This window comes from Mangrovibacter phragmitis (genome assembly GCF_040429585.1).
Lineage (GTDB): Bacteria > Pseudomonadota > Gammaproteobacteria > Enterobacterales > Enterobacteriaceae > Mangrovibacter > Mangrovibacter phragmitis.
Genome location: NZ_CP134782.1, coordinates 1,149,023 through 1,379,708 on the forward strand (window position 1 = coordinate 1,149,023; position 230,686 = coordinate 1,379,708).

Annotated in this window: 201 protein-coding genes and 4 pseudogenes (2 of these 205 cut by a window edge); 99 read left to right on the forward strand and 106 right to left on the reverse strand. The window is 50.9% G+C overall.

Going from position 1 to position 230,686, the window contains the following annotated elements; translation table 11 throughout:
• The 10 genes from gstA to MPHASIOC01_RS05570 all read right to left on the reverse strand — a co-directional run.
• Window positions 1–175, reverse strand: the beginning of a protein-coding gene (gene gstA / locus MPHASIOC01_RS05525; protein ID WP_353614134.1) for a glutathione transferase GstA. The gene continues 431 nt to the left of window position 1, outside the view; 175 of the gene's 606 nt are visible here — the first part of the coding sequence; it begins with the start codon at window positions 173–175; its stop codon lies beyond the left edge, outside the window.
• Window positions 176–356: 181 nt separating this feature from the next.
• Window positions 357–1,862 carry a dipeptide/tripeptide permease DtpA gene (gene dtpA / locus MPHASIOC01_RS05530; RefSeq protein ID WP_064595593.1) on the reverse strand — a complete coding sequence of 502 codons (1,506 nt, stop codon included), beginning with the start codon at window positions 1,860–1,862 and terminating at the stop codon, window positions 357–359.
• Window positions 1,863–2,475: 613 nt separating this feature from the next.
• On the reverse strand, window positions 2,476–3,111 hold the full coding sequence (gene nth / locus MPHASIOC01_RS05535; protein WP_064595591.1) for an endonuclease III: 636 nt from the start codon (window positions 3,109–3,111) through the stop codon (window positions 2,476–2,478).
• Window positions 3,111–3,800 carry an electron transport complex subunit E gene (locus tag MPHASIOC01_RS05540; RefSeq protein ID WP_064595589.1) on the reverse strand — a complete coding sequence of 230 codons (690 nt, stop codon included), beginning with the start codon at window positions 3,798–3,800 and terminating at the stop codon, window positions 3,111–3,113. The genes nth and MPHASIOC01_RS05540 overlap by 1 nt, the downstream gene beginning before the upstream one ends.
• Window positions 3,797–4,423 carry an electron transport complex subunit RsxG gene (gene rsxG, locus MPHASIOC01_RS05545; protein ID WP_064595587.1) on the reverse strand — a complete coding sequence of 209 codons (627 nt, stop codon included), beginning with the start codon at window positions 4,421–4,423 and terminating at the stop codon, window positions 3,797–3,799. The genes MPHASIOC01_RS05540 and rsxG overlap by 4 nt, the downstream gene beginning before the upstream one ends.
• A gap of 11 nt (window positions 4,424–4,434) precedes the next feature.
• The gene (gene rsxD / locus MPHASIOC01_RS05550; RefSeq protein ID WP_064595585.1) at window positions 4,435–5,484 is read right to left on the reverse strand and encodes an electron transport complex subunit RsxD; all 1,050 of its coding nucleotides are present in this window, start codon (window positions 5,482–5,484) and stop codon (window positions 4,435–4,437) included.
• Window positions 5,485–7,629, reverse strand: coding sequence for an electron transport complex subunit RsxC (gene rsxC, locus MPHASIOC01_RS05555; protein WP_353614135.1), 2,145 nt, complete (start codon window positions 7,627–7,629; stop codon window positions 5,485–5,487).
• Window positions 7,622–8,197: an electron transport complex subunit RsxB gene (rsxB, locus tag MPHASIOC01_RS05560; RefSeq protein ID WP_064595581.1), complete on the reverse strand. Its 576-nt coding sequence runs from the start codon at window positions 8,195–8,197 to the stop codon at window positions 7,622–7,624. The genes rsxC and rsxB overlap by 8 nt, the downstream gene beginning before the upstream one ends.
• Window positions 8,197–8,778, reverse strand: a complete 582-nt coding sequence (gene rsxA, locus MPHASIOC01_RS05565; protein WP_036108832.1) for an electron transport complex subunit RsxA — start codon at window positions 8,776–8,778, stop codon at window positions 8,197–8,199. Before rsxA ends, rsxB begins: the two co-directional genes overlap by 1 nt.
• Before the next feature lie 74 nt (window positions 8,779–8,852).
• The gene (locus MPHASIOC01_RS05570; RefSeq protein WP_353614136.1) at window positions 8,853–9,293 is read right to left on the reverse strand and encodes a DUF2569 domain-containing protein; all 441 of its coding nucleotides are present in this window, start codon (window positions 9,291–9,293) and stop codon (window positions 8,853–8,855) included.
• A 504-nt stretch (window positions 9,294–9,797) separates the two neighbouring features.
• Between MPHASIOC01_RS05570 and MPHASIOC01_RS05575 the strand changes: the two genes are divergently transcribed.
• Both MPHASIOC01_RS05575 and MPHASIOC01_RS05580 read left to right on the forward strand, forming a co-directional pair.
• Window positions 9,798–10,838: an oxidoreductase gene (locus MPHASIOC01_RS05575; RefSeq protein WP_353614137.1), complete on the forward strand. Its 1,041-nt coding sequence runs from the start codon at window positions 9,798–9,800 to the stop codon at window positions 10,836–10,838.
• 191 nt (window positions 10,839–11,029) lie between these two features.
• Complete coding sequence (locus tag MPHASIOC01_RS05580) at window positions 11,030–12,013, forward strand: bile acid:sodium symporter family protein (protein WP_064595576.1); 984 nt, start codon at window positions 11,030–11,032, stop codon at window positions 12,011–12,013.
• 13 nt (window positions 12,014–12,026) lie between these two features.
• Here MPHASIOC01_RS05580 and add read toward each other — a convergent pair whose 3' ends face one another.
• From add to manA, 4 genes are all read right to left on the reverse strand, one after another.
• Window positions 12,027–13,028: an adenosine deaminase gene (add, locus tag MPHASIOC01_RS05585; protein WP_064595809.1), complete on the reverse strand. Its 1,002-nt coding sequence runs from the start codon at window positions 13,026–13,028 to the stop codon at window positions 12,027–12,029.
• 107 nt (window positions 13,029–13,135) lie between these two features.
• Window positions 13,136–13,630 carry a GNAT family N-acetyltransferase gene (locus MPHASIOC01_RS05590; protein ID WP_064595575.1) on the reverse strand — a complete coding sequence of 165 codons (495 nt, stop codon included), beginning with the start codon at window positions 13,628–13,630 and terminating at the stop codon, window positions 13,136–13,138.
• A gap of 187 nt (window positions 13,631–13,817) precedes the next feature.
• The gene (locus MPHASIOC01_RS05595) at window positions 13,818–15,362 is read right to left on the reverse strand and encodes a YdgA family protein (protein WP_064595572.1); all 1,545 of its coding nucleotides are present in this window, start codon (window positions 15,360–15,362) and stop codon (window positions 13,818–13,820) included.
• Between the two features lie 93 nt (window positions 15,363–15,455).
• Window positions 15,456–16,634, reverse strand: coding sequence for a mannose-6-phosphate isomerase (gene manA, locus MPHASIOC01_RS05600; protein ID WP_353614138.1), 1,179 nt, complete (start codon window positions 16,632–16,634; stop codon window positions 15,456–15,458).
• 300 nt (window positions 16,635–16,934) lie between these two features.
• On the opposite strand from manA, the gene fumA reads away from it, so the two are divergent.
• Window positions 16,935–18,584 (forward strand): class I fumarate hydratase FumA, encoded by a 1,650-nt coding sequence (gene fumA, locus MPHASIOC01_RS05605; protein ID WP_353614139.1) that lies wholly within the window; start codon window positions 16,935–16,937, stop codon window positions 18,582–18,584.
• Between the two features lie 171 nt (window positions 18,585–18,755).
• The gene (fumC, locus tag MPHASIOC01_RS05610) at window positions 18,756–20,153 is read left to right on the forward strand and encodes a class II fumarate hydratase (protein ID WP_064593361.1); all 1,398 of its coding nucleotides are present in this window, start codon (window positions 18,756–18,758) and stop codon (window positions 20,151–20,153) included.
• A gap of 20 nt (window positions 20,154–20,173) precedes the next feature.
• Here fumC and tus read toward each other — a convergent pair whose 3' ends face one another.
• From tus to ydgH, 6 genes are all read right to left on the reverse strand, one after another.
• The gene (tus, locus tag MPHASIOC01_RS05615; RefSeq protein WP_353614140.1) at window positions 20,174–21,106 is read right to left on the reverse strand and encodes a DNA replication terminus site-binding protein; all 933 of its coding nucleotides are present in this window, start codon (window positions 21,104–21,106) and stop codon (window positions 20,174–20,176) included.
• Window positions 21,107–21,223: 117 nt separating this feature from the next.
• Window positions 21,224–22,504 (reverse strand): two-component system sensor histidine kinase RstB, encoded by a 1,281-nt coding sequence (gene rstB / locus MPHASIOC01_RS05620; RefSeq protein WP_064593365.1) that lies wholly within the window; start codon window positions 22,502–22,504, stop codon window positions 21,224–21,226.
• A gap of 386 nt (window positions 22,505–22,890) precedes the next feature.
• Window positions 22,891–23,625, reverse strand: coding sequence for a two-component system response regulator RstA (gene rstA, locus MPHASIOC01_RS05625; protein WP_353614141.1), 735 nt, complete (start codon window positions 23,623–23,625; stop codon window positions 22,891–22,893).
• 41 nt (window positions 23,626–23,666) lie between these two features.
• Complete coding sequence (gene folM / locus MPHASIOC01_RS05630; RefSeq protein ID WP_064593369.1) at window positions 23,667–24,386, reverse strand: dihydromonapterin reductase; 720 nt, start codon at window positions 24,384–24,386, stop codon at window positions 23,667–23,669.
• A gap of 34 nt (window positions 24,387–24,420) precedes the next feature.
• Entirely contained in the window at window positions 24,421–25,803 is a 1,383-nt protein-coding gene (locus tag MPHASIOC01_RS05635; protein WP_353614142.1) for an amino acid permease, read from the reverse strand.
• A 273-nt stretch (window positions 25,804–26,076) separates the two neighbouring features.
• Complete coding sequence (ydgH, locus tag MPHASIOC01_RS05640; protein WP_064593371.1) at window positions 26,077–27,021, reverse strand: DUF1471 family protein YdgH; 945 nt, start codon at window positions 27,019–27,021, stop codon at window positions 26,077–26,079.
• A gap of 536 nt (window positions 27,022–27,557) precedes the next feature.
• On the opposite strand from ydgH, the gene pntA reads away from it, so the two are divergent.
• Window positions 27,558–29,093, forward strand: a complete 1,536-nt coding sequence (gene pntA, locus MPHASIOC01_RS05645) for a Re/Si-specific NAD(P)(+) transhydrogenase subunit alpha (protein WP_353614900.1) — start codon at window positions 27,558–27,560, stop codon at window positions 29,091–29,093.
• 10 nt (window positions 29,094–29,103) lie between these two features.
• Window positions 29,104–30,489: a Re/Si-specific NAD(P)(+) transhydrogenase subunit beta gene (pntB, locus tag MPHASIOC01_RS05650; RefSeq protein WP_353614143.1), complete on the forward strand. Its 1,386-nt coding sequence runs from the start codon at window positions 29,104–29,106 to the stop codon at window positions 30,487–30,489.
• A 131-nt stretch (window positions 30,490–30,620) separates the two neighbouring features.
• Here pntB and uspE read toward each other — a convergent pair whose 3' ends face one another.
• On the reverse strand, window positions 30,621–31,574 hold the full coding sequence (gene uspE / locus MPHASIOC01_RS05655; protein WP_064593379.1) for a universal stress protein UspE: 954 nt from the start codon (window positions 31,572–31,574) through the stop codon (window positions 30,621–30,623).
• A 136-nt stretch (window positions 31,575–31,710) separates the two neighbouring features.
• Complete coding sequence (gene fnr, locus MPHASIOC01_RS05660; RefSeq protein WP_156518990.1) at window positions 31,711–32,463, reverse strand: fumarate/nitrate reduction transcriptional regulator Fnr; 753 nt, start codon at window positions 32,461–32,463, stop codon at window positions 31,711–31,713.
• A 1,224-nt stretch (window positions 32,464–33,687) separates the two neighbouring features.
• Between fnr and smrA the strand changes: the two genes are divergently transcribed.
• Both smrA and MPHASIOC01_RS05670 read left to right on the forward strand, forming a co-directional pair.
• The gene (smrA, locus tag MPHASIOC01_RS05665; protein ID WP_353614144.1) at window positions 33,688–34,251 is read left to right on the forward strand and encodes a DNA endonuclease SmrA; all 564 of its coding nucleotides are present in this window, start codon (window positions 33,688–33,690) and stop codon (window positions 34,249–34,251) included.
• A 34-nt stretch (window positions 34,252–34,285) separates the two neighbouring features.
• Entirely contained in the window at window positions 34,286–35,098 is an 813-nt protein-coding gene (locus MPHASIOC01_RS05670) for a Cof-type HAD-IIB family hydrolase (protein ID WP_064593390.1), read from the forward strand.
• A gap of 35 nt (window positions 35,099–35,133) precedes the next feature.
• Here the strand turns inward: MPHASIOC01_RS05670 and MPHASIOC01_RS05675 are convergent, their stop codons facing one another.
• From MPHASIOC01_RS05675 to MPHASIOC01_RS05705, 7 genes are all read right to left on the reverse strand, one after another.
• Complete coding sequence (locus MPHASIOC01_RS05675) at window positions 35,134–35,532, reverse strand: ASCH domain-containing protein (RefSeq protein WP_064593395.1); 399 nt, start codon at window positions 35,530–35,532, stop codon at window positions 35,134–35,136.
• 64 nt (window positions 35,533–35,596) lie between these two features.
• Window positions 35,597–36,415, reverse strand: a complete 819-nt coding sequence (locus MPHASIOC01_RS05680) for a serine protease (RefSeq protein ID WP_064593400.1) — start codon at window positions 36,413–36,415, stop codon at window positions 35,597–35,599.
• Between the two features lie 228 nt (window positions 36,416–36,643).
• Window positions 36,644–37,003 (reverse strand): acid resistance repetitive basic protein Asr, encoded by a 360-nt coding sequence (gene asr / locus MPHASIOC01_RS05685; protein WP_064593405.1) that lies wholly within the window; start codon window positions 37,001–37,003, stop codon window positions 36,644–36,646.
• Window positions 37,004–37,332: 329 nt separating this feature from the next.
• Entirely contained in the window at window positions 37,333–37,668 is a 336-nt protein-coding gene (gene asr, locus MPHASIOC01_RS05690) for an acid resistance repetitive basic protein Asr (RefSeq protein WP_353614145.1), read from the reverse strand.
• A gap of 156 nt (window positions 37,669–37,824) precedes the next feature.
• Complete coding sequence (gene modD, locus MPHASIOC01_RS05695) at window positions 37,825–38,655, reverse strand: ModD protein (protein ID WP_064595405.1); 831 nt, start codon at window positions 38,653–38,655, stop codon at window positions 37,825–37,827.
• A gap of 194 nt (window positions 38,656–38,849) precedes the next feature.
• Window positions 38,850–40,328, reverse strand: a complete 1,479-nt coding sequence (locus tag MPHASIOC01_RS05700) for a carboxypeptidase M32 (protein ID WP_353614146.1) — start codon at window positions 40,326–40,328, stop codon at window positions 38,850–38,852.
• Window positions 40,329–40,538: 210 nt separating this feature from the next.
• Complete coding sequence (locus tag MPHASIOC01_RS05705) at window positions 40,539–41,795, reverse strand: MFS transporter (RefSeq protein ID WP_353614147.1); 1,257 nt, start codon at window positions 41,793–41,795, stop codon at window positions 40,539–40,541.
• A gap of 124 nt (window positions 41,796–41,919) precedes the next feature.
• On the opposite strand from MPHASIOC01_RS05705, the gene MPHASIOC01_RS05710 reads away from it, so the two are divergent.
• The 3 genes from MPHASIOC01_RS05710 (at window position 41,920) to bioD (ending at window position 45,122) form a co-directional block, all read left to right on the forward strand.
• Entirely contained in the window at window positions 41,920–42,816 is an 897-nt protein-coding gene (locus tag MPHASIOC01_RS05710; RefSeq protein ID WP_064593435.1) for a LysR family transcriptional regulator, read from the forward strand.
• A gap of 142 nt (window positions 42,817–42,958) precedes the next feature.
• Complete coding sequence (gene mlc, locus MPHASIOC01_RS05715) at window positions 42,959–44,179, forward strand: sugar metabolism global transcriptional regulator Mlc (protein WP_353614148.1); 1,221 nt, start codon at window positions 42,959–42,961, stop codon at window positions 44,177–44,179.
• Between the two features lie 244 nt (window positions 44,180–44,423).
• Window positions 44,424–45,122, forward strand: a complete 699-nt coding sequence (bioD, locus tag MPHASIOC01_RS05720; protein ID WP_064593438.1) for a dethiobiotin synthase — start codon at window positions 44,424–44,426, stop codon at window positions 45,120–45,122.
• On the opposite strand, the gene clcB is transcribed toward bioD, so the two are convergent.
• From clcB to MPHASIOC01_RS05750, 6 genes and pseudogenes are all read right to left on the reverse strand, one after another.
• Window positions 45,072–46,358 (reverse strand): voltage-gated ClC-type chloride channel ClcB, encoded by a 1,287-nt coding sequence (clcB, locus tag MPHASIOC01_RS05725; protein ID WP_064593440.1) that lies wholly within the window; start codon window positions 46,356–46,358, stop codon window positions 45,072–45,074. The two genes, bioD and clcB, sit on opposite strands and share 51 nt — an antisense overlap.
• 176 nt (window positions 46,359–46,534) lie before the next feature.
• Window positions 46,535–47,146, reverse strand: coding sequence for a Tat proofreading chaperone DmsD (gene dmsD, locus MPHASIOC01_RS05730; RefSeq protein ID WP_353614149.1), 612 nt, complete (start codon window positions 47,144–47,146; stop codon window positions 46,535–46,537).
• 51 nt (window positions 47,147–47,197) lie between these two features.
• Window positions 47,198–47,407 carry a DmsC/YnfH family molybdoenzyme membrane anchor subunit gene (locus tag MPHASIOC01_RS05735; protein ID WP_353614150.1) on the reverse strand — a complete coding sequence of 70 codons (210 nt, stop codon included), beginning with the start codon at window positions 47,405–47,407 and terminating at the stop codon, window positions 47,198–47,200.
• 64 nt (window positions 47,408–47,471) lie between these two features.
• A pseudogene (locus MPHASIOC01_RS05740) lies at window positions 47,472–47,562 on the reverse strand (dimethyl sulfoxide reductase subunit B); the annotation flags it as partial.
• Entirely contained in the window at window positions 47,558–49,996 is a 2,439-nt protein-coding gene (gene ynfE / locus MPHASIOC01_RS05745) for a selenate/tellurate reductase subunit YnfE (RefSeq protein ID WP_353614151.1), read from the reverse strand. The pseudogene MPHASIOC01_RS05740 and the gene ynfE, both read right to left, overlap by 5 nt.
• A gap of 295 nt (window positions 49,997–50,291) precedes the next feature.
• Complete coding sequence (locus MPHASIOC01_RS05750; RefSeq protein ID WP_064593447.1) at window positions 50,292–50,579, reverse strand: DUF1161 domain-containing protein; 288 nt, start codon at window positions 50,577–50,579, stop codon at window positions 50,292–50,294.
• Between the two features lie 111 nt (window positions 50,580–50,690).
• Here MPHASIOC01_RS05750 and MPHASIOC01_RS05755 point away from each other — a divergent pair, with 111 nt between their 5' ends.
• Window positions 50,691–51,401, forward strand: coding sequence for a YnfC family lipoprotein (locus MPHASIOC01_RS05755; RefSeq protein WP_353614152.1), 711 nt, complete (start codon window positions 50,691–50,693; stop codon window positions 51,399–51,401).
• A gap of 34 nt (window positions 51,402–51,435) precedes the next feature.
• On the opposite strand, the gene speG is transcribed toward MPHASIOC01_RS05755, so the two are convergent.
• Window positions 51,436–51,996, reverse strand: a complete 561-nt coding sequence (gene speG / locus MPHASIOC01_RS05760; RefSeq protein WP_064593452.1) for a spermidine N1-acetyltransferase — start codon at window positions 51,994–51,996, stop codon at window positions 51,436–51,438.
• Between the two features lie 52 nt (window positions 51,997–52,048).
• A complete protein-coding gene (locus MPHASIOC01_RS05765; RefSeq protein WP_064593453.1) occupies window positions 52,049–52,393 on the reverse strand; it encodes a DUF1283 family protein in 345 nt (114 codons plus the stop codon).
• A gap of 382 nt (window positions 52,394–52,775) precedes the next feature.
• Here MPHASIOC01_RS05765 and MPHASIOC01_RS05770 point away from each other — a divergent pair, with 382 nt between their 5' ends.
• Entirely contained in the window at window positions 52,776–54,242 is a 1,467-nt protein-coding gene (locus tag MPHASIOC01_RS05770) for a fructuronate reductase (protein WP_353614153.1), read from the forward strand.
• Between the two features lie 161 nt (window positions 54,243–54,403).
• Here the strand turns inward: MPHASIOC01_RS05770 and MPHASIOC01_RS05775 are convergent, their stop codons facing one another.
• Complete coding sequence (locus MPHASIOC01_RS05775) at window positions 54,404–55,093, reverse strand: GntR family transcriptional regulator (RefSeq protein ID WP_064593454.1); 690 nt, start codon at window positions 55,091–55,093, stop codon at window positions 54,404–54,406.
• Between the two features lie 88 nt (window positions 55,094–55,181).
• Window positions 55,182–55,931, reverse strand: coding sequence for a bifunctional NADP-dependent 3-hydroxy acid dehydrogenase/3-hydroxypropionate dehydrogenase YdfG (gene ydfG, locus MPHASIOC01_RS05780; protein ID WP_353614154.1), 750 nt, complete (start codon window positions 55,929–55,931; stop codon window positions 55,182–55,184).
• A 479-nt stretch (window positions 55,932–56,410) separates the two neighbouring features.
• On the opposite strand from ydfG, the gene guaD reads away from it, so the two are divergent.
• The 20 genes from guaD (at window position 56,411) to MPHASIOC01_RS05880 (ending at window position 80,281) form a co-directional block, all read left to right on the forward strand.
• Window positions 56,411–57,742, forward strand: coding sequence for a guanine deaminase (guaD, locus tag MPHASIOC01_RS05785; protein WP_353614155.1), 1,332 nt, complete (start codon window positions 56,411–56,413; stop codon window positions 57,740–57,742).
• Window positions 57,739–59,190: a xanthine dehydrogenase small subunit gene (gene xdhA, locus MPHASIOC01_RS05790; RefSeq protein WP_353614156.1), complete on the forward strand. Its 1,452-nt coding sequence runs from the start codon at window positions 57,739–57,741 to the stop codon at window positions 59,188–59,190. The genes guaD and xdhA overlap by 4 nt, the downstream gene beginning before the upstream one ends.
• Window positions 59,180–61,549 (forward strand): xanthine dehydrogenase molybdopterin binding subunit, encoded by a 2,370-nt coding sequence (gene xdhB, locus MPHASIOC01_RS05795; RefSeq protein WP_064593460.1) that lies wholly within the window; start codon window positions 59,180–59,182, stop codon window positions 61,547–61,549. Before xdhA ends, xdhB begins: the two co-directional genes overlap by 11 nt.
• On the forward strand, window positions 61,533–62,309 hold the full coding sequence (xdhC, locus tag MPHASIOC01_RS05800) for a xanthine dehydrogenase accessory protein XdhC (protein ID WP_064593462.1): 777 nt from the start codon (window positions 61,533–61,535) through the stop codon (window positions 62,307–62,309). Before xdhB ends, xdhC begins: the two co-directional genes overlap by 17 nt.
• Before the next feature lie 37 nt (window positions 62,310–62,346).
• On the forward strand, window positions 62,347–64,383 hold the full coding sequence (gene dcp / locus MPHASIOC01_RS05805; protein WP_353614157.1) for a peptidyl-dipeptidase Dcp: 2,037 nt from the start codon (window positions 62,347–62,349) through the stop codon (window positions 64,381–64,383).
• Window positions 64,384–64,720: 337 nt separating this feature from the next.
• Entirely contained in the window at window positions 64,721–67,120 is a 2,400-nt protein-coding gene (locus tag MPHASIOC01_RS05810; protein ID WP_353614158.1) for a type VI secretion system tip protein VgrG, read from the forward strand.
• Complete coding sequence (locus MPHASIOC01_RS05815) at window positions 67,113–67,904, forward strand: DUF4123 domain-containing protein (protein WP_353614159.1); 792 nt, start codon at window positions 67,113–67,115, stop codon at window positions 67,902–67,904. Before MPHASIOC01_RS05810 ends, MPHASIOC01_RS05815 begins: the two co-directional genes overlap by 8 nt.
• A 44-nt stretch (window positions 67,905–67,948) precedes the next feature.
• Entirely contained in the window at window positions 67,949–68,485 is a 537-nt protein-coding gene (locus tag MPHASIOC01_RS05820) for a DUF3304 domain-containing protein (RefSeq protein WP_353614160.1), read from the forward strand.
• Window positions 68,486–68,554: 69 nt separating this feature from the next.
• Window positions 68,555–69,073 (forward strand): DUF3304 domain-containing protein, encoded by a 519-nt coding sequence (locus MPHASIOC01_RS05825; RefSeq protein WP_353614161.1) that lies wholly within the window; start codon window positions 68,555–68,557, stop codon window positions 69,071–69,073.
• A gap of 92 nt (window positions 69,074–69,165) precedes the next feature.
• Window positions 69,166–69,699, forward strand: coding sequence for a DUF3304 domain-containing protein (locus MPHASIOC01_RS05830; protein ID WP_353614162.1), 534 nt, complete (start codon window positions 69,166–69,168; stop codon window positions 69,697–69,699).
• A gap of 69 nt (window positions 69,700–69,768) precedes the next feature.
• Entirely contained in the window at window positions 69,769–70,296 is a 528-nt protein-coding gene (locus tag MPHASIOC01_RS05835; protein ID WP_353614163.1) for a DUF3304 domain-containing protein, read from the forward strand.
• A 69-nt stretch (window positions 70,297–70,365) separates the two neighbouring features.
• Window positions 70,366–70,872 carry a DUF3304 domain-containing protein gene (locus MPHASIOC01_RS05840; RefSeq protein WP_353614164.1) on the forward strand — a complete coding sequence of 169 codons (507 nt, stop codon included), beginning with the start codon at window positions 70,366–70,368 and terminating at the stop codon, window positions 70,870–70,872.
• Between the two features lie 92 nt (window positions 70,873–70,964).
• The gene (locus tag MPHASIOC01_RS05845) at window positions 70,965–71,498 is read left to right on the forward strand and encodes a DUF3304 domain-containing protein (RefSeq protein ID WP_353614165.1); all 534 of its coding nucleotides are present in this window, start codon (window positions 70,965–70,967) and stop codon (window positions 71,496–71,498) included.
• Between the two features lie 69 nt (window positions 71,499–71,567).
• A complete protein-coding gene (locus MPHASIOC01_RS05850) occupies window positions 71,568–72,065 on the forward strand; it encodes a DUF3304 domain-containing protein (RefSeq protein WP_353614166.1) in 498 nt (165 codons plus the stop codon).
• Complete coding sequence (locus tag MPHASIOC01_RS05855) at window positions 72,053–74,377, forward strand: DUF2235 domain-containing protein (protein WP_353614167.1); 2,325 nt, start codon at window positions 72,053–72,055, stop codon at window positions 74,375–74,377. Before MPHASIOC01_RS05850 ends, MPHASIOC01_RS05855 begins: the two co-directional genes overlap by 13 nt.
• Before the next feature lie 51 nt (window positions 74,378–74,428).
• Entirely contained in the window at window positions 74,429–74,686 is a 258-nt protein-coding gene (locus MPHASIOC01_RS05860; RefSeq protein WP_064593479.1) for a PAAR domain-containing protein, read from the forward strand.
• Window positions 74,683–75,801 carry a hypothetical protein gene (locus tag MPHASIOC01_RS05865; RefSeq protein ID WP_353614168.1) on the forward strand — a complete coding sequence of 373 codons (1,119 nt, stop codon included), beginning with the start codon at window positions 74,683–74,685 and terminating at the stop codon, window positions 75,799–75,801. The genes MPHASIOC01_RS05860 and MPHASIOC01_RS05865 overlap by 4 nt, the downstream gene beginning before the upstream one ends.
• Window positions 75,794–79,183 (forward strand): ImcF-related family protein, encoded by a 3,390-nt coding sequence (locus MPHASIOC01_RS05870; protein WP_353614169.1) that lies wholly within the window; start codon window positions 75,794–75,796, stop codon window positions 79,181–79,183. Before MPHASIOC01_RS05865 ends, MPHASIOC01_RS05870 begins: the two co-directional genes overlap by 8 nt.
• A gap of 26 nt (window positions 79,184–79,209) precedes the next feature.
• Entirely contained in the window at window positions 79,210–79,425 is a 216-nt protein-coding gene (locus tag MPHASIOC01_RS05875; RefSeq protein WP_064593483.1) for a hypothetical protein, read from the forward strand.
• Between the two features lie 214 nt (window positions 79,426–79,639).
• Complete coding sequence (locus MPHASIOC01_RS05880) at window positions 79,640–80,281, forward strand: glutathione S-transferase family protein (protein WP_064593485.1); 642 nt, start codon at window positions 79,640–79,642, stop codon at window positions 80,279–80,281.
• Window positions 80,282–80,510: 229 nt separating this feature from the next.
• Here the strand turns inward: MPHASIOC01_RS05880 and ydfZ are convergent, their stop codons facing one another.
• The 3 genes from ydfZ to ftrA form a co-directional block, all read right to left on the reverse strand.
• The gene (ydfZ, locus tag MPHASIOC01_RS05885) at window positions 80,511–80,714 is read right to left on the reverse strand and encodes a putative selenium delivery protein YdfZ (RefSeq protein ID WP_064593487.1); all 204 of its coding nucleotides are present in this window, start codon (window positions 80,712–80,714) and stop codon (window positions 80,511–80,513) included.
• A 545-nt stretch (window positions 80,715–81,259) separates the two neighbouring features.
• Window positions 81,260–81,409 carry a hypothetical protein gene (locus MPHASIOC01_RS05890; RefSeq protein WP_156518958.1) on the reverse strand — a complete coding sequence of 50 codons (150 nt, stop codon included), beginning with the start codon at window positions 81,407–81,409 and terminating at the stop codon, window positions 81,260–81,262.
• A gap of 550 nt (window positions 81,410–81,959) precedes the next feature.
• The gene (gene ftrA / locus MPHASIOC01_RS05895; RefSeq protein WP_353614170.1) at window positions 81,960–82,973 is read right to left on the reverse strand and encodes a transcriptional regulator FtrA; all 1,014 of its coding nucleotides are present in this window, start codon (window positions 82,971–82,973) and stop codon (window positions 81,960–81,962) included.
• Between the two features lie 68 nt (window positions 82,974–83,041).
• On the opposite strand from ftrA, the gene MPHASIOC01_RS05900 reads away from it, so the two are divergent.
• From MPHASIOC01_RS05900 to urtE, 10 genes are all read left to right on the forward strand, one after another.
• Entirely contained in the window at window positions 83,042–83,461 is a 420-nt protein-coding gene (locus MPHASIOC01_RS05900; protein ID WP_353614171.1) for a rhodanese-like domain-containing protein, read from the forward strand.
• A 140-nt stretch (window positions 83,462–83,601) separates the two neighbouring features.
• Window positions 83,602–84,705: a cobalamin-independent methionine synthase II family protein gene (locus tag MPHASIOC01_RS05905; protein ID WP_064593493.1), complete on the forward strand. Its 1,104-nt coding sequence runs from the start codon at window positions 83,602–83,604 to the stop codon at window positions 84,703–84,705.
• A 339-nt stretch (window positions 84,706–85,044) separates the two neighbouring features.
• Window positions 85,045–86,859, forward strand: a complete 1,815-nt coding sequence (atzF, locus tag MPHASIOC01_RS05910) for an allophanate hydrolase (RefSeq protein ID WP_353614172.1) — start codon at window positions 85,045–85,047, stop codon at window positions 86,857–86,859.
• Window positions 86,860–86,868: 9 nt separating this feature from the next.
• Window positions 86,869–90,492 (forward strand): urea carboxylase, encoded by a 3,624-nt coding sequence (uca, locus tag MPHASIOC01_RS05915; protein WP_353614173.1) that lies wholly within the window; start codon window positions 86,869–86,871, stop codon window positions 90,490–90,492.
• 55 nt (window positions 90,493–90,547) lie between these two features.
• Window positions 90,548–91,240 carry a GntR family transcriptional regulator gene (locus MPHASIOC01_RS05920; RefSeq protein ID WP_064593499.1) on the forward strand — a complete coding sequence of 231 codons (693 nt, stop codon included), beginning with the start codon at window positions 90,548–90,550 and terminating at the stop codon, window positions 91,238–91,240.
• Window positions 91,241–91,283: 43 nt separating this feature from the next.
• Window positions 91,284–92,555, forward strand: a complete 1,272-nt coding sequence (gene urtA / locus MPHASIOC01_RS05925; RefSeq protein ID WP_353614174.1) for an urea ABC transporter substrate-binding protein — start codon at window positions 91,284–91,286, stop codon at window positions 92,553–92,555.
• A 56-nt stretch (window positions 92,556–92,611) separates the two neighbouring features.
• Window positions 92,612–94,177, forward strand: a complete 1,566-nt coding sequence (gene urtB, locus MPHASIOC01_RS05930; RefSeq protein ID WP_405027765.1) for an urea ABC transporter permease subunit UrtB — start codon at window positions 92,612–92,614, stop codon at window positions 94,175–94,177.
• The gene (urtC, locus tag MPHASIOC01_RS05935; RefSeq protein ID WP_064593505.1) at window positions 94,177–95,250 is read left to right on the forward strand and encodes an urea ABC transporter permease subunit UrtC; all 1,074 of its coding nucleotides are present in this window, start codon (window positions 94,177–94,179) and stop codon (window positions 95,248–95,250) included. The genes urtB and urtC overlap by 1 nt, the downstream gene beginning before the upstream one ends.
• On the forward strand, window positions 95,250–96,047 hold the full coding sequence (gene urtD, locus MPHASIOC01_RS05940; protein WP_353614175.1) for an urea ABC transporter ATP-binding protein UrtD: 798 nt from the start codon (window positions 95,250–95,252) through the stop codon (window positions 96,045–96,047). The genes urtC and urtD overlap by 1 nt, the downstream gene beginning before the upstream one ends.
• Window positions 96,048–96,056: 9 nt before the next feature.
• Window positions 96,057–96,755, forward strand: coding sequence for an urea ABC transporter ATP-binding subunit UrtE (gene urtE / locus MPHASIOC01_RS05945; protein ID WP_064593507.1), 699 nt, complete (start codon window positions 96,057–96,059; stop codon window positions 96,753–96,755).
• Window positions 96,756–96,768: 13 nt separating this feature from the next.
• Here the strand turns inward: urtE and MPHASIOC01_RS05950 are convergent, their stop codons facing one another.
• Entirely contained in the window at window positions 96,769–98,004 is a 1,236-nt protein-coding gene (locus MPHASIOC01_RS05950; RefSeq protein WP_064593508.1) for an MFS transporter, read from the reverse strand.
• Window positions 98,005–98,203: 199 nt separating this feature from the next.
• Here MPHASIOC01_RS05950 and eamA point away from each other — a divergent pair, with 199 nt between their 5' ends.
• Window positions 98,204–99,115 carry an O-acetylserine/cysteine exporter gene (gene eamA, locus MPHASIOC01_RS05955; protein WP_353614176.1) on the forward strand — a complete coding sequence of 304 codons (912 nt, stop codon included), beginning with the start codon at window positions 98,204–98,206 and terminating at the stop codon, window positions 99,113–99,115.
• Between the two features lie 73 nt (window positions 99,116–99,188).
• Here the strand turns inward: eamA and marB are convergent, their stop codons facing one another.
• The 3 genes from marB to marR all read right to left on the reverse strand — a co-directional run bounded on the left by marB (window position 99,189) and on the right by marR (window position 100,372).
• A complete protein-coding gene (gene marB, locus MPHASIOC01_RS05960; RefSeq protein WP_064593512.1) occupies window positions 99,189–99,410 on the reverse strand; it encodes a multiple antibiotic resistance regulatory protein MarB in 222 nt (73 codons plus the stop codon).
• Window positions 99,411–99,515: 105 nt separating this feature from the next.
• Window positions 99,516–99,920 (reverse strand): MDR efflux pump AcrAB transcriptional activator MarA, encoded by a 405-nt coding sequence (marA, locus tag MPHASIOC01_RS05965; RefSeq protein WP_064593514.1) that lies wholly within the window; start codon window positions 99,918–99,920, stop codon window positions 99,516–99,518.
• Between the two features lie 17 nt (window positions 99,921–99,937).
• On the reverse strand, window positions 99,938–100,372 hold the full coding sequence (marR, locus tag MPHASIOC01_RS05970) for a multiple antibiotic resistance transcriptional regulator MarR (protein ID WP_064593516.1): 435 nt from the start codon (window positions 100,370–100,372) through the stop codon (window positions 99,938–99,940).
• Window positions 100,373–100,606: 234 nt separating this feature from the next.
• On the opposite strand from marR, the gene MPHASIOC01_RS05975 reads away from it, so the two are divergent.
• The gene (locus MPHASIOC01_RS05975) at window positions 100,607–101,281 is read left to right on the forward strand and encodes a MarC family NAAT transporter (protein WP_064593518.1); all 675 of its coding nucleotides are present in this window, start codon (window positions 100,607–100,609) and stop codon (window positions 101,279–101,281) included.
• Window positions 101,282–101,372: 91 nt separating this feature from the next.
• On the opposite strand, the gene MPHASIOC01_RS05980 is transcribed toward MPHASIOC01_RS05975, so the two are convergent.
• The 3 genes from MPHASIOC01_RS05980 to MPHASIOC01_RS05990 all read right to left on the reverse strand — a co-directional run bounded on the left by MPHASIOC01_RS05980 (window position 101,373) and on the right by MPHASIOC01_RS05990 (window position 104,618).
• Entirely contained in the window at window positions 101,373–102,557 is a 1,185-nt protein-coding gene (locus MPHASIOC01_RS05980) for a sugar transporter (RefSeq protein WP_269448055.1), read from the reverse strand.
• Between the two features lie 180 nt (window positions 102,558–102,737).
• Window positions 102,738–103,685 carry an L-lactate dehydrogenase gene (locus MPHASIOC01_RS05985; protein ID WP_064593521.1) on the reverse strand — a complete coding sequence of 316 codons (948 nt, stop codon included), beginning with the start codon at window positions 103,683–103,685 and terminating at the stop codon, window positions 102,738–102,740.
• A 75-nt stretch (window positions 103,686–103,760) separates the two neighbouring features.
• Window positions 103,761–104,618: a putrescine utilization regulator PtrR gene (locus MPHASIOC01_RS05990; protein WP_064593523.1), complete on the reverse strand. Its 858-nt coding sequence runs from the start codon at window positions 104,616–104,618 to the stop codon at window positions 103,761–103,763.
• A gap of 98 nt (window positions 104,619–104,716) precedes the next feature.
• Here MPHASIOC01_RS05990 and MPHASIOC01_RS05995 point away from each other — a divergent pair, with 98 nt between their 5' ends.
• The 5 genes from MPHASIOC01_RS05995 (at window position 104,717) to MPHASIOC01_RS06015 (ending at window position 110,903) form a co-directional block, all read left to right on the forward strand.
• Window positions 104,717–106,105 carry an aldehyde dehydrogenase family protein gene (locus MPHASIOC01_RS05995; RefSeq protein ID WP_353614177.1) on the forward strand — a complete coding sequence of 463 codons (1,389 nt, stop codon included), beginning with the start codon at window positions 104,717–104,719 and terminating at the stop codon, window positions 106,103–106,105.
• A 284-nt stretch (window positions 106,106–106,389) separates the two neighbouring features.
• Window positions 106,390–107,982: a methyl-accepting chemotaxis protein gene (locus tag MPHASIOC01_RS06000; protein WP_064593527.1), complete on the forward strand. Its 1,593-nt coding sequence runs from the start codon at window positions 106,390–106,392 to the stop codon at window positions 107,980–107,982.
• A 45-nt stretch (window positions 107,983–108,027) separates the two neighbouring features.
• Window positions 108,028–108,954: a glutaminase B gene (glsB, locus tag MPHASIOC01_RS06005; RefSeq protein WP_064595415.1), complete on the forward strand. Its 927-nt coding sequence runs from the start codon at window positions 108,028–108,030 to the stop codon at window positions 108,952–108,954.
• Between the two features lie 18 nt (window positions 108,955–108,972).
• On the forward strand, window positions 108,973–109,356 hold the full coding sequence (locus MPHASIOC01_RS06010) for a DUF4186 domain-containing protein (protein WP_064593529.1): 384 nt from the start codon (window positions 108,973–108,975) through the stop codon (window positions 109,354–109,356).
• 125 nt (window positions 109,357–109,481) lie between these two features.
• Window positions 109,482–110,903, forward strand: coding sequence for a GGDEF domain-containing protein (locus MPHASIOC01_RS06015; protein WP_064593531.1), 1,422 nt, complete (start codon window positions 109,482–109,484; stop codon window positions 110,901–110,903).
• 80 nt (window positions 110,904–110,983) lie between these two features.
• Here the strand turns inward: MPHASIOC01_RS06015 and MPHASIOC01_RS06020 are convergent, their stop codons facing one another.
• On the reverse strand, window positions 110,984–111,880 hold the full coding sequence (locus tag MPHASIOC01_RS06020; protein ID WP_064593533.1) for a GntR family transcriptional regulator: 897 nt from the start codon (window positions 111,878–111,880) through the stop codon (window positions 110,984–110,986).
• Window positions 111,881–112,072: 192 nt separating this feature from the next.
• On the opposite strand from MPHASIOC01_RS06020, the gene MPHASIOC01_RS06025 reads away from it, so the two are divergent.
• The 8 genes and pseudogenes from MPHASIOC01_RS06025 (at window position 112,073) to MPHASIOC01_RS06060 (ending at window position 119,615) form a co-directional block, all read left to right on the forward strand.
• Entirely contained in the window at window positions 112,073–113,524 is a 1,452-nt protein-coding gene (locus tag MPHASIOC01_RS06025; protein WP_353614178.1) for a tagaturonate reductase, read from the forward strand.
• A gap of 313 nt (window positions 113,525–113,837) precedes the next feature.
• A complete protein-coding gene (locus MPHASIOC01_RS06030; protein ID WP_064593536.1) occupies window positions 113,838–114,764 on the forward strand; it encodes an extracellular solute-binding protein in 927 nt (308 codons plus the stop codon).
• A 17-nt stretch (window positions 114,765–114,781) separates the two neighbouring features.
• On the forward strand, window positions 114,782–115,543 hold the full coding sequence (locus MPHASIOC01_RS06035) for a molybdenum ABC transporter permease (RefSeq protein ID WP_064595417.1): 762 nt from the start codon (window positions 114,782–114,784) through the stop codon (window positions 115,541–115,543).
• A 333-nt stretch (window positions 115,544–115,876) separates the two neighbouring features.
• Window positions 115,877–116,275, forward strand: a complete 399-nt coding sequence (locus tag MPHASIOC01_RS06040; RefSeq protein ID WP_064593537.1) for a DUF350 domain-containing protein — start codon at window positions 115,877–115,879, stop codon at window positions 116,273–116,275.
• 9 nt (window positions 116,276–116,284) lie between these two features.
• A complete protein-coding gene (locus MPHASIOC01_RS06045; RefSeq protein WP_064593539.1) occupies window positions 116,285–116,929 on the forward strand; it encodes a DUF1190 domain-containing protein in 645 nt (214 codons plus the stop codon).
• A gap of 2 nt (window positions 116,930–116,931) precedes the next feature.
• Window positions 116,932–118,092, forward strand: coding sequence for a glutathionylspermidine synthase family protein (locus MPHASIOC01_RS06050; protein ID WP_353614179.1), 1,161 nt, complete (start codon window positions 116,932–116,934; stop codon window positions 118,090–118,092).
• Between the two features lie 30 nt (window positions 118,093–118,122).
• A pseudogene (locus MPHASIOC01_RS06055) lies at window positions 118,123–118,603 on the forward strand (GrpB family protein).
• A 424-nt stretch (window positions 118,604–119,027) separates the two neighbouring features.
• Entirely contained in the window at window positions 119,028–119,615 is a 588-nt protein-coding gene (locus tag MPHASIOC01_RS06060) for a hypothetical protein (protein ID WP_353614180.1), read from the forward strand.
• 43 nt (window positions 119,616–119,658) lie between these two features.
• Here MPHASIOC01_RS06060 and MPHASIOC01_RS06065 read toward each other — a convergent pair whose 3' ends face one another.
• Entirely contained in the window at window positions 119,659–120,348 is a 690-nt protein-coding gene (locus tag MPHASIOC01_RS06065) for an RES family NAD+ phosphorylase (RefSeq protein WP_353614181.1), read from the reverse strand.
• Window positions 120,341–121,015, reverse strand: coding sequence for a hypothetical protein (locus tag MPHASIOC01_RS06070; protein WP_064593546.1), 675 nt, complete (start codon window positions 121,013–121,015; stop codon window positions 120,341–120,343). Before MPHASIOC01_RS06070 ends, MPHASIOC01_RS06065 begins: the two co-directional genes overlap by 8 nt.
• Window positions 121,016–121,247: 232 nt before the next feature.
• Here MPHASIOC01_RS06070 and MPHASIOC01_RS06075 point away from each other — a divergent pair, with 232 nt between their 5' ends.
• The gene (locus tag MPHASIOC01_RS06075; RefSeq protein ID WP_353614182.1) at window positions 121,248–122,357 is read left to right on the forward strand and encodes an NADH:flavin oxidoreductase; all 1,110 of its coding nucleotides are present in this window, start codon (window positions 121,248–121,250) and stop codon (window positions 122,355–122,357) included.
• Between the two features lie 138 nt (window positions 122,358–122,495).
• Here MPHASIOC01_RS06075 and MPHASIOC01_RS06080 read toward each other — a convergent pair whose 3' ends face one another.
• From MPHASIOC01_RS06080 to MPHASIOC01_RS06090, 3 genes are all read right to left on the reverse strand, one after another.
• Window positions 122,496–123,083, reverse strand: a complete 588-nt coding sequence (locus tag MPHASIOC01_RS06080; RefSeq protein ID WP_405027766.1) for an RNA polymerase sigma factor — start codon at window positions 123,081–123,083, stop codon at window positions 122,496–122,498.
• 5 nt (window positions 123,084–123,088) lie between these two features.
• Entirely contained in the window at window positions 123,089–123,523 is a 435-nt protein-coding gene (locus tag MPHASIOC01_RS06085) for a hypothetical protein (protein WP_231889137.1), read from the reverse strand.
• An 82-nt stretch (window positions 123,524–123,605) separates the two neighbouring features.
• The gene (locus MPHASIOC01_RS06090) at window positions 123,606–124,529 is read right to left on the reverse strand and encodes an IS5-like element ISSpu11 family transposase (RefSeq protein WP_353613135.1); all 924 of its coding nucleotides are present in this window, start codon (window positions 124,527–124,529) and stop codon (window positions 123,606–123,608) included.
• Window positions 124,530–124,873: 344 nt separating this feature from the next.
• On the opposite strand from MPHASIOC01_RS06090, the gene MPHASIOC01_RS06095 reads away from it, so the two are divergent.
• Window positions 124,874–125,977 carry a Fic family protein gene (locus tag MPHASIOC01_RS06095; protein ID WP_353614183.1) on the forward strand — a complete coding sequence of 368 codons (1,104 nt, stop codon included), beginning with the start codon at window positions 124,874–124,876 and terminating at the stop codon, window positions 125,975–125,977.
• A 479-nt stretch (window positions 125,978–126,456) separates the two neighbouring features.
• Window positions 126,457–127,371 (forward strand): LysR family transcriptional regulator, encoded by a 915-nt coding sequence (locus tag MPHASIOC01_RS06100; protein ID WP_353614184.1) that lies wholly within the window; start codon window positions 126,457–126,459, stop codon window positions 127,369–127,371.
• A 111-nt stretch (window positions 127,372–127,482) separates the two neighbouring features.
• Here MPHASIOC01_RS06100 and MPHASIOC01_RS06105 read toward each other — a convergent pair whose 3' ends face one another.
• The 3 genes from MPHASIOC01_RS06105 to MPHASIOC01_RS06115 all read right to left on the reverse strand — a co-directional run bounded on the left by MPHASIOC01_RS06105 (window position 127,483) and on the right by MPHASIOC01_RS06115 (window position 130,825).
• Entirely contained in the window at window positions 127,483–127,815 is a 333-nt protein-coding gene (locus MPHASIOC01_RS06105) for a helix-turn-helix domain-containing protein (protein ID WP_036113252.1), read from the reverse strand.
• 522 nt (window positions 127,816–128,337) lie between these two features.
• Entirely contained in the window at window positions 128,338–129,678 is a 1,341-nt protein-coding gene (locus tag MPHASIOC01_RS06110) for a carbohydrate porin (protein WP_353614185.1), read from the reverse strand.
• A 370-nt stretch (window positions 129,679–130,048) separates the two neighbouring features.
• Window positions 130,049–130,825, reverse strand: coding sequence for a DeoR/GlpR family DNA-binding transcription regulator (locus MPHASIOC01_RS06115; protein WP_353614186.1), 777 nt, complete (start codon window positions 130,823–130,825; stop codon window positions 130,049–130,051).
• Between the two features lie 582 nt (window positions 130,826–131,407).
• On the opposite strand from MPHASIOC01_RS06115, the gene MPHASIOC01_RS06120 reads away from it, so the two are divergent.
• Window positions 131,408–132,745, forward strand: coding sequence for an aspartate aminotransferase family protein (locus MPHASIOC01_RS06120; protein ID WP_353614187.1), 1,338 nt, complete (start codon window positions 131,408–131,410; stop codon window positions 132,743–132,745).
• Window positions 132,746–132,831: 86 nt separating this feature from the next.
• On the opposite strand, the gene MPHASIOC01_RS06125 is transcribed toward MPHASIOC01_RS06120, so the two are convergent.
• Entirely contained in the window at window positions 132,832–134,004 is a 1,173-nt protein-coding gene (locus MPHASIOC01_RS06125; protein WP_353614188.1) for a serine hydrolase domain-containing protein, read from the reverse strand.
• A gap of 244 nt (window positions 134,005–134,248) precedes the next feature.
• On the opposite strand from MPHASIOC01_RS06125, the gene MPHASIOC01_RS06130 reads away from it, so the two are divergent.
• Window positions 134,249–134,419 (forward strand): hypothetical protein, encoded by a 171-nt coding sequence (locus tag MPHASIOC01_RS06130; protein ID WP_353614189.1) that lies wholly within the window; start codon window positions 134,249–134,251, stop codon window positions 134,417–134,419.
• A 52-nt stretch (window positions 134,420–134,471) separates the two neighbouring features.
• Here the strand turns inward: MPHASIOC01_RS06130 and MPHASIOC01_RS06135 are convergent, their stop codons facing one another.
• From MPHASIOC01_RS06135 to MPHASIOC01_RS06170, 8 genes are all read right to left on the reverse strand, one after another.
• The gene (locus MPHASIOC01_RS06135; protein WP_353614190.1) at window positions 134,472–135,689 is read right to left on the reverse strand and encodes an EAL domain-containing protein; all 1,218 of its coding nucleotides are present in this window, start codon (window positions 135,687–135,689) and stop codon (window positions 134,472–134,474) included.
• A 247-nt stretch (window positions 135,690–135,936) separates the two neighbouring features.
• On the reverse strand, window positions 135,937–138,585 hold the full coding sequence (locus tag MPHASIOC01_RS06140) for a molybdopterin-dependent oxidoreductase (RefSeq protein WP_353614191.1): 2,649 nt from the start codon (window positions 138,583–138,585) through the stop codon (window positions 135,937–135,939).
• Entirely contained in the window at window positions 138,582–142,682 is a 4,101-nt protein-coding gene (nirB, locus tag MPHASIOC01_RS06145; RefSeq protein WP_353614192.1) for a nitrite reductase large subunit NirB, read from the reverse strand. The genes MPHASIOC01_RS06140 and nirB overlap by 4 nt, the downstream gene beginning before the upstream one ends.
• Window positions 142,683–142,692: 10 nt before the next feature.
• The gene (locus MPHASIOC01_RS06150; RefSeq protein WP_110025221.1) at window positions 142,693–143,481 is read right to left on the reverse strand and encodes an ABC transporter ATP-binding protein; all 789 of its coding nucleotides are present in this window, start codon (window positions 143,479–143,481) and stop codon (window positions 142,693–142,695) included.
• Window positions 143,478–144,383, reverse strand: coding sequence for a nitrate ABC transporter permease (gene ntrB / locus MPHASIOC01_RS06155; protein ID WP_064593577.1), 906 nt, complete (start codon window positions 144,381–144,383; stop codon window positions 143,478–143,480). Before ntrB ends, MPHASIOC01_RS06150 begins: the two co-directional genes overlap by 4 nt.
• Before the next feature lie 10 nt (window positions 144,384–144,393).
• The gene (locus MPHASIOC01_RS06160) at window positions 144,394–145,644 is read right to left on the reverse strand and encodes an ABC transporter substrate-binding protein (RefSeq protein WP_353614193.1); all 1,251 of its coding nucleotides are present in this window, start codon (window positions 145,642–145,644) and stop codon (window positions 144,394–144,396) included.
• 257 nt (window positions 145,645–145,901) lie between these two features.
• Window positions 145,902–147,158, reverse strand: coding sequence for a nitrate- and nitrite sensing domain-containing protein (locus tag MPHASIOC01_RS06165; protein ID WP_353614194.1), 1,257 nt, complete (start codon window positions 147,156–147,158; stop codon window positions 145,902–145,904).
• Between the two features lie 196 nt (window positions 147,159–147,354).
• On the reverse strand, window positions 147,355–148,875 hold the full coding sequence (locus MPHASIOC01_RS06170) for an aldehyde dehydrogenase family protein (protein WP_353614195.1): 1,521 nt from the start codon (window positions 148,873–148,875) through the stop codon (window positions 147,355–147,357).
• 273 nt (window positions 148,876–149,148) lie between these two features.
• On the opposite strand from MPHASIOC01_RS06170, the gene MPHASIOC01_RS06175 reads away from it, so the two are divergent.
• Complete coding sequence (locus MPHASIOC01_RS06175) at window positions 149,149–150,960, forward strand: sigma-54-dependent Fis family transcriptional regulator (RefSeq protein ID WP_353614196.1); 1,812 nt, start codon at window positions 149,149–149,151, stop codon at window positions 150,958–150,960.
• 510 nt (window positions 150,961–151,470) lie between these two features.
• Here MPHASIOC01_RS06175 and MPHASIOC01_RS06180 read toward each other — a convergent pair.
• Window positions 151,471–153,657, reverse strand: coding sequence for a TonB-dependent siderophore receptor (locus tag MPHASIOC01_RS06180; RefSeq protein WP_405027767.1), 2,187 nt, complete (start codon window positions 153,655–153,657; stop codon window positions 151,471–151,473).
• Window positions 153,658–153,809: 152 nt separating this feature from the next.
• On the opposite strand from MPHASIOC01_RS06180, the gene MPHASIOC01_RS06185 reads away from it, so the two are divergent.
• Both MPHASIOC01_RS06185 and MPHASIOC01_RS06190 read left to right on the forward strand, forming a co-directional pair.
• Window positions 153,810–154,742: a LysR family transcriptional regulator gene (locus MPHASIOC01_RS06185; RefSeq protein WP_064593591.1), complete on the forward strand. Its 933-nt coding sequence runs from the start codon at window positions 153,810–153,812 to the stop codon at window positions 154,740–154,742.
• Window positions 154,742–155,863, forward strand: coding sequence for a hypothetical protein (locus tag MPHASIOC01_RS06190; protein WP_353614198.1), 1,122 nt, complete (start codon window positions 154,742–154,744; stop codon window positions 155,861–155,863). The genes MPHASIOC01_RS06185 and MPHASIOC01_RS06190 overlap by 1 nt, the downstream gene beginning before the upstream one ends.
• An 18-nt stretch (window positions 155,864–155,881) precedes the next feature.
• Here MPHASIOC01_RS06190 and MPHASIOC01_RS06195 read toward each other — a convergent pair whose 3' ends face one another.
• The 11 genes from MPHASIOC01_RS06195 to MPHASIOC01_RS06245 all read right to left on the reverse strand — a co-directional run bounded on the left by MPHASIOC01_RS06195 (window position 155,882) and on the right by MPHASIOC01_RS06245 (window position 165,643).
• Window positions 155,882–157,180 (reverse strand): oligosaccharide flippase family protein, encoded by a 1,299-nt coding sequence (locus tag MPHASIOC01_RS06195; protein ID WP_353614199.1) that lies wholly within the window; start codon window positions 157,178–157,180, stop codon window positions 155,882–155,884.
• Between the two features lie 21 nt (window positions 157,181–157,201).
• Window positions 157,202–157,327, reverse strand: coding sequence for a hypothetical protein (locus MPHASIOC01_RS06200; RefSeq protein ID WP_156518959.1), 126 nt, complete (start codon window positions 157,325–157,327; stop codon window positions 157,202–157,204).
• A gap of 312 nt (window positions 157,328–157,639) precedes the next feature.
• Entirely contained in the window at window positions 157,640–158,554 is a 915-nt protein-coding gene (gene mdcH, locus MPHASIOC01_RS06205) for a malonate decarboxylase subunit epsilon (RefSeq protein ID WP_353614200.1), read from the reverse strand.
• Complete coding sequence (locus MPHASIOC01_RS06210; protein WP_353614201.1) at window positions 158,554–159,174, reverse strand: malonate decarboxylase holo-ACP synthase; 621 nt, start codon at window positions 159,172–159,174, stop codon at window positions 158,554–158,556. The genes mdcH and MPHASIOC01_RS06210 overlap by 1 nt, the downstream gene beginning before the upstream one ends.
• Before the next feature lie 2 nt (window positions 159,175–159,176).
• On the reverse strand, window positions 159,177–160,136 hold the full coding sequence (locus MPHASIOC01_RS06215) for an AEC family transporter (protein WP_064593602.1): 960 nt from the start codon (window positions 160,134–160,136) through the stop codon (window positions 159,177–159,179).
• Between the two features lie 112 nt (window positions 160,137–160,248).
• On the reverse strand, window positions 160,249–161,046 hold the full coding sequence (gene mdcE, locus MPHASIOC01_RS06220) for a biotin-independent malonate decarboxylase subunit gamma (RefSeq protein ID WP_353614202.1): 798 nt from the start codon (window positions 161,044–161,046) through the stop codon (window positions 160,249–160,251).
• Entirely contained in the window at window positions 161,047–161,880 is an 834-nt protein-coding gene (locus MPHASIOC01_RS06225) for a biotin-independent malonate decarboxylase subunit beta (RefSeq protein ID WP_353614203.1), read from the reverse strand.
• The gene (gene mdcC, locus MPHASIOC01_RS06230) at window positions 161,873–162,172 is read right to left on the reverse strand and encodes a malonate decarboxylase acyl carrier protein (RefSeq protein ID WP_064593612.1); all 300 of its coding nucleotides are present in this window, start codon (window positions 162,170–162,172) and stop codon (window positions 161,873–161,875) included. Before mdcC ends, MPHASIOC01_RS06225 begins: the two co-directional genes overlap by 8 nt.
• A 22-nt stretch (window positions 162,173–162,194) precedes the next feature.
• Complete coding sequence (locus MPHASIOC01_RS06235; RefSeq protein WP_064593615.1) at window positions 162,195–163,046, reverse strand: triphosphoribosyl-dephospho-CoA synthase; 852 nt, start codon at window positions 163,044–163,046, stop codon at window positions 162,195–162,197.
• The gene (gene mdcA, locus MPHASIOC01_RS06240; RefSeq protein WP_064593618.1) at window positions 163,046–164,701 is read right to left on the reverse strand and encodes a malonate decarboxylase subunit alpha; all 1,656 of its coding nucleotides are present in this window, start codon (window positions 164,699–164,701) and stop codon (window positions 163,046–163,048) included. Before mdcA ends, MPHASIOC01_RS06235 begins: the two co-directional genes overlap by 1 nt.
• 237 nt (window positions 164,702–164,938) lie before the next feature.
• The gene (locus MPHASIOC01_RS06245) at window positions 164,939–165,643 is read right to left on the reverse strand and encodes a DUF2461 domain-containing protein (protein WP_353614204.1); all 705 of its coding nucleotides are present in this window, start codon (window positions 165,641–165,643) and stop codon (window positions 164,939–164,941) included.
• Window positions 165,644–165,874: 231 nt separating this feature from the next.
• Between MPHASIOC01_RS06245 and MPHASIOC01_RS06250 the strand changes: the two genes are divergently transcribed.
• Entirely contained in the window at window positions 165,875–166,294 is a 420-nt protein-coding gene (locus MPHASIOC01_RS06250; protein WP_353614205.1) for a GFA family protein, read from the forward strand.
• 11 nt (window positions 166,295–166,305) lie between these two features.
• Here MPHASIOC01_RS06250 and MPHASIOC01_RS06255 read toward each other — a convergent pair.
• Window positions 166,306–167,817: pseudogene (locus tag MPHASIOC01_RS06255) on the reverse strand (MDR family MFS transporter).
• A 75-nt stretch (window positions 167,818–167,892) separates the two neighbouring features.
• Here MPHASIOC01_RS06255 and MPHASIOC01_RS06260 point away from each other — a divergent pair.
• The gene (locus MPHASIOC01_RS06260) at window positions 167,893–168,540 is read left to right on the forward strand and encodes a TetR/AcrR family transcriptional regulator (RefSeq protein WP_064593628.1); all 648 of its coding nucleotides are present in this window, start codon (window positions 167,893–167,895) and stop codon (window positions 168,538–168,540) included.
• Between the two features lie 115 nt (window positions 168,541–168,655).
• On the opposite strand, the gene MPHASIOC01_RS06265 is transcribed toward MPHASIOC01_RS06260, so the two are convergent.
• Together MPHASIOC01_RS06265 and MPHASIOC01_RS06270 are read right to left on the reverse strand one after the other, a co-directional pair.
• Window positions 168,656–170,218, reverse strand: coding sequence for a methyl-accepting chemotaxis protein (locus MPHASIOC01_RS06265; protein ID WP_353614206.1), 1,563 nt, complete (start codon window positions 170,216–170,218; stop codon window positions 168,656–168,658).
• Window positions 170,219–170,404: 186 nt separating this feature from the next.
• On the reverse strand, window positions 170,405–170,893 hold the full coding sequence (locus MPHASIOC01_RS06270; protein WP_064593636.1) for an Lrp/AsnC family transcriptional regulator: 489 nt from the start codon (window positions 170,891–170,893) through the stop codon (window positions 170,405–170,407).
• Window positions 170,894–171,012: 119 nt separating this feature from the next.
• Here MPHASIOC01_RS06270 and MPHASIOC01_RS06275 point away from each other — a divergent pair, with 119 nt between their 5' ends.
• Window positions 171,013–171,426 (forward strand): DUF2000 domain-containing protein, encoded by a 414-nt coding sequence (locus MPHASIOC01_RS06275; protein ID WP_064593639.1) that lies wholly within the window; start codon window positions 171,013–171,015, stop codon window positions 171,424–171,426.
• A gap of 54 nt (window positions 171,427–171,480) precedes the next feature.
• Here the strand turns inward: MPHASIOC01_RS06275 and betA are convergent, their stop codons facing one another.
• The 3 genes from betA to betI are packed head-to-tail and all read right to left on the reverse strand — an operon-like array spanning window position 171,481 to window position 175,285.
• The gene (gene betA, locus MPHASIOC01_RS06280) at window positions 171,481–173,190 is read right to left on the reverse strand and encodes a choline dehydrogenase (RefSeq protein ID WP_353614207.1); all 1,710 of its coding nucleotides are present in this window, start codon (window positions 173,188–173,190) and stop codon (window positions 171,481–171,483) included.
• A gap of 17 nt (window positions 173,191–173,207) precedes the next feature.
• Window positions 173,208–174,680, reverse strand: coding sequence for a betaine-aldehyde dehydrogenase (betB, locus tag MPHASIOC01_RS06285; RefSeq protein ID WP_353614208.1), 1,473 nt, complete (start codon window positions 174,678–174,680; stop codon window positions 173,208–173,210).
• A 14-nt stretch (window positions 174,681–174,694) separates the two neighbouring features.
• Window positions 174,695–175,285 (reverse strand): transcriptional regulator BetI, encoded by a 591-nt coding sequence (gene betI / locus MPHASIOC01_RS06290; protein WP_064593649.1) that lies wholly within the window; start codon window positions 175,283–175,285, stop codon window positions 174,695–174,697.
• Window positions 175,286–175,557: 272 nt separating this feature from the next.
• On the opposite strand from betI, the gene MPHASIOC01_RS06295 reads away from it, so the two are divergent.
• The gene (locus tag MPHASIOC01_RS06295; RefSeq protein WP_353614209.1) at window positions 175,558–177,597 is read left to right on the forward strand and encodes a choline transporter; all 2,040 of its coding nucleotides are present in this window, start codon (window positions 175,558–175,560) and stop codon (window positions 177,595–177,597) included.
• A gap of 251 nt (window positions 177,598–177,848) precedes the next feature.
• Here the strand turns inward: MPHASIOC01_RS06295 and pptA are convergent, their stop codons facing one another.
• The gene (gene pptA, locus MPHASIOC01_RS06300; protein WP_064593657.1) at window positions 177,849–178,079 is read right to left on the reverse strand and encodes a tautomerase PptA; all 231 of its coding nucleotides are present in this window, start codon (window positions 178,077–178,079) and stop codon (window positions 177,849–177,851) included.
• 144 nt (window positions 178,080–178,223) lie between these two features.
• Entirely contained in the window at window positions 178,224–179,207 is a 984-nt protein-coding gene (locus MPHASIOC01_RS06305) for a 2OG-Fe(II) oxygenase family protein (protein WP_353614210.1), read from the reverse strand.
• A 557-nt stretch (window positions 179,208–179,764) separates the two neighbouring features.
• Between MPHASIOC01_RS06305 and MPHASIOC01_RS06310 the strand changes: the two genes are divergently transcribed.
• From MPHASIOC01_RS06310 to pqqU, 9 genes are all read left to right on the forward strand, one after another.
• Complete coding sequence (locus MPHASIOC01_RS06310; protein WP_353614211.1) at window positions 179,765–180,742, forward strand: ABC transporter substrate-binding protein; 978 nt, start codon at window positions 179,765–179,767, stop codon at window positions 180,740–180,742.
• A gap of 17 nt (window positions 180,743–180,759) precedes the next feature.
• Window positions 180,760–181,587, forward strand: coding sequence for an ABC transporter ATP-binding protein (locus tag MPHASIOC01_RS06315; protein ID WP_405027752.1), 828 nt, complete (start codon window positions 180,760–180,762; stop codon window positions 181,585–181,587).
• Complete coding sequence (locus MPHASIOC01_RS06320; protein WP_369934401.1) at window positions 181,568–182,371, forward strand: ABC transporter permease; 804 nt, start codon at window positions 181,568–181,570, stop codon at window positions 182,369–182,371. The genes MPHASIOC01_RS06315 and MPHASIOC01_RS06320 overlap by 20 nt, the downstream gene beginning before the upstream one ends.
• Window positions 182,372–182,387: 16 nt before the next feature.
• Window positions 182,388–183,815 carry an amidohydrolase family protein gene (locus tag MPHASIOC01_RS06325; RefSeq protein ID WP_353614212.1) on the forward strand — a complete coding sequence of 476 codons (1,428 nt, stop codon included), beginning with the start codon at window positions 182,388–182,390 and terminating at the stop codon, window positions 183,813–183,815.
• Between the two features lie 565 nt (window positions 183,816–184,380).
• A complete protein-coding gene (locus MPHASIOC01_RS06330; RefSeq protein ID WP_156518960.1) occupies window positions 184,381–184,641 on the forward strand; it encodes a hypothetical protein in 261 nt (86 codons plus the stop codon).
• Window positions 184,641–185,453, forward strand: coding sequence for an SDR family oxidoreductase (locus tag MPHASIOC01_RS06335; protein ID WP_064593678.1), 813 nt, complete (start codon window positions 184,641–184,643; stop codon window positions 185,451–185,453). Before MPHASIOC01_RS06330 ends, MPHASIOC01_RS06335 begins: the two co-directional genes overlap by 1 nt.
• A gap of 161 nt (window positions 185,454–185,614) precedes the next feature.
• The gene (gene nfsB, locus MPHASIOC01_RS06340) at window positions 185,615–186,259 is read left to right on the forward strand and encodes an oxygen-insensitive NAD(P)H nitroreductase (RefSeq protein ID WP_064593681.1); all 645 of its coding nucleotides are present in this window, start codon (window positions 185,615–185,617) and stop codon (window positions 186,257–186,259) included.
• A 319-nt stretch (window positions 186,260–186,578) separates the two neighbouring features.
• On the forward strand, window positions 186,579–188,090 hold the full coding sequence (gene ansP, locus MPHASIOC01_RS06345) for an L-asparagine permease (protein ID WP_082917800.1): 1,512 nt from the start codon (window positions 186,579–186,581) through the stop codon (window positions 188,088–188,090).
• 269 nt (window positions 188,091–188,359) lie between these two features.
• Complete coding sequence (pqqU, locus tag MPHASIOC01_RS06350) at window positions 188,360–190,498, forward strand: TonB-dependent receptor PqqU (protein WP_064593684.1); 2,139 nt, start codon at window positions 188,360–188,362, stop codon at window positions 190,496–190,498.
• Window positions 190,499–190,629: 131 nt separating this feature from the next.
• On the opposite strand, the gene MPHASIOC01_RS06355 is transcribed toward pqqU, so the two are convergent.
• Both MPHASIOC01_RS06355 and MPHASIOC01_RS06360 read right to left on the reverse strand, forming a co-directional pair.
• Window positions 190,630–191,307 (reverse strand): FCD domain-containing protein, encoded by a 678-nt coding sequence (locus MPHASIOC01_RS06355; RefSeq protein ID WP_353614213.1) that lies wholly within the window; start codon window positions 191,305–191,307, stop codon window positions 190,630–190,632.
• A gap of 222 nt (window positions 191,308–191,529) precedes the next feature.
• Complete coding sequence (locus MPHASIOC01_RS06360) at window positions 191,530–192,102, reverse strand: XRE family transcriptional regulator (RefSeq protein ID WP_353614214.1); 573 nt, start codon at window positions 192,100–192,102, stop codon at window positions 191,530–191,532.
• 48 nt (window positions 192,103–192,150) lie between these two features.
• Here MPHASIOC01_RS06360 and MPHASIOC01_RS06365 point away from each other — a divergent pair, with 48 nt between their 5' ends.
• The 3 genes from MPHASIOC01_RS06365 to MPHASIOC01_RS06375 all read left to right on the forward strand — a co-directional run bounded on the left by MPHASIOC01_RS06365 (window position 192,151) and on the right by MPHASIOC01_RS06375 (window position 193,370).
• A complete protein-coding gene (locus tag MPHASIOC01_RS06365; protein WP_064593690.1) occupies window positions 192,151–192,672 on the forward strand; it encodes a GNAT family N-acetyltransferase in 522 nt (173 codons plus the stop codon).
• On the forward strand, window positions 192,665–193,114 hold the full coding sequence (locus tag MPHASIOC01_RS06370; RefSeq protein WP_064593693.1) for a DMT family transporter: 450 nt from the start codon (window positions 192,665–192,667) through the stop codon (window positions 193,112–193,114). The genes MPHASIOC01_RS06365 and MPHASIOC01_RS06370 overlap by 8 nt, the downstream gene beginning before the upstream one ends.
• Before the next feature lie 109 nt (window positions 193,115–193,223).
• Window positions 193,224–193,370 carry a hypothetical protein gene (locus tag MPHASIOC01_RS06375; protein ID WP_197499242.1) on the forward strand — a complete coding sequence of 49 codons (147 nt, stop codon included), beginning with the start codon at window positions 193,224–193,226 and terminating at the stop codon, window positions 193,368–193,370.
• A gap of 70 nt (window positions 193,371–193,440) precedes the next feature.
• Here MPHASIOC01_RS06375 and MPHASIOC01_RS06380 read toward each other — a convergent pair whose 3' ends face one another.
• Window positions 193,441–193,698, reverse strand: a complete 258-nt coding sequence (locus MPHASIOC01_RS06380) for a DUF2526 family protein (RefSeq protein ID WP_064593695.1) — start codon at window positions 193,696–193,698, stop codon at window positions 193,441–193,443.
• 186 nt (window positions 193,699–193,884) lie between these two features.
• Here MPHASIOC01_RS06380 and MPHASIOC01_RS06385 point away from each other — a divergent pair.
• From MPHASIOC01_RS06385 to MPHASIOC01_RS06395, 3 genes and pseudogenes are all read left to right on the forward strand, one after another.
• A pseudogene (locus MPHASIOC01_RS06385) lies at window positions 193,885–195,314 on the forward strand (SrfA family protein).
• Between the two features lie 3 nt (window positions 195,315–195,317).
• The gene (locus tag MPHASIOC01_RS06390; protein ID WP_064593697.1) at window positions 195,318–198,287 is read left to right on the forward strand and encodes a virulence factor SrfB; all 2,970 of its coding nucleotides are present in this window, start codon (window positions 195,318–195,320) and stop codon (window positions 198,285–198,287) included.
• Window positions 198,284–200,470 (forward strand): virulence factor SrfC family protein, encoded by a 2,187-nt coding sequence (locus MPHASIOC01_RS06395; protein WP_064593699.1) that lies wholly within the window; start codon window positions 198,284–198,286, stop codon window positions 200,468–200,470. The genes MPHASIOC01_RS06390 and MPHASIOC01_RS06395 overlap by 4 nt, the downstream gene beginning before the upstream one ends.
• A gap of 57 nt (window positions 200,471–200,527) precedes the next feature.
• Here the strand turns inward: MPHASIOC01_RS06395 and MPHASIOC01_RS06400 are convergent, their stop codons facing one another.
• On the reverse strand, window positions 200,528–201,877 hold the full coding sequence (locus MPHASIOC01_RS06400; protein ID WP_353614215.1) for an esterase-like activity of phytase family protein: 1,350 nt from the start codon (window positions 201,875–201,877) through the stop codon (window positions 200,528–200,530).
• 294 nt (window positions 201,878–202,171) lie between these two features.
• Here MPHASIOC01_RS06400 and MPHASIOC01_RS06405 point away from each other — a divergent pair, with 294 nt between their 5' ends.
• Complete coding sequence (locus tag MPHASIOC01_RS06405; protein ID WP_064593705.1) at window positions 202,172–203,782, forward strand: diguanylate cyclase; 1,611 nt, start codon at window positions 202,172–202,174, stop codon at window positions 203,780–203,782.
• A gap of 47 nt (window positions 203,783–203,829) precedes the next feature.
• Here the strand turns inward: MPHASIOC01_RS06405 and patD are convergent, their stop codons facing one another.
• From patD to MPHASIOC01_RS06440, 7 genes are all read right to left on the reverse strand, one after another.
• On the reverse strand, window positions 203,830–205,254 hold the full coding sequence (gene patD / locus MPHASIOC01_RS06410; protein WP_064593708.1) for an aminobutyraldehyde dehydrogenase: 1,425 nt from the start codon (window positions 205,252–205,254) through the stop codon (window positions 203,830–203,832).
• 36 nt (window positions 205,255–205,290) lie between these two features.
• Window positions 205,291–206,097 (reverse strand): ABC transporter permease, encoded by an 807-nt coding sequence (locus MPHASIOC01_RS06415; RefSeq protein WP_064593711.1) that lies wholly within the window; start codon window positions 206,095–206,097, stop codon window positions 205,291–205,293.
• Window positions 206,087–207,028 (reverse strand): ABC transporter permease, encoded by a 942-nt coding sequence (locus MPHASIOC01_RS06420; protein ID WP_156518991.1) that lies wholly within the window; start codon window positions 207,026–207,028, stop codon window positions 206,087–206,089. Before MPHASIOC01_RS06420 ends, MPHASIOC01_RS06415 begins: the two co-directional genes overlap by 11 nt.
• A gap of 2 nt (window positions 207,029–207,030) precedes the next feature.
• Complete coding sequence (locus MPHASIOC01_RS06425; protein WP_353614216.1) at window positions 207,031–208,044, reverse strand: ABC transporter ATP-binding protein; 1,014 nt, start codon at window positions 208,042–208,044, stop codon at window positions 207,031–207,033.
• A gap of 13 nt (window positions 208,045–208,057) precedes the next feature.
• The gene (ydcS, locus tag MPHASIOC01_RS06430) at window positions 208,058–209,206 is read right to left on the reverse strand and encodes a putative ABC transporter substrate-binding protein YdcS (RefSeq protein WP_353614217.1); all 1,149 of its coding nucleotides are present in this window, start codon (window positions 209,204–209,206) and stop codon (window positions 208,058–208,060) included.
• Between the two features lie 242 nt (window positions 209,207–209,448).
• Entirely contained in the window at window positions 209,449–210,867 is a 1,419-nt protein-coding gene (locus tag MPHASIOC01_RS06435; protein ID WP_353614218.1) for a PLP-dependent aminotransferase family protein, read from the reverse strand.
• A 3-nt stretch (window positions 210,868–210,870) separates the two neighbouring features.
• Window positions 210,871–211,284, reverse strand: a complete 414-nt coding sequence (locus tag MPHASIOC01_RS06440; RefSeq protein ID WP_064593727.1) for an acyl-CoA thioesterase — start codon at window positions 211,282–211,284, stop codon at window positions 210,871–210,873.
• A 302-nt stretch (window positions 211,285–211,586) separates the two neighbouring features.
• Between MPHASIOC01_RS06440 and MPHASIOC01_RS06445 the strand changes: the two genes are divergently transcribed.
• The 3 genes from MPHASIOC01_RS06445 to MPHASIOC01_RS06455 are packed head-to-tail and all read left to right on the forward strand — an operon-like array spanning window position 211,587 to window position 214,101.
• Window positions 211,587–212,972 (forward strand): cytochrome ubiquinol oxidase subunit I, encoded by a 1,386-nt coding sequence (locus MPHASIOC01_RS06445; RefSeq protein WP_156518992.1) that lies wholly within the window; start codon window positions 211,587–211,589, stop codon window positions 212,970–212,972.
• On the forward strand, window positions 212,972–213,970 hold the full coding sequence (gene cydB, locus MPHASIOC01_RS06450; protein WP_064593733.1) for a cytochrome d ubiquinol oxidase subunit II: 999 nt from the start codon (window positions 212,972–212,974) through the stop codon (window positions 213,968–213,970). Before MPHASIOC01_RS06445 ends, cydB begins: the two co-directional genes overlap by 1 nt.
• On the forward strand, window positions 213,970–214,101 hold the full coding sequence (locus MPHASIOC01_RS06455) for a DUF2474 domain-containing protein (protein ID WP_064593736.1): 132 nt from the start codon (window positions 213,970–213,972) through the stop codon (window positions 214,099–214,101). The genes cydB and MPHASIOC01_RS06455 overlap by 1 nt, the downstream gene beginning before the upstream one ends.
• A 50-nt stretch (window positions 214,102–214,151) precedes the next feature.
• Here MPHASIOC01_RS06455 and MPHASIOC01_RS06460 read toward each other — a convergent pair whose 3' ends face one another.
• The gene (locus tag MPHASIOC01_RS06460) at window positions 214,152–215,285 is read right to left on the reverse strand and encodes a nickel/cobalt efflux protein RcnA (protein ID WP_353614219.1); all 1,134 of its coding nucleotides are present in this window, start codon (window positions 215,283–215,285) and stop codon (window positions 214,152–214,154) included.
• A gap of 123 nt (window positions 215,286–215,408) precedes the next feature.
• Here MPHASIOC01_RS06460 and rcnR point away from each other — a divergent pair, with 123 nt between their 5' ends.
• The 5 genes from rcnR to MPHASIOC01_RS06485 all read left to right on the forward strand — a co-directional run bounded on the left by rcnR (window position 215,409) and on the right by MPHASIOC01_RS06485 (window position 218,271).
• The gene (gene rcnR, locus MPHASIOC01_RS06465) at window positions 215,409–215,681 is read left to right on the forward strand and encodes a Ni(II)/Co(II)-binding transcriptional repressor RcnR (protein ID WP_036113026.1); all 273 of its coding nucleotides are present in this window, start codon (window positions 215,409–215,411) and stop codon (window positions 215,679–215,681) included.
• Between the two features lie 108 nt (window positions 215,682–215,789).
• Window positions 215,790–216,344 (forward strand): TetR/AcrR family transcriptional regulator, encoded by a 555-nt coding sequence (locus MPHASIOC01_RS06470; RefSeq protein WP_353614220.1) that lies wholly within the window; start codon window positions 215,790–215,792, stop codon window positions 216,342–216,344.
• 5 nt (window positions 216,345–216,349) lie between these two features.
• Window positions 216,350–216,679, forward strand: a complete 330-nt coding sequence (locus MPHASIOC01_RS06475; RefSeq protein ID WP_064593745.1) for a multidrug efflux SMR transporter — start codon at window positions 216,350–216,352, stop codon at window positions 216,677–216,679.
• A 162-nt stretch (window positions 216,680–216,841) separates the two neighbouring features.
• A complete protein-coding gene (locus tag MPHASIOC01_RS06480; RefSeq protein WP_064593748.1) occupies window positions 216,842–217,072 on the forward strand; it encodes a DUF2554 family protein in 231 nt (76 codons plus the stop codon).
• A gap of 215 nt (window positions 217,073–217,287) precedes the next feature.
• Window positions 217,288–218,271, forward strand: a complete 984-nt coding sequence (locus MPHASIOC01_RS06485; protein WP_353614221.1) for a hypothetical protein — start codon at window positions 217,288–217,290, stop codon at window positions 218,269–218,271.
• A gap of 81 nt (window positions 218,272–218,352) precedes the next feature.
• Here MPHASIOC01_RS06485 and MPHASIOC01_RS06490 read toward each other — a convergent pair whose 3' ends face one another.
• Window positions 218,353–220,320, reverse strand: a complete 1,968-nt coding sequence (locus tag MPHASIOC01_RS06490; protein WP_353614222.1) for a U32 family peptidase — start codon at window positions 220,318–220,320, stop codon at window positions 218,353–218,355.
• A gap of 90 nt (window positions 220,321–220,410) precedes the next feature.
• Window positions 220,411–220,950 carry a helix-turn-helix domain-containing protein gene (locus tag MPHASIOC01_RS06495; protein ID WP_353614223.1) on the reverse strand — a complete coding sequence of 180 codons (540 nt, stop codon included), beginning with the start codon at window positions 220,948–220,950 and terminating at the stop codon, window positions 220,411–220,413.
• Between the two features lie 96 nt (window positions 220,951–221,046).
• Between MPHASIOC01_RS06495 and MPHASIOC01_RS06500 the strand changes: the two genes are divergently transcribed.
• Window positions 221,047–222,231 (forward strand): benzoate/H(+) symporter BenE family transporter, encoded by a 1,185-nt coding sequence (locus MPHASIOC01_RS06500; RefSeq protein WP_353614224.1) that lies wholly within the window; start codon window positions 221,047–221,049, stop codon window positions 222,229–222,231.
• On the opposite strand, the gene MPHASIOC01_RS06505 is transcribed toward MPHASIOC01_RS06500, so the two are convergent.
• Window positions 222,180–223,076: an AraC family transcriptional regulator gene (locus tag MPHASIOC01_RS06505; protein ID WP_353614225.1), complete on the reverse strand. Its 897-nt coding sequence runs from the start codon at window positions 223,074–223,076 to the stop codon at window positions 222,180–222,182. The genes MPHASIOC01_RS06500 and MPHASIOC01_RS06505 overlap by 52 nt on opposite strands.
• A gap of 155 nt (window positions 223,077–223,231) precedes the next feature.
• On the opposite strand from MPHASIOC01_RS06505, the gene MPHASIOC01_RS06510 reads away from it, so the two are divergent.
• Together MPHASIOC01_RS06510 and MPHASIOC01_RS06515 are read left to right on the forward strand one after the other, a co-directional pair.
• Window positions 223,232–224,134 carry a DMT family transporter gene (locus MPHASIOC01_RS06510; RefSeq protein WP_353614226.1) on the forward strand — a complete coding sequence of 301 codons (903 nt, stop codon included), beginning with the start codon at window positions 223,232–223,234 and terminating at the stop codon, window positions 224,132–224,134.
• Window positions 224,135–224,248: 114 nt separating this feature from the next.
• Window positions 224,249–224,671, forward strand: coding sequence for a VOC family protein (locus MPHASIOC01_RS06515; protein WP_064593764.1), 423 nt, complete (start codon window positions 224,249–224,251; stop codon window positions 224,669–224,671).
• Here the strand turns inward: MPHASIOC01_RS06515 and tehB are convergent.
• Complete coding sequence (tehB, locus tag MPHASIOC01_RS06520) at window positions 224,637–225,227, reverse strand: tellurite resistance methyltransferase TehB (protein WP_353614227.1); 591 nt, start codon at window positions 225,225–225,227, stop codon at window positions 224,637–224,639. The genes MPHASIOC01_RS06515 and tehB overlap by 35 nt on opposite strands.
• 80 nt (window positions 225,228–225,307) lie before the next feature.
• On the opposite strand from tehB, the gene MPHASIOC01_RS06525 reads away from it, so the two are divergent.
• Window positions 225,308–226,228, forward strand: coding sequence for a hypothetical protein (locus tag MPHASIOC01_RS06525; RefSeq protein ID WP_353614228.1), 921 nt, complete (start codon window positions 225,308–225,310; stop codon window positions 226,226–226,228).
• A 1-nt stretch (window position 226,229) separates the two neighbouring features.
• Here MPHASIOC01_RS06525 and rimL read toward each other — a convergent pair whose 3' ends face one another.
• Complete coding sequence (rimL, locus tag MPHASIOC01_RS06530) at window positions 226,230–226,808, reverse strand: 50S ribosomal protein L7/L12-serine acetyltransferase (RefSeq protein ID WP_064593772.1); 579 nt, start codon at window positions 226,806–226,808, stop codon at window positions 226,230–226,232.
• A gap of 262 nt (window positions 226,809–227,070) precedes the next feature.
• Here rimL and hpxO point away from each other — a divergent pair, with 262 nt between their 5' ends.
• The gene (gene hpxO / locus MPHASIOC01_RS06535) at window positions 227,071–228,228 is read left to right on the forward strand and encodes an FAD-dependent urate hydroxylase HpxO (RefSeq protein ID WP_353614229.1); all 1,158 of its coding nucleotides are present in this window, start codon (window positions 227,071–227,073) and stop codon (window positions 228,226–228,228) included.
• Window positions 228,229–228,295: 67 nt separating this feature from the next.
• Here the strand turns inward: hpxO and MPHASIOC01_RS06540 are convergent, their stop codons facing one another.
• Both MPHASIOC01_RS06540 and MPHASIOC01_RS06545 read right to left on the reverse strand, forming a co-directional pair.
• Window positions 228,296–229,951 (reverse strand): glucan biosynthesis protein D, encoded by a 1,656-nt coding sequence (locus MPHASIOC01_RS06540; RefSeq protein ID WP_064593778.1) that lies wholly within the window; start codon window positions 229,949–229,951, stop codon window positions 228,296–228,298.
• 187 nt (window positions 229,952–230,138) lie between these two features.
• Window positions 230,139–230,686 carry the 3' portion of an ABC transporter substrate-binding protein gene (locus MPHASIOC01_RS06545; protein ID WP_064593781.1) on the reverse strand. The gene runs 232 nt beyond the window's last position, so only the last 548 of its 780 coding nucleotides appear in the window; its start codon lies beyond the right edge, outside the window — the gene reads right to left on this strand; it ends in the stop codon at window positions 230,139–230,141.

Genomic DNA, 230,686 nt, shown 5'->3' on the forward strand with positions numbered 1-230,686 from the left:
TATCTAACAGCAGCGCCGGAACCTGCCCGGCAGGGTTAATGGACCAGAAATCCTCACCACTTTCAGTGGACTTTTCCTGTAAGTTAACCTGTGACAGGGTGAAATCAAGCCCGCTTTCACGCAGGACAATATGTGGCGACAGTGAGCACGCGCCTGATTTATAAAACAATTTCATCGTAAGACTCCTTGTGTAAGCGCCAGGTAGTAAGATATCACTTATCAAGGATGGTAGTTGGCAAGGAAGAGAAAGAAAAGCAGAAAAAGTGCAGAGCAAACGCGGTAGTTATACGAGCCGGGAAGAGTCAATCGCCACTGTACTCAGGTACAGTGGCGATAACGCTGTTTCCCCAGAAAAATCAGACAGTCACTGTTTGTGACGTGCTGGCTTTTTTATCGTCATCCTGCGTCATGCGGTGCAATTTTGGCGCAGTCAGCAGCATCAACAGTGCAATGATACCGGTGGTAATCCCAATTTGCAGGAAGACATGTCCGTATACCTGCAGAGATTCTACCGGGTTAGTGACATTCTCTGGTACAGCCATCAGGTTGGCGACTTTACCGGCAATAATGGCCGCACCAGCCGTAGTCAGGAACCAACTGCCCATAATAAAGCCCATCAGGCGCTGTGGAACCAATTGTGCCACCATGGCCAGGCCCAGACCGGAGATCATCAGTTCACCAATACTTTGCAGTGCATAGCTGGCAATTAACCAGTTAACAGAGACAATCCCGGCATCTGTAGCAAAACGCGCACCTAATGGCAGAATAAGGAATGCGCCAGAGCACAGAACCATACCAATCGCAAATTTAACGGACATTGGCAGGCGGTCACCCATTTTGTTGTAAATCGCTGCAAGAATTGGGCTACCAATCATAATCCAGAACGGGTTCAGTGCCTGGTATTGTTCAGGTTCGAACGCAATACCAAAAATACTGTGCTCAACATTGCGGATAGCAAAAAAGTTCAGTGAGGTTGGCATCTGGCTGTAGAGCACAAAGAATACTACGGCTTCCAGCATCAGCAGAAACGCAACAATCATTTTACGGCGTGCCGCGCCTTGCAGGGCAGAGGCTTCTTTGGCAAAAATCGCGATAATCCCCAGAGCGATGACACCCAATGCAATACGGGCGACTTGCTGGTTATGCAACAACCAGGTGGCAAGGGCAATCAGGACCAGAACACCGACCAGGGTGGCAAACAGTTTACGCAGGTCAACCGGTGCAAAATCCGGTTTGGAACCGAAATCTTTTACCCATTTCTTACAGAATGCAAAGTTCACCACGGTAATCAGCATACCCACAACGCTCAGTGAAAATGCGATACTCCAGCCGAACTGTGCTGCCAGCCATGGCGTGGCGAGCATGGAAAAGAATGAGCCAATGTTGATGGACATATAGTACATCGTAAATGCGCCATCAAGACGTGGGTCATCTTTTGGATAACAGGTAGACAGCAAAGCAGACGGGTTAGCTTTGAACAAGCCATTACCGACAGCGATGGTTGCCATACCGGCGTAGACGATAGCGGCATTGTGCCCGGACCAGGCAACTAACGCATACCCAACAACCAGAACAAGCGCCCCCAGCATAATGACGCGTTTGGTACCCAGTACTTTATCGCCTAACCAGCCGCCAATAGCGACCAGACCATAGACAAGCGCACTGAAAGAAGAGAAAAGCGTAATTGAGTCCGCTTCAGACATACCCAGTTGTTTAACCAGGTAAACAGCCATGATTCCCTGCAGGCCGTAGTAACCAAAGCGTTCCCATAATTCAATGGAGAAAATGAGATAAAACGATTTCGGTTGTTTGAAAGCATTTAAACTAATGCTTTCTGCTGGTTTATTGTTTGCAGTCGACACATATACCTCTTATTTTACAGCCCGTACTAACAGGGCGTTTTTCAACCAGATGGCGCTAAGACGACTCTGATTTTGTTATGGGAGGGGAAAACGGCAGGTACTTTTCCCTAATATGAGGCATCTGGCAAGTTATTTGTCATATTCTTTTACATTTGTGTTTGGTGGGGTATTGCCTGGGTAGATGAATTGTTATGCAGATTTAAATTTTGATAGACTAAAAAATATAAGTTTTTTCTTTTGTGAAGCTGATTTTTTTCTGATACAAAGAGTTATATGTCGTATTTTACGGTTATAACCAGTTAATGAAACCACTATTATTTCATATTGCGGTTTAATTGTTTGTTTTATGTAATTTTTCTTTATTAAACCATAGGTTGGGGAAACTTGTGGCGATAAATTTTAACATTTACCCCTGCCTGAAGCGGCCTGTGGAAAATCTATAGAAATTTTGGGTTTTAAAAAAACAATTAACCACATGTGGTGCTGTCTGGAATGTTTTATGTAGCTAAAATCTACAATGAAAAGTGTTTATGTTGTTGAATGAGGGTTTTTTAGTGAGGGAGGTAAACGTTTGCGTCAGCGCCTGACGCAAACAGCTATCAATGTCATCCGGTCAGATTTCGGTCTTCTCTTTGTACTCACAAAGATCTTCAATCAGGCAGGAGCCACAGCGGGGTTTACGTGCCACACAAGTGTAGCGCCCATGCAGAATTAACCAGTGGTGGCAGTCAACTTTAAATTCGGCAGGAACGACCTTCAGTAGTTTATCCTCTACCTGCTCAACATTCTTGCCCGGGGCAAAACCCGTTCTGTTACACACCCGAAAAATATGTGTATCCACGGCGATGGTAGGCCAGCCAAAAGCGGTGTTAAGCACGACATTCGCAGTTTTCCTGCCAACACCTGGTAATGCTTCCAGTGCAGCACGGTCTTCAGGTACTTCGCCACCATGTTTTTCGAGCAAAATGCGGCAGGTTTTAATCACATTCTCAGCTTTGCTGTTAAACAGGCCGATTGTCTTGATATATGACTTCACGCCTTCCACCCCCAGCGCGAGAATGGCCGCTGGCGTGTTGGCTACCGGGTACAGCTTCGCTGTAGCCTTATTGACGCTGACATCAGTTGCCTGAGCCGAAAGCAGCACAGAAATGAGTAATTCAAAAGGTGATGAGAAGTGCAACTCCGTTGTTGGATGCGGATTACTCTCTCTAAGGCGCGACAAAATAGCGATGCGTTTCTCTTTGTTCATCAGGCTTTTTCTGCTCCCTGAACGTTGCTTTCCCTGGCGTGAGTTGCAGCTCTGCGTTTACTGCGCTCGTCAATGACATATTTAGCGGCAAGCATTAAACCCAGGCCAAAAAAGGCACCTGGTGGCAACATGGCGAGTAAAAAAGGCGTGTCTGTATGGTAGATTTGGATACGCAGAATCTTAGCCCAGCTCCCCAGCAGCATATCGGCACCATCAAATAATGTTCCATTGCCTAAAATCTCACGCATTGCGCCCAAAACAAACATGGCACATGTTGCGCCCATCCCAATGGCAAGACCATCAATGGCTGCAAGGCCTGGTGGATTTCTGGAGGCAAAGGCCTCAGCGCGCCCAATAACAATACAGTTGGTGACAATCAGTGGAATAAAGATCCCCAAAGACTGATAAAGCCCGAAGGCAAAAGCATTGATTAACAGTTGAACCGAGGTTACCACGGAAGCAATGATCAGCACGTAAATCGGAATGCGAATTTCACTGGGTACAAAGCGACGCAGTAATGAAACCGCAGTGTTCGTCAGCACCAGTACCAGCGTCGTTGCCAGTCCAAGACCCAAAGCATTGGTTGCAGTGGACGTGACAGCAAGCAGAGGGCACAAGCCAAGTAGTTGCACCAGCGCCGAGTTATTTTTCCATAACCCCTGGATAAAAATTGTTTTTACATCACTCATGAAGATGCTCCACAAGAGGGGAGTGTTGCCAGTTCAGGCGGCAGCGTTTTGGCAAACAATGCGGCACGTTTAACGGCGTTAACCACGGCTCGTGGAGTAATGGTCGCACCGGTAAACTGGTCAAATTGTCCGCCGTCTTTTTTCACAGCCCATGCGGCATCGTCGGGGCCAGTTACCTGTTTACCGGCAAAACCCAGTATCCAGTTTGACACCCGCACATCAATTTTATCGCCAAGGCCCGGTGTCTCGTGCTGCTCAGTGACCCGTGTTCCTAACACAGTGCCGGAGAAATCGGAAGCAACCAGCAACTGAATCGCTCCACCATAACCATCAGGTGCTGTGGTTTGCATAACCACAGCAACCGGTTTGCCCTGGTTACGGGCAATATAGATATCGTGAGCACCAGAGCCCAGTGGCGTATTGTTCGCCACCACGCAATCTTGCTGGATAGCATTATCATAGCTGTCCGGGGCGATAACCTGGTCGAACAATTTCTTTTGTTGCAACATGGCCTGATGAGCAATCACCGGCTGTGTCAATGTGTTCACTACGGCAACCAGGCCGGTAAAACCTGCCGCGAACAGCGCCAGAGTGACACCGTGTTTACGCATTGTGTTCAGCATCACGAGTCTCCTTAGCGGTGTCCATAGGTTTGCGGGCGCGTAAAGTAATCAATCAGTGGTACGGTGATATTTGCCAGCAAAGTCGCAAAAGCTACGGCGTCGGGGTAGCCGCCGAATGAACGAATCAGCCAAACCAGTAACCCAGCCAGCGCACCGAAAATTAGCCTGCCTTTTGGTGTGGTGGATGCAGTAACCGGGTCTGTAAAGATAAAGAATGCACCCATCATCGTTGCCCCGGAAAACAGATGAATTGCTGGAGAAGCACAGCTATTGGGAAGTAGCCACCAGCCAAGCGTTGAGCAAACGAGCAAAGTCAGCAGGAAACTCACCGGAATATGCCAGCGTATTGTCCCTTTCATTAACAGGAAGAGGCCTCCCGCCAGCCATGCCACGTTAACCCATTGCCAGCCTATACCGGCAAGAATGCCGCCATAAATCGGTGCCTGTTTGAGTTCAGCAACGGTATGCCCGGCACGCAGACCGGTTTTAAACGTGTCGAGCGGAGTGGCCTGGCTGATGCCGTCAATGCCCATTTTTAACTGGGTAACGGTGTCGCCTGCCAGTGTATGACCGGTGAAAATGGTATGCAGAACGTCACTGACACCGGGCACGGTTGCTGCCAGTGTCTCGGGAGGTAACCAGGATGTCATGGATACCGGAAACGCAATAAGTAACACCACATAACCGGTCATCGCAGGGTTAAAAGGATTATGGCCCAGTCCACCATACAATTGCTTGGCAAAAATAATGGCAAATAAGGTACCAACAATCACCATCCACCAGGGGGCCAAAGGCGGGATACTGACGCCAAGCAGCAAACCTGTGAGGAGTGCTGAGTTATCGCCCAGTTCGGACATCGATTTATTGCGCAATTTGAGTATGGCGCTTTCCCCGGCAAGTGCCGCGAGGCAGCCAAGGATGACCTGAACCAGACTGCCAGGCCCAAACCACAGCGTCTGGACAATAATGGCGGGAACTGCTGCCAGCGTAACCAGCAGCATAATGCGGCTGGTTTGGCGTTGGTTATGGGTATAGGGTGAACTGGCAATACGAAAAACCATTTAATCCTCACTGACAGCAGACTGCGCTGCACGTTTTGCTTTGGCACGGGCAATCGCCGCTTCAACTGCAGCTTTGCGCGGGTCCACAGCCACTGGCTCACTGACTGGCTCAGGAGTGAGGGTTGCTTCCGGTGCCGAATTCTCCACTGCCTGCGCTTTGCGTGCTTTGGCGCGGGCAATCGCCGCCTCAACCGCGGCTTTGCGCGGGTCCACAGCCACTGGCTTACTGACTGGCTCAGGAGTGGCGGTTGCTTCCGGTGCCGAATTCTCCACTGCCTGCGCTTTGCGTGCTTTGGCGCGGGCAATCGCCGCCTCAACCGCAGCTTTGCGCGGGTCCACAGCCACTGGCTCACTGACTGGCTCAGGAGTGGGGGTTGCTTCCGGTGCCGAATTCTCCACTGCCTGCGCTTTGCGTGCTTTGGCGCGTGCCAGTGCTGCGGCAACCGCCGCTTTACGTGGGTCTTCTGAGCCAGTATGACTGTCGGCGACGGTTTGCTCAGCGGTTTGTAAGGCTGCTTTCTCTTGTTGTCGGGCGCGTGCTTCGGCTTTACGTGCAGCACGGGCTGCAATCGCAGCCTGGTTATCTGGCTGGGTACCAGCCTGAATCACAACGGTGTTTGTGGCGGCAGTATGTTTTTCTTTGACTCGCGCCAGTGCGGCCTCAATTGCCGATTTGTCTTGTGCTGATCCTGGTTGCACCGCTGCCTGTTGATGACGGGCCTGACGCGCCTGTTTTTCGCGCTCAAGGCGAGCCTGCCGGGCCTCAAAACGGGTTTTTGCTTCTGCTGCCCGGCGAGTTTCGTCGGCAATGGCCCGAATTTCTGCTTTTTCCTGACGGAAATATTGCACCAGCGGGATCTGGCTGGGGCACACCCAGGCACAGGCACCGCATTCAATGCAATCATTCAGATGGTGCGCCGTCGCTTTATCATGTTGCTGCCCTAAGCTGAACCAGTATAACTGTTGGGGTAACAGGTCTGCCGGGCACGCTTCGGCACAGGCGCTGCAGCGAATACAGTGCTGTTCTTCTTGTGCTGGCTCCATTTCTTGCACAGAAGGTGCCAGCAGGCAGTTAGTGATTTTAACTGCCGGGACATCAAGTGAGGGCAAAGTAAACCCCATTAATGGCCCACCCATAATTACCATGGGCTGGGCATTACTGCGGTAGTCTGCAAAATTAAGCAAGTGACGTACTGGTGTGCCTATTCGCGCCCAAACGTTTCCGGGTTTGCCAACGGCTTCCCCAGTCAGCGTCACGACACGTTCAGTGAGTGGTTCACCATCGATAATGGCTCGTTTAATGGCATAAGCAGTACCGACATTTTGCATTAATACACCGATATCAGAAGAGCGCCCACCATGGGGAACCTGCTTGCCTGTCAGGATCTGGGTTAGCTGTTTGGCGCCTCCGGAAGGGTATTTCGTGGGAATGACCCGCAACTGCGTCTTGTGTTCATTACACAAAACCGCTCTGAGCATGGAAATTGCCTGAGGTTTATTGTCTTCAATACCAATCAAAATCTGGCGCGGATTAAGTATATAGTCGAGGATTTTTATCCCCTCGAGTATTTGTGCAGCGCACTCCTGCATTAAGCGGTCATCAGCCGTGATGTAAGGTTCACACTCAGCGGCATTAATTATCAGCGTCTCGATTCGGCCAGCCCCACCACGCAATTTTACGCCAGTAGGAAAACCTGCGCCGCCAAGGCCGGCAACGCCAAACTGCTGAATTCGCTCAATCAGGCTCGCTTTTTCACGCTGCTGGTAATCACTCCAGCCCTCGCGTGGGAACCATTCGTCTTTACCGTCTGCTGCAAGAAAAACGCAAGGCTCCATCAAACCGGAAGGGTGAGCAGTGGTATGAGGCGCGATTGCGGTAATCGTCCCGGAAGTGGGCGCGTGTACCGGCAACATTTTCCCCCAGCCACGCGTCAGCGGTTGCCCACGCAACACAACGTCACCGGGTTTTACGCACAGTTCACCTTCATCGCCAATATGTTGCCTGACGGGGATAATATAATCTGTAGCCAGTGGAACCTGCCGCAAGGGGGTGCCACTGGACTGGTGCTTCATTTCTGGAGGGTGGATCCCCCCATGAAAGTCCCAGATTTTGTCTTTTTTAAACGCTGAAAAAAACTTAAGCATGGTTTTCCACAGGGATAATCTTCACGGGGATAGTTTGCAGATCCCATTTCCAGGTTGCCGGAGTCGGGTTTACGGGCACCAGAGTAATGCACTGTGTCGGGCAAGGGGCGACACATAAATTACAGCCAGTACACTGTTCACTGATTACGGTGTGCATTGCACGGGTGGCCCCCACTATTGCATCAACCGGGCAGGCCTGAATGCACTTGGTGCAACCAATACAGTTATCTTCATCGATAACGGCCAGCATCCGTTCAGGCTCTGCGGCGTCACCGCCTTCTGTTGGTTGCGGATCAACCCCCATTAAACCAGCAATTTTTACCATGACGGCTTCGCCGCCTGGTGCACAACGGTTTATGTGCTCACCATTTTTACCAACCGCTTCAGCATAAGGGCGGCAACCCGGGTAGCCACACTGGCCGCACTGGCTTTGTGGTAATATTTCATCGATTTTATCGACAATAGGATCATCTTCCACTTTAAAGCGGCGCGAGGCGTAACCAAGAATCAGCCCAAAGAACAGGCCGAGCAACGCAAGCGGGATGATGGCTATCCAAATCATACTCATCAAAACTTCACCAGTCCGCTAAAGCCCATAAAGGCAAGGGACATTAATCCGGCCGTAATCAAGGCAATGGCATTGCCACGAAAAGGCGCGGGAACATCAGCAACTGCCAGGCGCTCACGCACGGCAGCAAATAATACCAAAACCAGAGAGAAGCCTACTGCCGCAGAAAACCCATACAAAGCAGCCTGGAAAAAGTTTTGCTTCAGGTTAACGCTCAATAACGGCACAGCAAGCACCGCGCAGTTAGTGGTGATAAGTGGCAAAAAAATACCCAGCAACCTGTACAAAGCCGGGCTGGTTTTTCTTACCACCATTTCGGTGAACTGAACCACAACGGCAATCACCAGAATAAAACTCATGGTGCGCAGCCAGGTTAAATCCAGAGGGATGAGAATTAAATTGTCAATTAACCACGAACTGATTGACGCCAGTGTCATGACGAATGTTGTCGCCAGCCCCATGCCAATGGCGGACTCCAGTTTTTTGGACACCCCCATGAAAGGGCACAGGCCAAGAAATTTTACCAGCACATAGTTATTAACCAGTACCGTGCCAATAAAGAGCAACAAATAATCAGTCATAATCAGGTCTGAAACTAACGCCATTGGTCACCCGGCGCACCCGGGCGTGATAAATGTAAAGTACCGCTCTGCAATCAGGTATTAACAAATGTATGCTTAACCCGTTGCGATTTCCTGAAGTAAGGCGCAAATACGGCTGCAGCCAACAACGGGAATAATAACTGACGAACTGCAATTGCATCAGTTACCGGGGAAAACGCAAAGGCTTTTACCGCCAGCAGAACGCAAATCAGTAACCATAAAATATAATGCCGTGGTACTTTGCTCCGGCGTTTAAAAAACGCGATAACTAACCACAAACTGTAAAACCACATGGCTACGGTAAAGGCCAGTGAGAGGTACCACATCACCACTGTTTGTGGGAGTTGTGCCGCCAAAGCCTGATGGGCCTCTGGTGTACTGAGCGCCATTATATACATCACAATACCCAGTGATGTGCTCAATAGTGTCATCAAAAGCCAGGCCAGTGGGATAAGTAACCACCCGCCAATTCGTAACGCCGTTGCGTTATTCATTAATTGCTCCGAGAATTGCTCCGAGTCAGGCCCGCCAGAGAAACGGCCTGTAAGAATACGAATTAGCGCGGAATTATAAGGATTTTACTCGGGAATACCAGATTCAACACGTTACAGAACGTACTTCCATGCAACTGTGAATGCCTGGCATGTTTTTATCGCCAGCAGACTGTTGCTGGTTAGTCTGGCATGTCCATATCAACTGTTACGAAGCATGCGCCTGGGTGTCCAGGGGAAATTCAGAACATTCTTTACCGGCTTAACACTGGAGTCAGAGAATGGGGCCAGGCCAGTCCAGTTGAGCAGCGTAGTAATGGTTTCAGCTTTTCCTCGGGTTAAAAAATGCGGGGAATCCGCGCAAATCAGCCCCAATGGTTTAATCTGATGGCAAGCTGTGTTAACTATGGCAACTGCCTGTGGGGGCGGCAGGATAGTTCACCTGCCGTTGTCATGGTTTTCGGCAGAGCCGTCAAACCAGATATGAAGAACAAAGGAACGAGTGTAATGAACGACATTATTCGGGTGGGCATTTTAGGCTATGGTTATGCGACAAAAACTTTCCACGCGCCATTAGTTGCGGGCACGCCGGGTATGGAACTGGCGGTTATTTCCAGCAGTGATGCCGGAAAAGTGCATGCTGACTGGCCTGGTGTAACTGTTGCTGATACCCCAGAGGCTGTTATCCATGCCACTGACATTGATCTGGTGATTATCCCCACGCCGAATGACACTCATTTCCCGCTGGCAAAAGCGGCACTTTTGGCAGGCAAGCATGTGGTGGTGGATAAACCGTTCACAGTGACATTATCGGAAGCCCGTGAACTGGATGAGCTGGCAAAGCATACCGGTTTGTTGCTTTCCATCTTTCACAACCGCCGCTGGGACAGCGATTTCCTGACACTTAAATCCATACTGGCAGAAGGCTCGCTGGGTGAAGTTGTGTATGTAGAATCCCATATGGACCGCTTTCGCCCGCAGGTGCGTAACCGCTGGCGCGAACAGGCCGGTGTTGGTACCGGCATTTGGTATGATCTGGGGCCACATTTGCTTGATCAGATGCTGGTACTGTTTGGCATGCCTGTCAGCATTCAGGTTGATCTTGCTCAACTGCGCCCGGGAGCACAAACCACTGACTATTTCCACGCCGTACTCACCTGGCCGCAGCATAAAGTCGTATTGCACAGCACCATGCTGGCCGTGGCAGAAACGGCTCGCTACATTGTGCATGGAACCCGTGGTAGTTATGTAAAATATGGTGTTGACCCGCAGGAAGACTGTTTAAAAGCCGGGCAAAGACCTCCTCAGGACGGCTGGGGGTACGACATGCGTGATGGTGTTCTGACGGTTGCCCATGGCGATACCATAGATGAAGCACCGGTTCTGACTGTGCCAGGGAACTACCCCGCCTATTATGCTGCCGTGCGTGATGCACTTAATGGCAAAGGTGAAAATCCGGTACCGGCAGGCCAGGCCATCAAAGTGATGGAACTGATTGAGATGGGCATTGAATCTGCTCGTCACCGCACGGCTCTTTGTCTTGTGTAGTGTGCTAACAGGGCTTCTGCTATTTTGCGCAGCTCAGCCCTTACTTTGAGTATAAGTAAAGCGGGCGAAAATCAATGAATTGATTTTCCTGGTTTTTTATTGGGTGATATCCTCTCGTTCTGTGCAGACATGAGGTTTGTCATCAGATTCAGCCAGGTTGTACCTGGCTTATTTATCTGCAAGGAAAAAGAATGGATTGGTTCCAGCGCCTTAAAATTGACAAATTTTTGCTGGTGATGATTTGCGTGGTAGTTGTCGCATCGGTATTCCCTTGTGAAGGTTACGTAAAGACAGGTTTTGAATACCTGACAACAGCTGCCATTGCGTTACTGTTTTTTATGCACGGAGCCAAGTTATCCCGGAATGCGATTCTTGCCGGAGCAGGGCACTGGCGCTTACATTTGTTGGTCTTTCTCAGCACTTTTGTACTGTTTCCCATTCTCGGGTTGGGGATGTCGGTACTGGAGCCTGGCATTCTTAACCAACCGCTTTATATGGGGTTCCTGTACTTGTGTGCGTTGCCTGCGACAGTACAGTCTGCTATCGCTTTCACGTCCGTAGCCGGTGGAAATGTCGCCGCGGCGGTATGCAGTGCGTCGGCCTCCAGTATTCTGGGTATTTTCCTTTCGCCTGTCTTAGTTGGCATGCTGATGAATACTCAGGAAGGGGCGACAGATACCCTGCACGCGATTGGCAAAATTATCATGCAGTTGATGGTGCCATTTGTTGTGGGGCATTTATCACGCCCACTCATTGGGCGCTGGGTTGATAAGCATAAAAAGCTTATTAACATTACTGACCGGTCATCGATTCTGTTAGTTGTCTATGTGGCATTCAGTGAAGCGGTAGTGGGCGGCATTTGGCAGCAAATTGATGCAGAGGCGCTGTTGTGGGTAGTGGCGTGTTCGATTGTGTTGCTGACTATCGTTCTGGTTATTAATACCTGGGCGGCCCGGTTACTGGGTTTTAATACTGAAGATGAAATTACCATTGTCTTTTGTGGTTCGAAGAAAAGCCTGGCGAATGGCATCCCGATGGCAAATGTTCTGTTCCCAGTGAGCACTGTCGGGATTATGGTACTGCCGCTCATGATCTTCCACCAAATCCAGCTTATGGTGTGTGCTGTGCTGGCACAGCGTTATGCGAGAAGGCTGAAAACCCCGTCACCCAGGTAACGGGGAGCAGGCGTTAACGGGCGCTGGCCTTCAGGCGCAGTGCCTGTTTTTCTGCCTGTGACAGGAACGCAATTTCCAGCCCATTTTCCTGAGCCTTGCGAATTTGCGCCGGAGACAGGCCAGCTGCAGGTGCCGCATGTTCATATTCATGGCGAATATCAACGCCCTGTACCGCAGGGTCATCTGAGTTAATGGTTGCCAGCACACCATGGTTCAGGAATGTTTTTAGCGGATGAACGCCAATGGCGCTGACGGTGCTGGTCTGGATATTCGACGTAATGCAGGACTCAATACCAATGCGGTGTTTTGCCAGGTAATCCATTAATGCCGGGTCCTCAACAGCCTTAACACCGTGGCCAATCCGCTCTGCACCCAGTTCCTGAATGGCCTGCCAAATACTTTCCGGCCCGGCGGCTTCCCCTGCATGGATAGTGATTCGCCAGCCCACATCCCGGGCTTTACGAAAATGTTCACGAAAACGGCTTCCAGGGAAACCCAGTTCATCGCCAGCTAAATCGAGCGCGGTAATGCCATCCCGATGAGCCAGCAATCCGTCCAGTTCTTTCTGGCAGGCCTCTTCACCAAATGTCCGGCTCAGAATACCGGTCAGCCTGGCAACAACCCCGAAGTCTTTGCTCCCCTGGCGTACACCATCGATAACGGCCTCAACAACACCCGCAATAGGGAGATTATGCGCCATTGCCATATAACCCGGCGAAAAGCGTAATTCTGCGTAATCCAGCCCCTGGAGGGCGGCATCTTCCATATTTTCCCAGGCGACGCGATGGCATGCTTCCAGTGACCCGAGGACTTTGACTCCCCAGTCCAGCTTCGCCAGAAAACTGACCAGGTCTGGTTCAGTTGATGTGACCTGCACATGAGGGATCAGCGCATCAAGTGTTTCAGCTGGCAGGGCAATATTGAATTCACGCCCAAGACTCAGGATAGTGTTCGCGCGGATATTGCCGTCAAGATGGCGGTGCAGATCAGTTAACGGAAGGGTGGTATCAATCATGGTCGCACTCATTTCAGGAAAAGTGCAGAACATTATAAAGCCACAACCGGCAGTATGCGCAAGTTACCTTGCGTATTGCGCATGCCGGGCGAGCAGGGAATAGCCAATTAAAGGAATTTTTCCATTAGCCAGATGGCGAACTGTTGGCCACGTAATTCGGCCTGAATGGGATGCACTACCTGGAACCCCTGCGCAAGAAAAAAAGGCCGGGCAGTTTCACTGGCTTCAACAAACACGCGTGATAATGATTGCTGTTGTGCCACTCGCAACAAATGGTCCAGCAATAAACGACCAATGCCCTGGCGCTGGTAACGGTAATCGCAAAAGAAGCAGTGAATTAGCCCCGAGGGTTGTACATCACCCCAGGCCAGCAGCATTTGCGTTTGTGTGTCCTCCACCACCCATGGGTTGTGGTCAAAAATAAGTTTCTCCCACCAGCGCTGATCCGGCTCAGTTGGTGCCCAGGCATCAAGTTGAGCGGGTGTGTAATCCCGGCAATTTACCCGGTGTACGGTATGCCAGGTGAGTGACCATAACCGGGGGATATCTTCACGCTGCCAGGGGCGAATAACCCGGTGTGTGGGTGTGCTGCAGTGAGGCATATCATTCCTTACTGATGGGGCGTATTGGTACAGAGTACGCTCCTGGAGAGCTGGGACAAACTCATGGCAAAGACAAAAAACAAGGCGCCCTATGGCGCCTTCCAATTCATTGATTTTCCCAGTCTTTATCAGGTGGCTTTTTCTCGTTCTGTGCAGGCATAAGTCTGACAGACAGAGAAAAGGCGCCTTACTGCACTGGGGGTGTCGCTGGCTGAGCAGGAACGGCAGGCACAGCAGGCACTGCGGGAGTACCGTTGCCTTCCGGCACTGGCGGCATAATGTCGCCACCAAGGCCAAACATACCGACAAAATCACTCAGTGGCATTTTTTGCCCGTTCAGCGTAACTTCACCATTTGCATAATCCAGGCTGGTGGTGATGTTGTTGTCTTTTACCGTGGTGATACGGAACATTTGCCCCATAGCCGCCAGGCCTTTCACCTGTTGCTCAGCAAGCTTCGCTGCTGCGTCATCCTGATACCCTTCAATACGTGCCACCTGAGTCATTAACTCAGTGGCCATATCCAGCGGGATAACCAGGTTGCTGTCCAGATGCTTAATGTAGCGGTCTGCTGCCTGGTCGAGTGTTTTGGGTTCGGCGCTTTTCGCCGGGTCATTGAAATTCAGGTTCAGCGTAAAGCGGCTTTCACCTTTGGCATTTTTCCAGCTCAATGGTGAAATATGAATAGCCGGTTCCCCTTTAAGCAACTCAGGCAGGCCAGCCGCCAGAACTTCGACCAGTTTCTGCTGATACAGTTCTGGATTTTCAGCAACATCGGGTTGGGCCATTAATGCTTCCACTTGCTGGTTATACTGCTCGCGGAACTGATGCAGTGCAGCGCCATCCAGATTGCTGATAGCAACAGAGAGTTGCCCGCTACCCAGGTTCTGATTTTGTACTTTCAGGTCATTGAGTGCGTAATCAATCTGGCCACCCAGATGTTTGCCATCGGCAGCAGGTTCAGATTTGGCGGCAACATTCAGCCCACCGAGTTGCGCCATTTCTTTGCCTTCCACACTCAGGGTAAGACCTTTAGCCTGTAAGGATTGTGTGCCAACGCGCTCAGCAAACGAACTGATATGTGTCTCGCCACTGGCACTGATACTACTAATCGCCAGGCCCACTTTCTGGTCAAATTCATTGACACTGTCAATCGTCAGACTACCTAAATCACCACTGGTGGAGATTTTATCGCCCTTGTTATCAACGCTGACATCAAATTTCCCGCCAGCGAAAGCAACTTTGTACGGCGCTTTATCATAATTGAGTGATTCAAGTGTGATGTCTGAATTGGTATCACCGTTGTAACTGATTCGGGTATCCACCACCACAGGAGATTTACCCTGAGTCAGTGTAAACAACTGCTTGGTAGTGTCGTTATTGATCAGAGTGGTATTTACCGAAGCCATAGACGGCACAATGCTTCCCGGGAATGGCCCGTGGCGCACAGTTTCATCCAGCACAATTTCTTTGCCTTCAGGAAGAAGGGAAGATTTCGCACCTGCTTGTGGTTTAATGACGAGTTGAACATGGCTCGAAAAAATGCCACGTTGGTAATCACGCGGGCTGATAGTGAGCTCTGCAAGAGGCGCGACTTTTTTGAGTTGTGTATTCACCTGGGCGATGGCATCGTCCATATGGCTTTCAATCATTTTTCCTGTGTACCAGGATGCACCTGTCCACACCACACCCAGCGCGACGATAACACCCACTGCGACCATCGATTTTTTCATTAAACCATCCCTATTAGCAGTTAGCCGGGCAGAAAGCCCGGCCAGATAAGCAATCTACGAAGCTTATCAATCCTGAAGTAAAAAATCAGTACCTTAGTTAAGTTTGTTATATACGCGTGCCAGTCGCCCGCTGCCCGTTACCTCAACATTCGGCTCATTGGCAGGGATAAACGCGGATTCACCTGGTTTCAACACCAGAGATTCATCACCCAATTGCAGGCGGGCTTCACCTTCCACACAAAAGACAATTGCAGCGCTGTTTTGCGTTAAAACCTGGGGTTGCATAGCCAGGTTATGCAGTGAAAACGCAAAATCATCCACCGGGATAGGGAATACCAGTGTGTCTGCTTCCCGCACTGGCTGAGTCAGCAGTGAATCGGCAGCGCGAGGCGCGAATTTTACATTGGCCACCAGTTCAGGAATATCAATGTATTTTGGTGTCAGCCCGGCGCGCAGTACGTTGTCTGAGTTCGCCATCACTTCCAGTGCCACGCCATCGAGGTAGGCATGAGGGGTTTCGGCGAACAGGAACATTGCTTCACCCGGCGCCAGTTCCACCACGTTGAGCAGTAACGGCGAAAATAACCCGCTGTCATCCGGATAGATGGTGGCAATTTTGCGAATCGTATCCCAGGGTTGCCCTGTTTTCCCTTCAAGGACGGCATTAAGGCGGGCAAGGGCGTGCTGTTTTTCCTGTTGTGCCATACTTAACAGGGCGGCAAACAGCGTTTGCATATGGTGGGTATCAGGGCTTGACAAAAATGCCGCGATTGCCGGGTGTGCATCTGCCAAAGGTGTGAGCAGCGCAGCGCTGTCGCTGAATTCACGGAAGGCATTCATGGCAAGAAATGGCGTCAGTGCAAACACCAATTCCGGTTTGTGATTAGGATCTTTGTAGTTACGTTCCGGGGCACTCAGCGGTATACCCGCCGCGTTCTCACGGGCGAAACCGGCTTCAGAAGCCTGTTTATTCGGGTGCACCTGAATTGAAAGGGGCTGGGCGGCGCAGAGTACTTTGAACAAATATGGCAGTTCACCAAAACGTTGTGAGACAGCTTTGCCCAGGAGGGCATCTGGTTGTTGGGCAATAACGTCACGCAGTGCAATTTTTTCACCCTGACGCGTTTCGATAAATGAACTGCTTTTAGGGTGTGCCCCCATCCATAACTCCGCCATCGGCTGCTGCTCCGGGTTGGCGATACCATACAATTCGGTTAATGCTGTTTTACTTCCCCATGCATAGTTTTGCACTGAATTGATGAGTTTTTGCATAATCAGGCCCTGTAATAAAAATAGATTACCACAGCATCAGATAACCCGCCGACATGCAACTTGTGCCCTGTAAAGCCACGAGGTGACGGAAAACGAGTGTGCTAATCAATTGAGGTAGAATAACTTCCCGCTATTAAAGCAGTTTCTGCCGGGCAGGGTAACTGTGCAGACAAAAAGTCGTATTAATCTCAGTTTTTGTTAAAAAAATGTGTACACTTGAGCGGTGACTTTGTGGTTGCCGCGCAGAGATGGCGCGCTGTGCTGGAATGCAATACAACGGATTTAGCGAGTGAGATAACAATGTCAACCAAACCCTTCTACTACCAGAATCCTTTTCCTGTAGCAAAAGACGATACCGAATACTATCTGTTAACCAAAGACTATGTCTCTGTCAGTGAATTTGACGGCGAAAGCGTCCTGAAAGTGGACCCCAAAGCCCTGACCCTGCTGGCTCAGCATGCATTCCGCGATGCCGCGTTCCTGTTGCGCCCGTCGCACCAGAAACAGGTGGCGGCCATTCTCAGCGACCCACAGGCCAGTGAAAACGACAAATATGTGGCGCTGCAGTTCCTGCGTAACTCGGAAATTGCCGCCCGTGGCGTGCTGCCCACCTGCCAGGATACCGGTACCGCCATCATTATGGGGAAAAAAGGCCAGCGCGTCTGGACCGGCGGCGGCGATGAAGCGGCCCTGGCGCAGGGGGTGTACAACACCTATACCGAAGAGAACCTGCGTTATTCCCAGAACGCTCCGCTGGATATGTACAAAGAAGTCAACACCGGCACCAACCTGCCGGCCCAGATTGACCTCTACAGCGTGGATGGCGACGAATACAAATTCCTGTGTATCGCCAAAGGCGGCGGTTCAGCCAACAAAACCTATCTGTACCAGGAAACCAAGGCGCTTATCACGCCTGCCAGACTGAAGAACTACCTGGTGGAGAAAATGCGGACTCTGGGTACGGCGGCCTGCCCGCCATACCATATCGCTTTTGTGATTGGTGGTACGTCGGCTGAAAGCACCCTGAAAACCGTGAAACTGGCGTCCACCCGTTATTACGACGGTCTGCCCACAGAAGGCAACGAGCACGGCCAGGCATTCCGCGATGTACAACTGGAACAGGCGCTGATGACCGAAGCGCAGAACCTGGGCCTTGGCGCACAGTTCGGCGGGAAATACTTTGCCCATGATATCCGGGTTATCCGCCTGCCGCGCCACGGAGCATCCTGCCCGGTTGGTATGGGCGTGTCCTGCTCCGCAGACCGTAATGTGAAAGCGAAAATCAACCGCGAAGGCATCTGGATTGAGAAGCTGGAAGATAACCCCGGTCAGTACATTCCGGCAGCGCTGCGCGGCGAAAATGAAGGCGAAGTGGTGAAAGTGGACCTGAACCGCCCGATGAGCGAAATCCTGCAACAGCTGTCGCAGTTCCCGGTGTCCACCCGGCTTTCCCTGAACGGCACCATTATTGTCGGGCGCGACATTGCCCATGCCAGACTGAAAGAGTTGCTGGACAGCGGTGAAGAACTGCCACAGTACATTAAGGACCACCCGATTTATTACGCCGGCCCGGCCAAAACACCGGAAGGGTATGCCTCCGGCTCTCTGGGCCCAACCACAGCCGGGCGCATGGACTCCTATGTGGATTTACTGCAGTCCCACGGTGGCAGCATGATTATGCTGGCGAAAGGCAACCGCAGCCAGCAGGTGACGGATGCCTGTAAGAAACACGGTGGCTTCTACCTGGGCAGCATTGGTGGCCCGGCGGCGGTGCTGGCGCAACAGAGTATCAAGAGCCTGGAGTGTGTGGCTTACCCGGAACTGGGTATGGAAGCTATCTGGAAAATCGAGGTGGAAGATTTCCCGGCGTTTATCCTGGTGGACGACAAAGGTAACGATTTCTTCCAGCAAATCTCTGGGCGATGCGATAACTGCGCAATAACGAAGTAATCCTGCCGACAGACTGCGCTATGCAGTCTGTCATTTTGTTCTGATATTCATGCTATAAGTGACACTGTCACATTTTATTTCCCAATCTGTGCTCATCCTGTTCTTTATAACGCTACACAGGTATGAATTGACTATCTTTTTAGAGAAGACTTTTTTCATGCGGGAGGAAATATGGCTGAAAGCAGGATGGAACATGATTCAATGGGCGATATCGCCGTAGATGCGCAACGCTTATGGGGCGCGCAAACCCAACGTTCATTGATGCACTTTCGGATATCAACAGAAAAAATGCCTGGCGTATTGATTCACGCGCTGGCATTAACCAAACGAGCGGCGGCCACCGTCAACATGGATTTGGGTATTCTGGATAAGGTAAAAGGCCACGCCATTATCGCCGCAGCGGATGAGGTGCTCACAGGGAAGCACCAGGCTGAGTTCCCGTTAGCCATCTGGCAGACTGGTTCGGGTACGCAAACCAATATGAACATGAATGAAGTGCTGGCTAACCGGGCCAGCGAATTATTGGGCGGCGAAAGGGGGAATAACAGGCTAATTCATCCGAATGATGATGTGAATAAAAGCCAAAGCTCTAACGATGTATTCCCCGGTGCGATGCATGTGGCGGCGGTACTGGCGATACAACGTGATTTATTGCCTGCACTCGCCCGGCTTAAAGAGTGCCTCGAAGAAAAATCTGCAGCTTATATGGCGGTTGTGAAAATCGGGCGCACACACTTGCAGGACGCCACACCACTGACACTGGGCCAGGAAATAAGCGGCTGGTACAGTATGCTGGCAGATCAACAAGCTTACATCGAAGCAACATTACCGCAATTATATCCTCTGGCGTTAGGGGGAACAGCTGTGGGAACCGGGCTGAATTGCCCCCCTGGTTATGCATCCGGTGTTGCTGCTGTTCTGGCTCAATTAACTGGAGTGCCTTTTGAAAGCGCCACCAATAAATTTGCAGCGCTGGCAACTTGTGACCCGCTGGTGCGTACTCATGGCGCGCTGAAAGCTCTGGCGGCTTCATTAATGAAAATTGCCAATGATGTTCGCTGGCTCGCTTCTGGTCCACGTTGTGGTATTGGTGAAATCACCATTCCGGAAAATGAACCCGGCAGTTCAATTATGCCTGGCAAAGTGAACCCGACACAGTGTGAAGCACTGACCATGTTGTGCTGCCAGGTTATGGGCAATGATGTTGCGGTGGGAATGGGCGGTGCTTCAGGGAACTTTGAACTGAATGTCTACCGGCCAATGATCATCCACAATTTTTTGCAGTCCGTTCGTTTGCTGGCAGATGGCATGACAAGCTTCACTGAGCATTGTGCCAGTGGCATTGAACCCAACCAGGCGCGCATTACTCAGCAATTGAATGCTTCTTTGATGCTGGTGACGGCGTTAAATACTCACATTGGGTATGACAAAGCATCAATGATCGCCAAAAAAGCCCACCATGAGGGCACCACACTCAAAGAAGCGGCTCTGGCAAGCGGTTATTTGACAGAGGCAGAGTTCGATGAGTGGGTTCGCCCGGAAGCAATGACCGGCCTGGCTTCGGGCTGACTTGACTGGTGCTGGTAAGGTTAACATCCGTCATCCATCAGCCACAGATGCAGTCGCGGGATCAGTAGCCTCCCTTGCTGTGCAGAGGGTTTATGCCGCCAGGTGATACTGGCGGCTTCATAGTTCAGCAGTTCGCCAATGTCTGGTACCGCAGTGTGTTCCTGGCACAGAACGACTAAAGGTGAAGAGCAGGCGAGCTGTTGTTGCCTGCGTTGCCCGGCATACCATACACGGGCAATGGGTTGTACTTTTACCGGGCGGCGGATCTTGAGCCTGACCCGCTCGGGTAATGAGGCTACATCCTGATACTCTCGCGAAACATGGGCATACCATTGTTCCTGCGTCCAGGGTGGGACTGCGCGCTTTGCCTTCAGGCTCTTTTCCAGCATCGCCAGTACTTCATCACGGGTGAGATTTTTAATAATTTGCTTATTTGCCCAGCCAAAATTAATCGAGGAAGGGTTTTCTGGTCGTATAATCTGGCGCCAGGCGTTCAGGGTTATCAGGCCTGGCAGGTGTTGGTGCACCCACTCAAAACGGGCCGTTGGTGGCAAATTAACAGTTTGAGTAATAAGGGTTTTTAGTACCTGCTTATGCTGATTAATATCGTCAATCAGTGAGTTGAGTTCACTGTGTTGGTGATGATTAACAGCAACGCACAACGCACCAGGCAGACGCACAGCGGCTTTGCTGCTCTGCTTTGCTGACTGTTGTTGGATAAAAAAGTGGCGGAAATGGTGCAGGGCACGGGTGCGGGCCGCATGGCCGACAAGTGCAGTTACGCTGATTTCGTCAATGTCATCCTGTTCTGTACCTTTCAGCCGTTCTGGCAGAGCAAAAGTGCGTGCAGCAAGTAGCCGGCATTCTGCCAGAATCCCGGTAAGCCGTGCTGTCTGATGTTCAATATGGCTGAATGTTTTTTTGAGAGCCTGAGTACAATCCTGGTGTGCCATGTCAGTACCTGCCTGTGGCTAATCTAGTATATTATTTTAGTTACAACATACTCATAGTGTGGCACAAACTCCCGTCATTAGCCAATGTGCCCGGTCTGGCCGGATAGGGAATAAGTATCAAAGACGTTGTAAAGGCCAGCTAAAGCTCAGACGGGCACCACCCAGCGGACTCTTCTGTGCACTGACTTCACCGTTCATCGCCACCGCAATAGAATATACAATAGCCAGTCCCAACCCACATCCACCTGTGGCTCTGTCCCTGCTCGGGTCAAGGCGAACAAACGGTTCAAATACCCGTATACGTTCTGCTTCAGGTATCCCCGGGCCATCGTCATCCACAGATAATGTAGCCCGTTCACCGGAAACAACCAGCGCGACATGGAGCTGTTTTTCACTGTAGCGCAGGGCATTATTCACCAGGTTATCAAGCACACGTTCCATAAGACGCAGGTCAACCTGGCAAGTAAGTGCCTGTTGGGGAATATCCAAATCCAGTTCGCGCTCAGGGTGAATAAAGCGCACATCATCAATGCGCTCTTCAAGCCAGAGTGGCAAATCAATTTCTGTCAGGTTCAGTACTGTTTGCGGCCGGTCCAGCCGGGCATACGTCAGTAGCTCTTCAATCAACCCCTCTAACTGGCTGACATCCCGGTTTAACGCCTGGGATTCTTCTTCTGACAGCCGGTCACTCATTTCCAGCCGGTAACGTAAGCGAACCAGCGGAGTGCGTAATTCATGGGCGATACCATCTAACAGCTGCTTCTTACTGGAAATCAGCGTATTGACGTTATCGGCCATTTGATTGAACGCAACCCCCAGCCTTTCAAAGCTGGAGCCATTGTCAAAATGAATGCGCTCGTCAAGGTGCCCATCACCAAAACGCTGGGCGGCTGATTCAAGTTTCAGCATATCTTTCCAGTGTGGGCGCATCCAGATAAACACAGGAACGGCCAGAGATATGGCAATAAACGCCATGAGCGCGACATCCAGCAATCGCATTTGATGGAGGAAAAACAGATAAGGAACCGGACCAACCACCAGTGCGTAATGGCTGCGGGGAATACGTTGTAAAAAAGTATATTCCTGGTCCAGCGCAACAATGTCGCCTTCTTTCAGACGTTGCTCTGTGGCAGAGTCCAGATGGAAGTTGCTCAACGGTTCAATATGTAACTTGAAAGATAAATTGAAATCCAAATCGCTGAGTGTCTTATTCCAGTCTCGCGGGGGGATCTCGCGCAATTCGCTGCGCATCAGGTAAAGCGAACTCTTCATCAGGTCGTCAAGGGACTGGCGTCCGGCACGTTCTGCCGTGAATTTATAGACCAGTCCAACCAGCATTGCCATTAGCAGAAAGCAGACAAACAGCAGTAAATAGAACTGAATAAAAAGTTTCTTCATAGTCCACCGTAAGGTACGCACATAGAACAAGCCGCAACGACTGACACAAAAGGCTCAGAAATAGCGATGCAAAGTATACTCTGAAATGCGTTTTCGGCGACGAAATACCTGCGGAATGGTGCTAATGGTAATCCCGCGTCAGATGACAGGCAGGAGAATAATGTATACAAAACTATCTGGTTGGACCATAAAAAAAAGAGAAATTTTCGTTAAGGAAACTTCACGGCCTGCCGATAACCTCAATACGCAGGGGTGCAGCACTATCAGCCACTCTTCACACCGAAGGTGTTGATAGTGATTCACCTCATGTTGATAACCATAGCGTAGTGATACTTCTCAGGGCCGTGTTGATGTCGCCGGCCCTCTTTTTTTTCTGTAAACCGGGCTTAGTGCGAGGTTTCCCACGCGTGGGGAGCAAATAAGTAGCCTTTATTGCGAATGGTTTTAATACGATAAGGTTCTGTTGCACTGTCGTGTAGTTTTTTGCGTAAACGGGAAATCGCAACATCAACACTGCGATCCAAACCATCGTAACTCACACCCCGCAAGTTTTTCAGTAACATGTCTCTGTCCATGATTTGCCCGGCGTGGCTGGCAAGTTCCCATAACAGTTCAAAATCTGCCGTTGACAGCAAAATAGTCTCTTTACCCAGAGTGACCTGGCGGTTAAGAGGATCAATACAGAATGTACCAAAATGAATGGCCTGCTGTTGACGGGGGGCAGAGGCAGAAGCTGTCTGTGTTGTACTTTGCCGGGTTCCTGCATTCTGGCGTAAATGCAGACGTAACCGGGCCAGTAGCACCGCAGGAGGGGTCGTTTTTAGAATATAATCGCTGGCTCCCATTTCAAGTGACAAAATATGGTTCATATCACTATCAAGTGAGGTAAGTAAAACTATCGGGCCTTCCCATTTGGGGCGCAGGTCGCGGCACAATGACATCCCGTCTTTGCCTGGCAGCATTATATCCAGAAGAACCAGGTCCGGGTTTTCCCGGGCGATAACCATTTCAGCCTGATCTCCACGGGTTTCAATAATGACATCTATGTCGTGCTTGCCTAACCAGGCGGCAATTAATGATCCAACTTCCGGATCATCTTCAACGAAAACGATTTTAGTCATAATAGGTGGTGTTAGTTGTCCTGCTGAATGTACGAATATGCTTAGCGCAAATGCCGCCCGCCATCAACCGCGAAAGTGCGTCCTGTAGCATACTGACTACTCAGTAAGTAATCTACCAGATGGATGATTTCCTGTTCTCCTGGTGCAATTCTCATTAATGATTTGTCCAGTGCATTTTGGCGATAGCTGGCATTATCTTCAGGATTAAACATAATAAGGGACGGAGCAATAGCATTGACTTTAATACGCGGCGCTAATTTTCGTGCGAATGAGCGGGTTAAATTATCCAGCGCAGCTTTACTTGCCGCATAAGCAATATGTTTATCGCTGCCACGCTCAACTACATAATCAGTGAAATGTACAATATCGCCGCTGGCGGTTTCGCTGCTCCCGACAATACTGGCAAGAGTTTGGTTCAGTAGATAGGGGGCGCGGACATGAATTTGCAGCATGGCCGTCATGACATCAGCATCGCTGCTTGCACCACCTTCCGCAATCCACTGGCTGGCATTATGAATAATAGCGCGTAACCCCGCAGGATTCTGTTCTCTAATCTGACGGGCAAAATTCAACACACCTTCATCGGTGGAGAAATCAGCGGCAATACAGCAAACCCCGGCCTGTTCCAGCTCACCGATTACCGGGTAGTGGGTACGATAACTGATAATAACCGGTTGCCCACATGTAACAAAATGCTGTGCAAGTGCCAGGCCAATACGGCGTGCACCGCCTGTTATCACTATGGGTTGAGCCTGGCTCATTACGCTACCTTTTCATTATGGTTATGTTATGCAGTCAGTTTACCAGCATCCATGTCGCAGGGAAGGCCGCTAACAGAATCAAACTGATGCCAGCTTTTTCCAGCCACCGGAGTTGGGCATTATCCTGATGTGTCCGGCGGGCATAGAGAAATACAATTATGCCGGGTGCGTACAATACCACGGACAGCAATAAATGCATTAGGCCGGAAGCATACAATAACCAAATACCGTATACGCAGGCGCCATAACCAATAATTCGGTGTGCTGGTGACCGCGCCATTTTGACCAGAAACGCACCAACCAATAAATAAGGCACCAGAATCATTTCGGAGGCAATGTTCAACAGTGCGTTGTAATCCGCACCAGTCAGCCAGATAAGCACCAGGCAAGCCTGAACGCTGAGATTGGTTAACCATAATGAAGCTGCTGGCGCATTGTTTCTGTTTTGATGCGTGAAAATACGTGGAAATGCTTTATGGGTGGCTGCCAGTAAAGGGATCTCTGCTGCCATAATAGTCCAGCTCAGATATGCCCCGCATACCGAGACAATCAGACCTGCGGCAATAATCACTTCACCCCACGACCCCATCATTTCGACCATAATGCCCGCCATTGATGGATTCCGCATGGCTGCCAACTCCGGGCGGCTGACAACGCCCAGGGAGAGCAATGTAACGAATAAATAAACCACTAATGCCGCAATGACGGCCAGGATGGTGGCACGGCCAACATCCTTTTTGTGGCGGGCACGGGCAGAAACCACCACAGCACCTTCCACACCAATAAACACCCACAGAGTGATGAGCATGGTGTTTTTGACCTGCTCCCATACCGGCACACCCAGTGCGATACCAGTAAAGTCGAACTCAAAACGTGAAAACTCAAAGGCGAGGGCAGCCAGAACAATAAATAAACCCAGGGGTAATAATTTAGCCAGTGTGGCGACCAGGTTAATGCCTGCCGCAGTCTGAACTCCACGCAGAACCAGTGCGTGAACAATCCATAACAGGCAGGACGCACCAGCAATTGCCTGCCAGGTGTTACCATCGCCAAACAGGGTATGACTTGGGCTGTCAGTGAAAAAACTCAGTGCGGAGAAGACAATAACCAGGTAGGAGACATTGGCAATCACGGCACACAGCCAGTATCCCCAGGCTGAACAGAAGCCAATCAGCTCGCCAAAACCTTCTCGCGCATAGGTAAATATACCGCCATCCAGGTCCGGGCGAAGACGTGTCAGCAGCAACATCGCGCCAGCCAGAAGCAGGATCCCTATTCCGGTTATCGTCCAGCCAATCAGTAACGCTGAAGGGCTGGCTACGGCCGCCATATTTTGCGGCAGGCTAAATACACCGGCACCGAGCATGGAGCTTAAGACCAGCGCTGTCAGGGCCGCAAGGCCAAGTTTTTTTTCCATTAACAACCTGTCAGTAAATGCATCAATCAGAATAATTATTTCGTTAAGACGCATAAAAATGGTGAATTTTACTAAGGCGCGGGATTTTACGGGCTGTGAAAACTGCATGCAATGACTTAAACCAGAAAAAACGCTGAATGACAAAAAAACAAGCAGAATTGAGATATGCAAAGCAGAATGGCGCAGGAATGATTAGTAGGTGCCCAAAAGAAAAAAGTAGCCGGAAAACCGGCTACTTTCATGGTGGAAAATTTGTAGCAAGACAACAGTTATTTATTTGTACAGGTCTGCACTGATCGTCATATTGCCACCACGCTCCTGCCACTGGCGGGTAATGTGGTAGTATTTTGCACCTGCTTTTGCAGCGCGTTTGGCAACATTGTAAGAAACATCAGTCATGCTGGAATAGTGCCCGGTGAATCTGATGCTGTCGAACGGCGCCATCTGAGCTGCGGTGATTTTATTCAACTCTTGAATCTTCGTTCCATCTGGCAGTGTGACAGTGTAACGGCCACCTTCAGAGGACTGCGTTTCGAAGAACCGACCAACATCACTGCTCAGCATCCCAGAAGAGGCCACTCCCGGAATTTCAACTTTCTTCGCGGCTGCACCACCTTCGGCAAGCAGTTTGCGGCCTGTCTCAGAGTCTGCCGGAATGGCATTCGGGCTCTGCAGTATACGTTTCTTCGCATCCGCCTTATAGATAAAAGCAGTGATCATCTGGTTGCCGCCCTGGTTAGTATCCATTTGGCGAACAATATAAAAAGATGCGGCACCTTTTTCTTTGGCGGCTTTCGCAATGGCGGCGTTCACGTCAGGTTGTGAGCGGTAGAACCCCTGAACAGTCACTGTGTCGAACGGCTCAAGTGCGATAGCCTGATCTTTAGGCAATTCCATCACACCTTCGATGACACGATTTTTGGGTTTGTCTGCTTCCCTGGCATCGGCATGGTAGATATCCGCAGTAACACGAGAGTTACCACTGTTACCATAATCGTGTGAGTCAACAATATAAAATGATGCTGCACCCATGCTGTCCGCTTTTTTGGACACGGCGGCAACTGCATCGCTAATGGAGTTAAAATGGCCGGTCAGAACAATACGGTCATAGGGTTTTAATGCAGCTGCTTTTTCTGGCGTCAGTTCAGTTGCGGCATGAGCCGATACTGCCACCACAGAAAAGAGCGTGGACGCCAGCAGGGTGTACTTAAAATTCATAGTTAATCCTTCGCCTTGCGCATAAAAAGTACTGATTACAGCATTATAATACTGTTGAGTATTGACCGATTATTGCATTGAAAAGCCTTACTGTCTTCGCCAATTTTGCCGGTAAATGCGTTTCCTCTCACGCGAAGCAATATTATTAAGCGATATCTGGTAAAAACGGTCACTTTATCAGTATATTCGTTAATACTTACCACTTTTATAAGTTAAAGTAATGTTAATTATTGCTAATACGTCAAAAATTGGATCGTGTTTTAACTGGCTTTTGTGGCTGAATATCTCACTTTTTTTTAAAATATAAGTAAAAAATATCACCTGGATGTGCACCTGACTACACTTTCACTGTTCAGATGAGAAATGTAAGACCTGGGATATAGATCACAGGCGTTATTTTCAGTAGGTTATAGAAACATTGTTACAACAGGATTTTCTTGCAGATTAAAAAGTCGTCAGTGGGTTAATGTGCCTGTTGTGCGTCTTTTTTCTCATTTTCATTAAAACCATCACGAGAATCGATGGAAGGGAAAACTATGCGTATTGGTGTACCTCTAGAACGCCTCAACGGCGAAACCCGGGTTGCCGCAACGCCGAAAACGGTGGAACAACTGCGTAAACTGGGGTTCGATGTTGTCATTGAACATGACGCCGGAAAACTTGCCAGCTTTGATGATGACGCTTACGTCCAGGCCGGTGCGGAAATTGTAAATACGGCACAAGCCTGGCAATCTGACGTAATTTTTAAAGTCAATGCACCTGAACAAGGCGAAATTACGCAAATGCGCGATGGCGCAACGCTGGTTAGTTTTATCTGGCCTGCTCAGAATCCTGACTTAATGGCCATGCTCAGCGCGCGCAATATCAATGTAATGGCGATGGATGCTGTGCCACGTATTTCTCGTGCTCAGGCGCTGGATGCATTGAGCTCGATGGCTAATATCGCTGGTTACCGTGCGATTGTTGAAGCTGCACATGAATTTGGTCGCTTCTTTACCGGGCAAATTACCGCTGCCGGGAAAGTGCCGCCTGCAAAAGTCATGATTATAGGTGCGGGTGTGGCAGGTTTAGCCGCGATTGGTGCCGCCAACAGCCTTGGGGCAATAGTTCGTGCCTTTGATACCCGGCCTGAAGTGAAAGAACAAGTGCAAAGTATGGGCGCTGAGTTCCTTGAGCTTGATTTCGAAGAAGAAGCTGGCAGTGGTGATGGTTACGCAAAAGTTATGTCAGAAGCTTTTATCAAAGCGGAGATGGCGTTGTTTGCCGCCCAGGCTAAAGAAGTCGACATCATTGTTACTACAGCGCTGATTCCGGGCAAGCCTGCGCCAAAACTCATTACCCGTGAAATGGTAGACAGCATGCAACCGGGAAGTGTCGTGGTTGACCTTGCTGCACAAAATGGCGGTAACTGTGAATACACCGTACCCGGCGAAGTTTTTGTCACGCCGAATGGTGTCAAAATCATCGGTTATACCGATTTACCGGGCCGTCTACCAACACAATCATCTCAGTTGTACGGCACTAACCTTGTCAACCTGATGAAGCTGCTGTGTAAAGAAAAAGATGGCATCGTCACCATTGATTTTGATGATGTTGTGGTTCGTGGGGTAACCGTTGTGCGCGAAGGAGAAGTTACCTGGCCGGCTCCCCCTATTCAGGTTTCAGCACAACCGCAGGCACAGGCAGCACAACCGAAAACCGTTGCGCCAGCAGCACCCGAGAAAGCCTCATCACCATGGCGGAAATATGCGCTACTCGCACTGGTGATAATCCTCTTCGGTTGGTTATCTACAGTGGCACCGAAAGAATTCCTTGGTCACTTTACGGTATTCGCTCTGGCGTGCGTTGTGGGGTATTACGTGGTCTGGAATGTGAGCCACGCGTTACATACTCCCCTGATGTCGGTCACCAATGCCATTTCCGGGATTATTGTGGTGGGCGCTCTACTGCAAATAGGCCATGGCGGCTGGGTCAGTTTTCTCAGCTTCATCGCGGTATTAATTGCCAGTATTAACATCTTCGGTGGTTTCACCGTGACTCAGCGTATGCTGAAAATGTTTCGTAAAAATTAAGGGGTAACAAATGTCTGGAGGATTAGTTACTGCTGCATACATTGTTGCCGCGATCCTGTTTATTTTCAGTCTTGCCGGGCTTTCCCGCCATGAAACTTCAAAACAGGGCAACGTGTTTGGTATTGCAGGGATGGCTATTGCACTGGTCGCAACCATTTTGGGGCCGGACACCAGCAATGTCGTATGGATACTGGTTGCTATGGTGATTGGTGGTGGGGTGGGTATCCATCTCGCCCGTAAAGTTGAAATGACTGAAATGCCTGAACTGGTGGCAATTCTGCACAGCTTCGTCGGCCTCGCCGCTGTGCTGGTCGGTTTCAACAGTTACCTTGACCATGCTCCTGGTATGGAAGCCGTAATGGAAAACATTCACTTAACGGAAGTTTTCCTGGGGATCTTTATTGGTGCGGTGACGTTTACCGGGTCTGTGGTGGCGTTTGGCAAACTGCGCGGTAAAATCTCATCAAAACCATTGATGCTGCCTCACCGGCATAAACTGAACCTGGCTGCTTTGGTGGTGTCATTCCTGTTACTTATCATGTTTGTGCGCACTGGCAGCGCGGGTACTCAGGTCTTTGCATTACTGGTCATGACCGTTATTGCCCTGGCATTCGGCTGGCATCTGGTCGCCTCCATTGGTGGGGCAGATATGCCTGTTGTGGTTTCCATGCTGAACTCCTACTCTGGTTGGGCAGCCGCAGCCGCAGGCTTTATGTTAAGTAACGACTTGCTGATTGTTACCGGTGCACTGGTTGGTTCATCAGGGGCAATTCTGTCGTACATCATGTGTAAGGCTATGAACCGGTCGTTTATCAGTGTTATTGCTGGTGGCTTTGGTACTGATGGTGCCTCTGGTGGTGAAGAAGTTACGGGTGAGCATCGCGAAATTAGTGTGGAAGAAACCGCTGAAATGCTGAAAAATTCCACTTCGGTGATTATCACTCCGGGCTATGGTATGGCTGTTGCTCAGGCTCAGTATCCAGTTGCGGAAATCACCGAGAAACTGCGTGCACGCGGTGTAAAAGTACGTTTCGGTATTCACCCGGTTGCCGGGCGCTTACCTGGGCATATGAACGTTCTGCTGGCTGAAGCCAAAGTTCCTTATGACATCGTACTGGAGATGGATGAGATCAATGATGATTTCGCCGACACCGATACCGTACTGGTTATCGGTGCTAACGACACCGTTAACCCGGCCGCTCAGGATGATCCGAAAAGCCCTATCGCGGGTATGCCAGTATTGGAAGTGTGGAAAGCGCAAAACGTAGTGGTATTCAAACGCTCAATGAATACCGGTTATGCTGGGGTACAAAACCCACTGTTCTTTAAAGAGAATACTCAAATGCTGTTTGGTGATGCCAAAGCCAGCGTGGATGCCATTCTTAAATTGCTGTAACTCTGAACAGTAGCTAACCACAACCCCGGACGCCATCATCAGGCAACCGGGGTTTTTTGTTTTTACGCATTAAGCTGGCAATAAAAAACCCGGCATTGGCAGCCGGGTTATTGATTAAACAAACTCTGTGTTTATGAGGCCTCAACACTATCTTCTGGCAATACGGGTGACTGGTAGTTATCGGGCTTTAATGCCAGCAGGTCGCAACGCAGGTGGTCAATAACTTGCTCCGCTGTATTCCCTAAAAATGCGGCCGAAAGCCCGGTACGCCCCACAGTTCCTAACACCACAATTCCTGCCTCAAGGTGAGTGGCTAAATCCGGGATGACTTCTTCCGGTAAGCCTTTTTCTACGTGAGTCAGGTTTTCTGGTATACCATATTGTTGGCGCAACGCTTTCATTGCCAGCAAGTGTTGCCCACGGATGGCATCATTGTAAATGCTGGGGTCGAAGTCGGGTAACTCTATAGCGATATTAATCGGTGTTGAAGGGTAAGCGCTGACCAGATGAACTTCGGTATGGTCGACTTGTTCAGCCAGGCTTATGGTTTCTCGAATCAGTTTCTCATTGAGTGCGCTGTGATAAGGCTCTTCACTGGACAGATTTACTGCAACCAGTGCTTTGCCACCAACGGGCCATTCCTGATCTTTTACCATCCATACAGGGCAAGGGCATTTACGTAATAAGTGCCAGTCTGTTGGTGTGAAAATTACGGACTCAAGTTTGTCATGCTGGTGGGTCATCTTCAGAACTAAATCATGACCACATGCCAGCACTTCCTGGATAATGGCTTCATAAGGACGGTTATGCCAGACCACTTTAATATCAATAGGAATGCCAGCTTCAAGATAATATTGTGCCTGTTCCCGGATCCATGCAGTCCGTTGGGCAATCACCCCTTTACGCATTGCTGTCCGCTCATCCGGAGACAACAATGTAGTCATTTCATAAGAAAAGTCATAGATCGGTAAGAACGCTTTAATGGTACCGCCAATCCGTTGATGCAGGTACACCGCACGCCGTAATGCAGGTTGTTCATCCTGATTTGGGTCGATAGCTACCAACATGTTATGAAACTTTGCCATACAAGGGTCTCCTTACAACAAACTGTAATTACAGCTTAAATTAAGAGTAACCTATAAGCAGGGAATGAAACAGAGGGAAAAAGCCTGCCGGATCAATAAATCAGTAAAATTTAACAATCCGGCAGTTCAGGAAGGATTACGCAACGCTTTTTGACTGTCCGGCCAGCACAGCCAGCTCGTCATTGTTTTCAATAGTAATATATTTGCCTTTAACTGCCAGCATGCCACTTTTCTGAAAGCGGCCTAATAAGCGGCTTATTGTTTCAACGGTCAAGCCCAGATAGTTACCTATATCACCACGAGTCATTGTCAGACGGAACTCACGCGGTGAAAAACCACGTTGGGCAAAACGGCGTGACAAGTTATAGATAAAAGCGGCAAGGCGTTCTTCAGCATTTTTCTTGGAAAGAAGCAGGATCATATCCTGGTCGCCTTTGATCTCTCCACTCATTAGACGCATCATTTGCTGACGAAGATTGGGCATTTTACCGGACAAGTCGTCCAGCGTTTCAAACGGAATCTCACAGACCATGGACGTTTCCAGAGCCTGAGCAAAGCTTGGATGGTGCCCGGCGCCAATCGCATCAAAACCCACCAGGTCACCTGCTAAATGGAAACCGGTAATCTGCTCATCACCTTGTTCTGTGATAGTGTAGCTTTTGATTGTTCCTGAACGAATAGCATAGAGAGATTTTAGCTCATCACCCGCTTTGAACAGTGTCTGGCCTTTCTGGATAGGCTTCTTACGCTCAATGATATTATCCAGTTGATCAAGCTCATGTTCGTTTAATGTGAACGGGATACACAACTGGCTGATACTACAATCCTGGCAGTGGATTGCACATCCGCCCGATTGTATGCGTCGTATAATTCGCTTTTCTGGGATCATAGGTTTGCTCAGGCCATAATTGATTTTAGTCAATTTTAACATCTTTTTGGCGGCAAGGTACAGTGTGACGAAACGTCCGGCAACTCGGAATGAAACAACCTGGCCAGAACAGGCCTGGCATCTTCTTGATATACCTGAAAGAGTTTTAGAACTTCTTGATATAGCAGATGTAAAAACGCACGAAATGTCACCTGTTGACTATAGAGAGGTTGCGAGTAAGAGCCATTTATCGCACTAATCGTGTGACCATTTGTCCGGTGCATCAGTATGCATTGCCTGGCTCAGTATTGTAAGCAGCAAAATAACGCGGTTGTCTCATAAAATACTTAACCTAAATTGTCAGTGTGGTGCTGATTGTAATTTCGATGCGGTTAAAAAATATACTTATATCGGGCCGGGAGGAATTTAACTTAGGTAAACATACAACATTGTATGTTAAATTTTGAACATCATTAATAGATGAAGACGTACAGTAATGCTATAAGGTAACGTGCTATTTATAGCAAAATACTGTAAGTGATAAATCTGGTAAAATATATTTTCATGAAAACCATTCTCATTAACTTAACCATATAATAACTTTTGGAGAACGATAAACAGGTAGTAAACTCTCCTGTACAATTAGCATTCATCAGTTTGTCAAATGTTACTTATTGATAATATGATATTTTTTTGCTTAAATGATATTTAAGTATTTAACTACCTGTTTAAAAAAAAGAGCCTGACGACATCAATCAGGCTCTCAATTTCACACAGCAAGCTAGTATCCATTTTGTATTTAACTGTGCTCCTTTATATGCACAGAATTAATTTTATAGCACAAACCTAAATTTTTCCTGTTGTATGCAGTGACTGATTTCACGAAATTTATCTAATGAACCATAAAAACCACTTAATTAATAAGGTTAAGTGCTTTCATGGGTAAGTAAATGCGATCTATTCCTTTCTTTTGAGTGAAAATAACCTTTATTTAAGTCTTGCTTAACTATTCAATGGAATAAAAGGCAGTCAAAGTCATACATACAGATTAATAAATGAGAAATGTAATCATTTTTATAGGATAAAACTTTATTGTGACAGTAAGCAGGTCATTGCTGGTTGCTACGCGCGTTACTCAACACAGGAGGCTTTCTGCATGTGACACGGTGGGCTAGCCTTGTCGCAAGCAGTGTGATTTAAGGTATAGTATAAGGCCGGAACGGGTCTGATGGTGGAGGATTGGTAATGAACCCTGACGACAAAGCCTTTTTTCTTGACGCCATGTCTGATGTCAAACCACTCAAATCAAACCAACATGCACATCTGCAACCTGCCAAAAAGCCCGGTTTTGATAAACGTGTGTACTACCAGGAAGATGAAAACTTCCTGACAACCGGCTTTCTTGATGTTATTCCGCTGAGTGAACCGTTGTATTTTCAACGAGAAGGTGTGCAGCGAGGCGTAGTTGAAAAGCTTCGTTGTGGGAAATACCAACAACAGGCGAGCCTTAATTTGTTGCGTATGCCAGTGGCAAAATGCCGTCAGCAAGTGTTTGAGTTCATTGTTCAGGCTGAGAGTGCCGGGCTGCGTAACTTATTAATTATTCATGGGAAAGGTAGAGAAGACCGGTCTCATGCTAATGTTATTCGTAGTTTTCTGGCGCGCTGGCTCACTGAGTTTGAGAGTGTACAGGCTTTTTGTCGTGCTGCAGATAATCAGGGGGGCAGTGGCGCTTGTTATGTTGCTTTGCGTAAATCGCAGGCGGCTAAAGAAGAGACTCGGGAACGGCATGCGAAACGAAGCCGTTAACTTTTTAACCTTTGGGTACGGATATTGAGGTGGTATGAACGTTAAGGTTATTGCAGTAGATATGGATGGCACCTTTCTCACTGATCAAAAAACATATGACAAAGAAAGATTTATGCTCCAATACCAGGCTATGGGTGAGCAGGGGATTCGCTTCGTCGTCGCCAGTGGTAACCAGTATTACCAGCTCATTTCTTTTTTCCCGGAAATCAAAGACAAAATCGCCTTTGTGGCTGAGAATGGTGCGCTTATTTATGACCAGGGCGAACAAGTCCATCATGGCGAACTGAGTAAAGATGATACCCGCAAAATTGCTGATGTCCTCGCGCAGTTTGATGGAATCAATTATGTGACGTGTGGGCTCAACAGTGCCTGGTACCAGCAGGGAGCCAGTGAGGCGTTTATCTCGCTGATGAAAAAACATTATCATCGCCTGCAGCCAGTGGAGGACGTTTACCAAATTGATGACACCATCTTCAAATATTCACTCAACCTGGATGATAAACATATCCCGGAGTTGGTAAATCAACTGAATCATGCCCTGGATGGTGTTATCCACCCAGTTACCAGTGGTTACGGTTTTGTTGACCTGATAATTCCCGGTTCCCATAAAGCCAGTGGATTGCGCCGGTTATTGAAGCGCTGGGGAGTATCACCAGAGTACCTGGTGGCGGTAGGCGACAGTGCCAATGATGTGGAAATGCTGCACTATGCGGGTTTTTCGTTTGCTATGGGCAATGCCGCACAAGCTGTAAAAGATACCGCTGAATATCAGACTGCATCAAACAACCAAAGTGGTGCCCTGGACGTGATTGACGCAGTGTTGCAACACCAACCGCCATTCAAATAATGCTGCCCTGGCGCACGAATTAGCGCGCCGGGCAGTTACAGGCGTTCTACCAGAATAAACTCTTCAAACATCAGCGCCATCTCCGGCGAGAAGGTACCTTCCCGGGTGAAAAAAGCTTCATGGCCAGAACGCCATGAAGTGAGCGTTTTATCGTCTTCACCTTCCAGTGCTGCCAACTCTTCGCTCACATCACAAAAACGCAGGTAGCGCAGTACGCGAGTCTGAATGACACAAACGGGTTGTTGTCGGCTGTTAACCACAATGAAATATTCCCCGGGGTGAACGGGTTCACTCAGCCAGGAAGAATACGAGCTACAGGTTGCTGTTTTTTCACCAGAAACAACCAACCCGGCAAGGGTATCCATTAACTCCGCAGTGTCGCCAAAACTGGTGATACGAGCACCAGGGTATTTGTCTGTCATGTTTTGCATCATAAGTGTGCCTTATCGTTTAGCAGAACGGTAATCCGCAACACGCAGTAATGAGGCGCGCGAAGGATTAATGTAGCCCGGCGGTCAGTTTCTTAATTGTTTCCCTGAACCCGGTAACTGCTATGGCCCGGTTATCTGCCCGGTAGCGATCTTTGGGTGCGGGAGCAGAACTTTGTACTCCAATGATATCCCATTGATTATCTCTTTTAAGGAGTATGGGGGAACCGCTGTCGCCTGGTAAGGTATCACATTGATGGGATAAAACAGAATGTTGTGCCCAGCCGGTAATTAAACAATCACTGTCAGTATAGAGCCGGTCAAGGTGATCAAGTGGATAACCAGACTGTGTCACTTTACGCCCTGTTTGTTTAAGCGCGTTAATCAGTGCCTGGCGGTCACCATCAAATAACGGCAATGGCGTGATCCCGGAAGGGGGATTGCGCAGAATAACAATACCGATATCATCGGCAGCTGCAGAAGGTGGTACTATCCAGCCATCGCCATCGGGCTTGAGTTTATGGCCCAGCGCGCTATCGACACGGCCTTCAATGTCGTGAATCTCATATCGCCAGACACCTTTGGAAGAGATAAAACGTAGTGCAACGGCTTTGTCACGCTTGCCATGAGGGGGCATCAGCAAACAGTGACCCGCCGTCAAAGCAATATTGTCAGCAATCAGTGTCGCGGTACATAAGTTTCCACTGGCAGTTTCTAATTGCCCAATTGCGGCCCAGGGCGCGTCCTGTGGGTTACTGACAGCAACCCGGTTATCTTTACCAAAAAATAACGTCTTAATTTCCTGAGGGCTGAGATCCTCATCATCTGCATGAACCCACGCAGGTAGCAGAAACAATATTCCCAGCAGAATAACAGGAGCTTTGCGCATAACACTCTCTAAAGGCGTCACGGTGGATGATTCAGTTCCAGTCAGATAACTATAACAGGCTATAAATAAGAAGGAATAAAATCAGCAAACTATCCTGTTAAATGACCAGATAATTAAGGTTAAGGAATGTGATGGTGTGTGGTTTGTTTTTCTGTGTGTCTTTGCCGTAAGAAAGATAAAAAAACACCCGGATAACCGGGTGTTTACCTGATAGTGCCGTACTATTAATTATGCAGCAGGCTTAGCAGCCGGTTTTGCGGCTTCATGTTTTTTCACCACTTTTTTGTGGTGTTTTTTGGCAGCCTGTGCTTTTTGAGCAGCCGGTTTAGCAGCTTCGTGTTTTTTAGCTACTTTCTTGTGGTGTTTTTTAGCAGCCTGAGCTTTTTGCTCAGTAGCAGCTTTTTTATGGGTTGCTTTTTTATGGGTTACTTTTTTGTGGTGAGTCGTTGCTTTATGTTGAGCAGTTGCTGCCGGTGCAGTAGCTGCAGCCGGAGTAGCAGCTGCAGGAGCAGCAGTAGTTTCAGCAGCGAAAGCAGCAGAAGACAGACCCATAGCAGCGGCAACAACCAGCGCCAGAACTTTATTCATTGCGAAATCCTCGAATTATTTCAGTGTTAAACCCCACTGCGGGGCCGTTGAAAGCACTATACGAGGGAAATAGCGGCGCTTCAGTATGTGAATGGTATCGGTATGTAACGATATGTACAAAATATAAATGATGTAATTTATTGATATTTAATGATTAAAAACAATAATACAGAGTGGTTAAAAAATATAAAGGCAAGCGGTAATGACTGCGCAGATAACCAGGCAGGTGAGGATGATTTCAAACCTGTAGCGGCTCAACATCCAGTACCTCCAAAAAACACCCGGTGTAAACCGGGTGTAAGTAGATAAAAATGGCAGGAATGCGGGAATCAGGCAGCTGGTTTTACAGCCGGTTTAGTGGCTTCGTGCTTTTTCACCACTTTCTTGTGGTGCTTTTGAGCAGCCTGCGCTTTCTGTGCAACCGGTGCAGCGGCTTCGTGTTTCTTCACCACTTTTTTGTGGTGTTTTTTGGCGGCCTGCGCTTTCTGTGCAGTAGCGGCTTTTTTATGTTTTTTGTGCGTAACTTTTTTGTGGGATGCCGTTGCAACAGGCGCTGCCGCAGTTGTGGCAGCAGGGGTTGCGGGTGCAGCTGTCGTTTCAGCAGCAAAAGCGGCAGAAGAAATACCCATAGCGGCAGCAACAACCAGTGCCAGAACTTTATTCATCTCAGTACCCTCAGTAACTTCAGTGACCCCGATAGTGGGGTGATAATTACTATAAGTACCCGAATGCCGGTTTTCCGTGAGTCAAAGGTATCGGTATGTAACGCTTTGTACATGTGTTGAATTTATGTATAAAATCAAGATGTTATTTTCATTCGTTTATTGGGCAATAAAATTAACCTGTACATCTTTGGGGCTGGCGTAGTAGGGCCATGACGTAACGATAAAATCGGCACCTGCTGCAACGAACTCGTGGATATTACCCGGATTAATACCCCCCGCTATTCCCAAACGGGTTGCCAGTCCTGCCTTCTCAATATGTGTTTTACACAGGCGAATATCAGACGGGCTGAATTTATCCAGTTGTAATATTTCGGCACCCGACTGCGCCCAGTGCATGGCATCTTCAATATCATGTACTTCTACAATTGCACGGTGCTCAGGCGCACGCTGTTTAAGCTGAAAAAGCGTCTTCCCGGAACAGGTATGAAAAAACTGCCGGTGTTCGGCAAACACCAGGATACTTTCTGATACGCCACACCGGTGCATTACGGCACCGCCAGCGTGTACCGCTTTTATGGAAAGGGCTTTCGTGCCGGGCACTTGTTTACGCGTACAGGCAACCGGAATGCCCTGAGCGCCATCCACCATTGCTCTGGCGGCGCTGGCTATCCCGCTGGCCCATTCCACTATAACCTGAGCGGATTTCCACACCGTAAGCAGCGTTTGAGCACGGCCGGATACACTGAGGATTGGGTCTCCCGGAGCCAGTTGTGAACCTGATGGTTGTAAAAAAACCAGTGAGGCACCTTTTAACTCGAACATGCGTGCGGCTTCTTCTGTGGCGCACAATGTCATGGGGAAGCGAGCCCGGAATTCAACGCGAGCAGACACTGTTGCCGGAATCAATAATGAAGTTGTCAGGTCACCCCATGGGGCATCGTCATGTAATAACTGCAGGATTGATTCGTCGCTGAGAACTCTGTCCATAAAAACCTCTCGTTTTGTATGGGAAATGTTCAGGGACATCATGACGCTCTTTCTGCGATGTGGCAATGGTAACAGCTGACCATTAAATGGTATTGAAAACCAGGAGTCTCGGTTTTTTGCTGCTCTGTGAGCTCCCAGAGCAGAGTAGCCAGTATCTGAAACCGGAGGTACTAAAAGCACCTCCGGTATGGTAGTTATAAATAACGCGTAATCAAGTGTTGGCGGAAATGGTCAGGGTTAAGTGACTCACCTGTCGCTTGTTTTACTAATTCATCTGTTGCCAACAGGCAACCTTTATTCCAAATGTTGTTATTCAGCCAGTCAAATACAGGTGTCAGATCACCTGTGCGGATAATCTCATCTATATCCATTTTCTGGCGGATTGTCGCCATAAACTGCGCTGCGTACATGGCACCTAATGTGTAGGTAGGAAAGTACCCAAAACTACCATCAGTCCAGTGAATATCCTGCATACAACCGTCACGGTAATTATTCTGAGTGGAAAGTCCCAGTGATGCCTGCATTTTCTCATTCCACAAACCAGGAATGTCACCGACCTCTATATTACCTTCCATCAACGCGCGTTCTATCTCATAGCGCAAAATAACATGTGCCGGGTACGTCACCTCATCGGCATCAACGCGAATCAACCCGGGCGTAACACGGTGGTTCCAGGCAATGAAATTGTCTTCCTCAAGTGCTGGTTGTTGAGGGAAATGCTGTAAAACCAGGGTGCGCAGCTGTTTTAAAAACAGAGGATGGCGGCCAACCTGCATTTCAAAAAACAGGCTTTGCGACTCATGGATACCCATAGAACGCGCTTCTGCTACCGGCTGCCCCCGCCATTCACACGGCAAATTTTGTTCATAACGCGCATGGCCGGTTTCGTGGATCACCCCAAACAGGGCACTAAACAGGTCATCTTCGCTGTACCTTGTGGTGATTCGTACATCATCCGGCACACCGCCACAGAACGGATGCGCACTGATGTCCAGCCGGCCAGCCTCAAAATCAAAGCCCAGCACTTTCATCACATCCAGGCCAGTTTCCCGTTGTAACGAAGTTGAAAACGGGCCTTGCGGGGGAACCAGAGGGAGACTGGCCTGGCGCGCCATAATTTCCTGAATCAAGTCTGGCAGCCAGGTTTTTACCGAGCCAAACAGTGTATCGAGTTTGGCACTGCTCATACCAGGTTCGTACAGATTGAGTAATGCATCGTAACGAGAAACACCGGTTGCCTCTGCGCGCAACGTAGCTTCTTCCCGGGCCAGACTGACCACTTCTTTTAACAGCGGCTCAAAACTGGCCCAGTCATTACTGGCCCGTAAGGTGCGCCAGGCGTGTTCGCAGCGGCTCCCGGCAAGTGACTGCGCTTCAACCAGGTTAGCGGGTAATACGGTAGCCAGTGCATATTGCCGGGTTATTTCATGCAGGTTAGCCTGCTCGCTGCTACTCAGGGGTAATGTTTGTGCTTCGGCAATCCAGTCACCTACAACCGGTTCGGTCAGTAACTGGTGGCGCAATACTCGAAGCTCTGCCAGAGCTTCACTACGGGCGGCTGCGCCTTTCGGTGGCATCATGGCCTGCATATCCCAGCCGGCAATAGCTCCGAGGTGTGCAAAGCGGGATAGTCGCTGGAAACGGTGAGTAAGTTGCTGGTATGCGTTGGGCATTCTCAGACCTTATGTTCAGATTAACGAATCAGATAACGCATCAATAACACAGATATTGTATGCAAGTGAATAAGGCTCTGCAGATGGCTGTAAAACGTTGACAGGAAAAATAGCCTGAAGATTTCAGGCATGACGTGCAAACGGTATATATTTACCGCCTCTTATTCAGGTTGCCTGTTTGAGCATGCCATAAACAAGAGGCTTATTTTTCTAGTGTGCTTTGAAATGCAACCGGGCTCCGGTACACAGAGCCAGGCAAAGTAACAGGGCGATAAACCCGGCAACGCCCGGCCAACCAGCGTTATGCCAGAAAACGCCACCTAAGGTGCCCGCCAGGCTGGAACCCAGGTAATAACAGAACAGGTACAATGATGAAGCCTGGCCTTTGGCCCGGCGTGCGCGTTGCCCAATCCAGCCGCTGGCAACAGCGTGAGCGGCAAAGAACCCGGCCGAGAACAACAGCATGCCAATAAATATTGCCCACAGATTATTGAATAACGTGATAAGCACGCCACACAACATAATTGCCGTGAATAAAATCATGACTGGCCCGCGGCCATACTTATTGGTCATTGCTCCTGCTCTGGGGGAGCTCCAGGTACCAGTCAGGTAAACCACCGACAACAACCCAACCACAGCCTGGCTCAGGAACCAGGGCGCAGACATCAGGCGGTAGCCAATATAGTTAAATAATGTGACAAACGCGCCCATTAACAAAAAACCTGTCGCAAATAGCAGAGGAAGACCATCATCCCGCCAGTGCAGGAGAAAGTTAATCAGCAGCGTTTTAGGCCGTAGTGAAGCAGGGCGGAAATGACGCGAAGCAGGCAAAATGCGCCAAAACATTAAGGCGGAAGCCAGCGCAAAACAACCGATGAAACCCATGGCGATACGCCAGGAGAATAAGTCCGTCACCACACCGGTAATCAGGCGGCCACTCATGCCACCAATTGAGTTCCCACTAATATAAAGCCCCATAGAAAATGCCACTACGCTTGGGTGTATTTCTTCACTGAGATAAGTCATCCCTACAGCGGCAACACCACTGAGCGCCAGGCCTGTCAGTGCGCGCATAATCAGGATCCCTTGCCAGGTTGGCATAATCGTGGCAAGGATGGTACAAGCTGCCGCCAACAGAAGCGCCGCAACCATAATGGGTTTGCGCCCCATGGCATCTGAAAGTGGTCCGGTAAACAGCAAACCAACCGCCAGCAACCCAGTGGACATAGACAGTGAAATACTGGCGCTGGCAGCCGAAATGCCAAATTCGTGGGATAGAATTGGCAAAATAGGTTGTACACAATAGAGCAACGCGAAAGTGGCCAGGCCTGCGGTAAACAGGGCAAGGGTCACACGCATAAACTGGGGAGTACCACGCTTGATAAACTCAGAACTTACCGGTGCTTCAGAAGGTTTACCGTCAATAACTCTGCCCGGTGCAGAGGTGACGATGGTTGTACGGCTCACACGAATCCCTAATTTTTCTCTCTTCCCCCGCATTCAATGGGACGGGGTAACCACCTGGTGTAGGGTAGGAATTTTCGATTATTCTGTCTAATATATTAATAATCTCAAATAATATTTATAAAGTATGAATATCGAATTGCGCCATTTACGCTATTTTATTGCGGTTGCGGAAGAGTGTCATTTTGGGCGGGCTGCTGCGCGGCTGAATATTTCCCAGCCACCACTGAGCCAGCAAATCCAGATTCTGGAGCAGCAAATTGGTGCACGCTTACTGGCCCGCACCAACCGGAGTGTCAGCCTTACGGCTGCGGGGCAACAATTTCTGGCAGATGCACGGCAAATTCTTATCCAGGTCGAAGCGGCTGCAACTCGTGCGGAGCGATTGCACCAGGGGGAAATTGGCGAGCTACGCCTGGGTTTTACCTCCTCAGCGCCATTTATCAAATCTGTTTCGGCATCTTTATCTGCTTTTCGCCGCCAGTACCCCGGTGTGCATATGCAAACTCTTGAAATCAATACTCGTGCACAAATCGCGCCCTTGAGTGAGGGAGCGCTGGATCTTGGCCTGATGCGTAATACCACATTGCCGGATACGCTTGAATGGCAGGTCATTCTGCGCGAGCCATTGCTGGCGATGCTTCCCATGGATCATCATCTTGCCCGCCGGTCAGTAATTCCATTAACTGAACTGGCAAAAGAACCCTTTGTTTTTTTTGATCCTCATGTGGGAACGGGTTTGTACGATGAAATTCTGGGGCTATTGCGCCGATATAATTTGACTGCGCAAATTACCCAGGAAGTGGGAGAAGCAATGACAATAATTGGCCTGGTTTCCGCAGGCCTCGGGGTGTCGATTTTGCCGGCTTCATTTCGCCGGGTACAACTTAAAGAGATGGTCTGGGTTCCCCTTGATGTCCATGATGCGGTTTCAGAAATGTGGCTGGTCTGGTCGCGCCATCATGAGCAGAGCGCTGCGGCACAGCATTTCAAAAATCTGCTGTTAACATCAATCAAAGGCTAATAAAGGGTTAATAATTCGCCAGTACATGAGTAAAAATGTGCGTTAATTCACAAGGCTGGGTAAATATTTGACGGCGAGTACGGAAGTGCTTCACCATAGCGCTGAAGATTATTTCGAAGCGCGAAAATAAAGGGAGCCGTCCGTGGTGGTTGACAGCCAGCCAGGCCATATAGATCAAATTAAGCAGACCAATGCAGGTGCCGTTTATCGCCTGATTGATCAACTCGGCCCGGTTTCCCGCATTGACCTTTCACGCCTGGCGCAACTGGCGCCTGCCAGTATCACGAAAATCGTGCGTGAACTGTTGGAAGTGCATCTGGTTCAGGAGACTGAAATTCAGGAGCCGGGTAGCCGTGGCCGTCCGGCAATTGGCCTGCAGGTAGAAACCGAGGCCTGGCATTATTTGTCGGTGCGTATTTCTCGTGGCGAAATCAGCCTGGCATTACGTGATCTGAGCGGCAAAGCCGTGGTCGAAGAGAACATACCGTTTGCGCAGTCCGGCGATGAGCCATTTCTTGAACGGCTTGTCAAAGAAGTGGATGCATTTTTTACCCGCAATCAGTCCCGCCTGGAGCGGTTAACGGCGATTGCTATCACTTTGCCCGGTATAATTGATACGGAAAATGGCATCGTGCACAGCATGCCGTTTTATGCCGATGTAAAAGAAATGCCTCTTGGTAGTACGCTGGAAAACCATACCGGTGTGCCTGTGTATATTCAGCATGATATCAGCGCATGGACTATGGCTGAGTCATTATTTGGCGCATCGCGTGGAGCCCGCGATATTATTCAGGTTGTTATCGACCACAATGTGGGTGCTGGTGTGATAACCGACGGGCGGTTGCTGCATGCTGGCAGCAGCAGTCTGGTGGAGATTGGGCACACCCAGGTCGACCCATGGGGGAAGCGTTGCTACTGTGGAAATCACGGTTGCCTGGAAACCATTGCCAGTACAGACAGTGTACTTGAGCTGGCACAGCAGCGCCTGGGCCAGTCGATGAGCAGCATGCTGCATGACCAGCCTTTATCCGTTGAATCCCTGTGTGATGCTGCGCTGAAAGGGGATTTACTGGCAAAAGATATTATTACCGGCGTGGGCACCAATGTGGGGCGTATTCTGGCAATTATGGTGAATTTATTTAACCCACAAAAAATACTGATTGGCTCACCACTGAACAGGGCCGCAGCTATTCTCTACCCGGCAATGACCAATTGCATACACCAGCAGTCGTTACCGGCATACAGCCGCCATATCCGGGTAGAGTCTACCCAGTTCAATAACCGTGGCACGATGGCTGGAGCCGCACTGGTAAAAGACGCGATGTATAACGGATCTTTACTCATCCGTCTGTTACAAGGGTAACAATTTGTCGTAACCACACTAAAAATTGCGCTACCTCAAACTGGCTGTCTGAGGATTCTTTTAGAATTTCTGCACTGAATTATTTATTCCATTAACTATCCCCAAATAATTTAAGTTGCAGAACAGGCCTGCTTACGTGGGTTTGAGTGTGGTCGCAATCACCTTTCCAACACAGTATTCGGCACATCTGGCAACTTGGAGTACGAGGGGCCTTTCTTCCCTTACAATATCGGTGGAGTCAGCCATGCTGAAGCGTTTTTTTGTCACGGGAACGGATACAGCTGTTGGTAAGACAGTCGTGTCCCGTGCGTTACTTCAGGCGTTGGTGTCAGCGGGACATACTGCTGCAGGGTATAAACCTGTAGCCAAAGGCAGTCAGGAGACACCGGAAGGGTTACGTAACCGGGATGCACTTGTGCTGCAATCGGTCTCATCGCTTGAATTACCTTATGATGCCGTCAATCCTGTCGCTCTGAGCGAAGAGGAAAGCAGTGTTGCTCACAGCTTCCCTATTAACTACAGCCTGTTATCTGATGGCCTGGCGAAGTTATCCGGCCAGGTTCAGCATGTGGTTGTTGAAGGTACCGGGGGCTGGCGCAGCCTGATGAACGACCTGCGGCCACTTTCTGAGTGGGTGGTGCAGGAACAATTGCCGGTACTGATGGTGGTGGGTATCCAGGAAGGGTGCATCAACCACGCATTGCTCACGGCGCAGGCTGTCGCCAGTGACGGTCTGCCGCTGCTTGGCTGGGTGGCTAACCGCATTAACCCATGTCTGGCGCACTATGCAGAAATTATTGATGTAATGAGTAAAAAAATCCCGGCACCGCTGGTAGGGGAAGTACCCTATTTACCACGGGCGGAACAGCGGGATTTGGCCCGATATCTTGATCTATCCGTACTGGGCCTTACGGTAAATCGAGTCCGGCCACAGCCAGCGTGACAGCACGGAAGCAATAACACTGGCCAGTAACAGGGCGGGTAACAAAGTATACTCGCCTGTCATTTCGCACACCATCAATGCCGCCATGATAGGCGCATGGGTGGTGGCGGCAAGTAATGCTGCCATTCCTGTCAGGCCGAAGCAGAGCACGCTTTCGGTATCCACGCCATGGAGCATTCCCCACAAACGCCCGGCACATAACCCTGTTGCCACACCAATAAATAAGGTGGGTGTGAAAACCCCGCCTGGGGCACCGGAACAACTGCTCGCCAGCACAGCCAACAGCTTACACAGTAAAATCAGGCCAATAAACCCGAACAGTGGAGGCTGGCTCAAAAATGCCTGAACAACGCTGTAACCATTACCCCAGACCATGGGAGTAAATGCAGAAAGGCAACCCACTATAGCGCCACCAGCCATCAGCCTGAGCGGTAAGGGCGCTATTTTTTGAAAGCCTTTACGGCTGGCGGACATCAGCCTGAGCAATAATGCTCCCCAGCACCCCATAACCACGCCAAGTAGCGCCATTTCCAGGTATTGAGAAGGTGATGGCGCGGTAAGAGGTATCACCTGGTAGAGCGTGGTTCTGCCGTCACTGAGCAGGAGTGTCACCAGTTGTGCACTCACCGCAGCAATTACCACTGGCCCAAGCGAAGCCAGCATTAAGGTGCCAAACAACACTTCGGCAATAAACAGGCTTCCTGCAAGCGGGGCATGATAGGCGCTGGCCATCCCGGCCGCAGCACCGCAGGCCAGCCATAATTTCCACTCTTCGCGTGGTGTCAGGTAGTGGCACAGTTTGGCAGCAGCTAGCGAGGCAAGCAATATCATGGCACCTTCCCGGCCAATTGCGCTGCCGGTAGAAACCACAATCAGTGAGGCACCGGATTTAACCAGGCTGCGTTGTGTGTCAAGCTGGCCGTCGCCACTTTCAATGGCTTCCATATAGTCGTCCGGGCCGTGAGGGTGTTGGTACGAATAGCGCTGCCATAGCCACAGTACCAGTCCGGCCAGTAACCCCCCTGTCGCGGGTGTCAAAATACGTCGCCACACAGGTAAGGCATCGGCTGCCGCAACCAGGCTGCCACCATGACTTCCCAAAACTGCATTTTCCAAAAACAGTAATGTTTGGCGAAATAACCAGACCGCGAGTGCTGCGGCAATACCTGTGACAACGGCCAGCAACAGGCGGCGCAACATACTGCGAATTTCCGGAAAAGGGTGAAGACGACGCATGGCAAAGATTCCCCAGAGTTAATCTTTATTTTAACTATCTATCAGTTGGTTAGCATTCTGGTTATAAGGTTATATTGAAACGAAATATAACAAAAGGTGACACTGTCACTTAAAGGCTGATTAATTAACAATCAGGCCTGACAATAGACCGCCAGGTCTGATGAGTTAAACACCATTCAGCGCCATAAAGGTTTATCAGCTACCGGGACTGGTGAGCCTGCCTGCCATTGGTGGAGAGTAACTTGTGTGAGTTGGCTCAGTGCAGAGTAAAAATCGCCAGGTTCACTTTCGCCCAGTACATTGAGAAACCTGGGAGCCCAGGGAAGTATATGCCACGCCAGCAGTTCGTTGGTGGCCTGTTCCTGGCCATTTTCCGCCAACCAGGCAGCCAGCATAAGAAGGGTGCCGATATGGTCTTCCGGTTCATTCTGGTTGGTTTCATGTTGAATACCCAGTTGTTGCATCCAGCTACGTAACGCAAGCAAAGAGTCGCCAAACAGGACATTTTCTTTATCAAGCCAGACGGAACCCCAGGGGGGAGCAGGCAGGGCGTCTGGTCCAATAAATAACCGTTGCCACGTTTCATCCAGTTTCCGCAGATGTGGCGCAGCGAGCCGCATTCTCTGTGCAATACTGTTCAGCCTGTCATCTGCCCAGGGCCAGTCTTGTAGCCAGCTACCGGACGTGAAAGCGTCAACTAACGAGTGCGTTTGTGGTGCTTGTGGGGAAAAATAAAACAGCGCACCCAGTGCGCGTCCTGTCAGGGCAATATTCTCCAGGCGGGACATGTTACACCTCAATTAACAGTGAATAAGTGGGCGTCCTCGCCCACAGAAAGTTCAGTTTTCTACAACCATACCAACAGTTACACCCAGACCATAGAACAACCCGCGGCCAGTCCATTCACCGAGAATAACCAGCCCCCATCCGCTGAGCAAGGCTGGTAACGATGGATTCTTGCGTCGCACCAGTGGGCAGGCCCGGCAACCCCGCCCTGAGACCAGCAATACCATGTGTGTTGTTCGCCATTGAGCATAGTGAGAAAGCAAAGTAGTGGCCTGCTGTACTGAGCTGTGAATCCCGGCAAGAGGGGGTGTCTGCGCGTGGTGTAATACACAGGGCCAAAATCCAGCGCCCGTAACAGGCAGGATTCAACGCAAGACTGTTTTTCACCTTCAGCGACACGGGAATAACAGCCATCACAATACCTTCTCTATTTCAACGAGGTTGGTATGCTGCGGGTTGCCTTTCGCCAGCGGAGACGGACGCTGTGTGGTTAATGTGTTGACGCATGCGCCGTGGTCAATACGGTCCCCATTCATACTGGCATTATGCCATGCGCCCTGGCCCATAGCGGTTACGCCGGGCATAATGCGCGGTGTCACTTTCGCGGGAATACGTAGCTCTCCACGTTCATTAAATACCCGCACCATATCTCCTTGTTGGATGCCGCGCTGTTGGGCGTCTACTGGGTTGATCCACACTTCCTGGCGGCAGGCAGCCTGCAGGACATCAACATTGCCATAGGATGAATGAGTGCGCGCCTTATAATGAAATCCAAATAACTGTAAAGGCCACTGACGGCGGTCTGATGAATCCCAGCCTTCAAACGTGCTGGCATAAATGGGGAGTGGGCTGATGACCTCATCAGGTTTGATTTCCCACTGTCTGGCAATGTCTGCCAGCCGGGAAGAGTAAATTTCAATTTTTCCGGAAGGCGTTTTCAATGGATGCGCCACCGGATCATCGCGAAAGTCTTTATAGGCCACGAAATGCCCGTCCGGGTCTTTGCGCTTATAAATACCCATTTCACGCAGTGCTTCATATTGCGGGAGTTTGGGATCACGGGCGATCATTTTGCTGTACAGGTACTGCAACCATTCACGCTGGGTCCGGCCTTCAGTAAATTTCTGGTAAATATCCGGGCCGAGCCTGCGGGCAATTTCACTGGTTATCCAGTAAATGGGTTTACGTTCAAATTTTGCAGAAGTTGCTGGCTGGATAAATATCAGGTAGCCCATGTTTCCTGCATAATCATTGGGAATAATATCTTCCTGCTCAACGGTCATCAGGTCTGGCAACAGAATATCGGCGTATTTAGCCGAAGCAGTTAAAAAGTTGTCGATAACCACGATCATTTCGCACTGTTTATCGTCCTGCAAAATATCATGGGTACGGTTTATCTGGGCATGCTGATTCACCAGCGTGTTGCCTGCATAGTTCCAGATAAATTTAATGGGCACATCGAGTTTTTCTTTACCTCTCACCCCGTCGCGCAGCGCAGTCATCTCCGGCCCACGGGTAATGGCATCTGTCCATGTGAAACAGGAAATCGCGGTTTTAACCGGGTTATCCAGTACTGGCATACGTTCAATGGTAATGGTCCAGGTCGATTCACGCGCACCACTGTTACCACCGTTGATGCCAACATTACCGGTCAGAATGGGGAGCATCGCTATTGCGCGGGATGTCAGTTCACCATTAGCCTGGCGCTGCGGCCCCCAACCCTGGCAAATGTAGGCTGGTTTGGTACTGCCTATTTCCCGGGCAAGCTGGATAATTTTGTCGGCAGGAATACCCGTAATAGCCGATGCCCACTGTGGCGTTTTCGGCGTTTTATCCTCTCCAGCGCCTAATATCCAGGCTTTATAATGGCCATTAGCAGGCGCATCCGCAGGGAGTGTTTTCTCGTCATAGCCAACGCAATAGTCATCTAAAAATGCCTGGTCAACTAAATTCTCGGTAATCAGAACCCAGGCCATTCCCGAAACCAGAGCGGCATCCGTACCCGGACGAATGGGAACCCACTCATCCTCACGGCCAGCGGCGGTATCGGTGTAGCGGGGGTCAATTATTATCATTCTGGCATTGGATATTGCCCGAGCCTGCTCAAGGAAATAAGTGATCCCGCCGCCGCTCATGCGGGTTTCTGCCGGGTTATTGCCAAACATCACCACCAGTTTGCTATTTTGAATATCCGAAGTGCTGTTACCCAGGTTACTGCCATAGGTATAAGGCATGGCACAGGAAATTTGTGCGGTGCTGTAAGTCCCGTATTGGTTGAGAAAACCGCCATAGCAGTTCATCAGCCGGGTGACCAACGATGCCGAAGGTGAGGAGCGTGTGATATTGCCGCCAACAATGCCGGAGCTGTAATTGATATAGACAGCTTCATTACCCCAGGTTTTCACCACCCGCTTCAGGTTAGCGGTAAGGGTATCCAGAGCTTCATCCCAGGAGATGCGCCTGAATTTTCCTTCACCGCGTTTACCGACTCGCTTCATTGGGTAATTCAGCCTGTCCGGATGGTTCATTCTGCGGCGAATTGAGCGGCCCCGCAGGCAGGCACGCACCTGGTGATCACCATAAATATCAAACCCGGTATTATCTGTTTCGACCCAGGTGACTTCATCATTAGTGACGTGCAGGCGCAGTGCGCAACGGCTGCCACAGTTAACTGAGCAGGCACCCCAAACCACTTTATCTCCGGCGGGAGCCATACCCTGTTTCATGGCCGCAGTGGCAGGGCGCAGGCCGAATGGCAAACTCACACCACCGGCGGCCAGTGCCAGCCCACTTAACATGCCAGATTTGACCAGCGTCCGGCGGCTGATACCGCTATGTTCATCGCTCGACATAACTCGCTCCATCGAAAAAATGAGTAACTACAACCTGAAAAGAATGGATGAAAGCGTAAATGGCTGCGCGGTAATGCCTGTGGACTACTACGGGCTTTTGCACAGGGAACGCTTCCGTCGTTTTTAGTTACCAGACTAATAATTTTTAATATGCAGTGTGGCAGGGTGGATGGAGTAAAATATTATTTCGTATCAAATATCAGCGGGTTTTGTGTGATAAAAAAAGGGACTGGCAGGGTAGTCAATAACAGGCGTGGCTCATCAAAGTGTGGCCACGCCGGGGGAAGAAATGCTATCAGGGTGATGGCGTGTGCATTTCGCTGTCGCTGGTATTATCGGTGTTATCGCCTTTTTGGTAGAGAATTTTAAAGGTATCGTTTGCACAATGGCCAACTACCTGCGCTCCTGGTTGTTCTGCCTGGTCATTGGCTACAATCGAAAGCGAGAAGTTATCCGGGTCAACACCATTATGGATGATACGTTGTTCAATATCGGCTTTTACCCGTTCGCAGGATGCCGGTGCAGCCAGGGCAGAGAAGCTAAAACACAGTAACAATGCGGTAGGCCATAAAACGGCTTTCATCGGTATTACCTCCTGAATTTGTGTGATACCTCAGTCTGGCAGATAATAGGTAAAGTACTGTATTGCTTTATATCATTTAAACAGGTTAATTCTGATTTGCTAAGGAACTATGTGCGATACGTCATTCCAGTGAGTTTTATGGCGATTCTCCTCGCAGGTTGCGATGACAATCAGCCCCCTAAGGCACTGACGCCTGAAATGGCCAGTTTTTCTAATGAATTCGATTTCGATCCAGTGCGCGGCCCGGTAAAAAAGCTGACCGAAACATTGCTCAATGAAGATGGGAAAGTTGAGCGGCGCTTCCATGCCACGTTATCGCAGGAAGGGTGTTTTAACACAATGGATATGCATGATGTGTCGCGTAACACCGATTCGTCTTTACTCCTCGATGCTAATTACTATGTTAATGCTATTACTCAGGAAAAGCTGATTCGGCTACAGGGAAAATGCCAACTGGAGTCCATTCCTGCAGCAGGAGTGACATACCAGACCAATGACAATGATTTCGTGACAGGCGTGTCCAGTAAAGATTTGCATATCACTTATCGCTACGCGGCGAACGGGTTTCCTCTGGGGCGGGTAACCAGGAGAGGTGACCAGACGCTGGAGATCCGGAACATTCCAGTAAAAGACACGCGCAAGCTGCTTGATTACCAAACACAAACCTGGGTAAATGGTAAACAGGTTAGCCAGACGGTACAAACCTGCGACTATGACCGTCACGATAACCCGACAACCTGTGAGATAGAAAGTAACAGCGTTGCGGCGCAACCCGAAACGCAAACCCGGTATACAGTAAAGTACGAAATTGAATATTACTGACAGTTACTGGCTGTGTGCCAGGCTGTGAGTACGCTTACTGCGCAGTGGGTTTCACCATCCCACTCGCGGGTATTTTGTGCAGTGCCATATATTGGTGCTGCAGAATATACATTCTGATGGTGTTGCGATATTCGCCATTAATAAAGAACTCATCTACCAGCTCACCTTCTACAATGAAGCCCAGCTTTTTGTAGATGTGAATGGCTTTGACGTTTTCTTTATCAACAATCAGGTAGAGTTTATATAGGTTGAGAACGGTAAACCCGTAATCCATAGCGAGTTTTGCAGCTCTGGATGCCAGGCCTTTACCCTGAAACTCTGGGGAGATAATTATCTGGAATTCCGCGCGACGGTGGACATGATTAATCTCCACCAGTTCAACCAGACCCGCTTTTTGCCCCTCGCACTCCACAACAAAACGGCGTTCACTTTGGTCATGAATATGCTTGTCATACAAGTCAGATAGCTCGACAAAAGCTTCATAGGGCTCTTCAAACCAGTAACGCATAACACTGGCATTGTTATCGAGCTGGTGGACAAAGCGCAAATCTTCGCGCTCCAGCGGGCGCAGTTTTATTTCATCAAACCCTGACATGTTTTATTCCCTGTGTTTGAGATGTGCTCCCGGCTGGCGGGAGCGGGAGAGGTTATTGAGCTATCTGACGGCCAGTGTTGCGGTCCAGGCAGCGTAATGTGTTCGGCTCCCAGTACGCATTAACATTGGCACTTTTCAGGCAACGGTCACGAGCGTCGAATGCTGCATCTTCCTTATCCCATTCTTTTTCAACCCGTTTATTAACCTTGTTACGCAAAGAACGCGTGTCATTCCATTGCTCTTTATCCATTGCTGCGTTTTGACGGCTCTGCGCGCTGTCACCTGACTCAATAATCAGTTTATCTGTCTTCGATAATGCAGGGGCTGAAAATGCCACAGCACTGGCCAGCAGGGCGACAGGCAGTAATGAAGTTAACAATTGTCCTGCTTTATTCATAGAGACTCCTTATTCACACAATCACCGGATCCTTGTTTTGTATTTACGCACAGGAAGGCCCGGGCACCTGCCGTAAATTATCACGAGTATATAACATTGTAATGCCAGCTCAACACTACCGGTATATCTCGTTGCAATTACATACAGGTTAATGATAAGTCCAGGACAGGCCCAGGTTTTATCACGGGCTGTTATCCGCAAGAGCCAGACTGTTCTTGCGAGTAACAAAACGCAATTTCATTTTATTTTGTGACTGTTATCACAATTAACTACCATTCTAGTCTTGTAGTAGGGGAAATATGTCGTACATCATGAAAGCACAACACTGAGTCTGCCAGGATAACGCCATCCTGGTTCAATCCGCTTAATGATGAGTTTAATAATGGAAAAGACGTTATTAGCAGCAAACGCAACCTGTCCAGCCTATGACAGAAATGCCCTTAAAACCCGCATTGTTCACCTGGGTTTTGGTGCGTTCCACCGCGCCCATCAGGGGGTTTATGCCGATATTCTTGCCGCTGAACACCAAAGCGACTGGGGTTATTGCGAAGTTAATCTGATTGGCGGCGAACAGCAAATTGCTGACTTACACCGCCAGGATAACCTGTATACCGTCGCTGAAATGTCCGCCGATAACTGGCAGGCGCGCGTAGTGGGCGTGGTAAAACGTGCCATGCACGTCTCTGTTGATGGCCTGGACGCGGTTCTGGAAGCCATGTGTGAGCCTCAGGTGGCGATTGTCTCCCTGACCATTACAGAAAAAGGGTACTGCCACTCCCCGGCAACAGGTGAACTCAACCTGGACAACCCGCTGATTGCCGAAGATTTACGCCACCCGCAACAACCGAAATCGGCTGCCGGTGTGATTGTTGCCGCGCTGGCATTACGCAAAGCGCGCGGTCTGGCGCCATTCAGCGTGATGTCATGCGATAACATGCCGGAAAATGGCCATGTTACCCGCAACGTTGTGCTGGCATATGCCCGCCAGGTTGATGCTGCGCTGGCAAGCTGGATTGAGCAGCACGTCACTTTCCCGTGCACCATGGTTGACCGTATTGTGCCTGCCGTGACAGCAGATACGCTGGCTAAAATTGAACAGATTACCGGGGTTGCTGACCCGGCCGGTGTTGCCTGTGAACCTTTCCGCCAGTGGGTGATTGAAGATAACTTTGTCGCTGGCCGCCCTGAATGGGAAAAAGCCGGCGCACAGCTGGTCAGTGATGTTATCCCATTTGAAGAGATGAAATTACGGATGCTTAACGGCAGCCACTCATTCCTGGCTTATCTGGGTTATCTTGCCGGTTACCAGCATATTAACGACTGTATGGGCGACGATAACTATCGCCGTGCCGCACATGCCCTGATGCTGCGTGAACAGGCACCAACACTGCAGGTTCAGGGCGTTGACCTGGCGCGTTATGCTGATTTGTTGATTGAGCGTTACACCAACCCGGCGCTGCGCCATCGTACCTGGCAAATTGCGATGGATGGCAGCCAGAAGTTACCGCAACGCATGCTGGATTCAGTTCGCTGGCATCGCGCACATAACAGTGATTTCTCACTGCTGGCGTTGGGGGTTGCCGGGTGGATGCGCTATGTCGGTGAGGTGGATGAACAAGGCCAGCCCATCGAGGTGATGGACCCGCTATTGCCTGTTATCCGTGAAGCTACTGCCGCTTCGGTGGAAGATGATTCACGGGTTAAGGCTTTGCTGGGGATAAGCGCGATTTTTGGTACAGATTTACCCCAGGACCCGGTTTTTGTGGGCGCAGTCACCCGGGCCTGGCGTTCACTACTGGCGAATGGCGCAAAAGCGACGGTTGCCGCATGGGCTCAGGCGAATGCCTGATTGCCTGCTACTGGCACAGTGATTTATGTTTAATCAACCAAACCCGCTGCGGCGGGTTTTTTTACGCTCAGAGATTAGTCAGATGCCACTAAACAATCTCCAACTGGTCATTGCGAACGTAAACTTGCCGGTGAATAACGCGAAACCGGCATTAAGCGGGCTTATTGCTCTTCCGTAAACCAGTCGCGGTTTTCCTGGCGGATTAGCAAAACAGAGGCGCTAATCTCAGCCAGATGCTGATGCATGGTTTCGTCCGCCAGTTGTTCATCATGCTTTTCCAGCGCCCGGAATATCGCCCAGTGCTGCTCCAGCAACATCTCATGAGGTGTAACGTGGTCAAGGCTCATAAAACGCACCCGGTCCATTGCCGCTTTAATATTCTCAATGGTCTCCCACGCCAGGCGACACTGGGCAATATCACACAGAATTTGGTGAAAATCGTCGTCCAGTTGGAAAAAATCGTTCAGCTGGTGGCGGTCAATTGCCGTGCGCTGCTGATTAAGGTTTTGCTCTAACTGGTAAAGTTGTGCATCGGTAACCAGTATGGCGGCCCGACGTACCACCGCGCGCTCTATCGCTTCCCGGACAAAACCGCCACTACGTACCTGGTTCAGGGAGATTTTGTTGACATAACTTCCGCGTTGAGGACGAATCTGGATCAGACCATTTTCTGCCAGTTTGATGAACGCCTCACGTACCGGCTGGCGCGAAACGTCAAAACGCAGTGACACTTCTTTTTCTGAAAGCGGGGTGCCGGGTGGAATCAGGCAGTGAACGATATCGCGCCGCAAAATGCGGTATATCTGCTGATTGACAGGTTGAGTAGGGTTGAGATGCGTTTCTTCGGTCATGGTTTGTCTTTTGTTAGAGTAAACCCAATGATTTTACCCTGTTTTTGGCGGTTCGCCCATACCCGGCTGGCAAGCCGGGTGGGGAAAATCAGGCGGAGCGATGGACAGTTAACCCACCAAACGTCTGGCTGACGGGCATCATTTCAAGTGTGTTGATATTGACATGCGCAGGCAGCGTGGCAACCCACCAGACTGCCTCGGTGACATCTTCCGGGCTCAGTGGTTGCGTGTTCTGATAGGTTTTATCTGCTTTATCGTCATCACCTTTAAAGCGCACATTGGAAAATTCCGTGCCCCCAACCAGGCCTGGTTCAATATCGGTTACCCGCACCCCGGTACCATTCAGGTCGGTACGCAGATTCAGGCTGAACTGGCGAACAAACGCTTTGGTTGCCCCATAAACATTGCCACCTGCATAAGGCCAGCTTCCGGCAGTGGAACCAATATTAATAACATGCCCGCGGTTACGTTCAACCATGCCAGGCAACACCGCGCGTGTCATATATACCAGGCCTTTGGTATTGGTATCAATCATGGTTTCCCAGTCATCCGCGCTGGCTTTATGTGCAGGTTCTAAACCCAGAGCCAACCCGGCGTTATTTACCAGAACATCGATATTGCGCCATTCGGCGGACAATGAGCTGATAGCGGATTCAATCGCCGCACGATTACGTACATCAAGTTGAATGGTCAGCACACTGTCGCCCAGGGCGTCCTGCAATGTCTTTAAACGCTCAGCTCTGCGCCCGGTAGCAATAACTCTATGTCCGTTTGCCACAAAACGACGAGTGATTGCTTCACCAAACCCGGCTGTTGCGCCTGTAACCAGAATAAGCATCTGTGTTTCCTCTACATTTTTGCGTGGTTTTGCCCATGGACGTTCAGGCAGTGGTGATACAGCAAGTGATTGTTCGGTAACCCGGATGACCCGCACGACTGCCTGAAACAGAAACTATACCTTAGCACGCAAAACATAAGCTTGAGAACTCTGCCCGGATGACGACAGCAACGCGATGTTCCTTAATGGTGCAACTGAACCATTAAAGTGCAGCCAGCGTACGCGAAAATGTGCGGTAAACCGGCCTGATAAACTAAAATAATAAAGGGCAAACGGTTGCTTTAATATGCAACCGTTTGCGCCTGAGAAAAATAGCCTGCTGTTGCGCAAATGAAATGAAAATATATAACTTCATGAATAATAAATAAAAAATATAAAAATAAAATTGGCACTCTGATTGCAAGTTACCTGTGACAATATGGTTATTTTATTCATCTGCATAATATAAAGAGGGGTAACCCTCATTAAAGAGGCTGATTATGGCTGTTAACTATACTCAGGCTATCCGGGGGCAATTTTTCGATATTACCCAGCCCTCAGACGATCCTGCCGCCATCGCTGAGCATGCCCGTTACCTGGAAGACGGCCTGTTATTAACAGAAGGCGGGCATATTGTGGGACTGTATAACTGGTCTGAAGGCAGCCTATTGCTGCGCAGCACCGATGATGTGGCTGATTACCGCGGAAAACTGATTGTGCCCGGGTTTGTCGATACCCACCTGCATTATCCGCAAACCGAAATGATAGGTGCCTGGGGAGAGCAACTGCTGAGTTGGCTGGAAACCTATACCTTTCCCGTTGAACGCCAGTTTGAAAGTGAAGCCCATGCTATTCAAATGTCGGCTTTTTTCCTGAATCAATTACTCAGTAATGGCACCACAACCGCACTGGTGTTTGGCACGGTCCACCCACAATCAGTGGATGCGTTATTTCGTGTCGCCTGGCAACTGGGCATGCGCCTGATAGCGGGCAAAGTGATGATGGACCGCAATGCGCCAGACTACCTGACAGAAACACCTGAACAGAGCGAACAACAAAGCCGCGAACTGATAACGCGCTGGCACAACAAAGGGCGACTTAACTATGCGCTCACTCCGCGTTTCGCCCCCACGTCGTCACCTGAACTGCTGGCAGCGGTTGAGCGCCTGCGCACAGAGTTTCCGGATACCTGGCTACAGACACATTTAAGTGAAAACCCCCAGGAAGTTGCCTGGGTGAAAAGCCTGTGGCCCGAACAGAAAAATTACCTTGGCGTTTATGACAGTTACCGACTGACCGGGCGTCGCAGCGTATTTGCTCACGCCATTCACTTAGATGACGACGAATGGAACTGCCTGCAACGCACTGAATCTGCCGTGGCTTTTTGCCCTACATCCAATCTGTTTTTAGGCAGTGGCCTGTTTAACTTGCAGCGCTGCCAGCAACAACGAGTGCGTATTGGTATGGGAACAGATGTGGGCGCAGGGACCACATTCAGCATGTTACGTACTCTGGGGGAAGCCTACAAAGTGGCCCAGTTGCAGTCATTTCGCCTCAGTGCGTGTGAAGCATTTTACTACGCCACACTCGGTGGGGCTCACGCACTGGATCTGGACAGCTGTATTGGCAATTTTATGCCGGGCAAAGAAGCTGATTTTGTGGTGCTTGACCCACAAGCCACTCCACTACAGCGCCTGCGCGACAGCCACTGCCGGGATATCTACGAACGGTTATTTGTGCTGATGACTCTGGGGGATGACCGCAATATCTGGCAAACCTGGGTAAACGGCCAGCCTGTATGGTCCAGAGATAAGTGTGAGGTGGCAGCATGATTACTTTTTTACATAACCGGAAACGTACCATTGTGCGAGATATTGACCCTGGCACCACGGTACTGAACTGGCTGCGCGGCCCGGCCGGTTGCCCGGGCACCAAAGAAGGGTGCACATCTGGCGACTGCGGAGCCTGCACGGTAGTGGTTGGCGAAGCGCAACAAGGCAAAATGGTATGGAAAACAGCAAATAGCTGCCTGATGTTGGTGAGCCAGTTACAGGGCAGGCAACTCATAACGGTGGAAGATCTTGCGCAGGGGCGGCAGTTACATCCCGCACAGCAAACTCTTGCTGACCACCATGGCTCCCAGTGCGGTTTTTGCACACCAGGTATTGTGATGTCAATGTTCGCTTTACAGAAAAATGCCCCCAGAGCAGACCGCCACACTATTGATCAACACCTGGGGGGGAATCTGTGCCGCTGCACAGGATACCGGCCAATTATTGAAGCTGCACAGGCTCTGTGTCAGTTACCTGACAATGACCAGTTCCAGGCAGATTCAGCCGCCATCGCGCAACAACTGGCACAAATTACCGGTGAAGAACAGAGCACTACCACCGAATTGGCGGGTGACGGCCACCGTTGTCTGTTACCAAAAGATATCACAAGCCTTGCCCGGCTGTATCAGCAATACCCGCAGGCTCACTTACTGGCAGGCGGAACCGACCTGGCACTGCAAATCACCCAGTTTTACCGCCCGCTGCCCTTGCTGATTAGCCTTAACTATGTGAAAGAACTCAGCACCATCACCGTGACGGATGCCATGATAACCCTGGGGGCGACAGCCCGCCTGGCAGACATTGGCCGTGAACTACAGGGTCATATTCCGGCATTCAGTGAGATGCTCACTCGCTTTGCTTCCTGCCAGGTTCGTAACCAGGCAACCCTTGCCGGTAACCTGGCAAACGCTTCGCCAATTGGCGATGGTGCCCCGATGTTGCTGGCTCTGGGGGCCAGCCTGACGTTGCAGTGCGGTGAACAACAACGTGAACTGTCACTGGATGATTTTTTCCTCGATTACCGCAAAACCGCGCTGGCACCCGGAGAGTTTATTCGTGCCATCCACATCCCAAGAGTGACAGTGTCACCTTCATTTCAGGCATGGAAAGTGTCGAAACGGCGTGAAGACGATATCTCGACAGTATTTGGCGCCTTTAACCTGCACCATAAACAGGGGGTGATCACCACCGCCAGGGTAGCCTTTGGCGGTATGGCGGCGGTGCCCGCCAGAGCACTGGCCTGTGAAGCGGCACTGTGTGGCAAGCCATTATCTGAAGCCACATTAACCGTAGCCTGCAAGGCGCTGGATGCGGATTTTTCGCCATTGTCAGATTTTCGCGGCACAAGCGGCTACCGTTTGCAGGTGGCGAAAAATTTATTGCGCCGTTATTTCATGAGCCAGCTACAAGGTTCAGACCTGGTGGAGGTGAGTCAGTATGTCGGGTAACCCAGTCAGCCTGGATGAACAGGCACTTAAAACACAATTTCTCAACACATTCGATCAGGGTGTCGGTCGCCGTCAAAAACATGAAAGTGCGGATAATCAGGTAAGTGGTAAAGCCACTTATGTGGATGACCGCCTGATCTTGCCGGGTATGCTCTATTTATGCCCGGTACTCAGTGAACACGCTCATGCCCGTATTCTTTCCGTTGATACTGACGCCTGTTACCAGGTGCCTGGTGTGGTCAGAGTGTTCAGCTGGCAGGATGTACCTGGTGAGCTGGATATCGGCCCGCTGGCTCCCGGCGACCCGCTGTTTGCAAAAGATACCGTGGAATATCATGGACAGGTGGTACTGACGGTTGCCGCTGAAACTCAGGAAGCCGCCAGAGCGGGCGCACTTGCGGCTGTGATTCGCTACCAGCCACTTGATGCCGTGCTGGATGTAGAAGAAGCACTGGCCCGTGAACTGTATGTTGAAGCACCCCATGTCCAGCAGCGAGGCGATATAGCAAAAGCGCTTGATACTGCACCCCGGCGTATTTCAGGGCAGTTCCATATTGGCGGCCAGGAACATTTTTACCTGGAAGGGCAGATTGCGGTGGTACAGCCTGGCGAAGATAACCAGGTACAGGTGTGGTCTTCCACCCAGCATCCTACCGAAGTGCAGAAACTGGTGGCATCGGTATTGGGTGTCAGCATGAATAAAGTGACTGTGGATATGCGCCGCATGGGCGGAGGGTTTGGTGGCAAAGAAACCCAGGCGGCAGGTATTGCCTGCCATGCAGCTCTGGCCGCCAGCCTGACAGGGAAGCCGGTAAAAATGCGCCTCTCACGGCGTGACGATATGCGTATAACGGGCAAGCGCCACCCGTTTTTTGTCCGGTATGATGTAGGATTCACTACAGAGGGTATCCTGCATGGCGTGCATATCGATCTTGCCGCCAACTGTGGTTATTCCCTTGATCTGTCCGGATCAATTTGCGACAGAGCGATGTTCCACGCCGACAATGCCTACTACCTGGGCGATGCCCGCATAACCGGTTACCGTTGCCGGACCAATCTGGCTTCCAACACGGCCTATCGTGGTTTCGGCGGGCCTCAGGGCATGGTGGCAATTGAACAAATCATGGACAGAATTGCCCGCGAATGCGGTCTGGATCCACTTGTCGTGCGCCAGCGTAATTTCTACGGAGCGCCAGGGCGTGATATGACCCATTACGGGCAGCAGGTCACCCATAACCTGGCTGAAGTGCTGGCAAGCCAACTGGTTGACAGTGCCCGGTATGCAGAGCGCCGGGCAGACATCGCCACCTTTAACCGCAATAATCCGGTACTGAAGCGAGGGCTGGCGATGACGCCGGTGAAGTTTGGTATCTCTTTTACCTCAAGTTTTCTTAACCAGGCTGGCGCACTTATCCTGATTTATACCGATGGCACGGTACAGCTTAACCATGGTGGTACCGAAATGGGCCAGGGGCTGAATACCAAAGTGGCGCAGGTGGTGGCGCAGGTGCTGCAAATCCCGCTAAGTGCCATTCAGGTAACACCCGCCAGCACCGGGAAAGTCCCCAATACATCGCCTACCGCCGCTTCATCCGGAGCTGATCTGAACGGTAAAGCAGCAGAAATTGCAGCCCAAACCCTGAAACAACGCCTGACCGACATGTTGTGCGGTCTGCATCAGTGCACAGCAGGCGAAGTGGTATTTCATAATGGTGTGGTGCAGGTTCCGGGCAAACATTATGCGTTTGCCGAAGTGGCAGCTTTGGGCTGGCTAAACCAGGTGCCACTCTCCGCAACCGGCTTCTATAAAGTACCGGGCATTCATTACGACCGGGCAGCAGGCAAAGGTTCGCCGTTTTATTACTTCTCCTGGGGTATGGCCTGCGCCGAGGTGCTGGTGGATACCCTCACCGGGGAATACCGCTTGCTACGCGCAGACATTCTGCATGATGTGGGGGATTCTCTGAACCCGGCGCTGGATATCGGCCAAATTGAAGGTGGGTTTATTCAGGGCGCAGGATGGTTAACCACCGAAGAGCTGTGTTGGGATAAAAACGGGCGCTTGCTGACAGATGGCCCCATGAGTTACAAAATTCCGGCAATCAGCGATATTCCGCCTGATTTAAGCGTCAACCTGCTGGAAAACCACCCGAATCCGCAGCAAACGGTATTTCGCTCCAAAGCCGTGGGCGAACCCCCATTTATGCTGGGGATCGCGGTATGGTGTGCTCTGCAGGATGCCATAGCCAGTGTGGCTGAGTACCGGCTTCATCCTTCTCTGGATGCACCCGCCACCCCGGAGCGAGTGTTGTGGGGCGTAATGGCCATGCAGGAGGCCTGCAATGAACCAACCCGATGACTGGATTGATATTTTGCAACAACTGCGCGCAGCCGGTAAACCTTGTGTATTGCTGACTGTTCTGAATGAAAAAGGCTCCGTTCCCCGGGGCGATGGCACCAAAATGGTGGTTACTGCCGGGGAAACCTGGCTGACAATTGGTGGCGGTAACCTGGAGTTCCAGTGTATCGCCCAGGCCCGCACGATGCTCCAGGCACAACAAACCATGCCTCACCTGGAACATATCGCGCTGGGCGCCCGCACAGGCCAGTGTTGCGGTGGCATGGCAAGCGTGTTATTCGAACCATTATTGGCCCCGTCCCCGTCGGTAGTTGTCTTCGGCGCAGGGCATGTCGGGCAGGCGCTGGTGAACCTGCTCGGCACATTGCCCTGCCAGGTCACCTGGGTGGATGAGCGCCCGGGGATGTTTGCAACCGCTCCCTCTGGAGTTATCTGCCGCCAGGTGGATGACCCGAATGACGAAGCCCGGAGTGCAGCACCGGGCAGTTATTTCGTGGTTATGACCCACCATCACCCGCGCGATTTAGAGCTGGCAGAAACCATTTTGCGCCGCGATGATTACCGCTACTTTGGGTTGATTGGGTCGCGCACTAAACGCCAGCGCTTTGATTACCGGCTGGAAGGTAAGGGGATTACCTCTCATCAACTGGCGAAAATGCGCTGTCCGGTTGGGTTACCAGATGTCAAAGGGAAACTGCCTGCCGAAATAGCCGTTTCCATTGCCGGAGAATTGATTGCTGTCTGGCAGCAAGATGCCTAAGCTTGGGGAAGAACATCACTGATAACAAGGAGAACCAGTGGACAATCCTTTTTTCACGCCATCATCGCTCCCTTATGGCGCTCCGAACTTCGCCGAAATTCGTGTTGAGCATTACCGGGCAGCTTTTGATGAAGCGGTGAAACGTAAACGTGCTGAACTGGCCGCTATTCTTGAGTGCACAGAGGCGGCAACATTCGAAAATACCTGCCTGGCGCTGGAAAAAAGTGGGCAGATGCTTGACCAGGTCACCGCCGTCTTTTTTGCCATGGCGAGTGCAGATACCAACCCGGTTATTCAGCAACTGGAAGAGGCATTTGCGGGTGAACTGGCTGTACTGGCAGATGAAATCTGGCTCAATGGGCAACTCTTTGCGCGCGTCGATTCCCTGTATCAGCGCCGTGAGACGCTGGAGCTTGACCCGGAATCAGCCCGCCTGCTGGAGATAACCTGGCAACGTTTTACGCTGTCTGGCGCAACCTTACCGCCAGGCAAACAGGCACGCCTGAGCGCGCTGAACTTACAGGCGGCGCAGCTTTCCAGCCAGTTTAACCGCCGCCTGCTGGCAGCGGACAAAGCTGGCGGGCTGGTGGTGGATAACCCGGAGGCACTGGCCGGGTTATCACCCGCTGAACAGGAAAATGCCCGGCAGGCGGCGGCAGAGAAGGGCCTGGGTAACCAGTGGCTGATTCCGTTACTGAATACCACACAGCAACCTGCACTGGCCGAACTGCACAACCGGGCCACCCGTGAAGCGTTATTCCACAAAGCCTGGTCGCGTGCTGAACAGAATGATGAAAATGATACCCGGGAAATTATTTTGCAACTGGCAGCAATACGCCAGGAGCAGGCCGCATTACTGGGGTTTGCCGATTACGCCAGCTGGAAAATGGCCGACCAGATGGCACAGCGCCCGGCAGCCGCATTGCAGTTTATGAATAACCTGGTACCGGCGGCAAAGCAGCGGGCACAGGCGGAACTTGCTGCTATCCAGAAAAAAGTGGATGACGAAAACGGTGATTTCGCAGTGAAACCCTGGGACTGGGCCTTCTATGCAGAACAGGTTCGTCAGGATACATGGCAACTGGATGAAGCCGCGATTCGGCCCTATTTCCTGTTAGACCGCGTGCTGCAGGATGGCGTGTTCTGGGCAGCCAGCCGCCTGTTTTGCATTACCTTCACTCCTCGCCCGGATATCCCGGTTTACCACCCGGATGTGCGGGTATGGGAAATCCACGACAAAGACGGCTCCGGGCTGGCACTGTTCTACGGAGATTTTTTCGCCCGCGACAGCAAAGCAGGTGGTGCGTGGATGGGTAACTTCACCGGGCAGTCCACATTGTTGGGCACAAAACCGGTGATTTATAACGTGTGTAATTACGCCAAACCCGCAGCAGGGCAACCGGCGCTTATTGGCTGGGATGATGTCATCACTCTGTTCCATGAATTTGGCCACACGCTGCATGGGTTGTTTGCCAGCCAGCGCTATGCAAGCCTGTCTGGCACAAATACCCCGCGGGATTTTGTTGAATTCCCTTCGCAAATCAACGAACACTGGGCCAGCTACCCGGAAGTGTTCAGCCATTATGCCCGCCACTGGGAAACCGGTGAACCTATGCCTGAAGCCTTGCGCCAGCGCATGCTGAATGCCGCGTTGTTTAATAAAGGCTACGATATGACTGAGTTGCTGGCTGCCGCACTGCTGGATATGCACTGGCATAGCCTGGCAGAAGGTGAGCAGGTGGCTGATGTCGCGGCATTTGAAGCGGCGGCTCTGGCGAAGTCACATATTCATCTGCAGGCGGTTCCGCCCCGTTACCGCTCAAGCTACTTCGCCCATATCTGGGGAGGTGGCTATGCCGCCGGGTACTACGCCTACTTATGGACACAAATGCTGGCTGATGACGGCTTCTGCTGGTTTGAAGAGCAGGGTGGGTTAACCCCGGAAAACGGGCAACGTTTCCGCGATGCCATTCTTTCTCGGGGTAACAGTAGTGACCTTGCTGAACTGTACCGCCAGTGGCGCGGCCACGCCCCACAGAGTGAACCGATGCTGAAACATCGCGGCCTTGCGTAATAATCAACAGGCCCTTGTTGTCAGGGCCTGAATAATCCCATATAGCAGCTTTAACATTATTTATATAATGCCTGCATTAAGTATCCGCTGTTAGTCATCCCGTTAATGTTTAATAAAATTTAATATATTAGTTAATTCAATAGATCTGCTCTGAATGGTATTCAGCTCATGAATAACCAGGTAACGGCGGAAAAAATTCACTGTTTCTATCACATAAAATTAATTCTGGTTATGAAATTTTGTGACAGCAGTGAATACTGTTGCGGTATTTTAGCGATGCCCGTTTTTTAATGGCAAGAAAATGGGTAAAGGATGCGTATAACTGAAGGGAAGACAGATGGTCACGCAAAAAAATACCGTTTTTTTTAACCACAATCACCATGTTATTTATGTCCGCGGGTGCACATCATTACTGGACGTTCTGGCCTTTGAAGGCAAGGAAACGCTCAGCCAGCCGTTCCATTACCGCATTGAGTTTACTTGTGCCAATAAGGCATTAGACCAGGCGGATTTTCTGCTGAAACCCGCCGGGCTGACCCTGCACGCCCCGGTAGCACAGCCCTGGGGGAGATGTAAACTCGAACCTGTCAGGGCTATTCATGGTGTGGTCACAGGTTTTGAGTACCTGGGGTCATCAAGAGATGAAGCGCACTACGCGCTGGTGCTGCAACCAAGAATGGCTTTACTGAGCAACGCAAACAATAATGCTATTTTTCAGGATATGTCTGTACCACAGATTGTCGAAAGCATTCTGCGTGAGCGCCATAATATGCGCGGCCAGGACTTTCTCTTTTCGCTTACTCATAAATACCCGCGCCGTGAACAGGTTATGCAGTATGGTGAAAGTGACCTGCGCTTTATTTCCCGCCTGTTAAGTGAAGTGGGGATTTGGTTTCGCTTCACGCCAGATACTCGCCTGAAAATTGATGTCATTGAATTTTTTGACAGCTCTCATGGCTATGAAAAAGGTCTGGTTTTGCCCGATATTCCACCATCAGGGCATAATGATAATGGCGTTGACGCAGTATGGGGAATAGAGCGCTATTACCAGGTTGTGACACAGAAAGTCAGTGTTCAGGATTATCATTACCTGAATGCCGGGGCCGATATGCATGTTCAGGTGGATATTACCCGTGGCGACAGCACAACCTATGGCGAGGCATATCATTGGGGGAGCCATTACAGCGAACCCGGCGACAGGTTTACCCGCCCGTTGCCAGTTGAAACCGGGGTGTTTTATGCCCGGTTACACCACGAGCGTTACCTTAATGGCAAAGCGGGCATGGCAGGGAACAGTAATTGTGCGGTGCTGGCACCGGGCAAGGTTGTTAACCTGGCTGACCCGGCTCAGGAAGGCGGTAGTTTATCGCCAGGCATGCTGGTTACCAGCATAAGCTGTTCAGCACGCCGGGACAGCTGTTTCACAGCTCATTTCACCGCACTGCCATTTACCCATGACTACTGCTTTCGCCCCCAACTCATTCCTCACCCGCAGATGTCCGGCACCGTGCCAGCCCGTGTCACCAGTACCACAAAAAATGATATCTATGGCCATATAGATAAGCATGGCCGTTACCGGGTCAAACTGCTGTTTGACCGCGCTACCTGGCCCGAGGGGAGCGAAAGCCTGTGGGTTCGCCAGGCCCGGCCCTATGCGGGGGAGACATTTGGTTTCCATTTGCCGTTACTCGCGGGCACCGAAGTTGCCATCGCATTCGAAGACGGCAACCCGGACCGGCCTTATATCGCCGGGGCGTTGCATAACAGCAGCCATCCGGACCTGGTTACCATCCGAAATTACCGGCGCAATGTACTGCGCACACCAGCGAATAACAAAATCCGGCTGGAAGATGCCAGAAACCAGGAACATATCAAAGTCTCCACTGAGTACGGCGGAAAAAGCCAGCTCAATTTAGGGCATTTGGTGAACAGCGAGCGCCAGATAAGGGGAGAAGGGTTTGAACTCCGTACCGATTTGTGGGGCGCCATTCGGGCAAAAAATGGCGTATTGATCAGTGCAGATGCCCAGCCATCTGCACGGGGTGAGCAGCGGGAAATGCAGGCGGCAATCAGCCTGCTTAAAGGCGCGCTGCTTGATTTAACGCGCTGGGGCAGTATTGCGCCGGTTCACCAAAATTTCCCGCCAGATACTGCCGGGCTGGAACACCTGGTTGAAGGTGCGGCAGGTTTAAGTTCGCCAGTTGTTGTGTTGAGTGCTCCACAGGGTATCGCTGCCGTTACTCCGGCCTCTGCTTTATTACACACTGGCAAAAGCCTGCATTTGCAAAGCCAGGGCGAGGTGCAAATAGCCACCTCAGCGCGCCATGCTGTTAACGCTGCTAAGTCAATATCGTTGCTGGCACACCAGGAAGGAATGCGCCTGGTATCGGCAAAGGGCCCTCTTGCGGTGGAATCTCATAATGACACCCTCTCGCTGTCTGCGTTACAGGATATCTCAGTCCGGTCTGTGCAGGGGCAACTTACACTCACTGCCACAAAAGGTATAACCCTGGCCTGTGGCGGGGCCGCCATTCATTTATCGGCTCAGGGCAATATTGAGATTTGCAGCAAAGGGCCACTCATTCTCAAAGGTGCTCATTGCTGGCTTCCGCCAGAGACGTTTTCTTCTTCATCAGCAGGCATGCCAGCCTCTGCGGCAGCTATACCCGCAGCAGTATGTGAAGGTTGCCTTCAACGTGCGCAAGAGCAGGCGACAGGAGTGGTTCTCCGTGGATAACACCGTGTTACCTCAGGCACTGGCAGACCAGTGGCAGGCGCAGGTGCAGTATTTACAAAGCAGTGTTGGCGTGCCGCATATTGATGCCATCATCGATTTATCCGGCGATACGCTACCCTGTTTGGCAACTTTACCTGCATTATCGCCGCAAGCGCAGTGGTCATCTTTATTCGCCGGGTTGCCGGAATCAGCCCTGCAGGATCAGGGCCCGGTGCTGGTGCGCCTGCATAATAATGCGTGGCAACATCAGCAATGGCTCGGTGAACTGATGCGCTATTACGCGGGCAGGCACCGTTTATTATTGCTGGTATCGCCACTCGCTTTCTCGGTTTTGCAACAACAACTGTGCTCACTGACGCAATTTTTCTGGGGCAACCAGAGCGGTATCTTCCGTTTTTACGACCCACGCATATTCCCTGAACTTTTTAATCATGTCCTGACTCCCGGGCAACAAAACGCGTTCAACCAGCTTGGCTATTTTTGGGGCTGGCTGGATCGCGATAACCAGCAAACCTGGCGAGCTGGAAAATTCCGGCCTCATTCAGATGCGGTTTTCCAACCCCATGAATTGCAGTTCACCGATAAGCAAATAGATGCCATTGGCTGCATCAGTGATGCCGATATCGCAGCACGAATGTATACCGGTACCGGGCTTACACCAGAGGTGTTGTTTGGCCGCTGCCTGGAGGCCGCATTTGCCGCAGCCCGTTCAGCCAGCGGCACACTTGAAGACTATCTCGATATCACCGTTCATAACCCCGGTAAGGCGCATGACGCTGAATAAAACCGGGGATAGCGCTGCCAGGGAATAAACAACAGGAGCAGGAGATGAATAAAAAAGCCGTGTGGCTGGTGCCGTTATGGCTACTGGCCGGGTGTGCCGGGGCCGGTTATGGCGATTATACCGCCGGGGATTTGCGGGCAAAAAATCATGTCGCCGGCCAGGTAATTAACAGATTCGGTGTGAATGGTTATTCGGCGCCAGGGCTGGGAGGCGGGTATTGCTGTGTGCTGTTACCCCGCAAATGGATACCGGGAATGGAAGCACTGGTTGAGTGGGAGGTGGATCCCAATCCCCGGGCCATCATTCCTCTTAAAAAGGAAGGGTTCGGATATGAAGAAGAAGCCTATGCCCGGCATGCAGCACAATACCGCCGCCACAGTGCAGTGGTGCCGGTACCGGAATATGGGGAACAGCGTTGTGGTATGACGGTGCATTTTTTGCCCTGTAACCAGGTAAAAGTGACCACGGTGTGTATGGGTTATGGCACACCGGATTACCCGATTAAAGAGCCGTTAAATATGCCGGAGCCGGAAAACTGCCCGGTGGCCGCAGCAGTGAATACCGCGGTGCATAACGGATAAGCCACGGGCAGGAACGGGGGTTACCCCGCAGGGAACAAACAGGGCAGTGAACAACAACAGGAGCAGGAGATGAATAAAAAAGCCGTGTGGCTGGTGCCGTTATGGTTACTGGCCGGGTGTGCCGGGGCCGGTTATGGCGATTATACCGCCGGGGATTTGCGGGGCATAAACCACACACCGAACGTTATCAACTTTGTGAAAATTAACGGTTATGGCGGCCCCAATATTTCAGCTTATGGCGATGGAGGTGGGTATTGCTGTGTGCTGTTGCCCCGCAAATGGATACCGGGAATGGAGGCACTGGTTGAGTGGGAGGTGGATCCGGATCCTTATGCAATATTACCCCCTTTGGGAACAGATCTTTTTCGCGAGGCCTATGCCCGGCATGCAGCACAATACCGCCGCCACAGTGCAGTGGTACCGGTACCGGAATATGGGGAAAAGCGTTGTGGTATGACGGTGCATTTTTTGCCCTGTAACCAGGTAAAAGTGACCACGGTGTGTATGGGTTATGGCACACCGGATTACCCGATTAAAGAACCCCGTAATATGCCGGAGCCGGAAAACTGCCCGGTGGCGCAGCAGTGAATACCGCGGTGCATAACGGATAAGCCACGGGCAGGAACGGGATTTATCCCACAGGGAACAAACAGGGCAGTGAACAACAACAGGAGCAGGAGATGAATAAAAAAGCTGTGTGGCTGGTGCCGTTATGGTTACTGGCCGGGTGTGCCGGGGCCGGTTATGGCGATTATACCGCCGGGGATTTGCGGGCAAAAAATCATGTCGCCGGCCAGGTAATTAACAGATTCGGTGTGAATGGCTATTCGGCGCCAGGGCTGGGAGGCGGGTATTGCTGTGTACTGTTACCCCGCAAATGGATACCGGGAATGGAGGTGCTGGTTGAGTGGGAGGTTACCCCCGTATCTGACACCCCGATTCCGGGTTTCGAGGAATGGGAAAAATATCTTGCATGGGAAAAAGAACTAAAAGCCAGTTTTCGCCGCCACAGTGCAGTGGTGCCGGTACCGGAATATGGGGAAAAGCGTTGTGGTATGACGGTGCATTTTTTGCCCTGTAACCAGGTAAAAGTGACCACGGTGTGTATGGGTTATGGCACACCGGATTACCCGATTAAAGAGCCGTTAAATATGCCGGAGCCTGAAAACTGCCCGGTGGCCACAGCAGTGAATACCGCGGTGCATAACGGATAAACCACGGGCAGGAACGGGGGTTACCCCGCAGGGAACAAACAGGGCAGTGAACAACAACAGGAGCAGCAGATGAATAAAAAAGCCGTGTGGCTGGTGCCGTTATGGTTACTGGCCGGGTGTGCCGGAGCCGGTTATGACGATTATACCGCCGGGAATTTGCGGGGGTTTAACCACCATGCCAGTGAAGGAATTAACTGGTTCACGGTTAACGGCTATGGCGGGCGGACGACAGGAAACAGTTGCTGTGTGCTGTTACCCCGCAAATGGATACCGGGAATGGAGGCACTGGTTGAGTGGGAGGTGGATCCGGATCCTTATGCAATATTACCCCCTTTGGGAACAGATCTTTTTCGCGAGGCCTATGCCCGGCATGCGGCACAATACCGCCGCCACAGTGCAGTGGTACCGGTACCGGAATATGGGGAAAAGCGTTGTGGTATGACGGTGCATTTTTTGCCCTGTAACCAGGTAAAAGTGACCACGGTGTGTATGGGTTATGGCACACCGGATTACCCGATTAAAGAGCCGTTAAATATGCCGGAGCCTGAAAACTGCCCGGTGGCCACAGCAGTGAATACCGCGGTGCATAACGGATAAACCACGGGCAGGAACGGGGGTTACCCCGCAGGGAACAAACAGGGCAGTGAACAACAACAGGAGCAGGAGATGAATAAAAAAGCCGTGTGGCTGGTGCCGTTATGGTTACTGGCCGGGTGTGCCGGAGCCGGTTATGACGATTATACCGCCGGGGATTTGCGGGCAAAAAATCATGTCGCCGGCCAGGGAATTAACAGATTCGGTGTGAATGGCTATTCGGCGCCAGGGCTGGGAGGCGGGTATTGCTGTGTACTGTTACCCCGCAAATGGATACCGGGAATGGAGGTGCTGGTTGAGTGGGAGGTGGATCCGGATCCTTATGCAATATTACCCCCTTTGGGAACAGATCTTTTTCGCGAGGCCTATGCCCGGCATGCGGCACAATACCGGCGCCACAGTGCAGTGGTGCCGGTACCGGAATATGGGGAACAGCGTTGTGGTATGACGGTGCATTTTTTGCCCTGTAACCAGGTAAAAGTGACCACAGTGTGTATGGGTTATGACACACCGGATTACCCGATTAAAGAGCCGTTAAATATGCCGGAGCCGGAAAACTGCCCGGTGGCGCAGCAGTGAATACCGCGGTGCATAACGGATAAGCCACGGGCAGGAACGGGGGTTATCCCACAGGGAACAAACAGGGCAGTGAACAACAACAGGAGCAGGAGATGAATAAAAAAGCCGTGTGGCTGGTGCCGTTATGGTTACTGGCCGGGTGTGCCGGGGCCGGTTATGGCGATTATACCGCCGGGGATTTGCGGGGGTTTAACCACCATGCCAGTGAAGGAATTAACTGGTTCACGGTTAACGGCTATGGCGGGCGGACGACAGGAAACAGTTGCTGCGTGCTGTTGCCCCGCAAATGGATACCGGGAATGGAGGCACTGGTTGAGTGGGAGGTGGATCCGAACCCCCGGGCCATCATTCCTCTTAAAAAGGAGGGGTTCGGATATGAAGAAGAAGCCTATGCCCGGCATGCGGCACAATACCGCCGCCACAGCGCGGTGGTGCCGGTACCGGAATATGGGGAACAGCGTTGTGGTATGACGGTGCATTTTTTGCCCTGTAACCAGGTAAAAGTGACCACGGTGTGTATGGGTTATGGCACACCGGATTACCCGATTAAAGAACCCCGTAATTTGCCGGAGCCGGAAAACTGCCCGGTGGCCGCAGCAGTGAATACCGCGGTGCATAACGGATAAGCCACGGGCAGGAACGGGATTTATCCCACAGGGAACAAACAGGGCAGTGAACAACAACAGGAGCAGGAGATGAATAAAAAAGCTGTGTGGCTGGTGCCGTTATGGTTACTGGCCGGGTGTGCCGGGGCCGGTTATGGCGATTATACCGCCGGGGATTTGCGGGGGTTTAACCACCATGCCAGTGAAGGAATTAACTGGTTCACGGTTAACGGCTATGGCGGGCGGACGACAGGAAACAGTTGCTGCGTGCTGTTGCCCCGCAAATGGATACCGGGAATGGAGGTACTGGTTGAGTGGGAGGTGGATCCAAAAACAGCCTCACCGTTTCCTGGCTATACCGACAGAGAGAAGTTTGATAAATGGGCAACGGAAGTCAGAGCCAGTTTTCGCCGACACAGTGCAGTGGTACCGGTACCGGAGTATGGGGAAAAGCGTTGTGGTATGACGGTGCATTTTTTGCCCTGTAACCAGGTAAAAGTGACCACAGTGTGTATGGGTTATGGCACACCGGATTACCCGATTAAAGAGCCGTTAAATATGCCGGAGCCTGCCCAATGCCCAAATTAAACCACCAGGGAGCGCAGCCCTGCTGGGCACCGCCGGTTTTTCCGGAAACAGGGCGGCTGGCATTACTGCCACAGACCGTTAATGGCAATTACTTGCGACAAGTGCAGGAAGAACAGCACCACCGCCAGGCCGTTAACCAGCAGCAGGGAATGCGGGCAATGCCGGTGTGCTGCCAGAGCCTGCATATCAGCCTGTTTTTTGATGGCACCGGAAACAATGAGTATCACGATACTCACGTAGCGCAACCCCCCAGCCCGTCCAATATTGCCCGTCTTTATCATGCATCTTATCCTCTTGAGGCCGAAGCCAATGGGTACTTTTCTTACTACATGCCCGGTGTGGGTACACCATTTCCGGAAATCAACGAGTTTGATTACAGCTCCGCCGGCCTGGCTTTTGCCCGGGGTGGGGAAGACCGCATTAACTGGGCGCTGTTGCGCCTGGTGGATGCGCTGATGTACACCCTGACACCCGGGCATGATCGCCTGAATGATGATGTTGCCCGTAACCAGCTAGCGCAGATGCGCGCCCACTGGCCAATAACCGGTGAAGTTAACCGGCGTATTGCCATAAATAACCTGCTGGCACCACTGCGTGAGCGGGTGGCGCTGGTGCGCCCGAAGCCACTGGCAATTAAGCTGTTTGTATACGGTTTTTCCCGCGGGGCCGCCAGCGCACGCACCTTTGTTAACTGGCTGGCAGAGCTGTTTACTGCCCCGGCAGAAGGTGAAATGCCAGAAATGGCACTGCTGGGGCTGCCGGTACGGGTGCATTACCTCGGGTTGCTGGACACCGTGGCATCGGTAGGGCTGGCAGACTTGGTGCCGGGCGCTACCGGGCATATGGGCTGGGCGAATAACACCCTGCAATTGCCCGATGAAGTGCGCTACCCGGGCTATGTGCGGTGCTGTGACCACTTTGTGGCAGCCCATGAGCAACGCCAGAGCTTCCCGCTGGATTCAGTGCGCCGGGCGGATGGCAGTTACCCGCAGGACACCCGTGAAGTGGTTTACCCCGGAATGCATTCCGATGTTGGCGGAGGCTACCCACCCGGCGACCAGGGAAAAGCGCGCGGCGGAGATGGCGAGCTGTTATCGCAAATTGTTCTGCATGATTTATACCGGGCGGCTTTTGCTGCCGGTGCGCCTCTGGCTGTATTACCGGAAGTGATAACACCGCTTATTCGTTCTATTCAACCTTCTCACGATATGAATCAACAAACTTTTATTGAGTTTGATATTCAGACTTCAACCATCCGCCGCTTTAATCTCTGGCGCGCAACCTTGCTGGAAACCACTGCCTTACCCGATACCACCCCGCCTGCCAGTGATCATGCAGATGTCTGGCAACCTTACCGCCTGGCGCGGGTGCTGGAAAGCGTATTGAACAACCAGATGGGCTGGATAACTGCCTGGCGCATTGGGCGCTATGCCCGTAACAGCCTGCTGGTACAACCCTTTTTCCTACAGGCGCCTCAGCATAACGCGGAGCAGGCAAAACAGGCTCAGCAGGCACAGGCAGAACGCGAGCAGCAAAGGCGCAAGGCGCGTAACCGGGTGAACCGGCAAGAGGCTGGCTGGCAGAGGCTGATGGAGCCGGGCAATAAATGGGAACCCACCCAGTCACAGCACCAGTTGCGCGAAGCCGCACGGGAATTTGAGCACGATTACTGCGGGTGGTTCCGGGTCATGAATGGTACTTACCGGAGTAAAACCCGGCAGTTCCTGCTGGATGGCGTACTGAAATACCCGGTATTTATGCTCAAAGGGGAAGATGAAAAAGCAGAGTACGACCAAATGAAAGCCGCCGGTGACGGGCTGTACCACCAACTGTTTACTGATGAACTGGGAAGCGGAACCCGTGAGATGCCGGGGGCCGAATTACTGGCGTTGTATGACGATCATATTCATGACTCCCGGGCCTGGTTTATGCAAAGTGAACTGGGCAGCAGGGAGCCATGGGGTGACTATTTCCGCTACCGGATGCTGTTCTTTGAGCAGCGCGCTAACAAGCATTTGCGCCTGATTTACCAGAACGGGCGGGTAGTTGGCGCGGGTGAACCGGGCCGGGCAGTGGAATATACCGTGATTTCCTGGGATAACCGCGGCCAGGTTGCCGACCGGCACCAAATAAAAGACCTGGCGACCGGCGAATACACCGTGATTGAAGACACCGCGTTGCTCGCTGTGGATGACCACCCGGATGAACTGGCGGCACAGTGGCATGCCCGGCTGATGCAGGAAGAGCACGACGCCAGGATGCAGGCTGTTGCCGGGCATATTACTGGCGCTGGCGCGAAATTTATCGGGTAGCTTCTGCGGCTGCCCAGAAACGGACTGAACAACAGATAAAAAGGGAAGAATATGCGGCATATTGTTCGCCAGGATGACACATTACTCGAGTATGGCGGCAGAGTGTTGGCCGGGCATAACCTCTGTTTTGGCAAAGGGATTGCCTGTGTGGGCGACCCGGTAATGTGTAACCGGCATGGCCTGACGGTGATTGCTGAAGGCAGCACACTGTCCACATTAAATGGCGTACCAATAGCATTACATGGGCACCGGTGTGCCTGTGGTTGCACCCTGGTCAGCTCATCTCCAGATTGCCGGTGTGCACAATGAGGGCGTTTCAGTTTGCCCCCGCACTCCGGGCTGCCTCTCCACCCCGAAACCGCCGCTGGGCGCTGGCTGGTATGGTGCTGGTATTGCTGTCTGTCACCTTAAGCCTGGTGCTGGCAGGAGAAAAAAGCAGCCCAACATTGTTAGTGGTTACTGCAAGCTTTGCCAGTGCGCTTGTTCTGCTGTGCTGGCTTTCCCGCCAATTGTATTACCGCACTTCATTACATTTACAGGCGGACTGGCAGTATCGCACAGACCAGGAATATGCTGCCTGGTGGCAACACCATGCACAAACTTTTGCGCTGCAGGATGTCGTACTGATTGGCCCGGCCGGGGTATCACCAGCAGACTGGCAAGGTTTCCTGAGCCAGCCACCTGGCCCGTCAACCGGCTGCAGTAGCGCAATAACGAATGGCCTGCTGTTTTCCACCTGGCCTGGTGAACGGGAAACCCAACTGGCGCAGATGCTTGCGCGCCAGTGGCATACCCAGTGTAGTGGTCAGGTGTACCGGCCACCCATATCGTGCTACTGGCAGGGGAGTGAAACTGCCTGGCAGGCATTTTCAGCAGAAGTGAGCCTGTTATTTCCGTCACTCTGCCTTCCCGTGCACCCAGAACCCTGGCAAGGGGCGAACACACTGGCAGAGCTGGCTGCCCATTTCGCATTAACAGCAGAAGAGAATCAGCAATGGTTCCTTGTTGCCGGTTGCCTTTCTGTGCCCGCAGGCGGCGGCTCAGAGCCCGCGGGTGAATCTGCGTTGCTCTGGAACGTCACTGCTAAAGGGCCGGTAACCCTGGCGCGCGGTGAGGTGTTTTCTCAAGGCAAACATACCGCAACCCAGGTATGCCAGCAGGCTCAGCAACAAAGCGGGTTAACGCGCCCACCGGAACACTGCGTGTTGTTTTCACCAGCAATACCCCCGGATTTTGCTCATTGCGGCTGGAACCTTTCCCGGCATGTGCAGGACCCATATTGGGGGCGAACCGGGGAAAATGAACCACTGATTGCGGTCTCACTCGCTGCATTACTGGCGCTGCACCAACAAACCTCGTGTGGCTGGATTGCCACCGACCCGCAGTACCAACTCACTTTAGGAATAGTAAAATATCATGGATAAGGACAAGGCAAATCAGCGCAGCCATTCTGGCTGGTATACCGTGGCGGTTGGGGTCGCTCTGGCAGTATTGGTGGTGTTTTTATACGGTGTGTTGTACTGGTATTTCGCCACCGATGCCTCGCAGGAAACCAGCGTGATTATTTCTGTGGTGGTGCGCAGTGGGTTGCTACTACTGGTATTGTTATCGCTAATGGTTCTGGCATGGTCTGGCATGCAACTCAGGCAGCTGGTTCGCATCAGGCAGGCCGCTCGCCTTCAGCCTGAGCCACTCAGTGCCGCCACCGGAGCAGGTGTGCGTCTTGCTGAACAAATTCGCCACCGGCTGAAGATGCGCCACCGCCTGTGGTGGCGTTCTTCTGTTCGCCTGGTGCTGGTGGTCGGAGATAACCACGCGGTGGAACAATTGTTGCCAGGGCTGGTGGCGGAAACCTGGCTTGAAAGTGAGCACCTTGTTTTTATCTATGGCGGAGATGGCAGTGCGCATGGGTATCAGGCGCCCCTTGCCGCTGTGCAACGGTTGTGGCGCTTCCGGCCACTGGATGGCATTGTGCGTGTGCTGGGTGTGGGGGCGCAATTATCACCACAGGCCAGTGACAATGATTTGCGTATGCTGGAAGACATTGGCCGGGTTCTGCGCTACCAGCCTCCGGTCTGGTTATGGCAGTTGTGTGCCAGCAAATGGTCACAGAGCGGGCGAGAGGAGCAACCTGTCGGCGCTTACTTCACGGCACGGGCAACCGCGCAAGAAGTCCGCACCCGTCTGGAAAATCTTACCCCGGTACTGCGTGCTCAGGGAATGCTTCAGGTATCTGAAAACCAGGATTATGATTTTCTGTTGCGCCTTAGCCAGCAACTGCAGGATGGCGGCATAGCGCACTGGGAACAGCAGTTGCAACCCTGGTTGTATGCCTCCCAGCCACGGGTTCCGCTCCGCGGGTTGATGTTCAGCCTGGTCACCTGTCATGAGCCTGTACCAGAAGGTAGCGGTGTGAAGGGCAACTCTACGGCGGTATTCACTCATGCGCTGGTGTTACCACCCCGGCTTGCCGGGCTTATTGCGGCAAGCCGCCATACCAAAGGGCTGCGACCCGGGAATGCCTGGTTCACGGGTGTGGCGGCCGGGCTGGTGGGCCTGCTGGCGCTCTGGGGCGTTGGCCTGCTGGTTTCGTTTATGGTGAATTACCATGCGGTGGCGGCCACAGCACAACGTATTCAGACCCTGGAGTCTCAGGCAACCACACCCGACCAGCAACTGGTGGCATTACACGCACTGGGTAACCATATCGAATGGCTCCAGAATAAAAACAGCCATTTTTCTCCGTGGTACCTGCCTGGCGGGTTTAATGTTAATCCGCGCATACTGGATGCATTGATGCCTGTATATATCACGGCCTACAACAGGCAGGTCCGCGACCAGTCCGCCAGACAGTTACGTGAGTCTCTACAGGCATTCATCCAAATTCCGCCAGAAAGTGCACAGAGAACAGCACTTGCCGGGCAGAGTTACAACCAGCTTAAAGCCTGGTTGATGATGGCGATGCCAGAAAAAGCAGACACCCAGTTTTATACCCAGACACTGAAATCCGTCTCGGGTGCGCCAGCAGGAATATCTCCTGCGCTGTGGGAAACACTGGCTCCGGATCTGTGGGCTTTTTATATGGCGCATTTAGCACAATGGCCTCAGTGGAAAATCTCCCCGGACACCACTCTGGTTGCCAAAGTTCGTGAAGCATTATTGCAACAGTTAGCGCACCAGAGTGCGGAACAAAACCTCTATAACCAGATTATCAGCAATGCCCGCGCCAATTACCCCGACCAGACGCTGGAAACCATGGTACAGGGTACGGATGCCCGGCGTGTGTTTGTCTCCAATGAAGTCGTGCCAGGTGTATTTACCCGCCAGGCGTGGGAGGGCAGTATTCAGCAGGCCATTGCGCGTGCAGCAACAGCCCGGCAGGAAGAAATTGACTGGGTGCTAAGCGACAGCAACGCTTCTGTCAGCGCAGACGCGGTATCTGCAGACGCGCTTAAGGCCAGCCTGTCAGCACGTTACTTCGCTGATTTCGCCGGTGCCTGGCAGCACTTTCTTAATAACCTGCAACGCCAGCCTGCCAGAACGGTATCAGAAGTAACCGACCAGCTAACACTGATAAGTGATGTGCGCCAGTCCCCGTTGATTGCGTTACTGAATACCCTCGCTTTTCAGGGGCAAACCGGGCAAATAAACCGCTCGCTGCCAGATACACTGATTCAGGCCACAATGGAAAAACTGGGCAGCCAGGAGCCTGTGGCTATTGATACACTTCGGCAGTTACCTTCAGGCGGTGCCGAACAACACTTCAGGCCGATATTGCAGGTGATGGGCATTAATTCCCGGGCTTATGGCGACTCGGGGAATCAGCCACTGAGTTTACAGGCGTGGCTAACCCAGATAACCAGAGTCAGGCTGCACTTGCAGCAAATTATCAATACGCACAACCCTCAGGAGAGTATGCAGTTGCTGGCGCAAACCCTGTTTCAGGGGCAACCGCACGACTTCACTGAAACACGCCAGTACAGCAACTTGCTTGCTGCAAGCCTTGGGCAAGAGTGGCAGGGGTTTGGTGAAGCTATTTTTGTCGGGCCAATGAATGATGCATGGAACAGTATTTTGCAGCCCTCTGCCGCCGGGTTAAATAATAAATGGCAACGGACGGTGCGGGCAGAATGGCAGGCCACTTTTTCTGGCCGTTATCCTTTCACCACTGCTCAGGGTGAAGCCTCATTGCCCGCGCTGGCGGACTTTATCCGTAAAGATTCCGGGCGTCTGGCGCGTTTTGTGGCCGATGAACTCGGTGGCATTGTGAAACTTGAAAGCCGCCGCTGGGTAGTTAACCCGGCGCATTCCCGAGCAGTTCACATTAATCCGGATTTTTTAGCCGCAATTAACCAGCTTAATGAGATAGCCGATATTCTGTTTATTGATGGCGGCCAGGGCGTTCAGTTTGAACTCCAGGCAAGGCCATCGCCCGGGGTGGTGGAAACGCAACTTAATATTGACGGGCAAAAACTGCACTATTTTAACCAGCAGGCAGACTGGCAACTATTCCGCTGGCCAGGCGAAACCTACAAACCCGGTACCTTACTTACATGGCACCGCGCCGGGGCGGGAACCCGGTTATATGGCGATTACCCCAGTGGCTGGGGTTTACTCCGCTGGCTGGAAACGGGGCAATATGAACAACTGGATAACAGCCGCTGGCTGATAACGTTTATTGCCCCGGATGGCGCGCAATTACAGTGGGTGTTGCGTTCGCAAGTGGGTAAAGGGCCCCTGGCATTGTTAGCCTTAAGAAGCTTTCGGTTACCTGAAAATATCTTTATTGTTGACCAGGCCATGTAAAACCACAGCCAGAAACGGGAGGCATTGTGTTAGAGAACTATTTTGGGCAACGACCGACGCAGGCAGAACAGCAGCGGTTACTGGCCGTGCAGGCCGCACTGGAACTGGTGCAGGCAACAAGCGTGGTTTCAGGGGATCCTGACAATACTACAGCGCATATTACAGCGCTTGATCTGGCAGCGGTGAGCCGGGATATCGCAGGGCTGGCAGATGCGATTCAGGCCGCGCTGGTGGTTCGTTGAGTAAACCGCAGCACACATCAGAAAAGAAACGGGAAATGCCGACATCGTCATTTCCCGCAAAAATACTGAGATTGCTTATTGCGGCATTCCTTCGCGTGACACCGCACACTCTAGGTGCCAAACATTAAGGCAAACTTAAGTAGTGATGCCGAAAGTAAAATATTTGTTATTGATCATGTTTTCACAATGCAATAAACAACATTAAGGAGCAGAAATGTTAACTGTATGGGGAAGAAAAACATCGTCGAATGTCCAGGCATTAATGTGGTGTATTGGTGAGCTTAATCTGCCTGTAAACCGGATTGATATTGGCCATCGTTTTGGCGGTAATGATACTGCGGATTTTTTGGCGATGAACCCCAATGGCACGGTGCCAGTTTTGCAGGACGGAGGCAATGAACCTTTGTGGGAAACCGGGGCCATATTACGCTACCTGGCTTCTGAATATGGAACAGCGGATTTCTGGCCGCACAGCAACCGCGAAAGGGCACAGGTCGATAAGTGGGCCGAGTGGGCAAAGCTGAATATTGCCCTCAATTTTACCGCGCCAGTGTTCTGGCGAGTGGTCCGTACCCCTGCGGCCCAGCGTGATGAAGCTGCTATTGCTGCGGCACTGAAAACCTTACATCACTTTATGGCAATCGCGGAAAAACAGCTGCAACAACACACCTGGCTGGCAGGTGATCAGTTCAGCCTTGCTGATATACAGTTCGGCCACATACTTTACCGTTACTATGATATTGCCATAGAACGCCCGGTGTTCCCGGCAATTGAAGCCTGTTTCCAGCGGTTACACCAGCGCAAGGCCTGGCTGGACCATGTGCGGGTGTCTTATGAAGAGCTCAGAGCAGTGTAGAAAACAGGAAAGAGGCGGGCACGGTTATTTCAGGTATTGCCATGCATAAACAACAATAGCGACAGCAATCAAAACCAGTGTGGATTTTCTCATTTAACTCAATGCCTCGTAAAAAACAGGAATCCTGCAATAACAGAGAAAAGAGAACAAGGAGCGCATTGCCTGTTTATGCGCTTTGTCACATGAATACTGTTGTGGCAGCCTGTGCCACAACAGTATTCACCACAAATTAGTGCATGCCGAGGCGAATCAGTTCAACAGGTGCGAACTGGCCTTCTGCGCCATCCACTTCTACTGTTGCCTGGCGACGTAAATCACGAGCACTCAGCCCATCGGCATGAATTGCCTTAATCACCCCTGTAAGGCCAGTGCCATTAATCATCACACGGCTGCCAGTTGTAATTACGTTACGGTTACGGTCATAGGTCATCATTGTGGTTTTCTCCTCTAAAAACGCGATAAAACGGATATCGGTATATATCGGCAGCAACTATTCTGAGCGCCTTAAAACACGACATCAATCACAAAATTGGGCGTTTATTGACCTGGGTCAAAAGTTTTCTTGCGTGATAATTAACACGGGCGGGGCAATTTTGTCTGCCGGATTACTTTCCGGAGTATGGCGAGACACTTATTTTCTGCAGAGCGACAAGTGCAGTAAAAAAATCCCCTGGCAAGGCGCTGCAGGGGATAAAACTACACTCAAAATGAATCGTACATAATATAAAGTATGGCGAAGAGGTTACCCCGGTAAGCTTTTTTAGCCAGATAAATAACCCGTCAGCCATTCCTCTTTAGTTATTTCTGAAGACCGGAAATAAATAAAAAGACACAGTATGAATAAATATAACAGCTACTGGTGTTGTTCTGTGTTACCAGAAAAAATACAATAATAATTGTACAATAAAACTGCTTATTTATGTTGGTTGCAGTTAGAATGTAAAGCCTGGTGTGGCGTAAACTTCATTACAAAATAGCTCAGGCTGTCAGCCATAAGTCAATGTGTTTTACCATCGCATAGATAAAGTGATTAACCACAGTCGATTCGAAGAGCATCGCTACCCAAACAACGGAAATACAAATCAGCGCTACATCATAAATATAAAATATCTTATTTACTTTACCCATGGTGGCATCTCCTTTAGTGATGATGCTGGCGTATTTTTTAGCTGAGATAAATTTCAGCCAGCAACGAAATTATGGTCAGTTATGTGGGGTAAATATGTGATGGAACTCGAATAAAAAATTTATACTTTGTTTGTGGTTTTTAATTTTATTTTCATGATTTACTGTGTTTTTAACTAAAACTTTATAATATTACTAATTGATAATTATGGCGGCTTACCACGAAGTGAGTAACCAGGTTCAGTACCTGGAGTAACAGGTTATACCCTCTATTTTCTTACAGCCAGGTGAAGTGGCAGGCAATAAATAAAAAAACGCCCTTTACACATAATGTAAAGGGCGGCTAAGTACAGTGAGACGATTCAGATAGCATTAGTCGTTCCATTTGTGGCTGAGGCAGGCGGCGAGTAAACCTGCACCAACAAACAGCACGACAGCGGCAAATACATAACTCAGTTCAATGGACATAATGCGCCTCCAGCCGGTGTGAGTTTGAACTTGCGGTGCCTGAACACCGTATTACCTACTATATCGGCTGAAAGTTAAACAAACCTTAGGCTTTGTGAACCTGTTTATCGTGAACGGTAAAGGTTTTTCGATAATGGCGCGGGGAAACATTCAGGTATTGTTGAAAGTAGCGCCGCATCACACTGGCAGTGCCAAAACCCACAGCCTGAGCAATGTATTCAACCGGCCTGTCACTCTCTTCCAGCAGTTGCCTGGCTTTTTGCAGCCGTTGTTGCAATAGCCAGCGAGCAGGTGTGGTGCCGGTGGCGTCAGAAAAGCGCCTGAGCAAAGTGCGTGAACTCATACCACAGCGGTTCGCCAGTGCTTCAACACTGTGCGAACAGTGCAGATGCTGGTGCAAATAGTCGAATAAATCACCCAGTCGGCTGCTTTCATACTCCTTCGCCACAGGCGCGGGAATAAACTGCGCCTGCCCACCATCGCGGTGCGGGGGGACAACCAGGCGCTGAGCCACCAGATTGGCAGCGTGAGGGCCGTAATCTTTACGCACCAGGTGCAGGCAGAGATCAATCCCCGCTGCACTCCCGGCTGAAGTCAGGCACTGGCCCTCATCTATATACAGCACATGTTCATTCACCCGGATTGCCGGGTAACGGGCCTGCAATTGTGCCGCATAACGCCAGTGGGTGGTGGCTTGTGCACCATTCAACAGGCCTGTTGCGGCAAGCACAAACACCCCTGAGCAGATGGAAACCAGGCGGCATCCCCGGTTTGCAGCCTGGCGCAGGGCATTGAGCAGTTCTGGAGGAACCGGCGTCTCAGTACCGCGCCAGCCCGGAATAATAATAGTATCGGCCTGCTCTAACAGCTCAAGGCCACCATCCACCATAATGCGAATGCCGCCTGTCGCGCTTAACGGCCCTTCATCCAGCGCCGCCACTGCAAAGCGGTACCAGTTTTCCCCCATTTCTGGGCGGGGCAGGCCAAAGACCTCTGTTGCGACGGAAAACTCAAAGGTACACAACCCCTGGTAAGCCAGTGCAACAATCAGCGGTTGGTGCGGTAAAGATTTTGTCATATTCAGTGCGTTATTTGGCATGAAGTGGCGTGGCCTGGATTTATGGGACAGTGCAATCTGTGCATACCATACATCACAGGAGAAAATGAATGAATCCCGTTACCCAATATCCGGCAGCACCAGCCAGCCAGGCACTGGCCTGGTTTCACCAGAAACTACAGTTTGAGACGGACTGTGCGGATGTACACAGTGCGCTTTCTCAGGGAAATGCCCCCGGGTTTGTTCTGCTGCATGTTGTCGGCGGGGAAGCGCAGTTTGCCCGGCGGCATATACCCGGGGCCGTTCATTTGCCCCATCGCGATATTCGGCCTGAAGTTATGGCACGCTGGCCGGAAGACACACTGTTTGTTGTCTACTGTGCAGGGCCTCATTGCAATGGCGCGGACCAGGCGGCGATGAAACTGGCGGCTCTTGGCCGCCCGGTTAAATTGATGATTGGTGGCCTCACTGGCTGGGCAGATGAAGGATTTGCATTCGCGTCAACGGAAAACGCCACTGAACATGAGTAATTTTCATGATGCGTGAAATTTTCTCGTTTGTTGTGCAATCGGTGGCGTGACATTATTCTGGACATGTAGCCATCCAGAAGGCTGTTATTAACAATAACAATTATCACGGGAAGAAACTTTCCCGTGACAAGGAGAAGACAATGCAGCGCCCAGAAGCTCCCTTTCGTGCCGAGGTAGTAGGCAGTTTTTTACGCCCTGATTCCATTAAGCAGGCTCGCGAGGCTTTTGCTGCGGGGGCTCTCAGCGCCGAAGCATTACGCCAGTGCGAAGATGAGGCCATCCGCCAGGTGGTGGAGCAGCAATGCGCCTGTGGGTTACATGTGGTCACAGATGGGGAGTTTCGCCGGGCGTGGTGGCATTTTGACTTTTTCGACGGGTTACAGGGTGTGGAACGCTTTGAATCTGACCACGGTATCCAGTTCAACGGCGTGCAAACCAAAGCCCATGGTATTCGGGTCACCGGCAAGTTAGGGTTTGGCGACCACCCAATGCTGGAAGATTTCCGTTACCTGAAAAGTATCAGCGGCAACGCAGTACCGAAAATGACTATCCCCAGCCCAAGCGTACTGCATTTCCGTGGTGGCCGCGAAGTCATCGACCGTAACGTTTACCCGGAACTGGACGCCTATTTTGACGACCTGGCAACCACATGGCGTGATGCCATTGCTGCTTTTTATGCCGCAGGCTGCCGCTACCTGCAACTTGATGACACCGTATGGGCGTATTTGTGTTCAGATGAACAGCGCCGCCAGACGCGCGCTCGCGGTGATAACCCTGATGAACTGGCGCGTACCTATGCCCGTGTACTGAATACAGCGCTGGCAGATAAACCCGCTGATTTAACGATTGGCCTGCATGTATGCCGGGGAAATTTCCGCTCAACCTGGATTGCAGAAGGGGGTTATGAGCCGGTGGCTGAAGTGCTGTTTGGTGGCGTGAATGTTGATGCTTTCTTCCTTGAGTACGACAACGACCGCTCCGGTGATTTTGCACCGTTGCGCTTTATTAAGCCCGGTCACCAGCAGGTTGTTCTGGGGCTGATTACTACCAAAAATGGTGAACTGGAAAATCCCGGGGCAATTAAGGCACGTATAGAGGAAGCGGCGCAATATGTTGCTAAAGAGCAAATTTGCCTTAGCCCGCAGTGCGGTTTCGCATCAACGGAAGAAGGCAACAACCTGACTGCTGCCCAGCAGTGGGACAAAGTAAGCCTGGTTACCCGTGTGGCCAGCCAGGTCTGGTAATACGCTTTCCTCGATATTAGCTTCACATTATGCAGCTTCACGAAATATGGCCCGCAAAACGGGCCATATCTTTTCCCATTTCATCCTCAGCCAAACTAAATACCTATGCTCAGATGGTTATTCAGCCAGTTTGCTTATGTTTAATTGAGCAGTGCACAGCACCGGGGCGTAAATGCCCTGCCTTTGTTCAATTCAGGTGCGTTTTTGCCACGGCCAGGCTGTATTTCAACCAGAGAACAGATGTGCTTTTATCTATCTCTTTGTATTAAAAAATAATTAATATTTGGCATCGCATTTGCAACTGGGATTCCATCTTGTATACCAGATGGGATTCCAGGAATGAGTACAGTTGAATATGGGCAAACACTGGCAGAATGGCGGGCGCAGTACACGCAAAACCCGCACATCGTCAGCTCTGTGCTGACCCGCTATGTAAGCCAGTTTGACCGGGCGGATAACGCCTGGATCTACCTTGCCAGCGAACAGGACATTCTTACTCAGTGCGCAGCGTTGCTGGATGCGCTGGAAGATGGCTCCAAAACACTGGTTGATATGCCACTGTTCGGCGTGCCTTTTGCAGTCAAGGACAATATCGATGTGGCGGGGATGCCAACTACTGCCGCCTGCCCGGCATTCCTTTACCACCCGGAAGTTGATGCCACGGTTGTTGCCCGCCTGAAGAGCGCCGGTGCAGTGGTGATTGGCAAAACCAATCTGGATCAGTTTGCCACCGGGCTGGTGGGCACCCGTTCACCTTATGGCGCTGTGGTTAACACATTTAACCCGGATTATGTCAGTGGAGGGTCCAGTTCAGGCTCGGCATCGGTTGTGGCCCGTGGTCTGGCGGCATTTTCGCTGGGAACCGATACCGCCGGTTCTGGCCGGGTACCTGCCGGTTTCAATAATATTGTCGGCCTGAAACCCACCAAAGGCTGGTTCTCTGCCCAGGGGGTGGTGCCCGCCTGTCGCCTGAACGACACCATTTCTGTATTTGCTCTGACTGTTGATGATGCCTGGCAAGTGGCGCAGGTCGCGGGCGGCTATGATGCTGGCGATGCCTACTCACGGGTTCACCCGGGAACAGCCCCGGCACAACTGAGCAACGCCCCCCGTTTCGCCATTCCTGAACAGTGTGAGTTTTATGGCGACAGCCAAAGTGAGCAGGCCTGGCAACAGGCGCTGGCACACCTGGTTGCACAGGGTGTGGAGCTGGTTCCCATCGATTTTACGCCGTTTCGCCAGCTCGCGGAGCAACTCTATTACGGTGCCTGGGTGGCAGAACGTACCGTTGCGGTAGGGAGCATGTTAGACCAGCCACCAGAAACCATGGACCCAACCGTGCGCCAGATTGTGGCAAATGGCAAAGCCTGGACCGCCTGTGACGCCTGGCAGGCGGAATACACGCGAGCAGGGCTGGCACGCACAATCCAGCAAGTATTAGCGGCAGTGGATGCGCTGGTGGTGCCCACTTCGCCAACCATCCACACGCTGGCAGAAATGGCGGAGGAGCCGGTTAATTACAACTCGCAATTTGGTACTTACACCAACTTCACCAACCTGGCAGACCTGAGTGCGCTGGCGGTACCCGCCGGGTTCCGTCAGGACGGTTTACCCTTCGGTATCACGCTTATTGCACCTGCGTGGCACGACCTTGCACTGGCTGCATTCGCCTGCCAGTGGCAACAACAGCAGGCGCTCCCTCTCGGCGCGACGGGGCGCCCATTAACAGCGGGGGCATCTATCACGCCCACCTTGCCGGAGTGTTATGTGCGCCTGGCCGTTGTTGGTGCGCACCTGCGTGGTATGCCGCTTAACCACCAACTCACCACCCGTGATGCGGTGTTTGTCGAAGAGACGGTCACTGCTGATAACTACCGCCTGTATGCACTGGCAGGCCAGGTTCCGGCTAAGCCCGGGCTCGCACGGGCAGAGCAGGGTAATGCCATTATCGTTGAGTTATGGGATGTGCCGCTGGCACGTTTTGGCGAGTTTGTGGCTGAAGTCCCTGCACCGTTGGGGATAGGCAGTGTCACGCTGGCAGATGGCCGGGTCGTGAAAGGGTTTATCTGTGAACCTCAGGCGCTCGGCGCCGCCACAGATATTACGCAATGGGGTGGCTGGAAAGCCTGGCTTGCTCACCAACATCTTGCCTGAGGAAGACGCATGTTTAACACGGTACTGATAGCGAATCGGGGTGAGATCGCCTGCCGGGCGATCCGTACATTAAAAAAGATGGGCATACGCAGTGTTGCTGTGTATTCCGAACCTGACCGCAATGCGCAACACGTCCATAATGCGGACGAAGCTGTCGCTTTGGCTGGCGAGAAAGCCAGTGATACCTACCTGAACATTGACAAAATAGTGGCAGCGGCAAAAGCGACCGGGGCACAGGCTATTTTCCCCGGCTATGGCTTCCTGTCTGAACGGGCAGAATTCGCTACAGCCTGCGACGAAGCAGGCCTGGTGTTTATCGGCCCGACAGCACAACAAATTGCCGACTTCGGCCTGAAACACCGGGCACGGGAACTGGCACAGGCAGCGGGTTTGCCCATGACTCCCGGTACCGGTCTGTTACAAACCCTCGACAGTGCCCTGGTTGCCGCGCAAGAGATTGGCTACCCGGTTATGCTCAAAACTACCGCAGGTGGCGGTGGGATTGGCCTGAGTTGCTGTGAAACCCCTGAAGCCCTGAGCGAAACCTGGGCCAGTGTGAAACGCATGGGGACACAATTTTTTGGTGATGACGGTGTTTTTCTGGAACGTTTTATTGCAAAGGCGCGCCATATTGAAGTGCAGATATTTGGCGATGGTAAAGGCCATGTTGTGGCGCTGGGCGAGCGCGATTGCTCACTGCAACGCCGTAACCAAAAAGTGGTTGAAGAAACACCCGCGCCGAACTTGCCGCAACGCACCCGGGAAGCGTTGCATGCCGCAGCAGTGGCGCTGGGTAAGCAGGTTAATTACCGTAGTGCCGGCACTGTTGAGTTTATCTACGATGCAGATACTGATGCTTTCTGGTTCCTGGAAGTAAACACCCGTTTGCAGGTGGAACACCCGATAACTGAAATGGTTACCGGGGTGGACCTGGTAGACGCGATGGTTACGCTGGCAGCGGGGAAAGCACCAGACTGGCAGGCTATGGCACGGGCGCCACAAGGCGCGGCTATTGAAGTCCGTGTCTACGCAGAAGATGCCTTAAAAAACTTCCAGCCCTCACCGGGTGTGCTGACCGATGTCTTTTTCCCTGAGGGAATTCGGGTTGATGGCTGGGTATCTTCGGGTAGCGAAGTCAGCGCCTTTTATGACCCGATGATAGCCAAAATCATTGTGCACGGTGCGGATCGCCACCAGGCGCTGGCAAAACTCCAGGACGCGCTTGCCGCAACCCGGTTACAGGGTATTGCCACCAATCTGGACTGGTTGCGCCAGATTATTACTCTGCCGGAATTTACCGCTGGTGTGATGTGGACCCGTTTGCTGGACAGTGTTGCGTGGCAGCCGCATGTTATTGAAGTGCTGCAACCTGGCACCTGGAGCAGTGTCCAGGATTATCCGGGGCGAACCGGCTACTGGGATATCGGTGTTCCGCCGTCAGGCCCAATGGATGATTACGCTTTTCAGTTAGCCAACCGTATTGTGGGTAACCACCCGTCAGCCGCGGGCCTGGAATTTACTTTGCTGGGGCCAACACTGCGTTTCCATTGTGATGCAGTCATTGCCCTTACCGGAGCAAACTGCCCGGCGACGCTGGATGACAAAACTGTTGCTTTATGGCAACCCATCGTAGTGAAAGCAGGCCAGGTTCTGTCTCTGGGCCGCGCCAGCACAGGGTGCCGTACTTATCTTGCGGTGCGTAATGGTATTGATGTGCCGGTTTATCTGGGTAGCCGTTCAACTTTTGCCCTGGGCCAGTTTGGCGGACATGGCGGGCGCACCCTGCGTGTAGCAGATACCCTGGCCATTTCCCAACCAGATTTACCGGCCTGTACAACGCCGGCACCCATTGGTTTACCTCAGATACCTGAGCCTGCGCTTATTCCCGAGTACGATACCGTGTGGGATATCGGTGTGCTGTATGGCCCTCACGGCGCACCCGATTTCTTTACGCCGGAATCGATGGAAACCTTTTTTAGCAGTGAGTGGGAAGTCCATTACAACTCCAACCGGCTGGGTGTCCGCCTGATGGGGCCCAAACCAGAATGGACGCGCGCCGATGGCGGTGAAGCTGGCCTGCATCCTTCCAACGTACATGACTGCGAATACGCCATTGGCGCGATTAACTTCACCGGCGACTTCCCAGTGATCCTCACCCGTGACGGCCCAAGCCTTGGTGGGTTTGTATGCCCGGTCACCATCGCCCGGGCTGAGTTGTGGAAAGTGGGGCAGGTGAAACCCGGTGATAAAATTCGCTTTCACGCCATCAATTTTGAACATGCCCAGTCTCTGGACATCGCCCGCCAGGTGGCCGTCACTAATTTGTGTGCCGCCAGCACCTTGCCGGACCGGCACCCGGCAATCAGCCCGGGGAAAACCAGCAGTGCGGCAATTCTGGCTGAACAACCGGCACAGGGCGATATCCCGGCAGCCGTCTGGCGCCAGGCCGGTGATAACTACCTCCTGATTGAGTATGGCGACAACGTTCTCGACCTGGCTTTGCGCCTGCGGGTGCATTTGCTGATGGAAGCCCTGCGCGCCAGCGGCCAGCCGGGTATTGAAGAGCTTTCACCAGGCGTGCGTTCACTGCAGGTGCGTTACGACGCCCAGCGCATATCACAAAGCCAGCTAATGGCCTTGCTACTGGAGCTGGAAGCGCAGTTAGGCGATGTCAGTAAACTGTGTATTCCGTCGCGTATTGTTTATTTGCCTATGGCCTTTGAAGACAGCGCCACGCTGGGTGCGGTTGAGCGCTACCAGCAAACAGTCCGCCAGCAGGCCCCCTGGTTGCCCAATAACGTGGACTTTATTCAGCGCGCCAACGGCCTGGCACACCGCGATGAAGTTAAAAATATTATTTTTGATGCCAGCTACCTGGTGCTTGGCCTGGGGGATGTGTACCTCGGTGCACCTTGCGCAGTACCTGTCGACCCGCGCCACCGCCTGTTGAGTTCTAAATACAACCCGGCACGCACCTGGACGGCTGAGGGCACAGTGGGTATCGGCGGCATGTATATGTGCATTTACGGCATGGATTCCCCGGGAGGCTATCAACTGGTCGGGCGTACTGTGCCTATCTGGAACAAATTCCTCAAAAACAGCCAGTTTGGTGATGAGCCCTGGTTACTGAAATTCTTCGACCAGGTGCGTTTCTACCCGGTAAGCGAAACCGAACTTACCGAATTCCGCGATGCCTTCCGTGAAGGCCTTGCCACCGTGCGAGTAGAAGAGAGCACCTTTGATTTTGCTGAATACACCCGGTTCCTGGCGGATAACGCCCAGGATATCGCAGATTTTCGCTCCCGCCAGCAGGCGGCCTTCGCCTCGGAAGTGGTGCACTGGCAAAACCAGATGGAAGACGAGGCGGTGGCGGAAACCTTTGCCGGCTGTGAGGCGGATGAGGAAGTTGACGGCCACCTGGTGAGCGCGGACCTCAATGGCAATATCTGGAAAATTCTGGTCGAACCGGGCCAGAAAGTGAAACAAGGCGAACCACTGATTGTGGTGGAAGCCATGAAGATGGAACTGATGGTGGAAGCACCTTGTGACGGCGAAGTTATCCGTATCAGTTGCCAGCAAGGGCGGCCAGTAGCGCCGGGCGATGCCTTGCTCTGGCTGGATAACGCCAGTTAAGTGAAGACGCCGCAGGCACCGGTGGCACCGCGGCAAAAAAGAGAACTGTACCCACATGACAAATATCAGCAAAGCCCCGCGAACCCAGGGGCAGGCGGAACGGATTTATCACCAACTGAAGCAGGATATTTTTGATTTCCGCCTGCTTCCCGGTGACCACTTCAGCGAGAGTGAAATCGCAGCGCGGATGGGCGCGAGCCGCACACCGGTTCGCCAGGCTTTGTACGCACTTGAGCAGGAAGGTTATGTCGCTGTCCAGCCGCGTAGTGGCTGGCAGGTAAAACACATTGATTTTGATTACCTGGAATCGCTTTACGACTTAAGGGTGGTACTGGAACTGGAAGCGGTGAAGCGTTTATGCGCACTGCCGCCAGACAGCCAGCCTGCCATCCTGCTGGCACTGAAAACATTCTGGACGGATTCCGCACCACTCCCCGACGGCCAGGAAGTGGCCCGCTATGACGAGCAGTTCCATATGGATCTGGTCATGGCGGCGGGTAACCCGGAAATGGCGCGGGTTCACCGGGATGTCACCGAAAAGATTCGCATAGTCCGGCGTATGGACTTCACCAAAACGCCCCGTGTCGAGGCAACTTACGCTGAGCACGGTGCCATTTTGCAGGCCATCATGGCGCGCGAGACCGAGGAGGCTCAGAACCGACTACAGCAGCATATTGCACAAAGCCAGAAAGAAGTTCGTACGATAACGCTTCATACGCTGCACCAGGCGCGGCAGCAGAAGCTTTGAAATGCGGCATTGCCGCGGACCTCTATTTATCAGGAGTGAATTTATGCACCGTCGTACTCTGTTAAAAGCTTTTGCCTTATCCGCATCCGTTATCAGCATGGGGCTGGCGTTTAACGCTTATGCCGCTGATACCATCAAGGTCGGTATTCTGCACTCTTTGTCTGGCACGATGGCGATTTCAGAGACACCACTGAAAAATATGGCATTGATGACCATTGATGACATCAATGCCCATGGCGGTGTTTTGGGTAAAAAACTGGAACCTGTGGTGGTTGACCCGGCCTCCAACTGGCCGTTGTTTGCTGAAAAAGCCCGCCAGTTACTGACCCAGGATAAAGTCGCTGTGGTATTCGGCTGCTGGACATCAGTGTCCCGTAAATCCGTCTTGCCGGTATTTGAAGAACTGAATGGCCTGCTGTTTTATCCGGTGCAGTACGAAGGCGAAGAGATGTCGCCCAACGTATTTTATACCGGTGCGGCACCTAACCAGCAGGCCATTCCGGCGGTTCAGTACCTGATGAGCGAAGACGGTGGCGCGGCCAAACGTTTCTTCCTGCTGGGTACCGATTACGTTTACCCGCGCACCACTAATAAGATCCTGCGTAACTACCTGCACAGCAAAGGGGTACAGGATAAAGACATCGAAGAGGTGTATACCCCATTTGGGTACAGCGATTACCAGACCATTGTTGCCAATATTAAAAAGTTCGCCGCAGGCGGGAAAACCGCAGTTATTTCCACTATCAATGGCGACTCCAACGTGCCGTTCTATAAAGAGCTGGCAAACCAGGGCGTGAAAGCGACCGATATCCCGGTTGTCGCTTTCTCCGTTGGTGAAGAAGAACTGCGCGGTATCGACACCAAACCCCTGGTGGGCAACCTGGCTGCCTGGAACTACTTCGAATCGCTGGATAACCCAACCAACAAAAAATTTGTCGCTGAATGGAAGGCTTACGCTAAATCCCACAACCTGCCAAACGCCGACACCGTAGTCACCAACGACCCGATGGAAGCCACCTGGGTGGGTATGCATATGTGGGCGCAGGCGGTAGAAAAAGCCGGAACCACCGATGTGGATAAAGTGCGTGCGGCAATGGCCGGGCAAACCTTTAAAGCACCATCGGGTTACACACTGACCATGGATGCCACCAACCACCATCTGCATAAACCAGTCATGATCGGTGAGATTGAAAGTGACGGGCAATTTAACGTGGTGTGGCAGACTGATAAACCCGTGCGTGCCCAGCCCTGGAGCCCCTATATCCATGGGAATGAAAACAAGCCGGATTACCCTGTTAAATCAACGGGTAAATAACGTTTTCTCCTCCCGGTAACGGGAGGAACCCTCGCCTGGAGGAAATCATGAAACCTGTGCTTATCATACGTCTGCTACTGGTGCTGGCGTGTTTGCTTTCGCGTGTTGTCTGGGCAACCGATGCCGATACCTTTGTCAGTGCCAGCCGTTCCGCGCAGGCCAGCCTGCTACAACAGTGGGCTGCAGCACCAGATAAAGCTCGTTTGCCACTGCTGAAAGCACTGAAGCAGGAAGTGCTGGTGGCAGACGACAATCACCATGCATTCAGCAAACAGAACAGCAACCTGCTGCCTCTGGGCGCGGCGGCCACACCGGAAGGTGATATTCACCCGGTCAGGTTAACCAACCGGCTGCGTGTTTTGGTCGCGGGTGCACTGGCAACACACCAACTTTTAAGTGACAACGTCACGGAGCGTCTACAGGGTGCCAAAAATTTAGTGGATGACAGCCAGGGAACACTGATTCCGCTGATTACCCGCCAGCTCGCCAGTGAAACGGACCCGAAAGTGAAAGCCGCGCTGCAACTGGCACTGGCTAACCTGCAACTGGGTAGCCCGGATGCAGCAGTACGGCTGGCAGCTGTAACCAGACTGGGGCAGGACAGTGACCCGGATGTCCAGGCGCGGCTTCACCCAATGACAGACCCGGCTCATGAGCCCGATGCCCGGGTGCGTGCCGCCGCACAGGCAAGCCTGGATAAAATTCATCACCGCTTAATGCTGGGCGATATTCTCGGCCAGGCGTTTATGGGGATTTCCTTAGGTTCGGTGTTATTACTGGCCGCGCTGGGGCTGGCAATTACCTATGGCCTGCTGGGGGTCATCAATATGGCTCATGGCGAAATGTTGATGCTTGGCGCATACAGTGCCTGGATGGTGCAAAACCTGCTGCACAGCTTCGCGCCAGGGCTGGAAAGCCTGTACCCGGTAGTGGCATTGCCGGTCGCCTTCTGTGTGACCGGTGGCCTTGGCATGGTGCTGGAGCGCACGATCATTCGCCATTTATATGGCAGGCCGCTGGAAACGTTGCTGGCAACCTGGGGAATTAGCCTGATGTTGATTCAGATTGTGCGGATGGTGTTTGGCGCGCAGAACGTGGAAGTGGCAAACCCGGGCTGGTTGTCCGGCGGCATCCAGGTGTTGCCTAACCTGATCCTGCCATGGAACCGCCTGGTGGTTATCGCATTTGTTTTGCTGGTGCTGTTCTTTACCTGGCTTGTGTTAAACAAAACCCGCTTGGGTATGAATGTGCGTGCGGTTACGCAAAACCGGGCCATGGCTGCCTGCTGTGGGGTACCGGTGGGGCGTGTTGATATGCTGGCGTTTGGGCTGGGTTCTGGCATTGCCGGGCTGGGTGGCGTGGCGCTTTCGCAGTTGGGGAACGTTGGCCCTGAACTGGGCCAGGGGTACATCATTGATTCTTTCCTGGTGGTGGTTCTCGGTGGTGTGGGCCAGCTTGCCGGAAGTGTGGCGGCTGCATTTGGCCTTGGGATCTTCAACAAAATTCTTGAGCCACACACCGGTGCTGTACTGGGCAAAATATTGATTCTCGGGCTGATTATTTTGTTTATTCAAAAACGGCCGCAGGGATTGTTTGCCCTTAAAGGGAGGGTTATTGACTGATGACACAACCAATCACACTAACGCTTTACCAGAAAGCGCCACGCCTTGCTCAGGTTGCGGGTGGCATTCTGGTGCTGGCACTGTTTATTCTCCCGTTTCTGGCTTTGCTCCCGGCGGAAAACCCGTTAAGTATTTCGGTATGGACATTAACCCTGCTGGGTAAAATCCTCTGTTACAGCGTGATGGCGGTGGCGCTCGATTTGGTCTGGGGTTATGCCGGAATGCTTTCTCTGGGGCATGGAATATTCTTTGCTCTTGGCGGTTATGGTATGGGTATGTATCTCATGCGCCAGGCTGCGGGCACGGGCCTGCCTGATTTTATGTCTTTCCTGTCATGGAACCATCTGCCCTGGTTCTGGGTGGGCAGTGAACATTTTCTCTGGGCATTAATGCTGATTATTCTGGTGCCTGGTTTACTGGCACTGGTATTTGGCTTCTTCGCCTTCCGCTCGCGCATTAAAGGTGTGTACTTCTCGATTATCACTCAGGCATTAACCTGGGCCGGAATGTTATTGTTCTTTCGTAATGAAACCGGCTTTGGTGGTAATAACGGGTTTACCGGTTTCACCACGCTGTTAGGGTTTTCTGTTACCGCCACCAGCACCCGGGTGGGTTTGTTTATTGCTTCACTTACCCTGTTGCTGGTGAGCCTGGGCGCAGGGTTATGGCTGGCGCGCAGCAAATACGGCCGCGTGTTGACAGCGGTGCGCGATGCAGAAAACCGCCTGATGTTTTGCGGTTACGATCCCCTGGGATTCAAATTACTCATCTGGACGCTTTCCGCTGTACTGTGCGGCCTTGCCGGGGCGCTGTATGTGCCACAAGTCGGGATTATTAACCCCAGCGAAATGTCGCCGACAAACTCGATTGAAGCGGCTATCTGGGTCGCTCTTGGTGGCCGGGGAACACTAATTGGCCCGGTTATTGGCGCGTTTGCGGTGAACGGAGCCAAAAGTATTTTTACCGTGGTGTTGCCGGAATACTGGCAAATCTGCCTCGGGCTGCTTTTTATACTGGTGACCCTGTTCTTACCGCGTGGTGTGGTGGGTTTGCTGCGCAAAGGAGATAAATAATGGCGATGCAGGATACGCTTTTTACCCGACAGCTACCGGCAGACCAGTTCCGCGAACAGACAGACCCGGTACTACAACTGGAAAATATCAACGTCAGTTTTGAGGGTTTCCAGGCGCTAACCAATCTGTCCATGCGCATTGGTGTTGGAGAACTGCGCTGCGTGATTGGCCCGAACGGTGCCGGGAAAACAACGTTAATGGATGTCATTACCGGGAAAACCCGCCCCCAGAGCGGGCAGGCGGTATATGACCAGTCGGTTGACTTGCTCAGGCTGAACTCAGTGGAAGTGGCCCGTAAAGGTATAGGGCGTAAATTCCAGAAACCTACCGTATTTGAAGCCCTCAGCGTGTTCGAAAACCTGGAAATAGCGCAGAAAACGCATAAAGGTGTGTGGGCCACGCTCAGAGCGCGGCTTAATAGCGAGCAGCGCGACCGCATCGACAGCGTGCTGGCGCTATTACATTTATCACAGGAGCGCCATCGTGCGGCAGGCGCGTTGTCTCACGGGCAAAAACAATTTCTGGAAATAGGTATGTTACTGGTACAGGAGCCGCACTTACTGCTGCTGGATGAACCTGCGGCAGGCATGACAGATGCGGAAACCGAATATACCGCAGAGCTCTTTCGTGGCCTTGCAGGCCAGCACTCTTTAATGGTGGTTGAGCATGATATGGGCTTTGTTGAAACCATTGCAGATTCTGTGACTGTATTGCATCACGGGCAGGTACTTGCCGAAGGCTCACTGGCTGAAGTGCAGGCCAACGAGCAGGTGATTGATGTTTATCTTGGCCGCTAAGGGGGCAGCATGCTGGATGTAAGTAACCTGCAACAGTACTACGGTGGCAGCCATATTTTACGCGGGGTAACCTTCACGGCCAGGCCCGGTGAGGTCACTTGCCTGCTGGGGCGTAATGGCGTGGGTAAAAGTACATTGCTGAAATGCCTGATGGGGCTTATTCCTGCCAAATCCGGACAGGTAACCTGGAACGGAGCGGATATTACCCACCGTAAGCCGTATCAGCGGGTCAATGCCGGAGTGGCTTATGTTCCTCAGGGGCGTGAAATTTTCCCGCGCCTTACTGTTGAAGAAAACCTGCTGATGGGTTTATCCCGTTTCCCGGCAGGCAAGGCAGGACAGGTACCAGAAGAGATTTATCAGTTATTTCCAGTGCTGAAAGAGATGAAACAGCGCCGTGGTGGTGACTTGTCTGGCGGCCAGCAACAACAACTGGCTATCGGGCGGGCACTGGCCTGTAAACCAGGGTTGTTGATCCTTGATGAGCCGACAGAAGGTATTCAGCCTTCGGTGATTAAAGAAATCGGCCAGGTTATTCGTACCCTCTCTGCCCGGGGGGATATGGCGATTTTACTGGTCGAGCAGTTCTACGATTTTGCCGCAGAACTGGCCGATCAGTATCTGGTGATGTCGCGCGGCACCATTATCCAGCAAGGCGCTGGCGCACAAATGGAAGCTGACGGTGTGCGCGGGCTGGTGGCAATCTGACATATGACAGCCATTATTCACTGGCAGGGTGCGCGGCACGGGGTGTGTTGCGCACTTCCATACCGAGCAACATTAGCCACCAGGCGGCACAAATCGCGACAATAAAAGCACAAAACAACACCGGAGCCGGAAACCAGGTCAGCATATAGCCGGTGACCAGTGGGTTTGCCGCTGCGCCAAGGTTGCCAATGTTCTGCGCGGAGAAGTAACTGGCTTTCATGCCCGGCGGTGCAATGTGGTCAATCAGCATATATTCACCGGGCACGTAAATCAGTTCGCCAAAGGTAAAAACAACGGCCGCAATCCCCCAGAAAACCAGGTTATTTCCGGCGTATAAAAAACCCAGCAGGCCAAGGCTGAAACAGACCGAACCAATAAACATCCACCCTTTTAAGCGCGACGGGCGCAGTTGTTTACCTACCCAATACTGGAAGCTGACCACGACCAGTGCGTTGATGGGTAACACCACACTGACCACTTTTTCAGCCAGCGCGTTATCGGCAACAACCAGCACATACTGGGACAGAAACGACACAAATGAACCGCACACCAGTGAACTGAGAAAACCCGACAGCGTGAAATAGCCCAGTGCTTTATCGTGCAGTAAAACCGAGAGGGACCAGGAGTCAGGCGTTTTTTCGTCTGTACCTGCTATTTCATTGCTGGCCCGGTACGCCGGCTGCTGGGCAGGCACTCGCAAGCCAATTAACACAAATGGCAGTGAGGCACTGAGTGCCGCGAGCCAGAAGGGCAGGTGCACATTGTACAGCATGACCATCGTGCCGAGCGGTGGGCCAATGGTCCAGCCAATATTGATGAAGGTGTAGTTGAGCGAAAAAATGCCCGGTCGCCGCACGGGTGGCAGTGTGTCGGAAAAATAACCTTTGAGGACCGAGGCAAATACCGAGTATGAGCAGTTGATCACCGCATAAAAAGCGACCGTCATCCACGGTGTCTGGCTAAGAGGAATGCCAATAAACCCGGCAATAAAACAGCCGGTGGCAATCAACATATAACGTTTTTTATCGAACCGGTCTGCCAGCATGCCAAATGTCAGGCTGAACGCCACACCAATGACCAGGGCAAACGTCATTGCCAGTCCCACTTTATCCACACTCATCCCATACTGGCGGTGCAGGTAGATGGTCATAAAAGGCAGCGTCATACCACGGCCTAAGGTGATGCATAACGAAGCCAGGAGCAGGATGAGCACTGGTCCATCAGGTAAACGCTTTTTGTTATGTTTCATGGAGAGAAAATACGCAATGTAAAGAAATCTTTAGTTACATAGCAATAACATGCCTTCCCTGAGGCTGTACAGCGCCATAAGGTGTCTGTATGTGCTTTTCGTGCGGAGAAAAATCTGGGTGTCGCCATTTTGTTAAATTTCTATTAACCTGGTGTATTAGTAACTCAATGATAAAAACAGGAACAAAGGCTAACAGGCTATGACAAAAAAAGATGGATTGCTGGCATTGATGGTGGTGGTTGTCTGGGGGTTAAATTTTGTGGTTATCAAAGTGGGGTTGCATGGTATGCCGCCTCTGTTACTGGCGGGGTTGCGTTTTCTGCTGGTCGCCTTCCCGGCGTTACTTTTTGTCCGGCGCCCCAACGTTCCTTTTCGCCTCCTGGCCGGGTATGGCCTGACCATCAGTTTTGGGCAGTTTGCGTTTTTATTTACCGCGATTAAGTTTGGTATGCCTGCTGGTCTCGCTTCGCTGGTGCTTCAGGCGCAGGCATTTTTTACCATTTTGCTGGGCACCATCTTTTTCAACGAGCGTTTGAGTGTGAAACAACTGGTCGGTATTACACTCGCAGTGCTGGGCATACTGGTGCTAATTGAAGGTAGTCTGACCGGGGAAAATATTGCGCTGAGTGGTTTTATGCTGACGCTGGCCGCAGCATTCAGTTGGGGATGCGGGAATATTTTTAATAAAAAGATCATGCAGCTGTCACAACCGCCAGCCATTATGTCGCTCGTCGTGTGGAGTGCACTGATCCCGGTTATCCCTTTTTTGCTGGGTAGCCTGGCGTTTGATGGCCCACAGGTAATTATGTTGAGTCTTCAGCACATTGATTTAACAACAATACTGTCGCTGGCGTACCTGGCCTTCCTGGCCACTATTGTGGGCTACGGTATTTGGGGCAGCCTGCTTGGGCGCTATGAAACATGGCGTATCGCTCCGTTGTCATTACTGGTACCCGTTTTTGGTATGGGAAGTGCCGCGTTGCTGCTGGGTGAACACCTGAGTTTGTTGCAGCTTGCTGGCGCAGTGCTGATAATGCTGGGGCTGTATATTAATGTTTTTGGCTTACGGTTGCCGCAGGGCGTTCGCCGGGCGCGTTCCACATCGCTGTAACAAGAGCGGCAGCCGGGTGGAAGTTACCGATGACCATCTGATGGCCATCTGGTGGTCATCGGAGGAGCACCGCTTAGCGGTGCGTGTTGTTATGGTAAAACGCCACACCCAGGTTTTCGTTGCGTTCTTGAGCCACATCGGGTTTTGCGCTGTTAAGGCTGGTATTGCTGGCAGAAGGTATCAGCATCGCGCCATGCCCTGTTTGCCGGGGAATAAATTCGCTGGGTTGTTCTGCAATAACACTGCCTGCCACTAAAACCAGAAGTAGCGCGGCACCTTGTGCTAAATGTTTCATGTTTCCTTCTTACACCTTTGCAGGTGGTATTAAAAAAAGCGACCAGCAGACATAAAGCCTGTGGCCGTTTTGCGGTATTACTTAACGGTGTTACAGGGCCTGCAATTAGTTCATGCAGTAGTGCTGCTGCCCGTCATTGTTGAGTGGGAACAAAAACTTTCCCTGGGTCGGGGCATTATTCGCAACACGGTATTTGTGCGGCGGAATAGAAAAATAGTTCTTAAAGGTTCGCGTCAACGTTTGTTGAGACTCGAAACCATAGCGTTCAGCAAGATAAAGAATTGGCTCATCGCTTTCTTTCAACTTCTGCGCGATTTCCGTCAATTTGCGATTGCGGATATACTGGCCCAGTGAGTGTCCTGTTTCTTTCTTGAACATCCGTTGCAGGTGCCATTTTGAATAGCCGGAGCGCTGGGAAACTTTCTCCAGTGACAGCGGGGATTCCAGGTTATCCTCAATCCAGTCTAAAATGCTGTGTACGGTAATCGCATCATTATTTCGTCTGGACATAGCTTCACCTCATCTGTTTAGAGCAGAATTTTTTTCAGCAAACATTCAAGTTGTGCAATTTCTTCTGCCGTCAGGTTTTTTGTTAATTCTTTATGCAGGTCATGCCCCACTAAACGGTGGCAGTACTGGCATAACTCACGGCCTTCTTCCGTGAGTTCGACGATGACACACCGTTTGTCGTCAGGGTTCGGGCGACGTGATACCCAACCTTTACACGCCAGACGATCCAGCATGCGGGTAAGGGCACCCATGTCGACCGAGAGTGATTTACTTAAGTCTCCCGGTGTAATAGCCACCTCACAGAAGATGGAGCACAGCACTTTAAATTGCGGTGCAGTCACATCCTGCGGGGAGAGATACTCGGTTAACAGACGGTCTTTCTTTTGATTCACCAGGTGGATCAGACGGCCCAGCGGGATGATTTCATTGAACAGATCGCATGTCGTTTTCACAATTCTTTGCCCAGGCAAATAGATTAATCACGCGAGATACTATTGCCCAGGCAAGGATAAGTCAATCATATAGCGACCTGGATCACACAAAGTGCTAAAACGCTTAGTCTGATAAAAATATACATACGTAATAATAAGAGATGCACATTGTTCTCCCTGAGAAATGTGAGCTAGCATTTATCTCTGATTTTATTGGATTAATCGTAAAGCAGCAGAAGGACAAAGGAACACAAAATGCTCGAACTCGTTAAAGCAGTCAGTCTTGGGCTGGTCGTATTATTGCCTTTGGCGAACCCTCTCACCACGGTAGCGCTGTTCCTTGGGCTGAGCGGGAATATGAATACCCAGGAGCGCCATCGTCAGTCACGCCAGGCTTCAATTAATGTATTTATTATTATGATGGTAGCCTGGTATGCCGGCCAGGTGGTGATGAATACGTTTGGGATTTCGATTCCCGGGCTACGTATTGCAGGTGGGTTGATTGTGGCATTTATTGGTTTCCGTATGCTTTTCCCGAAAGAAAAACCCCACGAAATCCCGGAGGCTAAATCTAAATCAGAGGAGCTGGCCAGAGACTCCGGGGCCAATATCGCTTTTGTGCCGCTGGCGATGCCTTCTACTGCCGGCCCCGGGACCATCGCCATGATAATCAGTACAGCATCGACCGTACATCACACTACGGAATTTCCCCATTGGGTGCTGGTGGTGGGCCCTCCAGCAACATTTTTGTGCGTTAGCCTGATTCTGTGGGGCTGCCTGCGGGGTTCCGGCGCGGTGATGCGCATTGTGGGAAAAGGGGGAATCGATGCGATTTCCCGTGTTATGGGATTTTTGTTGGTGTGTATGGGCGTTCAGTTCGTGATTAACGGTGTTCTGGACATCATTCAGCATTACCCCGGGCATGCCTGATTGCCACTGCAAAATAAAACGCTCTGTCAGAGACAGGGCGTTTTTACTTGTGACTGGTATTCATGCCACCCGCTTAATCGCTGCCAGTGGATTAATGGCTCGGCTGGCGTTCCAGGCTTTGCGGCCAGCGGCGGAAAATGACCACCGACCACACCAGTGCGGCAACAGCGGGTAGTGCGCCCAGGTAGCCGATGGCTGACATAGACAGGTGCAGGCTTATCTGGTTGCCAAGCAGAGCTCCGGCACCAATACCAATATTAAAAATCCCGGAGAACAGGGACATTGCCACATCGGTTGCATCGGGTGCCAGCGACAGAACTTTAACCTGCATACCCAGCCCAATTATCATAAAGGCGATGCCCCAGAACAGGCTCAGGATGATAAGCGCGTTTGCTGAAGCGGACGCAGGCATCAGCAAGGCCAGGCAGCACACCAGAACCCCAATGGCGCAACTGACCAGGCCTGAGGCATGCTGATTACCAAGCTTACTGAAGATGATACTGCCGATAATCCCGGCGCCACCAAGAATCAGCAACAATACAGTGGCGAAGTTGGCGCTGAAACCGGCAACTGTCTGTACAAAAGGCTCAATATAGCTGTAGGCCGTGTAATGTGCGGTAACCACAACCACAGTAAGAACATAAATACTGACCAGCGCAGGTCGGCGGAACAACACAGGCAGGCTTTTTAATGAGCCGGAATGTTCACTTGGCATACGCGGTAACAGTTGCATCAGGCACACCAGCGTAACTAACGCGCCAACGCCAATGGCAAAAAAAGTGGTGCGCCAGCTAAAGTACTGGCCAATAACGCGACCCAGTGGCAACCCCAGCACCATGGCTAATGCAGTGCCGGTTGCCAGAAGACTGAGTGCCTGAGCGCGTTTACCCGCAGGGGCAAGGCGAATGGCCAGAGATGCAGTAATTGACCAGAACACCGCGTGGGAAAATGCAACGCCAATCCGGCTAATCACCAGCACGGTAAAATTCCAGGCCAGGAATGAAAGTGCATGGCTGGCAATAAACAGCAAGAAGATACCGATCAGTAACTTTTTGCGTTCCATCTGGCTGGTTAACAGCATAAAAGGCAACGACATCAGCCCGACCACCCAGGCATAAATTGTCAGCATTATCCCCACCTGAGCGGTACTCATGCTGAAGCTTTCGGCAATATCCGATAACAGCCCGACAGGGACAAATTCAGTGGTATTAAAGATAAACGCGGCAATAGCGAGGGTCAGAACCCGAAGCCATGCAACACGGCGGGAAACAGTCATGGATGTGTTCATTGTTTGAGTCTGCGCAGGTGTTCCCATCAACGGTGGGGCGATGATAAAACCAACAATTCAGGCGTACAAGAAAAATTGTGATCCACATCTCTTTTTTTACATTTCAGTACAAGTGAGCTCTCACACAATGGCACTGCGGGGTTGTTCTTTTCCCGGCCGTCTGGACCACTATTGCGGCAGACGGGCAATATTTGCCTGAATAATACGCGCGGCTTCGTCAAACTTAGCCTGTTCCTCTTGCGCCAGTTGCAGCTCAATAATTTGTTGCACGCCACTTTGTGCCAGTACCGCAGGGACACCAATGGCGATACCTGTTTTTCCGTACTCCCCATCCAGTACACAGGAAATCGCCAGTGCGCGGTGGCTCCCGGTGAAAATATTACGGCAGATCTCCGTAATGGTGCCGGCAATACCAAACTCGGTACAGCCTTTACCGGCATAAATTTCAAACCCCAGTTTACGCACTTTTTCAGCAATGGCGTTTGTGTCCAGCACCGTGCCGGTACGCCGTTTCCAGACATCACTCACGGGCGAACCGTATACAGAAGAGTGCGACCAGACAGGGAACTGTGCGTCGCCATGTTCACCCAGAATGAAAGCATCAATACTCTGCGGGCCAATATCCAGTGCCTGAGCCAGGGTGCGGCGTAACCGGGTGGTGTCCAGCCACACTCCGGTGCCAATGACTTGCTGGCGGGGTAAACCGGATAACTGCCACACCTGCCAGGTAATAATATCGCAGGGGTTTGTGGCAATCAGGAAAATGCCGTTAAAACCATTAGCCATCATTTCAGGAACCAACTGCTTCATAATACGGGCCGTATTGGTCAGTTCATCAAGCCGGGTTTGCCCGGGCTTGAGCGGCCCGCCGGAAACGGTAATGACGGCGATATCCACATCAGCACAATCACTGGCATCACGTTGGGTAATGGTTACCATACCGGGCATATAAGCGGCGGCGTCGGACAAATCCTGGCAATGGGCTTCAGCCCGGGTTTTATTCAGGTCAACCAGAACCAGTTCTTCACAAATATTTTGGTTGAGCAAAGCCCAGGCAGCGGCAGTGCCGACATTACCTGCGCCAATAATCATTACCTTACGGGGTTTGGTGTTCATGTGTGTTCCACAGAATTTAAGCAAACAGAGCTACGTTACACCGCGCCAGGTGCGGCTAAAAATTATTTTTGCTTATTATGAAGGACCCAGCAGGTTGAGCAATGCACGCAATTGCGGGGTCAGGCTGTCTTTCCGCCAGATTAACGCTGTTTCGCGCCAGCGCCAGGCCTCATTCACCGGCCAGATATTCACCTGATGCGCACCCGGCATAATTGCCAGCATTGCCCTGGGGATCATAGCCAGGCCTGCTCCGGCAATCACGCAGGCCAGGATCCCATGCCATGATTCCATCTCATAAATTTGCCCCGGGCGGGCATTATCAGCCTGAAACCAGGATTCGAAATGATGGCGGTATGAACAGTTGGCCTTGAATGCATACAAACTGGCGCCGTCCACCTCGCGGGCCCGGTGAACTGGGGGATGGCTGCCGGGGGCAATAATCACCATCTCTTCATTACACAATGGCCGGTACTCAAGCGCCGGGTTTTTAAAAGGCACGTCGGTGAATGCCGCTGCTAACCGGCCATTGAGCACTGACTCTATCATATCGCCGGAAGGTCCTGTGGTAAGCGTCAGTTGTACCGAGGGATAACGCCGGTTAAAACGCGCCAGAAGTTCCGGAATGCGAATAGCCGCAGTGCTTTCCAGTGAGCCCAATGGCAACAACCCTGATGGCACATCACCCGTTACAGAAAAGCGTGCTTCATTCGCCAGCGCCAGCAGGCGTTTACTGTACTGGTAAAAATTTTGCCCGGCGGGGGAAACGCGCAAACGTTGGTTCTCACGAATAAATAAACTCACGCCCAGTTCTTCTTCCAACTGGCGTATACGGGTGGTCAGGTTGGATGGCACCCGGTGCACCTGGCGGGCGGCCTCACTGATACTGCCCGTTTCAACCACACTAACAAACATGCTGAGTTGGGTAAAATCCATGGTTTTCTCTAAACGTGAATGGTTTTTTTCTAATTATTCAGTTTTCATAATAACCAGGCAAGACTATTGTGGCCGGGTAGCAAACTAAGGAGCATCTTATGACCGCAAAAAATTCCAATAGCCAAACCTGCGCTATCAACCCGGCAACTGGCGAAGTGCTTTCATCACGGCCTTATGCAAGCCAGGCGCTTATAGAGCAAGCAATTACCCGGGCTGCCAGTGCCAGCAAAGTATGGGGTAACACGCCACTGACACAGCGTGCAGCTGCAATTACTCGCCTGGCAAGTGTGCTTGAAAGCCAGGCTCAGACACTGGCTCAGACAATTACGCGTGAAATGGGTAAGCCGATTCGCCAGTCCAGAGCGGAAGTGGCTAAATGTATTAACCTGTGCCACTGGTATGCAGAGCATGGTCCGGGGATGCTGGCGAACCAGCCAACTCAGGTACCCGGTCAACAGGCAGAAATCGCCTTTCGCCCACTGGGAGTGATTCTGGCGGTGATGCCATGGAACTTCCCACTGTGGCAGGTATTACGTGGTGCTGTACCAATGCTGATTGCCGGAAATACTTATCTGCTGAAACATGCTCCTAACGTTCCGGCAAGTGCCGGGTTACTGGCTCAGGCATTTATCGATGCGGATTTTCCGGTGGGAGCTTTTGCAGAAATTAATGCCAGTAATGACGGTGTCAGTACACTGATTGCCGACCAGCGGGTAGCTGCTGTGGCCTTAACGGGGAGTGCGCGTGCTGGTGAGGCCATTGGTGCTCAGGCAGGCAAGGCACTGAAAAAATGTGTGCTTGAACTCGGTGGCTCTGATCCCTTTATAGTATTAAACAGCGCTAACCTGGATGATGCGGTAAGCGCTGGTGTGGCCGGGCGTTTTCAAAATACCGGGCAAGTTTGTGCCGCCGCGAAACGGTTTATTGTTGAAGCCGGTATTGCTGAGGCCTTTATTGAAAAATTTGTGGCTGCCACCCGTAACCTGGTAGTGGGCAACCCAGAAGACGAGCAAACCGATATTGGCCCGATGGCGCGTTTTGACCTGCGTGATGAACTGCATCGCCAGGTAGAAAATACGCTAAGCCAGGGCGCAACCTGTGTTCTGGGAGGCGAGAAACTGCCTGGTGAGGGAAATTATTATGCCCCAACAGTACTCACTGGTGTGACACCAGAAATGACGGCCTTTCAGGAAGAGATGTTTGGCCCGGTGGCGGCAGTGACCATTGCCCGGGATGCAGAGCATGCGCTGGAACTGGCAAACCTGAGCCAGTATGGCCTGTCAGCAACAATCTATGGTGATGAACATCAGGCTTTACAAATGGCAGGGAAGCTGGAATGCGGCGGGGTATTCATTAATGGCTACAGCGCCAGTGATCCGCGGGTTCCTTTTGGGGGTGTAAAACGTAGTGGTTTTGGCCGTGAACTTTCACATTTTGGGCTTTATGAGTTCTGTAATATCCAGACGGTCTGGAAAAATCGCTGCTGACGTCAGTTGATTGTGTTTCTTACACCTTAATTAAAACGCCGGAAGACCGCACTGTGCTTCCGGCAACCCGGTACCGGTTAATTTCTGGTGTTTTTGAAGTGTATATGCTGTGTTAATTTTTATTTATCAATTGATTATAAAATGTTTTCTATGTAACTGACTGGCCTGGGTACCCAGTTGGTTTGTGCCGTCAGACCTGGACTTTGTTGTCACTAAAACGTCATCTTCCCCCGATACACTCACTGCATATTTCGCTTTCTTTTCACATTTTCTTAAGTTAAATCATGAAGATAAAATTAATAAAGGCATTACTGCCACAGCGATTTCATTTCCGGGGTATGGGTTTGCTCAGCGGTCTGGTTTGTGTCATTGGGTTGTTCTTGCTGGTTCAGGTGATATCCACCACCGGACTGGCCTTACTGTTAGGCCAGGTGCGCGCGCAGGTGGCTCAACAGGCGGTTGACCAAAATGCCCAACGTCAGATGGATGAAGCCCGTGTTGGACTTTTGACAGCAAGCGACCTGGTTAACCGCGCTGGTGTCTGGTTTATGCAGGATAAAGAAACGGGCTCGGTAGGTAGCTGGAACAGCCTCGCGGATGATGCTGCTTCGGCGTTGAAAACCAGCCAACGGGCATTTGAGCTGTTTCGCCAGCAGGCACCTGGCACTCAGCAAAATAAGGCGCTTATCCAGAGTTATCTGCAATTCTATGGCGGCCTGAAAGAGCAGGTCGACAGCCTGCGGGAAACCCAATCGATAGACAGTTTCTTCGCAGTGCCTGTACAGGCATTTCAGGCGCAATTTAACCAGGATTTTGCGCAATACAAAGCCGGTCGCGACCAGCAACGCCAGCAGGGAGACAAACTGTTACTGGCGGGGCTGAACCAAATGCAGACGCGTTCACTCAGCGCCCTGGTTGTAGTGCTGGTTGTGGCGATTTTTACCGGTAGCGGGTTGTTGTTTTGGGTTATTCGTCCATTACGGCGTTTGTTGCAACACCTCGACAGGCTGGCTGATGGCGATTTATCTGTGCTGCCAGCGACCCCGGTACGTTTTAACCGGGAAGTCAGTGAGCTCTGGCAACGCCTGATGGCAATGCAACAGGGTCTGCGGCAAGTGGTCATTGATGTACAGAGCGCAACGCACAATATGGCCGGGCAAATTGCCGCCATGCATGATGAAAACCAGGTGTTATCCCTTCAGGCTACCGAGCAAAGCCATATGCTGACTAAAGTTACCGATGGCATGCGACAGTTGTCAGGCAGTGTGGATGAAAATACCCGTTTTGCGGGTATCGCAAATCAGCGTGCCGACGAAGCCCGTAGCATAGCCCGCGGGGGTGACGAGATGATGCAGGCTGTTAACAGTTCTATGCAGGCAATTGAAGCGCAGTCTGATGAAATGCGCGGTATTGTCTCAATGATTGAAACTGTTGCCTTCCAGACCAATATTCTGGCGCTTAACGCCGCTATTGAAGCCGCTCATGCCGGTAACCATGGGCGAGGGTTTGCTGTGGTGGCTAAAGAGGTGGGTATTCTGGCACGTAAAAGTACGCACTCAACACAAACAATACAGCAGTTGATCAATCACTCTCTGGAAGGCATCTCTCAAGGGGCAGGTGCTGTTGCCCGCCTTGAGCAAAATCTTGCGTCAGTAACACAACTGGTTACTGCGATGACCAGCCTGCTCAATGATATTGCCGCCGCGTCATTACACCAGGGAGAGAATATCCAGATGGTCACCGGCCAGATAACTGCACTGGATGAAGTCGCCAACCGCACGGCGAACCTGGTGCAGCAAAGCCAGGTGGGTGTAAGGCACCTTTATGAAGGTCAGCAGCAGCTTACCACTGCGGTGGCGCGTTTTCGTTTAGCCTGACCAGGTGTATACTGCCCGCCACTTTTATTGGCAGAGGTGGCGGGCGTGGCACAACACTTGGATAATCAGTTACTGGCGCAGATACTTGAGACTGCCAGACCTTTAATCGGCAAAGGGAAAGTTGCCAGTTATATTCCTGCTCTGGCAGAAGTTTCAGGAAATAAACTGGGCATTGCCATCACCACTGTCAAAGGAGAGCGCTTTCAGGCCGGTGATGCCAGTGAGCGTTTTTCGATTCAGTCGATTTCCAAAGTGCTCAGCCTGGTGCTGGCAATGACACGCTACGATGAAGACGAGATCTGGTCCAGGGTGGGGAAAGATCCTTCTGGTCAGCCGTTTAACTCCCTGGTTCAGCTTGAACTGGAACAGGGGAAGCCGCGTAATCCTTTTATCAATGCGGGTGCGCTGGTGGTCTGCGATATGCTGCAAACACGCCTCAGTTCGCCGCGTCAGCGCATGCTGGAAGTGGTTCGTCTGCTCTCTGGTGTACCTTCACTCACTTATGATGAGCGTGTGGCCCGCTCTGAATTTGAACATTCAGCCCGCAACGCAGCCATTGCCTGGTTAATGAAATCATTCGGCAATTTTCATAATGATGTCACAACGGTGCTGCACAACTATTTTCATTATTGCGCCCTGAAAATGAGCTGTGTGGAACTGGCCGACACGTTTATGTTTCTTGCCTGTCAGGGGTGTACACCAGCCTGGCCATACCCCGTACTGACCCCACAACAAACACGCCAGGTTAATGCACTGATGGCAACGAGTGGTATGTATCAGAGTTCAGGTGAATTTGCCTGGCGCGTTGGAATACCCGGGAAGTCGGGCGTTGGTGGCGGTATCATTGCCGTGGTTCCTCATGAGATGTCTATTGCTGTATGGAGCCCGGAACTTGATGACTTTGGTAATTCTCTTGCGGGGGCCGCAGTGCTGGAAAATTTGATTGCGGCACTGGGGCGCTCTGTTTATTAAAAAGAGGGTGCAACTAAGATGGAATCCATGGAGGTACTTTTTCAGCGCCTTGGGCGTTCACAATTTCGCAGCCGCTTTCATCTGGGTGTGAAAGAGCGTGAGTATTGTCTGAAAAAGGGCCCCGAGGTTGTGTGCCAGCACGCGGCAGATTTTATTGCAAAGCGACTGGCTCCCGCCAGTATTCCTAATGACGGGAAACAAACACCTTTGCGCGGGCATCCGGTTTTTATCGCCCAGCACGCCACGGCGACATGTTGCCGTGGGTGTCTGGCCAGGTGGTACGGGATCCCCGCAGGTATTCCACTGACTGAAAAGCAACAGCATGACATTGTGGGTGTTATCTATTATTGGCTGCATTTACAAATGATTCAGGAACCAGATAATCTGAAAAAAACGCAGTGACAATGGCAAAGCAGGGAAAATAAATCGGATAAAACTGTTAAAATTTAGGTTATATTCGAATTGTTTTGATTTGTTAAGCGGCGGTGTAAACCGCAAAAGACGGGTTCTCAATTCGAAGTAAAATAATGGCGAAAAATCGGTTTCTTTCCCGGGAAAAGCCGCTTACCAGCGCGGTTTCTCTCTTTGTTATCACCACAGTATTTTACTTTTTCGGTGCCAGTTTACGGGTGGTCGAAGCGCTATCGCTTTTCTGGCCACTTAATGCAGTACTGGCGGCCGTTTTTATTCGCTATCCTTTCCTGAATAATCCGTTTTATTACGCATTGTGCTATGCGGCAATGATAATTTATGACGGAGTAACCACGTCCTGGGGCACGGCATCACTGCTGATTAACTTTTCCAATATGGTGTTTATTATCACCGTGTCATTGTTGGTTCAACGCGAAAAGCGGCGCTCGACCATTGCTTCTCCACTGCCGGTTCATGCCCTGAGCCTGTTTAATTACTGTATTTTTGCTGCTGCGTTATGTGCCTTATTTGGTGCTGTTGGCTCAATGCCCGTAGATCGCCACGCGTTTTATCCGCTATTTGCCGACTGGTTCAGTGAACAGTTTTCCACTGGGGTGCTGATCCTGCCTTGCCTGCTTTCTATGGCTCGCCCACAATGGCCCCGCCTTAGCCTTGAAAACCTGTATCCGCTGCTTGGCGTGGTTGTGTGCATGGTGGCTTCAGTGGGGATTGGGGGAGCCGGAAGTCTGGCCTTCCCGTTGCCTGCGTTAATTTGGTGTGCCACACGCTATCCACTGCCTTTTGTGTGCCTGATCACACTCATAACCGGGATGACGGAAATTGTACTGGTGGCAAATTCTATTATCGAAATCCATATGACATCGCCGCTGTACGTCAACCAGATGTTCTCCGCGCGTTTGGGGATTGCCACCATTGCATTATGCCCGTTGATGGTGTCGGTGAGCGTAGAAACCATCAACGCGCTGGTGCGTAAGGCATCACGCCGGGCGGATTATGACTACCTGACCCAAGTCCTCTCACGTTCAGGGATTTACGAGAAGCTGCGCAATGAGTCAGATTGCCTGGCACCCAGTAACCGTCAACTGGCGGTAATACTACTGGATATTGATCACTTCAAAAATATTAACGATACCTGGGGGCATGACTGTGGGGATAAGATCCTCGCTGAGTTCGCCGCAGTTGTAAATAAAGTGGTGGGCGATAAAGGCTGGTTTGCCAGAATGGGTGGGGAAGAGTTTGTGATTGTATGCCCGGCGATGTCCAATGCAGATGCCATTCTGCTGGGTCACCAGATTCGCGAACGGGTAGAACAGCACCAGTTTGCCTGGAAAAACCATATTCACCATATAACGGTAAGCCTTGGCCTGTCCTGGACTGCCTGCGCTTCTGCATCGCTGGAAGCCTGCTTTAACGCGCAAATGACGGAAGCTGACCGTTACCTTTACCAGGCAAAACAATACGGACGCAATCAGCTTTGCGCCCAAAACGTTCCCGTTATGGGCCGGGCTGCATCATGAAGGTGATGCCAGGTTTTTGTGACATTGTCACTTTTGGTGGGTGTTTGTACTGCGAAGGCCCTGGTAATCAGCGCGTTGGTTTACTGCCGTAATGACGCAATCATATTCACTTTGGCGGTATTCAGGTGGTTACGCAATGCCCGTGATGCCGCTAAATCATCACCACAAATCATCGCGCTGAGAATCGTCATGTGCTCATCCACCGCCACAATATTTCGTTGTTTTAAATCACTTTCATCCCACTGGTAGTGGAAATGGAAAATAACAGAAATAATCTCAAGCGACTGGTTAAAAAAGATATTGTTTGCGGCTGAAAGCAATAGCGCGTGGAAGTCACGGTCCAGACTGGCAAACATGCGGTAATTGTCACCGATCGTGCCACGCATTGTTCTGTGGCGGGCCAGGAGATCTCTTGCCTGCAGCCAACTGGGGTTGTCGGCTGGCAGATTCATGAAACGCTGCAAAGAATGGGTTTCCAGCATTTCGCGCAACTCAAAGAGCTGCTCTGCCCAGGCTTTATCAAACACTTTCATTCGCCACGTACCCCGACGTTCACTTTCAGTCAGCGAATAGCGGCTGAATTTCAGCAAGAATTCACGCACAACTATCGGGCTGACTCCTGCCTGTTTTGCCAACTCAACTTCGGTGAATTGATCCCCTGCACGTAACTGCCGTTGGTTGATCATCTGGTAAAACGTGCGTTCAAATATCCGTTGTTGCGCTTCGGCGGGCACCCGGGTTTGTTGGTAGCCATCCTCTTCCTGCGGCATGCGGACAATAACATATTGCCCTTGCTCCACGACCAGAACCTGGCGCTGTACCAGGTGTTCCAGAATATGGCGTACAGTGGTGCGGCTGATATTGAACATATCAGCCAGCGCATTTTGCGAAGGTAACGGCGATACCAGATGGCCGCGAACCAGGCTTTCAATAAACTGATTAATGACGTTGTGGCGCAGGTTTTGCGTCCGGCTCATAAGCAGTATCGTTTCAGTAACAAAAGAACAATTAAATACCAATTAAAAACCACTTAGTGTGATATTGATCGCATTGCCATACTAAAGGAGAGGGTATTTCAGGCCGGATCAGGTGAGATGTGCAACAGAAAGCGTAGCCGGTTATAGCCGGTTTACCATGACTCCACAGTTTGCATAATACAGGACTACATCGTGAAAACCCTTAATCGTCAAGATTTTCCCGGCAACGCTTACCCGGATCGTATCATCCAGTTTGGGGAAGGTAACTTTTTGCGTGCTTTTATCGACTGGCAAATTGACCTGCTGAACGAAAAGACCGACCTCAACGCCGGGGTAGTGATTGTTCGGCCGATTGACAGCAATTTCCCGCCGTCATTGAGCACTCAGGATGGTCTGTATACCACCATTATTCGTGGTCTGAATGATCGCGGTGAAGCCGTCAGCGAATCCCGCCTGATTCGTTCGGTAAACCGTGAACTGAATGTCTACCAGGACTATGATGAATTCCTGAAACTGGCGCATAACCCGGATATTCGTTTCGTTTTCTCAAATACCACTGAAGCGGGCATAGCCTGGCATGAAGGGGATACATTTCAGGATGCACCAGCTGTCAGCTTCCCGGCAAAATTAACCCGCCTGTTGTTTGAACGTTACAGTCATTTCAATGGCGCAAAGGATAAAGGTTGGGTGCTGATCCCTTGTGAATTGATTGATTATAATGGTGAAACACTGCGCGAACTGGTACTGCGCTACGCCATTGCATGGAATCTGCCTGGCGCATTCAGCCGCTGGCTGGAAGAGTCCAATACATTCTGCTCTACGCTGGTGGACCGTATTGTTACTGGTTATCCGCGTGATGAAGCCAGTGCCATTGAAGAATCACTGGGTTACCACGACAGTTTTTTGGATACTGCTGAACACTTCTATTTGTTTGTTATCCAGGGCCCACAATGGCTTGCCAGTGAGTTGCGCCTCGACCAGTTGCCACTCAATGTGCTGATCGTCGATAACATTAAACCTTATAAAGAACGTAAAGTTGCTATTCTGAATGGCGCTCATACAGCACTGGTACCGGTGGCATTCCTGGCCGGGTTAAACACTGTAGGTGAAGCCATGTCTGATGGTGAAATCTGCGCTTTTGTTGAAAACGCCATTCGCGAAGAGATTATTCCGGTGCTGGATCTCCCGAAAGATGAGCTGGAATCATTTGCCCGTGCAGTTGTTGGCCGCTTCCGTAACCCGTACATCAAACACCAGTTGCTCTCTATTGCCCTCAACGGGATGACTAAATTCCGTACTCGTATTCTGCCGCAACTGCTGGCAGGGCAGGCAACGACTGGCAAATTGCCGGCCCGCCTGACATTCGCTCTGGCTGCGCTGATTGCTTTTTACCAGGGTGAGCGTAATGGTGAAACTTATCCGCTGCAGGATGATGCTCACTGGCTCGAGCGCTACCAGCAATTGTGGGGTGGCGTGCGTGACAAACAGGTCACCGTCCGCCACCTGGTCGACGTTGTGTTGTCCGACAGCGACCACTGGGAGCAGGATTTAACTAACGTTCCTGGTCTTGCAGACCAGGTTACCGCCAATCTGGAATCTATTCTGAAGCTGGGTATGCGTTCAGCGGTAAAACCACTGTGCTAATCCCGTAACCGTAAGATTTATGCAACCCCGATACTGGCAGGCTTGGTACCGGGGTTTTTTATTCGGCGCACTATAGTTACAACATACTTATTGATATAAATAAAACCCTACGCAGTAGCACCACATTAAGGCTCTGCAGTGATGAGAAGGGCAACTGGAAAGCCGTAACAATCAGGTTTTCAAGTGGTTAACTGACCTTGCAGGTTTTCAGAAAAATATTCAATAAATCATAAATACCTATGCATTTGCTCTTGTTCCTGGTGCTTAACAGGCGAATAATTCGTTATGTTATTAAATATATAGCGAGGGGATAATGAATAAAACATTTCGGCCACTGGTCTTATTAATTGGCTTTTGTATTGTGAGCACTTCGGCTATGGCATCGTCCGATATCAAAGTGACTTACGCAGGTTCTATGGGCAAGGTGATGGACCAAAAACTGGGGCCTGCTTTTGCACAACAAAACCATGTGCAATACCAGGGGCAGGGACAAGGCGCTTATGGCATGGCGCGTTTACTGGCCAGTAAAAAAGTGCAGGCAGACGTGTTTGTATCCATCACTCCCGGGCCAATGCAAATACTGAAAGATGCCGGGTTGATTGATACCGCTGTTCCCGTAGCGAGCACCAGTATGGTCATTGCCTGGAACCCGCACAGCCAGTATGCATCTCAGTTTGCTGCTGCCAGTGGTAAAGATGATTCATGGTTAAAAGTACTGGTCGAGCCTGGCGTGAAATTCGGGCGTACTGACCCGGACAGTGACCCGAAAGGCCAGAACATCGTGTTCACCTTGCTGTTGGCCGACAAATATTATCACCAGCCAGGTCTGGGTGAAAAAGTGATGGGCGGAGTGCAAAATCCGGCACAAATTCATATAGAAGGTGGGTTGTTAACCCGGCTTGAAGGCGGCCAGGTTGATGCGGCAGCAGGCTATGAGAGCGAAGTGATTTCCGCCAAACTACCTTATGTGGCATTACCAGATGAAATTAACCTTAGTAATCCGGACATGGCTGCAAAATGGTATGACCAGGTGAGTTTTACCATCAAAGACAGTAAGGGCCAGGACAAAGTGTTGCATACGCAACCATTAGTCTATTACGCCGCTGTTTTGAAAAATGCCCCGGATGGTGTGAAAGAAGGTGAGAAGTTTGTGCAGTTCATGCAGGGGAAACAAGGCCAGTCACTGTTCAAAGAGAGTGGCTATGCTTCACCTAAGGGTTCGGCGCTCTATGCTCAATGATTTTTTTAAGCACAACGATGCGCCGTAATCGCGTTTTTTGGTTGTCTGTACCGGCACTGGCTTTATTGCTGGTGCCTTTTATTACGTTAATTACGCAAACACCATGGATGGGCTTTCATCTCGCCTGGGGCGACGGCGATGCGATAACCGTTTCTCTGACGCTGGGTATGGTGGCGATGGCGGTTATCGTTCTGGCCGGTACACCAGTTGCCTGGTGGCTGGCAAAAGAAGGTGGCCGTGTATCCAGAATTGCGGAGTTAATTGTGCTGGTTCCGCTGCTAACTCCACCACTGGCAATGGGTATTTTACTGGTTTCCGCCTGGGGTCCCTACAGCATACCAGGCCTGGCACTTAGCCGTTTGGGAATGTCATTAGTGAATAACCCTGCGGCATTTGTGTTAGCTCAGGTCTATGGTGGGTTGCCGTATTTTATCATTGCCGCACGCTCTGCTTTTTATGGTGTGCCTCAGTCTATTTTAGAGGCCGGGCAAACCCTGGGGGCGGGGCGGTGGCAACGGTTCTGGCATTTAGCTTTACCAATGGCAAGTAAAGGGCTTGCCAGCGCAGTGGCACTGGCGTGGGTAAGGGTCGTGGGCGAGTTTGGTATTGTGATGATTTTCGCCTTTTTCCCCCAGGGAATGCCGGTAAAACTATATATCAACTTACAAAATGACGGGATCAATGCTGTCTACACACTTGTCTGGTTGCTGTTGCTGTTCACTCTGCCATTGCCTTTATATTGCTTTTCACGGGCACGCAATGTATCTGGTGTGAGATAGTTGTTATCTCTGGCTTATAATTCCATTTAAATTGTCATTTGTGGTTTTTTATCACAATTGTTTGCCATTGCTTGCACAACTTTGAATGTGGGGCTTACTATTAAACAAGATGACTAAGCCCTATGCTTTCTTCTTGATAGTTTCCACCTTGCCTGAGGTGGCTTAGCTTTACTCTGACCCGCCTGTGGCGGGTTTTTTGTTATTTGAACGCTGGAATGTGTCTAAGGTAAATCTCAGGATTGTTCCCCCCGAATAAGTTACAGTGTGTGGTTTTTATTGATGCGAAGTATTGCCTGAGATAATATTCAGTAAATAGTTAAAGGACTATAATATATGCATATCATTGACGCACTACTGGCTTTTTGTGCTTATTTTTTCATCGGTTCTGCTCTGGTTGTGTTATTTCTAAATGTTTACTCTAAAATAACTCCACATAATGAGTGGGTGCTGATCAAACAAGGGAATATGGCGGCATCACTTGCTTTTAGCGGCGTGCTTCTGGGGTATATTATTCCACTTGCCAGCGCGGCTATCAATTCTGTAAGTATTCCAGATTACCTGCTATGGGCTGTAGTTGCCTTTATTGTCCAGTTGCTTGTCTACGTGGGTGTTCGCCTCTATATCTCTGAATTAAGTGAAAAAATAACTAATAACCATACTGCGGCAGGTCTGTTTATGGGCGCAGCTGCTTTGGCCGGTGGGATTTTAAATGCGGCCTGTATGACTGAATAGTGGCAACTTATGTCGAAGAAAAGAAAAAGCAAACTGAGTTACAAGAGTACCGCACCAGGTCAATACGCAATTAGTTCTACTCGTGGTTCTGGGAATCCATTTGAAAAAAAGAAAAGCCCCTATGCAGGAACATGCCTTAAATTGGCGATTATGGGCGGAGCGGCTTTTTTCGTCATGAAAGGATGTACCGATAACGAGTCATCGGATAATGACGGTGATGGAGTATTCTATTCAACAGTACAAGATTGTATGAAAGATAATAATACACTCGATGTTTGTACTGATGCCTGGCTTAATGCCGAGAAATCTTTTGTTGGCGAAGTGCCTGGTAACCTGACGCTTGATCAGTGCCAGCAGCAGTTTGAAACGTGCCGTTTTGATTACACCAGTTACAGCTGGGCCCCAGTTATGGCGGGTTTCTTATTGAGTAAGCATGTGCGCAAGGACAAAGATGAAGATCATGCCTACAGCAGTGGCGGGGGAACTTACGCATCACGCCCTGTGTGGAGAACAGCTGATCGCAGTTTTGCCTGGCATGTCGGCCGCGGGGCTGACAGTGAGCGGCGCGGCATAAAATTTTATACACGTAAAGTTGCAACTTTGTCTCGCGGTGGCTTTGGTCGCTCAGCCCACGGTGGGCACTGGGGAGGATAGGGATGTTACGCCACGATGTACCTGTGCGGCCTGCTCTGGATAAACTCGCACACCAGCACGGTTTCGATTTTCATGTTATCGATAATGAAATGTACTGGGATGAACGCCGTGCCTACCGTTTTACATTGCGCCAAATTGAAGAGCAAATAGAACAACCCACCGCAGAACTCCACCAAATGTGCCTTGATGTGGTTGACCGTGCGGTTAACGACCAGCAGATGATGGAGCAACTCGCTATCCCGCCGCTTTACTGGGATGCAATCGCCCAGAGCTGGCACCAGCGTGACCCCTCGTTATATGGCCGGATGGATTTTGTCTGGTGTGGGCAGGCCCCGGTTAAGTTGCTCGAATATAATGCCGATACGCCAACTTCACTGTATGAGTCGTCCTATTTTCAGTGGCTGTGGCTGGAAGATGCACGCAACAACGGCATTATTCCGCGTAATGCAGATCAGTATAATTCCATTCAGGAACGGTTGATTGCTCGTTTTGCGGAACTCTATTCACCAGAACTGCTGTATTTTTGCTGTTGTGAAGGCAGTAATGAGGACCGCACCACGGTACTGTACCTGGAGGATTGCGCCAGGCAGGCAGGGCAGGAGACACAATTTCTGTATATGGAAGATATTGGGCTGGGCGTTGGTGGAGAGCTAACCGATCTTGAAGATCATGTGATTCGCCGGGCATTCAAGCTTTATCCGCTGGAATGGATGATGCGAGATGAAAACGGTCCTTTATTACGTAAGCGACGCCAGCAATGGTATGAGCCATTATGGAAAAGTGTGCTCAGCAATAAAGGCCTGTTACCTCTGTTATGGCGTTTTAACCCAAATCACCCCAATTTGTTGCCCGCCTGGTTTGATGGTGAAAAGTCCCTTTCTGCACCAGGTGAAAGTGTGGTGCGCAAGCCTCTGTTTTCTCGCGAAGGGGGCAATATTACTGTATTAGACAGCCAACAGTATGTTATTACCCAAACAGATGGCAATTATGGCGGTGAACCTGTTATTTATCAGTCATTTAAACCATTGCCACGTTTCGGTGACAGCTACACGCTTATTGGTAGTTGGGTAATCGACGACGAAGCTGCTGGCATAGGGATTCGTGAAGACAGTTCACTAATAACTAAAGATACTTCACGCTTTGTACCACATTATATTGGTTGAGCTATACATTTAAACATAAGGTGGGCAATGATGAGAACCATCACTGTTGTTGCATATGATCCCCGGTGGCCTGAGATGTTCACGGCAGAAAGCCAGTTGTTACAGCAGGCATTGCCGGGTATAGCCAAAGCCATTCATCATATTGGAAGTACTTCGGTGCCGGGTTTAGCTGCCAAACCTGGCTGAACTGGATGCGTGTAATACTCAAATGGAGCAAGCTGGCTATATTGCTCGTGGCGAGAACGGCATTGCCGGCCGGCGGTATTTTGTTAAAGGTGGTGAGTAACGCAGCCACCAGATGCATGCGTTTGTTACTGGTGATGAGCAGATTATAAAGCATGTAGCACTCCGCGATTATCTGCTAACCAACAAGCAGGCAACTGAGCAATATGCCAGAGTGAAGTACGCAGCAGCGCAGGAATGTCATAACGATGCTCAGCGTTACTGTGAATTGAAAGCGGGCTTTATTGAACACCATCTGCAGTTGGCAATGTTGTGCCGGAAATGGTAGCCGGGGGAACAGGTCCGCGGGTGCCTGGTTACCGGGAGTAAAATCCTGAAGGTCGAGTTTCGATAGCATTTGTAATAACAGGCTGCAATTGCAACCGGGTGATGAAACGTACAGATAAAGCTGTTTAAGAGATTCAACGACCAGGACAATGACAACCGCGAAATGCCAGATTCCACATTAGTACATCTTGGTGCGCATAATGTATATTATGTTAAATGATATTTACCACCTATATTAGTTCATAGCTCCTACAATACCACGGTTAATCATACCGTTACCCTGCTCATCTTCTTTCAATGCGCACTGAAGAATACTGTTATTATCTAACCTCATGGATTGAAGGAGCTATCTGAGATGAACTTCCCTGGTCAGAAATCACCTGACAAAGCGCTACCTTTCCCCTCACTAAGCACAGAGTATCCACATGTTGAAAGTATTCTTCCGCCGTTTACAACACTGTAACGACGTGGCGAGCAGCATCAATCAGGCCAGCATTGCCCAGCTACACCAGTTGAAAGCACAGTTGGCTGAACAGATGGGGAAACCGGTTGGTCTGCATACCATGGGTTTTCCTGCTGCTATCAGTACTCTGGGTATTATTGTTAGTTTTGCTCTTCCACAACTGTGGTTGGGTTACGGTGTACTCGCTGCCCTGAACCAGCCTGCCGAACGGGTGTTTGTGTGGGTTACCCTGGTCGCGCTATTTTTTGCCGGCATTAACGGCCTGACTGTGTTTATGATTGGTAAAGGCAGTATGCGTGCCCTGTGGTTACACCTCGCACTGGCAGTGATAAGCCTGGTGTTGACGATAGTCTGGCTGGCTTCTGTACTGGCAGGCGCTAATTCGCCAGGTATTGATTTGGTAGCTGTGTTGTTGAGTGTTGCCATGCTGCTATTAAGTGGTGGCTGTATTTTGTCTGCGGCCTTCTATAAGATGCTGCTCTTCGCTCTGCATAACAGAGCCTGGCGCCAACTGATCCGCCAGACACGAAAGGCTCACACCTTGCGCTAAGCAAAACACCAACATGTAAAAATCCCGCCTGTACCGGCGGGATTCAGTCCCTGCCTGGCACAATCAACACACCCAACCGGGCTGCCAGGCTCAGCACATCTTCGTAAGTGGCGGCGTCGTTAACCAGGCTCTTAGCGCTTCCTGCCGGGCAAAGCGATGCGGGTTTTATTCTGTCACCAAACAATATCATTGCGCGCGCCGTGTCATCCTGTCTCGAAATCCACGCCAGGCCTTGTGCGCTTGTGCATTGCTGGTAAAGTTTTTCGGCCCATTTGCGGGTTACCGGGTATTGATCTTTTTCGGTGTCGATCAACTCTTTGCGGGTGATACCCAGCTTGCGCAGCGGCACTGTGGCAAGATCAAGCAGTTCCAGGTTCTCAGTGACTTCAAGTGCCGAGAGTACCTGCCCGTTGAGCTTGTTTTTATCGTAAGTTTTGAGTCCTGGTGCAAAAGAGACATCGTGAAATACTGTTTCCATCATGGCACAGTCGCTGGTCACGCCAGCGTACAAGGTAGGAATGGGTTCGCCTAGAGCATTTGTTATTGGGCTGAAACGCGCATTGCCCTGCAGGCCGGGGTTAAACTGGTCTGCGGCATACTGCTCAAGGTGCACCCGGTGTAACACCGTTCCTTTATTTAGTAAAAATATTGTTGTTTTTAGCGGGCCCGCATGAGGAAGCGGCGCGCCGCCACCCTGCTCTGTCGTCTTAGTGTCGGTAGAACGCTTAGCCATGCGCTACGCCCTGAACTTCATCCCGGGCGGCATCGATTACCAAGTCTGGCTGTGTGGCCAGCATGTCCTGAGGCCGTTTTCCACCTAAAAAGCTGTTGGCCGACAGAAACCAGAACGCCATACCCCAGCCATCCTTTTGACCACCAAACACCTCAATTACCTTACCCAGCGCTTTCAGCGGACGGAAACCTTCGTTTTTATCCAGCCCCCAGGCCGGGAAATAGTCGACACCGTTATGGTGGATGGCGAAAATGCGCCCGGCTTTCTTCCATTTATTCGGCTGAGCGCTCGGATTCGCTGTGCTCAACTGCGCCAGGTGTGCCAGCTCGGCAGCATTTAGCCAGTCACCACTCTCCAGAACAGCTTTGCGTGCCTGTATCAGCATTGCTGCTTCTTTGATGATATGTGGTGGTGCGGGCGTTGGTGGTACCAGGGCTTCTGCCAGACGCTCAAGTGTTGTACGGCTTTGATGCTGCTGAAACAGGCCATACATGGAAGACGCCACGTTGGACAAATTTTCAAACAGGTGCTGTGTTCCGATATGGTTTTGATGATCAACCGTGATAAGCAGCACTTGCTCAGCCTGAGATTTGGCAAGGCTGACTTTCACTTCTTTTGGGGTTCCAATCAGGGTGGAAACCCCTGTGTGCTCTTTTCGTACACTCATGGATGTTCTCCTGTATGGGTTATCAATATGATTTAATAATACCATATCTGTGATAACCTTCCACAAGCATCTTCAATGGATTCCAGCACTGCCCGGGCAGGCGCTGCCGACTGAATTTCGCCAGGCGCATTCGGCTCCCCGGTACCTGAAGAATGGTGATTAACTTATTGCTGTTGCGGGCAATATTGTTATAACTAGTCTGCTGTGAAACAACTTTAAAAGGATTGTACCGATGTCCGACAACGTACTCTTTTCACCTTTCACACTGAAAGGCCTGACTTTGCCAAACCGTATTGTAATGGCGCCAATGACCCGCGGTATGGCGCCAGAAGGGGTTCCGGGCCAGCCTAACGCCAGTTACTATCGCCGCCGTGCGGAAGGCGAAGCTGGCCTTATCCTGACCGAAGGTACTGTGGTCAACCGCCCTGCGTCACGTAACATGCCTGGCATTCCTTTCTTCTACGGCGAGCAGGCTCTGGCTGGCTGGAAGCAGGTGGTGGACGCCGTACACGCAGCAGGCGGTCGAATTGGCCCACAAATCTGGCATACGGGATCCACGCGAGCCAGCGGAGGATGGGAGCCAGACGCACCAGTTGAAAGCCCTTCAGGCCTGGTTGGTCCGGGCGAGCCGCGAGGTGTCGCCATGACAGAAGAAGATATTGCAGATACTGTTGACGCTTTTGCCCGCGCGGCGGCAGATGCGCAGCGTCTGGGTTTTGACGTTGTGGAACTACATGGTGCGCATGGTTACCTAATCGATCAGTTTTTCTGGCAGGGTACTAATCTGCGCACGGATTCCTTTGGCGGAAAAACTATTGCAGAACGTTCCCGCTTTGCGGCTGATATCGTACGTGCGGTGCGCGCGGCAGTTGGTCCTGACTTCCCTCTCATTCTTCGCATCAGTCAGTGGAAACAGCAGGACTACTCTGCCCGTCTGGCTGAAACACCTCAGGAAATGACCGAATGGTTGGTGCCGCTGGTAGACGCTGGTGTAGACATTCTGCACTGCTCACAACGCCGGTTCTGGGAGCCTGAATTCCCGAATATTGATGGCAGCGAAGGGCTTAACTTTGCAGGCTGGGCGAAAAAACTCACGGGTGCAGCCACTATCAGCGTGGGTTCTGTGGGGTTATCCGGTGATTTCTTTGGCGCCTTTGGCGGACAGGGTTCCGGCACGGCCGGGCTGGATAACCTGTATACCCGAATGGAACGTGGGGAGTTTGACCTGATAGCGGTTGGTCGTGCGCTATTATCAGACCCGCAGTGGGCGCACAAAGTTCGTGCAGGCCGTACAGACGAGCTACTCGGTTTTCGGGCTGAAGACCTCGCGGCGCTGAAATAAGTGGCGGCGCTTACAGCTGCAATTTAATATGTGCCGGCCCAGGCCGGCATGGCATTAAAAGTTTTGTTGAACTCCCGGTTACCTCATGAATTAAATATGCTTCATTCGCCTGTTTTGAGTGGACACTACACAAGCCTCTCAACTTTTTTTGCCAATGTTTTCTGGCGAATTGGCAGATAAATCATCCCAAAATTCCTGCAGGCGAATACGCAAGTAAAGTACGGCTTTGTGTTTTCTCGATAACAGAGCCTGAATACTGGCACCTGTTTCTTCTGCCAGTGCCTGGTAGCTGTAACCGTCAAGCTCCGTCTTTTCAAACACCTCGCGCTGGATTTGCGGGAGTTCAGCCAGTGCGGCAGCCAGTTCATCCCACAACAATGCTTTCAGGTATTCATCTTCAGGGGTTTGCGGTACACCAAACAAGGTTTCTGCCAGCTCATCTTCCGCAAATTCATTTTCATCCCCCTGCACGGCCAGTCCGGAAAAAGGGAGTTCGCGTTTTTTGCGCCCCAAATCGGTTATTTCATTGCGGGCGGCACGAAACAGCCAGGCGGCGACATTCTCGACCGGTTGTTCTACACGAAATAACTGATATGTGATTTCCTGCAGAATATCCTCCACATCATCAGGCCCACGAGAACGGCCACGAATAAAGGCCTGTAACCGCCCACGGCAAGCCGTGAGCGCGGAAACCAGACGTGATTTTGACCCACTCCCGCCTTTCACTTCATTCATTGTTTATCCGAGGTTTTTTCAGCTTCAGTACCCTGATCTGTGTTTTGTGGCGTATTGCATTCCTGGGGGGCTTGCCGTTGGCAGCGGCTGCCCCATTTATCTTCAAACCAGGAACGGCGCTGGCGGATAAATTCATCACGTTGTTCCGGGGTCATTTGCATCCAGCGGTCATGCATGCGCCGGTGCATACCAAACATACCCGGGCGCATACCCAGCCCGCCAAACAATATCCGGCATAAAACTAATAAGCCCAAAGCCTGCCAGAACCCAATACTTTTCACACCAATGATTGTCGGTAATAGAGCATTCCACAGCGACATAACCAGTAGCCCCAGCGCGAAAACCACAATAACACTAATGATTAATGGCTTTGCAAAACGGTGGTGCCCTCTTCTGCCAAAACCCCGGCCATACATTTCAAAATCTCTCATCTTAAAGCCTCATGTTATAGGTGAACGGGCTTTGTTTCCTAAATCGATTCAGCGAACAAAACCCTTCATGATTGTTTAAAAATCAAACTACACGGTAAGTTTCAGGCATGCCTAGCCCTGTGAGCTTGTTCAACGCCTTTATCATCGCGTAAGTTTCTCCTACCTGACCGTTATAATTTCGCAGGCTCAATCTGCCACCTAGTAATTGCTTTACCCTGTACATGGCAGTTTCTGAGATTGACCGCCGATGATAACCATACCGTTTTTTCCACTGTTTATTTGAACCATAAAGCTTTTGCCAACTAACCGCTAAGTTACGCGGATGACCTTGTTCCCAGAGAGCGGCACCTTCCCTCGGTGGAAAGAGTACCAAAGCCCGTTTTCTACGAACGGCATCGTGACAGGCTCTTGTGTCGTAAGCACCATCACCTGAGATATTGCGGATTTTGCGATGGGTTTGCTTGAGCAAATTCGGCATAACTTCAGCGTCAGTGACGCCGGATAAACTCAGTTCCGCAGCAATAATTTCATGGCTATGGGTATCGACAGCGATATGCAGCTTACGCCACACGCGGCGCTTGCCATCTGTGCCATGTTTCTTCACTTTCCACTCACCTTCGCCATAAACCTTCAAGCCTGTCGAGTCGATAGCCAAGTGCTCAATGGTGCCACGCGTCTTGGTTTTAAAAGCAATCTTGACGGTTTTCGCTCGTTTACTGATGCAAGTGTAATGTGGGCACGAAAGCGGAATATCAGCCAGTTTAAACACAGAGTTGATAAAGCCTTGCAACGCTCGTAGTGGCATAGAGAAAACACGTTTAACCATCAGCGCGGTGGTAATGGCTAAGTCGCTAAATACGCGTGGGCGACCTTTCCTTGGTTGCTCGGCCTTGGCTTTCCACTGGGCAATAGCGTCCTCATCGATCCAGAAAGTGAGTGAGCCACGATTGATTAGAGCTTGATTGTATTGCTTCCAGTTGGTGGTTTTATAGCGGGGTTTTGGCATGTTTGATATGTAAGTTGATAGGCTATGCCGATCAGATCAGCGTCTACCGTTTTAGTTCAAACTATTTAGGAAACAAAGCCAGGTGAACGTTCTGTTAGTGAGGTAGACGAATGGCGCGCCAGAATATTGCTAAAAAAATTCATCACCGTGTTTTTGTGTACGGGGCGTGGTCTGTTATGCCTCTTTTATAACCTCCGCTCATGAATCCTGGTTATAATTTATGCAATTGCCCAGGGTGTTTTTTGCCCGTTTTTTTCGCCATTGCCACTCATGAGTCAATTACGCTTTATATTCTACTCACATTGTGAGTAGAATAAGGCTGTTATTTGCCTCAGGAGAACGCTATGTGGATATGGCAACAACCTTTGTGGCCTGAATTTACCTGGGATCCGGCCCCGCTGGTACCATTGCTGCGTGACACCCGCTTTTTACAGGGAAAACTTTATGGCAGCAGCCAGGTATTGAATTCAGCGCAAACCACGCTGGATACCCTGCTGGCGAATATTCTTTATTCAAGCGATATCGAAGGTGAACGTTTACACGCCGGTTCGGTGCGCTCTTCACTGGCAACTCACCTGGGCGTGGATGATGAAATAACCTGGCCGGTTGATAAGCGCACTGAAGGCCTGGTGGAGTCGGCACTGGACGCCATCAATAATATCGATGAGCCTTTAACGGCGCAGCGCTTGCTGCACTGGCACTCACTGTTGTTTCCACCTGAAGATAAGTTGTTTAATGCGATTAAAGGTGGGCAGTTTCGGACTGGCCCGGTACAGGTTATTTCCGGGCGAATAGATAAGCCCGTCATCCATTTTGAAGGGCCTGATGCCATGCGGGTTGCGGGAGAAATGGATGCTTTTCTGCACTGGTTCAACACCAGCAGGCACGATGCCCAGGCTGACCCCATCTTACGGGCAGGTATTGCGCATTTGTGGTTTTTAACCATCCACCCTTTTGAAGATGGTAACGGCAGGATCGGGCGTTTGATCATGGATCTCGCACTGGCTCAGGCGGAGCATAACACGGTGCGTTTATATGCTATGTCGCGCACGATTAATACACACCGTAAAGAGTATTACGCAGTAATAGAACAAACTCAGCGTGGCGATATGGTGTTAACGCCGTGGCTTAACTGGTTTGTGCATATGTTGCGCGTCTCAATTGAGGAAACACTCGGGCTGATTGACCAGACCCTGTTTAAAACCCATTACTGGCAGCGTTTTAACCAGGCGGCGCTGAACCCTGAGCAGATAAAAGTGATCAACCGAATGCTGGATGGTGACTTCCAGGATGGCATTAATAACAGCCAGTATAAAGCAGTCGCAAGGGTCAGCCGCGCCACTGCAACCCGCCACCTGGCGCAGCTGGTTGAACAGGGTTTTTTGGTGGGGAATGAAGGCGGCGGCAGAAGCACCCGCTATTCTTTGCCTGGTAAGGCGAGTGCCTGAATCACTGTTCCCCTTCCCTGCCGGAGCATTAAAGGCTATATCGCCGGGCTTTATTGGCGCAGTAACCCATGGGAAATTGTCACCGCAGAACTCTTTCTTCGCCTGGTAGATAAAGCGCCCAGAAACTGGGGGCTGGAGAATAATATATTCAGCCCTGGAGCAGTAGTTATGTTGACGAGCCCGGTAGTGAACGGAAAAATTACCTGGCATGGAGGCGAGACCAGGCCAATGGCAAATATAAACTGCCATGTCATGAGAAAATAAAAATTCGTGATGGCTGAGATATTATCTGATGATGTAAAACTGGGCCATTACCTGAAAGTAAGTAACATGATATTTTCCCCCTGCTGCGTTGTTCAGTATTAAAATGCCCCTGCAGGGCATTTCCCATTTGTGCGATTAACACACCGCGCTTAACCGTTGGCATTATTTGTCAGGTAAACTGTGACAGTTTTATAAATTGCAAATGGAATCCTCAAATGGATCGACTATCCAGCATGGCAATATATGTCAAGACTGTAGAACAAGGGTCTTTTGCCGCAGCTGCCGATATGCTGAATATGTCCTCTCAACTGGTTGGGAAACATGTTGCAGCGCTGGAAAACCACCTGGGTGTCAGGCTGATTAATCGCACTACCCGCCAGCACAGCCTCACGGAGGCCGGGCAAAATTTTTATGAGCGGGCCAAAATTATTCTGGCGGAAGTTGAAGCTGCGGAATCCTTCGCAGAAGAAACCCGTATGGAGCCAAGGGGGCGTCTGAAAATCAATGCTCCGCATACTTTTGGTATCAACGCCCTTTCACCGTTATTACCTGAATATATGGCGCGTTACCCGGAAGTGTCGGTTGAATTGACGCTCACTAACCGGATGATAGACCTGATTGATGAAGGCTATGATGCCGTTTTTCATGTGGGTGAACTTGAAGACAGTAGTCTGATGGCGCGCGTACTGGCTCCTTACCGGTTGATTACTTGTGCCTCCCCCCGCTACCTGGATAAAGCCGCACCGCTGAATCACCCCGCTGATTTACAGCGCCATGAATGTCTGGTTTTCGCGCACACCTCTCTGAGAACCCAGTGGGAGTTTGAAGGGCCTGATGGACTGATAAAGCAGCCAATTTCCGGGCGTCTCATGATGGATAATGGCGAAGCGCTGGTGAGTGCTGCTCTGGCCGGTTTCGGGGTAACCACACAGCCATCTGAGCTGGTATTACCCTATATTCGTTCTGGTAAGCTTATCAGTGTGTTGCCTGATTACAGTGTGCCGGAACGTCCTTTATATATTGTGTATGCCCAGGATCGTCGTCTGACTCCAAAGTTGCGTAGTTTTCTTGATTTTGCCGTTCAACATTTTGGTGATGACAGTAACCTGTCTGGTGTGCCTTTGGCGTAGCGCAAGGGTTACGGTGCCAATAAAAAACCACTGTATCAGGCAATACAGTGGTGGCCCAGGAGGAGGCAAATCAGATAGCGCACATGAGTGGCTGAGAGTATGGCGTAACGTTTATTTTCGTTGTTCTTTGCGCCAGCGTCCGGGCGGCACATTGAAATAGTGTGAGAAAATACGGGTGAATGTCTGCTGGCTACTGAAACCATACTTAGTGGAGATGGTTAAAATAGAAACTTCATCGTTGGCCAGGTCGTTAGCTGCTTCCTGTATCTTCTTCTTACGAATATAATCCCCTACTGTCATCCCTGTTTCTTCCCTGAACAGCCGCTGAATATGCCAGCGTGAATAACCAGATATCTCCATAACATCAGTTATATTGATGGGATCATGGATATTTTCATCAATCCATTTAACTAAATCACGAATAACATTTTTATGCAGTAACATACATCGTACTCTAAAGATAAATCAAAGAAGATATACCTGTTGTCATTAACACAAATTTGCCGCAAATGTTGGCAAAGTAGAATGCAGGGAGCCAGTGCTCTTAACGTGACCAGTGTAGGTACACTTTTACGCAGGTATAAGTCAATCACCCATGGTTTTATCAACTCATCAGGTGCCATGGGAGGCAGAGGTTTTGAAAATAAATTAATTTTTGCCGGGTTATAATTTTATGCAGGTTGTTACCTGTCTCTTTAATGCGTACTTGTTATCAAAAAGTTCATTTTGTAATGAAAATTCTACCTATATTTAAATTGCGAATAAATGGTTTTTTTATTTCGATACTCAAAACAAAATGTTTTGAATCAGAGACTGGTGGGATAGCTCATGAAAAAAGAGCGATAAAAAAATTCTTTAAGAATAAAAGTGCAGAATATTTTTTAATAGCACATATTGCATAGACATCACTTGTGCAATACCTGTGAAAAAGGCCTGCATATATGCAGGCCCGGGAGTAATAAATAATCAGAAGCTGAGGTTAGCACTAATACCGCCAACAAAGGCATCATCCACTTTGCTTACAGCACCTGGTGCGGCAATGTATTGCAGATTGGGGCGGATTTGCAGCCAGTTTGTTGCCTGGACGTTATAATAAATTTCGTAATTATATTCAGATCCTTTCTGAATCGGTAAATAGGTCGGGCTATTATAGGTCGTTTCACCGTTGTAATAGTTGGTATCACGCAGCATTCTGGTATAGGACGAGTTGACATGAATGCGTCCGGCACCAATACCAATTTCATCCTGCGGACGGGCGTCAAACGGCCCTTTCCACGTCAAAGTAACAGACTGGTAGTTATCGGTTTTAGACGTTTTGTGGTCGTTCATTACTGCCTGAACGGTTAATGTGATCCCCCTGTCAGCAGACCCCCCTTGTGCTGTCAACTGTTGTTGAGCAAGGATGTAACCGCCATATGCATGGGCTGTATCAGTGTAACCACCCTCACGCCATGATCCATATACATTGTCACTGGCTGAAGAGTAGTAGTAACCAATACGGTAATTACCCGGTAGTTTATCTGCACCAAGTTTTGGCTGCCAGCCCAGTTCTACCGGTACAAGGTTGCCCTCTGTTGGGCTGAACTCAAAGCGGAAACCATCACCTTTGTCATAGTTATACGGATTCTGGTTATAGAAACCGACCTGCATAAAGATTTCCGGGGTAAAGTTGAGGCGAACGCGGGCACCCCATTGTGACACTGGCCAGTTATACCAGTGGTCACCACGCCAGTTCCCCGCCTGGCCACTCCCAAATGCCAGGTTCTGGAATTTACTGTCGAAGTTGTCGAAATCTTCCCCAACAGTCAGCCGCCCTGCTTTAACATCCAGGGTATGGTCAAAAAAGCCTTTACGTAGCCAGAACTGGGTTAAGCGCCATGTCTGGCCCCGGCCATACACTTCCTGTACCGAAGATAGTGTCCCGGTACGCGGGTCGCCAACTTCATTTGACAGGTTCTGCCCGTCACGGTTGGTTATGGTTAACTGGAATTCAGTGTCGTTCCAGTTGAGGAGTTTTTGCAGATCCAGGTTAACCCCGAACGCCCACTGGTCACTGTAACGTGCGGTGGTCGATGTGTTATAACCGCCTGCCAGGTTAGATGCACTTTCCATGGTGTAGCCAACATTGAAGTTGACACCATCCTGTTGGAGGTCTGTACGCAACCCGTTCCAGTCACCGAACATCCACGGGGAATCGACACTGAATGCATCGGCTGCCTGGGCAACTAAAGGTTGTGCAGATAAGAGGAAAATGCCTGGTATAACTACTTTTAAAGAGTAATATGCCACTTTATTGAATTTTTTCATGGTATTTATTCTTGTTAAAATCACTAAAAGGAGAATTGAGTGTAAGTAGTAAGCAGGCTAATTATTTATTATTTTGTGCCGTGAAATATATCTGTATTCAGAAAAATGATCTGCGCCACAAAATAAGAAACTGAGGTGAGACTTTTCGTAAAACTTGCATATTTCATGCTTATAGCCGGGCACCAGGCTATTTGGTAAGGTAAAAAATGACATCACACTAAGGTCGGTATTAATTATTGGTGCAACATTTGCCCGGGAGGAAACGGTTTAATGCGTAGTTCCCGACAAGAGGCTGACTCCCGGATAACAATTTTGCCAGCCGGGGTAATAACAGAGGAAACAGAACAATAGTAAAGCTTTTCAGGCTACATCAGACGGCTATCACCTCTTCACAGCAAGCCTGGAGTGCGGCCCAGTCATCACGCGAAGACGCCGCTTCATCAGAAATAATCATATCGATATCGGCGATACGGGCATAAACCATTCGGCTGGTAACACCTATTTTACTGTGGTCGGCCAGAATGATGCGTTTATTCGCATTGCCTATCATTGCTTCGGCAATTGCAGCTTCGTGGTGGGTGAAACTACTGGCACCTGATTGACTGGAAATGCCAACGGGCGACAGCAATGCCACATCAGCCCGGAAGCGCTGGAGTTCACGAATGGTCATTACACCGCAGGTTGCCTGGGTGACCGGGCCCATCTCCCCGCCCAGTAAAATGACTTCATGGCTGAGTGACCGGGCATATTCAGATTCTGTCAGCCGGGAAGCCACGCTGAGGCTGTTGGTAATAATCGTCATGCCTGGCATGGAAACCAGTTCATCGGCCACAACAGATGTGGTGCTCCCGGCATCAATAAAGATTGTCTGGCCCGCGCGAAGTTGCTGTACCGCAGTACGCGCAATCGCCTGTTTCTCTTTACCGCGAACGGTTGCCCGTACAGACAATGGTGGCTCAGGTTCTGCCCCCAGCGCGACAACGCCGCCGTGTACGCGGCGCAACTCACCTAAGTTTTCCAGCTTAACAATATCGCGCCGCACGGTTTCCCGGGAGACATTCAGGTGCTGAATCAGTTGCTCTGTGGAAATACGATTAAGTGTCGAGAGTAAGGCCCGGATACGGTGTAAGCGAGTTTCTTCTAACATATTATTCCTTAATAATTTCCGGCATGAGGTAGACAACCTTATAGACCGGGAAACCAGGCCAACAAACTGAGCACCTGGTCTGTTCGTGCCATTATGTGCAAATAACAGGGAATAAGGGTAATTTTTCAGTCAAAAATAAACCACATAAAAACATATGGATAGATTCATCTTTAACATCGTGCCTGCGGTAATCTGAGGATAATACTCTCTGACATTGTATTTTCTCAGCCCGGTGTGCACATTTGTGTAGTTTATCGCACCAGCCTGCCTGCCATCATCGTATTTAGCAATATGGGTAATTAAACCATCAGGGTTAATTTCACTGGAATATTAACTGCCTGGGCCCGGAGCGAAACAGCCGGATGGCCTGAAAACATGGTTTGTCGCCTGGCCTATGCTGAATAGTGCATTTTGCATTAGAACGGATTGAAGTAAAAATCTTTAATTATCATTAAGTTATATTCAATAAGGATTTTGTATGGATTCTTTTGCTGTGCCTTTGTGTGCTTTTGTGTATTTTATTGTAAAAGGCACGGTAAGGTTGACGGCCAACAACACAGACATGATAAATGAGAGGCTTTCATGGCAACGCGCTCCACCATTATGGATACCAACAGCTTTCGCGCAGAACATGCGGCAGCGCTGGATGAACAAACACGTACGTTAACCGAGAAACGCGCGCGTTTACTGGGCGATTCTTATCGCCTGTTCTATCGTAACCCAGTGCATCTGGTGCGTGGTGAGCAGCAATATTTGTGGGACGCGCAGGGTAACAAATACCTTGATGTCTATAACAACGTAGCCAGTATTGGCCATTGCCACCCTGCTGTGATTGAAGCGGTACAACAGCAGATGAGCCAGCTCAATACCCACACCCGCTACCTGCATGAACGTATTCTGGATTACACCGAATCATTGTTGAAGTACGTTCCAGGTGAAGTCAGCAAAGCGATGTACATGTGCACCGGTTCAGAAGCCAATGACCTGGCCATTCGTGTTGCCCGTGCCTGGAGCGGCGGTACCGGGATTATTGTTACCCGGGAAGCCTACCATGGTACCAGTGAACTGACTTCTGGTGCCTCACCTGCACTGGGTAGCGGCCAGCCACTGGCGGCTACAACGCGCCTGGTGCCTGCTCCTGACCGCTACCGTGTGGATACTCCGGATATTGGTACCTGGTTTGCCGCGCAAATTCAGGAACAAATTGATGATATGTCCGCACAGGGTATCAAATTTGCCGGTTTGCTGGTTGACTCAATTTTCTCATCAGACGGTGTTTTGCCGGGTCCTGCCGGTTACCTGAAGCCAGCACTGGATGTGGTGCACCGGAACGGCGGGATCTTTATTGCTGACGAAGTGCAGCCAGGCTTTGCCCGCACTGGCGAGAGCTTCTGGGGTTTTGCCCGCCATAATATTGTGCCGGACGTTATCACTATGGGTAAACCTATGGGCAATGGCATCCCGGTTTCGGCAATGCTGGCAAAGCCTGAAGTGCTGGCGGCGTTTAGCGACACTATCCCCTATTTCAACACATTCGGTGGTAACCCGGTGTCTGTTGCCGCAGCTCAGGCCGTATTGAAAGTGATTGAAGATGAAAAACTGCAACAGCACAGCCTTACCGTGGGCACTCAGTTGCAAAAAGAGCTGGCTGCACTGGCGGCTCAGCATGATTGTGTGGGTGATGTTCGTGGTGCCGGTTTGTTCATCGGTTTCGAACTGGTTACGGATAAAGCCAGTAAAAACCCCGACAAACAGCGAGCGCTGGATGTGATTGAACGCTTGCGCGAAGACCATGTTCTGACTTCAGTTGCCGGGCCACATGGTAACGTCCTGAAGTTACGCCCAACGCTGGCTTTCCAGGCTTATGATATTGACTGGCTGATTGGTTCACTGGATAAAGCGCTGCGCGCTGGCCGTTAATTCAGTTTTTCACTGATTTTCCGACAAAAAATCCGCCTCGTACTGGCGGATTTTTTGCTATACAGTTTTCCACCTGCTTTGAGTTGCTATGCTGCGGGAATATAACCTGCATTAAGGGCTGCATAGACGGCATCACGCACTTCGAGGGTCAGTAACCCACACATCCCTTCATAGGCTGTATTGGTCATCAACACCACTGTCAGATCGTTGTGCCGGTCAATAAACCAGTTGTGGCCGTAAACACCCCCCCAGGAGAGTGTCCCGGGGCTTTGTGGTGTTTTCGTTGCCTGTGGGTCGACTAACACAGCTCCACCGTAACCAAATCCCCAACCGGGGCCTGCGCATTCGGCTTCCGGGCCACAATGTGCCTGATATATAGCACTTTGCAGGCTGGCTGGCAGCAGACCCGCACCAGTGCGCAATGCTTCTAAAAAGCTCAGTATATCCGGCGCGCAGCCATACATACCCGCGCCACCGGATGGGTACGCCTGGCTGTCTGCTACCCGTGATGGTGAAAAACGCACGCTGCCCCCAAACCCCTCAGGTAATGGGACCTCTTCATTTTCACCAATAATCACCGCCCCCTGTTCACTGTTGGCATAAGCGACGGCAATGTTATCCAGGCCCGCAGTCACAAAACCTGAGTGGCTCATACCCAGCGGCATAGCCACCAGCTCGGCTACCGCCTGCGGCAGTGATTTCCCGGTGGCTTTCTCGATAACGGCGCCCATAACATCCATACCCAGGGAATAAGCCCAACTTTCTCCTGGCCGAAACAGTAAAGGAACGGAACTGAGGCGGCGCAAGTTTTCAGCCAGATCAAAATCAACATGGTCCAGCCCGTCAGAAATCCCCGCAGAGAGATAAGGCCCGTCGCTGTCCTGGTTAAAGCCATAACCCAGGCCGGAAGTGTGTGTGAGTAACTGATGCAGCGTGATGCTTACAGCCTCGCCTTGCGGGCCAGTGGGAGTAAAGTCGGGCAACCACTGGGTAACCGGAGCATCAAGTTCCAGGATGCCTGCGGCAACCAGGCGTAGCGCAGCCAGTGTGACAATCGGTTTGGTCACTGAGGATAGCCGAAAGCCCGTGGTGGGTAACATGGGGCGCTGTTTTTCCCGGTCGGCAAAACCATGAGCACTGATATGACTTAGTTTCCCCTGGTGAGCAACGGCACACACAGCACCTACTACTCTGCCCTGCTCGATTGCCTGGTCAAAGATGCCTGTCAAGGATGCATTAAGTGCATCTTCTGCTTGCATGAACTTTCTCCTGTATTTGGTGAAACCGCAGGTGTCAGTCAGTTGCCTTCAGCCACCCAGGCTTTTCGGAAACATGATTTATCTGCTTTGATTACTATTAAAACAATTGATTTTAAGCAAGTTCTTTATGCCAGTGGTATTAATTACTTACATTATTCACTTGGTTACGTGTTGTGACACAGTTTATCTGGCACAGCAGTAGCAGCCTGTGCCGGGCCTGCATGCAGGGTTTATTGACACCGGGATGACAAAGAATTTTGATGTGCCAAAAAGCTCGCCACTGGATATTGTCACGGCAACCTATAACGCGCTGGAAGCAGGGCTGAGTGAAATACTGGGCGATGACATTACCCGTCAGGTGCACCAGGGGCTTTCTGCTGGCCAGCCTGTTTACCTTGCCCCTGTGGTGCGTTAATCACGCTCAGTCAATTCTGCCAGTAAATGGCGTGCTTATGCACAGATGGTGGTTAATAGCTCTCATCTGCCCAGTGAGTGGAGCTTGTCATGATTTTTATGATTTGTGGGTCGTTAAGGCCCAGTTCTTTGCCCAAACGGTGCACTTCCAGCCACTGCATGGTTTCATAGTGGCGTGCCAGATCAAGTATTTCGAATAATACCCCTTTGTTATCCACCAGTGCCGCATGAATTCGTGGTGACAAGGTGATCTGTTCAAGTAAAACATTCAGTGGATGATCCAGAATGGCATCAAGTAACGAAAACAGGCCACACAGGAAAGCATCACCTTCGAGGTAAGTCATATGTAATTCTGTGGCAATCAGTTCGCAAAATCGCCCACGAATGACGCTGTTTTTATACAGTTCCACGGGTTTTTCATCATCAAGACTGTACAGACTTACCAGTGAGACAAACCGGCGCAATTCATGGTCGCCAATATATAGCGCGATATCACGCAGCGACATGGTATTCACTTCTACCGGGAAACTGGTCTGGTAGCGAATGTTCTTGATATAACGCATGAACTTATAAGCTATAGACACATCGCGATTGATTAAATTGCCCACCTTTTCATAGTCGATTCGCTGCTGGTTAACTTCGCGCATCAGCTCAATCAACCAGGCAATATTCAGCGCCAGTTTCTTATTGCGTAAAATTTCTGGTCGGTGGTAAAAATAGCCCTGAAAAAGAGAAAACCCCAGTGACTTGAATGTTTGAAATTCTTCTTTGCTTTCAACTTTTTCCGCCAATAATGTCATTTTTTCCAGATGGTGACGGGAGATATATTGTGCGATGGTATCAGCTGAATGCTGTCGTACATCGAATTTCAGAATATCCACATAAGGTATAAAGCGCACCCAGGCTTCTTCCATGGTGAAATCATCCAGCGCGACGGTAAAACCTTTATGGTGTAATTCCTTAATGGCATCAAATAAAGCATCATCAGGTTGTGCGTCTTCCAGTACTTCAATGACCACACTTTCTGGCGGCAGGCTGAAAACCTGGCGGTCAATGATCATCTTGTGGGGAAAATTGATGAATGAGACGCGGTTATCCGTAACACTTTGGAGTGGTGTGCCAAGAAACTGGTCTGAAATTACCTGACTGGTGGCATATTCCGAAGACACATCAGGAAACGAATTACTCAGGCCATTCCGGTACAACAACTCGTAAGCGACGGTGTGCATATCCTGATCAAAAATAGGTTGTCTGGCAATGAAAGAGTACATAACAGCTCCTGAATAGCGTGATATACCAGAACCGCCAATACATTGCGCCCTGCCTGCAGGCGTGTAAGCAAATAAACGTTTTCAACAGATTTATCGACTGATACTGATTCTAGTTTAGATACCTGCTCAATAAGTGTGATGTATTTTGTGAGAAATCAAAATAATACCTGGGGAGTAGATAAGTGGTTTCAAAAGGATAATCATGCTCCTGACCAGGCTTCCCTGCCCGTGAATTATAGCGGGTGAATTATAGTGCGTGCTGTGACAGCAGGCTTTTTAGCTCAGGAATGCAGGAGCCGCAATTGGTGCCACAGCCAAGTTGCTTACCCAGAGAGCTAACAGTATGGCAACCGCTGGCAATAGCCTGGGTAATATCCCTGGCTCGGATACCAAAGCAACTACACAACATTTGGGCTCCCCGGGTATCCCCCAGAGAGCGACCGGCAAGCAGCTGGTCGCTGGTTTGCTTATCCACTTTTTTGCCAAGGCTTGCGCAAACCAGTGTGGAGTCTGGCTCTGGTGCTGACGGGCTGGCATAGAACGCCACATTCAGCGCCCCGTGGTTAAACCCCAGTAAGTGGCAGGAAATATTATTGTCCGTGGCCTGGCGGCATTCGAACCCGGCCAGCCAGGGTTGTTGTTCTAGCCAGTCCGTAATACACCCTTCACCTGCAACCCAGAATTGCCAGCCACCGGGCACCGGAGCACGGGCCCACCATTGCGCACCAGAAATAGTGACACTGTCACTGTCACTGGCACTGGCATATAACACGCCCTCCCAGTCACTGGTCACGGGCTGGGCCCGTACCGGGGTGAATTTACTTTCTGGCTGGCCGGATATTTCACAGCGATGCGCAGTGATTAGCGCCCCTGGCTGGCTTTGCAAGGCAAACTGGCTGCTCCAGTGCATTGGCACAAATACCTGGCCGACAGGTTGCGCATCGGTTATCACAGCCCGGCACAGCATCCAGCCTGTGGCAGACTGTAACCTTACCAGTCTGTTTTCAGTGATTCCCGCCTGGCTGGCGTCTGCCGGGTTGATTTCACAATAAGGCTTATTGCGATGCTGTAACAGACCCTCAACCATCCCGGTACGGGTCATGGTGTGCCACTGGTCGCGGATGCGGCCAGTATTCATGACCAGGGGGTAATATTTACTGGTGGTCCCCCTGGGCGGCTGTGGGTGAACCGGGACCAGGCGGGCTTTACCATCCGGGAATGCAAATACGCCATCCTGAAATAACCGGGGGCACCCTGCCGGGTAGTGTGAATTTACCGGCCACTGAATAGGTTGTAACTGTTCCCATTCAGTGCGGGTTAAACGGCTTAACCCACTGATATCAAACAGGCGCTCTCCCTGGTTTTCAAAACCGGTAAGAGCCGCGTGTTCACTAAAAATCTCATGAGGATGAGACCAGTCAAAAGCTTTCTCATACCCAATACGCCGGGCGATTTGCGCAATTATCCACCAGTCTGGACGGGCTTCACCGGGTGGTTCGGCAAAGCGCCGTTGCCGTGAGATGCGGCGTTCAGAATTGGTGACCGTACCCTCTTTTTCTCCCCAGCCCTGGGCCGGGAAAAGAACATCCGCAAAGGCTGCCGTCGTGGTATGCGCAGTGATGTCAGAAACTATCACACACTCACACATCGCCAGCGCCCGGGCAACCTGATTGGTGTCTGGCAACGATACCGCCGGGTTGGTGCCCATAATCCAGATGGCTTTGATGTCGCCCCGCTCAACCGCCTGAAACAGCTCCACCGCTTTATAACCCGGTTTATGCGCTGTGCGGTTGCTGCCCCAGAACCTGCCCACCCGCTCAATGGCTTCCGGGGTAAAATCCATATGGGCAGCAAGCTGGTTTGCCAACCCACCCACTTCACGCCCGCCCATGGCATTGGGCTGGCCGGTAAGAGAAAAGGGACCACATCCGGGACTGGCTATTTGCCCGGAAACCAGATGGGCATTGATGATGGCATTGCATTTATCTGTGCCTGTGGCGGACTGGTTGATGCCCATACACCACAATGTCATTACCCGGCGTGGTTTACAGTAAAGCTGGTAAAAGGCTTCAACCTGGTTGCGTGAAAGGCCACAGTATTCAGCTACTTTGTCGGCAGTCCAGGGGGCAGCTGCCTGGGCCGTTTCGGTGCGCCCCACAGTTCTGCTGCGCCACAGAGCATCTTCTTTTCCTTCTGTTATCAGCCAGTTTACCAGGCCAGTAAACAACGCACTGTCGCTACCGGGGGTGATAGCCAGGTGCAGGTCTGCTTCAGCGCAAGTTGTGCTGCGTCGGGGGTCGATGGCAATAATTTGCATATCAGGCCTGGCCGCCCGTGCCGCAGCCAGGCGTTGCCACAATACCGGATGCGCCCAGGCAAGGTTACTCCCCACCAGGACTACGACATCTGCCAGTTCAATATCTTCATAGTTGCAGGGCACGGCATCTTCGCCAAAAGCGCGTTTATAGGCCGCTACAGCGGAAGACATACACAACCGTGAATTGGTGTCGATATTGCCGCTGCCGATAAACCCTTTCATAAGCTTGTTGGCAGCATAGTAGTCTTCAGTGAGTAATTGCCCGGAGGCGTAGAACGCAATTGCATCCGGACCGTACTGTTGAATAATGTCAGCAAGCCGTTGGGCAGCATGGTCCAGTGCCTGCTCCCAGGACACGCGTTGGTGTTTGATGTGCGGGGCGAGAAGCCGCCCCTGTAACCCCATCGTTTTATCCAGTGCACTGCCTTTTACACAGATGCGCCCCAGGTTTGCCGGGTGTGAGTTATCGCCCTGCACTTTTATTGCCGGTATCTGCCCGGCAACATTTGCTGATGCCCCGGAAACCCGCAGACCGCAGCCGGTACCGCAATACGGGCAAGTGGTCCGGGTTTCATTCATACAGTAGCCTCGGCAACAGGTTCGCTGTGCGTTGCTGGTTCACTGGCAACCAGAACTTGCCCATTCACGACATGTACCGGCCAGCTGCGCAGGTGCGTTTCCCCTTCCAGTGCACGCCCGTCAGCCAGGCGGAAACGGTGCTTATACAGTGGCGAAATCACAATCAGTTCTCCCGCGTTGTCTCCCAGTAAACCGCGCGACATCACGCAGGCCTGGGTGCCGGGTTCAATGTCGTCCAGTGCCCAAACCTGTTCCCCGATACGGAACAAGGCAATACGGTGGCTGCCCAGGCGAGCGCCAATACCAGCATTATTGGGGATTGCGGAAATGGCGCACACCGTTTGCCAGGGTTCCGCAGGCAAGCGCGACTGGTGTGTGATTAGTGCGGTGGTGGGTTGTATTTGCCCACGGCGGGTATCCCATTGCACAGATTCATCCGGGGTATTGCTGTTGATGGTGGCGGTGAACCGGGCGAGTTGTTCCGGGTTATTCAGTGTGGTTTGCCATTCACACTGCCAGGTATCAACTATGTGCGCCATGTGTGCTTCCAGTTGCGCGTTAATACCAAGTTTGTCGTCAATCACCACCTGGCGGAGATAATCCAGACCACCTTCCAGATTATCAAGCCACACACTGGTGCGGGTTAAACGCCCGGCAGTACGGATATAAAACATCAGTACCCGGTCGATGTAGCGAATTAATGTTTCGCTATCAAGATCAGTGGCAAACAGATCCGCATGGCGTGGTTTCATGCCGCCATTACCGCAGACATACAGGTTCCAGCCTTTGTCTGTGGCAATGACACCAATATCCTTACTTTGCGCTTCTGCACATTCGCGGGTGCAACCAGAAACCGCCATTTTAATTTTGTGAGGTGAACGCAATCCCTTGTAGCGTTGTTCCAGTTTAATCGCCATGCTGGTTGAATCCTGTACCCCATAACGGCACCAGTTTTCGCCGACACAGGATTTCACCGTACGCAGCGACTTACCGTAGGCATGGCCGGTTTCAAAACCAGCATCAATCAGTTCCTGCCAGATAAGAGGTAACTGCGCCAGAGTGGCACCAAACAAATCAATGCGCTGCCCGCCCGTAATTTTGGTATACAAATTATAACGCTGTGCGACTTCCCCAATGGCGATTAAGCCTTGTGGCGTTATCTCGCCTGCCGGGATCCGTGGCACGATGGAATAAGTGCCGTTTTTCTGAATATTGGCAAAATAGCGGTCATTGGTATCCTGCAGTGGCAAGTGCTCTGGTTTCAGCAGGTAGTCATTCCAGGCTGATGCCAGCAGTGAGCCAACCAGTGGTTTGCAAATTTCGCAGCCATGGCCACTACCGTGGCGCTGGATCAACTCATCAAAGCTGCGGATGTTTTCAACCTGAATCAGGTTGAATAATGCCTGGCGCGACCAGGGGAAGTGTTCGCAGATATCGTCACTGACTGCAACCCCGGATTCTTCCAGTGCCTGCTCCATCACCTGTTTAACCAGGGCGGTGCACCCGCCACAACCTGTGCCCGCCTTCGTGAATGATTTCACCGCGCTGAGATCATGGTGGCCTGCGGTGACGGCTGCGCGAATTGCACCTTTGGTTACGTTGTGGCACGAACACAGTACCGCGCTGTCCGGTAGTGCTTTGCTGCCCTGTGTGGCAGGCTTATCGCCAGTCGCAGGCAGAATAAGTTGTGCAGGTGAATCCGGCAAATCAATGTGATTGAGCATCAGTTGCAGTAAATTACTGTAGTCGCTTGCATCTCCAACCAAAACACCACCCAATAGCTGTTTTTTATCAGCACTGACCACAATTTTTTTGTATATGCCATCTGGCCCATTGTGCCACTGGTAGACCAGGCTACCAGGGGTTTGACCATGGGCATCACCCAGCGAGGCAACTTCCACACCGAGCAGTTTCAGGCGTGTGCTCATGTCTGCACCACTGAACAGGGCTTCCTGCTCACCTGACAACTGAGCGGCAGCAATACGCGCCATGTCATAACCGGGGGCAACCAGGCCAAAAGCCATCCCCTCCCAGAGAGCACACTCCCCAATGGCGTACACCGCAGGGTCGCTGGTACGGCACTGGTTATCAATGATAATGCCGCCGCGCGGCCCGGTAGCCAGCCCGGCTATACGCGCCAGGTCATCGCGTGGGCGGATCCCGGCTGAAAAGACCACCAGGTCGGTCTCCAGCGGTTCACCACTGCTGAATTGCAATTGCAAGCCACTGGCGCCAGAGGCGATTTTGGTCGTTTGCATACCAGTATGGACATGGACACCCAAAGCCTGAATTTTGGTGCGAAGCAGCGCGGCACCTTCGTCATCTAACTGGACGGCCATCAGGCGTGGCGCGAACTCCACTACATGGGTTTCCAGCCCCAGTGTTTTCAGCGCGTTGGCGGCTTCCAGACCAAGTAAGCCTCCACCAATTACCACGCCTCGTGAAGCATGACTGGCACAAGCTTTAATCGCATCCAGATCATCCAGCGTACGGTAAACAAAGCAGCGCTGGTCATCATGGCCTTCAATTGGCGGTACAAAAGCCCGCGAGCCGGTTGCCAGCACCAGGTGATCCCAGGCCAACTCCCGGCCCTGAGCGTCCGTCAGGCTGCGCCGGTCAGTATCAAGCGCGGTTACCTGGCTGTGGGTGCGCAACTCAATACCATGTTGAGCAAAAAAATCGGCATCGGTGAGGCTCAGAGTGTTGGCGTTTCCGGTAGTAAAATAGTCGGTTAAATGCACCCGGTCGTAGGCCAGGTGGCGTTCTTCACCATAAACCACAATATGCCATTGCTGGTGCATACCTCGTTCAACCAGTTGCTCAAGAAAATACTGGCCGACCATGCCATGGCCAATAACAACCAACGTTTTTTTGGTGTGCGTGTTGATATACTGCATTACTTCTGTCCTTGCGGTTGGTGCCGCTTCCAGGGAGGGAACACCGGGAAGGAGGGCGTGAAAATGAATAGGTTGGTGCATCAGTACTCTGATGCGCGCTGCTTCGCTGATATCGCCCCACAGGAACGCACCTGTCAGGTGCCCGTTGCAGGTATATAGCCGCTGGTAGTCGCCAGTGGAGGTGTTCTCACTGATTAAGGGCGGAGTATTTTCCTGCTCCTGACGGGAGCCGAGACAAAACAGCTGCAATCCCCGCACTTTCAGGCGGGTACCCTGAGGCTCGGGGTGGTAATCTGCGATGGCCTGGCCTGCCAGGCGATGAGCGAGTACCACAGCCTGCTCCAGGCAAGGTGCCAGCAAGCCGGGTACTTCACCGTTAAACTCGCTACACTCCCCAAGAGCACTGATGGTGTGGTCGCTGGTCTGGAGTTGCCCGTTAACCTGAATTCCGCGACCACAGGCCAGGCCTGCTTCGCGGGCAAGCGTTATGTTTGGCCGGATCCCGGTCGCTATCACCACCCGTTTGGCTGGCAAAAGTTGCCCATCGGTAAGCCTGACGGCATCAGCTGTAATCGCCGTAATACCGTTGTTCATCAGGCAGTGAACCCCCTGCTGTGACAGCGCACTGAGTAGCCGTTCGCCACATTTTGCATCCACCTGGCGCTCAAGGGGCCAGCCATGGCGGTGAACCAGCGAGACTTGCCGCCCCTGCTGAGCCAGTGCTGCTGCGGCTTCAACCCCAACGAACCCGCCACCCAACACGATAACCGGTGTTCCGGGAGGATCATTTTGCAGCGCGAAAAGATCCTGCTGGTGGCGGAACCCGCAGACATGGGGCAACTGAATTCCTGTTACAGGCGGCATTGCAGATTGTGACCCGGTGGCAATAACTAACTGGTCCCAGACAAGCGCGCGTTTATCTGTCACCACCTGGCGGCTTTCCCGGTGAACTGAAAGTACTGTTTCACCTGTGAGCAAGGTGACACCCTGCTCCAGATACCAGGATGACGGGTGCAGCGCGATTTCAGCGAAGCTTTTGTCACCGTTAAGAACTGAAGGCAACTGAACCCGGTTGTAGGTTGCATGCTGTTCATTACCAATCAGCGTAACCTTAAAACGCCCGGTCGCGAGCGCCAGCAGCGTTTCCACCAGTTTCAGCGCCGCCATTCCATTGCCTGCCACCACCAGATGCGGTTTCATTTGTGTGTCCTCAGGCAGCTGCAGGCTGTTTTTCGTACAGGAACTGCAATATCTGCTGGCGCAACTGGTGGTAGCGCGGGTTATCCGCCAGTGCAACCCGGTTGCGTGGCCGGGGAAGATCGATTTCCAGGATCTCGCCCACAGTTGCTGCCGGGCCATTGGTCATCATTAACACCCGGTCTGAAAGCAGTACGGCTTCGTCTACATCATGCGTTATCAGAACCAGTGTGGTGTTCAGGCGTGCCTGAATTTGCATGACGGCGTCCTGCAAGTGTGCGCGGGTCAGTGCGTCCAGTGCGCCAAAAGGTTCATCCATCAGTAAAACCCGTGGGCTCATGGCCAGCGCCCGGGCGATGCCGACACGCTGCTTCATCCCGCCGGATATTTCGTCTGGCCGTTTATCCATGGCGTGGCCCATTTGCACACGCTCAAGGTTATGCTCGGTCCATTCGCGCATTTCAGCTTTGGTTTTGCTGCCTTTGAATACGGTTTCTACAGCCAGCGCAACGTTCTCACGCGCGGTAAGCCAGGGAAGCAGTGAGTGGTTCTGGAAAACCACCGCCCGTTCCGGGCCTGGCCCGGCAATTTCTTTGTTGTCGCACAGCAACCCACCACTGCTTGGCAGTGTCAGACCGGCAATCAAATTCAGTAAGGTGGATTTACCGCACCCGGAATGGCCAATCAGGCTGATGGTTTCACCTTCAGCTATGTCGAAACTAACCCGGTCCAGGGCAAGAAACGGGCCACCGGCAGTCATAAACTGCTGGCTGACATTTTGAACCTGAATGATTTTGTTCATTTATCCTCCCGGCTTTCCCAGGTGAAGCGGCGTGCTATCAGCAGTAATGCCTGTTCAAGTAACAGCCCTACTGCCCCAATGATTAAAATGGCGATCAGAATGTTTTCCACATTGAGGTTGTTCCATTCATTCCAGATCCAGAACCCTATACCCAGGCCGCCGGTAAGCATTTCAGCAGCCACTATCACCAGCCAGGCAATCCCCATGGACAGGCGTACCCCGGTCATTACTGCGGGCAACACGGCAGGAAACAAAATGCGGCGCATAATGGTCCATTCACTGAGTCGCAATACACGGGCGACATTCAGATAGGTTTGTGGAACCCGGCGCACGCCTTCAGCGGTGTTGATGATCATCGGCCAGATAGCACAGATAAAAATGGTCCAGCTGGATGCCGGTTCAGCACGCTGGAACAGCAGCAAACCAATAGGCAGCCAGGCCAGTGGGCTCACCGGGCGCAGCAAGGCAATTACCGGGTTAAACATCCGGCCGAGAAACTGAAAACGCCCCAGCAGAAACCCGGCGGGAATACCCGCCAGCGCGGCAAGGCTGAAACCAACAGCGACACGCTCCAGCGATGCCAGCACGTTCCAGCCGATCCCCTGGTCATTCGGGCCATTGTTGTAAAACGGGTCGGCAAAAAGGGTTTTGGCCGCCTCAAGCGTGGTGACCGGCCCGGGGAAACCCTGGCTGTGTAGTGCTGCCAGTTGCCACACCACGGCCAGTAATCCAAGCCCGGCCAGAACAGGAATAATTCGTTCCAGTAGCTGGCGCAGTGTGTGAGAAATACGGTGTGGACGGCGAACTGGTTTGACAGCCAGGTTCACAACTTCACCCTGTATCTGTTTTTCTGCCCCCGGGCGTTCAGCTTTCAGGGGGGTTATCTGTTGTGCTGTTTTCATGTCCCGGACCTCATTGTTTAATGGCAAAACTGTCTGCATACGCCTCGGGGTTGGTACCATCCCAAACCTTGCCGTCCATCAGCGTGCTTTTGCGCAGTGAACTTGCCGGAACAGAGACGCCGCCCACCGCAGTTGCCGCGGCTTTGTACACATCCACACGGTTAATCTGGCGTGCAATAGCGAGGTAATCTGGCGCGGTTTTAATTAGCCCCCAGCGCTTGAACTGGGTCAGGAACCACATGCCGTCTGAATCCCATGGGTAACTCACTTCGCCATCATGGAAGAAGCGCATGGCGTGGGCATCCTGCCAGGTTTTACCCAGGCCATCTTCGTATTTCCCCAACATGCGCCCTTCAATAATTTCTGGTTTGGTGTTGATCCACGGGCGCTGGGCGATAACCTGCACGGTTTCGCGTTTGTTGGCATCGCTGGCGTCTATCCAGCGCGCGGCATCCAGTACTGCAGCGGTAAGTGCTCTGGCCGTGTTTGGGTGTTTTTCTACCCACTCCTGGCGGGTGCTGAGGATCTTTTCCGGGTGATCGGGCCATACAGACTGGGATGTGGCAGCTGTGAAGCCAATATTGTCGCTGATAGCTCGCTGGTTCCAGGGTTCACCAACACAGCAACCCACCATGTTGCCTATCTTCATGTTCATCACCATTTGTGGTGGTGGAACGACAACGGTGCGCACGTCAGTAAAGGGGTTAACGCCTGCACTTGCCAGCCAGTAATAGAGCCACATGGCGTGGGTGCTGGTTGGGAAGGTGTGGGCGAAGGTCATGGAACCAGCCGGTTTGGCATCAATGGCTTTTTTTAGTGATTCAACATTGGTAACCTCGGCAGCCTTGAGCTGGTTAGATAGTGAAATCCCCTGCCCGTTGTTATTCAGGGTCATCAGGCTTGCCATGTTACGTTGCGGGCCAGCGACGCCCAGTTGCAGGCCATAAATTAAGCCGTAGAGAACGTGGGCGGCATCCAGTTCGCCAGACAGCAGTTTATCCCGTACTGCTGCCCAACTGGCTTCTTTGCTGGGCTGGATACTGATGCCATATTTTTTATCAAATCCTTTGATGGCGGCCATCACCACTGGCGCACAATCTGTCAGGGGAATAAACCCAACTTTCACCGTGGTCAACTCTGGCGCATCGGACCCCGCAGCCCAGGCTTGCTGGCGAATACCGGGCAGGATCAAGCCGGCTCCCAGGGCGGCACTGCCTGCCAGAAACTGGCGGCGGGAAAGCGTAAAATGCGTTTTGCTCATCAAGGCGTCCTGTTCTGAGAATAAAAAAAAGGCGTCCGTACTCCGGCCAAAGCCAAAGTAAGGACGCCTTTATCCAAAGCACTCGTTTCACCGCCATTGGCGAAACAAATGCGTAATTGTCAGAACTTAATTTGCAATTGCTGTGCCATATCTGTTTGCCCTGAAAATACTACCCTGAGCGCAGTCCAGCCCCTTCTTTGGGGATAACTACGCACAGCAACAGAGCAAAATATGCACAATTCTTGTGCAGGTACCTGTCAAGGGGTAGAGGTAAACACGGTACTGACATCCAGCATTGCCTGAGCGATTTCCACCACTTTTTTATTCTGGTTCATCGCTGTTTTACGCAACAGATGCCAGGCCTGTTCTTCCGTTAACCCCTGGTACTGCATTAACAGCGCCTTCGCCTGCTCAATGGTTTTGCGTTCCATGAGTGTTGCACGAAGACCTGCGAGTTCATTATCAAGGGTTTTAAGACGATGAGCCTGGTGCTGGATCAAGTTAAGTAAAGAACGGTTTAATTGCGGGGGAAGGCCGGTATCATCATCGGCTTCATTATGGTGAGCGCTGGCGGCAAAATATGCTGCCAGCGGTTTTTCGGGTGTAACGACAACGCCTGCCAGAGTTTGTGGGTCGTCAAGGTTAGATGACTGGACACGCTGCAGGCTTTGTTGGCACAAATGCATCACTTTATTAATCAGCTTGTCTTCAACAATTTTCATCATGTCCAGGCGCTGGGATGCCAGGGCAAACCAGTTCAGAACGGTATCTTCTTCACCTGGTACTCCAGTGCAGGCCAGGCGGCGCAGGCGTTCAAACTCGCTGGTTTTCGCCTCTTGCTGGCTCCAGACTGAGATAATACTGGCATCGGCGAAACCGGAAAAACTGTTCAGACAGCTTTCCTGTGCAGCGATGAGCTCGACCATTAGCTGGCGCGCGCTGTCTGAAAAACATCGGGACGCAAAGCCTGCAGATGCCAGCGCCCTTTCCTGCCCGGCATATTCCTTGCTCTGCATAAAGGTGAACAATGCGACCAGGGCGCTGGCTACCTGACCATCGGCATCAATATCCGCCACTTCATACACCAGGTTAAGTACCTGCTGAATGATGGCATTGAAGCTTTCCATCGCCCGCTGATGGCTGACACTGCGGTCATGTATTTGGTTGCGTAGTTCTGGGAGACTTTCCAGCGCCATCAGCATTGAGCCAATTCGGTGGTATATCCGAAAAGCACCAGGTTGTAACGCACTCGCGGGAGGCAGTGCCGGTAAATCAGAGAACAGATTGCTCATGGACTGGCTTACTGCCGCAGCCCGGTGAGCCAGTTCTTCACCAAACAACATACCTTCTGAACACAGCCAGATATTTGAACTACCACGCTCACGCTGCAGAACATGGACTAAATGGCTTAATTGCCCAATCAGTTTTCCAGCCCGAAGGACATTATCCAGACGAGAAATTTCGCATTCTCGTGCGGCAAGAAAATAATGGGCAGCATGAGGTGACTGGCTCATGAGTATGTATTCCTGGATGATAAGTCATTTTTAGTGAGCAATACCTATGCCAGAAAGTGGCGAAAAATAACATCGTTTTCTCAGTGGGTAATAAGAATTTGTGCTAAGTGACTTTATGGCATCAGGAAAACAATAATAGCAAAAGCCAGGCGTAAAGCACGCCTGGCCTGTAAAACTTAACCTGTTAGCGCTGTCATTAATACAGGCCGAGGGGTTTGTTGTCGTAACTGACCAGTAAGTTTTTCACTTGCTGGTATGCCAGCAATGCCATTTTATGCGTTTCGCGGCCAATTCCGGATTGTTTGTAGCCACCAAATGCAGAATGTGCCGGGTAGAGATGGTAACAGTTGGTCCAGACACGCCCTGCTTTTATCGCTCTGCCCATACGCCAGGCGCGATTTATGTCCAGCGTCCAGACACCCGCTCCTAAACCGTACTGAGTGGCGTTAGCCAGCTCAATGGCTTCGGCTTCGTCTTTAAATGTTGTCACACCAATAACCGGCCCGAAAATTTCTTCCTGGAAACAGCGCATTTCATTGTGGCCTCTAATCAGAGTTGGGTTGATATAGAAACCATTAGTGAAAACATCGCCATGGCTAAGGTGGTTTCCACCCACCAGGATTTCGCCACCTTCATCCCGGGCGATATCAATATAGGACATGATTTTATCAAACTGCTCTTGCGAGGCCTGAGCGCCAATCATGGTATCGGTATCAAAGGGGTCGCCTTTACGGATGGTCTCAATGCGTTTGAGTACCCGGTCAACAAATTCCGGATAGATAGATTCCTGGATCAATGCACGGGACGGGCAGGTACACACTTCCCCCTGGTTAAAGAAGCCGAGAACCATTCCCTCAACTGCTTTATCAATGAAGCTCTCATCACCGCGCATCACATCTTCAAAGTAAATATTGGGTGATTTCCCACCCAGCTCAACGGTACTGTGAATGATGTTTTCCGCAGCACAGGAAAGAATATGGCGACCAATGGAAGTAGACCCGGTGAAGGCGATTTTTTCGATGCGCTTACTGCGTGCCAGCGGTTCTCCGGCTTCTGTACCATAACCGTGTACCACGTTCACTACGCCAGGTGGTAACAATGGCCCAATCAGTTCCATCAGCACACTGATACCCAATGGTGTTTGCTCCGCAGGTTTCAGCACTACTGTATTCCCGGCAGCCAGTGCCGGTGCCAGTTTCCAGGCAGCCATCAGAATGGGAAAGTTCCACGGGATAATCTGCCCCACCACCCCCAGTGGTTCATAGATATGATAGGCCACAGTACCACTATCAATTTCTGCTGCACTGCCTTCCTGAGCACGGATACACCCTGCGAAATAGCGGAAATGATCCACTGCCAGGGGGATATCGGCATTTAGTGTTTCACGCACCGGCTTGCCATTGTCCCAGCTTTCTGTCAGCGCCAGCACTTCCAGGTTTTCCTGAATGCAGTCGGCAATTGCCAGCAACACATTAGAACGTTCCTGAACACTGGTTTTTCCCCAACTGTCTGCGGCTGCATGTGCGGCATCCAGTGCTTTATCAATATCACGGTAGTCGGACCGCGGGAATTCGCCTGCAACCTGGCCGGTAACTGGCGTGGTATTAGTAAACCATGTACCTGAAACCGGCTCGACAAAAGCGCCGCCGATATAGTTGCCATAACGGGTTTTCACTGAAACTCGTGAACCCGGCAAACCTGGATGGATATATTTCATATTATTTCCCTCAGTCGGTTTTGCGATGAATCCAGAACTGTTGGTTCTGTTGTGTTGTGCTCCAACATAAGCATGTCTTATGCCAGGAATGTCATAAAACTGTTAAATCAATCTATTTTATTGTTTTCTAATGAGATAATTAGAAGACGTAAATCCTGCGGGAACAGTAAACAAAGGTAACAACCAAAGACTGTCTTATTTTTGTGTTGCGTGTCGCAACAGGTGAGACACTCAAGTGCTACAAATAATTAACATTTGTATTGAGGCCTGCTTATGCGCAATTTGCCACACGACACGCCATTGTTATCGCCTGCCAGTATATTGAGTGACTCGTGGCGGCGTAGTCAGCATTACGGGTTAGCACGGGATGATGATCACCGGCCTGTGGCAGGCCATGAGCAGTTAGGGGAAAGCCGTCACCGGTATGACTGGATTGCGCGTTACGCCTCGCCCCTTCTGGCTCAACTCACTCCGCAATTTCGTACCCGTGCTGGTGTCCTGGTTTTGTCAGATCCGGGCGGAATGGTTCTGGAAAGTACCGGAAATAGCGGTTTTCTGCAGAAGGCAGAGCAGTTAGCGTTGGCCCCGGGAAACGTGTGGAGTGAAGATGCGCGGGGCACGAACGCGATTGGTACCGCGCTTGCTCTGGGGCGCTACTGTGAAGTGAGTGGTAAAGAACATTTTCTCAGCCGCCACGCAGCACTATTTTGTGCGGCTATGCCGGTTTACTCTCCCCGGGGGGAGCTGGCTGGTGTGATTGATATTTCGTCACCTGCCTCCCTGCCCTGGCAGGACGCGACGCAATTATTAAGCCGTGCTGCATGGCAAATTGAGCAGCACTGGGTACAAAAGCAAATCACCGCCGGCCAGGTGTTAGTGCAACTACGCCCGCAAGGCCAGCCTGAGCTGGCTCCCTTTACCCATTCACTTATCTTTGAAGACGGTATTTTACAGGGCGCTAATTCACTTGCCTGCCGCGATTTTGGCTTACAACCGCAGGATTTTGGTCAACGCCATCAGGATTCGATCTTTGCGTGTGCTATGGAGAACGGCGCTCTGGCCTGGATGCGCGATACCGCATACCAGATGCATATTGACCGGGCGCAAAAACGCCCGGGTGTAACAGTGCCAGATCAACGCCCGGGCAAACCTGCAGAAGAACCCACAGCCTTACTTGCTCCTTCAGGTGTTAATCTGGAAAAGACGCTGCGCGTGGTCAACGCCGGTATTGCTCTGTGTATTAATGGTGAGACGGGGTGCGGAAAAGAGTATCTCGGGCAGCATCTGTATCGCCAGAGTAAATGGCGGTCTGGCAACTTTGTGGCAATCAACTGCGCGGCTCTGCCGGAACACCTGATTGAATCTGAATTATTTGGTTATATGCCTGGTGCGTTTACCGGTGCCAGTTCACGCGGCTATGCAGGTAAGTTCCGGGAAGCCAATGGTGGTATGCTATTTTTAGATGAAATTGGCGATATGCCACTGGCTCTGCAAACTCGCCTGTTACGTGTGTTACAGGAAAAACGCGTTGTGCCTCTGGGGGGGAACAGCGCTTTTCCTGTCGATTTTTCCCTGGTGTGTGCAACACACCGTAACCTGGTAGAACAAGTCGAACGAGGGCTGTTTCGTGAAGATTTACTTTATCGAATCCAGGAATTTACGGTTGAAATTCCGCCATTACGCCAGTGGCAGAACAAGGGCCTGTTTATTGAGCAATTGTGGTCTGAACTGGGTGCTCCTGTCCGGGGAATAAGGCTTTGTCAGTCGGTGGTCAGTTACCTGGCTGATTGCCCGTGGCCCGGCAATGTTCGTCAGTTACTGAGCCAGTTAAAAGTTTTACTGGCATTAAGTGATAACGGGCAAACTGTTACCCTTTGCGACCTTCCAGATTTGCCCCGTAGCGCCCACGCGCCTCTGTCCGTGCCGCCAACCACCCGCACGCCGAATGAAACAGCCTGTCATGCCCCGTGTATAAACGAGCTTGAAGCGATACGCATCAGCCAGGGGAATATGAGTGAAGCCGCAAAACGTCTGGGAATATCTCGCAGTACGTTATACCGGCGATTAGAGAAACAACGGGCATAATTTATTCGGAGAAGGTGCTTTACTCCTGAATAGGTAGAAAGAGTATTACCATTAATTTAATTTACTTTAAATACATTAATTATCCACCAGTTAGTCGTTGCTTTATTTATTCTTTCTGATTGTGAGTATCAGCGAGAAATGCAGGCATGATCACATGGTATCGCTTGTTTTAGCACCATTTTTAGGTCACTCTTTAACAGGGCTCAATATGGTTATTTATTGGGGAATGATTTTTCTGAATAAATAAAACCCTTTTAATTGCGCTGGTATAAATATGGCAAATTAAGAAAAATTGAATAACAAAAATTGCCGCTAATAGGATTTCCGGTTGGCGGATTTTGATGAAGTAAATACGGCAATGGTCTTACCGTATTTATCGCTTCGCGGCCATGGAAGGTAGCGGCTAAACAGACCGCGGGCACTACGTGTGTAGTGCCCTTTGCTATTATTTCGCTATTTACAATTATATTATTGCTAGTTGAGTTGCGTTTCAATTAACGGTTATATGTATCAAAACGTCACACTGGCTTCCAGTACAACGTTACGCGCCTCACCTTCCCTTACCCGCAGATTGCCTCCGCTGGACGCATAATAATGTTTGTTAAACATGTTATTCAGGTTCAGGCGTAACTGGGTTTCTTTACCCAGCAACGCGTTATTCCACGCGACAAAGCTGTCTGCAACCACATAATCCGGCAGTGTGAAACTGTTTTCTGGGTCACCAGCGCGAGTCCCCACATAGCGCGCCCCACCACCAATGCGAAATTCGCCTGGTACAGAAGGTAAGCGGATACCACCGTGGCTCAGGTATAAAGCGCCAGAATGGCGTGGTGCGTTCGCCAGACGGTTACCATTGTTATCACTGTCCACGCCGTCATCGACAATTTTTGCCTGGTCATAACTGTAGTTGGCGCTGATATCAATTCCGGGCACGATTTCGCCATTCAGTTCCATCTCAATACCGCTTGAACGGGCTTTGTCGATTTCATGAGTGTCACCATTTATGCTCAAAGACATATCCCGTTCATCAATACGGTATAACGCCAGCGTCGCAAAGAGTTTGGGTGTGACCTGCCATTTACTGCCCACTTCCCAGGTGGTTCCTTGCTCAGGCTTGCCCACCCGGCCGTCGTCATCGGCATCTGTTGATGGCGTGAAAGATTTACTGTAGCTACTGTACAAAGAAACAGAAGGCGTCACTTTGTAGATAAGCCCCATTTGCGGCAGAAACTTATTGCCCTCGTCACTCATTGTCAGTACAGCCGGAACGCCCTGTGATGCACGCTGTTCATAATGCTGATAGCGCCCGCCTACAACTCCGGTCCATTTTGAAGTCAGTTCAATACTGTCTTTGAGATAAACCGAACGGTTATGGATGCGGTTAAGGTTGTTCGCTGCACTGGTTTTTTCGGTGGAATCATTCGTTACCGGCCAGGCAATACCATATTCAGGATCATTATAGTTAAAGATGGTATTGGATTTGCCCTGATACTGGTGTGCGCGGTAAGTCTGCACCATCTCATAATCGGTACCAAACAGGATGTTGTGTGTCATGCCGAACAGTGTCGGCGTGCCCATCATATCCCATGAGACATATTTGGTTTTGTGGTTAAAACCACGGTTGGCATCGGCACGGCGGGTAACGGCCCCTGTTGTGGTGTTGACCGCGGTGACACGCACTTCGTTATTATCATAACGGCGCTGGCTCAGGCCAACAGTAACGCGGGTGCTCCAGGTATCATTAAACTGGTAGTTGTACTGGGTGTTGAAGGTTTTATTACGGCCCCACGCATGGTTCGCGTAGTCATCCAGCCGGGTTTTGTAACCCACGTTGATGGGTTTACCATCAATAAAGGCTGTCCCCCGGTCGTATGGGATGTCGTACTGGTAATCTTCATAACTGATAAGCACACTGGCTTTTTCCCCGTACCACTGTAGTGACGGCGCGATCAGTGTGTGTTTATCGGCACCAAAATTACGCCAGTAATCCTGGTTTTGTTTTTCGGCAATTAAACGAAACGCAAAGCCGTTACCTAATGGACCAGTGACATCCACTGTGCCGGCACCACCACCCTCGCTGCTGGTACGCCCACTAACTTTGGTGCGCCATTCGTACTGGGGTTTCTTGCTGACTACATTGATTACACCTCCTGGGTTCTGGATCCCGTAAAGCAGTGAAGCCGAACCTTTCAACACTTCTACGTGATCGGTTGTGGCATCCAGATTCAGGCCCTGGCTGCTGCGTACGCCATCACGAAAAATAGACCCGTCTGAGTTGGAACCAAAACCGCGCCGCATAATGCCATCTTCGGTGCCAGCCAGAGTATTGGCCTGCGCCACACCACTGACAAAACGCATAGCATCACTTAACGACGTCACCTGGTAATCGTTAAGTTGTTGCTGTGTTACCACACTGACAGATTGCGATTCATCCAGCCGGTTGGTCGGCATTTTACTCGCTGTACTCACTTGTGGCACGGTATAGCTGTTATCGGTATCCGCACCAGGTGATGTATTAGCAGTAACGGTAATTTGGTCTTCTGCCTGAGAGGTTGTGCTGTCTGCGCTAAAAGCGGGGAAAGCGGATGAACATGCCAGAGCTAACGCTGTTTTTAAGAAAATTTTCCCAACCGGGAAATGAGATAAAGAAGAATTCGCCACTTGTAACCACTGTATTTTATTGTTAATGATTATCATTATGATAATCGAAATCATAACAGCCCGTCACTAAAATTATTCCTGCATGAATCATCAAATAAAGCTTACGGATGGTTCTCTATAAAAGGCAGTCATCATTAAGCGATTCCTGATATCCTTCAGCCAGAGCAGTGAGAAAGAGTGTTATTCCAATGGCAATAGATAACGAGATTACCTTTCGTAAACTTGCAGTTTTTAAAGTCTTTATGGAAACCGGGAATATTGCCCGCACGGGTGAGGCTTTAGGATTAAGTGGGGTCAGTGTTCACCGTGCCCTGCACTCCCTTGAGGAAGCAATTCGTTGCCCGTTGTTCAGCCATAAAGGGCGCAACTTAGTGGCTTTGCCCGCTGCCCGCAAATTGCTGGAATATACCGAAGAAGCAACCGGTATCCTGGAGAAAGGGATTGAGGAAACACGCAAGATTGCCGGGATTGGTCAGCGGCGTTTACGTATTGGCACTCTCTACTCACTGACACTGGAGACGGTCCCCCGGCTGATTATGGGCATGAAGTTACGTCGCCCCGAAGTGGAAATGGATCTCACTATGGGTTCTAACCAAATGCTGTTGAATCAACTGGATAACGGTGCGCTGGATGCCATTCTTATCTCAGTTAATGCCGGTGAGCTGGACAAAACCCAGTTAGAGGTTCTGCCCTTGTTTCATGATGATATTTTCCTTGCCACCCCTTCCAGCGCGCATTTGTCAGGGCAACAACCAGCAGATTTACGGGACTACCATCAACAAAAGTTTGTTGCACTGGCAGAAGGCTTTGCCACTTATGCCGGGTTTCAGGAAGCATTTCATGTCGCCGGATTTGAGCCAGAGATAATAACCCGTGTTAATGATATTTTCTCACTGATTAGCCTGGTTCAGGCTGGTGTTGGCTTTACGCTGATACCGGGGCGGATGCGGAAAGTGTATGAGCATGATATTAACCTGCTGCGGCTGGCTGAGCCTTACCAGATGCGTCAGCTTATTGCTATTGTGTTTGCCCGTAACCGGGAGCGGGATCCTAACTTACTGGCGCTGGCTGCTGAAGGAAGAATGTATGCGCGCAGCCTGGGTGGCATGGAGGCGCAATAGTGGTGACCCGGTTTTATAAGCTGTGCCTGGTCAGCACGCTTTTACAGGCTTCCCTGGCAGTAACCCCACGGCCTGCAGCAGCACAAAACCTGTCGCCCACTGCCCACGCGCTACAACAATGTACGAGCCATTCCTCATCACAGATTTGCCTGCAGACGATCGCGTTGGCACACCATGCCGGCAATTTCTCGTGGTATGTCGCCAGCGTCAATGGTACGGGTGATCCCCATGCGGCGCTGATTGTCGTTCATGGTTACCCGCACGATGCCAGATACAGCCTGGAAGCAGGCATCGCGGCAATTAAAGCCGCCCGCATTACTACCCCAACTCTGGTTATTGCACCAATATTTCAGGCGCAGAAAGGCGCACATTGCCAAAAGCCTGGTGAGGTAAGTGCGAAACCGGGTGATGCCCGCTGGTCTTGTGGCGGCTGGATGAGTGGTGAAGTATCTCTGGGAAATCCACCTGGTATCAGCTCATTTCACGCCATGGATACGTTAGTACGCCAACTTCACCAGCAGTGGCCAGATTTACACGCCATAACTGTGGCAGGGTTTTCTGCGGGTGGGCAGTTTGTTCAGCACTATATTGGTGTTGCTGCACTGCCACCAGGCGGGTTGAATTTGCGCTACCTGGTGGCTTCACCCGGAAGCTGGCTTTATTTCGATGCACAGCGCCCTGTCGCGGTCCTCAACAACAAGCCCGCTGCAGACTCTCAATGTGGCCCTGCTGGCAGGTATCCGGCCAGGTGCCAGATCACTATGACTTTACCTGACGCAACGGTTTTCCCGAATTATAATAGCGGGAAATATGGTGTGGCCAGATGGCCTTTGGCAAAAAGCCGTGCGGCACGTATTCGTTACCAACAGGCGGATATCAGTTATATGGTTGGCGCACAAGATAGTGGCACCGGGCCGGGAACAGCAAGCAAACGCCTGGATAAGACCTGTGCTGCTACCCTTCAGGGGAGTTACCGGTTACAACGCGCGCAGAATTATCTGGCCTGGGAGCAGGCCCGGCTTCCTTCATTACACCCAGAAACGTTAAGTGTTGTGCCCGGTTGTGCGCACGATGTTGCCTGTGTGCTACCGGGTTTTGCCGCAAGGCACCCACTGTTTTAGGAGGACAGTTTACATCACCTAAGCTTTACCTTGTCTTTGCTGCCAAAGATGCGACAGTAAAGCAGGTATAAATGTCAATGTTAGCCGATGCATTTTGAACACAGTTCCATTTTTGTAGCCATAATTCAGTACAGTAAGAGAGAGAAACTCCAGTGCCACAACAGAGCAGGCTGCACCTGTTATTCCATGGTTTTTAATAAGAAAATATGAAACAGGTATACACAGCAGTAAAGCAATAAATGACTTATACGATAGATAACGATAGCCAGAGAATTTTACAATATATCTTGAAGAAACTGCCCCCATTGCAGACAGCATTGTACCTGCACAAAGAATAACAGCCGGGCGCCAGGCGGTTGTGAATGCCGGCCCATAGAGAGTTTTAATAATATAGCTGCCAAATATTATGAATCCAACAATGACTACTGTGGAAATTACGGCAATAATGACATTTAATTGAGTGGTTTTAATTGCGGCCAGATTTTCATTCTCTTCATTGTAAATTGAGGGGAAACAGGATGTCACAAATGCCAACATAATGAAGTTCCATGATGTTGCCAGGGTAACTGCAACTGAATAAATACCCAGCTCATGAGACCCCGAAAGCTCTGAAAGGAAAAAAATATTTACCCGCGGGTAAATTGCAACAGATATGTTGGCAATAAACATTGCGCTACCAGTCATTATAAGGTACTTGAAGTGCTGCAGATATTTTTCCTGGCGGATGTTTTTAGTTCTTTCCTCATCCTTCATATAGTAAAAATACACGCGCATCATAAAAGGGATTAATGTTGTTGTTATAATGGGCAGCGTTAGCAGTAATGGGTTTAACTGCATATAAACAATAATATATCTCATTGCAAGGCTGATTATCAGTCCAAATAAATTTAGAATGGCGTTCCGCTTTGAGTTTAAATTGGTGTCATTATATGTAGCAACAACGTCTATGGCCGTAAAAAAACTCGCGATCCCGACAGCACAGAAAAATACAAATTCAACATAATTATCTGATCGCACATAGAGTAATATCCCTGCAGCACATAAAATATAGATAATTACTCGCAGTATCAAGGAGGTTTTGGCAAGCTTTATTCCTGATAACCTTTTTTTTGATAGCCGTTTGATAATAATATTTTCACTACCGAATTGAGCAACGACTATTACAATTTGAAAGCAAGCGATTGCCAGTGCGATTTGACCAACCATTGATGGGCCAATATAACGAGCAACGAAAGCACTGACCAAAAAAAGCCCGAGCATGGATATAACTTTCTCTATAATGAGCCATGACGAGTTAATCAATGAATTTTTTTTCATTATTTCACCATGCAGTTATGTTCATTCATCAGTATCTTTGTAGCTAATATCAATGAATTTCATTACATCCATGGTGTTTTTTTTGCGTCTTTTCACCCACCAGAAAACAATGATGAGTGCAATGACTATCAGGATGAGCCATTTCATATTAATCTCTGCTGTGTGCGAAATAATAAAATATTATTTTTGGTGCCTGTTTTGTCTGTTTATATTTTTAAAATGCAGATATTATATGAAAATCCAGCGCTTCGTGATTGTCGGATTTTCTGGCTGCTTTTGGGGGATTATAAATTAAAGAGAATATATTCTCTACACCGCTAATGGAAATCAGAATTACCTCAGCTGGTGTAGAGAATTAAATATTGATTGGTCGCTTTTCTCAGAATTGCCAGGGTATCACCTTAACGTACTGTTTTTAAAAATTATTTTCATGGGGAAATATTCCCTGTGATTTCAGGACTATTCCCCTTTCACCCGCTGCGCCAGGCGCTGAATTGTCGTGAGTGGTGTAGTGGAATATGCCACACATTCCCCCTGGGTCACCGCCTGGCGGGTTAACCCTGTCAGTGTGCTGCCGGGTTGCATTTCAATAAACAGCCGTGCATCGCGTTCCATAGCTGCCACCATGGCATCCCGCCAGTTCACTGTGCGTGCCATGTTGAAAGCCAGGTCGTTTGCCAGAGCCGGGCCTTGCCAGACAGCACGGGCTGTACTGCCACTGAGCCAGGTGCAGTCCGGGCGTGACACTGTCACTGACTGCATGGCCTGGGCCAGCTTTTCTGCAGGAGCATCCAGCAACGTGCAGTGAGATGGAACACTGACATCCAGTTGTTTCGCGCGGGTTGCACCCAGTGCCAGAGCCTGCTGTGCAACCTGTTCCATTGCTGTTGTGCTGCCCGCAATCACAATCTGTGTTTCGGCATTGATATTTGCCACCCAGGTTGTCTGGTTATCCACCAGTTTTTCCACCTGCCCCAGGCTGAGGCCCATAATCGCAGTCAGCCCGTAACCACTCGGCCAGGCTTCTTCCATTAACGAACCACGTAACGCAACCAGCCGGACGGCGTCTTCATATGCCAGCGCCCCGGCTACTACGGCTGCAGGGTACGCGCCTATTGATAATCCACACACCATATCCGGACGTACACCAGCGTCAGTCAGGGAACGCGCTGTTGCTACCGCAGAAATTAACAGGCAAAGCTGCACTGCTCGTGTGTGCTTCAGCGCTTGTGGAGTATCCAGGTGGTCAAACTCACTACCCAGAATTGCCCGGGTTTGGGTAAACAGTTCACGGGTTACCGGGGTGTCCGGGCAGTCAGCCAGCATGCCTGGGTACTGCGTGCCCTGCCCGGGGAAAGTAAACATAACTTTCATCAGAACCTCTCTCCTGTTACTGGTTGCCAGGGATGCGATGTATTGTATGGACCGGTGCTGGTCTTCAGAAGTACCCGGCCATCGCGCAGCCATTCATTCAGTGAAAAGCCGCCATAAGGGGTTTCCACCTGGGTGTCTGCACGGCAGCCCAGGTGCGCGACCACCTGCAGCCAGGCAATAAGTTGTTCATGCTCTAACTCCACAGGCGCGCGAATCACAAGATCAAGATCGCTGTCGTTATGTAATACAGCCTGCCCGGTTGCCAGCGCAAACCCCGTGCTACCAGTAATTCCCCACACCCACGGCCAGGTATGCTGGCACAATTGGGCCGCTGCCAGCAGCGGTGCCTGTTTTGCAAAAGGAGAATTGCCGATGTGTGCCGGAGTTGCCAGAGCCTCGGGAGGCAGGTAACCAACCACCTGCTCTGGCATCACCCACCCGGCAGCGCGCTCTCCACGCCCTTTCCCACGCACGCCGACAGGAATAGCCCCGTCGTTACGCCAGTCCCGCCGCACGACAACCGGTTGTGCCAGTGACCAGCGCTGGTGTAGCCAGCTATATTGCCGGGTAAATACAGGTTCACTGTTGAGCCACAAAAGATCGTGCGGACGGTATTGCATAGTTAAAGTCCTGAAGTCAGGGAAATAAATAACGGTAATGACAGAATGCACAGTACGGAGCTAATCAACAATACAGCTTCAGCATCTGGCGACTGCACGCCAAAACGGTTACCGAACACCACACCAAAGAAACCGGCAGACAGCGCAATCATCAGCACCCCGGTAATAGCAATGGCACCATGCAGACCCAGCGCAAGGACAATAACAAAGGCAATTGCTGGTTGAATCAGGAGTTTAGTGATGCTGGAGATAATCACCATGCTGTTAATTTTTAGTTTACGGGCAGACAGGATCACCCCAGTCAGGAACAGCGCTGCAGCGGTTGCAGATAATCCCAACGGTTTAATTGACGACAGCAACAGTTCCGGCATACGAATGCCAATAGCGGACAGGATAACCCCCAGTAACGGGCCCCAGACAATAGGTTTCTTCACGGAACGCCACATCAGAACCGGCAACATCGCCATTGTTGAGCGGGTATTCTCCCCGGACTGGCGTGCTTTTTCGCGTTCCAGAATCAGCAGGCACAGCGGTGTTAACAACACAGAACCGCAGGCAATTGACACCGCAACAGACAAAGAAGTGGACGGACCCTCACCTAATACACTGCCAAGGATTGGCAGACCAAGTGCTGCATAGTTTGGCAATGCAACAGTCAGAGTCAGTACAGCGGCATCTTGTGGGCTTTTCTTAAATACGCCTACCGCGAGGAAGTAGATAGCAGCGTAAGTTACCCACATTGCCAGCACCAGGATAAGAATGAGTGGGGACTGTTTCACAATACCAACCCAGGGTGTCTGCACTGTTGCACTAAACAGCGCGGCTGGTAACGCAAAGTCCATCACGAATATATTTAACAGAGAGACATTCTTGTTATCGACCATCTTTGTTTTACCTGCCATGAAACCCAGCAGCATGATGATAAAGATGGGGGCAAGGGCATGCACAATTACATACGTCATAAATTCACCTGTAGTTATAACAATAAAATGTTTGCGATGTTTTACAGACAAGCCGGGTTAATGGGCGCCAGGGCGCCCATGCTCATCTGGCAGGTTTTTTTTATGAGAATCTTTACCAGGCCGCTCGCAGGCGCTCACGAACCAATTTTGAGTGGCGACGGTTTTCTGCTCCCAACCGGTTTTTCAGCGTGATGTCATTACGGGCATCGCAGACTGCCTGTGCCACAGTCTTCGTCACCAGGGTTATGTCATCCGGTGTCGGGGCATCAGGGTTAGCAATGTCAAGCAATTCACTGAGCAGGCCCAGAGTGCTGTAGTTTTTGATGTCGTAGGCCATTGGCGGAATGGTGGAGGCCAGTTTTTCCAGCGATTCGACAGTACGTAACGTAATACGTGCAGCAGACGCTTTACCCATGGCGTGGATCAGTACATTGCCATCGTTGAACGCAATCAGGCGGTTAGCCTGGTAACCGTGCGCCAGAAACGCACCAGACATGGCTTTACCAACAATCAAACCAACGACGGGGTGCCCTGCCAGGCGTGCTTTGGCATACGCACCCGCGGCACCAGCCAGTGCCTGATGAATACCAAAAGCTTCTTCACGGCGGCCATAAGCCTGGCTTGGTACATCAATGACTGCGATAATCGGGCGTTTAACACTTTTTTCAGCATCTTCGTCAATTGTACGGTTAACGACTTTTGCCAGTGTCCAGCCTTCCAGCAACCCGACTTCGCCCCGTGCGGCGCGTGGATAGTGGTTGTTGGCATCCGGTACCACAGCAATAAAACGCACAAACTGCCCGTCGAGTGTGGCGTCTGCAACCTGCACTGACGGGCACAGCCCCGGCATACGTTGCGCACCTGATGCCAGTTTGTCCAGCCATAGTGCTGCGCGATTTTGTTGGCTCATTTATTTACCCTCCCCGGCAAAAAATGCACTAATTTGCTCGGAATCGACCTGTTTAGCGGTATCAAAAGTGGTTAAACGGGCGAGAAACTCGTCATAATTGTCTGAGCGGTGAGTGGCAGGTACGCCTTTGGCAAGGCATTGGTTGACTGCGTCTTTCATTGCATTCACGTTGTCATCAACTAAGCCGTCAACCAGCCCACTGCGTGAGCGAACTTCACCACCGGTTATGCTCCAGATAAACGGGCGGTCACGGGAGTCGTACTCTTCGATGCCTGCTTCCTGTTCGATAACCTGCGGACCATTCAGGCCCAGGCGCGCTTCCCGGGTGACCAGTAAATAACTGCACAACCCGGCAGCAATAGACATCCCGCCGAAGCAACCCACTGTACCGGCAATAATGCCCACAACTGGCTGGTAACGGCGCAGGTCAACAATTGCAGCGTGAATGTCTGCAATGGCCGCCAGACCAAGGTTGGCTTCCTGCAGGCGTACCCCGCCGGTTTCCAGGCACAACACAGCCTGAGTTGGTATACCCTTGCGGTTATCTTCCGCAGCCAGCTCCAGTGCTGCGGCCATTTTGGCACCAGAAACTTCACCCATACTGCCGCCCTGGAATGCTCCTTCTACAGCAACCACAACGGAGGGTTTGCCCTGAATGGTGCCTTTGGCGATAACCATGCCGTCATCGCTTTGGGGAACAATTCCCTGCGGCCCAAGCCAGGGGGACATCAGCCCGTCAAATGGCCCGAGCAATTCACGGTAGCTACCCTCATCCAGTATTGCTTTCGCCCGGTCTCTGGCTCTCAGTTCAATAAAGCTCTGAAATTCACGCATGGCTCACCTCTTCAAATACTTGTTCGATGCGAATACGGGCCACACCTGGCGTTGCGCCAAAATCGTGGATCTGCATTTGCCCTGCGGGTAATTGCCCCAGTGAACGAATACGTTCAAACAGCGCCTGCCAGCGTGCCTGAGAATTATCCACGGAGGTGGTGATTGCGATTTCCAGTGTTTGTCCTGCAGTGGACTCAAATAACACTTCCATATCGCCTGACCCCACGACGCCAGCCAGTGCTTTGCCACTGACAAGGCGGGAGGCCGGAAAAGACAATGAAATCTGTTCCATAACAACCTCTTAAAAATAACGTTTACGATGCCGGCAATGCGACACGGTCAATAAATAGCGTGGCGGCCAGTAAGTCTGCGGCACCACCTGGTGAGGCATTGAGCCTGAGCATGGTCTGGTCGAGGTCAGCAAGCTGCTGCCTGCCTGCGCGGCTGGCGCATCCCCCGGCTTTCAGAACCGCATTTGCGCCCTGTTGCATCGCTTCAAGACCAACCATTCCGGCGCGCGATAATACGCAGGTGTCACTGAGCGTGGTCATGATAGACATCAGCGCATCCAGCATGGCGTGCTGCTCACTGGCCCCTTGTGCGCGGCTGTGCAATAAAGCAGGCAGGCCACGTTTCATCACATGAGGGAAGCCCTGAGCGGCCTCTTCCCGTGCACCCGGTACGCGGTACCGGTGGCTGGCCCGCAGGCCTTTACTGAATACCGTTGGTGCGGCCTGGTCTGGTAGCTGAGCAAGGCGTGCTGCCTGCTCGCTGATGGCACTGGCTGTTGCATTTCCAGACAACATGGCGCAACTGCTTACCATCAGACCGAGTGCCCAAATTGCGCCCCGGTGCGTATTCACGCCGTTGGTTGCCGCCATCATGCTCTGCTCACCTTCTCGCCCGAGGCGGCCTATTAATTGACGTAATGCGACATCTGCCGGCCTGCGCCAGCACTGTTGTGCCAGCGCGAAAAATGTCGGGGTCAGGCTGTGTGCTGAGCGTTCCATCAGACTGAGTGATAAATCGCTGTGCGCGCCATTTCCCCGGCTGTCCACAAGACCAGGCTTAGGGCTAAGGCGGGCTTCGTCAATCAGGCAGCGGGTTGCTGTCTGTGCCAGACGTTGCGCAACAGCATCAGCACTGCTCTGTGGCTGTAGTTTCATTACCAGCTCCGGAATTTTGCCGGTGGGTTATACAAACCGCCTGACCATTCAACCAGGTCGGCAACACTGCCTGCGGCCAGTAACGAACGGGTAGCGTCAGTGCGGCGAATGCCCATATCTTCCGGGAAGCGCACTTTCCCGCTACGGCGCAACGCTTCGACCCGGCTGGCATCAACGCCCAGACCGATATCGGTTATCCCGGCAACTGCGGCAACCATGGCCCGGCGCTCTTCAAGGCTTTCCGCCTGGTAGAGGTAGGCAATGCCTTCTTCGGTCAGAACGTGAGTGACGTCATCACCGTAAATCATCACCGGAGCCAGCGGCATACCGGAGGTTTTGGCAACTTCAACAGCATCCAGTTTTTCAACAAACGTGGGTTTAACACCGGCCTGGAAGGTTTCAACCATCTGCACCACCAGCTTCCGGCCACGTTGCATTGGATCGGGTTCGTTTATCATGGCAAGCCAGGCCGGAGTGGCATGGCGGCGGCCGTGCGGGTCATGGCCCATATTCGGTGCCCCACCGAACCCAGCCAGGCGGCCACGCGTTACCGTGGATGAGTTGGCCAGGCCGTCAACCTGCAGAGTGGAACCAATAAACATGTCAACAGCGTATTGACCGGCTAACTGGCAGAATGCGCGGTTGGAGCGCATAGAACCATCTGCGCCAGTGAAGAACACATCCGGACGTGCTGCGATATAGTCTTCCATACCCAGCTCACCACCGAAGCAGTGCACGCTTTCCACCCAGCCACTTTCAATAGCAGGAATTAATGTGGGGTGCGGGTTGAGTGTCCAGTGTTTACAGATTTTGCCCTTCAACCCCAGTTGTTCACCGTAGGTTGGTAACAACAGCTCAATCGCCGCTGTATTAAAACCAATACCGTGGTTGAGCGACTGCACCTGGTGCTCGGCATAGATCCCTTTGATAGCCATCATGGCCATCAGGATATGTTCCTGCTTGATAAGGCGCGGGTCGCGGGTGAACAGCGGTTCAATAAAGAAGGGTTTATCCGCAACAACGATATAATCAATCCAGGAGCCTGGGATATCGACACGCGGTAAGTCGCACTCGTCATCAACCAGTTCATTCACCTGGGCAATAACAATACCGTCATGGAATGCGGCTGCTTCGACCAGAGCTGGCGTGTCTTCGGTACTCGGCCCGGTATACAGGTTGCCTTTCCGGTCTGCTTTATAGCCAGCGATAAGCGCGACATTAGGTGCCAGGTCAACGTATAAACGCGAATAAAGTTCGATATAAGTATGGATGGCACCAATTTCCAGCAACCCATCTTCCAGCAACTGGGAGATACGTAAACTTTGCGTACCGGAGAATGAGAAGTCGAGTTTGCGGGCAATGCCTTTTTCAAACAGATCCAAATGCTCGCTGCGGCCCACACTTGGCATGATCATATGTAAATCATGGACTTTCTGTGGGTTTACCTCAGCCAGCATCCGGGAAAGGAAGTCTGCCTGTTTTTGGTTATTACCTTCAAGAACGACCCGGTCACCCGGCGCCACTAATTTTTCCAGCATTGAGACAAGTTCCCCGGTGGGGATTACTTTGCCCTTCACGCCTGTTGCGGCCATACGCTGTTGCTTATTGGTACGGCGCTGGTTCCAGACGCGGGTTGGCGTTTGCCCAGACAACATTATAACCTCCTGATTAAGCTAATCATTTTGATTTGCCTGCTGTGAGATTAAGTCTGCGCTGTTAAACCGTTAGCATCAATAAAGTAACGGGTGAAATCATTACTCTGAAGGTAATGATTAATTATCTGTTTTTTGATCAGGACGTGGTTTTTTCTGATTTTTAACCAAAGAGAAGCAAAACAAGTGGGGGAAACGCCAGTTACCACATTAATGACTGGGCATGCTGGCGTAGGTATTTCAGTTGAGTATGGTACGGCGTTTTTGCGTTTCGATTTCCATCAGGAAATGGTAGAGCGGTGCCAGGCGTTCGAACCCTGCCTGTAATAAACCCGGTAACTGGTCATTGAACAGGGTTTCTGTTTCTTTGCCATCGTAAATCAGGGCGAATGACTTGCGGTTATACCAGTTTGCCAGTGCCTGCGGTTCTTTCAGTAACGGGCGCTTATAAGACTCCCCTTCCAGGTTGAAATCGGAAAGTAAAGGCTGCGTGATGGACAGAAAATGTTCACGGTTATCCAATATGTTTTCCCGGAACAGATTCATGGTTTCGCGCGATGCACTGTAATACCCCAGCCCATAGCGCCACCAGTCGGGGCCAAATTCAAAGAAATACGTGGGAGCATCCGTCCAGTTTTTGCTGCTGCGCTTAAATGTCAGCCACAGGTTGCTGCGATACAGGGATTTATCACGGGAAAAACGGGTGTCGCGGTGAATACGAGACAGTGTTTTTCCAATTGCCGGGCGGGTTTCGAACTGATCGTCAATTTGCAGCATTGGTAGCGCAAGTTCACTGACCAGCGAGCGAAAAGGCTTAACCAGCAGGTTGTCATAAATAGAACGGTTTTCGTCAAACCACTCTTTGCTGTTGTTCTGCCGGACATCACGCAAAAACAACAGCCCTTGCGGGTCAAACCCGGTAAACAGGGGTTGTTGGGTTACCATGTGTTCTCCTTGCTTATTTGGCAACAGTGTACGCCCAATAATGTGCCTGCTCATCTGTTTGCTGCCTGTGACAGATTCCGTGAGCAACTCCAGTGAATCGCCGCCCCATCAGTTGGAACGTTAGTGGTAAGTTTGTCGCTAAAACGACACTGTATTGTCAGCCACAAGCGTGATTGTAATGTGTGGCATACAATGTGATAGGAAAGATTCCATAAGCCGGAGGAACAGACAATGCAGAAAATAGTAAAAGCCCGGTGCCACTGTGGCGCTGTTGAGTTTAGCGTTGAACTGAGTGATGGTTTCAATACCGTCCGGCGCTGCAACTGTTCATTTTGCCGGATGCGTGGCGCTGTGGCAGTTTCTGCTGAACTGTCTGGTATCACAGTGACTAAGGGCAAAGACAAACTGACCGAATACCGCTTTAACACTGGCGAGGCCGCACACTATTTTTGCTCTGTCTGCGGCATTTATACCTTTCACCAGCGCAGATCCAACCCACGGCAATATGGCGTTAATGTTGCCTGTATTGAAGGTGTGTCCCCCTTTGACTTCTCACCTGTTGCGGTTCTTGACGGGGTTAACCACCCACGGGATGGCGCCAGTAGTGGCGTGGTTGGCTGGTTAACATTCGCGCCGGAAAATAACCCCTGACAAACAACCTGTTACTGCGCACTGCGTTTTAACGGTGTTTCACGCAAAAACCAGGACAGCGCAAAAGCAATAACCATAATACAGGCCGCCATCAAAAACGCGGCATGAATGGCGCTGCCAAAGGCCGCAAGGTAGTGGTCATGAACCATTGCCGGGAGTTGTTGTGCTGCCAGTGGGTTCATTTTTGCTGGCAATACTGCACCTGGGGGTAGCGAATCAACCAGCCGCGATTGTAAAACGTGGCTGAATACTGCGCCAAACACGGCGACCCCAATTGAGCCGCCAATCGAGCGGAACAGCGTCACACTTGAAGTGGCAACTCCATATTCCCCTGGTGCTGCATTGTTCTGTACTGCCAGAACCAGTACCTGCATCACCATCCCCAGACCCATTCCCAGAATACTGGTGAAGAGATACAACTTAGCAATTGAGTCTGTGGGGGTTATCGTGGTCAGCATCACCATGCCACAGACTGCCAACAATGTACCGGCAATGGGGAACAGGCGGTATCTCCCGGTGCGGCTGATAATGCGCCCACTGATAATGGAAGTCAGTAACAACCCACCCATCAGCGGGAGGAGTTGCATTCCGGCCTAGGTTGGGCTGGCATTTTTAACCACCTGCAGGTAAAGCGGCAGGAAAGTAATTGAACCGAACAGTGACATACCAAAAATAAAGCTCATCAGGCTGCATAACAAAAATGTCCGGCCACGAAACAGGCGCAGTGGAATAATCGGTTCCCAGGCCAGGCGCTCTTCATAAATAAAGCCAATAATGCCAATGATACCGAATGCCAGAATGCACCAGAGTTGCGGGTCACTCCATGCACGAACGCTGCCCCCTTCTGTGGTAAACAGTGTGATGCAAACCAACGCCAGGGTAAGATAAATAGCGCCCAGCCAGTCAATCTGGTGGTGGTTACGCTGGCCTGAACCATTAAATACCGTCGTAATGATCAATAATGCCAGTAACCCAAGTGGTACATTAATGTAGAAGATCCAGCGCCAGGACATATGCTCAACAATGAAACCGCCTATCATCGGGCCAATAACGGTGGCTAAACCAAATACCGCGCCAAACAGGCCCTGATAACGCCCCCGCTCTGCGGGAGGAATGACATCTGCCACTGCGGCCATGCTAATGACCATCAGCCCACCGCCTCCCAGACCTTGCAAAGCGCGCATCAGTACCAGTTGTGCCATGTTCTGTACCACCCCACAGAGCACCGAACCCAACAAAAACAATATAATCGCTACCTGTAACACCCGCTTGCGGCCAAAGACATCACCAAATTTGCCGTAGAGTGGTACGGCAACGGTGGACGTCAGAATATATGCGGTGACTACCCAGGAGAGTTGGTTCAGCCCGCCAAGCTCACCCACAATGGTGGGCAACGCGGTGGAGACAATGGTCTGATCCAGTGCAGACAACAGCATAACCAGCATTAACGCACTGAATAGCAAACGTAATGATGACACCAGAGGCTGCGGTGAGAGAGAATGGTTGACTGTATCAGTCGGCATAGTGCACCTGTTTGTAATTAATTAAATACCCAATTAATATTAGACTGATTCACATGCCGGTCAAGGGAGAAGGAAATGACTACTGCACAAAAAGCGACTTCACCACGCAAACCCGGGCGTCCGCGGGGTGGAAAAAGTAGTACGGCAAACCGTGAACAACTGCTGGATATTGCGCTGCGTTTGTTTGCCCGTCAGGGGGTTGCGCCTACGTCTTTAAACGGAATAGCCAGAGAAGCTGGGGTTACTCCGGCCATGATGCATTACTATTTCCACTCCCGTGAGCAGTTGCTGGATGCCATTGTCCAGGAGCGATTTATGCCTATTCGCGAGCGTATGACTGCACATTTCACGGCACATGCAGATAACCCGGTCCAGGCATTTTCTTTTATGGTGCGGGAACTGGTAAACCAGGCGGAACAACATCACTGGTTTGCTCCTTTGTGGATGCAGGAAATCTCCGGTGAAATTCCGGTACTGCGGGCACATATGGTGGCCAGTGCGGGTGATGACAAGTATCAGGCGCTGATGGCAAAAATAATAGCCTGGCAAGATGCCGGAAAGCTGAATTCCGCCCTCTCCCCTGAGTTACTCATTACCTCGGTCTTGTCTCTGGTGCTGGTGCCTGTTGTGCGCATGCAACATGATGATCGCTTCAGGCACCTGGATGCGGATACTGTGGTAAAGCATTCACTGGCAATACTGAACTGCGGCATTGGGGGGTAACCTGGCCACTACCACACACTTGCTATTTCAGTCTGAAAACGCCCCCTGCGAGTTGTTCGTTATCTGGTAGTGTAGTGTTATAGCCTGGATAGTTATCCAGGCTAATGATAACAGGTTAATAGTCCTGTACAGTATCCAGGCGGAAGAAGCGCACTTCTTCATGCAGCGAGTATGCCTGTTCTGACAGTGACTGTGCGGCAACAGCAACCTGTTCAACCAGTGCTGAGTTTTGCTGAGTCACCAGGTCCATTTGTTCAACTGCCCGGCCAATTTCAGTAATGCCCGTGTTTTGCTCATCACTGGCCATTGATATATCGCCAACAATGGCAGTCACCTGGTTGACTGACGTTTTAATATCTTCCATCGCTTTGCTGGCCTGTGCCGCCTGCAATGAACCCTGGTTAATTTTATCGACTGTGTCATCAATAAGTTTTTTGATGTCCTGTGCTGCATCGGCTGTTTTTTTCGCCAGCACCCGCACTTCGTTTGCCACTACAGTAAATCCTTTCCCCTGCGTTCCCGCACGCGCAGCCTCCACTCCGGCGTTAAGTGCCAGCAAGTTAGTCTGGAAAGCAATACTTTCTATGACCGCAATAATATTGACTATCTCTTTGGAACTGTTGGAAATATTTTGGATTTGTCCAATCATATTCTCCACAATATGCGAACTTTCCACTGAAGCATCTGACGTTCTCTGCGCCAACTGGCTGGCCGTTTTCGCGTTGTCGGTGTTTTCTTTCACAGTTTGAGTAATGCGCGTCATATTGGTGGAGGTTTCCAGTAATGAAGCGGCCTGCTCTTCTGTGCGTTGGGCAAGGTTGGTGTTACCCTGGGCAATTTCTGTGGATGCCTGAGAAATACTGTTACTGCCAGCCATAATGTTACTGATAGTCAGTTTTAACTTTTCTTTCATGCTATCGAGTGATGCCAGCAGGCTGGTGCTGTCATTTGCTTTCAGCACAATAGGCACAGTGAGATCGCCATCAGCAATACGACGCATAATACCCACCGCATAAGCCGGTTCACCGCCCAGCTGGTTTGACATGCTGCGGGTAAGCTTTATTGCAATGATGACAGAAGTCAGTAATGCCAGGGCCCCCAGTGCTAACAACATTTTTACTGCAAAGCTGTAATTATCCGCAGCTTGTTCTGATGACCGCTCACCGGCGGCAATTTCCTTATCCACCAGTTGCGCCAGGTCTTTCATTAACTGAGTACGGTATTTGGCTGAGTTCTGTCCGCTTATCTGGCTGGCACCAGCAATATCTTCTTTATCCAGGGCTGCCAGCACCAACTGGTTTGCGTCGGCAAAAGAAGAAAAATTATCTACTACATCTTGAGCCAGGGCTGAGCGGCTGTTTTCCGTATGGAGTGCCAGATACTGCCGCTCTGCTGCAAGGAAATTCTCGATGGCCTGAGCCAGTTCCTCACGATGCCCGTTACGCTCCTTGAGCGTTTTGGAGGCAATCATTTGCACCTGTTGTAAACGTAACTCCGAGAGGATACCGCGCATTTGCAGGGTGTAGCGAATGCCGGGAACGCGCTCATTACGGAAATTAACAATACGCTGATTATTGCTGTTGAGCTGGTACACAGACACAGCGCCAACGACCGCCATAAGGACCAAAATAAGTGAAAAACTGAGGACGATTTTATAAAAAAAGGTAAGTTTTTTCATTTGTTGCAGCCTGGATAAAATTAAGGGTCAGTGCTGCTATATAACGACTCAATTCAGTAAAGCTTTACGGTTTTAATTTGCTTTATTTGTATGTAAATTACTGATATTTAATATGTTAAAAAATTTACATTTTTGCTGAAACGTTTTTGTTGATCTGGGTCACTAAAATGCCGGGTCCGGTCATGGTCACCGATACCCATCCCCCACAGGCAATCCACTAAGTGGTTTAATTTCTTTAAGCACAAATGACGTTTCCATTGCTTTTATCCCTGGCAGACGGCGAATAACCTTCATGGCGAAGTCTGAATAATCGTCCAGTTCCCGTGCCACAACCTGCAATAAAAAATCTGCACCGCCGCCAATGGCATAACAGGCGATCACCTGAGGTAATTCACTTACCGCCTGCTCAAAAGTCAATGCCTGTTGTTCGTTGTGGCTGTCAATGTTGACCCGAACAAAAGCCATGATCCCAAGCCCGGCTTTTTTGCGATCGAGTACCGCCCGGTAACCCGCAATTACTCCTGCCTCTTCTAACTGGCGTATCCGTCGCCAGCAAGGTGTGGCAGACATGCCGCATTTTTCAGCTAACTGCTGGTTGGTGAACCTGGCGTCCTGCTGCAATAGCATCAGTAACTGAATATCTTTCTTTTGCAGTGAAAAGGTTAAATTTTCCATATATTAATGTTTTCCAGAAAAATAAATCCTTTTATAAGCAATAACACGCAAATTGAGAAACCTTTTTTCACTGTAACGGTGCCAGACTAGTGGCAGAACAAACAGAAGAGGAAAACAGGATGGATGATTTTGCGCTTGCCGTAGTTGTCAACCCGGCTTTATCTGCCGGTTTGCTGGCAAATACGGTGGGAACACTGGCAACCGGGTTGGGATCACGGTTCCCGGCGCTTTCTGCCGGGCAAGTCAGTGACCAGACCGGTTTGTGGTTTGATACCAGTAGTCGTTTGCCCATGCCGGTGTTACAGGCAGATGCCGACACATTGCAACTTTTGTTGCAGCGCTGCCAACAGCGTGACAGCCGTACAGCGCTGGTGGTATACCCGGCGTTTGCACGGGATATTCAACAGATAGAAACTTACCTTACCGAAGTTGCACGGCGAGATTTGAGTGCAGAACCGCTGGATGGTATTGCATTATGTGGGCCACGTAAGTGGGTACGTTCTTTGACGGGTTCGCTCAAATTATTGCGCTGAACGCGCCTGGCAATAACCCAGTCTGGCCCCGGTATGGGGCCCGACTGGCAGATGTTATGCTTCTGGCACGGTACTTCTTGCTGTGATTTCACGCAATGGGGTTTTACGCACTGGTGCATCACCAGCCACGTAATAATCCGCGTCCGATGGCGGTAGTGCCTCACGTCCACGGATCATGTCGGCAATTTTTTCACCAATCATAATAGTGGTGGCATTGAGGTTACCGGTGACAATTTGTGGCATTAAAGACGCATCCACTACCCGTAATCCGGTTAAGCCATGTACCCGGCCTTCACCATCAACCACAGCGAGTTCATCGCTGCCCATTTTGCATGTGCCGCAAGGGTGGAACGCGGTTTCGGCATGTTCGCGCACAAAGGCATCCAGCTCTTCGTCACTCTGGCACCAGGAACCCGGGCTGATTTCTTCACCACGGAATTTATCCAGCGCAGGTTGTTGCATGATTTCCCGCGTCAGGCGAATGGCGGCACGGAACTCTTCCCAGTCCTGCTCACAGGACATGTAATTAAACAAAATACCCGGAGCTTCTCTTGGGTCAGTGGAACGAAGCTTTACGCGACCACGACTGGGTGAACGCATTGAACCTACATGGCACTGGAAGCCGTGCTTCTGGATGGCATTTGAGCCGTTGTAATTGATGGCTACCGGCAAAAAGTGATACTGAATATTTGGCCACGCAAAACGGGCATCGGAGCGAATAAAGCCCCCGGCTTCAAACTGGTTGCTGGCACCAACTCCTGTACCATTGAACAACCACTCGGCGCCAATTGCTGGCTGGTTCCACCACTGTAACGCAGGCCATAACGAGACAGGTTCTTTGCACTCATACTGTAGGTACATTTCCAGGTGATCCTGCAGGTTAGCCCCAACACCAGGTAAGTGGTGCACCAGCGGGATCCCCAGTTCCTGCAACCAGTCTGCGCGCCCCACTCCGGAACGTTGCAGAATTTGAGGCGAGGCAATAGCGCCTGCGGATAACAATACTTCATGTTCTGCTTCTGCGCGTACCGGAATATTGCTGTCACCTTCAAGGTACTCAACGGCGACCGCTTGTTTACCTTCGAAAATAATGCGGTCGGTTAAAGCGTGGGTGACAATGGTCAGGTTTGCGCGCTGTTTTGCCTGGTCGAGGTAACCACGAGCGGTACTGGCACGGCGGCCCTGCGGTGTGACAGTACGATCCATTGGGCCAAAGCCTTCCTGCTGGTAGCCATTCAAATCGTCAGTGCGTGGGTAGCCGGCCTGCACGCCCGCTTCCACCATGGCGTTAAACAGCGGGTTATTGCCAGTTTTCGGTGTGGTCACGCTGACTGGCCCATCTCCGCCATGCCATGGGTTTGCGCCCGTATCACGGCTTTCTGCTTTACGGTAATAAGGCAGGCAATGGCGGTAATCCCAGTTTTTCAGCGCCGGGTCCTGTGCCCAGTTATCCAGGTCAAGAGCATTACCGCGGATATAGCACATGCCATTAATCAGTGATGAACCGCCCAGACCTTTACCGCGGCCACACTCCATGCGCCGGTTATTCATATGCGGCTCTGGTTCGGTTTCATAGGCCCAGTTATACCGCCGCCCCTGTAACGGGTATGCCAGCGCAGCGGGCATCTGGGTGCGGAAATCCATGCGGTAATCTGGCCCGCCAGCTTCCAGTAATAACACCGTGGTTTCCGGGTCTTCTGTTAAACGCGCGGCCAGCACATTTCCTGCGGACCCGGCGCCGATAATGATGTAATCATATTTCATTCGTCGCTCCTCAGGGGTTAAAACAAAGAACTGAATTCACCCAGTTCAACCTGAATTGATTTTAGCTGGGTGTAATGCTCAAGGGTTGCCAGTCCGTTTTCCCGGCCAATGCCCGATTGTTTGTAACCGCCGACCGGCATTTGCGCAGGCGATTCCCCCCATGTGTTGATCCAGCAGATCCCGGCATCCAACTGATGAATGATCCGGTGTGCACGGCGAATATCATGGCTTACTACACCAGCCGCCAGACCATACTGTGTGGCATTGGCCCGTGAAATGACTTCGTTTTCTTCTTCCCAGGTCAGGATGCTCATTACTGGCCCAAAAATTTCTTCGCGGACAATCGTCATATCATCACGGCAATCGGTGAAGACTGTCGGTTCCACCCAGGCACCACCCGCAAACGCCTCGCCTTGTGGCGCGCCACCGCCACATAACACTCGCGCCCCCTCTTCTTTGCCTTTGGCGATATAGTTCATTACCCGGTCGCGGTGCGGAAAACTCACCAGCGGGCCAAAGTTGGTTTCAGGGGCTAACGGATCACCGGCACGGATACGGGCTACCCGCTCACAAATAGCCTTTTCAAAGGCTGTTTTCATTTTGGCAGGAACAAAAACGCGGGTGCCATTAGTACAAACCTGGCCTGAGCTGAAAAAATTCGCCATCATCGCGATATCTGCGGCCATTTCTATTGGTGCGTCTTCACAGATGATCAATGGAGATTTGCCACCCAATTCCATGGTGACTTCTTTGAGCGAGGAAGATGCCGCGCTGGCCATAACGTTTTTCCCGGTTGGCACCCCACCTGTGAAGGAGATTTTGGCAATTCCTGGGTGGGTGGTCAGGCACTGCCCGGTTTCAGGCCCGGTACCTGGCAGCACATTGAACACGCCATCAGGTAAACCGGCTTCGGTGTAGATTTCCGCCAGTTTCAGTGCCGTCAATGGAGTGACTTCGCTGGGTTTAAAGATCATGGCGTTACCTGCCGCAAGCGCTGGCGCAGATTTCCATAATGCAATCTGAATGGGGTAATTCCACGCGCCAATACCCGCAACCACACCCAGTGGTTCTCGGCGGGTGTAAACAAACGCGCTGTCTCGTAATGGGATTTGCTGCCCTTCCAGCGCCGTTGCCAGGCCGGCGTAGTACTCCAGTACATCGGCACCAGTGACAATATCCACGGTACTGGTTTCGCTGTACGCTTTCCCAGTGTCCAAAGTTTCCAGGTGAGCCAGTTCGGCATTACGCTCACGCAATATTGTCACCGCTTTTTGCAGGATACGGCCCCGCTCTGTTGCGGTCATTGCTGCCCAGATTTTCTGTCCGCGGGCAGCGGATGCAACCGCGTTGTCCACATCCGCCTGCCCGGCGGCATGAACCAGGGCCAGTACATTACCGTTGGCCGGGTTGATGGTCTCAAAGGTGGTGCCTGCCACACTCGGGACATAGCGTCCGCCGATGTAGAGTTGTTGTTCACCCAATGGGGACATGTGTTTCTCCTGTGTTAATCGGTGCCAGACAACGCGTTGTCGATATAAACCATGGCAATTGCCATAGCCTGCACCCGGTTAAAAGGTTTGCCACTTAGCGAGGCCCGTAACCACAGCCCGTCAATCAGCGCACTCAGCCCGTAGCCTGCAACCCTTGCCTGCGGTTGTGGCATCACTTTGCGAAATTCCGCAACCAGGGTGGATAACAACCGGCGGCTACTGATGGTTTGCAGCCGGTGCAACATTGGGTGGTGCATACTTGCCGCCCAAAATGCCAGCCAGGCTTTCATTACTGCCGATGTGGTCTGGCCTTCATCAAAGTTACCTTCGACAATGGCACTCAGGCGGGCATGGACATCTGCCGGGTCCACCTGGCGTAAACGCCCTACCACGGCGTCACGCAGGTGCGCCGTAATATCGCGCATAGTCGCTTCCAGCAGACCGTTTTTGTCACGAAAGTAATGGCTGATGATTCCTGTGGAGACACCTGCGCGTGAAGCAATTTGCGCGATGGTTGCATCATGCAAACCCACCTCGTTTATGGCGCTGAGCGTGGCATCAATCAGTTGTCTGCGCCGGATTAGCTGCATCCCCACTTTTGGCATTGTTACGGCCTCATTCATCAATACTTGTTATCTATTTAATCTTTTTTTAATTGAACGTTCAATAAAAAATGTGTATTAATTGTTACATGTAATGATTGCCATGGTTAATAAAATGAACGCTCATTGATTTGAAGATGTACTTAACTTACTGAAAATAAATAAATTATGATTAAAACAGGCAAGGAGCTGACCTGCATACAACTCAACAAAGGGATATTTGTCACCTGCGCTGCTCTTAAGGGCGGTCACCATTACTTAAACAGAGGTAATTGATGACGACACCGAATACATCTCCCGCCAGGGAAAAAAACAAACTCAACCCCGTGGTCTTCTGGTTTTCCGCCGGGCTGATTTTGTTGTTTTCATTCTGTACTATCCTGTTCCGGGATTTTTCCGCGACTGTAATAGGACGCACACTAAGCTGGGTTTCAGCAACGTTTGGCTGGTATTACTTACTGGCCGCCACGCTGTATATCGTCTTTGTGGTTTTTCTTGCCTGCTCCCGCTATGGCGATATCAAGCTTGGGCCTGAGCACTCCCGGCCTGAATTCAGTCTGTTGAGTTGGGCTGCGATGTTGTTTGCCGCAGGGATAGGTATTGACCTGATGTTCTTCTCTGTTGCCGAACCGGTTACCCAGTATATGTCTCCGCCGGAAGGTGCCGGGCAAACCGTTGAAGCCGCACGTCAGTCAATGGTCTGGACTCTGTTCCATTACGGCCTGACGGGTTGGGCAATGTACGCATTAATGGGCATTGCTCTGGCTTACTTCAGTTACCGCTACAAATTGCCGCTGGCGATTCGCTCGGCGCTCTACCCCATTTTTGGCAAACGGATTAATGGCCCAATTGGGCATACTGTTGATATCGCAGCGGTAATTGGTACGATTTTTGGTATTGCCACCACACTGGGGATTGGTGTCGTTCAGCTTAACTATGGGCTGAATGTGCTGTTCGATATTCCCGATTCCATGGGGGCGAAAATTGGCTTAATTGCGTTTTCCGTGCTGGTTGCCACTATTTCCGTAACCTCAGGTGTTAATAAAGGCATTCGCCTGTTATCGGAACTCAACGTATTGATGGCTCTTGGCCTGATTCTGTTTATGCTGTTTGCTGGTAATACCGAGTTCCTGCTGAATGCACTGGTACTGAATGTTGGGGATTACATTAACCGCTTTATGGGAATGACCCTGAACAGCTTCGCGTTTAACCGGCCAACAGAATGGATGAACAACTGGACGCTGTTTTTCTGGGCCTGGTGGGTGGCATGGTCACCGTTTGTTGGGTTGTTCCTTGCGCGTATTTCTCGTGGCCGTACCATTCGCCAGTTTGTGCTGGGTACGCTGATTATACCTTTCACTTTCACCCTGTTGTGGTTGTCTGTATTTGGTAACAGCGCACTCTACGCCATCATGCATGGTGACGCAGGCTTCGCGACCGAAGCGATGGCCCACCCGGAGCGTGGTTTTTATGGATTGCTGGCACAGTACCCCGGGTTTACGTTCAGCGCTTCTGTTGCCACCATCACCGGTCTGTTGTTCTATGTCACATCCGCGGATTCCGGCGCACTGGTGCTGAGTAACTTCACGGCCAAACTGAAAGACATTAATAGTGATGCGCCTAACTGGTTGCGTATTTTCTGGTCGTTGGCGATTGGTGTACTCACCATTGGCATGCTGATGACTAATGGAATTCCGGCCTTGCAGAACACCACTGTTATCATGGGGTTACCCTTCAGCTTTGTCATGTTTTTTGTGATAGCTGGTTTGTATAAATCGCTCAAGATTGAAGATTACCGCCGGGCCAGTGCCTCGATGGATCTGGCCTCTGTCCCGGAAGCCCAGGGGAGGCTCAGCTGGAAAAAACGCATCTCGCGCCTGATGAACTACCCCGGACAGGGATATACCGAGAGAATGATGGAAACTATCTGCCAGCCCGCCATGGAAGAAGTTGCCAGTGAACTGGCAAACAGTGGCGCGGAAGTGGAATGGAAACGCGTGCCGAATGTGGAGGATGCATCGGAACCTGGCTATTTGTCACTGCGTGTGGGCCTGGGTGATGACTCAGATTTCCTCTACCAAATTCACCCGCAGCGCTATGCCATCCCGGGCTTTACCTACCGGGCACAGAGTGGAAAATCCACTTACTTCCGACTGGAGACATTCCTGCGTGAAGGTAGCCAGGGGAATGACCTGATGGGCTACAGTAAAGAACAGGTTATTACAGATATTCTGGATCAGTATGAGCGGCATCTGAACTTTATTCATCTGCACCGCGAAGCGCCGGGGAATACTATTGTCTTTCCTGCCGCCTGACCGGCATGAGTTAAAACCGCCGCACATCTGTGTGGCGGTTTTTTTGCACAAAAAAAGCGCCTTCAGGCGCTCGAGTCTGATGACAAACCTCATGTCCGCACAGAACGAGAGGATGTCACCCAATAAAAACCGGGAAAATCAATTCATTGATTTTCGGCTGCTAACTAAAAAGAAGGAAAAACCACGCTTTTTCCTTCTTTTTCATCAATCTGAAGCGCCTTCAGGCGCTGATTACTGATTACCTGAATAAACTAGAGTTCATACCCTGGTTTTTTGGCGAGGTTATTCATTTGGGGGGCGATTTCGCGATCATATACCTGTGTTTTCCAGTGCTCCGGTGAAATATAACCCAGAGCAACGGATACAGTGTGCTCTGCTGCCTGCAGATGTTTCTGCAGCACCTGGCTAATATCATCTGCCAGTGCTTTTTTCTGTTCCTGGGTTAACTCGCGGGGGTAACACTTAATATCAACATGGGGCATATCGCTACTCTCCGAAAAATAAATTAGTGTGCAAGATAACCTGTATTTGCCACGGTTTCACGCAAAAATACCTGCCTGTACTCAGGATGAGTGTAACCAGGCATAACCGGCGGAACACACCGGTTATGCGCATAAAAACTAACGTCAGTATTTCCCGGAAAAATTCGCGCTGACGCGCTGAGCCAGGTAGTCTTTGGCGCTGACTGGCGGGTATTTTCCCAAAGGCCCCTGAATGACCACATCTTCATTGGCCTGGCAGAAAAAAGCCAGGCTATAACGTGGGCCATTATATTCACCAGGTCTGGGGTTACGTACCCGGTGGAAATTAGACGGTAGCAGATCATCACTCCAGCGCATTAACATATCTCCAATGTTACAGGTAATCACGTCGTCGTGCGGTTCAATGGGTGTCCACGCCTGGCTCTGGTGCTCTTTGCCGGGGCAAACCTGTAAACCGCCCTGCCCGGCGCGCTGGAATAATAGTGTCAGGCAGTCAAAATCCGTGTGTGCGCCTGCCCGCCAGGATTGCGTGTTAAGGGGGACCGGGTAATAGTGCAGCATGCGTAAGGTGCTTTGGTATCCAGTGCTTGCCGGGTCATGTGCCGTGGTGAAAAAATCCTCGCTGAATCCGAGTTTCAGTGCAAAGCAAGACAGTACCTGCATACCCAGTGCCCAGCACTGGTGCTCAAATGCCAGTGTTTCTTGTTTAAAACCGGGTAATATCTCTTCTTCTGGCCACAGGCCAGCCATGCGTGGACGGGTTAATTGCCAGGACTCTTTCTGGTCAGGTGTACCGGTCGATGGGCGTATTTGCGCTTTGCTTTCCCAGCCTGCATTACGGTTTAGTGGGTAACGCGCTTTAATTTCCTGAGGAAGGGCAAAAAATTGTTCAGCGCGCTCAAACGCGGCCTGAATATCCTGAAGGGGAATGCCGTGGTTCTTTAGTTGAAAAAAACCGATATCTGTGGCGGCAGCCCAAATCGCGTCGGCAATCTCTGTTTTACGCTGCACAAAGTTCTGCATGTCAATGACACGGACTTCACGCTGAGCTTCCAGCCCTGGTGCGCCCATAGTGGCTTCTTTATTCAGTTCATCCAGTAAATAAGTAGCAGTGAAAGGTTGATTCATGGTTCACCCTCTTTAAATGACAGGGTGGCCCACTGTGCGGGCCACAACTCAGTAAACACCACAGGCTTGTGGTGCACATTGAGCAATGACCCACCGGTAAAGACAGGTAACCGGCTGAACGCTTCTACTCATGACTATTTCAGCAAAAGCCATGCCAGCATTCTTATTTTACTTATCATATTGAAAATAATTGTTTTTTATGTGGTCTGCGCCGCTAATCACTGCATGATACGCACAATATTAGTGCGTTGGTGCAACTTTTGTTTCACTACAGTGCGTAATAATGCAACCTGGCATTAACATTTGTGCATCTTTTTATTCGGGTGACTTATGGGGGATTGGTTTTATATATGTATATCAACGTGTTAGTTGTTCATGATTTGAACTGGCACCGCCTTTGCAATAGCAGATGCAGAGTATAAGCGGTTAGTGCGGCCAGCCCGCATGGGACATTGCTCTGCAACGTTAGCGGTTCCTCATCAGGAGCCACGCGTATTGCAATGAGCATACCGCACCCCTGATGAGGCGTTACTTGTCCATTACTCTTTGGGGGTTCTATGTCGTTTAGCTTCAGATGCCGTACCGTCGCCACCTCTCTGCTGTTTGCAGCAACGCTTACCCATTTCGCCCACGCCAACGATAAACTGGTTCTGCAAACCACCTGGGTTGCTCAGGCTGAACAAGGTGGTTATTACCAGGCGGTGGCGACCGGGATTTATAAAAAATATGGTCTGGATGTTGATGTGCGCGCCGGAGGGCCGCAACTGAATAATATGACTTTGCTGCTTGCTAAACGTGCCGATGTCATAGTGAGCTATGATTTGCAGGTACTCAAAGGCATTGAACAGCATTTTCCCCTGAAAGCTATTGCGGCCCCTTTCCAGTTTGACCCACAGGGTTTGCTGACCCACGGTAATGTCAAAAATCTTGATGACTTAACAGGAAAAACCATTCTGGTTTCCGCCAGTGGGCAAGCCAGTTGGTGGCCCTGGCTGAAAACGAAGTACCATCTGAAAGACAGCCAGGTACGCCCTTATACTTTCAATATGCAACCGTTTCTGGCTGACAAAAACACAGCACAACAAGCTTATGCCACTTCAGAAGTGCAACAGGCAAAACAAGCCCAGCCTGACAGTGAATTCTGGCTGTTTGCCAAATACGGCTATCCGGCATATGGCGGCATTCTGGTTACCCGTAATGATTTGCTGGCAGAGAAACCCGATGTCCTCAAACGCTTTGTTGAAGCCTCTATGGAAGGCTGGAAAAGTTATCTGAAAAATCCGGCGCCCGGTAATGCATTAATTAAAAAAGAGAATCCACAGATGACGGATGCTGTACTGGCGTTTGGCATCAGCCAAATGAAGAAACTGCAGCTTATTGAAGGGGGGGATGCCAAAGCTGGCGGTGTGGGCGTGATGACAGACAAACGCTGGGAAGCCACCCGCAATTTCATGGTTAATGCCGGGCTGCTGAATCCTGCGACCGACTGGAAGGCCGCTTATACCACACAATTTTACCCAAAAAACGCTATGTAATGGGTGACGGAGGCGATATGAGCAGCGTCTTATCTTTTGATTCTGAGCCATCAACAATATCAACAATGGCAACGCCTGGCTCGCGCTTTCTGATGGCGCGTGGAGTGGAAAAGCGTTACCCCAATGGCACTCTTGCCCTGGAGCGGTTAAATCTGGATATCGCGCAGGGTGAAATCGTTTCGTTACTTGGCCCTTCAGGGTGCGGCAAAAGTACCTTGTTAAAAATGTTTGCCGGACTGGAAAGCCCTACCGCCGGTCAGGTGCGCTGGAATGGTAAGGCAGAACGGGACGAGCACAGCCGTATGGGCATGGTGTTTCAGGAAGCGACACTGATGCCATGGGCAACCGTTGCCGAAAATGTGCGCCTGCCGCTGGATCTGCGCCACGAGAACAAAAAACAGGCTAACCTGCGTGTGTTACAGGCGCTGGAGACTGTAGGGTTGAGTGCCTTTGCCCATGCCCGGCCAAAAGAGCTTTCGGGCGGGATGCAAATGCGGGTTTCACTGGCCAGAGCCCTGGTGACCAACCCCTCGTTATTGTTAATGGATGAACTTTTTGGTGCGCTGGATGAATTCACCCGCCAGCGGCTTGATAGTGAGATTCGCACATTGTGGGCGTCCCGTAACCTCACCGTGGTGTTTGTTACGCACAGTATCTATGAAGCAGTTTACCTTTCTTCGCGCGTTATTGTGATGGGAGCACGGCCAGGCAGAGTGATTGCCGATATCGCCATCGATGGCCCACAAGACCGGGATTCAGGATTTCGGACTTCAGAACGTTTTATTCGCCAGTGCGCATTATTGTCGGCACAACTGGAACAGGCCAGTGGAGGTCAGCATGACTAAGCCGTTGTTCGATAACCCGGCCATGCGTCGTGCAGTGTGGCCGGTGTTACTGGGCCTGGTGGTAATCGGTGCCTGGGAGGTGTGTTTCCGCCAGTTTGCTGTACCTGTGTGGCTGGCCCCAAAACCCAGCGATATTGCTGCTGTGCTTTATCAACAGTGGCCTGCACTCCTGGGGAGTTTTTGGGTTACGCTGAAAGTCACCCTGCTGGCTTTTATGCTGGCGGTTTGTATTGGTACAGCCGTCGCATTTTTGTTTGTCCAAAGCCGGGTTATTGAATCCTGTCTGATGCCCTGGGCTATTTTGTTTCAGGTTACGCCAGTGGTTGCTATTGCACCGTTGGTAATCATCTGGATCCACAACACCACTCTGGCTCTGGTGGTATGCGCAATGCTGGTTGCTGTGTTTCCGGTGTTAACCAACACCACTTTGGGTTTACGTAGTGTCAGCCCGGGGCTGGTTAATCTGTTTCGTATCAACCAGGCAACTCGTTGGCAGGAACTGATACGCCTGCGCCTGCCTGCGGCGCTGCCCCACTTTTTTAGCGGGTTACGTGTTGCCTCCGGGCTGGCGTTAATTGGTGCCGTGGTCGCTGAGTTTGTTGCCGGAACGGGGGGAACTGGTGCGGGGCTTGCCTGGCAAATCCTTCAGGCGGGGTTCCAGCTTAACCTGCCTTTGATGTTCGCCGCCCTGTTTCTAATTACCTGCACTGGGCTGGGTTTATTCTGCCTGATGTCACTGCTCAGCCACTACTTCCTGCGTCACTGGCATGAAAGCGCGCAATAAACCACAAGGAGTTGAGATGACCCGTTTACTGATTAAGCACTGCCACACCATTATGACAGGCCTGGCGGGTGACCTGGCCCGCCACAGCGGGCACGATATTCTGGTTGAAGACGGCACCATCACAGCTATTGGTGACCTGGATACTCCTGACAACACACCTGTTTTGGATGCTCAGGGCTGTATTGCCTACCCCGGCTGGGTTAACACTCATCATCATTTGTTCCAGTCGCTACTTAAAGGTGAAGCTGGCGGGCTTAACCAAAGCCTTGGTGCATGGCTTGCTGCCACACCTTATCGTTACCGTGCTGCGTTTGATGAACAGACGTTTCGCGTTGCGGCCCGTGTTGGCCTGGTTGAGTTATTGCGTTCCGGGTGTACTACGGTGGCCGATCATCACTATCTTTACTGGCCCGGCATGCCCTTTGACAGCGCCGATATTCTGTTTGAAGAAGCCAGCGCATTAGGGATTCGTTTTGTGTTATGTCGGGGAGGCGCCACACAAACTCGTGGTCTTGAGGAGAATTTACCTCAGGCGTTGCGCCCGGAAAAATTTGATAACTGGATGGCCGACATGCAGCGGCTGATTAGCCGTTACCACCAGACCAGCGATATTGCCATGCGCCAGGTGGTCATGGCGCCAACCAGCACGTTGCACTCCACCACTGCGGAACAATTGCGCGAATGTGCTGATCTGGCTCGCCGCTCTGGAATTCGCCTGCACAGCCACCTGTCTGAAACGGTGGATTACCTTGATGCCGCACGCAGTAGGTTTGCCATGACACCGGTTGAGTTTTGTGCGGAACATGGCTGGACCGGCCCGGATGTCTGGTTTGCACATCTGGTGAAGTTATTGCCGCAAGAGATTGCTCTGTTGGGGGCAACCGGCACAGGTATCGCACATTGCCCGCAAAGTAATGGGCGTCTTGGCAGTGGTATTGCCGATATTATTGGCCTTGAACAGGCGGGTGTGAAAATTTCACTGGGCGTGGACGGTGCCGGTTCGAACGAAGCGGCAGATATGATTAGTGAAACCCATGCAGCCTGGTTAATGCAACGCGCACGCAAAGGCATGCTGGCAACCCCTCGCTATGATGGCGGTCAGTGGGAAGGTGGCGGTGATGCAGCAACGGTTGAAGACGTTATCCGTTGGGGAACATCAGGGGGAGCGACTGTGCTGGGGCTCAATGGCACCGGTTCACTGGCTCCGGGTATGGCGGCAGATATCGCGCTGTATCAACTGGATGACCCCCGTTATTTTGGGTTGCACGACCCGGCAATTGCCCCTGTTGTCAGTGGCGGGCGGCCAGGTTTGCGGGCGTTACTGTGCGCAGGCCAGGTTGTTATGGAAAACGACAACCTGCCGGGTGTTGACCTGGCTCAGCTTGGGCTGGATGCTGCCAGTGCGGTAATACAGTTGCAAACACGGGCAGGCCTGCGTCGCTAATTCACCAGGACCACCCTGACGGCAATTACCGGCAACAGTCAGTGTTGCCGGTGTTCCTGATTTTCTTTGGTGATGCGCCCTGAAACAGAACTTTATTTAAATCACAAAAAATTAACATCCCCAAAAAATTTTTTACCTGCGGTTGTTTTTAAGTCTTTCTTAATCATGGCTGCGTACTGTTTGTTCATCGGCACTGATTGCAGAGAACAGACAGATGGATTCAACCTCGTTCTGGAAACTTACAATCATCTTCATTTCTGGCCCCACAGAGGAGCCCAACGGGGTACGTTTGCGTGAAAAAAGTATTAATTTTACTACGCAGGCGCACTGGCAGCCGCAGGGTCTTTTATCCTCTGAATGGACGATGGCTGAGATGCTCTGCCTGGCGATATTGCAACTTGATGCTCTTAACGAAAGGCTGGCGGATCATGCGCGTATCGGTCCGCTGATATCCACCTGTGCGATAACAAAACATCAGTTTGTCACTCCTAATGGACGACTGCGACCACAGGCTGTTTTCCATTATTTTTTGCTGATAATCCATTTTTTCAGGCGGAGATTACCCATGGCATTGTATCAACCACTTGTTGCGCAAACTGATAGCGCCAGTATTGCTCCTGCGATAGCAAGACACCTTGAGTTACCAGACAGCGCGCTCAGTTACCTGCACTCCCATGGCGAGTGGGATAAATCCTGTGTTGAGTTTTTTACCCGCCTGATGAATGAAGTGACACAACCTCAGGACCAGACTGCGATTATTCATGCTGCACAAATGGTTTACCCGTTGTATGCAGCGATGTTGGCTGAAGTCGCCGGAGTTTACTGATGAAACTGACGAATAAACGCGTGTTACTGACGGGCGCCAGCGGAGGAATTGGTCAGGCGCTGGCTTTTGAACTTGCCTCACGGGGAGCACACCTGATTTTAGTGGGGCGTAATGGCCCGGCCATGAACGAACTGGTTAAGCGCCTGCCTGGAGCGGCTTATCATCAGGTAATGACGGTTAAGCATTACAGCCATGATGAAATTAGCGAGTTGCGTGAGGTGCTCCAGTATGAACCCCGGCTGGATGTGCTTATCAATAATGCTGGCACTCAATGCTTCCGCTGGCTTGAAAAACAGTCGTTTGGCGATATTCATGCGCAACTTTATACCAACACAGAAGTACCGATTTTGCTCACCCGGGCGCTACTGGACAGGTTTAATGCCGAAGGCATGGTAGTTAATGTGGGGTCTATCATGGGAGATATTGGTTACCCAGGTTACAGCCTGTATTGTGCCAGTAAGTTCGCATTGCGTGGATTCAGTGAGGCTTTGAGCCGTGAACTGGCAGACACCGGCATTCGCGTAGTGTACGTTGCCCCCCGTGCCACCGATACATCATTAAACAGTGAGGCTATGGTGGAAATGAACCGGCTGCTCGGTAATAAGAGTGACTCGCCTCAATGGGTAGCCAGTCAGATAATTACTGCAATCCAGAAACGGCGCTTACGTACTCGTCTTGGCTTTCCGGAAAGGTTTTTTGTGAAAATCAATGCGTTGCTCCCCACACTGGTTGATAACGCGCTGATACGCAAACTGGCAGTCATTCAGCAATTTGCCCGGACCAGCCTGAAACCTGGAGCAAAGAAATCATGAAACATCGTGCGGGCAACTGATTGCCACTTCGTGCGTTTATCTCTCATGCTGTCTGGCAGACCCAAAGCCACCACTGATATTCTTTGCAAGAATCGGACCGGTTAGTCACCACCTTAACCGGTCTTTATGACGATGTCGCAGTTTGACTAAGGACTCTTGCAATGACTATCGACCAAATTGTTCGTCAGCGTTATACCAGCAAAGCGTATGATGGCAGCCGTAAACTGACACAGGAACAACAGCAACAGTTGCTGGATGTGCTGCGTTTTGCCCCTTCATCAGTTAACTCACAGCCATGGCACTTTTATGCAATAACGTCGGACGAAGCAAAACAACAGATAATCCCGGCGGTGAGTGAGCCGAATGCCGCAAAAATTCATAACGCTGCTTTGGTAGTCGTTTTCGCAACCCGTACAGCTATTGATGACGCTCATCTGAACGCGATTCTTGAAAAAGAACAGCAGGATGGCCGTTTTATCAACAGTGATGCCCGCGAAGGCATGGATAAAGGCCGCCGTTACTTTGTTGGGCTGAACAGTACATCGGCAGAAAAACAACGCGAATGGATGGCACGCCAGGCTTATATCGCGCTGGGTTTCTTGTTGCTGAGCGCTGCGACAATGGGGCTCGATGCCACACCAATAGAAGGTTTCACTGCGTCCAAAATGGATGATGTGCTGGGCCTCGCAGAAAAAGGCCAGACCAGTGTGGTCGTTGCGACGGTCGGTTATCGCAGTGATGCAGATTTTAATGCGAAATTACCGAAATCACGCCTCGACCAAAACGAAGTGATCACCCTACTCTAAGCCGCACCGGGTCTGAAAATCAGACCCGTCATTCCAATTGTTATTACTCTGTTACTTTGTGACGTTGTCACATATTATCCATGTATTCTTTACTGAATAAAGATAAGCCAGACTTATAAAATTCTTACTTCTATGTTTTGCTTCATTAATGAATTGAGGGTAGGATTCTTCGTCATTTTTACACCCTTTTAGTCTAATAAATCCTAATGAAAGGGTAATAGCGGCGGATAATTCACCAGAAAAGGCAAACGATTGTCTCTGGTGAGTCAGAAGCCAGGCTTATCATTAATGAAAGTATTACAGACAGGATTGAGCAGGCATGAAAGCAACATCAAAGCACGCAGCGGAGCAACACGCTGCAAAACGCCGCTGGCTGAATTCACATGAAGCTGGCTATCACAAAGCGATGGGTAACCGCCAGGTGCAAATGATTGCTATTGGCGGTGCGATTGGCACTGGTTTGTTTTTAGGTGCAGGTGCGCGCCTTCAGGCCGCAGGGCCTGCGTTGGCACTGGTGTATTTAGTGTGCGGTATTTTCTCCTTCTTCATTCTGCGCGCACTGGGTGAATTAGTGTTACATCGCCCTTCCAGTGGGAGTTTTGTCTCTTACGCTCGTGAATTTCTTGGTGAGAAAGCGTCTTATGTCGCAGGCTGGATGTATTTTGTGAACTGGGCGATGACGGGCATTGTTGATATCACGGCCGTTGCATTGTACATGCATTACTGGGGTGCGTTTGGTGATGTTCCTCAATGGATTTTCGCTCTGGCGGCACTGGGTATTGTCGGCACCATGAACATGATTGGCGTGAAGTGGTTCGCTGAGATGGAGTTTTGGTTTGCTCTGGTTAAAGTGCTGGCGATTGTCCTGTTTCTGGTGATTGGTGTGGTCTTCCTTGGCAGCGGTAAACCGCTTGATGGTGGCGCTACGGGGTTCCATCTGATTACAGACAATGGTGGGATGTTCCCCCACGGTCTGTTGCCTGCACTGGTGCTGGTTCAGGGGGTTGTGTTTGCCTTTGCCTCTATTGAACTGGTGGGAACCGCGGCGGGTGAATGTAAAGACCCGGAAACCATGGTACCAAAAGCTATCAACAGCGTTATCTGGCGTATTGGCCTGTTCTATGTTGGTTCTGTGTTGCTGCTGGTACTGCTGTTACCCTGGAATGCTTACCAGGCCGGGCAGAGCCCGTTTGTGACCTTCTTTTCTAAACTGGGTGTGCCTTATGTAGGCAGTATCATGAATATCGTGGTGCTGACGGCAGCGCTTTCCAGCCTCAACTCTGGCCTGTATTCCACCGGGCGAATTCTGCGTTCTATGTCGATGGGCGGCTCTGCACCGCAGTTTATGTCACGGATGAGTAAGCACCATGTTCCTTTTGCCGGTATTTTGGTGACACTGTGTGTGTACGTTGTCGGCGTTTTCCTGAACTATTTAGTGCCTTCTCAAGTTTTTGAAATTGTACTGAATGTGGCATCGCTGGGGATTATTTCCAGTTGGGCATTTATTGTGGTTTGCCAGATGAAACTGCGCCAGGCTATTAAGCAAGGCAAAGCGAAAGATGTGAGCTTCAAACTGCCTGGTGCTCCTTTTACATCCTGGCTGACACTGCTGTTTTTATTCAGTGTACTGGTGCTGATGGCATTTGATTACCCTAACGGTACCTGGACGATTGCATCGATTCCGTTAATTGCAGTATTACTGGTTGCGGGCTGGTATGGGGTGCGTCACCGCGTACACCAGATTCACAGTGAGCTGGATTTTGATACCGGGTCAAAGGCGGATAAGACCGCTGAGTCTGCACCAAAAACACTCGTGCGTGACGCCGAGTAATACTCTGTTGTAAATCGGTATGTCATTGCCAGGGAAGGCATTGACAGATAAAGCATATTACCCCTGTCCTGTAGAGTTTGCTGTATAAAGACGCCTTTCCAATTTTCTCCCGCTGTGCCGTTCTCTTCGCAAACAATGCCCTGAAAATCGCGCTGGCTCAGGCTACGGCACGTAATAGCGGACTATTTTTCCTTTTCATGTATTTACAAAACATTTACCATATATTCACAATCATTGATGTAATTATCCATTGAAGTAACAGGCTATTTATGAAAATTTTTTCTGCCAGACAGATCGCTTGCTCTGTCTTGCTGATCCCCACGAGTGTTATTCCCCTGGCTGCAATAGCTGAACAAACCACCAATAACAGTGACGCGTCTTCAACCATGATTGTCACTGCCACACAGCTAACTCCATCAGAGCTGGATACACCAGCGGCGGTTACAGTGGTTAATGGTAATGATATTCGCCATGCCAAACCCAGGATAAACCTTTCTGAAAGCCTTGGTGAGGTTCCGGGGTTGCAAATCCTCAACCGGCAGAATTATGCGCAGGATTTACAACTGTCAATCCGTGGTTTTGGCGCGCGCTCTACCTACGGTGTGCGTGGTCTGCGAATTTATGAAGATGGTATTCCTTCAACGATGCCTGATGGCGAAGGCCAGACATCGAATATTGATTTAAGCAGCGTGAGCAGCATTACTGTTTTGCGTGGCCCGTTTTCAGCACTTTATGGTAGTTCCTCTGGCGGGGTTATAGATATTCAGAGCCAAAAAGGGAAACAACCCCCTGAAATTGAAGCCAGCAGCTACTTCGGTAGTTATGGAACCTGGCGTTATGGCCTGAAAGCCACAGGCGCAACGGGTGATGGTACTCACAGTGGTGATGTTGATTACACTGTTTCAACTCAGCGTATGACCACCAAAGGCTACCGTGACCATAGCGGCGCGCGTAAAAACCTGGCCAACGCACGGCTTGGCGTGCGCCTTAATGATGTCAGCAAACTGACGTTATTGTTTAACAGTGTGGATATTAAAGCCAATGATCCTGGCGGGCTGAGCCGGTCGGAATGGCGCAGCGCCCCGCGCCAGTCTCCGCGGGGAGATCAGTACAATACCCGTAAAACCGTAAAACAAACCCAGGCCGGGCTGCGGTATGACAGGCAACTGAGCCTGAATGACGACCTGAGTGTCATGATGTATGCCGGGCAACGGGATATGACACAGTACCAGTCCATTCCTTATACACCGCAACTGAAGCCTACACATGCAGGCGGTGTTATTGATTTAACCCGTGAATACCAGGGCGTTGACACCCGCTGGACACACCGTGGTAATGCCGGGCCAGTTCCCTTCAACGTAACGACCGGGCTGGATTACGAGAACATGCAGGAACATCGTAAAGGATACGAAAATTTCCATATGGTGGATGGCTCTGCGGTTTATGGCGAGAAAGGTGCATTGCGGCGCGACGAACGTAACCTGATGTGGAACCTTGACCCCTATATCCAGACACACTGGCAGTTGCTCGATAAACTCAGCCTGGATGCGGGGCTGCGTTACAGTAATGTCTGGTTTGACTCCAATGATCATTATATTACCGCTGATAATGGTGATGGTAGCGGCGATACCAATTACCATAAATGGCTGCCAGTTGGCTCGCTAAATTACGCCGTCACAGATGCATGGAATGTGTATTTGTCTGCGGGTCGCGGATTCGAAACACCAACTATCACTGAACTTTCTTACCGTAATGATGGTGCTCCAGGGCTGAATTTTAATCTGAAGCCATCAACCAGTAAAACCATTGAACTGGGCAGTAAAACGCGCATTGGCTATGGGTTACTCAGTGCCGCCATTTTCCAGACTGAAACCGACAATGAAATTGTTGTGGACAGTAGTGCCGGTGGCCGTACCACCTACAAGAATGCTGGTGAAACACGCCGTCGCGGTGTTGAACTGGGGCTTGATGAACAATTTGCTGACAACTGGAAGATGAAACTTGCCTGGACCTGGCTGGATGCCACCTACCAGTCAAATGTGTGCAGTGACAGTAACTGTAATGGTAACCGCATTCCGGGAATTGCCCGCAATAACGTCTGGGCCTCTCTGGGCTGGGAACCGGAAGAGGGTTGGTACGCAAGTGGTGATATTCATTACCTGAGCAGTATTATGGCAGACGATGAAAACACCGCAAAAGTGCCCTCATGGACGACTGTTGGGCTAACCAGCGGCTACAAGTTCCGTTACAGCAACATGCTGGTTGATGCCTATACCCGCGTCGATAACCTGTTTGATAAACAGTATGTGGGTTCAGTGATTGTCAACGAAAGCAATGGGCGTTATTACGAACCGGCGCCTGGCCGTAATTATGGTGTAGGCTTGTCAGTTACCTGGCAATTTCAGTAAGTTCTGAACGTACTTCAAACAGGGACGGTGAGGAATTCTTACCATCCCTGTTTTTTTATCCTGGTTAAACAGGCCACATTATTTCACGCCTGCGTTATTATTGTTTGCCTATTATCTCACCGTGCTGATTTTTACGACTGTGCTTCAGCATTAAAAAAGTGAGTCATTGCCAGTTGGTTACTGTGTTCTATTGCTAAAATCAGTTCATGCTGTGCTTTGGCAACATCTTTATTTTTTATCGCTTCCAGCAGTGCGTCGTAATTGTGGCGGTTCTGAGTAATATGTTCAGGCATCTGGCGCAAAAAATGAAAACACGGACCAACGCGGATCCACAACTGCTCTATCATTCCCAGCAGTAGTGGCAACTGAGCCCGCTCATATAATGTAAAACGAAACTCTCGCTGTGCCTGAAGAGCGCTGTGAGCATCTCCTTTATCGCGGGCCGTATTAAACATTTCGCTAAGCTCGGCCAATTGCGCCATATTTCCCAGTGGTTGGTGCTCAATGAGACGCTGAAGTGCCACCCCTTCCAACTCCTTTCTAATCAGGGTGATTTCTTCGAATTGTGACCGGGTGATTTTAGGCACAGTAAATGCCTGTGCGGGCGCAATACATAGCGCCCCTTCTGCGACCAGGCGTAATACTGCCTCGCGGACCGGGGTAATACTGACATGCATTTCTTCTGCAATATCGCGTGTATTAAGACGCTCGCCAGGTGCCATTTGTGCAGCAATAAGCGCGTGTTTAAGACGTAACTCAACCTGCATAGTTAAACTCAGGTGTTGTGCATTGTGCAAATCCAGCATCATTCTCTCCCTGTTATGGACACATAAAAACCCTCCCGGGCCAATAGAGCGCGGGATGAGGCACGTATTGCGTGAGTGTCTAAATAAAATAAACAACCAAGAAGCGTATTTTTATTCGTTATAAATATGTGCAACCTAATAAATCATACTATAACGGCATCGAGTTTGGATGACTTTAGGAACAATACGCAATTTCACTTTTTTTAAGTCAAATTATTACAATTCTCAGGAGGGCTGATTGAGCCTGACAACAATATATATGCAGGCGTTATCTGATTCGTTGCGAAATTCACAGTCATTCGGTGGCCCCAGCTCAAGGCAGTCTCCCTGCGCCATTTCATGGCGCAGGTCACCTTCAACAAACACCAGTTCGCCCTGGTGTACCCACAATAACTGGCGAGCCAGTGCCCAGGCTGCGGCTGGCATCGGAACATGCTGATGAGCTGGCAATTCAACCTGCACCAGGTCAACTGGCATATCGCTGCGTGGCGAAAGATGACGTCTGATATAGCCAGTTTGTGGATCCTGCCACACGGGTTGTTGCCCATGGCGGAGTAAGCGCCCGGACGCCATTTCCGCACGGGCAATTAGCGTGGACATACTTATTCCCAACGCCCCGGAGAGCCTTGCGAGCAGTGTTGCCGTAGGGCTACTTTCACCCCGCTCCAGTTTGTGAATCATCGCCCGAGAAACCCCTGCTTTCTCCGCCAGTTCACTCACAGACCAGCCGCGAGATTCACGTTCTATTCGAATCCGCTGACAGATTCGTTGATTTAAGTTGTCTATTATATTATTCATATAGTCCATTATAGTGACGCTTTTGAAAAATATCACCAGGAGTGATGTATGCGTATTCGTCAGGGGACAGAGGCAGACTGCGAGGCTATTGCTGAAATCTATAACCACGCAGTAAAACATACCGCGGCAATATGGAACGACAAAACAGTAGATACAGAAAACCGAATTAACTGGTTACATCAGCGCCAGGATAAGGGTTTTCCGGTACGGGTCGCTGAAGAAAATGGGACTGTTATCGGTTACGCCTCATATGGAGACTGGCGGCCATTTGAGGGCTTTCGCCACAGTGTTGAACATTCTGTCTATGTTCACCCCAGCCATGGCAGAAAAGGTATCGGGCGCGCCCTGTTAGGGGATTTGATTGATATTGCCCGCAATAAAGGAGTGCATGTCATGGTGGCAGCGATTGAATCACAGAACATGGCATCACTCCATCTCCATGAACAACTCGGCTTCGTGGTGACCGGGAAAATGCCCCAGGTAGGCACCAAATTTGGTCGCTGGCTGGATTTAACCTTTATGCAGTTGCAACTGGATACGCGCACTGACCCGGACAGCCTCCATGAGTAACCCGCTTACCCTGCTCTGCCTGGTGTTGGCTGGCGTCGGGTTAGTTATCCAGAACACGTTGATGGTGCGTATAACGCAGTCCTCCTCAAGTGTACTGATTGCCATGCTGCTTAATTCATTGGTAGGTATTGTGCTGTTTTGCGCTTTTCTGCTTGCCCGCAATGGTACTGGCGGTTTTGTTGAACTGGCACGCAGCATCCACTGGTGGACTGTTATTCCCGGGTTACTGGGTTCATTTTTTGTTTTTGCCAGCATTCAGGGTTACCAGTTTCTGGGGGCGGCCACTACCATTGCGGTGCTGGTTGCCAGCCAGCTTATCGGTGGCCTGGTGATGGATATTATGCGCAGTGGTGGTGTCAGTGTTCGGGCATTAGTCAGCCCATTATGTGGTGCCATTTTGCTTATTATCGGTGCCTGGCTGGTTGCGCGTCGCGAATTCTGAATTTAATACCTGCATGACTTTCTCCACAGATTCTTCATTTTTTAACCATCTCACTCTGGCAAAGTGCCCTTCCTGCACATCGTGTTCTGGGTTGTATGAGAAGGTTGCTATGAAAAAGAGTGTGATGATTTTATGTGCGGCACTGGCGATTGCCAGTCTGACTGGTTGTGTACCCTGGTGGGGACCAGGCCCCGGCGGTCATGGTGGAGGTGGCGGCGGAGGCCCAGGAATGATGGGTGGAGGCCCCCGCGGTTAACCGTTGTTTCACTCGGTGAACAAGGCATTCAGCGTATAAACGTCTTCGCAAGGAGACGTTTTGATTGCCCCTACGGCTGTTTATTCACCGGAATTTCGCCACCTTCGCGTAAATGCATGCTCCGTTCATCATGCGTGCCCTGATCTTCTTTATGGCGTTGACCATGGTGGGCAATAGTAATACGCAGCCGTTGTTGCTGCTCGTACCTGAACTCACGCGTCAATTCGCCGTTATTGCTCAATTCAACCAGTAATTCATTCATCGGAATGATTTGATTAGAACGAATCGCCTCGTCCACCTGGGCAATGATAGTTTCCTGATTTGACATGTTCACCTCCTGTTTTAAATATAAGAGTACCGTGCTCAGCCAGCAACTGTATTATCTGTCTGCCCTGATGCTTACCTGTTAAAATTTGTTTTAGTCACTTTTTTTACGGCTCGTCAAGCAGTTAGCAGAAAAGTGAAAGCGCTTTTTCTGTTTTAGTCAAGAAAAAGCCACTGTATTAATAGCGCGATGATTTGCCCCTTTTGCCCTCTCTTCTGCCGTTTAGCTTCCCTAAGTGCAATTTATAGTAAAAGCGTGAAGATAGCTTTTGAGACCAAAACTGTGGCAAAAACACTATTACGAAGCGGTTTTCTTGATGATTTTCTGGCTCTTGGTGAGAATGGACAGCCTGTATTTGATTCCGCCCGGCAAATTCGTGAAACCTTGCGTTTGCGTCGCCTGCAGGTTGTTGCAGACAGCCTGGCTATCCCCCAACTTAATGATGATGGTGACCGGGTGGACTGGTATGCCAGCTTTTCGGGAAAAGTCACCACCTGGAGCAGTGCCAGCGACGGGCAGCGCAAACAAGCATTAAAAACGCTGGAAAAGTACGTTGATAATATCACCACTTTGAGCCAGCGCTGTTTACAGTCCGGGAATGCGTCGATTCAGTTATTTGGCCATTGCTGGCCAAGGCTGTGCATTTCCCTGGAGCAAACCATTTATTTCTGGTCGATGACAAACCCGTCATTACTTTCTGGGGTTTTTTACAACTCAACCAGGATATGCAGGATGATGTGCTGGCGTGTTTACGCCATCAGGAGCCAGTCATTCCAGTAGTAATCGCGAGCCCTGAGCCCGAGTCTGGAGAACCCGCACCGCTACCAGAACAACCGACGATAAGTTCTCCCGATGAGCCGTTACTGTATAGTAAGCCTAAACAGGCTGCGCCCAGCGTGGAAGCAATCAATGCGGTATATGCGGAGCAACTTGACGCGCCTGAAGAGACACCTGTAACGCCAGCAATCTCTGCCTCCGCAGCGGTGAAAAAGAGTCCGGCATGGCTTTTGCCCGCGGCCGCAGCCGTGGTTGTGGCGATTGCAGTACCTGCGGTTTGGTGGGGAGTGAGCCAGCATAGTGAACCAGTACAGACCAGTGCTCTGCAACCCGTGCAGCCAGTTGCACCCAAAGTAGTCATAGCGCCGTTAACTATGAATCTGCCTGTTGCAAGGGCAACCGTTGTGGCACCTCCGCCTCCGCCTCCATCGTTGCCTGAGACTAAACCAGTCGCACCGCCGAAAAATGCCCTTGAAATGCCGGTGACGGATGTGCGGATGGGAACCACACGTTTCCTCAATGGTAACTGGCGGGTAGTGGTGAAACCACTAAAAGGACTGGATGTGCCTGAGGTTATGCATTACCAGATCCAAAAAAATAAAGGGAGCGTGCGTTTTAACCCTGAGAAGAATGTGACCTGCCGTGCGGAAATTTTTTCTGGTTTACTGAAAACCGGCCAGTTGATGATTAAACCGCGTGGTAGTGCACGGTGCAGTAATGGCAACCGTTATCCCATGCCGGAAATTGCCTGTGAACAGGGTGAAAACAACATCGCTGTTTGTAGTGCGAATTACAGTGAGCATCCGGCAACGCCTGTAACGTTAATTAAAGTGAGTAAGTAACCCATGCTGGCACCCCTGAGTGATTACAAACAAAGCGTCACGCTGATTCAGAATAGCGGTGTGCAGTTTCTGGATTTTGGTGTAACGCCTTTTGATATGCCCAACCAGGGCTGTTTTGTCCGGAAAACAGCAAACGGGCCTTTGCTACGCCTTGATTACGATATTATCCCCGGGAAATACAGCCTGCCCACCCTTGATGCCAGTGCGCCAGAAGTGGTAAAGCCGGAAGTGACTCAGCCACTCAGCCAGTCACTACAAATGATGGATGGCGTATGGCTGCCAGTCCCATTTCTACGTTTCAACCCGCCCCGTACTTTCGTGGGTGGCCCGGACAATTGGGCCAGAGTCCAGATTCGTCAGTTGGCATCACCAGACAGCAAAGGCAATACTCACCGTATTGTTGTCGCTTTTGATACTCAACTGGCAGAAGATGAACATAGCGGTGGCCTGGCGCCGCTGCAAAGTGATGTGCGCAATGGCACGCGGTTTACCCTTGCGTGGCAAAACCAGGATGTAGCTGAATTTCTGGACCAAACCTGGGTCGATGGCTGGTTACGTGAAGTTTTCACCCAGTACGCTACTCGCGAACAGGGGCGCAGCGAAGAAGATATTACTCGTGCGATGAAGTTGTTTGAGTACCAGGCTCACTGGATGAATGTGCTCACCCTGCTGAGCTCACTCAATATTCCTGAAGTGAAAATTGTTGGTGAAACCCTGCAAACCCCGGCAATCCCCGTTGATTTGGTTCTTGATGTCGGTAATACGCACACCTGTGGAGTGCTGATTGAAGACCATGGGCCGACAAACGACGGCTTGCGCCAGACAATGGCATTACAGATTCGTAATTTAAGTGAGCCGCAGTACCTGAATGCCCTGATGTTTACCAGCCGGATGGAGTTTAATGAAGCGCGGTTTGGTAAAACCCACTTTTCCGTAGAAAGTGGCCGCGATGAAGCCTTTATGTGGCCTGCTATTGTACGCGTAGGCGATGAAGCCCGTAATCTTGCAATAGCGCGCCGCGGCACCGAAGGTAACAGCGGCATATCCAGCCCGCGTCGTTACCTGTGGGATGAAACACCAGGTAATGAAGAATGGCGTTTTAGTCAGTTTAATACCCATACCCAGCGAGAGCCTCTGGCAACGGCCTGGCCGTTAATGAACCTGATGAATGATGAAGGGCAACCACTGTATCAGTTGCCACCAGATGAACGACTGCCTGTGTTCTCTCCTCATTACACCCGTAGTTCATTGATGATGCATATGCTGTGTGAGTTGTTGATGCAGGCGCTGGCCCAGATTAATAGTGTTTCCAGCCGTCTTGCTCAGGGCTACCCCACTTCACCACGCCAGTTAAGAACACTGATTCTGACGTTACCATCGGCGATGCCGAAACAAGAGAAGGCTATTTTTCGCCAGAGAATGGAAGATGCGATTGCCGTTATCTGGAAGGCGCTGGGCTGGCATCCGGCCGATGACGATTTCTCTCGCCCGGCGGAGCGCCAGCGCACTGTTGTACCTGTTCCGGCAATTCACCTTGACTGGGATGAAGCCAGTTGTGGCCAGTTAGTCTGGTTATATAACGAAGCCATGATGAAATTTGCTGGCAAAACGGATCAGTTTTTCTCAACACTTGCCCGTAAAGACCGACTGGCAGACGATGAACAACCCGGACGGGCAATTCGTGTGGCAACCATTGACATTGGTGGCGGCACAACCGATATGGCAATTACCCGCTATCAACTGGATGAAGGCACTGGCAGCAATGTTAAAATCGCTCCAACATTACTGTTCCGCGAAGGGTTTAAAATTGCCGGGGATGATATTCTGCTTGATGTGATCCAACTGGCAATTTTACCCGCCCTTGAGCAGGCTTTTCAGCAAGCCGGAGTGGTAGATGCATCAGGTCTTATGGGGCATCTGTTTGGTGAGTCCGGGCGGATGGATACCCAGGGAATATTACGCCAGCAAGCCGCTCTCCAGCTGTTTATGCCGCTGGGCCATAAATTGTTGAGTGCCTGGGAAGAGCAGGATCCCAGCGACCCACAATCCGGGGTTTACACTACCTTTGGCGATTTACTGGCAGTACCGCCCGGCGAAAATGTGCTCCATTACATTCATAAAGCCGTTCAGGGTGCATTACCTCCCCAGAGTGATGCGTTTAACCTGATGTCAGTGCCCCTTGATGTGCCATTTTCCCTGCTTCACGATGCCATGATGGCGGGAAAATTCCGCATAACCGCCCCGCTGCATGCGCTGTGTGAAGCCGTATCTCACTATTGTTGTGATGTACTGTTAATTACCGGCAGGCCTGGCTGCCTGCCTGGGATTCAGGCACTTATTCGTTACCTGCAACCGGTGCCAGTCAACCGCCTGGTGTGGCTGGAAAACTACCCGGTTCATGAATGGTACCCATTCAGTGAACAAGGACGAATTGGCAACCCTAAATCTACTGCCGCTATTGGGGCGATGCTGTGTAGCCTGGCTCTGGATTTGCGTCTGCCGGGTTTCAACTTCAAAGCGGCGGATATCAAAGCATACTCAACTATTCGCCACCTGGGGGTACTGGACAGCAACAACATGCTGAGCGATGACAATGTCTGGTATCAGGATATTGATCTGGATAATCCGGGTGAGAAACTTGCTGTTAAGGTAAGTTTCCCCTTGCGCGGAAATGTGACGCTGGGTTTCCGGCAACTGGATAACGCCCGCTGGCCCGCCACACCGCTGTATACCTTATCGATTGACGATGCCGGGCTGTCTCGCGCTATTGCCGGTGATGGTGTACTGAATGTTCGCCTGCAACTCCAGACTCACGGCGGTGATACGCCTCTGTCGTTTGAACTGGCAGACGCATGGTTACAGGACGGGCGCAAAGTGCCATTGTCGCAGTTAAGCCTGAAACTCAATACGCTGGCTTACCGGCAAAACAGCGCAAATTATTACTGGATTGATAGCGGGAGCGTCTACGCATGAGCCGTAAAATCACTACTGCGGATACGCTGGCCGCACTGATTAACTGGGTTGAAAAATACCGCACGCAAGCCAGTATACTGGATGAAGATGGAGACCGTCTGTGCCAGCATGTTCAGGCAAAACAATTCAGGCTTAGCCAGCTCGAACAATCTCTTGAATCCTCACCTACTCTTGGGATTTACGGACAAGGCTATGAGGCAAAATCCTGGTTGTTACGTACTCTGACTGACAGCCCTGACGGGCGCGTACAAGTGAGTGCCCAGGGGCGAACTATTGATTACTTAAGCCACATCCAGCCAGGGCACACTGCGCCTACTATGGCAGTGCGCTTCACTGCGCAACCGCAAACCACCGCCAAAGGTTACCCGGTTACTCTACGGTTGCTGAGCGAAATCGCGTTGGTTGCACTGTTTATGAGCCATTATCACCATCAACCAGGCTTACAGGCATTGCCATCTGCCCGCCTGCAAAACCGGTTACAGCAGGCAGCCTTACGCCGCCAGCCGGGTATACAACCAACCGTAAATCCACAAGAAGTCAGTTTGCTGGCCCGTCACTGGGCTCAACTTCCGGCACGTAAAACCTGGCAAATTGATGATGCTGACTGGTTCCGTATAGCCAGGTTGTTGCCAGAGCTTGGCCTGGATGATCGCCAGAGCCTGTATAGTTTGTTTTGGGGAGATAACCCGGAGCTGACCACTCAATGGCGTACCCTGGCCGATGCACTGGCGCGTCTTAATGGCGCGCGAGCTGTTTGTGCACCGCTGGACCTCCTGGTGGATGCATTCTCACTGCCCACCGAGAATTTTCTCTGCCCTGCCGAGTTTGCTCATGACCAGGACCAGGGCGATGTAATTGTTTGCCCGGTACAGCTTAACCGTGTTGAAGGCCAGGTCAGTATTGCGCTCTCTTCCCTGGCGCTACTGTGTTATGAGGTGGTGTTTACCCTGGCGGCAGCGCCAGCACTCGATGGCGTTGATCTGTTGGATCTCCCGCCCTATGGTGTGCCTGATTCCTTACAAAAAACACGGGCTCTGATACTGCCCGATTTATATGCCTGGCAGGCCAGCCCCGATTTACTGCTGATAAACCAGGCGGTTTCTTCCCGTCAGGATATCTACCCAGTCAGTCAGCTGCTGAAACGTTGGCAACAGGCCACACAGGCAGTGGCTGAAAATGGCGATAATCTGCCAGGTATGGCCTGGGTTATCACGCCATTTGATGGCCGCCAAAGCGGGCAAACTCCCCTTGACGATGGTTTGCAGCGCCTGTGTGGTAAACCCGGAGTTGACTGGGGAACATTGCAGGCACTGGATGAACATAACCTGTCGCGCCTCAAACACTGGCTGCAGGATGCACTGACCCAGGAACGCCATCAGTTACGTCTGGCATCCCTGACTGCCCGGTTATGCGCAGAAACCTGTTTGCTATTTTCACCTTATGCAGCAACTGAACAGGCCGACCCGGAGCAAGCCAAATCTCTTGCCAGCCAGCTGGTGCGGACATTACAACGCCAGGCACAGCATCATGGCGAAATTATTAGTGGATTGTTACCCCCTGCCGGGTTAACGGAGAGTCTGAACAACGACCAGAAGCAACCTGCTCTGAGTACGCTGCCTATCTTTGATCCTGGCCTTGATTTGTTCAGTGATGAACCAGCAACGGCAGAAAGTGACAGCACTCCCGTACTGCCTGCCGGTCAGGTGTTATTTCTTCAATGGGTGCGCCATGTTCGCCAGTGGGCAGGAAAACCCGAAACCGTAACCTGCACCGGCCTTAGCGCTGACGAGTTGCAGTTGCTGGCCGATATTATTATCACCACCAGCTACCGTACCGGGCTCCGGGATAAACTGGACAAGCTGTCTGCAAATGCCGTGGCAGGCTATGCCACATTGGGGGATTTCATTACCTGGCTGGGATACAGTGAAATACCTGTTGAACAGCGCCCTCAGAGCCGGGTCAATCGTGGTAAAGGTATTTTCGCACCCCATATACAAACTGGCGGAGCGGTGCGCCTGACCCGGCTGGGTGAACAACCGGCCCACGCAGCAACGCATTATGTGTATGACTGGCTGGTAGCCTTGTACCAGTGTGCGCTGGACAACAGGGATTATGTTCGCCCCGGCGACCTGAATAAAACACAACGTAAATCACTGGTCACACTGATTTCACGGCTCGCTTAGACGAAAACCGTTTCCCTGCACTTGCGGGGAAACGGGGATTAATCTTCTGAATAACCTTTACTTGACAGGTTTCGCCAGGTGAATGACCCAAAGTTCGCTAAGAGACGCCGGTGGGTTGAGCGCTGACAGCACGACTGTACTGGTCACCGGTTGCCCATTGTAGGTAAGGTTGCCTTTGCCATCCGCCTGGTAGTCATCCAGCTTTTTGGCTCCATCTACAGGGTGAGCCAGTGACGATGTCAGGCCGAAGTCATTGTCATTGGTTACTGCCAGCGTACGGTTGTCGATGAGTGCCAAACCTTCAGCTTTTTCCTGCTGCCAGCCCAATTGGGGTAAATCGACAATTTCAGTCTTTGTCGCCAGCTTAATACCACGCTTTTTTAATGCTTCTGGCGTGTTAAATTCCGGTGCTGTCTGGCTATCAAATGGCGTTAAGTCTGTTGCATGGCGCAAGTCAACTTTGTAGATACGGTTATGCATCACTTTGTCTTTATCTTTACCTTGCTCAATCAGCAACACTTCATGGTTGTTCAGTGCCACAACATCACCAATTTTCGCATCAGATGCTTTTTTATAGTGTGTATCAATTGGGTAGCCATACATTGCTGTTTTACCCGTCGCCGGGTCGAGCACAACCAGACGAGTAAAGGTCGCTTTATTTTTACTTTTCCCGTCTATATTCAGTGTGCTTTGTACTGCGCCAAGAATTTTGCCGTCAGGCAGGCGGGTTACACCTTCAAAACCGCGGTTTGGCTGGCGCCACTTGATAATGGCTGGTAACCCCCGGGCCACACTTTGCTCGCCTGCGGCAGGTTCCGGGCCATATTTGGCCAGGACTTTCCCTTCGCCATCGACATGAATCAGGAACGGACCATATTCATCGCATAGCCAGAATCCACCTTTACCGTCTGGCGTAATACCTTCAGTATCCAGACCTCTCGGGTCTGAGCTCAGTGTTTTCAGTTCGCTGTTGAGGGCGACTTCATTGGTAGAACCGACCATTCCTTGTGGCAGAGGCAGACCGGAGATATTTCCTTTGTCATCATGGATGGGGCGTTCTTCAGACGCCAGTGCGTTATTCCCCGACACGCGAATTGTCATAATAAATGGTGTGAAATCTGGAGAGGCGAAAATTTTCGATGCCTTCTCCCCCACATCCGGCGAATCGGCATTGGGGCCGCGGTCTGTTACCGTGGCAAACGTCAGCTCGCCATGTTGTTTGCCGGTAAAGGTCAGCCCGGAACCCACACCCGGTGGCAAGCCATTAGGGAAAGTATGCTGTAGCGCCTGGCTCACAGCAACGCGTTCCCCTCCTGGGAAGCTTACGACATAGCGGTCAACCTGAAGTTGTGCCGCCAGAGAACAGAAAGGAATAAATCCGGCCAATAGCAGTGGTTTGAATCCCATGAGGTTATCCATTTTGGTTGTTTTGTGAAGGATTTATCTAAGCGGGCATATGTGACAGCACAATGACAATGACAATGACAGATTAACCCTAAGCAAACCTGGCCTGGCAGATAAGGCTAATCCTAAAGTATGAGCAATCAGATGAACTGCGCATGATCATAAAGGTTAATTAAGGGCTAAAATCATGTTTCGTTTGTCGCTTATCGCAAACTTCATCTGTAAAATATAGATAAATCCTGGTTACTTACGATATGTCAGCAAAAGTAACCGTCGGCATATCGAGGGACTCGTGTTATGACCGCACTACGAACCATCAAACTCAACTTACTACTGACCTGGATGTCAATTGGTTCAGTGGTGCTGACAGGCGTGCTCTTGCTGACGTCATTGTATTTTTATCAAAAAGCTAATATTGAGCATACTATTCTTGAGAATAACAACGCTTATGCCCGCAAACTGGCAGAAACAGCGGACAGAGTGATTGGCATCAGCCAGCAGGAACTGGCTTACAGTGCCAGTAAGATTCATAGTCTCAATGATTACCAGACCATGGTAGATGAAGCCGACAGGCTGCGTTTGCAATCAGGCTTTTTTAACTCAGTTATTGTGGTTAATGACCGCGGAATTATTCTGGCTACATCACCAGAAAGCCTCAATTTACGAGGGATTGGCTTGCAATCGAAGGCTAACAAGAATGCATTAAAAACCCGCAAACTTTATATTTCACAGCCTTTTTTTACTGGTACTACTGGCCGCTACGTCATTTTTCTTTCGGCACCGCTGTTCGACCATGCAGGTAATTATCTCGGTTATATCGGTGGTTCGATTTACCTAAAACAGAAAAGCATCTTAAACCAAATAATCAGCACCCATTTTTATAATTACAGTGCCAATGTGAGCATTGTTTCCAATGACGGGCATATCATTTTTAATAAAGATCCGAACAAAGTGGGCAGCCAGATTGGTATTGATGACCAGCTGAAAAAAATGTTGCGCCAGAATATGAGCGGTACTTACGTAATTAACCATGATGAAGCGACGCAATTACTCGGCGTTGGCAGCCTGACTAAAACGGACTGGAATGTCTTTGTTTATGCAGATGGTTCACTGGTAAACGATATTATGCTTTCCACAATACGCCAGTCTGTGTGGTTTATCATTCTGATTCTGGTGTTTACCTCATTGTTATCCTTCATTTTATCAACACTGATAGCACAGCCATTACGCCGCCTGGCAATACTCTCGGCCAGTAAGCCGACTGCTCATGTGGTGGAGGAAATTCGCCAGATAGATGCCTGGTACTACGAAGCTAATAAATTGAAAGTATCAATCAGTGCCGGGATGGTTTCGACCATTAAACAGGTGAAAAATCTGGATCGTGAAGCATCAACGGACCCATTAACCGGGCTGCTTAACCGGCGAGGCTTCATGACACTGGCAAGCGTATCGGGAAAACACAGTGAGAATGCGCTTATCTCTCTGGACCTCGATCACTTCAAGCGTGTGAATGACACCTGGGGGCATGATACCGGAGATAAGGTGCTGGTGATGGTCAGTGGCATTCTTAAAACTATCTGCCGGGAAACGGACCTTGTTGGGCGTTTTGGCGGGGAGGAGTTTGTCATTATGCTGCCGGGTACCAGCACAGAAAATGCTGAGAAAATTGCCAAACGCATCCGATGCACTATTGAACAGGAAAAACATCCTCAGTTGCCTTCTGTCACTATATCAGCGGGTATTGCCGCACTTGAAGATGCGGACAGTATTGATGAAGCAATAAAAATGACAGATATCGCGTTGTATGAAGCCAAAGACAAAGGCCGTAACCGGGTGGTACTTTACCGCTCGTTATGTTCGCAGCCCCTGACTTCTGGCGTCCAGTCGGCTTCTTCAACCCACGCCTGACAACCTCACTCATTGCGGGCGGAGTCCTCCGCCCGCGCATTCCAACCTTAATGTTTTATCATTATGTGGCGGACTACGGTGTAATCTTCCAGACCATACATCGACATATCTTTGCCATAACCTGAAGACTTTAACCCGCCGTGAGGCATTTCGCTGACCAGCATGAAATGGGTATTCACCCAGGTACAGCCATAGCGCAGACGGGCACACAAACGGTGAGCTCTGCCAACATCTTTCGTCCAGACAGACGAGGCCAGCCCATAATCAGAGTCATTTGCCCAAAGTAATGCCTGCGCTTCGTCGTCAAATTCCGTCACACTGACCACCGGGCCGAATACCTCACGTTGAACAATGTCATCACCTTGTTTCGCACCAGCAAGCACCGTTGGCTGGAAATAATACCCCGGGCCGGGCACCCGGCTACCCCCGGTTACCACGCTGATATGTGGCAATGACTTAGCCTGATTGACAGCTTTTTCAACCCGTTCAAGATGTGCCAGCGAACTTAACGGGCCCAGCTCGGTATCGGTGTCATCAGGGGCACCTGTTTTCAGCGTACTGACCGCGTTACCCAGCTTTTCAACCAGTTGGGCATAAATGCCTTTCTGTGCGTAGATGCGGCACGCCGCGGTACAATCCTGCCCGGCATTGTAAAAACCAAATGCCCGGATCCCGTCCACCACTTCATCAAGATCTGCGTCATCAAACACCAGTACCGGTGCTTTCCCACCTAATTCCATATGCGTGCGTTTCACACTTTGCGATGTGTGGCGAATAATATGTGCACCAGTGGGGATAGAACCGGTCAGTGACACCATAGCAATGTCTTTATGCCCGGTCAGGGCGTCGCCCACCGTTTGGCCACGCCCAAACAACACACTCAGTACGCCCGCCGGGAAAATGTCTTTTGCCAGTTCGGCCAGCTTAAATGTGGTTAATGGTGTGACTTCAGACGGTTTGATAACCACGCAGTTACCCGCGGCCAGTGCCGGACCTAATTTCCATGCTGCCATCATCAACGGATAGTTCCAGGGCGCGATAGACGCCACCACACCTACCGGGTCACGGCGAATCATGGATGTATGCCCTTCCAGATACTCGCCGGCAGCGGAACCACTCAGGCAACGGGCCGCTCCGGCAAAAAAACGGAATACATCGGCGACTGCAGGGATTTCATCGTTAAGCACTGCGTGAAAAGGTTTGCCACAGTTTTGCGACTCCAGGCGGGCAAATGTCTGCGCATGTTGTTCGATGATAGCGGCCAGTGCCAGCAGTTTTTCAGCACGCTCGCGGGGCACTGTCTGGCTCCATGAGTCAAATGCGGCACTGGCGGAACTCACTGCACTGTTAACTTGCTCCACCGTGGCTTCAGGAATCTGAAGCAATACTTCGCCGGTGGCAGGGTTGTAAACGGGAAGAGGTTCACCTTGCCCAGTAACCAGTTGTCCATTGATTAAAAGTTGGCTTTGCATGTTATTTTCCTTGTTTACTTTGGTGTTGCTGTCGCATTATTTTTCACTACCGGCCGTTGTGTCGGTATCGCGTGTTAACCACCAGGCTCCCAGAATGGGCAACATGGTGGCAAGCATCACAACCAGCGCTACAACATTTGTCACGGGAACATCCCGTGGTCTTCCTAACTGGTTCAGTAACCATAACGGCAGCGTTTGTTCATGGCCTGCCGTGAATGTCGTCACGATAATTTCATCAAATGAAAGTGCAAATGCCAGCATGCCGCCAGCAAGCATGGCGGAGGCGAGTCCTGGTAAAATAATATAGCGAAAGGTTTGCCAGCCATCCGCTCCGAGGTCCATGGATGCCTCAACCATGCTCCAGGCGGTTCGCCGAAAGCGAGCCACTACGTTATTGAACACTATGACCACACAGAAAGTGGCATGCCCGACAACCAGCGTGAACATCCCCGGCGTTATTCCCAATTTGTTAAAGGCGGTGAGCAATGCCAGACCGGTGATAATGCCGGGCAAAGCAATGGGTAACATCAGGACAAAACTAATGACGTTACGGCCAAAAAATGCCTTTCGCCAGAGAGCTGCTGCAGCTAACGTGCCAAGTATTAACGCAATAATTGTTGCCAGTGCCGCCACTTTAAGTGACAACGTCACAGCATTCAGTATATCCCCTCTTGCTGCAGCCACCTGAAACCAGTGTAGCGTGAATCCGGAAGGTGGAAAGCTGAAGGCCGCTTCTTCAGTATTGAATGCGTAAAGCGCAATGATAATTAACGGGAAGTGAAGAAAAATGATAACCGCCCAGGCGGTGGCAGTGAGCCAAAATGGGGCGCGATTAGAGTGCATCGAATGCTCCCAGGCGTTTTACCAACGCCAGCCATAAGCCAATCAGAACACAAGGCACCAGGGTAAATGCCGCCGCCATGGGCATATTGCCTATAGCGCCTTGCTGCACATAGACCATATTGCCAATGAAATACCCCGGCGGGCCCACCAGTTGCGGAATAATAAAATCCCCCAGGGTCAGTGAAAACGTAAAGATGGAACCCGCAGCAATACCGGGAATAGCCAGCGGCAGAACGACATAGCGCAATGTTTGCCCCGGCCTGGCCCCCAGGTCTGCCGAGGCCTGTAGTGCTGAAGATGGCACTCTGACCAGCGCAGCATGTACCGGTAATATCATGAATGGCAACCAGATATAAACAAACACTCCAAAACGGCCCAGACCAGAAGTGGAAAGTGTTGTACCGCCTATGCCTGGTATGCTGAGCACTGTGCTTAACACACCTTCCAGCCCCATATGGGTTAAAAACCACTGCGCCACGCCATCTTTTGCCAGCAACAACGTCCATGCATAGGCTTTAACAATATAACTGGCCCACATTGGCAACATCACCGCAATGTACAAAAAGGCTTTCATGCGGCCACTGGCATAACGCGCCATATACCAGGCGAGAGGAAAAGCCAGCACTGCGCTTGCCAGCGTGACCAGCAAGGCCATGATGACGGTACGTGAAATGATGTCGTAATTAGCCGGGGAGAATAGCGCAGCCAGGTTGCTCAGTGTCAGTTCTGGCAGCACCAACATGGTGAAGTCGTCAAAGGTGTACAAACCCTGCCACAGCAATGTGAACAAAGAACCGAGGTAAATAATGGCGAACCACATTACCGGTGGAGTCAGTAACAGTGCCAGCCAAAACAACGGCCGACGCCACAGAAACGTGCAGACATCACGCCTTAAACGGTAGTGTGATACACCTTTTGCTGCTTCCTGCATATTCATCGGTTTTCCTCCGCCAGCCGAACCATTGCCGCTTCAGGCCAGGATAACGCCACAGCCTGTCCTGGCTGGTAAAGCCCGCAGTCACTGCCCAGTGTATTGGTTTGGCTGACCAGCAAATGCTCACCACTGGCTAATTGCACGTCCAGCCGGGTTGTAGCGCCGAAATACTGAACCTCCCGCACGGTCCCCTGTGTCTGAAATGCCTCCTGGTGATTTAACTGTATATATTCGGGACGCAGTGCGAAACTTCCTGTTTTACCGGTAATGGTGTTGCAGGTTTCCCCGCTCAGCACATTCGCTGTGCCAACAAAGCGGGCGACAAACTCAGTGGCTGGCTGGTTATACAACACCCGGGGAGTATCAACCTGTTCAATGCGGCCATTATTGAATACTGCCACCCGGTCAGACATCGACAGCGCCTCGCTTTGGTCATGGGTGACGAAGACGAAAGTAATGCCCAGGGACCGTTGCAATGTTTTTAGCTCAAGTTGCATTTGTTCGCGCAATTTTAAATCGAGTGCGCCGAGTGGTTCATCCAGCAGTAACACTCCCGGGCGGTTTACCAGTGCGCGGGCCAGTGCGACACGCTGACGCTGCCCACCGGAAAGTTGCCAGGGTTTACGCTGGCGCACAAACCCTAAGTCAACCCGCTCCAGGGCTTCCTGAGCCTGGGCCAGGCGTTGTTTTTTCCCCACACCTTTTACCATCAACCCATATGCCACGTTATCCAGCACACTCATATGGGGAAACAACGCATAATCCTGAAAGACGGTATTTACATCTCGCTCATAAGGCGGAATGTTTGTGACATCGCGCCCATGAACTAAGATGTGCCCGGCACTGCTTTGCTCAAAACCCGCAATCAGGCGCAGGCATGTGGTTTTGCCCGAGCCGGATGGCCCGAGCATTGAGAAGAACTCCCCTTCATTAATTGCGAGTGTCACACTGTCAACAGCGCGTACCTCGCCAAAATGCCGGGAGACATTTTCAAACTGTACTGCGTAAGACATAGCACCCCCGGCATTAACGCCCGCCCATTACCGCAATGTAATCCTGTGTCCAGCGGCTGTAGGAGACATACTTACCACCTTTAGCAACAGGGGTTTTCCAGAATGCGATTTTGGCAAAGCTGCCATAGCCGTTGGTTTCGCACCCTTTGTCGCCCAATAGTGTGCTGGCTTTGCACCCTGCCGGGACTGCCGGTAATGAACCAAACCAGGCGGCCACATCACCCTGCACTTTTGGCGTCAGCGACCAGTTCATCCACTTGTATGCACAGTTAGGGTGTTTTGCATCCGTATGCATCATAGTGGTATCTGCCCAACCGGTAACACCTTCTTTAGGAATGGTGGTGGCAATGGGCTGCCCTTCGCTTTTTAGTACGTTAGCCTGATAAGGCCAGGAGCCTGAAGCGACCACGCCTTCATTTTTGAAATCGCTCATCTGGACCGTGGCATCATGCCAGTAGCGATGAATCAGAGCGTGCTGGTCACGTAATACTTTCAGTACCGCCTGATACTGCTGTTCGTTAAGTTCATATGGGTCGGTAATCCCCAGTTGAGGTTGCGTCGCTTTAACAAACAACGCGGCATCAGCGATATAAATTGGGCCATCATATGCCTGAACACGGCCTGCATTGCTCTTGCCGTCAGGTAGTTGTTGTTTAGTAAAAACAACTGACCATGAGTCTGGTGGGGTTGGGAAGGTTTTCGTGTTATACATCAGTAAGTTGGGCCCCCACTGGTACGGTGTGCCATACACTTTGCCAGCCACCGTGAACCAGGGGGCATCTTTCAGACGTGGGTCAACATTTTTCCAGTTAGGTATTAAAGCGGTGTTAATCGCCTGAACGCGTTTACCCATGATAAGGCGCAGTGAGGCATCACCTGATGCAGTCACCAGATCATATCCCCCTTTCGCCATCAGACTCACCATTTCATCAGATGTCGCGGCGGTTTTAACATTTACCGCACACCCGGTTTCTTTCTCAAACTGCGTTACCCAGTCATAGTTCTTATCACTTTGTCCCCGTTCGATATAGCCCGGCCAGGCGATGATATCGAGCCGCCCTTCTCCTTGCCCGACAGATGTTGGTTCAGCGAAAACTACCGGGCTGGCAGTGATGGAAAAAACACAGAGGGATAACAGGCTGCGTGCAAAACGATGTCTCATGAGTATGGCTCCTGTCTTATTAAAAATAATCAGGCCAACCCTGGCGTAAAAATATCTCCCGTAAAAACAGTAGACTGTTCAGTCTTTTTTCCGGCATCTGTAACTAACTATTTCACCTGGCTGTGATTAAACGCGCAGTTTTGCCGGGTGGGTGATGAAGAGTTTCAGAGTAAGAGTGAACTTTTAAAGTGTAGGCAGGGAGTTAGCGGTTGTTGGTGAAAAACAGGTGGTATTGAAATATCCTATGAAGCTGCATTAAGCGCCTGTTGCAATAACCGGCCAAGTGTTTGTACTGCCTGAATCTCCCGTTCCTGCCAGGGAAAAGAGGTATTAACGCGAAAACCATTAAGCCCGGTCTGGCCCACGGTAAACATACTCACGGGAGCGACGCTAATTTGTTCACGAATTGCAGCGGTATTCAGTGCCCGGGTATCAATACCTTCAGGTAAAGAAACCCATAAGAAATACCCACCGTCGTGGCGGGTAATCACACAATTTTCCGGTAAGTGCTGGCGCAGAATTTGCCACGCTTTGTGCTTACGCTCTGCCAGAACCCGCCGTAAACGGCGCAGATGAGTATCATAACTGCGTGTCGTCAGGTAATCAGCCAGCGCCATTTGCACTGGCGCACTGCCAGACAGCGTGCTCATCAGTTGCAATTGTTGAATACGCCTGGCATGCCTGCCTGCGGCCACCCAGCCTACACGGAACCCGGCCACCAGAGATTTGGAGAACGAAGCGCAATGCAGTGTGATACCCCCAGTATCAAAAGCCCGGAACGGGGCTGGGCGTGTGTTTCCCTGGTAGAGTTCACCATATACATCATCTTCAACTAATGTCACCTGATGCTGTGTCAGCAAATCGACTATCTGCTGTTTACGTTCATCCGCTAATGTGAATCCCAGTGGGTTTTGGTGATTCCCCATCAACCAACAGGCTTTTACTGGCCAGTTATTCAGGGCCTGCTCCAGCGCGGCAAGATCAATACCGTGATGGGGAGAACTGGGGATAGCAATCATTTTAAGTTTGAGGCGTTCAATGGCTTGCAGGGCACCATAGAAACAGGGAGTCTCCACCACAACCCAGTCGCCGGGTTCGGTGACTGCCTGCAAACTCAGGTTCAGAGCTTCCAGTGCCCCGGTCGTAATGACGATTTCGTCCGGAGAAATCGTTAACCCATGTTGGGCGTAACGGCGGGCGATGGCCTGACGTAATGCACGGTGACCAGGTGGCAGGTTTTCCGTCATACTTACAGCGCTGGTGTTACGCGCCACATGTGCAAGGGAGCGGTTAAGTTGAGCGAGCGGGAATAATTTTGGGTCGGGGAACGCGGAGCCAAAAGGCACCACTCCTGGGCGGCTACTGGCCTGCAACACATCAAAAATATAACTGTTGATGTCTACGTTTTCCTGGTGAACCAGTGATGCTGGCACACCAGGTGGAGTAGCAGACTCAGGGGGTGAGACGTAATAACCTGACTGCGGACGTGCGATGATTAGCCCGCGGCTTTCCAGCAACTGGTAAGCATGCGTGACAGTCATAAAACTTACGCCACTATGGCCTGTTTGTTCACGTATTGATGGCAGCCGGTCGCCAGGATGCCAGACACCCAACTCAATCTGATGAGCAATACGTTCAGCCAGTTGCTGATATTTTTTCATAGGCTAAGGTGTGTCGTCGAACAACGGTGTTGGTTTGCCGTTGTCATCGACGGCGACAAAGTTAAACTCGCCATGAATGACTTCTTCCCTGCCATCGGAGTACATCTGCTCAAGGTAGATAGTCACAGTGACTGTGAGGCTGGTATTACCCACTCGGGTCACCCGGCCAACCAGTTCGACAATCGACCCCGAGGGGATCGGGTGTTTAAAATTGATCTTCTCGGTTGAGACTGTTACCAGGCGTTTACGACAAAAACGGGTGGCAGCTATAAATGAAACTTCATCCATCCAGGCCAGAGCAGTTCCACCGAACAGCGTTGAATGGTGGTTGATGGTGGTTGGGAACACAACTTTGGCAACACTGGTTTGTGAAAAGCGAATCTTTTCCTCTATCCAGGCCGCATCTTTTTGGTTCATCACGAGACTTCCTGTTAACAAAAAAGCACCCACCTGATGAATCTTCCTGATTGAAAATAGTACAGATAGCGTGCGCGCTGGTGTCAGGCGCACAATGTATACAACAGCAGGCAGGTTCAGTGAAACGCTATAGTAACACTTTTTTAACCACCAGGAGCCTCCGCAACGGGTTATATATAACAATTTCCTGTTTCTGGCATTTTTTGTAAAACTGTTATAGGAAAATACCCACTAACTGTGGCTGCCCAGCAATATCATGGCTACTTAAGATAATGCCACCACTCGGTAATTATGAGGTTTGTATCGTGGCGTTTGATGCCTTTCATCTGGCGAGGATCCAGTTCGCCTTTACGGTCTCGTTCCATATTATTTTCCCGGCCATCACCATTGGTCTTGCCAGCTACCTGGCGGTGCTTGAAGGGTTATGGCTGAAAACTCAGCGCCTTCATTACCGCACGCTGTACCATTTCTGGAGTAAAATTTTCGCGGTTAACTTTGGTATGGGTGTTGTATCCGGGCTGGTAATGGCATACCAGTTTGGCACTAACTGGAAAATTTTCTCTCAGTTTGCCGGAAGTATTACTGGCCCCTTGCTGACCTATGAAGTGCTAACCGCTTTTTTCCTTGAAGCCGGTTTTCTTGGTGTGATGTTATTTGGCTGGAATAAAGTAGGCCCACGGTTGCATTTCTTCGCAACCTGTATGGTTGCATTGGGCACATTGATTTCCACTTTTTGGATCCTGGCTTCCAACAGTTGGATGCAAACCCCGCAGGGTTATCGCATCGAACAAGGCCATGTTGTGCCTGTTGACTGGTTTGCGGTTATTTTCAATCCGTCATTCCCTTACCGCCTGATGCATATGACTGTTGCTGCGTTTGTCAGTACCGCGCTCTTTGTGGGTGCAACGGCCGCCTGGCACCTGTTACGTGGGCGCAAAGATGCAACCGTACGCACCATGTTTTCCATGGCAATGTGGATGTTGCTTGTCTCCGCGCCACTACAGGCGTTTTTGGGCGATATGCATGGGCTGAATACACTGAAATACCAACCCGCCAAAATCGCCGCCATTGAAGGGCACTGGAAAAACATCCCAGGTGAACCGACTCCACTGTTACTGTTTGGCCTGCCCGATATGCAACGGGAAACAACGCGTTACGCTGTGGGAATTCCGGCATTAGGCAGCCTGATCCTGACACACTCGTTGACCAAACAAGTACCCGCACTAAGTGAGTTTCCTGCTGTTGACCGCCCCTGGTCCCCTCTGGTTTTCTGGTCATTTCGTGTCATGGTTGGGCTGGGTATCTTAATGATACTGCTCAGTGTTTGGGCCTTAGTGAACCGCAGAAATAACCGGTTGTTCGCTAATACCTGGTTGCTGCGTTTTGCCGTTGTTATGGGGCCTTCAGGGCTGATAGCGCTTCTGGCCGGGTGGGTAACAACTGAAGTGGGTCGCCAACCCTGGGTGGTTTATGGCCTGCTGCGCACTAAAGATGCCGTTTCTGCCCACAGTACCCTGCATATGAGCCTTAGCCTGTTGACCTTTATTGTCGTTTACTGTGCTGTCTTTGGCGTGGGTTATCACTACATGTTGCGTTTGATGTGTAAGGGGCCTGAACCGGACACTGGTGTTCAGATGCATGGAACCCCCGCCCGCCCACTTTCAGCCGCAATAAGTGATAAGGAGTAATCACAATGGATTTATCACTGTTCTGGTTTGCACTGATTATTTTTGCCACGCTGATGTACATCATCATGGATGGTTTTGACCTGGGAGTGGGCATGCTGTTTGCCGTTGAGCATACGCGTTCCCGGCGTGATGTGATGGTCAACACGGTGGCGCCTGTTTGGGATGGCAATGAAACCTGGCTGGTTCTGGGGGGCGCCGCCTTGTTTGGTGCCTTCCCACAGGCTTACGCTGCAATTACCGATTACTTGTCGGTACCACTGACACTGATGCTTCTGGGGCTGATTTTCCGCGGCGTGGCCTTTGAGTTCCGGGTCAACGCAACCCAGAGCCACCGTGGGTTCTGGGATAAAAGTTTTATGTTGGGCTCTTTTGTGGCGACGTTTACTCAAGGGATGGTAGCAGGCGCTCTCGTTCAGGGCTTTTCGGGGAGCAGTACGGCATTGTTCCCATGGCTAACGCCCTTCACTGTGTTTTGTGGTATTGGCCTGGTTGTTGCCTGGAGTCTGCTTGGCTCTACCTGGCTGGTATTGAAATGTGATGGTGAGCTGGCGTTACGTATGCGCCACTTTTCAACAATGCTGCTGGGATTATTTCTGGTCATTCTGCTGGGCGTTAGCGTTTTTTGCCCGCTTACTCAGCCATTTATTGCCAGGCGCTGGTTTAGCCTGCCGGGTTTCTGGTACCTGCTGCCGGTGCCGTTACTGGTTGGCGTTTGCAGTTTTCAGCTAGCCCGGACTTTGCAGCAGAACAATACCCACCGGAATCCTTTTGTTATGGCAATTATGCTTGTTTTCCTTGGGTTTGCCGGGCTTGGCGTTAGCCTGTGGCCTTTTCTGTTACCACCATCGATGACTTTATGGGACGCGGCAGCACCTGCGGCCAGCCAGCGCTTTATGTTGCCCGGGGCGTTGTTCATTTTGCCTGTTATTCTTGGCTACACCTGGTGGAGTTACCATGTGTTTCGTGGAAAAGTGAATGCTGATGGAGGGTATCACTAATGAACACGGCTCCGGTATGGCGCAAACTTAGTTGGTTATTGCTTATTTGGGCTGCCAGTGTTCTGGCGTTGGGAGTTGTCAGTTTCCTGTTTCGGTTGCTGATGCAACTGGCCGGGTTACACTCCCACTAAACCAAACCCGCCAGGTCTGTCTGCCTGGCGGGGAACTAAACCTCTTTATGTTACCCGGTAATTCCCAGATAACCGTGAATCCCCATATACAGCCCAACAAGTGCAATCAGTACGCTGGAAAAGTAAGGCGCACGGCGCGCCAGCGTATTGAAACCCTGCCAGCGATTTGCCACCTGCCGTACACTGATTGCCGCACCAACGCCAACCGTCACCAGTGTCAGCGCCAGGCCAATACTAAAACAGATAACCAACGTTGCCCCCAATGCCAGTGCTTTCAACTGGATACATATAAGCAGCACAGTAATTGCTGCAGGGCATGGCAGTAAGCCGCCTGTCAGGCCAAACAGCAGAATTTGCCAGTTGGTGACTTCTTTGCCATGAAAGCGGTGGCGAATATCATTAGCATGGGCAAGTTCATGTGCGTCCTGGTACTCTTTCGAATTCACATCCAGTCCTGCGAGCATCCCATGATCATGCTCATGGCCATCTTCGGTAAAGGCTAACTCATACTTATGCGCGTGCCCATTGTGGCCAAGTGACAGTTGCACGGTAAATTCATGGGGTTCCGGTACTGCTACTGTCGATTCAAGATAACTGCCTTTGTTGACAAAATTAAAAACCTCCACTGCACCGCCGGGTTCGCGCACTGTTTCCAGAGAAACTTGTTCCGCGGGCCATACATGCCCACTCAGCGTGGCTAACCGCCAGTGCGGTGGCTGTCCTTGTTCAAAAATCGATAACCCAACTTTCCCATGCCCGGTATCTATTTGCTGAATATCGGTGTGGTGATGGTGACTATGCTCGTGGGAGTGTTCATGAGCCTGCACAGATTCAAGCCAGTTTTTTTCACCTTGCCAGGTTCGCCAAAACATCCACCATGCCGTACCAAGAATGATGGCGGCAGACACTATTTGTAACCAGGGTTCGGCCGACTCCGCGGTGAACTTGTTGCTGATGTACATGCCACCAAAGGCAATCAGCCAGACAATTGCTGTATGAGATACAGTTGCGGCCAGCCCGAGCATGGCGGCCTGGCGTACAGTACCTTTGATGGCAATAATAAATGCCGCCATCATAGTTTTAGAATGACCGGGTTCCAGACCATGGAGAACGCCGAGTAATATTGCGCTGGGAATAAAAAACCAGGCATTTCCTTGCTGAAGAAGTACTGTGAACTCATTCATGATAATAATTCTTAGTTAGCTTACGATGGTTAGAGGATTGTACTCCCCCCCAGTAAAAAATACTACCACCCAGTATATTGGTGATGTTATAATGTACTGATATTTTGTTTTCAGGATCACGCTATGCCACATACCATTCGTGACAGGAAGAAACTCAAAGCCCGTACCAGCAAAATTCAGGGGCAGGTTGTTGCGCTGAATAAAATGCTTGATGAACCCCATGAGTGTGCTGCTGTGCTACAGCAAATTGCTGCAATACGCGGCGCGGTGAATGGCTTACTGCGTGAGGTTATCAAAGGTCATCTGACTGAGCATATCGTCCACCAGGGAGAGGAGCTCAAGCGTGAAGAAGATCTTGAAGTTGTACTGAAAGTGCTGGATTCCTACATCAAATAGCCTTTTCCATTCACTAAATATTTACTGGCCGCGAACTTGCCGCTGGTTTTTTCTTGTGGCAAAATCAAAACAATCCGTATAGATTGATTTTTTAATAAAGGACAACCAATGGCCCGTTCCCGCAATAAAGATCCTCAGGCACTGCGCCAGTCGCTGCTGGATTTCGCCACTCACTTGATTATCACGCAAGGTCTGCACGGGCTGACTATGGACAAAGTGGTGAAAGGCACTGGTATCAGTAAAGGTGGGCTGCAATACCACTTCCCTACCCGTCAGGCTCTGGTGGACGCCGTTTTTGACACGACGATGCAACAATTTCTTGCTGAAGTAGAAGCCGAAATTGCGGCGGATACCCAGCCGGGGTTACGTGCAACACGAGCTTATATTCGTGCCTGTGTCAGAGAGATGAGTGAGCAGGAAGTCGCGCTTAATCAGGGGATTATGGCTGCATTATTTGCAGACCCGGTATTGCGTGAGCGCTGGGCTGATTTTATCAACACCTGTATGCCTGCCGACGATAAAGGTAGTGATGATGGCACCACTGCCCTGTTCTGCCGCATAGCAGCAGATGGCCTGTGTTACGCCAGTTTATGTAATGTGCACCCGATGACAACCACACAACGTGAAACCCTTGTTCAGCGCCTGTTAGCGCTGACGGAGTAATTTCTATGACCTGGTTTTATTTAAGTATCGCGATTATCAGCGAAGTTATCGCCACTTCCGCCCTGAAAATGTCTGACAGTTTTACTCGCCTGTGGCCTTCACTGGTAACGGTACTGGGATATGGCGTGGCTTTCTATTTCCTTGCCGTATCCATGCGCACCTTGCCCATTGGCATTATTTATGCCGTTTGGTCGGGTACCGGTATTGTGCTGATTGGCATCGTTGGCTGGTTATATCTGGGGCAAAAACTTGATTTACCCGCAATGCTGGGAATGGGGCTAATCATCGCGGGTGTTATGGTGATTAACCTGTTTTCTCATACTGTTTCTCATTGATTGATGGCCCGGGCTGTGCCCGGCCTTTCTTTCAAACAGAGGTTCAACCAGCTTTTTCTGCATTTGCTTTTCTTACACTTTCTTTTCAAGGCTTTGCAAAACTCCTGACAGATTGATTTTTTCTCTGCAATAGTGTGCAGGTCAGCCTGAGGGAGTATAGCAATGCGTCACGCAGCCGTTTGTTTAATCTTGATCTTTTGTTCACTGACTACTAACCAGGTTACCGCCTGGACACTAACACCTGAGCAGGTCGGGTTGCGTAGCCTGGATTACCAGTTATTGCATGAAGCAGACAGCGATGAGCTCCGCGCAGTAACTGAAGAAGCGGCTCATGATTCCCGCGAACAACTCCATGAAGTGACTCACCGTAAACCAATACGTTACCAGTTCTGAGCGAAATCCCGCTATAAGCGGGGTTTCTTTTTTATATTGCAGAGTGCCTTGTTACTTCTTTTAAATTCGCACACCTATTTAATATGTGGTTTGCTCGCTAATTCCTGTTTTATGACTCGGTTTTTAATTCCTGTTTATCTCTGTAATGGCGTACAACACCATGATACTCTTCGCCGAAACACAGGATGATATGTTAATTAATAAATGGAGTTATAATGAAAACAGGGCCGACTGTTCTCGCCACAATTTTATTGTTAACCGGGTGTAAGGAACCAGATATTATTGGTGAATGGGCTGGGGACCATAACACCTTCAATGCCGGAGCGATTATTTCACTGTTTTCTGATACAAAGCTAAAGTTCACCAGTGAGCAAATTACTGTTTCTGATTTAAAAAGATCAGGTGATACATATATTTTTTATGTGAAATTAGGTGAAGCCAGGCATACCCGAGAATGGGTGGACGAAGCACTGCTCAAAGCAGAGCGGCGGCGTACTCCACATAAAACCCAGGTAAACTTCACCATTACTGATTTGCCAGAAGAAACCAGAATTTCTGATAAAGCAAACTTGCAGGACCTCGCCACCGATGGCTTATGGGGAACAGGAGAATATACCGCTTCTGTTAACTGGGAAAATGCGCGTATTTTTGTTTATACCAAGGCACCATATGGCCGGTACATTAATCCCTATACCCAATCTTCCAATACCTGGTGCGCATTAAAAGTCCCATTTACCGGGTATCTCCCCAACGTGGCAGGTTATTTTCATGTGCGTAAAGATGATATAGCGCAAGATGCAGCAAGACAGGGAATGACGGACTTACAAATTGACGCGATGGCTAAAAATAGAAATGAGATCATTGCTGTTTTTAATACAGTCTTGCCTGAAGGCGCTGGCTACCCACACACAATAACGTTTAGTGATTCCTTCATGGATTTATTTGTATCTAAAAAAGGAAAGCAGCCCACGGAAAAATTTTCTTACTCCATAGGCGAAAATGAGTTCATTTTTTATTATGGGATAATGGATGGAGAATATATCGATAGCGTAGCTGGGCCGTTTTATGACAGACAAAAGGTATGTGAAAAGATGATTACAGAGAAAACCCCAGAGATCATGAATGCAAAATACCATGCACTCAGATACAACAGGTTAACACTACTGGCAATTAACCCTGACGGGGAGTTCGGGGACTGATGTTTTAATCACTCTCACAATATTTTTCAGTCTACCAATTGCCCCGAAATTCGGGGCAATTGAGACCAAAAGTCTGGGAAATTATCGCCCTTTCCGCCCAGGAAGTGTTTTCATTAACTCTTCTGGTGTCACTGATGCCACCACACTGCCAGGTAACGGCATTTTCATAATGTGGTTCTTCATTTTGCCAATGACATGCATCTCACAAGGCTTACAGTCAAATTTCAGGGTCAGCACTTCATCCTGATGCACCAGTTGCATGGGGGTTGCCCGCCCTTTAACACCCTGCACGCCTTTGGCCTGTTTTGGGCACAAGTTAAACGCAAAGCGCAGGCAGTGTTTGGTGATCATTACAGGTACATCACCTTTCTCTTCATGTGCCTCATATGCCGCATCAATCAGTTTAACCCCGTAGCGATGGTAAAAATCACGGGCTTTCTGGTTGTACACGTTGGCAAGAAAAGTCAGGTGTGATTCAGGGTAAACCGGTGGTGGAACGCTCACCGGTTTACGGCTGCCGCGCGGGTAATTTGCCATGCGGGCATCGGTCAGCATGGCAATGGTTTCACGGCGTAACTGGTTCAGCAGGCTGTTGGGCACAAACAATGGAGCCGCTAAAGCCAGGTTAACTTCTCGCGGGTAATAACATGTCTGCCCCAGTTTCGCCACGCCATCATGAAGCTGGCTTTCCGCTTTTTCCGGGTTATTTGCGATGTCAAACTGACCATCAAGGGTATGCGTTACACTCACGCCATCTTCACTGGTTGCAGTCAGAACCAGTTGCTCCTGCCAGCCGCTCAGTACCAGGTCTACCGCAATGCGTCGCTCGCTGGAGGTTTTCAGCAAAGCCTGTTGCCAGTTATGATCCAGGTTACGGTTGAGTGGGTGATGTGGGCGGATTTTATGTAAATCAGCAGGCATCTCATTCGGCCAGACCCGGTAACGCCCTTCCCCCGTTTTCTCAACGGTGTTCACACGGAAACCGACGACCTCGCGTTTGATCATGACATTCAGACCATCACCGTTAGCGAGCGGCTCAGTGGTTTCCACATCCAGGTGTCTGGCCGCAACACTCAACACTTCACCAACAGGTAAGCCAATGAATTTGGGGGAATCAAAAGCGCCAATATCCTGTTTACGTTGATTCACAAAATAGTCTGTGCTGCCGCGGTGAAAGGTTTTATCCGGAGAAGGGATAAAAAAGTGTTCCGTGCGGCCAGCAGACGCACGCTCAAGATCACTGCGTGATTCAATAATGTTATCCAGCAACTGGCGGTAATAAGCGGTTATGTTTTTCACATAACTCATGTCTTTATAGCGCCCTTCGATTTTAAAAGAGCGTACACCAGCATTAATCAATGCTTCCAGGTTGGCGCTTTGGTCGTTATCTTTCATCGAAAGCAGGTGCTTTTCATAAGCAACCACCCGCCCCTGGTCATCTTTCAGGGTGTACGGCAGGCGGCAGGCCTGTGAACAGTCCCCGCGATTAGCACTGCGCCCGGTTTGCGCATGGGAAATGTTGCACTGCCCGGAGTACGCAACACATAACGCGCCATGAATGAAAAACTCAATGGTGGCATCGGTATTTGCATGAATATCTGCAATCTGGTTGAGATTCAACTCACGCGCCAGAACGATTTGCGAGAACCCGGCATTGCCTAAAAAGCGGGCCTTTTCCACACTGCGAATATCACACTGTGTGCTGGCATGCAGCTCAATAGGGGGAATATCCAGTTCCAGGATCCCCATATCCTGAACAATCAGAGCGTCCACCCCCGCCTGATACAGATCAGTTATCAGCTTTTGTGCGCCAGCCAACTCATTGTCATGCAGAATAGTATTCAGTGTCACAAACACTTTGGCACCAAACTGGTGGGCAAAAGGAACCAGTTCAGCAATATCTTTCAGGCTGTTAGATGCATTATGGCGGGCACCAAAGTCCGGGCCGCCAATATAGACCGCATCAGCGCCATGCAGAATGGCTTCGCGGGCTATTTCGGCATCGCGTGCCGGGCTGAGTAGTTCAAGTTTATGAGTTTGCAGGCGCATAATTGTCTTATTCAGGTTTATTGAAAGGCGGCTATTGTAGTCAGATTCGGGTACGAGCAAAACTGCTTTTCACGGGAAAGCCGCTCTGTTTTAAACCGTAGACGATGGATAGTGAATCAGCGACTGAAATACCGTGGTTATAGCACTATGGTTAGCATAACTGTGGGGAACATCTGCAATAAAGCGCCATGCCTCACCGGCGGAAAGTGTGTGCCATTGCCCATCAACACACAACGATAATTCACCCGTAAGAACAATCACATGTTCAATAACACCCTGTTCATGGGGGCTGGAGTCACTTTGTGCTCCCGGTGCCAGTGTAATGCTGAACATATCGAAACGTAATACCGGGTCATATGGGAATAGTGGTGTCACTACCATCGCCTGCTGCTGGGCATCATAGACTGGCCGTTCACTGCCTGGTGTGGTGATAAAACGCGACAGCGGCACATTCAGCCCAGTGGCAATTTTCCACAGCGTGGCAACTGTTGGGCTGGATTCGTTGCGCTCAATTTGCCCCAGCATCGCTTTTGATACACCGGTTTTCTCTGCGGCCTGTGCCAGGCTCCACCCGCGCTGCTGACGTAACTGTTTCAGTGTTGATGACAACCAGGCTGCTATATCATCCATAAATTCCTCCTGTGTGGTCGGTAAGTATAGCGCCTTGTGCGTTATAACGCACGGTGTTATAGTCCGGACGTTATAACGCACAATACAGGAGCCGTTATGAGGCACACATCCCTTCCGTTTCCCACGATAATGTCCGGCTTTGTCGCTGTATTAGTCGGCTATGCCAGCTCTGCTGCGATTATCTGGCAGGCAGCTACCGCAGCAGGTGCCACACCAGACCAAATTGCAGGCTGGATGACCATGCTGGGTATTGCGATGGGTGCCAGCTCGCTGATTTTGTCCTGCTGGTACCGTATTCCGGTATTGACTGCATGGTCCACTCCAGGTGCTGCATTGCTGGCGACCAGCCTGCATGGGCTGACCATCAATGATGCTATTGGCGTTTTTGTGTTTGCCAACCTGCTGATTGTTTTGTGCGGCGTAACGGGCCTGTTTGCCAGGTTAATGCAAATTATTCCTCACAGCCTGGCTGCCGCAATGCTGGCGGGTATTTTATTGCGTTTTGGGCTGGATGCCTTTGCTAACCTGCAAGGCCACCTGGGGTTAACCGGCACAATGTTAGCCTGCTGGGTAATAGCCCGCCGTATTGCGCCACGCTATGCCATTGTGTTCACTCTGGTTGTCGGGCTGGTTATTTGTGCCATGACCGGCAGCATTGATACCCGGCATATTGATACCCATTTTGTTATGCCGCAGTGGGTAACGCCCCACTTTTCTCTGTCTGCCTTGCTGGGTGTTGGTGTGCCTTTCTTTTTGGTCACCATGGCATCTCAAAATGCACCGGGTGTGGCTACCATGAAAGCATCCGGTTACCACCTGCCTGTTTCATTACTGATGGTGGTTACCGGCGGGTTGTCGCTGCTGCTGTCGCCATTCGGGGTGTTCTCTGTATGTATCGCCGCGATTACTGCCGCAATTTGCCAGAGCCCGGAGGCACACCCTGACGCACAACAACGCTGGAAGGCATCAGCTACGGCTGGGGTATTTTACCTGCTTGCCGGGTTATCTGGTGCCACTATTACCTCATTGATGGCCGCCGTACCCGAGGCCTGGATCCAGACGCTTGCCGGATTAGCGTTATTGGGCACTATCAGTGGCAGCCTGGTTCAGGCACTGAATGTTCCCCATCAGCGTGACGCCGCGATTATTACTTTTTTAATTACCGCCAGCGGGGTAACACTTGGCGCTGTGGGGAGTGCATTTTGGGGGTTGGTTGCCGGTGGCGTATGCTATGCCTGCCTGGCACCTAAAGCACGCATAGCGGAAGGTGTACAGCCATAAACAGCGCGGAAACGGTTTGAAAAATGGCTTGAAGAACTAAAACCACACTGCAGGGCGATATCGGTAAGCGGTAATTGCCCTGCTTTCACCAGTTGTTCGGCTTTGATCATTCGGCGCTGCATTACATACTGATGCGGCGCAACACCAACCGACTGGCGGAACATGCGCGCAAAATGAAATTCGCTGAGCCCTGCCTGTGCCGCCAGCTTATCCAGAGTAATAGATGTATCAAGGTGATGTTCAATCCATTCCATTGTCTGGCGTAGCACCACTGGCGCCAGCCCGCCTTTTACAGGAGGTAATTTCCACTGAACGGTACTGTAATGCTGCACAATATGGGTGAGCAGCAATGTAGACGCAGTAGTGAGCACCAGGTGGTTTGCCTGTTCGCCCCAGGCATTATTGAGCAAGAACTGGCGGTAGAGCTGAGTAATGTGGACATCTTCGGCAAACGTCCGTTCATCAAGCTGAATACTTGCCGGGTTGCGATCCCAAATCTCTTCGCCAATTGCGCGTAAATGCGCACTGGTACAGTACAGATGCACAAAGGAAAGGTCGGCACGTACATCCCAGGTGGATTCACTCTGTTCTGGCATCAGGCAAAATCTGTCTGGCCCGCCGCCATTTTTCCAGCCCTGGCGTGTTTTGTGGTAGGTTTCGTACCCGTCTGCCACATACAAACTTAATGTATGGTGGTCGCTCATCTGCGTGATGGTGTCATGCTTATTTGACCAGGATGCCAGTTGCACCCCGGAGTTAAGCTGCACACTGTCGTGTAATACTGCCTTGTGCTGGCGCAAGTTTTCAAATGCGTGGTAGCCCATATCGCCCTGCCATTGCTTCATCTGTTTGACAGTCTACGGTGGCAATTTCTCCTCTGCCAGCCATTACCGGAAAAAAAAGCGCAAGAATATGCAAGTGCACCACAACCAGCTGCAAGCCAGCTGGCGCAGCTCACTACACACTACCGGCTACTTTCACGGGAGTAATGAGGTTATTTATGAACGCAGTACTGTATATTTTGGTCGTTGTTATTTGGGGAACTACCTGGATTGCCATTGCCATGCAACAAGGGCCGGTCGCCGTACCCGTTTCTATTTTCTGGCGGTTTGCTGTGGCTTGTGCCGTGTTATGGCCGGTGATGTTGATGACCCGCCGCCTGAAATCTATGCGCAAAGCAGACCATTTATTCTGCCTGCTACAAGGGTGCTGTGTCTTCGGGTTCAACTTCTTCTGCTTCTACCATGCAGCCGCCTGGATAACCAGTGGGCTGGAGTCAGTAATTTTCTCTATGGCGGTATTGTTTAATGCAGTGAACAGTTTTCTGTTTTTTGGCCAGCGCCCGGCACCGCGTTTTTATGCTGCCGCGCTACTCGGCCTGGTCGGTATGGTTGTGTTGTTCTGGGACGATGTCGTGGGCCAGACGCTATCCATGACGCTACTTGGTGGTATTGGGTTAAGCGCACTGGGTACCTACGGTTTCTCATTGGGAAATATGATCAGCGCCCGCCACCAGAAACGTGGGCTGGATACACTCACCACCAACAGTTGGGCTATGCTGTACGGTACGCTGGTAATGGGAGCGACGGGCCTGTTCAGTGGCAGCCATTTTATGCCAGAGTGGGATACCCGTTATATTAGCGCGCTGCTTTATCTCGGTGTTTTTGGTTCAGTCATTGCTTTCGGTGCCTATTTTACGCTGGTTGGGCGTATTGGCCCGGCAAATGCGGCCTGGAGTACACTGCTGTTTCCCCTGGTAGCATTAGCGATTTCAACCGTTTTTGAAAATTATCAGTGGAAAAGTAATGCGGTTATTGGCCTGATTCTGATCCTTGCAGGAAACCTGGTGATGTTTGTGCCGGTCAATAAATTACGTGCCGGTTTGCGGCTGAAGAGCGCCTGATACCCGAAGTAGCGGGAAAAGTGTGGCGCGTGTAACACAAAGGCACTTTTGACAACACAGGCAAATCAGAAACTGCAACACTGCATAACATACTGTCAATAAAGGGCCTTCACGATGAACATGCCACACTTACGCATTGCCAGACCGGTTACCTCTCTGACACAAAGTGAAACGCTCTACTGTACAGGGCTTGGGTTGGAGGTAACGGGGCGATTTAGTGAGCATAATGGTTTTAGTGGCATTATGCTGTCGCTCCCGCAGGCTGCATGGCACCTTGAGTTTACTGTGTGCCACCGGCATCCTGTTACACCTGCCCCCGGGAGCGAGGACTTACTGGTTCTCTATTACCCGGACCCAACCCACTGGCGGCAACGGTGTGAAAAAATGCGCCTTGCCGGGTTTCATGCCATTAACAGTTACAACCCATACTGGGATCATCACGGGCAGACGTTCATAGACCATGATGGCTACCGCACAGTTATTCAGCAAAGCGCGTGGCCGGTTACACCTTCTGAGCAAGCAGTGTCGCAAATCTGAGTTTAATGCGGTTACCATTGCTGTCCGTTTTGTGCAATTCCCCCACATCTTCATTGTATTTATGCAGGTTCCAGCCTGCATAATACGCCGCCAGTTCGCCTTCTTTGAAGGTAAACGGGAACCCAACAGAGCATGGAAAATCAGCGGTGCTCATTGCTGAGACAATTAAATTCAACCCACCCGGGCGCGTGGCTTCCTGCATCTGGCTAATCAGACGGGGAATAGTCGCAGGTTCAAGAAACATCATCACTACTGTTGATAACAATAAATCGTACGCGCCGTGAAAACTGACCTGGTTGAGGTCGGCCACCGCCGCTTCCAGATTACCCAGTTTTTCCTGCCGGGCAATGCGCTGCAGGTTTTCTATGCTGGCAACGTTTTTATCCCAGGCCTGAACCTGGTGCCCTGCATCCGCCAGGTAAAGGCTGTTGCGCCCATTACCACAACCCAGATCCAGTACCTGACTGTGGGGTTTTAGCAGGGGAACAGCACTTCGTAATTCAGAGTGAGGTAAGGTCAGCCCGTAGTTATCGTGAAAATAGTTTTCTGTGCGCATGGTTTTCTCCCGCCACCATCGTTAGCCAGTGGCAAAGCCTTTATCGTCTGCCAAAATTATTACAATAACCGGAGATGATAATGAAAAAATACCAGTTGAGCGACCACTGCCGTAAGCTTATTTCGCCACAGGGAGAAAACATCACCCTGTATCAAATATGTGCCCTGGCAGACTTTGGTTCCGTGTGCAAAGGTCAATTGGGCGGCTGGGTGGAAGGACCAGACTGTCTTAGTCAACAAGGTAGCGCCTGGCTTGAAGAACAGGTGGAAGTCTTTGGCGGTGCGCAAGTCAGTGGTGATGCGCAAATCCTTGGCCTCAGCCGGTTAACAGGCAGGCTTCATGTGACGGATAGCGCGCAGGTAAAAGATTGCCAAATTGATGGCCCGGCTGACATCAGCGGGGAAGCCAGGCTGTTCGACAGCCGCATAATTGCCTGTATGGGTTTTACGGCAGACCCAGACCAGGCTCTTACCATCAGTGGCAATGCGCATATCAGGCGGAGTTTACTGGCTCATCAGGTGTGTGTCTGTGACCACGCATATATTGATTTTGGTTTTCTGCAACACCGGGCTTGTGTGAGTGGTTATGCCATTATTCAGGGAAACGATAATTGTAATGTGTGGCTGTGTGACAATACCTGTGTAAGTGACCATGCCCGTATTATTGCCGGACAGGATACCGATAGTATCCCTGTATTACGTGGACATGTGCGGGTTGCTGATTATGCAGTGGTTGAAGGTAACTGTGTTCTGTCCGGGAGCGTGACATTGCTTGATTACGCAAACCTGCACGGCGGCCCGGTCGTGCTATGTGACAATGTCACGGTTCGGGGGCACGGGCGTATCGCGGGAAATGTTCGCCTGGAAAACGCCACAGAACTCCGTGATAACGCCTGTATTGAAACCTGGGATAACGAAACTGTTTTGTTGCGGGATTCAAGAATACTGACAGGTAACCAGCACATCACTCGCGCCAGCCCTTTTCTGCCTTTTGAGCGTTAATTTATTCAGTTTTGTTTGCCTGGCTGGTATCAATAATCCGCCCATAGATGTTCTGGTCGTGATAACCGCCATTAAGAAATTCTGCTTCACGCAACCGTCCTTCAAGAGTAAAACCATTACGTTGGGCAACCTGGTTGCTGGCAGTGTTGGTGACAATACATTTAATGACAAAGCGGCGTACCAGTCCTTCGCGGGCATATTTCATCATCATCGCGTTTAAAGAACGGGACAAAATGCCTTTACCCTGCGCCGCTTCGTCCAGCCAGTAGCCAATGTAGGCAGCTTTATTTGTTGGCTCTATCAGGTTAAAAGACACCACGCCAACCAGTTTTGACTTACACAGAATCATAAACATTTTGGTGATATTGCGGTGGTGCAACAGATAATTACCCTGAACGGTTTTCAGGGTATCTTCCCGCGCATTGACAAATTGCGGCCAGTTCATACTTTGTTGCAGCCAGTCTTTATTGCGCAGAATCAGCGCAAACAGTGGGTCAACAAAGCGTTCATGAACTGAATGCAATTGAATATGCGAATCCACAGAAATCACTTCATCCTGCCATGATTGGGGGGTATTCACAGGTATACCTCTTTTCTTTTCACTGTTTTCAAAGACTAAGTGATTCTTAATAAAAAGTCTCGCGCTTTATTTTGCCCCTTTACAGTGCGTAGCGACTGTTCTTGCACCGCAAGTATGCAAGAACTGGCTCCATAACTGTCCATCATAACCGTTGCCATGCCATTGGAACCATTGATGCACCGTGTAACTAAAGTTTCAGTTGAATGATAACCTGACCTGGTACAGAAATTGCAAAAATTCTGTTACAGAACAGGAGACAAACATGAAAGCAGTCATAATTGGTGGTGGCATTGGCGGTTTGTCCGCAGCGATTGCCCTGAAACGCTGCGGCATCGAAACTGAAGTGTATGAAGCCGTAAAGGAAATTAAACCGGTTGGTGCAGCAATTTCAATCTGGCCTAACGGGGTAAAATGCCTGAATTATCTTGGCCTTCATGAGAATGTCACTGCCCTTGGCGGGAATATGGCATATCTCGCCTACAATGACGGGCACAGCGCAGCCACCCTCACCCGTTTTAGCCTGTCGCCGCTGGTTGAGGCTGTAGGCGAGCGGCCTTATCCTGTTGCGCGCGCAGAATTGCAAAATATGTTGCTGGAGCAATATGGCAAAGACGCCGTGCAATTCGGTAAACGGGTTACGCATATAGAAGAGCAGAAAGATGGTGTTTGTGCCTGGTTTGAAGACGGGCACAAAGCAACGGGTGACCTGCTGATTGCAGCCGATGGCACCCACTCTGTTATCCGTAACTGGGTATTGGGTTACCAGACTGAACGCCGTTATGCGGGCTATGTGAACTGGAACGGACTGGTTGAGATTGATGAAACGATTGCACCGGCAGACCAGTGGACCACTTTTGTCGCAGAAGGGAAGCGCGTCTCACTCATGCCGGTTGCCGGTAACCGCTTTTATTTCTTCTTTGATGTGCCCTTACCCAAAGGGCTGGAAGAAGACAGAAGTACTCTGAGGGACGACCTTAAACGCTATTTTTCTGGCTGGTGCCCACCGGTTCAAAAGCTGATTGATACACTGGACCCACAAACCACGAACCGGATAGAAATTCATGATATCGAACCATTTATGCAACTGGTGCGTGGCCGGGTAGCGTTGTTGGGCGATGCCGGGCACAGTACTACTCCGGATATAGGCCAGGGTGGCTGTGCGGCGATGGAAGACGCCGTGGTGCTGGCCATTGCCCTGCAAACCAACTCGCTGGGAATTGAAGATGCTCTGTTGCGTTACCAGGCTAAACGCAATGAGCGGGTAAAAGACCTGGTTCTGAAAGCACGCAAACGATGCGATGTAACACATGGTAAAGATCAACAGGCAACACATGCCTGGTATGATGAACTGAAAACGGAAACCGGAGAGCGCATTATGGCCGGGATTGAAGATACCGTGATGGGCGGCCCACTGGCCTGAACCGGCTTTAATTAATAAAAAACCGCGCAAGGTTTGCTGCCTGCGCGGTTTTTTTCACCCTGCCATATTAACGCATCTGGCGTTCATCAACATATTTGCGTTTATCTGGTGCTGGCGGGAAATACTGGTAAAGCCAGGTTTCACTAATAGCTTTCCCCTGGCAACGCAGGAACATGCGCATTTCTACCGGGTCTACGGAATCAGAAGTGGGATACCAGTCGAACAGAATGCGGTAGCCATCAAATGGTTCGACATACAGGATTTCGACCTGGCGCGCTTCGCCACTGGACAATGTGATAACGGGTTCAATGCCTTTAGGCGCAGCATCTTTCAGGTCGCCACCAACAAAATCAATGGCAAAACGGCGTGACCATTTTTCCGGGAAGTGTTCACCCGGTGCCCAGCCTTCCGGGAAGCTCCCCATGCCTGTGCGGGTTGCATAGACTCGCGCCATATTGGTGTGATAAGGCGGCTCGGCACTCCAGTACAGACGGTACTTGAAGTTCAGTGTGTCACCGGCTTTGACCGGTTTCTCCGGTTGCCAGAAACACACAATATTATCCAGCGTTTCACCGGTTGTTGGGATCTCCATCAGGCAAACATGGCCTTTACCCCAGGCATTACGCGGCTCAACCCACAGGCTTGGGCGTTTGTTATACCAGCCCATCACATCCTGGTAGCTTTCGAAGCGGTGGTCGAGTTGTAACAGACCAAAGCCTTTCGGGTTTTCATCCATAAATGCGTTGAACTGCAGGCGCTGTGGGTTATTGAGCGGACGGCAAATCCACTCACCATTACCACGCCACATAGACAGGCGATCGGAGTCATGAATTTGTGGATGAATGGTGTCGCACATTGTGCGTTCATTGGTGCCACAACTGAACATGCTGGTCATTGGGGCTATCCCCAGTTGCCTGATGTCCTGGCGCGCATACAGGTGATTTTCGATTTCCATAATCACCTGGGTTTCTTCACACTCAATGGTAAATTTGTAGGCCCCGGTGGCACTTGGGCTGTCCAGTAAGGCATATACCACAAAAGTCGTGTCGCTGGCTTTGGGGGTTTCAAACCAGAACGCCGTAAAATCAGGGAACTCTTCTGGTTTATCAGTAAAGGTGTCAATTGCCAGGCCACGGGCCGACAGGCCATATTGCCAGGTGTTGTCTACTGCACGAAAATAACTCGCGCCAAGGAATGAAACGATATCACGACGCGCCAACTCAGGGGCTTTAAAGACTTTAAAACCCGCGAAACCCAGGTCTGGCTGCCCTTCCAACTGGCTGACATCCACGCCGGCATCGTGGTAATTGAATAAATCCGGACGGAAATGTACTTCCCTGGCCTGATGGGTTGACTGGTCAAGGGAAAACATTCTTACCCGGCGGCGAAAGCCCATGCCAACGTGGAAAAACTGCACATCGAGTTGGCGGTTTTCTATGTTGTGCCACAGAGAATGCCCGGCATCATACTGAATGCTGTTGTAAGCCTGAGGGGTTAAATCGGCCAGTGTTTTCGGCAATGGGCGAGGTGCGCCCCCCCAGGCCTTTTGCGCCAAATCATGGGCCATCGACTGCAACACAGAAAAATCGAAAGTGCGGGTACTGCCATCCGCAATTCCTGACTCTTGTGCCCACGCCGCGCGCGAGAAGAAAGTGGCAAGTGCTGGAGTGCCACAGGCAGCGGCCAGCGCCATAGAAGCTTTTATAAAACGTCTGCGATTCATGCCGGATTCATCGTCCTTTTTGTCAGGATAGTAGCGTTAGGTTAACGGGCATTCCCACCATGCACTTAAGCCCGTTGCCATGGACACTCTAGACAAAATTGACCCTGAATCCAACAACACAACGCTGCGGCCCGCGCGAGCGTCTGTTTTTCAGACATGTCGCCCAGAGGCCGCAGTAAAAATGGTGTTATTTCACACTCACATCAATTCCCGGGAAATATTTTTTTGCCAGTGTGGTGACTGTGCCATCGGACTGTAATTTGCTGATAGCCGCATCAAGGCGTGCTTTCGTCCGGGTATCTCCTTTACGCAGACCAAAACCAATTCCGCTACCCAGAATTTTGTCATCACTGACTGGCTTACCAATAAAGCCAAAACCTTTGCCCTGAGGCTTGCTCAAGAAACCGGCCTGACCTGCCGCGGACATCACCAGTGATGCATCAATACGGCCATTAAGTAAATCGGCCCATGCCATGTTCTGGTCTTTGTATGAGACAACAGTTACCCCCTGCTTCTCCCAGTGCTCTTTGGCATAAACTTCCTGAATGGAACCCTGCAGAACGCCAATGGTTTTCCCCTTAAGCGATGCTGCTGTCGCGTCAAGACCACTGCCGGATTTACCCACCAGTTGGGTTGGTATCCGGTAAATGGGGTGAGTGAAGTCGATACTTTTTTCACGCTGTTCCGTGATATTCATTGCGGAGTTAATGGCGTCGAATTTTTTTGCCATCAGGC

What these genes read in the sequence shown, in the direction of transcription:
- nth (WP_064595591.1), bottom strand. Translation starts at nt 3,111, where the DNA reads ATGAACAAAGAGAAACGCATCGCTATTTTGTCGCGCCTTAGAGAGAGT.
- MPHASIOC01_RS05540 (WP_064595589.1), bottom strand. Translation starts at nt 3,800, where the DNA reads ATGAGTGATGTAAAAACAATTTTTATCCAGGGGTTATGGAAAAATAAC.
- rsxG (WP_064595587.1), bottom strand. Translation starts at nt 4,423, where the DNA reads ATGCTGAACACAATGCGTAAACACGGTGTCACTCTGGCGCTGTTCGCG.
- rsxD (WP_064595585.1), bottom strand. Translation starts at nt 5,484, where the DNA reads ATGGTTTTTCGTATTGCCAGTTCACCCTATACCCATAACCAACGCCAA.
- rsxC (WP_353614135.1), bottom strand. Translation starts at nt 7,629, where the DNA reads ATGCTTAAGTTTTTTTCAGCGTTTAAAAAAGACAAAATCTGGGACTTT.
- rsxB (WP_064595581.1), bottom strand. Translation starts at nt 8,197, where the DNA reads ATGAGTATGATTTGGATAGCCATCATCCCGCTTGCGTTGCTCGGCCTG.
- rsxA (WP_036108832.1), bottom strand. Translation starts at nt 8,778, where the DNA reads ATGACTGATTATTTGTTGCTCTTTATTGGCACGGTACTGGTTAATAAC.
- MPHASIOC01_RS05570 (WP_353614136.1), bottom strand. Translation starts at nt 9,293, where the DNA reads ATGAATAACGCAACGGCGTTACGAATTGGCGGGTGGTTACTTATCCCA.
- MPHASIOC01_RS05575 (WP_353614137.1), top strand. Translation starts at nt 9,798, where the DNA reads ATGAACGACATTATTCGGGTGGGCATTTTAGGCTATGGTTATGCGACA.
- MPHASIOC01_RS05580 (WP_064595576.1), top strand. Translation starts at nt 11,030, where the DNA reads ATGGATTGGTTCCAGCGCCTTAAAATTGACAAATTTTTGCTGGTGATG.
- add (WP_064595809.1), bottom strand. Translation starts at nt 13,028, where the DNA reads ATGATTGATACCACCCTTCCGTTAACTGATCTGCACCGCCATCTTGAC.
- MPHASIOC01_RS05590 (WP_064595575.1), bottom strand. Translation starts at nt 13,630, where the DNA reads ATGCCTCACTGCAGCACACCCACACACCGGGTTATTCGCCCCTGGCAG.
- MPHASIOC01_RS05595 (WP_064595572.1), bottom strand. Translation starts at nt 15,362, where the DNA reads ATGAAAAAATCGATGGTCGCAGTGGGTGTTATCGTCGCGCTGGGTGTG.
- manA (WP_353614138.1), bottom strand. Translation starts at nt 16,634, where the DNA reads ATGCAAAAACTCATCAATTCAGTGCAAAACTATGCATGGGGAAGTAAA.
- fumA (WP_353614139.1), top strand. Translation starts at nt 16,935, where the DNA reads ATGTCAACCAAACCCTTCTACTACCAGAATCCTTTTCCTGTAGCAAAA.
- fumC (WP_064593361.1), top strand. Translation starts at nt 18,756, where the DNA reads ATGGCTGAAAGCAGGATGGAACATGATTCAATGGGCGATATCGCCGTA.
- tus (WP_353614140.1), bottom strand. Translation starts at nt 21,106, where the DNA reads ATGGCACACCAGGATTGTACTCAGGCTCTCAAAAAAACATTCAGCCAT.
- rstB (WP_064593365.1), bottom strand. Translation starts at nt 22,504, where the DNA reads ATGAAGAAACTTTTTATTCAGTTCTATTTACTGCTGTTTGTCTGCTTT.
- rstA (WP_353614141.1), bottom strand. Translation starts at nt 23,625, where the DNA reads ATGACTAAAATCGTTTTCGTTGAAGATGATCCGGAAGTTGGATCATTA.
- folM (WP_064593369.1), bottom strand. Translation starts at nt 24,386, where the DNA reads ATGAGCCAGGCTCAACCCATAGTGATAACAGGCGGTGCACGCCGTATT.
- MPHASIOC01_RS05635 (WP_353614142.1), bottom strand. Translation starts at nt 25,803, where the DNA reads ATGGAAAAAAAACTTGGCCTTGCGGCCCTGACAGCGCTGGTCTTAAGC.
- ydgH (WP_064593371.1), bottom strand. Translation starts at nt 27,021, where the DNA reads ATGAATTTTAAGTACACCCTGCTGGCGTCCACGCTCTTTTCTGTGGTG.
- pntA (WP_353614900.1), top strand. Translation starts at nt 27,558, where the DNA reads ATGCGTATTGGTGTACCTCTAGAACGCCTCAACGGCGAAACCCGGGTT.
- pntB (WP_353614143.1), top strand. Translation starts at nt 29,104, where the DNA reads ATGTCTGGAGGATTAGTTACTGCTGCATACATTGTTGCCGCGATCCTG.
- uspE (WP_064593379.1), bottom strand. Translation starts at nt 31,574, where the DNA reads ATGGCAAAGTTTCATAACATGTTGGTAGCTATCGACCCAAATCAGGAT.
- fnr (WP_156518990.1), bottom strand. Translation starts at nt 32,463, where the DNA reads ATGATCCCAGAAAAGCGAATTATACGACGCATACAATCGGGCGGATGT.
- smrA (WP_353614144.1), top strand. Translation starts at nt 33,688, where the DNA reads ATGAACCCTGACGACAAAGCCTTTTTTCTTGACGCCATGTCTGATGTC.
- MPHASIOC01_RS05670 (WP_064593390.1), top strand. Translation starts at nt 34,286, where the DNA reads ATGAACGTTAAGGTTATTGCAGTAGATATGGATGGCACCTTTCTCACT.
- MPHASIOC01_RS05675 (WP_064593395.1), bottom strand. Translation starts at nt 35,532, where the DNA reads ATGATGCAAAACATGACAGACAAATACCCTGGTGCTCGTATCACCAGT.
- MPHASIOC01_RS05680 (WP_064593400.1), bottom strand. Translation starts at nt 36,415, where the DNA reads ATGCGCAAAGCTCCTGTTATTCTGCTGGGAATATTGTTTCTGCTACCT.
- asr (WP_064593405.1), bottom strand. Translation starts at nt 37,003, where the DNA reads ATGAATAAAGTTCTGGCGCTGGTTGTTGCCGCTGCTATGGGTCTGTCT.
- asr (WP_353614145.1), bottom strand. Translation starts at nt 37,668, where the DNA reads ATGAATAAAGTTCTGGCACTGGTTGTTGCTGCCGCTATGGGTATTTCT.
- modD (WP_064595405.1), bottom strand. Translation starts at nt 38,655, where the DNA reads ATGGACAGAGTTCTCAGCGACGAATCAATCCTGCAGTTATTACATGAC.
- MPHASIOC01_RS05700 (WP_353614146.1), bottom strand. Translation starts at nt 40,328, where the DNA reads ATGCCCAACGCATACCAGCAACTTACTCACCGTTTCCAGCGACTATCC.
- MPHASIOC01_RS05710 (WP_064593435.1), top strand. Translation starts at nt 41,920, where the DNA reads ATGAATATCGAATTGCGCCATTTACGCTATTTTATTGCGGTTGCGGAA.
- bioD (WP_064593438.1), top strand. Translation starts at nt 44,424, where the DNA reads ATGCTGAAGCGTTTTTTTGTCACGGGAACGGATACAGCTGTTGGTAAG.
- clcB (WP_064593440.1), bottom strand. Translation starts at nt 46,358, where the DNA reads ATGCGTCGTCTTCACCCTTTTCCGGAAATTCGCAGTATGTTGCGCCGC.
- dmsD (WP_353614149.1), bottom strand. Translation starts at nt 47,146, where the DNA reads ATGTCCCGCCTGGAGAATATTGCCCTGACAGGACGCGCACTGGGTGCG.
- ynfE (WP_353614151.1), bottom strand. Translation starts at nt 49,996, where the DNA reads ATGTCGAGCGATGAACATAGCGGTATCAGCCGCCGGACGCTGGTCAAA.
- MPHASIOC01_RS05750 (WP_064593447.1), bottom strand. Translation starts at nt 50,579, where the DNA reads ATGAAAGCCGTTTTATGGCCTACCGCATTGTTACTGTGTTTTAGCTTC.
- speG (WP_064593452.1), bottom strand. Translation starts at nt 51,996, where the DNA reads ATGTCAGGGTTTGATGAAATAAAACTGCGCCCGCTGGAGCGCGAAGAT.
- MPHASIOC01_RS05765 (WP_064593453.1), bottom strand. Translation starts at nt 52,393, where the DNA reads ATGAATAAAGCAGGACAATTGTTAACTTCATTACTGCCTGTCGCCCTG.
- MPHASIOC01_RS05770 (WP_353614153.1), top strand. Translation starts at nt 52,776, where the DNA reads ATGGAAAAGACGTTATTAGCAGCAAACGCAACCTGTCCAGCCTATGAC.
- MPHASIOC01_RS05775 (WP_064593454.1), bottom strand. Translation starts at nt 55,093, where the DNA reads ATGACCGAAGAAACGCATCTCAACCCTACTCAACCTGTCAATCAGCAG.
- ydfG (WP_353614154.1), bottom strand. Translation starts at nt 55,931, where the DNA reads ATGCTTATTCTGGTTACAGGCGCAACAGCCGGGTTTGGTGAAGCAATC.
- guaD (WP_353614155.1), top strand. Translation starts at nt 56,411, where the DNA reads ATGGCTGTTAACTATACTCAGGCTATCCGGGGGCAATTTTTCGATATT.
- xdhA (WP_353614156.1), top strand. Translation starts at nt 57,739, where the DNA reads ATGATTACTTTTTTACATAACCGGAAACGTACCATTGTGCGAGATATT.
- xdhB (WP_064593460.1), top strand. Translation starts at nt 59,180, where the DNA reads ATGTCGGGTAACCCAGTCAGCCTGGATGAACAGGCACTTAAAACACAA.
- xdhC (WP_064593462.1), top strand. Translation starts at nt 61,533, where the DNA reads ATGAACCAACCCGATGACTGGATTGATATTTTGCAACAACTGCGCGCA.
- MPHASIOC01_RS05810 (WP_353614158.1), top strand. Translation starts at nt 64,721, where the DNA reads ATGGTCACGCAAAAAAATACCGTTTTTTTTAACCACAATCACCATGTT.
- MPHASIOC01_RS05820 (WP_353614160.1), top strand. Translation starts at nt 67,949, where the DNA reads ATGAATAAAAAAGCCGTGTGGCTGGTGCCGTTATGGCTACTGGCCGGG.
- MPHASIOC01_RS05825 (WP_353614161.1), top strand. Translation starts at nt 68,555, where the DNA reads ATGAATAAAAAAGCCGTGTGGCTGGTGCCGTTATGGTTACTGGCCGGG.
- MPHASIOC01_RS05830 (WP_353614162.1), top strand. Translation starts at nt 69,166, where the DNA reads ATGAATAAAAAAGCTGTGTGGCTGGTGCCGTTATGGTTACTGGCCGGG.
- MPHASIOC01_RS05835 (WP_353614163.1), top strand. Translation starts at nt 69,769, where the DNA reads ATGAATAAAAAAGCCGTGTGGCTGGTGCCGTTATGGTTACTGGCCGGG.
- MPHASIOC01_RS05840 (WP_353614164.1), top strand. Translation starts at nt 70,366, where the DNA reads ATGAATAAAAAAGCCGTGTGGCTGGTGCCGTTATGGTTACTGGCCGGG.
- MPHASIOC01_RS05845 (WP_353614165.1), top strand. Translation starts at nt 70,965, where the DNA reads ATGAATAAAAAAGCCGTGTGGCTGGTGCCGTTATGGTTACTGGCCGGG.
- MPHASIOC01_RS05850 (WP_353614166.1), top strand. Translation starts at nt 71,568, where the DNA reads ATGAATAAAAAAGCTGTGTGGCTGGTGCCGTTATGGTTACTGGCCGGG.
- MPHASIOC01_RS05855 (WP_353614167.1), top strand. Translation starts at nt 72,053, where the DNA reads ATGCCCAAATTAAACCACCAGGGAGCGCAGCCCTGCTGGGCACCGCCG.
- MPHASIOC01_RS05860 (WP_064593479.1), top strand. Translation starts at nt 74,429, where the DNA reads ATGCGGCATATTGTTCGCCAGGATGACACATTACTCGAGTATGGCGGC.
- MPHASIOC01_RS05865 (WP_353614168.1), top strand. Translation starts at nt 74,683, where the DNA reads ATGAGGGCGTTTCAGTTTGCCCCCGCACTCCGGGCTGCCTCTCCACCC.
- MPHASIOC01_RS05870 (WP_353614169.1), top strand. Translation starts at nt 75,794, where the DNA reads ATGGATAAGGACAAGGCAAATCAGCGCAGCCATTCTGGCTGGTATACC.
- MPHASIOC01_RS05880 (WP_064593485.1), top strand. Translation starts at nt 79,640, where the DNA reads ATGTTAACTGTATGGGGAAGAAAAACATCGTCGAATGTCCAGGCATTA.
- ydfZ (WP_064593487.1), bottom strand. Translation starts at nt 80,714, where the DNA reads ATGATGACCTATGACCGTAACCGTAACGTAATTACAACTGGCAGCCGT.
- MPHASIOC01_RS05890 (WP_156518958.1), bottom strand. Translation starts at nt 81,409, where the DNA reads ATGGGTAAAGTAAATAAGATATTTTATATTTATGATGTAGCGCTGATT.
- ftrA (WP_353614170.1), bottom strand. Translation starts at nt 82,973, where the DNA reads ATGCCAAATAACGCACTGAATATGACAAAATCTTTACCGCACCAACCG.
- MPHASIOC01_RS05900 (WP_353614171.1), top strand. Translation starts at nt 83,042, where the DNA reads ATGAATCCCGTTACCCAATATCCGGCAGCACCAGCCAGCCAGGCACTG.
- MPHASIOC01_RS05905 (WP_064593493.1), top strand. Translation starts at nt 83,602, where the DNA reads ATGCAGCGCCCAGAAGCTCCCTTTCGTGCCGAGGTAGTAGGCAGTTTT.
- atzF (WP_353614172.1), top strand. Translation starts at nt 85,045, where the DNA reads ATGAGTACAGTTGAATATGGGCAAACACTGGCAGAATGGCGGGCGCAG.
- uca (WP_353614173.1), top strand. Translation starts at nt 86,869, where the DNA reads ATGTTTAACACGGTACTGATAGCGAATCGGGGTGAGATCGCCTGCCGG.
- MPHASIOC01_RS05920 (WP_064593499.1), top strand. Translation starts at nt 90,548, where the DNA reads ATGACAAATATCAGCAAAGCCCCGCGAACCCAGGGGCAGGCGGAACGG.
- urtA (WP_353614174.1), top strand. Translation starts at nt 91,284, where the DNA reads ATGCACCGTCGTACTCTGTTAAAAGCTTTTGCCTTATCCGCATCCGTT.
- urtC (WP_064593505.1), top strand. Translation starts at nt 94,177, where the DNA reads ATGACACAACCAATCACACTAACGCTTTACCAGAAAGCGCCACGCCTT.
- urtD (WP_353614175.1), top strand. Translation starts at nt 95,250, where the DNA reads ATGGCGATGCAGGATACGCTTTTTACCCGACAGCTACCGGCAGACCAG.
- urtE (WP_064593507.1), top strand. Translation starts at nt 96,057, where the DNA reads ATGCTGGATGTAAGTAACCTGCAACAGTACTACGGTGGCAGCCATATT.
- MPHASIOC01_RS05950 (WP_064593508.1), bottom strand. Translation starts at nt 98,004, where the DNA reads ATGAAACATAACAAAAAGCGTTTACCTGATGGACCAGTGCTCATCCTG.
- eamA (WP_353614176.1), top strand. Translation starts at nt 98,204, where the DNA reads ATGACAAAAAAAGATGGATTGCTGGCATTGATGGTGGTGGTTGTCTGG.
- marB (WP_064593512.1), bottom strand. Translation starts at nt 99,410, where the DNA reads ATGAAACATTTAGCACAAGGTGCCGCGCTACTTCTGGTTTTAGTGGCA.
- marA (WP_064593514.1), bottom strand. Translation starts at nt 99,920, where the DNA reads ATGTCCAGACGAAATAATGATGCGATTACCGTACACAGCATTTTAGAC.
- MPHASIOC01_RS05975 (WP_064593518.1), top strand. Translation starts at nt 100,607, where the DNA reads ATGCTCGAACTCGTTAAAGCAGTCAGTCTTGGGCTGGTCGTATTATTG.
- MPHASIOC01_RS05980 (WP_269448055.1), bottom strand. Translation starts at nt 102,557, where the DNA reads ATGACTGTTTCCCGCCGTGTTGCATGGCTTCGGGTTCTGACCCTCGCT.
- MPHASIOC01_RS05985 (WP_064593521.1), bottom strand. Translation starts at nt 103,685, where the DNA reads ATGAACACCAAACCCCGTAAGGTAATGATTATTGGCGCAGGTAATGTC.
- MPHASIOC01_RS05990 (WP_064593523.1), bottom strand. Translation starts at nt 104,618, where the DNA reads ATGGATTTTACCCAACTCAGCATGTTTGTTAGTGTGGTTGAAACGGGC.
- MPHASIOC01_RS05995 (WP_353614177.1), top strand. Translation starts at nt 104,717, where the DNA reads ATGACCGCAAAAAATTCCAATAGCCAAACCTGCGCTATCAACCCGGCA.
- MPHASIOC01_RS06000 (WP_064593527.1), top strand. Translation starts at nt 106,390, where the DNA reads ATGAAGATAAAATTAATAAAGGCATTACTGCCACAGCGATTTCATTTC.
- MPHASIOC01_RS06010 (WP_064593529.1), top strand. Translation starts at nt 108,973, where the DNA reads ATGGAATCCATGGAGGTACTTTTTCAGCGCCTTGGGCGTTCACAATTT.
- MPHASIOC01_RS06015 (WP_064593531.1), top strand. Translation starts at nt 109,482, where the DNA reads ATGGCGAAAAATCGGTTTCTTTCCCGGGAAAAGCCGCTTACCAGCGCG.
- MPHASIOC01_RS06020 (WP_064593533.1), bottom strand. Translation starts at nt 111,880, where the DNA reads ATGAGCCGGACGCAAAACCTGCGCCACAACGTCATTAATCAGTTTATT.
- MPHASIOC01_RS06030 (WP_064593536.1), top strand. Translation starts at nt 113,838, where the DNA reads ATGAATAAAACATTTCGGCCACTGGTCTTATTAATTGGCTTTTGTATT.
- MPHASIOC01_RS06035 (WP_064595417.1), top strand. Translation starts at nt 114,782, where the DNA reads ATGCGCCGTAATCGCGTTTTTTGGTTGTCTGTACCGGCACTGGCTTTA.
- MPHASIOC01_RS06040 (WP_064593537.1), top strand. Translation starts at nt 115,877, where the DNA reads ATGCATATCATTGACGCACTACTGGCTTTTTGTGCTTATTTTTTCATC.
- MPHASIOC01_RS06045 (WP_064593539.1), top strand. Translation starts at nt 116,285, where the DNA reads ATGTCGAAGAAAAGAAAAAGCAAACTGAGTTACAAGAGTACCGCACCA.
- MPHASIOC01_RS06050 (WP_353614179.1), top strand. Translation starts at nt 116,932, where the DNA reads ATGTTACGCCACGATGTACCTGTGCGGCCTGCTCTGGATAAACTCGCA.
- MPHASIOC01_RS06060 (WP_353614180.1), top strand. Translation starts at nt 119,028, where the DNA reads ATGTTGAAAGTATTCTTCCGCCGTTTACAACACTGTAACGACGTGGCG.
- MPHASIOC01_RS06065 (WP_353614181.1), bottom strand. Translation starts at nt 120,348, where the DNA reads ATGGCTAAGCGTTCTACCGACACTAAGACGACAGAGCAGGGTGGCGGC.
- MPHASIOC01_RS06070 (WP_064593546.1), bottom strand. Translation starts at nt 121,015, where the DNA reads ATGAGTGTACGAAAAGAGCACACAGGGGTTTCCACCCTGATTGGAACC.
- MPHASIOC01_RS06075 (WP_353614182.1), top strand. Translation starts at nt 121,248, where the DNA reads ATGTCCGACAACGTACTCTTTTCACCTTTCACACTGAAAGGCCTGACT.
- MPHASIOC01_RS06085 (WP_231889137.1), bottom strand. Translation starts at nt 123,523, where the DNA reads ATGAGAGATTTTGAAATGTATGGCCGGGGTTTTGGCAGAAGAGGGCAC.
- MPHASIOC01_RS06090 (WP_353613135.1), bottom strand. Translation starts at nt 124,529, where the DNA reads ATGCCAAAACCCCGCTATAAAACCACCAACTGGAAGCAATACAATCAA.
- MPHASIOC01_RS06095 (WP_353614183.1), top strand. Translation starts at nt 124,874, where the DNA reads ATGTGGATATGGCAACAACCTTTGTGGCCTGAATTTACCTGGGATCCG.
- MPHASIOC01_RS06100 (WP_353614184.1), top strand. Translation starts at nt 126,457, where the DNA reads ATGGATCGACTATCCAGCATGGCAATATATGTCAAGACTGTAGAACAA.
- MPHASIOC01_RS06105 (WP_036113252.1), bottom strand. Translation starts at nt 127,815, where the DNA reads ATGTTACTGCATAAAAATGTTATTCGTGATTTAGTTAAATGGATTGAT.
- MPHASIOC01_RS06110 (WP_353614185.1), bottom strand. Translation starts at nt 129,678, where the DNA reads ATGAAAAAATTCAATAAAGTGGCATATTACTCTTTAAAAGTAGTTATA.
- MPHASIOC01_RS06115 (WP_353614186.1), bottom strand. Translation starts at nt 130,825, where the DNA reads ATGTTAGAAGAAACTCGCTTACACCGTATCCGGGCCTTACTCTCGACA.
- MPHASIOC01_RS06120 (WP_353614187.1), top strand. Translation starts at nt 131,408, where the DNA reads ATGGCAACGCGCTCCACCATTATGGATACCAACAGCTTTCGCGCAGAA.
- MPHASIOC01_RS06125 (WP_353614188.1), bottom strand. Translation starts at nt 134,004, where the DNA reads ATGCAAGCAGAAGATGCACTTAATGCATCCTTGACAGGCATCTTTGAC.
- MPHASIOC01_RS06130 (WP_353614189.1), top strand. Translation starts at nt 134,249, where the DNA reads ATGACAAAGAATTTTGATGTGCCAAAAAGCTCGCCACTGGATATTGTC.
- MPHASIOC01_RS06135 (WP_353614190.1), bottom strand. Translation starts at nt 135,689, where the DNA reads ATGTACTCTTTCATTGCCAGACAACCTATTTTTGATCAGGATATGCAC.
- MPHASIOC01_RS06140 (WP_353614191.1), bottom strand. Translation starts at nt 138,585, where the DNA reads ATGAATGAAACCCGGACCACTTGCCCGTATTGCGGTACCGGCTGCGGT.
- nirB (WP_353614192.1), bottom strand. Translation starts at nt 142,682, where the DNA reads ATGAAACCGCATCTGGTGGTGGCAGGCAATGGAATGGCGGCGCTGAAA.
- MPHASIOC01_RS06150 (WP_110025221.1), bottom strand. Translation starts at nt 143,481, where the DNA reads ATGAACAAAATCATTCAGGTTCAAAATGTCAGCCAGCAGTTTATGACT.
- ntrB (WP_064593577.1), bottom strand. Translation starts at nt 144,383, where the DNA reads ATGAAAACAGCACAACAGATAACCCCCCTGAAAGCTGAACGCCCGGGG.
- MPHASIOC01_RS06160 (WP_353614193.1), bottom strand. Translation starts at nt 145,644, where the DNA reads ATGAGCAAAACGCATTTTACGCTTTCCCGCCGCCAGTTTCTGGCAGGC.
- MPHASIOC01_RS06165 (WP_353614194.1), bottom strand. Translation starts at nt 147,158, where the DNA reads ATGAGCCAGTCACCTCATGCTGCCCATTATTTTCTTGCCGCACGAGAA.
- MPHASIOC01_RS06170 (WP_353614195.1), bottom strand. Translation starts at nt 148,875, where the DNA reads ATGAAATATATCCATCCAGGTTTGCCGGGTTCACGAGTTTCAGTGAAA.
- MPHASIOC01_RS06175 (WP_353614196.1), top strand. Translation starts at nt 149,149, where the DNA reads ATGCGCAATTTGCCACACGACACGCCATTGTTATCGCCTGCCAGTATA.
- MPHASIOC01_RS06180 (WP_405027767.1), bottom strand. Translation starts at nt 153,657, where the DNA reads ATGATAATCATTAACAATAAAATACAGTGGTTACAAGTGGCGAATTCT.
- MPHASIOC01_RS06185 (WP_064593591.1), top strand. Translation starts at nt 153,810, where the DNA reads ATGGCAATAGATAACGAGATTACCTTTCGTAAACTTGCAGTTTTTAAA.
- MPHASIOC01_RS06195 (WP_353614199.1), bottom strand. Translation starts at nt 157,180, where the DNA reads ATGAAAAAAAATTCATTGATTAACTCGTCATGGCTCATTATAGAGAAA.
- MPHASIOC01_RS06200 (WP_156518959.1), bottom strand. Translation starts at nt 157,327, where the DNA reads ATGAAATGGCTCATCCTGATAGTCATTGCACTCATCATTGTTTTCTGG.
- mdcH (WP_353614200.1), bottom strand. Translation starts at nt 158,554, where the DNA reads ATGAAAGTTATGTTTACTTTCCCCGGGCAGGGCACGCAGTACCCAGGC.
- MPHASIOC01_RS06210 (WP_353614201.1), bottom strand. Translation starts at nt 159,174, where the DNA reads ATGCAATACCGTCCGCACGATCTTTTGTGGCTCAACAGTGAACCTGTA.
- MPHASIOC01_RS06215 (WP_064593602.1), bottom strand. Translation starts at nt 160,136, where the DNA reads ATGACGTATGTAATTGTGCATGCCCTTGCCCCCATCTTTATCATCATG.
- mdcE (WP_353614202.1), bottom strand. Translation starts at nt 161,046, where the DNA reads ATGAGCCAACAAAATCGCGCAGCACTATGGCTGGACAAACTGGCATCA.
- MPHASIOC01_RS06225 (WP_353614203.1), bottom strand. Translation starts at nt 161,880, where the DNA reads ATGCGTGAATTTCAGAGCTTTATTGAACTGAGAGCCAGAGACCGGGCG.
- mdcC (WP_064593612.1), bottom strand. Translation starts at nt 162,172, where the DNA reads ATGGAACAGATTTCATTGTCTTTTCCGGCCTCCCGCCTTGTCAGTGGC.
- MPHASIOC01_RS06235 (WP_064593615.1), bottom strand. Translation starts at nt 163,046, where the DNA reads ATGAAACTACAGCCACAGAGCAGTGCTGATGCTGTTGCGCAACGTCTG.
- mdcA (WP_064593618.1), bottom strand. Translation starts at nt 164,701, where the DNA reads ATGTTGTCTGGGCAAACGCCAACCCGCGTCTGGAACCAGCGCCGTACC.
- MPHASIOC01_RS06245 (WP_353614204.1), bottom strand. Translation starts at nt 165,643, where the DNA reads ATGGTAACCCAACAACCCCTGTTTACCGGGTTTGACCCGCAAGGGCTG.
- MPHASIOC01_RS06250 (WP_353614205.1), top strand. Translation starts at nt 165,875, where the DNA reads ATGCAGAAAATAGTAAAAGCCCGGTGCCACTGTGGCGCTGTTGAGTTT.
- MPHASIOC01_RS06260 (WP_064593628.1), top strand. Translation starts at nt 167,893, where the DNA reads ATGACTACTGCACAAAAAGCGACTTCACCACGCAAACCCGGGCGTCCG.
- MPHASIOC01_RS06265 (WP_353614206.1), bottom strand. Translation starts at nt 170,218, where the DNA reads ATGAAAAAACTTACCTTTTTTTATAAAATCGTCCTCAGTTTTTCACTT.
- MPHASIOC01_RS06270 (WP_064593636.1), bottom strand. Translation starts at nt 170,893, where the DNA reads ATGGAAAATTTAACCTTTTCACTGCAAAAGAAAGATATTCAGTTACTG.
- MPHASIOC01_RS06275 (WP_064593639.1), top strand. Translation starts at nt 171,013, where the DNA reads ATGGATGATTTTGCGCTTGCCGTAGTTGTCAACCCGGCTTTATCTGCC.
- betA (WP_353614207.1), bottom strand. Translation starts at nt 173,190, where the DNA reads ATGAAATATGATTACATCATTATCGGCGCCGGGTCCGCAGGAAATGTG.
- betB (WP_353614208.1), bottom strand. Translation starts at nt 174,680, where the DNA reads ATGTCCCCATTGGGTGAACAACAACTCTACATCGGCGGACGCTATGTC.
- betI (WP_064593649.1), bottom strand. Translation starts at nt 175,285, where the DNA reads ATGCCAAAAGTGGGGATGCAGCTAATCCGGCGCAGACAACTGATTGAT.
- MPHASIOC01_RS06295 (WP_353614209.1), top strand. Translation starts at nt 175,558, where the DNA reads ATGACGACACCGAATACATCTCCCGCCAGGGAAAAAAACAAACTCAAC.
- pptA (WP_064593657.1), bottom strand. Translation starts at nt 178,079, where the DNA reads ATGCCCCATGTTGATATTAAGTGTTACCCCCGCGAGTTAACCCAGGAA.
- MPHASIOC01_RS06305 (WP_353614210.1), bottom strand. Translation starts at nt 179,207, where the DNA reads ATGAATCAACCTTTCACTGCTACTTATTTACTGGATGAACTGAATAAA.
- MPHASIOC01_RS06310 (WP_353614211.1), top strand. Translation starts at nt 179,765, where the DNA reads ATGTCGTTTAGCTTCAGATGCCGTACCGTCGCCACCTCTCTGCTGTTT.
- MPHASIOC01_RS06315 (WP_405027752.1), top strand. Translation starts at nt 180,760, where the DNA reads ATGAGCAGCGTCTTATCTTTTGATTCTGAGCCATCAACAATATCAACA.
- MPHASIOC01_RS06325 (WP_353614212.1), top strand. Translation starts at nt 182,388, where the DNA reads ATGACCCGTTTACTGATTAAGCACTGCCACACCATTATGACAGGCCTG.
- MPHASIOC01_RS06330 (WP_156518960.1), top strand. Translation starts at nt 184,381, where the DNA reads ATGGCATTGTATCAACCACTTGTTGCGCAAACTGATAGCGCCAGTATT.
- MPHASIOC01_RS06335 (WP_064593678.1), top strand. Translation starts at nt 184,641, where the DNA reads ATGAAACTGACGAATAAACGCGTGTTACTGACGGGCGCCAGCGGAGGA.
- nfsB (WP_064593681.1), top strand. Translation starts at nt 185,615, where the DNA reads ATGACTATCGACCAAATTGTTCGTCAGCGTTATACCAGCAAAGCGTAT.
- ansP (WP_082917800.1), top strand. Translation starts at nt 186,579, where the DNA reads ATGAAAGCAACATCAAAGCACGCAGCGGAGCAACACGCTGCAAAACGC.
- pqqU (WP_064593684.1), top strand. Translation starts at nt 188,360, where the DNA reads ATGAAAATTTTTTCTGCCAGACAGATCGCTTGCTCTGTCTTGCTGATC.
- MPHASIOC01_RS06355 (WP_353614213.1), bottom strand. Translation starts at nt 191,307, where the DNA reads ATGATGCTGGATTTGCACAATGCACAACACCTGAGTTTAACTATGCAG.
- MPHASIOC01_RS06360 (WP_353614214.1), bottom strand. Translation starts at nt 192,102, where the DNA reads ATGAATAATATAATAGACAACTTAAATCAACGAATCTGTCAGCGGATT.
- MPHASIOC01_RS06365 (WP_064593690.1), top strand. Translation starts at nt 192,151, where the DNA reads ATGCGTATTCGTCAGGGGACAGAGGCAGACTGCGAGGCTATTGCTGAA.
- MPHASIOC01_RS06370 (WP_064593693.1), top strand. Translation starts at nt 192,665, where the DNA reads ATGAGTAACCCGCTTACCCTGCTCTGCCTGGTGTTGGCTGGCGTCGGG.
- MPHASIOC01_RS06375 (WP_197499242.1), top strand. Translation starts at nt 193,224, where the DNA reads ATGAAAAAGAGTGTGATGATTTTATGTGCGGCACTGGCGATTGCCAGT.
- MPHASIOC01_RS06380 (WP_064593695.1), bottom strand. Translation starts at nt 193,698, where the DNA reads ATGTCAAATCAGGAAACTATCATTGCCCAGGTGGACGAGGCGATTCGT.
- MPHASIOC01_RS06390 (WP_064593697.1), top strand. Translation starts at nt 195,318, where the DNA reads ATGCTGGCACCCCTGAGTGATTACAAACAAAGCGTCACGCTGATTCAG.
- MPHASIOC01_RS06395 (WP_064593699.1), top strand. Translation starts at nt 198,284, where the DNA reads ATGAGCCGTAAAATCACTACTGCGGATACGCTGGCCGCACTGATTAAC.
- MPHASIOC01_RS06400 (WP_353614215.1), bottom strand. Translation starts at nt 201,877, where the DNA reads ATGGGATTCAAACCACTGCTATTGGCCGGATTTATTCCTTTCTGTTCT.
- MPHASIOC01_RS06405 (WP_064593705.1), top strand. Translation starts at nt 202,172, where the DNA reads ATGACCGCACTACGAACCATCAAACTCAACTTACTACTGACCTGGATG.
- patD (WP_064593708.1), bottom strand. Translation starts at nt 205,254, where the DNA reads ATGCAAAGCCAACTTTTAATCAATGGACAACTGGTTACTGGGCAAGGT.
- MPHASIOC01_RS06415 (WP_064593711.1), bottom strand. Translation starts at nt 206,097, where the DNA reads ATGCACTCTAATCGCGCCCCATTTTGGCTCACTGCCACCGCCTGGGCG.
- MPHASIOC01_RS06420 (WP_156518991.1), bottom strand. Translation starts at nt 207,028, where the DNA reads ATGCAGGAAGCAGCAAAAGGTGTATCACACTACCGTTTAAGGCGTGAT.
- MPHASIOC01_RS06425 (WP_353614216.1), bottom strand. Translation starts at nt 208,044, where the DNA reads ATGTCTTACGCAGTACAGTTTGAAAATGTCTCCCGGCATTTTGGCGAG.
- ydcS (WP_353614217.1), bottom strand. Translation starts at nt 209,206, where the DNA reads ATGAGACATCGTTTTGCACGCAGCCTGTTATCCCTCTGTGTTTTTTCC.
- MPHASIOC01_RS06435 (WP_353614218.1), bottom strand. Translation starts at nt 210,867, where the DNA reads ATGAAAAAATATCAGCAACTGGCTGAACGTATTGCTCATCAGATTGAG.
- MPHASIOC01_RS06440 (WP_064593727.1), bottom strand. Translation starts at nt 211,284, where the DNA reads ATGAACCAAAAAGATGCGGCCTGGATAGAGGAAAAGATTCGCTTTTCA.
- MPHASIOC01_RS06455 (WP_064593736.1), top strand. Translation starts at nt 213,970, where the DNA reads ATGAACACGGCTCCGGTATGGCGCAAACTTAGTTGGTTATTGCTTATT.
- MPHASIOC01_RS06460 (WP_353614219.1), bottom strand. Translation starts at nt 215,285, where the DNA reads ATGAATGAGTTCACAGTACTTCTTCAGCAAGGAAATGCCTGGTTTTTT.
- rcnR (WP_036113026.1), top strand. Translation starts at nt 215,409, where the DNA reads ATGCCACATACCATTCGTGACAGGAAGAAACTCAAAGCCCGTACCAGC.
- MPHASIOC01_RS06470 (WP_353614220.1), top strand. Translation starts at nt 215,790, where the DNA reads ATGGCCCGTTCCCGCAATAAAGATCCTCAGGCACTGCGCCAGTCGCTG.
- MPHASIOC01_RS06475 (WP_064593745.1), top strand. Translation starts at nt 216,350, where the DNA reads ATGACCTGGTTTTATTTAAGTATCGCGATTATCAGCGAAGTTATCGCC.
- MPHASIOC01_RS06480 (WP_064593748.1), top strand. Translation starts at nt 216,842, where the DNA reads ATGCGTCACGCAGCCGTTTGTTTAATCTTGATCTTTTGTTCACTGACT.
- MPHASIOC01_RS06485 (WP_353614221.1), top strand. Translation starts at nt 217,288, where the DNA reads ATGAAAACAGGGCCGACTGTTCTCGCCACAATTTTATTGTTAACCGGG.
- MPHASIOC01_RS06490 (WP_353614222.1), bottom strand. Translation starts at nt 220,320, where the DNA reads ATGCGCCTGCAAACTCATAAACTTGAACTACTCAGCCCGGCACGCGAT.
- MPHASIOC01_RS06495 (WP_353614223.1), bottom strand. Translation starts at nt 220,950, where the DNA reads ATGGATGATATAGCAGCCTGGTTGTCATCAACACTGAAACAGTTACGT.
- MPHASIOC01_RS06500 (WP_353614224.1), top strand. Translation starts at nt 221,047, where the DNA reads ATGAGGCACACATCCCTTCCGTTTCCCACGATAATGTCCGGCTTTGTC.
- MPHASIOC01_RS06505 (WP_353614225.1), bottom strand. Translation starts at nt 223,076, where the DNA reads ATGAAGCAATGGCAGGGCGATATGGGCTACCACGCATTTGAAAACTTG.
- MPHASIOC01_RS06510 (WP_353614226.1), top strand. Translation starts at nt 223,232, where the DNA reads ATGAACGCAGTACTGTATATTTTGGTCGTTGTTATTTGGGGAACTACC.
- MPHASIOC01_RS06515 (WP_064593764.1), top strand. Translation starts at nt 224,249, where the DNA reads ATGAACATGCCACACTTACGCATTGCCAGACCGGTTACCTCTCTGACA.
- tehB (WP_353614227.1), bottom strand. Translation starts at nt 225,227, where the DNA reads ATGCGCACAGAAAACTATTTTCACGATAACTACGGGCTGACCTTACCT.
- MPHASIOC01_RS06525 (WP_353614228.1), top strand. Translation starts at nt 225,308, where the DNA reads ATGAAAAAATACCAGTTGAGCGACCACTGCCGTAAGCTTATTTCGCCA.
- hpxO (WP_353614229.1), top strand. Translation starts at nt 227,071, where the DNA reads ATGAAAGCAGTCATAATTGGTGGTGGCATTGGCGGTTTGTCCGCAGCG.
- MPHASIOC01_RS06540 (WP_064593778.1), bottom strand. Translation starts at nt 229,951, where the DNA reads ATGAATCGCAGACGTTTTATAAAAGCTTCTATGGCGCTGGCCGCTGCC.